Here is a 223,505-nt window from a genome sequence, read left to right as displayed (position 1 = left end):
TGGCCAAGATCTACAAGACCAGCAATACTGGAACCGTCGCCCTCGAAGAAGGCGACCGGTAGGCAACGAGCATCACCGCAAAGCCCACCACTCAGCGGGGCTCTGTCACCATCAGAGGCGAACTCCTCGGTTCCGACGACTCTGTGAAGGCGAGCACGAGCACGAGCAGCAGATCCATTCCCCCACGCTCCGGGCATCCGGGGTCCGGTCACGGAGGACTGCTGCCCGGATAGATGAGACCTTGACCTGAGCCGTCGTGCCTTCGGGGCGACGCTCGGCAAAAGGCCGCATCATATCAACACGCCGCAGTCGCTCGGTGCTAGGCTTCGGCTCCCACTCCTACGTCGTGGGGACCGACGATGGCGAAGCGCGGCGTTACGCTACTCGATCTGTTTGCGCCCGGCGGCGCCCAGGCACTGCTGCCAGACGACGTCGCGACCTGGCTCGAGAACCTCGCGGTCACCGACCTGACCAGCTCCACGAGCGCCAGCACCTTTGTGCACGAGGGGGTCGTGCGGCCCCTACTCGACGTCGACCCAGTGAGCTTGCGCAATTGGCCGGTCGAGATTCCCGGCCTCAACACCGGGTTGCCCTTCCGGCTCGTTCGAGTGAGGCAGGCTCCCGCCGCCGGTGAGACGCTGGAGCCGGAGGCCGAATCCAGCTACCTCGACCTGGTCGTGGACCGAGTCGCCATCGCGTTCCCGGGCCTACGTCCCGCAACCCTGGTGCCTGCGACCAGCAGCTCGCCCGCGCACCTGATCCCAAACCGCGCAGGCCACGCGGTCAAACTCGTGGGTTCGGGGGTGATGCGGATCGACCTCACCGGCACATCGGAGCTGGTCCGGTTCGTCGACTTCCCCGACCCATTCGACCCCTCGGCCCCCAACGGCACGGTCGGCACCCTGACCTTCGACCCGATCAGCTTCACCTTCGGCGACTCCGACTACGGCATGGTCGTGGACCGTGTCGTCTACGACGCGACCGAACACATCTCACCGCCGGAGGTCCTCGCTCGCGGCCAGACCGCAGGCTGGCAGGGCATCGCGATCGCTGAGGCGACCGTGATGCTGCCGATCAAGGGCACCGCCGTCGAGCAGATCAACGTCTCGGTGAAAGACGTCATCCTCGGTAGCCCCGCCGGGATGCAGGGCAGTGTCTCGGTCGAACTGGGACGCACCCCGATCTCGGGTGCCTCCGTCCAGTTCACCCAGGACGTCGAGGGCACCGACCATCCCCGCAGCCCCGCCGGCAGCGGACGCGAACTGACGGTGCCGTTCGTCACCGACACCCCGCAGACCGCGCGCATGCGCGCCCAACTCTCCGACGCGGTACTAGGTCAGCCCACCCAGCCCCGCATCAGCTGGACGCTGCCGGACACGACCAGGGTCGAGGAACCCGACACCGGCTGGTTCACCACCTCGGTCGGCGAGAACATGAAGGCCGTTTACTCCGAGATGGTCGATGGCGAACGCCACAACGACCTCCCGATCACCTACACCTTCACGCAGGAGACGGGGGATCCCCAGCACGGCCCGAAGGTCAGCACCGAGGCGAACAACCACCCCAACGTGGTGTCGCTGTCAGGTTCACGGGAGTCCGTCAACCTGGTCAGTCTCGCGGCCATGGTGGACCCGCCACAGCCGGGCGAGAGTTCTCAGGTCACCTGGGTGCACGGCACCGGCGTCGACGCACGGGTCCGCCGCAGCGACGACTTCGTGCTACTGGTCGAGGAGGTTGGCACCTCCTACATCGAGGTCAGCGTCGAGGACCGCAAGCGTCGAATTCGCGTCGACGTGCTCGAGGAGGGTGAGCTGCTGATCGGCTGCGAGGACGGCGTCCGCGACGCCACCGGTGCGCTGGTCGAGATCCGCGGCCTCGAGTCGACCTACGACCTCACCCGCTTCCACCGCGACGGCACCTACATCACCGCCAGCGAGCCCGCGACGCTCGGCGGCACGGTCGGCGTCACCGTCCCAGAGGGAGCACTAGCAGCCGTCACGCTCGGGCGGGGCAGCAGCACCGACCCGAGCGCCCCACCGCCGCCGGTCACCGAGGCGGAGATCCGGCACCTGTCGGTGCGGTACGGCTTCAACAGCGCCGATCCAGAGGCTTGGGGCAGCTACGCCCCCAACAGCACCGCCGGCAACGTCGCGGTGGAGATCCAAGAATGGGCCCGCTACTTCCCCGGCGCCCGGTTTCTCGTCGTCGGGCACTGCTGCGACATCGGGAGTGACAGCCAGAACGCGAACCTGGCCCGCAGCAGGACCACCTCGATCACCCAGCACCTACCCAGCGGCGTCGTCGACGCCCGCGGAGAGCAGGAGGCCGCGACCGGTCAGGTGCTGACCACCCAAAACGGGGTGCCCGCCTCCGCGATGAGCGCCACCGAGCGCGCCACCGGCCGCACCATCATGCTCGACCACTCCGCGGCCACCCGCGACACCTGGGTCGACGCCAGTGGCCAGGCGATCCGACCCCACCCGATCCGGGAGCGCTACCGCCGCGTCGACGTCTACGCGGTCGGCGGCACCTACACCCCACCGGCCGGCGCGCCCGAGCAAGGGCAACAAGCCTCCACCGATCCGCAGACCACTGACCCTGCGCTGCGCCGCTCCTACGTGCCCGGCGCCGACGGGACCGAGATCGCTCCACCAGGTGACCCCAACAGCCGACTCGGCTACCTCGTGCGGTTGCACGTGGCGTGGGACTCACCGACCGTCACCAGCTGGGCCGACGCCGTCCCCACCCTGGCCGAGATCACACTCGCCTGGTCCAGCGACCACGTGACGATGAGCGACGAGAACGGCGAGGAGACCGACGTGCCGGTCTCCTCGCCGTCGGACTCCGGTGGCAGCCCGTCGACCGAGATGTGGGTCATCACCGGGCGTTGGGCCTACGACAACCGATCAGGGCAGACGCTGTTCTCGGTATCTGTCGCTTCCGAAGGCGACCCGGAAGGCATCGCGCACTTCGGTTCCTCCTTCCTCGCGGTCGCGCTCGCGCTGGCGCCCGCGCTGCTCGGCGGCATCGGCGGCGGCGGTGCGGCCAACGGTGTCGTGCAGATGTCCGCGTTGGCGATCGCCAGCGCGGTGATGGCGGCGATCGCCAAGGAGGGCTGGGTTGTCGTGCACGCGGTCTCGGCCGAGTACCGGGCGCCGTCGATCCAGTCGGCGCGCGGCATGAACCTGCGCGTCACGATCGACTACACCGCCGCCGTCGGCATCGAGGTCTCCGCCTCGGGCCTAGGCTCGATCGCGACCGCCGACGGGCACCCCCTCAAGGTCCGGTACACCAAGGTCGGGCTCGAGTACGACGACACCGCGACCAAGTGGTACGACAAGGTCGGCTTCGTCTTCGAGGACGTCTCGTTCGAGGTCTCCGACCCCGGCCGTTGGCAGATCGAGGGCCCCCTCGGTGACCTGCTCGCGATCACCGCCACCCGGGCGGGCTCCGGCTCGTCGTGGTTCGAGTGCGACCTGGCCTTTGCGCTCGACCTCGGGGTGGTGAGCATCGAGGGCGCCACGGTGCGGGTGATCTTCGCCGAAGGCGACATCTCAGCCGAGCTGCGCGGTCTGGCCCTGGCCGTGGACATCCCGGGCGTGCTCCGCGGTAGCGGACAAGTGGTGCTCGGCGACGGCGGCGCCTTCGGGGCCTCGCTTGAGCTCGAACTCGTCTCGGTAGGCGCCAAAGGCATGGGGGCGCTGGAGTTCGACCCCGCGCACGACTACCTCTCCATCCAGCTAGGGCTCCTGCTCCCGGTCGGCATCCCGCTGGGGGCGACCGGGCTCGGCATCTACGGCTTCCTCGGGATGTTCGTCTCCAACGGCGCCCGGCAGCTGCCCAGCGGCTTCGAGCACGACCCCGTCGGCCGTGAGATCGCGTGGTACCGCAACACCCCACTGCTCGAGAAGTTCGGCCCCGAGCGCGGGCAGTGGGCCATCGGGCTGGGAGTGGTGGTCGGCACCATGCCCGATCAGGCCTTCACCTTCAACGCGGTCGGCATGCTCGTGGTGGCCTTCCCCGACCCCGAGGTGATCTTCGCGATCGACGCGAAACTTGCGACCACGCCGGACCTGGTACCCAAGGCCAGGGGCAGTGCCCCCGGCAGCGGGCTGGAAATCCTCGGACTGGTGGTCATCGACGACACCGCCGTACTGGTCGGGATCCGAGGACGGTACGAGATCCCCAAGGTGCTCACCCTCAACGTCCCCATCGACGGCTACTTCCCATACCCGAGCACCCCCAAGGACGCTTTCGTGCGGGTCGGCTCCGACGGTGTGGTCTCCGAAGGTCGCGGAGGCGACCCGGTGCAGATCATCCTGCTGCCCGGGACCCTCGACATCGAGGCCTACTCCTACCTCATGATCGAGGAGAAAAAGCTGCACAAGCTGGGCGGCGACCCCCGCTTCAGTTTCGACGGCTTCTCCATAGGTTTCGGGGCCGGCATCGAGATCGGCTGGGAAGCCGGACCCCTCAAGCTCGCGGCCGGCGCACGGATCCTCGTGGGACTGGGCACCAACCCGTTCCTGCTCAAGGGCCTGTTCGAGGTCTGGGGCACGCTGTCACTGGTCATCGTCGAGCTGGAGGTCTCCGGCGAGCTGGTCTGCACGGTGTGGGAACACGACGGGGTCAAGGCCAACCTCTCCGGCAAGTTCTGCGGCAAGGTCTCGTTCTTCTTCTTCTCCGTCTCCGGATGCGTAGGGATCTCCATCGGCGACTCGCTGACCCCCACCGCACCACCACCACCGCCCCCGATCGGGAAGGTATCGCTCACGGACCGGCGCGGCCAGACTACCGCCGAGGCGATCGAGGGCACCCCCGGGCCGGAGCAGACGGTCTGGCCAGACACCGTGCCCGTAATCGAACTCACACACCACATGGCGGTTGACCTCTCCGGGTCGGCGTTCGCTCCCGGCGCGCCCCCGCCAGGACCAGTCTGGTCGGGCACCTCCGAGATGAAGTACGCCTACCGGTTGACGAGCGTGCAGATCGTTCCCGACGGCGGCGCAGCGCTGAGCGGACCGCTCGCCTCAGGCTGGTGGTTGCCCACCCACCGCCCAGGTGTCCTGGCCGACGGCGACGTCGCCCTCTCCGCCGAAGAGGCGATGTTCCTCGCGCTGCTGTCCTGGGACCCGGCGCCCTGGACGTACTGGCTCACCGACGGTGGGGCCGGCACCGACGGCGACCCGGCACAGACCCCCGGCCGACTGTGCGAACCGCGACCGCAGCCGATCCGGGCGTGCCTGCTCGGCAAAGACGCCGAGCGCAGCCACGTCGACGCGGTGCACCTGCCGCCCGAAGACCTCGGCCTCCCACCCTTCCCATCCCGGTTCACCGGCTACGCACGAGAACGGCTCGCGGGTCGGGTGCTGGAACTCGCCGCGCCCTGGTTGACCGAGCAGGGACTGGCGCTGGTCCCCGGCCACGTCGACGAGGACGTCTGGTGGCTCGCCGCCGCCACCCGGTTCGGGTTCACCGAGAGGACGACAGAGCTGCGGGTGCGTCTGGCGCCCGAAGTCCACGACCCGGAGCTCGTGCTCATCGTGTGCGACGACCACCGCAAGCGGCCAGAGCCGATCAGCGCCGGACGTTGCGCTATCGTGGCCGACCACCACAGGGCCGACCTGGATCTGGGGACCTCGAACTCCATCGACGGGGTCAAGATCGAATCCTTCGGCGCGGCCTTCCGCACGCAGGGCACCCCGGTCACGGTGCTCCTGCCCGAGGGCGGCATGGTCGCCCACCTGCCCGAGACCTCCGACCGCGTTGAGGTGCGGATCCGGATGTGGGACAACGGGTCGGCCCGACTCACCGCGATCGACGAACACGGCAACGGAGTCGCCCACGGATTCGTCGACCCGCAAGGCGCCTGGGAGCAGACGATCCCACTGACCGGTGTTGACATCGTGGCGATCGAGATCCTCGGCGACACCTGGCTCGGGATCGAACGGATCTGCTGGGGCCCCTCAGCATCCGAACAGCCCACCGGCAGCGAGCTCCCGCGGGTCACCGGGTCACCCGTGGGTGGGGGCGAACGCGAGTGGGAGCCCACGGTCGAGAAGGTCTACCGCACCGGCACCGGCAGCTGCGCGGTCGTGGTGTACCGGCCTCGGGAGTCCGGCCCCTGGCGCGGTGTCCGGGTCCACGAGTGGGCGGGCGGCAAGCGGCCGCCGGCGCGGGTGGGCTGGCAGCGGCTGTGCGGCATCAGCAGCTCGGCCCAGGCACTGGCCGACGGCAACGCCGCCTACGCCGGCGGGCTCACCGCCCTGATCAACGGGTTCGCGGCGGGCGGTTTGGGCGCGCCGCACCGCAGTCTCCTCGCGTCCGGCACCGGCTACCGGGTGCGGATCGGCTGGCAGTGGCAGGGATGGGTGAAGTCCGAGGACAAACCCCAGCCGGACACCGTCCCGAACTCAGCCGAATGGGAGAACGGGGCAGAGGTGGTGCGCCGGTTCCGGACTGCGTCGCACGCGTCGATCAGCGGCAGCCCGCCCACCGAGCTCACCGACGAGAAGAGCTTCGACCCGCGCTCGCTGATGCGGTACCTGCTGGCCTTCGAGCCGGACACGGGTCAAGCGCCGCACCTGCTCGATGACGAGCTGCGGGTACACCTGGCGGTCAACCACATCGACCAACTCGCGGCACTATACGGGCGCCAGGTGGGGCTGCGGCTGCGCCGCACCGACCCGCCACCGGGCTCGCTCGTCGGCCAGCCACACGCACCGGACGAGCCGATCAACGTGACGTGGGGTCCCCTGCACGACGGCTACCGCCCGCTCGGCCAGAAGCGCTTCCTCGAGGCAGTGCGGGAAGCGCCGTGCCTGGAGGAACCACCACTGGGCGGCAGCACTGGGGAGATCAGCGCCGACCTCGTCCCCGGTGCCTGGTACGACCTCATGCTGATGGCGACACCGACCGCCGACCCCGCCTCGGAGGACCTCGTGGTGCAGCGGGCGCACTTCCAGGCGTCCCGGTACCGCGACGCGGACGACCTGCTCGCCGCGCTCGGCCTCACTGCCGACCCCAGCCCGCTGGTGGCGCCGGACGCGATCGTGACCGGCCCGGTGCCGCCCGGACCCCTGGTGGTGGGCGACCGTGAGCTCGACGAGGCGATGGCCGCCATCGGGCTCGACCCCTGGCCCTTGCCGGAGGCCGGGCGAACCAGCGTGCTCTGGTGGCGCGACGGCGAGGACTGGCTGCTGGCGGGCGTGCTGCTGGAACTGCCGGAACCGATCGTGCGCACCGGGCGACGAGCGCTCGAGGTCACCTCCTGCGTGCACGGAGGGGTGCCGCTCCCCCAGCGCCGGCGCAACACCAACGGCACCCGGGTGCTGCTCGCGCCCACGGGACCCACCGCCGTCAGCCCCGTCGGGTCCGACGCGTTCCAAGCCGGTCCGCTCGTGGTCGCCCTGACCCGCACCGTCACCGACCGCACCGGCGCCACGTCCTCGACCGTGGTCACCGGCACCCGGTCGGCGCTCGTGGCGCCCCGGGCCGTCTACCAGGAGGTCGGGACGTGAACCTCACACCCTCCTGGGCGATGAGCGGCCAGGCCCTGCACAGCCACGGTGACACCCACCTCGCCGAGGGAACCCACCTGCGGATCGTCACCAACCCGCTCCTCGGGCTGCCCGTGTGCCCGATCGTCGTGCACCAAACCCGGAGCACCGTCGACCAGTTGGCGCGGACCGCCCGCACCGACGCGATCTGGGTGACCAAGAACGGCACGATCCTCACCCCGCCGTTCACGCTCACCCCGGACAACCCGGTCACCGCGCACCTGCCGCACCCGGCGTGCTGGGCGTTGGTGGAAGCCAAGCCGGGTACGCGAGGCGGCGAAGGACCGGTCGTTGGACCCATCCGCGACCCGATCCCCGGACCGATCCGCCGGATCCTCAACCCGCTCGACCGAGAACGGCCCGCAGGAAGCGTCGTGGTCACACCGTCCCGCGACCCGGTCGTGAAGCCGGTGCCCACACGGCAGGCGGGCCTCCGGGTGCAAGGCATGGTTGGCACCCCGTTGGGCGACGCGACGGTGGCGCAACGCTCCCGAGCCCCGTACCACGTCTACGCCTCCCACATGGAGCGCGTCGTCCTCAGCGGCTCCGGCACCGTGCACGGCATCCGATGGCTGCGGCCCACGGACCTTCGGCTCGGCAAACCCGCGCGCACACTGCCCCTGCCGTGTGGCCCAGGTGCCCGGTACGCCGGACCGTCGGACGGCTGGGACCGCGGCATCGCCAGGGCACGCGACGCGGCACCCACCCGCTACGGCCTGCACGAGCAGCCCCTGGCCGCCGGGCCCGCCGCCTGCGACCCTGCCGGTCCCGGCGAGGAAGAGGCACGCATCGACCATCTCGGCCACGCCCTGCGCAACGACCTGGACCGGCTCGTCAACGACACCTCAGCGCACCAGCGTGACCTCCTTGACACCGCACCTGTCACCGGCGTCGGTCCATCACCCGGCACCTCCGACCGGAACCTGCTGACCACACTGCTTCAGGCCTCCCTCGACCCCGGCATCGCCCGCTGGCTACCGTTCGGCGACATCGACCGGGAAGAGATGGACCAGAGCGTGGTCGCTATCTACCACGTCACCGCGGCGTTCGCGGCGGATCTGGGCACCATCGGCAAGCTCGGGCTGAGCGGATCGCTACCGGCCCCCGCCAAGCCCCACCAGGTGGTCGAGGAGTTGGCCAAAGAAGTGGGCGAGTCCTGGGACGGCGGCGAGAAGACCGGGCCGACCACCCGCCTCACCATGGTGCTCGTGGCGCCCGCGTTCGAACCGCTCGACGTGCCGAGCCCACCCGCGATGAGCGTGACCTGGGACGGCAGCTGGCAGTCGGTCCCACCACCGGCCGCCTCCCGCAGGCTGACCGCTCACCTCGGCGGGCTCATCGCCGCAGCGGCACTCGCCTCCGCCATCGCGCAGCCGAACGGCAAAGACCCGCAGAGCCGCCACCTGGACGACGGCAGCGGCCGCATGAAACTGCTCGGCCCTAGCCAGCCACCGACGGCGAGCTCCCCCACCCAGGGCCGGCTGACCGACCGCGGCGTCACCGAGGACGACGGCACGTGGCAGATCGCGCAAGCGGACTGGTTCGGCCGATGGTCGGCCTGGACCCGGCGGCCCTTCGGCCCCGCGCCGCGCCCACGGCCACCACGACCGGTCGTGATGCTCGCCACCTCACCCCCTACCGTCCCCACACCGGCGCCGACCGGGCCGCTCGCAGGGACGGTACGCATCGAAGTGCCGGTGCCGCCCTCCTCCTCGCTGCCACCGGGGGCTCGCGCGCTCGCACAAGCCGAGCTGACCGTCTCCAGGAGCACCGGCGGCACGACCGTCTCAGTGCACCCGATCTCGGGGGACGCGGTCATCGTGACGGTGCCCGGCCCCGCGCTGATGCCGACGACGTCGGGCTCAGCGGGGGTCACCGCCCGGTGGCTCGACACCGCCGGGGTGACGTCAGAGGTCAGCGAGCCGCGCAACGCCACCCTGCACGACCCGCGTGCCCCCGCCCCGGTGCACCTGCCACCGGACCTGACCTACACCGCTCGACCCGACGTTACGGGGTGGGCACAGACCACACTGTCGTGGACCTCGGCCCCAGGGCAGGCCTCGTTCCGGGTCTTCGTGGCCGACGAGTCCACACTGCGGTCCAAACTTGAGGAGACCGCGGCCGGCGCCCTCGCACCGGGCGATGCCGGAACGGCGCCCTCGGCCGCGCAGGCGCAGGCACTGCTCGACGATCTCGCCGCCGCTCCGGGGGCGCCCGAGCGGGCCGAAGCGTGGGAGACCCATAAGGCGATCCTGCCGCGGCGGTGGTTCCTTCAACTCACCGCCGAGCCGCTCCTGGCCACCCCCACCACGACGTTCCGGCACCAGGTCTCCGGATCGCTCACCGTCCTGGTGCTCTACCGGGTCGTCGCGGTCAGCGCCGCGAGCGTCGAGTCCGACTTCCGCAGCTCACCGATTCTGCCGCGCGCAGTCCCGAACGCGCTCGCGCCACCCATCCCCGCGATCCGGGTACGGCCGAGCACGACCGCCGCAGGCGAGTTGCAGGCGACGATCACCGTGACCGTACCCGTGGGCCCGACCCCTGCGGCGCGCTGGCGGCTGCGGCGCGCGACGGCGACGACCGACCCCGCCCTCATGCCGATCGTCGCCGAGGGGTCAGTCCCCCCTGATGCGCCCAGCGCCGGCGACCACAGCTTCGAGATCGTCGACGGCGGGTCCGCGCCCGGCCTGAACCGCACCTCCCTGTCAGAGTGGGTGCGCTACGCCTGGCGCGTGGAGGTGGCCGGTCCGGACCTTCCCGGCGGTGGCCCGACGGGTGAGTGGTCATCGCCCTCGGCACCCGCCTCCACCACGGTGATCCCCCCAGATCCCCCGGCCGGTGTGGCCGGGCTGACGGTGCTGCGCGACGCCGCCGGCGTCCACGTGCAGTTCACCCATCCTGGACCCCTCGCACCGGGTGCGAGTACCGGCTACGTGATCGACGTCTACCGGCGGCCGCCGGGCCAGAGTGCGCGGCTGGCGACCGCGGTGCCCGGGATGGCCTCGAGCGCCGGTGCCTTCGATGTCCTCGACCCGGACCCGACCGTCCCGCCCGGCACCGGCTACCGGGTGGTCGTGACCGACCCGATCGGCCGCCGCGCCGCCCCGAGTGAAGAAGTGATCGCACCATGACCGCGCTCGTGCCCGAACCGGCGCAGCTGGGCCTGGCGGCCCCGCTGCTCGGGCCCTGGTTCTCGACCGACGTCCCACTGCCGGTGCCCTCCTCCGACGACCTCGGGGTGAGCGTGAGCATCCCCGCGGGCACCAGCTGGCTGCCGCCGGCGACCGGGCTGCTGTCGTTCGCGGTGGCAGGGACCCCGCTGCTGGCCGGGCTGCGCGGACCCGCGGGAACGCCACCGTTCCAGGACGGGCGCTACGTAGCGACATTCCGACTGCTTCCGGAGGTGGAGGCCCGGCTCGGGGTGCTGTTGGCCGACGTCCCCGCGGCCGACGGAACCGGAACCGGTGTCACGCGTGCAGTGGTGCGCACGTTCGCGCTCGAACTCCCCGAGGACCCAGGGTCACTCAGCACCCTGGAGGACCGGCTTGTGCCACCGCTGCCGGGTTCGATGAGCGATGAGGAGAAGCGCCGCTACCTGGGGCTGGAGGGCACCCCGATCGCCGACCTTAAACGACCGGGCACCTTCAACAGCGCCGCCGACGCCGTGCTCCACTTCGACACCGCGGCCACGGTGCGGCTGTTCGCCTTCGACGTGCGCGGCCGGGCAATCGACCCCGGTGCGGTGGCGGCGTGGTGGGCACGGCTGGCGACGACCTTCACCAACCTATGGGTCCCCGGCGCCGACCAGCGGACCGCGACCGTCGACGCCCACGCCCAACGCACCGTGATCCTGTGCGGGCCGGACGAGGCGGCAGCGGCCGACGGTGTGCTCGCGCGCCTCTCGGTCACCGGGGCAACCGGCACCGGCGCCGTCAGGGTCGCCTCGGGTAGCCAGACCGTGACCCTCGCCCTCACCGCAGGGGCTGAGACGGACGCGGCGCTGCCGCGAGTGGCGGTGCTGCCCAGCGGCACCTATGGCGCTTCTGCCTCCCTGTGGACCGGTGGCAGCGCGGTCGGCGGGGTGACGCGGGACTGCGTGCGGGTAGCGCTGGTCGATGTCGAGGAGCACCTGACAGGGCAGCGGAGGACGGCGCCCTCAGGTGCCTCGGACGCAGCGACGCGACGAGCGGCGGACCAGGCACGCGCATCGACCGCGACGCTGGTGGCCCGCGCCACGATCGGAGCCACCGACACCGTGCTTCTGACAAGCGCGGACGCAGTGGTCGGCAGCATGGTCGCAGCGATCGACGCCGGCGCGGCGACCGTGCTGGCTCCGGTACTCGACCGCGGCGCGGGCGCGCTCACGGCACCGCCGCTGCCGACCGACCCGCCGCCCTCGCGCATCAGCGCGGTGACCGTGACCGCGTTGACCGGGGGCGGTACCGCCGACGGCGGCGTGGTGCTGGGGCAGCGGATCCTCGTGACAGTGCCCGCGGAGCCAGCGCTGGCCGGGGCCTGGGTCCGGGTATGGCCGCAGTACTTCGACCCTGCCACAGGCCGCCACCTGCGGGGGGCAGGCGGTGGCGGGCTGGTGGACACAGCCGGGAACGCGCGCGTGGTGGTGCGGCTGGCCGACAGCGCGGTAACCCCGGCCAACCAAATGGGGCTGGACATCATGCTCGTGACCGCGGCCACCGCCACCCGCTACCCCGAGGTGCGGGTTGAGCGGCCTGCACCGGTCGGGGGCGCGATGGTCGCGCTGGGCGCGGCGGGCGCGGCCGTGCTGGTCTGCGAAACCGGCACCGAGATATCTGGGCCTGTGCCGGCCGGGTCCGTGCCGTCCGGCTCGACGCTGGTCGCGCTAACGACACCGCCCACGCTGGTGGACCCGGCCTCGGTGCCCGCCTCGGCGTGGGCGGCTCCCGCCGTGGGCTCATCGCTGGGCGCGGGTGACACGGTGCTGCTGACCGAACCCGCGTGGCGTGGGTGGCGCGGCGGCGAGACGGTCGCAGCGCTAGGAGGCACCGGGGCTAGCGTCCGAGCGCTGACGCGGACGCTGCTGCTGCGCCCGCCCGCGGTTGCCTCGCCGCTGCCGACGCAGGCGCGCGACGAGGTGGTCGCGGTCGCTCTGACGTCCGGGGTGGCGGATGCGACGGTGGCAGGGGTGCGACCACTCGGCGCGCACCACGAGCTCGGCACGCACCAGGCTGGGCACCCAGGAGCGCCGGCCGACGACGAGCGCCACGGCACGGGGGCCCGGTTGCGCGGACCGGCGGTGGTGGCGGTCGCGGAGGTGGCGCGGGAACGGACCTCGCCCGAGACGCCAGCGCTCGCCGTATCCGCACTGACACCGCTTCCCGAACCGGCGGCTCCGACCGAGGCCGGGTCCTGGGCCGCGACGCTGCGCACGGTCGCGGCGCGGGTGGAGTGCGAACCGGGTGTGGTCGAGGTGATGGACGCCCTCGGCGCAGGCGACTTCCCGTGGGAGCAGCCACTGGCTGACGTGCGGACGTGGTTGGCGGGTCAGGGCATCACGGTGCCGGATGCGGTAGACCAAGCAGCGACCAGCATGCAGCGGGCCCTGAACCGGCGGATGCTCGGTGCACGATGGGGCTACCGAGAGGCGGCGACGGCGCTCGCCGCACGGTTCGCGGGGGCACAAGACTTCGTCTACCTCGAAACACCTGCGCTGGACGCGCTACCCCTGGGGTCGGGCGACGATGAGCTCGACGTGATGGGGTCATTGACCGCGCGGCTGGCAGAACACCCTACGCTGAACGTGCTCGTGTGCGTACCGATGCGGCTCTCACCGGGGGCGCCGAGCAAGCTGGCCCGGGTGCGCAACGCTGGCGTGATGGCAGGGCTGGCGGCGTTACGGCAGGCGGGTGGGGGGCGGGTCGCCGCGTTCACCCCCGTGACCGGACCAGGCCGCTCGCTGCACCTGGATGCGACCTCGGTGGTGGTCGACGACGCCTGGGCCCTCACCGGCGGAACTCACATGTGGCGGCGCGGGCTGTCGTTCGACACCTCGCTCTCAGTGGCGGTCTTCGACGAGCGGCTCGACGGCGGCCGCCCGACGGAGGTGGTGGCCTTTCGCCGCGCTTTGATCGCCGGTCGGCTGGGGCTGGCCCCCACGCTGCTGCCCGAGGACCCCGAACAGCTGGTGCGCGCGGTGCGGACGCTGTCCACCCGCGGCGGCGGGCTGCGGCTGTCGCCGGAAGTACTGGAGGCGCCATCGCCCGAGCCGAGCGAGCTCGACACCATGGTCTGGAACCCGGACGGCAGCTTCGTCGGCGGCTTCAACTTCATGACCTGGCTCGCCGGACTGGCTGCAGGCGTCCAGGCCGAGATCCGCGAAGCCGTTCCCGGCGAGGCCTGACCCCCACAGCTCAGCCCCGGACCACGAGGGGGACCACCGAGCCGGCGCGGTGGTCGATTCCTGCGGTTCCGCGCAGCCTGGTCGGTCCGGCCATCCGATTTAAGGTGGGCGTCCACTCCATCGTCACGACCCTGGTCAAGGGTTGACCGAGGGACGGCAGTACTTCGAGGGCGCCACCGGGCCACAGTGCCTCGTGACGTCCACCTGGGAGCAGGTCAGGCGCACGGCACGGTCCCGGCTGTGGTCGTCACCGAAGGTCAAGTCCGGTGGAGTGGTGCACGAGTGTGATCCCTCGTTGAGGGGTTAGGCGGTCAGGGCGGGGACGAGGTCCGTGGTCACCTCCTCGGCCGCTCCGGGCGTCGTGATGCTGAGGGCGGTGCGACGGGTGAGGACGTCGAGTCCGATGTAGCGGCCTTGCTCGGCCCAGGCGTCGTGCTGCTCGGCGAGGACGGCGCCGACGAGGCGGATGATCGCCTCCCTGTTGGGGAAGATGGCGACGACGCCGGTGCGCCGGCGGATCTCCCGGTTGAGCCGTTCGTTGGGGTTATTGGACCAGATCTGGCGCCACACCTCCTTCGGGAAGGCGGTGAACGCCAGGATGTCCGCCCGCGCCTCCTCCATGTGGTTCGCGACCGCGGGCAGCTTCTCGGTGAGCGCGTCGATGACCCGGTCGAATCGGGCATGCACGCTGGTGGCGTCGGCCTGGTCGTACACGGAGTGCGGCAGCGCCTTGACCCACGGCCAGGACGACTTGGGCGTGGTGGACATGAGGTTGGCGGCGTAGTGGGTGCGGCACCGCTGCCAGCTGGTCCCGGGCAACGTGGCGCCGATGGCCTCGACCAAACCGGTGTGGGCGTCGGGGGGTCACCAGCCCGACCGGTCCCGCTGAGGTGAGGCCGCGGGCGACGAGGTCGCGGAAGAAACCGAGCCAGGAGGCGGTGCTCTCGCCGGTGGCGACCTGGATGCCAGAGGATCTCCCGGTAGCCCTCGGCGCCGACCCCGGTCGCGACGAGGGCGGACACCTTGACCACGCGGCCGCCCTCGCGAACTTTCAGCACCAGGGCGTCAGTGGCCACGAAGGTGTAGGGCCACCGTCCCAGGGGCCGGGTGCGGAAGGACTCGACGTGCTCGTCGAACTCGGCCGGCATCGTCGAGACCTGCGACTTCGACAGGCCGGTGATGCCCAGGGCGGTGACCAGCTTGTCCATCCGCCGCGTCGAGACCCCGAGCAGGTAGCCCGTCGCGACCACCGTCGTCAGCGCGGCCTCGGCGCGGCGGCGCCGCTGCAGCAGCCAGTCCGGAAAGAACGAGCCCTCGCGCAGCTTGGGGATCGCCACGTCCAGCGTGCCGACGCGGGTGTCCAGGTCCCGGTGCCGGTACCCGTTGCGACGGTTCGTGCGCTCGGTGCTGCGGGCACCGAACTCGCGCCGCACACGGCATCGGCCTGCGCCGAGAGCAGACTGTTGATGAACGTGCCCGACAGCTCACGCATCAGGTCCGGACTGGCCTGAGCCAGCTGCTCGTGCAGGAACTGCTCAGGGTCGATCATGGGGCCAGCGGCCATCGTGGTGCTTCCTTCTCGAGTCGGTTGTGAGAGATCACTCGAAAGATGACACCGGTGGCCGCGCCTACCTCAGCAGGACACGCTCACCCCGGTGCTCGTACACCACTCTGCAGGACTCCACTCTGGGCTACTAGAGACTGGACGCAGGGTCGGTGTCTGGCCCGACTGGATCCAGGTGCTCGACGGGACGCTCTCTTTTGGGCTGCCCACCCCGAACGCGCGTTCATCCGAGACATGGCAGGAACCCTGCACTGTAGCCAGGTCGTCGTGTTCTCGAGGACTCGCAGCGGCACCCCCTACCGAAGTCCGATTCCCCACGCCTGCCCCACGCCGGCAAGAAAAAACCTTCTCACCCGCGTGTCCGCTGGTCAGAAGGTTTTAGTGTGGCTCCCCCGACTGGACTCGAACCAGTAACCTGCCGGTTAACAGCCGGCTGCTCTGCCAATTGAGCTACAGGGGATCGTGCAGCAGGAACTCTAGCAAGAGCGGGCCCGTCCGCTGAAATTCTGCACCACCTCAGCCGAGCCGGTCCTCGGGCGGATGCGGGGGCAGACCGACCTGGTCGCGCAGGTCGACGCGGGCGGACCGGACGGCGGCGGCCAGCTCGGCGTCGGACTCCCCCGCTCCTCGGCCCCACAGGACCTGCTCGACGAGCTCGCGGGTCGCCAGCACCTTGCGGATGGTCACCCGCGCGGTGCGGCGCGGGCCGAGGTCGACCGAGCGCAGCAGCACCACGCTCGCGGACGTCCGCTCCCGGAAGACCTGCGGCACCATGCCCGGCCCGGTGCGTCGCTGCAGCACCCACTGACGACCCCCGAGCTGGTCGACGAAGGACACGGCGAGGGCCCACAGGTCGGGGTCCCAGGCGCCGGTGTCGACCTCGTGCCAGGGGCGCTCGACCAGCACCTCTCCGCCGTCGGCCACCTCGAGGAGTCGGAAGGTCGTCAGCACCACCCAGTGCCCGGTGCCGTCCTCCTGGGCGCTGGCGAGCACCTGCTCACCCGCACCCAGCTCCGGCCTGACCGCCGCGGGCAGGTCGGTGGGGTCGCCCTCCGGCTTGGGGGGCGTGCCACCCGTGCGCGTGCGCCAGAAACGCATCCGTCTCACTCCATCCTGGACCGCAGCCGGGCCCGTTCGCGGTGCAGCTCCATGAGCCGCTCGTCCAGCCGTCGCTTGTCCGGGCTGCCCTCCGGCGCCCGGGACTGCTGACCCAGCAGGTCGGCCACCTCCTGCTCGACGCCGGCCAGGCGCACCCGCAGGACCAGCCAGTCGACGAAGGCCTCGCGCGGCATAGCGGAGTCCGGGTCGAGGCGGTCCGGCAGCGTCGCCACCGACAGCTCGTGCACGAGCGGGTGGACCGGTGGCGGGGTCCCGGCGAGCACCGCCTCGACCCAGCCCCGCACGCTGCGCTGCGCGGCTCCCTCGATGCCCCCGGCCTGGCGCATGGCGTGCCAGACCGCCCGGTGCATCGGCGCCCGCAGCGCCTCCGGCTCGAGCTCGTCCATGTCCTCGGGCACGACGGCCAGGGGGTATTGGAGCGCCACCTGCACGAGCTGCCGCTCCGCGACCTGCACCGGGTCGCGCAGGTCCGGCTGCGGCAGCGTCGGTGCGGGAGGGCCCTCCTCCGCCGGGGACGTCTGCTGGCGGGCTGCAGGCGCCGTGGGGGCCGGTCGGTTGGCGGCCCGGGCGACCTCGGTCGTCAGCAGGTCCGGGTCGATGCCCATCCACCCGGACACGTCCCGGACGACCTCGGGGCGCAGGGTGCGGTCCTTGATCTGCGCGAGGATCGGTGCCACGGCCCGCACGGCCTGCACCCGCTGCGCCGCCTCGGACAGGTCGTAGGGCGCCAGGGTCGTGCGGACCGCGAACTCGAAGAGCGGGGTCGCCGACGCCACGAGCTCCCGGACGGCCCGCCCCTGGTCCTCCCCCTCGGCGTCCTTCGTGGCGATCCACAGGTCGTTCGGGTCCTGCCCGTCGGCGGCCACCGCGACGTAGGACTGCGCCGCCCAGCGCTGGTCCTGCTCGAAGGCCTTCATCGCCGCCTTCTGCCCGGCGGCGTCCCCGTCGAAGGTGAAGATGACCTTGGCCGGGGCGCGTCCGGCCTCGTCCCGCAGGATCCGGCGCAGGATCGAGATGTGGTCGCTGCCGAAGGCGGTACCGCAGGTCGCCACCGCCGTGCCGACCCCAGCCAGGTGCGCCGCCATGACATCGGTGTAGCCCTCGACGACCACCGCCGTCCGCTCGGTCGCGATGGCCTTCTTGGCCAGGTCGAGGCCGTAGAGCACGCCGGTCTTCTTGTAGATCGGCGTCTCGGAGGTGTTGAGGTACTTCGCCGGGCTCCAGTCGTCGTCGTAGAGCCGCCGCGCGCCGAACCCCACGGTGTCACCGGTGATGGCCCGGATCGGCCAGAGGACCCGCCCCTGGAAGCGGTCCGAGAGCCCACGGCCGCGCCGGTTCGCCAGGCCCCCGAGCACCAGCTCCTCCTCAGTGAACCCCTTGAGCCGGAGGTGCGAGACGAGCGCGGTGCCCTCGCGCGGGGCATACCCCACCATGAACTGCGCGGCGTGCCCGCCGGTGAACCCCTTGTCGCGCAGGAAGTCTCGGCCCTTGCGGCCTTCGCCCGAGCGCAGCAGCGCCTCGTGGTAGAACTCCTCGGCCACCCGGTGCGCCTCCATGAGCCGGGTCCGCTGCCCGACCGGCGCCTGCTCCCCCCGGCCGCGACCGCCAGGACCCGTCTCCTCGTAGCGCAGGGTGATCCCCAGCTTGTCGGCCAGGCGCTCCACCGCCTCGGAGAAGGTGAGGTGGTCGATCTCCATGAGGAAGGAGATGACGTCCCCGCCGACCCCGCACCCGAAGCAGTGGTAGCTGCCGACCGCCGTGCGGATCTGGAAGGAGGGGGTCTTCTCGTCGTGGAAGGGGCACAGCCCCTTCATCGCGCCGATCCCGGCGGTGCGCAGCGTCACGTGCTCGCGCACGACCTCCTCGATGGAGGCCCGCTCCTTGACCGCCTTGACGTCCTCGTCCTTGATCCTCGGCACAGCCACCTCCTCCGCTCCACGCCGTCCCTCCCGAGTCTAGGTGTCGCGACCGACGCCTCCCGGGCCGGTCGGAAACCTGGGGACGGGGCCGTGGGCCCGCGCCTAGGATGGAATGCGACCGCCCGCCGATGAGTTGTCCCGGCCACGGCCGTCCCACCCCATAGGCATCACCATGACCCGCGAGGAGACCCCTGTGTCGACAGCGCCCGAGCGCACCACCACCGCCGCACCCCCGGAGGCGCGCGTGCGGCTGGTGCTCCGGGTGCTCACGGCGTCGGCGTTCGTCGTCATCCTCAACGAGACGCTCATGCTCAACGCGCTGCCGCCGCTCATGGACGCCTTCGGGGTGGACGCGGGGACCGGCCAGTGGCTCACCACCGGCTTCATGCTGACCATGGCCGTGGTCATCCCGATGACCGGGTGGCTGCTGCAACGGCTGAGCCTGCGCACGGCCTACCTGCTCGCCATGGGGGTCTTCATCGCCGGCACCGCCCTGGCGGCGGCCGCACCCACCTTCGAGGTGCTGCTGCTGGCCCGGGTCGTCCAGGCCAGCGGCACGGCGGTGATGATGCCGCTGCTCATGACGACGATCATGACCCTGGTGCCGCCGGAGCGTCGGGGCGGCGTCATGGGCAACCTCACCCTCGCGATCTCGGTCGCCCCCGCGATGGGACCACCCGTCTCCGGGCTGATCCTGGAGCTCGCCTCCTGGCGCTGGCTGTTCGGCCTGGTCCTGCCCATCGCCGTCGTCATGACGGTGGCCGGGGGCAGGCTGCTGCGCGGTGACGAGCCCGGCCGCCCCGCCCGGCTCGACGTGCCCAGCGCCCTGCTCACCGCCCTGGGCTTCGGCGGCCTCGTCTACGGCCTGTCGGCGCTCGGTGAGGGCGCCGCCGGCCCGGTCGGCCCCGCCTGGTCGCTCGGGGTCGGGGTGGGCGCCCTCGCGGTGTTCGCGTGGCGCCAGCTGTGGCTCGCCCGCCGGGACGAGTCCCTGGTCTTCCTCGACCTGCGGGCCCTGCGCATCACGAGGTATGTCGTGCCCCTCGCCCTGCTCTGCCTGGGCTTCATGTCGCTCATCGGCGCGATGCTGCTGCTGCCGATCCTGCTCCAGCAGGTCCGCGGCTTCGGCACCCTCGCCTCCGGGCTCATGCTCATGCCCGGCGGGCTCGCTATGGGGCTGCTCGGCCCGACCGTCGGGCGCATCTACGACCGGGTGGGACCCCGGCCGCTGGTCATCCCGGGCGGGGCCGGGCTGGTCGCCGGCATGACCGGCATGGCCCTGCTCGCGGACCAGGTGCCCTGGTGGGGCCTCGTCGGCCTGCACGTGGTCGTGAGCCTGTCGCTGGCCTGCCTCTTCACGCCGTGCTTCACCACCGGCCTCAGCTCGTTGCCCGGACGGCTCTACTCCCACGGCAGCGCCATGGTCGGCACCGGCCAGCAGGTGGCGGCAGCCGCAGGGACGGCTCTGGTCGTCACCGTCATGGAGACCCGCGCGTTCCAGCTCGGGGCCTCGGGCCTGGGTGAGCGGGAGGCCCTGGAGGGCGGCATCGGGACCGCCCTGCTCGTCGCCACCGGGATCGCCGTGGGCGTCTTCGTGCTCAGCTTCTTCGTCCGGCCGGCCCCCAAGGACGCGGACGCGGACGCGGACGGCACCGACGAGCGGCCGACCGAGCCCGCCACCGAGCGCGACCAGGAGGCCGCGGCGACGGGCACCGCATACCCCGAGCCCGTAGCCTGAGCCCATGTCCTCGGCGAGCAGCCCGTCCACCGAGCTCGAGGTGGGTGGGCGCACGGTCCGCATCTCGAACCCGGACCGCGTCTACTTCCCCGAGCTGGGGCTGACCAAGCTCGACCTGGCGCGTTACTACCTGTCCGTCGGCGAGGGCATCGTCACCGCGCTGCGCGAGCGCCCGTGCATGATGCACCGGTTCCCCGAGGGCATCACCGGCGAGCGGGTGCACCAGAAGCGGCTGCCGCGCGGGGCCCCGGACTGGATGGAGACGGTGCACGTCACCTTCCCCCGGTGGAACCGCACGGCCGACGAGCTGTGCGTCACCGAGCTGGCGCAGGTCATCTGGTCGGTCCAGATGAGCTGCGTGGAGTTCCACCCGTGGAACAGCCGGCGAGGACACGTCGAGCAGCCGGACGAGTGGCGCATCGACCTCGACCCCGGTGACGAGTGCGACTTCGCCACCGTGCGCCGGGTCGCCGGTGTGGTCCAGGAGGTCCTGGCCGAGCTGGGCGCGGTGGGGTGGCCGAAGACGACCGGCTCCAAGGGCATCCACGTCTACGTCCGGATCCCGCCCGAGCACGGCTTCGGCGACGTCCGCCGGGCGGCCCTCGCCTTCGCCCGCGAGGTCGAGCGGCGGACCGAGGAGGCCACGACGGTGTGGTGGCGCAAGGACCGCGACCCCCGCCGGGTCTTCGTGGACTTCAACCAGAACGCCCGTGACCACACCATCGCCGCGGCCTACTCGGTCCGGGCGACGCCCGACGCCCGGGTCTCCGCGCCGCTGCGCTGGGAGGAGGTCGCCGACTGCGAGCCGGGAGACTTCACCGTGCGCACCATGCCCGAGCGGTATGCCGAGCTCGGCGACCTGCACGCCGGCATCGACGCGGCCGTGTTCGACCTCTCGCCCCTGCTGGAGTGGGCCGCGCGCGACGAGGCGGAGGGCGCCGCGACCCCGGAGGAGCCCGACTGACACGTCGCCGGTCCACCCGGCACGCCGTCGGGTTCGGCACTACCGTGGCCGACGTGACCTCGATCCCCGTCGACCTGCGGACCCTCGCCGTGGTGCAGGCCGGCGGCCAGGGCAGTCGCATGGACGTCCTCACCCGCGAGCGCGCCAAACCCGCGCTCCCCTTCGCCGCCTGCCACGCGCTCATCGACTTCCCGCTGTCGGCGCTGGCGGCGGCCGGGGTGAGCGAGGTGTGGGTCTCGGTCCAGTTCCAGTCCTCCTCCCTGGACGGCTACCTCGCGGGCGGACGGCCGTGGGACCTGGACCGGACCAGGGGCGGCTTCCGACGGCTCACCCCCGAGGAGGGCACGGGCACCGCCCACGAGGAGGGTTTCAGCCACGGCAACGCCGACGGTCTGTTCCGGATGCGCGAGGCGATCCGGGCCGCCGACCCGCACGTGCTCCTCGTGATGTCCGCCGACCACGTCTTCAACGTCGACCTGCGACCGGTGGTGGCCGAGCACCTGGCCCGCGAGGCCGAGTGCACCGTCGTCACCGCCGAGATCGGGGTGCAGGAGGCCACCGAGAAGGTCGTGGTGGAGCACGACGCCGACGGCCGGGTCACCGGCGTCCGCGCCAAGCCCTCCTCCACCGACTCGGGCACGGTCGCCACCGAGATCTTCCTCTACCACCCGCGGACCCTGCTGGCCGAGCTCGAGCGCCTGCACGCCTCGCTGCAGGCCGGCGCGGCCGACGACGAGGACACCGGTCTCGGCGACTTCGGCGACCACCTGCTGCCCGCCCTGGTCGAGCGCGAGCGGGTCCACGCCACGCCGATGACCGGCTACTGGAAGGACGTGGGCCGGCCGCGCGCCTACCTGCAGGCGCACCGCGACCTGCTGACCGGGAAGGTCGACGTCTTCGACCACCCGGGCCGCCCCGTCCTCGGCCAGATCCTGCCCGGCCCTCCCGGCTGGGTCGGTGAGGGGGGCGAGCTCGTGGACGCCATGGTCGGCCCCGGCTCCCGCGTCCGCGGGCGGGTCGTCCGCTCGGTGCTGGGACGGGGCGTCGAGGTCCAGGCCGGAGCCGTGGTGGAGGACAGCGTGCTGCTCGACGACGTGCTCGTCGAGGCCGGGAGCCGGGTGCGCACGAGCGTCCTCGACCGGGGGGTGCGCGTCGGCCGCGACGCGACCGTGGGCGCGCCTCCCCCGGGCACCCGGCTCACCGACGAGGTGGTCACCCTGGTGGGGCAGGACAGCCAGGTCCGTCGGGGCACGAGCGTGGTGGCCGGCGCCCGGCTCGAGCCCGGCAGCACGACCTGAGCCGCACCGGGGCTCAGCCTCCCCCGAAGGCGGGATAGGGCGGCAGGCCCAGGTCGCTGCTCCGCCAGCTCCGCCGGGCCCAGACGAGGGCCTCCTCGCAGGCGGCTGCGACGTCGGGCAGGTCCTCGGCGCACTCGCGGACGACCCAGCCCCAGCGCGCGACGAGCAGGGCCCGGAAGGCCGGCCCGGTGCGTCCCTCGGGGGCCATCGACCGGTCCGCCATCGCGCCGTCGAGGAGCCACAAGGTGCCGGCGAGCACCCAGAGCGCGACCGCGCCGCGGACCTGCCGGCGCCAGTCGGCGTCCTCCGCCAGACCCGGGACGGCCCCGGCCGCCGCTGCGGTGAAGGCGGCCAGCGTCGCGTCGGTCAGGCCGGTGGGCGGGGTGAACACGCACCAGCAGGTGCTGAACGGCTCCGCGGCGTAGGCCGCCTCGTAGGCCAGGTGCCGCACCCCGGTGCCCTCCAGGTCGAGCAGCCGGACGCCGGCCGGGGTGAGCAGGGCGTTGTCCGGGCACGCGTCGCCCGGTCCCACGACGTGCTTGGCCGTGTCGTGCTGCAGCTCGTCCACCAGGTCCCGGGCCTGGGCCGCGGCCGTCCGCCCCGCACGGATGCCGGCCGTCCCGGCGAGCCGGTCGAGCCCGCGCCGCGGGTAGTCCACCTGCCAGCGCCGGTCCTCGGCAGCCAGGGCGCTGCCGAGCTCGCGACGGGCCGCCTGCAGGCTCGCCCCACCCGCGAGCGCGCCCCCGAGCGCCCCCGCCCAGGCCACGGTATGCCGCCACGCACCCTCCGCGTCCGACCCGAGCAGGGCGTCGGCGAGGGTCGGGTGGTCGCCGAGGTCCTCCATGACGACGGTCTGCGTGCCCTCGTCCACGGCGAGGAGGCGGGGCGAACCCCGCAGGTGCCGCAGCCCGGCGACCTCACGACGCCACCCCATGGCCGCGCCCCGCCCCTCGGGCTGCGGCAGGAACCGCTTGACCACCACCGAGGAGCCCCACCTGTCCGGCCCGGCGAGCACCTGGCAGCGGTGCACCTGGGAGCGCGCCGACCCGCCCAACGGGTCCGCCCGCCCGAGCTCGACCCCGTCGGGCAGGGCGGCCCCCGCGACGCTCACCCGTCCTGCAGCCGGGCGTGGACGGCGAGGGCCCGGGCGTCCGACAGGCTGGCCACCTGGTCGACCACCGCCCGCAGGCGCGCCACGTCGTCCCCGGCCCGCTCGGCCGCGTGGGCGGCCTCCGCGTGGAGCGGGTCCAACCGTCCGATGTCCCCGGAGTAGTGCTCCACCAGCCGGATGAGGATGCGCTGCTCGCGCTCCATGGTGCTGCGCCGCTCCTCGCTGAGCATGACGAAGTGCGCCGCGACCGCCTTGAGCACGGCCGCCTGCGCCCGCACCCGGTCCGGCACCACGAGGTCGGCGGCGTAGCGGGTCAGCGGTCCCGGACCGTGCCGGTCGCGGGTGGCGAGCTCGACGGTGTGGACGAAGTGGCCGATGAGCCGGGAGGTCATGTCCTTGAGCGCCGCGAGGTCGGCCCGCGTGCCCGTGTGCACGGTGGGCACCCAGCCGGTGGCGAGGATGTCGCCCAGCGCGGCGCGCAGGTCGTCGACGGCGAGGTCCGCGGCGTACCAGTCCTGCGCCAGCGCGGCGACGGTGGCCTGGACGTCCTCCTCCCGCAGGGCCCGTGGGTCCACCCGTCCGGAGGCGATGGCGTCCTCGACGTCGTGGACGCAGTAGGCGACGTCGTCCGACCAGTCCATCACCTGCGCCTCGAGGCAGCGCCTGCGGGGTTCGTCGAGCGGGGCGCCGTCGCGGACCCAGGCGAAGACGTCCCGGTCGTCGCCGTAGACCCCGAACTTGCCCGGCCCCACCCCCGCGGGTCCCCCGCCGCGCGGCCACGGGTACTTCGTCGCGGCGTCCAGGCTGGCCCGGGTGAGGTTCAGCCCCGCCGGCCGGCCGTCGTCGTGGCTGCGCTTGGCCTCCAGCCGGGTGAGCACGCGCAGGGTCTGGGCGTTGCCCTCGAAGCCACCTGCGGGCCCGGCCAGGGCGTCCAGCACGGCCTCGCCGTTGTGCCCGAAGGGCGGGTGCCCGATGTCGTGGGCGAGGCACGCGGTGTCGACGACGTCCGCGTCGCACCCGAGAGCGGCGCCGAACTCGCGGCCGATCTGCGCGACCTCCAGGGAGTGGGTGAGCCGGTTGCGCACGAAGTCGTCGGTCGTCGGTGCCAGCACCTGGGTGGTGGCCGCCAGGCGCCGCAGGGCCGCGGAGTGCAGCACCCGGGCCCGGTCGCGGGCGAAGTCCTGACGGTCTGAGCGCTTCTGGGCCGGGTCCTCGGCCACCCACCGCTCACGGGCGGAGACGGCATACTCACCGGTCGGCTGGACGCTCACACCGCCGAGGGTATGCGGTCACTCCCGCGGGCGCGGTCGCGCACCCGGCGCGCACCCTGGGCGAGCACCGGGCCCAGCGGACGGGCCGGGACGTCGACGTAGCCGCCGCGCTCCAGGCCGGCGTGCCGCTCGAAGACGCTGCGGGCCGCCCGGTCCCCGGTCCGCAGCCACGACCACCCCATCGAGGCGAGGTAGAGCGGCAGGAACGGCAGCCCCAGGCACACCGCCCACTGCCGGGAGTGGGTGAGCTCGTGGTCCAGCAGACCAGGACGGTGCGCCATGAGCCGGTCCAGGTCGTGCCGCGAGACGACGACGTCCCCGATGGTGAAGGCACCCGCGACCGGGAAGGACCAGCGGTAGTGGTCGGCGAGGTAGCAGCGGGACGGGCCACGCCGGATCCGGGCCCCGCCGAGGGCCGCGACGGTGAGGCCCAGGGGCGTCGACAGGTTGACCCAGTTGAGCAGGTGACGCCCGCGCTCGGCCCGCGTGGCCATCAGGTGGTGGCGTAGCGCTGGGCGGCGCGCGCCCGGGCCTTGGCGGCCTCGGTCTCCCGGTCCTTGGGCGGGGCGGTGGTCACGAGCGCGTCGAGCAGCTCCTCGGTCACCCGGGTGATCTCGGCGACGGCCGTGGCGTAGGCCTGCTCGTTGGCCCGGGACGGCTTGCTGGCGCCGCCCACCTTGCGGACGTACTGCAGCGCGGCGGCCTGGACCTCCGAGCGGGTGGCCGGGGGCTCGAAGTTGTGGAGCGGGCGGATGTTGCGGCACATGGTCCTCACTGTGCCACGTCGGGGTCGGACGTGTCCCGCTTCGGCGCTAGGGTGCGCGGCATGGGCACCCTCAGCACCCCCCTCGCCGGTCCGCTGGTCACCGTCGACGAGCTGCAGGCCGCACTCGTCGGCCCACCCGGCTCACGGCCCGTCCTCGTGGACGTGCGCTGGTCGCTGGGCGCAGGACGGGAGGCCAACCACGCGGCCTACCTCGAGGAGCACCTGCCGGGGGCGGCGTTCCTCGACCTGGAGTCGGCCCTGTCGGCTCCGCCCAGCCCCGACGGGCGGGGCGGGCGGCACCCGATGCCCTCGCGCCAGGAGCTCGAGCAGGGGCTGCGGGCCGCGGGGGTCCGGGCCGGGCGCCCGGTGGTGTTCTACGACGCCGGTCCCGGTCTGGGCGCTGCGCGCGCGTGGTGGGTGGCCGCGCACCACGGCCTCGAGGGCGCCGTGCTCGACGGAGGGTTGGCCGCTTGGCGGGCGGGCGGGCTGCCCACGGACTCCGGACCGGTGGACGTCGCGGCCGGCGACGTCGTGCTGGCCGGGCGGGCAGCGGGTCGGGAGCTGCTCGACGCCGACGCGCTGGTCGGGCACCAGGCATCGGGGGGTCAGGTGCTCGACGCGCGTCCCGCCGACCGCTACCGGGGCGAGAACGAGACCATCGACCCGGTCGCGGGTCACGTCCCGGGGGCCCTGAGCCTGCCGGCGCTGTCGCTGCTCGGGCCCGACGGTCGCTTCGTCGACGCCGAGCACGTCGTGCAGGCGCTCACCGACGCGGGCGGACGCACGGACCTCCCGACCGCGGTCTACTGCGGCTCGGGGGTGCAGGCGGCCCACCTCGCGCTGGCCCTGGAGGCGCGCGGGGTGGGCCCGCGACCGGCGGTCTACGCCGGGTCGTGGAGCGACTGGGTCAGCGTCCCCGACCGCCCCGTGGAGCGCTGATCAGCCGCCGACGGAGCGCACCAGCTCGCGGTTGAAGGCGGACAGGTCGGCGGGGGTGCGGCTGGAGACCAGCCAGTCGTCCACGACGACCTCCTCGTCGACCCAGGTGACGCCGGCGTTGCGCAGGTCCGTCTGCAGGGAGGGGAAGGAGGTCATGGTGCGGCCGTCGAGCACGGCCGCGTCGGTGAGGATCCACGCCCCGTGGCAGATGACCGACACCGGCTTGGCCTGCTCCCCGAAGTGCCGGGCGAAGGCCACGGCGTCCTCGTCCATACGCAGGGTGTCGGCGTTGCCGACCCCGCCCGGGAGGACGAGCGCGTCGTAGGAGGCGGGGTCGGCGTCGGCGACGACGACGTCGACATCCTGCGTGTGGCCGTTCTTGCCGGTCACGCTGCCGGACTCCGGAGCGATGAGGTGCGGCGTCCCGCCGGCCTCGACCACGGCGTCCCAGGGGCTGGTGAGCTCACTGTCCTCGAAGTCGTCGGTGAGCAGGAAGGCAACGGTCTTTCCATCGAGATGTCCCATGCCCTCCACGGTAGGAGCCCGGCGCCGCTCCCGCAGGCTGAGCCGTCAGCCGCCGCTCACCGACAGCTCGGCGTGGGCGACGGCGGCCCGTTGGTCGCCGTCGAGGGCGCGACCCTCCAGCCACCGGTCCGGCAGGGCCACGACCCGCGGGGAGCCCGCCCGGCCGCGCTGCCCCTCGGCGGCCTCGCCGGGCCAGGGCTGGTCCAGGTCGAGGCTGTCGATGAGGCGGTCGAGGTCGGCCAGGGTGTGCACGAGCCCGAGCTGGTGGCGCAGCTGCCCCCCGACGCGGAAGCCCTTGGTGTACCACGCGATGTGCTTGCGGATGTCCCGGCACCCGTGGCCCTCGTCGCCGTGGAAGTCGGCGAGCAGCTCGGCGTGCCGGCGCAGCACCCGGCACACCTCCCGCAGCGTGGGCTCCACCCGCAGGGAGGACCCGGCGAAGGCCGCGGCCAGGTCGGTGAACAGCCACGGGCGGCCCAGGCAGCCGCGCCCGACGACCACGCCGTCGCAGCCGGTGCGCTCGACCATCGCGAGCGCGTCCTCGGCCGACCAGATGTCCCCGTTGCCCAGGACGGGGATCGAGGTGACCGCGGCCTTGAGCTCGGCGATGCGGTTCCAGTCGGCCTGGCCGGAGTAGGCCTGCGCGGCGGTGCGGGCGTGCAGGGCCACGGCGGCAGCCCCCTCGTCCTCGGCGATGCGCCCGGCGTCCAGGAAGGTCTCGTGCCCGGCGTCGATGCCGACCCGCATCTTCACGGTCACCGGGATGCCCGCGGGGGTGGCCTCGCGGACCGCCGCGCGGACGATGCCGCGGAAGAGCTCGGTCTTCCACGGCAGCGCCGCTCCCCCGCCCTTGCGGGTGACCTTGGGCACCGGGCAGCCGAAGTTGAGGTCGACGTGGTCGGCGCGGTCCTCCTCGACCAGCATCCGCACGGCCGCCCCGACGGTCGCCGGGTCGACGCCGTAGAGCTGGATGGAGCGGGGGGACTCCCCCACCTCGTGCTCGATGAGCTTCATCGAGATCGGGGTGCGCTCGACGAGGGCGCGGGAGGTGATCATCTCGCTGACGTAGAGGCAGTCCGAGCCGCCGGCCGACCCGGCCGCCGCGAGCCCCTCCTGCCCGTACTCCCGGCACAGGCGCCGGAAGGCGCGGTTGGTGATGCCGGCCATGGGGGCGAGCACCACCGGGGAGTCGATGGTGTGCGGGCCGATCTGCAGCGGCGGGAGGACGGGGGCGGTGATCGTCATGACCCACCCATTGTCCCATCGTCGCGGGGCCGCACGGTCCGGCCGCTGCGCGGCGTGAGCGTCCGGGCGGCCTGCTCGGTGACGCAGCGGGTCAGGACGTCGAGGGTGCGCGAGGACAACCGGGCGCTGAGCCAGTGCAGGGGCACCTCCATCTCGGCGCGCGGGCCCACGACCACGACCGCGCCCCCCTCCAGGAGCGGGGCCGCCCACTCCACGGGCAGCATCCCCCACCCCATCCCGAGGACCACCGCGTCCGCGAAGCCGTGGCTCGACCCGACCACGTGCGCCGGTGGGTCCACCTCGCGGCGCGCCCACCGCCGGGCGACCCGGTGCTGCATCCGGTCGCGCTCGTCGAAGCGCACGATCGGTGCCGCGTCCAGCGCGGTGGCCCGCGGCCCGTCGGCGAACCACCGGCGGTGAAAGGCGGGCGAGCACACGGCCACGTAGCGCATCGCCCCGAGCGACGTCAGCCGGCAGCCGGGCACCGGTGTCGGGTCGGCGGTCACCGCCGCCAGCGCGGACCCGGAACGGACGCGGTCGGAGGCGTACTCCTCGTCCTCCCGGACGAGCTCGAGCACCACCCCCAGCTCGGCCTGCGCCCGGGCGAGCGCAGGCAGCAGCCAGGTGGCCAGGGAGTCGGCGTTGACCACCACCGCCACGGCCGGGTATGCCGTGCCGTCGGGCTCGGGGACGAGCTCGGCCAGCGCGTCGCCCACGAGGACGTCCCACTGCCCCGCCAGGCGCAGCAGCACCTCACCAGCCGGCGTCGCGCGGGTCGGCTTGGTGCGGGTCACGACGACGCGGCCCAGCGCCTGCTCCAGCGCCCGGATGCGCTGGGACACCGCGGACGGGGTGATGCGCAGCCGGGTGGCGGCCCGGTCGAAGGTCCCCTCCTGCACGACCGCGCTCAACGTGGTCAGCGCGACGGGGTCCAGGTCCATGTGAAGAGACGCTACAGGTTCTGCACAATCCTTCGTGGCACTTGATGCCCAGGTCTGGCCGGGAGCCGCCTACCGTGGTGACCGTGCCCCTCCCGATCGTCGCCGGCCTCCTCACCGGCCTCGCCCTCATCGCCGCCGTCGGTGCGCAGAACGCCTACCTGCTGCGGCAGGGGCTGCGCCGCCAGCACGTCGGCGCTCTGGTGGCGCTGTGCGCCCTCTCCGACGTGGTCCTCATCGGGCTGGCCGTGCTCGGGGTCGGCGCGGCGGTCCAGCAGTGGCCGGCCTTCCTCACGCTCGCGCGGTGGGGCGGCGGGCTCTTCGTCATCGGCTACGGGCTGCACGTGGGCTGGCGCGCCCTGCGCCCGGGCGAGACCCTGGTGGCCGGCGCGGGGCGGCAGGTGTCCCTGCGCCGCGCCCTCACCACCATGGCCGCCCTGACCTGGCTCAACCCGCACCTCTACCTCGACATCATCGTGCTCGGGTCCATCGCCAACACGCACGGCCCGCAGGGCCGGTGGTGGTACTACGCGGGGCTCGTGGGCGCCAGCATCCTGTGGTTCAGCGCCCTCGGTTTCGGCTCACGGCGCCTGGCACCGCTGCTCGCCCGACCCCGGGCCTGGCAGGTCCTCGACGCACTCATCGCGCTCGTCATGCTGGGCCTGGGCGTGGCCCTGCTCACCGGCGGCTGAGGCATACCTCCGGCCCACCGGTCGTCCGCGGACGGTGCGTCAGCAGCCGATGAGGCGCTGCGCGAGGTAGGCCTCCACCTGGTCCAGCGACACCCGCTCCTGGCCCATCGAGTCGCGGTCGCGGATGGTCACCGCCTGGTCCTCGAGGGTGTCGAAGTCGACGGTGACGCAGTAGGGCGTGCCGATCTCGTCCTGGCGCCGGTAACGCTTGCCGATCGCCCCGGCGTCGTCGACGTCGACCATCCAGTGCTGGCGCAGGCAGGCGGCGAGGTCCTTCGCCTTCGGCGTGAGGTCGGCGTTGCGCGAGAGCGGCAGCACGGCCACCTTGACCGGGGCCAGCCGCGGGTCGAGGCGCAGGACGACCCGCTTGTCCACGCCGCCCTTGGTGTTGGGCGCCTCGTCCTCGGCGTAGGCGTCGACGAGGAAGGTCATGAGCGAGCGGGACAGGCCGGCCGCCGGCTCGATGACGTAGGGGACGTAGCGCTCCCCGCTGGCCTGGTCGAAGTAGGACAGCTCCTGGCCCGAGTGCTCGCTGTGCGTGGACAGGTCGAAGTCCGTGCGGTTGGCGATGCCCTCGAGCTCACCCCACTCGCTGCCGGTGAAGTTGAAGCGGTACTCGATGTCGACGGTCCGCTTGGAGTAGTGCGAGAGCTTGTCGGCCGGGTGCTCGAGGTGACGCAGGTTGTCGGGGTCGATGCCGAGGTCGGTGTACCAGCGCGTGCGCTCGTCGATCCAGTACTGGTGCCACTCCTCGTCCTCGCCCGGCTTGACGAAGAACTCCATCTCCATCTGCTCGAACTCACGGGTGCGGAAGATGAAGTTGCCCGGCGTGATCTCGTTGCGGAAGGACTTGCCGGTCTGGGCGATGCCGAAGGGGGGCTTCTTGCGGGAGGTGCCCAGGACGTTGGCGAAGTTGACGAAGATGCCCTGGGCGGTCTCCGGGCGCAGGTAGTGCAGGCCGGACTCGTCCTCGATGACCCCGAGATAGGTCTTGAGCATCATGTTGAACTCGCGCGGGGCGGTCCACGCCTTGTTGCCGCAGTTGGGGCAGGTGATGTCCTCGAGCGACACGTCGTCGGGGTCCACGTCCTTGCCCTTACGGGCCGCCTTCTCGGCCACCGCCTCCTGCATGTGGTCCACCCGGAAGCGCTTGTGGCAGGACTGGCACTCGGTGAGGGGGTCGGAGAACTCACCCACGTGACCGGAGGCCACCCAGGTCTGACGCGGCAGGATGATCGAGGAGTCGAGGCCGACGACGTCGTCCCGGGTCTGGACCATGGAGCGCCACCACTGCCGCTTGATGTTCTCCTTCAGGGCGACGCCGAGGGGGCCGTAGTCCCAGGCCGACCGGGTGCCTCCGTAGATGTCTCCCGACGGGAACACGAAGCCTCGGCGCTTGCACAGGGACACGACGGTATCGACGGTGGAGGGAGCCATGCGCCCAGTCTAAGCGGCGTGCGGCGGGGCCCCGGACCCGGTTTAGGCTGGTCCGGTGAGCACCAGCGAGCCCTCCCCCGACCGCGAGGCAGCGGGCACCACGGCCACGCCCGGGCCGGTCCGCAGCGCCGTCGAGCGGGCCAGCCGACCGGCCCTGCTGCAGCTGGCCAGGCTGCCGGTGTGGCTGCCGTTCCTGGCGCTGCTGCTGCTCATCCTCGGGGGCGGCATCCTCGGCGGCACCGCCGGCTGGATCCTCGTCGGCGTCGCCCTGGCCTTCGTCGGCTGGCTGCTCTACCTCTCCTGGCCGCGGCTGACCGGGGTCGAGCGGCTCATGCGGGTGGCGGTGCTGCTGCTCTTCCTCGCCGTGACGGTGGTCCAGCTGGTCCCCCGGGGCTGACCGGGGGCAGCCCGGGGGCAGCTGCTGTTTTGACAATCATTCTCACGCTGCCCAGACTGGGAGGTATGCCCCGTCTGCGCACCCCCGTGATCCTCGCCTCCTGCCTCGCCCTCGTCCTCGGGGCCTGCGGCTCGACGTCGGAGGGGAGCGGGAGCGAGGGGTCGGGCGGGTCCGGCGAGAACGCCTCGCTCGAGGTGGTCGCGAGCTTCTACCCGCTGGAGTACCTCGTCCAGCGCATCGCCGGCGAGCGCGCCGAGATCAGCGTCCTCACCGGCCCCGGCGCCGACCCGCACGACGCCGAGCTGAGCCCTCGGGCCGTGCAGACGGTCGGCAGCGCGGACCTCGTCGTCTACTCCTCGGGCCTGCAGGCCGCGGTCGACGACGCGGTCGCCGGCCAGGCACCCGACACCTCCCTCGACGTGACCCCGGTCGCCGACCTCATGGGTGCCGGCGAGAGCGCCGAGGAGCACGACGAGCACGAGCACGCCGAGGAGGAGGGTGACGGCCACGACCACGGGGGCGAGGACCCCCACTTCTGGCTGGACACGCAGCGCTACGCCGACGTCGCCGAGGCGGTCGCCGAGCGGCTCGCGCAGGTCGACCCCGAGGGCGCGGACACCTACCAGGACAACGTCGCCGACCTGGTCGCCGAGCTGGAGGCCCTGGACGAGGAGTACGCCGCGGGCCTGGCGGACTGCGCGAGCCGTGACCTGGTCACCTCGCACGAGGCGTTCGGCTACATAGCGTCCCGCTACGACCTGCACCAGTACGGCATCACCGGCATCTCCCCCGACTCCGAGCCCTCCCCGGCCCGGCTGGCCGAGGTGAGCGCCCAGGTCGAGGAGCTCGGGGTCGAGACGGTCTTCGCCGAGCCGCTGGTCGGTGACCAGATCGCCCGCACCGTCGCGCAGGAGACCGGGGTCGAGGTGCTCACCCTCGACCCGATCGAGAGCCTGACCGAGGCGACCGCCGACAGCGACTACATTGAGATCATGCGCGCCAACCTCGAGGCCATGTCCGAGGGCCTGGGCTGCTCGTGAGCACCGGGGTCAGCGCGCCTCCCCCCGTCGTCGACCTGCGCCGCGCCAGCTTCGGCCACCTCGGTCGCCCGGTCGTGACCGACGTCGACCTGGCGATCGCCCCGGGGCAGGTGGTGGCCGTCCTGGGACCCAACGGCTCGGGCAAGACCACACTGGTCACCGGTCTGCTGGGCCTCTCCGACCACCTGGGCGGGACGGTCGAGGTGCTGGGCACCCCGCTGGCCCGCCTCAGGGACCGGACGCGCATCGGCTACGTGCCGCAGCGGCACACCCTCAGCGGGGGCGTCCGGGCCACGGTGGCCGAGATCGTGGCCACCGGTCTGCTCGCCACCCGGCCCTGGTGGCGCCCGGCCGGGCGCCGCGGCCGGGAGGCGGTGCGTCGCGCGCTGGAGACGGTGGGCCTCGCCGACCGTGCGCGCTTCGACGTCGACACCCTCTCCGGGGGGCAGCAGCGGCGCGTGCTCATCGCGCGGGCGCTCGTCGCCGATCCCGAGGTGCTGGTCATGGACGAGCCCACGGCGGGCGTCGACGAGGCGAGCCAGAAGGTCCTCGCCGGGGTGCTGCGCGGGCTCGCGACGAGCGGCACCACCATGCTCGTCGTCACCCATGAGCTCGGGGCGCTGCGCGGGACGGTGGACCGGGTCCTCGCGGTCGACGCGGGGCACCTCAGCTTCGACGGCACGCCGCAGGAGTATGCCGCGCACCAGGCCGAGCGCGCCCGCGCCGCCGGACGGGAGGACGCGTGAGCGACATGCTCGCCCTCGACTTCATGCGCAACGCGCTGCTGGCCGCGCTCGTCGTCGGGCTGGCCGCGCCCCTGGTCGGCATCTTCCTCGTGCAGCGCCGGCTCTCCCTCGTCGGCGACGGCCTGGGCCACGTGGCGCTGGCCGGGGTGGCGATCGGGGTCGTGACCGACAGCAGCCCGGTGTGGACGGCGCTGGTCGCGGCCGTCCTCGCCGGCGTGGTCATCGAGCTCATCCGCGCCCGGGGCCGCACCTCCGGGGACGTCGCGCTGGCGCTGATGTTCTACGGCGGTCTCGCGGCGGGCGTCGTCATCATCAACAAGGTCGAGGGCGCGCAGACCGCCAACCTCACCGGCTACCTCTTCGGCTCCATCACCACGACCACCCGCAGCGACGTCGCGGTCTTCACGGCCCTGTCGGCGGTGATCGTCCTCGTCACCGTGGTGCTGCGCCAGCGCCTCTTCGCCGTCGCCGGTGACGAGGAGTTCGCCCGCGCCTCCGGTCTCCCGGTCCTGGCCCTCAACATCGTCCTGGCCGTCCTCACCGCCGTGACCGTGGTCGTCGCGATGCGGGTCATCGGGCTGCTGCTCATCAGCGCGCTCATGATCATCCCCAACGCCGCGGCGCAGCAGCTCTCCGCGAGCTTCCGCGCGGCGACCTGGTGGGCGGTCGGCCTCGGCGTGGTCTCCTCCGTCGGCGGGGTGATGACGAGCTACTACGCCGACACGGCCTCGGGCGGCACGATCGTCCTGCTGGCGATCGCCCTCTTCGCGCTGGCCGTCCTCGGCGGCAGCCTCCGCAAGGCGGTCGCCACCGCCCGGCACCGGCACGCCGAGCGCCACCTGCACGAGCACGGGCCGGGATGCGGCCACGAGGCGGTGGCCCACGGGGACCACGTGGACTACCTGCACGACGGGCACCGGCACGCCGCGCACGAGGGTCACTACGACGAGCACGCGGACCACCCGTCCGCCGACGCCGACCCTGGGTCGGGCGGGGTGGCCGGGGCGCGGACCGGACGGCATACCCTGGGAGACCGCGAGGAGGTGACCCGATGACGACGACCCGACGCCCCACCCGCCAGCAGTCGGCGGTGATCGACGCCCTGGGCTCGACCCAGGACTTCACCAGCGCCCAGGACCTGCACGCCCAGCTGCGCGAGTCCGGGGAGAAGGTGGGCCTGGCGACCGTCTACCGGACCCTGTCGACGCTGGCCGACTCCGGCGACGTCGACGTCCTGCGCACCGGCGAGGGCGAGGCGGTCTACCGCAAGTGCTCCACCGGGCACCACCACCACCTGCTGTGCCGGGTCTGCGGCCGCACGGTCGAGGTCGAGGGCCCCACGGTCGAGCGCTGGACCGACGCCGTCGCCGCCGAGCACGGGTTCACCGACGTGGCGCACACGCTGGAGATCGTCGGCACCTGCTCCTCCTGCCGCTGAGGCTCCCCACCCTGCGGGACCTCAGCCCTGCGGCGTGTCCACGGCACCGCCGTACCGGCGGTCCCGGGAGGCATACTGCTCGATCGCCCGCCAGAGGTCGCGGCGGTCGTAGTCGGGCCAGAGCACGTCCTGGAAGACCATCTCGGCGTAGGCGCTCTGCCAGAGCAGGAAGTTGGAGGTGCGCTGCTCACCCGAGCTGCGGACGAAGAGGTCCACGTCCGGCACCTCGGGGTGGTAGAGGTAGCGGCCGATCGTCCGGTCGTCGACGCCACGCGGCGACAGCCGCCCGGCCTGGACGTCCTCGGCGATGCGCCGGACCGCGTCGCCGATCTCGGCCCGCCCGCCGTAGTTGACGCAGAAGTTGAGGGTGATGACGTCGTTGTCGGCGGTCTGCCGCTCGGCGGACTCCAGCTCGGAGACGACCGATCTCCACAACCGCGGCCGGCGCCCGGACCAGACCACCCGCACCCCCCAGGAGTCGAGCTCCTCGCGACGGCGGTGGATGACCGCCCGGTTGAAGCCCATGAGGAAGCGGACCTCGTCGGGGCTGCGCCGCCAGTTCTCGGTGGAGAACGCGTAGGCGCTGATGCACTGCACGCCGATCTCGATGCCGCCGGCGATGACGTCCAGCAGCGAGGCCTCCCCCGCCTCGTGCCCCTGCGTGCGCTTCAGGCCCCGCTGGTTGGCCCACCGACCGTTGCCGTCCATGACGACGGCGACGTGGCGCGGGACGAGGTCGCGCGGCACCGGCGGCGGCGTCGCACCCGAGGGGTGGGCGAAGGGCTGCCGGGGGTGGGTGCTCACTCAGGGGGTCCTCTCCAGGTGTCGCAACGAGCGCACGCCACGCTCCAGGTGCCACTGCAGGTATGCCGCCACGAGGCCGCTCGCCTCGCCGCGGTGCCGGCTCTGGCTGGCGTCGGCGACGGCCCAGTCGCTGGTGAACAGGGCGGCGAGCAGCGCCATGGTCTCCGGCGCGGGCGCGGTGGAGCCGGGCGGACGGCATACCGGGCAGACCGAGCCGCCGGACGGGACGTGGAACGCGCGGTGCGGCCCGGTCATGCCGCAGCGCGCGCAGTGGACGAAGCTCGCCCGCCAGCCGGCGATGGCCAGCGCCCGCAGCAGGTAGGAGTCCAGGACGAGGCGGGCGTCGTGGTCCCCGGCGGCGAGCGCCGCCAGACCCCCCGCGAGCAGCCGGAAGTGCTGCAGCGCGGGCGTCCCCTCCTCGGTGAGCTGCTCGCAGGTCTCCAGCATGACGCTGGCCGCGGTCCAGGCCGGGTAGTCGCGGGCGATGGCATCGCCGTAGGGCGCCAGCCCGTCGGCCTGGGTAATGGTGTCGAGGGTGCGTCCCTCGTAGCACTGGACGTCGACCACCATGCCAGGCTCGAGCCGAGCCCCGAACTTGCTGGAGGTGCGCCGTATCCCCTTCGCGACCGCGCGGATCCGGCCGCGGGTGCGCCCGAGCAGGATGACGATGCGGTCCGCCTCACCGAGCTTGTACGTCCGCAGCACGATCGCGGCGTCGCGGTAGGTCGGCATACCCCCAGTGTCCCACCGAGCGCCCCCGTGGGTGGGCATCCCGCACCGGGGACCGCGGCGACCACACCCTGGCGCTCTTCGTACACGTGTTCTACAGTAGGGCCATGATGCTCCAGGGATCGCTGCTGGACCAGGTCGACGAGGTCGGCCTGCGCCCCCTCGCCGGCGGGCTGCGCCGCACCGTCCTCGACCACGGCGCGTGGGTGGACGTCCGACCGGGTTGGGTCACCGGCTCGGACGAGCTCTTCTCCCGGCTCGCGCTCGGCGGCCCGGCGGGCGTGCAGTGGCGCGGCGAGGAACGACAGATGTGGGACCGTCAGGTGACGACGCCCCGGCTGCTGCGCTTCTACGCCGAGCGCGAGCGGCTCCCGGACCCGGTGCTGACCGCGGCGCGGGAGGAGCTGAGCCGCCGGTATGCCGACGAGCTGGGCGAGCCGTTTGTCACCGCGGGCATGTGTCTCTACCGCGACGGGCGCGACAGCGTGGCCTGGCACGGTGACCGGATCGGTCGCAGCAAGGAGCACGACACCATGGTGGCGATCGTGTCGCTGGGGGCTCCCCGCGCCCTGCTCCTGCGCCCCCGCGGCGGCGGGACGAGCATCCGGCACGTCCTCGGCCACGGCGACCTGCTGGTCATGGGCGGCTCCTGCCAGCGGACCTGGGACCACTGCGTCCCCAAGACCTCCGCCCCCGTCGGCCCGCGGATCAGCATCCAGTTCCGGCCCCGCGGGGTGCGCTGAGAACACCTCCGGTGCGGCCCCGCCGCGCGTGCCGGTGCGGTGTCAGGCGTGCAGGGCGAGGAGGTCACGGACCGCCGCGGCGTCACGGGCGGTGACGGCGCTCGCCGCGAGGTCCTGCATCCCCCGCAGGGACCCGGCCCGGAGCCGGGCCTTGATGGTCGGGACCGCGCTGGGCGCGGCGCTCAGCTCGCGCACGCCCAGGCCCACGAGGAGCCCGGCGACGTCCGGGTCGCTGGCCAGCTCGCCGCACAGGCTGACGACGACGCCCTCGGGCGCGCGGTCGCAGATCAGCCGGATGAGCTGCAGCACCGCCGGGTCCAGCCCGTCCGACCACGCGGCGACATGCGGGTTGCCGCGCTCGGCGGCCAGGGTGTACTGGCTCAGGTCGTTGCTGCCGATCGAGATGACGTCGAGACCGTGGGCCAGGCGCGCCAGGCGCACCGCGACGGCGGGCACCTCCACCATGATGCCGACGCCCAGCTGGTGGGGAGGTGCCGACAGCCCCACGCGGCGGGCCGCCTCCTGGAGCCGGGCCCGGGCCCAGTCGACGTCGTCCAGGGAGGTGACCATGGGGAAGAGCACGTTGAGGCGCTGCCCCCGCGCGACCCGGCACAGCGCCTCGAGCTGGTCGAGCAGCAACGAGGGGTCCTCGCGGAAGGCGCGGATCCCCCGCACGCCGAGGAAGGGGTTGGTCTCCTCCTCGATGGGGATGAAGTCCAGCGGCTTGTCACCGCCGACGTCCCACGTGCGGATGGTCACGGCATGCGGGTCGAAGGCCTGGGCGATCGCGGAGTAGACCTCGACCTGCTGGTCGACGGTCGGGGCCCGGTGCCACTGGGCGAACACGGCCTCGGTGCGGACCAGCCCGGACCCCTCGGCCCCGAGCCCGGCACCCAGCCGGGCGGTCGCGACCGAGGACACGTTGGCCTTGACCGTCACCCGCGCCCCGTCGCGCGTCACGACGGGCAGGTGGGTGTCGGCGAGCGCCTGCTGGCGCTCGGCGGCGCGCCTCTCGAGCATCTGGGAGAAGGCGGTCTGCACCTCGGGGGCGGGGTCGATCTCCAACCGCCCGGCCCGCGCGTCGAAGGCGATGAGCGTGCCCGCCGCGACGTCGGCGCGTGCTCCGGCACCGGTCAGCACCGGGAGCCCGCGCGCCCGGGCGATGAGCACCCCGTGCCCCAGGGCCCCGCCCTGACGCGTCACGACCCCGCGGATGGCGCCCGCGTCCAGCGAGATCGCCAGCGCCGGGTCGAGCTCGTCCACGACGAGCACGCCCTCGCCGAGCGCCTCGGCCTCGCCGACGTCGAGCAGCACCCGCATCACCCGCTCACCGATACTGCGCACGTCCTGCGCGCGCTCCTGCAGATAGGCGTCGGGCAGCGCCTCGAACCGTCCGGCGACCTCCTGCACGGCGTCCTGCCAGGCGAGGGCCGCGGCCTGTCCCGCGGAGATCCGCCGGGCGACGTCGCCGAGCAGCTCGGGGTCCCGCAGCAGCGCCGCGTGGGCCTCGAACACCTCCGCCTGCCCGTCGCCGAGATGGCGGCGCGCGCGTGCCGACAGCTGCTCCAGGGCGTCCAGCGCGTCGGCGACCGCGGCGTCGAGCCGGTCCTGCTCCTCCTGCTCGCTGCCGGCGACGACGTCGTCGGGGTCCGGCACCGTCCGGTCGAGCACGGCCGGGCCCATGGCCGCCTCCAGCCCGGAGCCGGCCACCCCCGGCTCCTCGCTCACCGAGGGGGCCGGTGCGTCGTCGTCGGCCAGCGGCTGTGCCGGGCCGGGCTCGTCCCCGAAGGCGGTCGCCGCCAGCTGCTCGATCTGGCGGAGCACCTCGTCGGCGCGGTCGCCCGTCGCCTCCACCCCGAGCACGTGGCCCTGGCGGGCACCCAGCGTCGCGACGCCGGAGAGGCTCAGGGCGTCGACCGGCCCGGTCCCGGTGGTCACGTTGCGCACGCGTACCCGGGTGCCGGGCGAGGCGGCGGCGGCCGTGGACACGAGGCGCGCAGCGGGGCGGGCGTGCAGGCCGTGCTCGCCCGTCACCGAGACCTCGACCCCCGCCCATTCGCCGGGTTCCTCGTCGTCGGTCGCGTCGCCGGTCCCGCCCCCGGCCACAGGCTCGGCGGGGTCCGGGGTGTCCCCCAGGTGGGAGGTCTTGGCGTCGAGGCCGCGCCGCGCCTCGAGGGCGCAGGTCGCCAGGTCGGCGCCGGTGCCCGCGGCCACGGTGGCGGCGACCAGCCCCTCCACCAGCGGCGCCGGGCTGACCCTGACCCGACCGGCGACCTCGGGGTCGATCATCTCCAGCGCCATCTCCGTGGACAGGACGGCGCTGCCCAGGTCGACGAGCACGAGGACCCCGGCGCCCTCGGACGCGTCGTCCGCCCGGCCCAGGGCCTCGGCGATGGCGACCGCGTCGGTGCCGGTCGTCTCCTCGTCCAGCCCGGCGGCCACCTCCAGACGAGGTCCGTCCTCCGGGCTCATCTCGGCGGCGAGGGCGACGGCGGCCCGCGCCAGGGCACGGCTGTGGGAGACGACGACCAGGGAGATCATCGAGGTCGGCTCACGACAGGGTCTTCGCGGCGGCCTCGATGAGCAGGGTGGCGCTGGTGGCCCCGGGGTCCTGGTGGCCTGCGCTGCGCTCCCCGAGGTAGGACGCGCGGCCCTTGCGGGCGACCATCGGCTCGGTCGCGTCCCGGCCTTGCGCCGCTGCGTCCGCTGCCGCACGGAGTGCCTCGGCGAGCTCGGACCCGGACCCGGCCGTGGACTCGAACGCGTCCAGCGCAGGAGAGAACGCGTCATACATCGTCTTGTCGCCGGCCTCGGCCTTGCCGCGGGCGACGATGCCCTCGACACCCGCGCGCAATGCCTGGCCGAACTCCCGGGCACCGACGTCCTCGCTGGCGGCCAGCGGCCCGGCCAGCCGCAGGAAGAAGGTGCCGTAGAGCGGCCCGGAGGCGCCACCGACCGTGCTCACCAGGGTCATCCCGACCTTCTTGAGGTAGGCGTCGATGCTGGAGAAGTCCTCCTGCTCGGCCAGGGCCGCGCAGGCGGTCATGCCCCTCCTCATGTTGCTCCCGTGGTCGGCGTCGCCGATCGCCCGGTCGAGCTCGGTCAGGTCGTCGGCGTGGGCCGTGATGCTCTCCGAGCACGCGGCGATCCAGGACTGGAATGCGGTGAGGTCAGCCATGCCCTCATCCTCCCCATCGCAGGCCGGGCGTGTCCACGGGGGCGTCCCAGAGCCGCACCATCTCCTCGTCCACCCGCAGCAGCGTGACCGAGCATCCGGCCATCTCGAGGGAGGTGATGTAGTTGCCGACCAGCGAGCGGGCGACGGTGATCCCGGCGTCCTCGAGCAGGCGGGCCACCTCGCCGTACATGACGTAGAGCTCCAGGAGGGGCGTGCCGCCCATGCCGTTGACGAAGGCGATGACCGACTCACCACGCTCCAGGCCGAGGTCGGAGACGACCGGCTCGACGAGCCTGGCCGCGACGTCCCGGGCGGGCGCGAGCTTCTCGGTGGAGCGGCCCGGCTCGCCGTGGATGCCGATGCCGATCTCCATCTCGTCGTCCGCCAGCTCGAAGGTCGGCTTGCCGGCGGCCGGCACCGTGCAGGAGGTGAGGGCGATGCCCATGGACCTGCCCTGGGCGTTGACGCGGCGCGCGAGGTCCGCGCAGGTCGCGAGGTCCTGGCCCTCCTCGGCCGCCGCCCCGACGATCTTCTCCAGCAGCACGGTGACGCCCACCCCGCGGCGCCCAGCGGTGTAGAGGCTGTCCTGCACGGCGACGTCGTCGTCGGTGACGACGGCCTCGACCTGCACGCCCGAATCCGCGGCGAGCTCGGCGGCCATCTCGAAGTTCATGACGTCGCCGGTGTAGTTCTTGACGATGTGCAGCACCCCGGCGCCACCGTCGACGGCGGTGGTCGCGGCGAGGATCTGGTCCGGCACCGGCGAGGTGAAGACCTCCCCCGCGCAGGCGGCGTCGAGCATCCCGCGGCCCACGAAACCGCCGTGCAGCGGCTCGTGGCCCGAGCCCCCGCCGGAGACGAGGGCGACCTTGCCGGAGACCGGCGAGCCGGCCCGGAGCACGAGCTTGTGGTCCAGGTCGACGCGCAGGTGGTCGGGGTGGGCCGCAGCCATCCCCGCCAGCGCCTCGACGACCACGTCAGCGGGGTCGTTGAGCAGTTTCTTCATGGTGCCCACTCTGCCACGGAACGGCGCTCCCGGGTATGCCCTGACCCCGGTCGGTCGGTGCCGCCTCCGTCCCCACCGCACGCCGGCCGCACCGGCCCATGCGCGCACGTGAACGCCACGGCCGACGACACACCCGGCCGCACCGGCTCAGGCGCGCACGTGCGTGGCTGAGCCGGTCGCGGTGGGCGTGTCGTCGGGACGGGCTGGGCCTTCGGCGCCGCGCAGACCGTGGCGGGTTCCCCGCTGGCGCACCCTGCCCGGCGCGGGTGGAGACTCAGAAGCCGAGCCGGTCCAGGGCCTTGGGGTCGCGCTGCCAGTCCTTGGCCACCTTGACGTGCAGGTCCAGGTGCACCCGGTGCCCCATGAGCTCTTCGATCCCCTGCCGGGCCTCGGTGCCGACGTCGCGCAGCCGGGAGCCGCCCCGGCCGATGATGATGGCCTTCTGGCTCGGGCGTTCGACGAAGACGTTGACGCGGACGTCCGACAGCGGCGAGTCCTCCGGGCGGTCCGGTCGAAGGACGATCTCCTCGACCTGCACGGCCAGGCTGTGCGGGAGCTCGTCGCGCACGCCCTCGAGAGCCGCCTCGCGCACCAGCTCGGCGATCTGCACGAGGGTCGACTCGTCGGTGACCTGGTCGGCGGGGTAGAGCTGCGGCGACTCGGGCAGGTAGGACGCCAGCAGGTCGGCCACCTCCTCGACCTGGTCGCCACGGGTGGCCGAGCACGGGATGATCGCGTCCCACTCCCCCAGCTGGTCGATGGCCACCAGGTGCTCGGCCAGGCGGTCCCGGCTCACCGCGTCGGACTTGGTGGCGATGGCGACGACGGGCACCCGGCGGGCCTGGTGGAGGTCGGCCAGGTCGCGGGCGATGAAGGTGTCGCCCGGACCGACCCGCTGGTCGCTGGGCATGCAGAAGCCGATGACGTCCACCGAGAGCAGGGTCTCGCGGACCAGGTCGTTGAGCCGCTGGCCCAGCAGCGAGCGCGGTCGGTGCAGGCCAGGGGTGTCGACCAGGATGAGCTGGGAGGCCTCGGTCGTCCGGATGCCGCGGATCGCGTGCCGCGTGGTCTGCGGCTTGGAGGAGGTGATCGCGACCTTGCTCCCCACGAGGGCGTTGGTCAGGGTCGACTTGCCGGCGTTGGGCCGTCCGACCAGGCTGACGAACCCCGCGCGGTAGGGCTGCTCATCGGGCACTGGTGCTCACCTCGTCCTCGTGGTGGGTGGACCGCTCGCCCCGGGGGACGAGGGCGTCGGTGGCAGGCTCCGCAGCCCGCCCGTCCTGCGGCTCCGCGCGCGGGTGGTCCGCGCCCGCCTCGCCGCGGCCGGCGCGCGGGTCCTCCAGCTCCGGCTCGGGGACGGGGACCCGGCGCACGAGGACGGTCGCGACCCGGCGCCGACGACCTGCCATCCGCTCCGCGGTCAGCTCCAGCCCCGCGACCTCGCCGACCGCACCCTGGATGGGCACCATGCCGATGGCCGTGGAGAGCAGCCCGCCGACGGAGTCGACGTCCTCGGTCTCGATCTCGACGTCGAACATCTGCGCCAGGTCGTCCACCGGCAGGTTCGCCGGGACCCGCGTGCGCGACGTCCCGTCGTCGAGGACGACCTCCTCGACGTCGACGCTGTCGCGGTCGTACTCGTCGGTGATCTCGCCCACGATCTCCTCGACGATGTCCTCGATGGTGACGAGGCCGGCGGTGCCGCCGTACTCGTCGATGACGACGGCGACGTGCTGCCGGCCGCGCTGCATCTCCTTGAGCAGCTCGTCGACCCGCTTCATCTCGGGGATCCGCTGCACGGGCCGCATGACGTCGGTGACCGCCACGACGCCGGCCGCCTCGGGACGGCTGTTGACCGCGCGCGCCACGTCCTTGAAGTAGAGCATCCCGAGCACGTCGTCGGTGTCCTCCCCCACCACGGGGACCCGGGAGAAGCCCGAGCGCAGCAGCAGCGACATCGCCTGCCGCAGCACCTTCTCGCCCTTGATGGTCACCAGGTCCGGGCGGGGCACCATGACCTCCCGGGCCACGGTGTCACCGAGCTCGAAGATCGAGTGGATCATCTCCCGCTCGTCGTCCTCGATCACCGAGGACTCCCCGGCCAGGTCGACCAGCTCGCGCAGCTCGGTCTCGTTGGCGAACGGCCCCTCGGCATACCCCCGGCCCGGGGTCACCGCGTTGCCGAAGAGCACGAGCAGCTTGGCGACCGGCCCGAGGAAGAGGCGCAGCAGGCGGACCACGGGAGCGGCGACGAGCGCCACCGGCTCGGTGTGCTGGCGCCCCAGCGTCCGCGGGGAGACCCCCACCACCACGAAGGTCACGACGACCATGATGCCGACGGCGATGAGCGCGGTCTGCAGGTGGGAGTCCGTGCGGATGTCGACGGCGACGGTCACCAGGACGGCCGTGGCCGCCTCGGCGGCGACGCGGACGAAGGCGGCGACCGCGAGGTATGGCGCGGCGCCGCCCGCGATGCGCTCCAGCGCCCGGGCCCCGGTGCGACCCTCCTCGACGAGCTGCTCGGCCCGCCGCAGGCTGACCCGCTGCAACGCGGTCTCGCCCGCCGTGAGCAGGAAGGCGATGGTCGTCGTCACGACCGCCACGAGCACGAGCGTGGTCACGGGCGCCCCACCACGTCGTCGTCGGCCGCCCGGGTGGTCCGGCCCCTCTGGGCCAGGAAGGTCAGCAGCAACGTCCGCTGCAGGTCGAACATCTCCCGCTCCTCGGCCTTCTCGGCGTGGTCGAAGCCGAGCAGGTGGAGGATGCCGTGCGTCGTGAGCAGGAGCATCTCGTCACCGACCGCGTGGCCCGCCTGCTGGGCCTGGGCTCGCGCGACGGACGGGCAGAGCACGACGTCGCCGAGGACCCCGGCCTCGGTGCCCGCGTCGTCCTCGGGTCGGCCCGCGCTGCCGCCGGGGCGCAGCTCGTCCATGGGGAAGCTCATGACGTCGGTGGGCCCGGGCAGGTCCATCCAGCGCTGGTGCAGGTGGGCCATCGTCTCCTCGTCCACGAGGGTGATGGTGAGCTCGGCCCGGGGGTTGACCCGGAGCTGGTCCAGCACGTGTCGGCCCAGGTCCGCGAGCTCCTGCTCCGGCACCGGGGCCGGGACCTCCCCCGACTCGTTGAGGACCTCGATCATCAGGTGTCCTCGTGGGGGGACGACCCTCCGGCGGCCGACCCGGAGGCCTGGCGCCGCGGGCCCCGCCGCTGGCGTCGCTCGTCGAACCGTCCGTAGGCGTCGACGATGTCGCTGACCAGCCGGTGACGCACGACGTCCTGGCTGGTGAGGTGGGAGAAGTGGATGTCCTCCACGCCGTCCAGGATGTCCTGGACCACCCGCAGACCGGACTGCGTGCCGCCGGGCAGGTCGACCTGCGTGGTGTCACCCGTGACCACCATCTTGGACCCGAACCCGAGGCGGGTGAGGAACATCTTCATCTGCTCGGGAGAGGTGTTCTGGGCCTCGTCGAGGATGATGAAGGCGTCGTTGAGGCTGCGCCCGCGCATGTAGGCCAGCGGGGCCACCTCGATGGTGCCCGCCGCCATGAGCTTGGACATCGACTCGCTGTCGACCATGTCGTGCAGCGCGTCGTAGAGGGGGCGCAGGTAGGGGTCGATCTTGTCGGTGAGGGTGCCCGGGAGGAAGCCCAGGCGCTCCCCCGCCTCGACCGCCGGTCGGGTGAGGATGATGCGGTTGACCTGCTTGGCCTGCAGCGCGGCGACCGCCTTGGCCATCGCCAGGTAGGTCTTGCCGGTGCCCGCCGGGCCGAGCCCGAAGACGATGGTGTGCGCGTCGATGGCGTCGACGTAGTGCTTCTGGTTGAGGGTCTTGGGCCGGATGGTCTTGCCCCGGCTCGAGACGATGTTCATCGTCAGCACGTCCGCCGGCCGGTCCGAGGTCGCGGTCCGCAGCATGCCGATGCTGCGCTCGACGGCGTCCCGGTTGAGCGGCTGTCCGCGTCCGACGATGGCGAGCAGCTCGTCGACGAGGCGCTCGACGAGGGCCAGCTCGGCGGAGTCGCCGGTGAGCCGGAACTCGTTGCCGCGCACGTGCACGTCCACCCGGGGGAAGGCGCGCTCGACGGTGCGCAGCAGCTCGTCGCGGGGGCCGAGGAGGGTGACCATGGGCACCTCGTCGGGGATGACGACGGTATGCGTGGGCTGGGGTTGTGGGCTGGTGTCGGTCTGCGTCATCAGGGTCTCCAGTCTAGACGCCGGGGCCGACCGACGCCGTCCCCGCGGGCCGCGCCCGTGCTGCGCTGAGCACCGAGAGCAGACCGACGGCGACGGAGACGACCAGCGTCCCGACGAAGGCGGTGTGCGGCGCGCTCCCGTAGGTGAGGCCGAAGACCACCCCGGTCGCGGCCAGGGCGAGCGCGCTGGCGAGCGCCTCGCCCACCTGCAGGGCCGAGGAGTTGCGGCCCACCTCCTGCTCCCTGGAGAGCCGCAGCGTCAGGACGGAGGTGTTGGGGTAGGCGACACCCACCCCGAAGGTCGCCAGGCCGTAGAGGGCGATGACGACCCACCCGGGCCAGGACCCCCAGACCCCGACCCCCAGGACCGTCATGATCACGGCATACCCCAGGACGCCGGCGAGCATCAACCGGTAGCGGTCGGTCTCGGGAGCGGCCCGGCCCTGGAACCACGACCCGAGGGCCCAGGTGACCGAGGCGGCGGCGAGCACGCCGCCCGCCTGCGCCGGGCTGTAGCCGTGCTCGTCGCGCAGCATGAGCGGGAGGTAGGCCTCGGCCGCGACGAAGGAGGCGCCCAGCGCGGCCCGGACACCCACGACCGAGGGCAGCCCGCGCGCGAGCACGAGTGCCCCGCGGGGCAGGAGGTGGTGCGCCGCGACGGCGAGCAGCACCAGCAGCGCCGCGCCCAGGGCGTACTCCCACGGCTGGATGCGCTCGCCGGCGAGGTTGAGCAGGCCGACCCCGATGGCGGCAACGACCGCCCAGCCGATGATGCCCGGCCGGAGGTGGCCGGCGTCGCTGCTGGGACGGGTGGCCCGCAGCGCCGGACGGAGCACCCCGAGGGCCAGCACGAAGCCCGGCGCCACCCCGAGGAACACCCAGCGCCAGGACAGGTGCTCGACGACCAGACCGGTGAGCAGGGGCCCGGCGAGCCCCGGCAGCACCCAGGCCGCGGCCAGCAGGGAGAAGACCGCGGGCCGGAGCGCGTCCGGGACCCGCTGGGCGATGACGACGTAGAGCGCCACGCTGGCCAGCCCGCTCCCGAGACCCTGCAGGCCGCGCCCGACGACGAACACCTCCATGGAGGTGGCCAACCCGGCCACCAGCAGCCCGGCGACGAAGGCGGCACCGCCGCCGAGCACCACCGGTCGCGGGCCGGAGCGGTCCGACCACCAGCCGCCGACGATCATCCCCACGACGCTGGCGGCGACGGTCGCACCGAAGGCCATGTTGTAGAGGTGGTAGCCGTCCAGGGCGGCCGCCACCGTGGGCATGGCCGCGCCGACCGCGATGTACTCCAGCGCGAAGATCGCGATGAGCACGGTCGCGCCGACCGACGCGCTGCGGACCCCGGGCGAGAAGATCGACCGCGGCTCCTCCCGCACCCCGGCCGCGCGGGTGGGGGTGCTCATCGCCACGACCGTGACGCGGCGGCTGCGAGGACGGCCAGCGCCGCCGGGCCGGCCGTGGACGTGCGCAGGACGCTGCGCCCCAGCCGCACGGCGCGCCCCCCGGCGGCCACGAGGTCGGACAGCTCCTCCGGCGCGATCCCGCCCTCCGGGCCCACGACGAGGAGCACCTCCCCGGCCTCCGGCAGCCGGACGGTGCTGAGCGGCTCGGTCGCCTCCTCGTGCAGCACCAGGACGAGGTCGGCCCCGGCGGCGCGCTCCAGCAGTCCGCGCCGCCCCACCGGGTCGGCGAGCCGCGGCCGGCGCAGCCGCCGCGACTGCTTCGTGGCGGCGACGATCGTCTGGTCCCACCGGCGCAGGGCCTTGGCCGCCCGCTCGCCACGCCACCGCACGATGCTGCGGTCGGCCTGCCACGGGACGACCTCGGTGACGTCCAGCTCGGTCGCCGTCTCGACGGCCTGCAGGTCGCGGTCGCCCTTGGCGAGCGCCTGGGCCAGCACGAGCCGCAGCCGAGGCTCGTCGTCCGCCAGGCGCTCGGTCACCCGGAGGCGCAGCTCGTCGCCACCAGCACCGACGACGAGGCACCGGGCCCCCTGTCCGGCGCCGTCGGACACGACCACGCTCTCCCCCACCGCGATGCGCTGCACGGTCGCCGCGTGCCGACCCTCGGGACCGTCCAGGACGAGGTCGTCACCGACGAGGGAGGACGTGGGCAGCAGGAAGAGCGGGTCGCTCACGGCCTACCTGCCACGCAGCGCATCCCAGAGGCTGTGCTTGCGGCCCACCCCGCCGGCCGCGCCCATGCGCCCGGTCGGGCTCGACTCGCCGCGGCTCTCGGCCAGCTGCGCCAGCAGCTCGCGCTGGGTGTCGTTGAGCCGGGTGGGCACCTTGACGTCGAGGTGGACGATCAGGTCACCGCGGCCCTCGCCGCGCAGGTGGCTGACGCCCTTGCCGGCGAGCGGCACCGTCTGGCCGGGCTGCGTGCCGGGGCGGAGGTCGACCTCGACCGGGCCGTCGAGGGTCTCCACGGGCAGCGTGGCCCCCAGGGCGGCCGCGGTCATCGGCACCTCGAGGGTGCAGTGCAGGTCGTCGCCGCGACGGGTGAACACCTCGTGCGGCTCCACCTGGATCTCGACGTAGAGGTCACCCGGCTCCCCGCCGAAGGGACCCACCTCGCCCTCGCCCTGGAGCGCGATCCGGGTCCCGGTGTCGACGCCGCCGGGGACCTTGAGGGTGAGGTCGCGACGGGTACGGACCCGGCCCTCGCCCGAGCAGTCGAAGCAGGGGTGCTCGATGACGTTGCCGAAGCCGCGGCACGCCTGGCACGGGCGGGAGGTCATCACCTGGCCGAGGAACGAGCGCTGGACCTGCTGGACCTCTCCGCGACCGCTGCAGACGTCGCAGGTGCGGGTCCCGCTGCCCGGCTGCGCCCCGGCGCCGGAGCAGGTGCTGCACACCACCGCGGTGTCGATCTGCAGGGTCTGCTCCCCCCCGAAGGCCGCCGTGGGCAGGTCGATGTCGAGCCGGATGAGCGCGTCGTGGCCCCGCTGGGTGCGCGAGCGTGGTCCTCGGGCACCGGCCGCCGTGCCGCCGAAGAACGCGTCCATGATGTCGCTGAAGGTGAAGCCCTGGCCGAAGCCACCGGTGGCACCGCCGTAGGGGTCCTGGCCGCGGTCGTAGGAGGCGCGCTTGGCGGCGTCGCCGAGCACGTCGTAGGCCTGGCTCACCCTCTTGAACTCGGCCTCGGCCTCGGCCCCGGGGTTGACGTCGGGGTGCAGCTGGCGGGCCTTCTTGCGGTAGGCCTTCTTGATGTCCTCGGGGGTGGCCTCGCGGGCGACGCCGAGGTCGGCGTAGTAGTCGTTCACAGCGTGGGACGTCCTTGCGGTCTCGTCGTGTGCGGTCTGGTGCGGGTCCGGATGGTGCAACGGTCGGACGGGCGCGGGTATGCCGTGAGGTGGCTCACCCGTCCAGGATGTCGGCGACGTAGTGGGCCACGGCCCGGACCGTGGCCATCGCCTGCGGGTAGTCCATGCGGGTGGGCCCCACGACCCCCAGCCCCCCGGCGGTGCCGTAGGTGGTGGCCACCACCGAGGTGGTGCGCAGCGGCTCGTAGGGGTTCTCGGTGCCGATCGCGACGGCGACGGTCTCCCCGTCGTCGAGGGAGGCCATGCTGCCCATGAGGCGCAGCAGCGTGACGTGCTCCTCGAGGGCCTCGAGCACCTGGGACAACGAGGTGGGGAAGTCGCTGCCGACCCGCGCCAGGTTGGCCGTCCCGGCCATGGCGATGCGCTCCTCGGTGCGCTCCTGGGCCGCCTCGGCCAGTGTGTCGACGACGATCTGGGCCAACGGCCGGTCCGTCGGGGCCACCCGCTCCTCCACCGCGGCGAGCCGGGCGGGGATGCGGGCGAGCAGCTCGCCGACGGCGAGCTCGTTGACCAGGGTGCGCAGCGTGGGCACGACGTCGGGCTCCAGGGTGAGGTCACGGCCGACGTCGACGACCCGCTGCTCGACGCGGCCGGTGCTGGTGATGAGGACGATCATGAGGCGGGTGCCCCCGACCGGCACCAGCTCGACGTGGCGCAGGGTGGAGCGCGACAGGCTGGGGTACTGCATCACCGCGACCTGGTGGGTCAGGCTGGACAGCAGCCGGGTGGTCCGGGAGACCACGTCGTCCAGGTCCAGCGCCCCGTCGAGGAAGCGCGCGATGGCGGCGCGCTCCGCCCGGCTCATCGGCTTGATCTGCTGCAGCCGGTCGACGAACAGGCGGTAGCCCGCGTCGGTGGGGATGCGGCCGGCGCTCGTGTGGGGGGCGGTGATGAGCCCCTCGTCCTCCAGCGCGGCCATGTCGTTGCGCACGGTCGCGGCGGACACACCGAGCCGGTGCCGCTCCACCAGGGCCTTGGACCCCACGGGCTCGGAGGTCCGGACGTAGTCCTGCACGATGGCGCGCAGGACCTCCAGGCGACGGTCCACGCTCACGGCGGCTCCTCCTTCCTCGCGGCTGGCACTCAGGGGCACGGAGTGCCAGTCTACGCGAGCCTGGTGCACGGCATACCATGAGCGCCATGAGCCAGCCGCGCACCGAGACCGACAGCATGGGCCAGGTGGAGGTCCCCTCCGACCGCTACTGGGGCGCGCAGACGCAGCGCAGCATCCACAACTTCCCCATCGGTCAGGACACCTTCGTGTGGGGGCGCCCGATCATCACCGCCCTGGGGATCCTCAAGAAGGGTGCCGCGCAGGCCAACGCCGAGCTGGGCGAGCTGCCGCAGGACGTCGCCGACCTCATCGTGCGGGCGGCCGACGAGGTCATCTCCGGCGACCTCGACGAGCACTTCCCGCTCGTCGTCTTCCAGACCGGGTCCGGCACGCAGAGCAACATGAACTCCAACGAGGTCATCTCCAACCGCGCCATCGAGCTGGCCGGCGGGGAGCTGGGGAGCAAGACCCCGGTGCACCCCAACGACCACGTCAACCGGGGTCAGAGCAGCAACGACACCTTTCCCACCGCCATGCACATCGCGGTGCTCCTCGAGCTGCGCGACCGCCTCGAGGGGGCGGTGGGCCAGCTGCGCGACACCCTCGCCGCCAAGTCGGCCGAGTACGCCGACGTCGTCAAGGTCGGTCGCACGCACCTGCAGGACGCGACCCCGATCACGCTGGGCCAGGAGATCGGCGGCTGGGTGGCCCAGCTCGACTACGCCCTCGGCGAGGTGCGCCACGCGGCGGAGGGGCTGCACGAGCTGGCGATCGGCGGGACGGCCGTCGGCACCGGGCTCAACGCCCACCCGGAGTTCGGCGCGCTGGCCGCCCGCAGGATGGGCGAGGAGGCCGGTCTGGAGCTGCGCAGCGCGGACGACAAGTTCGCCGCGCTCTCGGCGCACGACGCGCTGGTGCAGACCTCGGCGTCCCTGCGCACCCTGGCCGGCGCCCTGATGAAGATGGCCAACGACGTGCGCTGGCTCGCCTCCGGGCCGCGCAACGGGATCGGCGAGCTGCTCATCCCGGAGAACGAGCCGGGGAGCTCGATCATGCCGGGCAAGGTCAACCCCACCCAGTCCGAGGCCATGACCATGGTCGCGACCCGGGTCTTCGGCAACGACGCGACCGTGGGGTTCGCCGGCAGCCAGGGCAACTTCCAGCTCAACGTCTTCAAGCCGGTCATGGTCCACGCCGTGCTGGAGAGCATCCGGCTCATCAGCGACGCCTGCCTCGCCTTCGACGTGGGGTGCGCCCGGGGCATCGAGCCGAACACCGAGCGCATCGAGGCCAACCTGGCCAGCAACCTCATGCAGGTCACCGCGCTGAACCCGCACATCGGCTACGACAAGGCCGCGGCGATCGCCAAGGCGGCGCACCGGTCCGGGCAGACGCTGCGCGAGGCGGCGCTGGAGAGCGGCCACCTCACCGCCGAGGAGTTCGACGCCTGGGTCGTGCCGCTGGACATGACCCACCCCCGCAGGGCCTGACCCCTCCGACCGAGCGCCGCGAATGGTTGGCTGCTCCGGCGAGAGCAACCATTCGCGACGCTCGGTGGGATGCGAGAGCAACCATTCGCGACGCTCGGTCGGATGAGTGGTGCGCCTCGCGCGCCTCGCGCGCCTCGCGCGCCTCCCTGGTCTCCTGCGTCACAGGCGTTACCGTCGTCCGTTGTGAACGACCGCTACGGCTACGGCTCCGACGTCCTCGCCACGGACTGGCGCGCCCCACGGCGCGGCCGGGCCCAGCAGGTGGCCGCCGAGCGCGGTCTGGTGGTGGAGGACGTCGACACGGGGTGGTGCGGCGCCGTGGTCGGCGTCGAGCGGGCCGGGGGGATGCAGGTGGTCCACCTGGAGGACCGGCGCGGCCGCCGCAAGGGCTTCCCGCTCGGTCCGGGCTTCCTCGTCGACGGACGACCCGTCGTGCTCACCCGCCCCGAGGACCAGGAGTCCAGGACCCGGCTGGCCCAGGCCCGGCAGGCCGCCGCCCGCACGGCCAGCGGGTCGGTAAGGGTGCAGGACGCACCCGCCCGGGTCGCCAGCGGCTCCCGCATCTGGGTCGAGGGCCGGCACGACGCCGAGCTCGTCGAGAAGGTCTGGGGCGACGACCTCCGGGTCGAGGGGGTGGTGGTGGAGATGCTGGACGGCGTCGACGACCTGGCCTCCCTCATCCGCCAGTTCGCGCCCACCCGGGACCGGCGCCTCGGCATCCTCGTGGACCACCTCGTGCCCGGCACCAAGGAGACCCGGATCGTGCAGCAGGCGGAACGGGTCAGCCCGTGGGTCCGCATCCTCGGCCATCCCTACGTGGACGTCTGGCAGTCGGTCAAGCCCGCCCGCCTCGGCAGGGACGCCTGGCCGGTGATCGAGCGCGGACGTTCCTGGAAGCACGGCGTCCTGGCCGAGCTCGGTTGGCCGCACCGGTCGCAGACCGACGTGGCCCTGGGCTGGAAACGGATACTCTCGACCGTGCGGTCCTACAGCGACCTGGAACCTACGCTGCTCGCCAGCGTCGAAGAACTGATCGACTTCGTCACCGTTCCACCACCTCACGAGGAGTGAGCAGCATGACCCAGACACCGCAGTCCCCCAGCGACCAGCCCTGGCAGGACCCGCAGCGCGCGGGCGAGCCCTCCGGCCCCCCGCCCACCTCCGGACCCGGGCCGCAGGCCTTCGGCCAGCCCTCGTCCACCCCTCCCGGCTCCGGCGCACCCTCGGGCGCGCCGCAGGGCGACGAGCGCACCATGATGCTCCTGGCCCACCTCTCCGCCCCGCTCGCCATGCTGCTGAGCGTTGGATGGGTGCCCTTCCTCGGGCCGCTGCTCATCTGGTTGTTCTACAAGGACCGGTCGGCGGCCGTGCGCACGGCGTCCGCCGGTGCGTTCAACTTCAACCTGACCCTGACCATCATCAGCATCGTGCTGTGGATCAGCGTCATCCTGACGCTGTTCATCGGGCTCATCTGGGCCATCCCGGCGTGGATCGCGCTGTTCGTCGTCCAGCTGTGGTGCCACATCAAGGGTGCGGTCCGCGCCGCGGACGGCCGCGTCTACGAGTACCCGTTCCAGATCCGCCTGCTCAGCTGACCCCAGCCACCCCACGCGTCTCGCGACCCGGCGTGTCCCCGGTCGACACGCCGGGTCCGTGGAGATTTCGTCGCCGACCCCTTGCGGGGTGGGCGGCAGGGGCGTAGACATGTCCCTACGCACTCCCCTCGAGGAGCGCGGGTCGCGAGACTGGCCGAGGATTCACCCCGTCCGCAGGGACGGAGCTGCGGTGTTGCGCAGCTGAGCCTCTGGCACCTTGCGCACCGCCCGGTGACATCACCCCGGGTCGTGGCCCGGTGGGCGAACTCATACTTCGCCGACCGGGCCACATCTTCTCGTCCGGGTCTCAGGCCCTGCAGGCTCATACCCCGCAGGGTCTGTCGTCATTCTGGCGCCCCCGCCCGACGGGCCGGCGGACCCGGTGTGGCGTGTCGGTGAACCCGGGGCGAGCGGTGCGGGGCTCAGACCAGCAGCCGGTGCACGACGGTGTCCGCCAGCAGGCGGCCGCGCAGCGTCAGCACGGCGTGGGCGCGGACCGCGGCCCGGCCCTCCAGCAGCCCGTCGGCGACCAGACCCGCCACCGCTCGTCGACCGTCCGGCCGGAGGTCCTCGACCGGCAGCCCGTCCCCCAGCCGGACGCCGAGCAGGACCCGCTCGTCGTGGCGCTCCTCGGGGCCGAGGACCTCGCGCGCGTGCGCCGGGCTCAGCCCCTGCCCGAGCCGGTCGGCGTAGGCGCGCGGGTGCTTGACGTTCCACCAGCGCACGCCACCGACGTGGCTGTGCGCCCCGGGCCCCACCCCCCACCAGTCGGCGCCCTGCCAGTAGGCGAGGTTGTGCCGACACCGGTGCTCCGGGCTCCGCGCCCAGTTGGAGATCTCGTACCAGCGGTAACCCGCGTCCCCGAGCACCTCCTCGGCCAGCTCGTACTTGTCCGCCTCGTCGTCGTCCTCGGGGGCCGGCACCTCGCCGCGACGCACCTGTCCGTGCAGCCGCGTCCCCGGCTCCACCACCAGCGCGTAGGCCGACACGTGGTCGGGGCCGAGCGCCACCGCGGCGTCCAGGCTGGCCCGCCAGTCCGCGAGGCTCTCGCCCGGTGTGCCGTAGATGAGGTCGAGGCTCACCTGCAGGCCCGCGTCCCGCAGGGCCTGCACGGCGCCCGCCACACCGGCCGGGTCGTGGGTCCGGTCGAGGGTGCGCAGCACGTGCGGCACCGAGGACTGCATCCCCACGCTGACCCGGGTGAAACCCGCCCCCGCCAGCTGCTCGGCGACGGCCGGGGTGATGGTGTCGGGGTTGGCCTCGGTGGTCACCTCGGCGTCGGGCGCCAGCCCCCAGCGCTCCCGCACCGCGGCCACGAGCGAGCCCAGGTCCGTCGCGGGCAGCAACGTCGGGGTGCCGCCGCCGACGAAGACCGTCGAGACCGGCGGTGGGTCGGCCGGCCGCAGCACCCGGGCCGCCAGCTCGATCTCGGCGTGGGCGGAGGCGAGGTAGCCCTGCGGGGCGCCGTCGTCGTCCAGCTCGGGCAGGGTGTAGGTGTTGAAGTCGCAGTAGCCGCACCGGACCCGGCAGAAGGGGACGTGCAGGTAGACCGAGAACGGGCGCTGCGGCATACCCTGCAGCGCGGACGCCGGGAGCGAGCCGTCCGGGGGCGCGGGGTCGCCCGGGGGGAAGCTCGAGGGCATACCTCCAGTCTTTCACCCCGCCCGACCCGCGGCGCACCGCCGGTCCGACCTCCTCCTCGCTCCCCGGCGCGCTAGGGTCGGCGGTGTGCAGCAGCGGCTTCGTGAATACATCGACAGTCTGCGCGACCAGGGCTACACCGTCCGCGACGACCAGGGCTCCGACCCTGATCTCATCACGCCCGACGGCAGTGCCGTCGACACCTGGCGCGAGGACTACCCCTACAGCGAGCGGATGACCCGGGACTACTACGAGGTCGAGAAGTGGCTGCTGCAGGTGGAGCTGCTGAAGTTCCAGTACTGGGCCAAGGACAACGGCAGCCGGCACGTCCTCGTCTTCGAGGGGCGCGACGCCGCCGGCAAGGGTGGGGCCATCAAGCGCTTCACCGAGCACCTCAACCCGCGCGGCGCGCGCGTCGTGGCCCTCAACAAGCCCACCGAGGTCGAGGCCGGGCAGTGGTACTTCCAGCGCTACATCCAGCACCTGCCGACCTCCGGGGAGCTGGTGCTCTTCGACCGCTCCTGGTACAACCGCGCCGGGGTGGAGCGGGTCATGGGCTTCTGCTCCCAGGCGGAGTACGACCGGTTCATGATCCAGGCGCCGCTGTTCGAGCAGATGCTCGTCGACGCCGGGGTGTCGATCACGAAGTTCTGGTTCTCGGTGACCCAGACCGAGCAGCGCACCCGGTTCGCCATCCGCCAGCTGGACCCGGTGCGGCAGTGGAAGCTCTCACCCATGGACCTGGAGAGCCTGGACCGCTGGGAGGACTACACGGGCGCCAAGGAGGAGATGTTCCGGCGGACCGACTCGGACTGGGCGCCCTGGGTGACCATCAAGAGCAACGACAAGAAGCGCGCGCGCATCAACGCGATGCGCCACTTCCTGTCGCAGTTCGAGTACGAGGGCAAGGACCACGACGTGGTGCTGCGCCCCGACCCCCGGCTCGTGAAGCGGGCCAAGGACAGCGCCGGCGACTGAGGCGGCTCAGGCGCGCCGGTAGGCCAGGTCCACGATCTCCCGCCCGGCCTCGGTCCCGCGCCGCTCGAAGCGCGTCACCGGCCGCAGCGGCGCCCTCCCGGTGGAGGCCAGCCCCCAGTCCGGATGCCCGTCCAGCACCTGCCGCATGTGGCGCGCATAGGCGCCCCAGTCGGTGGCCAGCCGCCAGAGCCCCCCGGAGGGCACCAGGCCGGCCACCGTGGAGGCGAAGTCCGGGGAGACCAGGCGGCGCTTGTGGTGCCGCTGCTTGGGCCACGGGTCGGGGAAGAAGGTCCACACCTCGTGGGCGCTGCCCGGCGGGAGCAGGCTCTGCAGGGCCAGGGCGGCGTCGGCCTCGAGGAACCGGACGTTGGGCAGCGGCCCGCCCATCTTGGCCATCGCGTGCCCGATGCCCGGACGCCACACCTCCAGGGCCAGGAAGTCCCAGTCCGGTCGTCGCGTCGCGGCGTGCACCAGCGCGTCGCCGGAGCCGGAGCCGATCTCGACGACCAGCGGGGCGCTGCGGCCGAACACCTCGCCGGGATCGATCCGGTATGCCGGGTCCACCCCCGTCGAGCCGTCGGCGCCACGGGGGCGCGGGACGTCGAGGACCAGCGTCTCGGCATACCGCTCCCAGGCGTCCTGGTGGGACTGCTTGAGCATGCGCCCGCCGCGACGGGTGAACGAGCGCGTCCGCGCGGGGTGACGCAGGGCGTCCGGCTCGCTCACTTCTTGGACTTCGCGATCTCGGCACCGCTCCCGTCCTGGGAGAGAGCGGCGATGAAGGCCTCCTGCGGCACCTCCACGGACCCGACCATCTTCATCCGCTTCTTGCCCTCCTTCTGCTTCTCCAGCAGCTTGCGCTTGCGGCTGATGTCGCCGCCGTAGCACTTGGCGAGCACGTCCTTGCGGATGGCGCGGATGGTCTCCCGGGCGATCACGCGCGAGCCGATCGCCGCCTGCACCGGCACCTCGAACTGCTGCCGCGGGATGAGCTCCTTGAGCTTGCCGGCCATCTGCACGCCGTAGGCGTAGGCCTTGTCGCGGTGCACGATGGCGCTGAACGCGTCGACGGTGTCGCCCTGCAGCAGGATGTCGACCTTGACGAGGTCGGCCTCCTGGTCCCCGGAGGGTTCGTAGTCCAGCGAGGCGTACCCGCGCGTGCGGGACTTCAGCGCGTCGAAGAAGTCGAAGACGATCTCGGCCAGGGGCAGGGTGTAGCGCAGCTCCACCCGCTCCGGGGAGAGGTAGTCCATGCCCAGCAGGGTGCCCCGCCGGCTCTGGCACAGCTCCATGATGGCCCCGATGAACTCGCTCGGGGCCAGGATCGTCCCGCGGACCACCGGCTCGGTGATCGAGGCGATCTTGCCGGCCGGGAACTCGCTGGGGTTGGTCACCTCGAGCTCCGAGCCGTCGTCGAGGCGCACGTCGTAGGACACGTTGGGGAGCGTGGAGATGAGGTCCAGGTTGAACTCCCGCTCCAGCCGCTCGCGGACGATCTCCAGGTGGAGCATCCCGAGGAAGCCCACCCGGAAGCCGAACCCCAGCGCCCCCGACGTCTCCGGTTCGTAGATCAGGGCCGCGTCGTTGAGCTTGAGCTTGTCCAGCGCGTCGCGCAGGATCGGGTAGTCCGAGCCGTCGATGGGGTAGAGCCCGGAGAAGACCATCGGCCTGGGGTCGTGGTAGCCGCCCAGCGGCTGGGCGGCCTGCCGCCGCTCCCCCGTGACGGTGTCGCCGACCTTGGACTGGCGCACGTCCTTGACGCCGGTGATGAGGTAGCCCACCTCGCCGACACCGAGCCCCTGGGTCGGCGCCGGCTCCGGGCTGATCGCCCCGATCTCCAGCAGCTCGTGGGTGGCCTTGGTGGACATCATGGCGATGCGCTCACGCGGGGAGAGCGAGCCGTCGACCACCCGCACGTAGGTGATCACCCCGCGGTAGGTGTCGTAGACGGAGTCGAAGATCATCGCCCGGGCCGGGGCGTCCGCGTCCCCCACCGGCGGCGGGATCTCGGCCACGATCCGGTCCAGCAGCTCGGGCACGCCCTCCCCCGTCTTGCCCGAGACCCGCAGCACGTCCGCGGGGTCGCAGCCGATGAGGCCGGCGATCTCCTCGGCGTACTTCTGCGGCTGGGCCGAGGGGAGGTCGATCTTGTTGAGCACCGGGATGATGGTGAGGTCGTTCTCCATCGCCAGGTAGAGGTTGGCCAGGGTCTGCGCCTCGATGCCCTGCGCGGCGTCGACCAGCAGCACCGCCCCCTCGCAGGCGGCCAGGCTGCGGCTCACCTCGTAGGTGAAGTCCACGTGCCCCGGCGTGTCGATCATGTTGAGGATGTAGGTCGTGTCCACCGCCCACGGCATCCGGACGGCCTGGCTCTTGATGGTGATGCCACGTTCGCGCTCGATGTCCATGCGGTCGAGGTACTGCGCGCGCATCTGGCGCTCCCCGACGACACCGGTGACCTGCAGCATCCGGTCGGCCAGCGTCGACTTACCGTGGTCGATGTGGGCGATGATGCAGAAGTTGCGGATGACCCCGGGCGGGGTCGAGGCCGGCTGGGGCACCGAGGAGGGTCGGGCGAGCGGAGACAGGGCAGGCACCTCGCAGAAGGGGCAGGGTGGTCGGACGGTGGTCTGAGGGCCAGTCTCCCACGTCAGCCGCGCGGGCACGGCACGCCGGCCGCACGGGCACGGACCTGCCCGCGTCCCCCGGAAGGAAGGGCGCGAGCAGGTCCGTGATGGTCACCCCCCGGTGTCTCGGGCCGGGGGGCGGTCCGCAGGTCAGCCCTGCGGCATCAGCACGCCGTCGATGAGGTAGACGGTGGCGTTGGCGGTCTGGACGCCGCCGCAGATCACCGAGGCGTCGTTGACCATGAGCTCGTCACCGGAGCCGGTGACCTCGAGGGTCTCGCCCTGGACCGTGGTCTGCTCGCTCACGACCTCGTCCGGCGTCAGCTGACCCGGCACGACGTGGTAGGTGAGGATCGAGCTGAGCAGGTCGGCGTCCTCCTGCAGCGTGGACATGGTCTCCTGGTCGATGGCCTCGAAGGCCTCGTCGACCGGGGCGAAGACGGTGAACTCGTCGCCGTTGAGGGTGTCGACGAGGTCGACGTCCGGGTTGACCCCGCCGGAGACGGCGGCGGTCAGCTGGGTGAGCAGCGGGTTGTTGCCCGCGGCGACGGCGACCGGGTCCTGGGCCATGCCCTCGACCGAGCCGTCGCCGTCCGGCACCTGCTCCGCGTAGTCGGCGCAGCCCGGGCCCACGAGGTTGGCCGCGGGGTCCATCTCGCCGCCGGCCATGTCCTCCTCGGTCTCCATCTCGTCGTCGGCCATGTCGTCCTCGGACTCCATGTCCTCAGAGGCCATGTCCTCGGACTCCATGTCCTCGGAGGCCGTGTCCTCGGTCGACTGCTCGGCCGAGCTGCCGCCCTCGGCGGCCATGTCGTCACCCTCGCCGCCACAGGCGGACAGGGCGAGCGCGGAGGCCATCGAGACGGCCAGGATTCCCTTGGAGATACGCATCATGCATTCCTTTCTGATCGGGTCGGGCGGCTCAGGAGACGGAGACCGTCACGTTGTGCCACCCGGTGGACCCGTCAGGAGCGATGGGCTCCCGCCGGGAGGTCTGGGTCTGGCCCGCGCGGTCGGTCGCGCGGACCTCGAGCCGGTGCGAGCCCGGCTCCGCCGACCAGGTCCAGCGCCAGGCGCGCCAGGTCTGGTCGGAGTCCTCGACGCCGAGCTCGGCGTCCTGCCACTCCCCCTCGTCGGCGCGCACCTGCACGCGCTCGATGCCGACGGTCTGCGCCCAGGCGACACCGGCCACGGTCACGTCACCGGCCTCGAGCTGGGCGAACGAGCCCGGCACGTCGATGCGGGAGGAGAGCTTGATGGGGGCCTTCGCGGCATACCCGCGGTCGGTCCAGTAGGCGGTGAAGTCCGCGAACCGCGTGACCTCGAGCTCGGTCAGCCACTTGGTGGCCGACACGTAGCCGTACAGCCCGGGGGTGACCATGCGCAGGGGGTGGCCGTGCTCGGCCGGCAGCGGGCCGCCGTTCATCCCGACGGCGAGCAGCGCCTCGCGCTCGTCGGTGAGCACCCCGAGCGGTGTCCCGGCCGTGTAGCCGTCGACGCTGACGGAGCGCACGGCGTCCGCACCGTCCTGCACCCCTGCCTCGGCGAGCAGCTCGCGCACCGGGACACCGAGCCAGGTGGCGGTCCCGAGCAGGTCGCCGCCCACCTCGTTGCTCACGCAGGTGAGGGTGATCCGACGTTCCACGAGGTCCCTGGCGAGCAGGTCCTCGAGGGTCAGCTCCAGCGGACGGTCCACCATGCCGGTGATCCGCAGCACGTGGGACCCGGCGTCCACCGCCGGCACCTGCAGGGCGGTGTCCACCCGGTAGAAGTCAGGGGTAGGCGTGACGTGGGGCGTGAGTCCGTCGACGTCGAAGCTGACCCCGTCCGGCACCGGCTCGGCAGCCATGGCGGGCGCCGGGAGGTCGACCTCGCCACTGCCGGTCGCGCCTCCGAAGCTGCGGGTGGCGCCGCCCGCCGCCCCCAGGGCGGCGACGCTGGACGTGGCGACGAGGAAACGGCGCCGGTCCAGCCCCGACCCCTGCCCGGACCGCGCCGGCAGCGCCGAGAGCAGCCACGCGAGGCCACCGACCCCGACCAGCAGCATCCCCGCAACGGAGGCCGCGACGGCCGGAGCACCACCGCCCTGCGCGGGGTCGAGCACCATCGCCACCCCGGCCAGGAAGACCAGGAGAGCAGTGCCGACGAGGGCGGTCGCACGGCGCCGCACGCCGACCCACCCGAGGGCGAGGAGCAGCCCGACCAGCGTCACCAGCACCCCGCCCAGCAGGACGGCCTTGTCGGCCTGGCCGAAGGTGCTGATGGCCCACTCCTTGAGCGGGCGGGGGGTGAGGTCGACCGCGCGGTTGCCCACCGCCACGACCGGTCCGGTCACGTCCAGGAGCTGAGCCAGCCCCTCCCCGGCGAGCACCCCGGCGCCGCCGGCGAGCAGTCCGGAGCCGGCTCCGGCCACACGCTGGCCTCGCGAAGGGGATGTCGTCGTCATGCCCAGGGTTCGGCTCGGACCCTGGTTCCGGATGGTGTGATCTAGGTCACACCACGGTCACCGTAGCTGGACGAAGGCGCGCAGCCGCCCGTCCTCGTGGTCCCGGATCTCGGTCCACCCGAGCGACTCGTAGAAGGCACGCTGCCCCGGTTCGTCCTCGGTGAGCAGGACCTTCTGGCGGCACCGGGCGAAGGGCTCCAGGGCTGCGACCACGAGGGCGCGCCCCACCCCCTCGCGTTGCAGCTCGGGGCGGACGAGGACGTCCTGGAGGTAGGCGATGGTCGCCCCGTCGGAGATGACCCGCGCGAGGCCGAGCAGGTCCTCGCCGTAGCGGGCCGTGACGACCCGGGACGACCCGGCGACCGCGGCCTCGAGGGTCTCGGGGTCGGTCGTGTAGGAGGACCAGCCCACGGCGTCGTAGAGCCCGAGCAGCTCCTCGCGACCCGGGCGGTCATCAGCGCTGATGAGGATCTCGTGGCCGGCCACGCCGCCAGCCTAGCCAGCCGTCCGGGCCTGCGCCATCGCTCGTGCCACGGGTCCGCCGGCCGAGGTCGGAGGCGGCGGCGGAGGTGGACGTCGACGTCGTCCGCGGCTACCATCGTTTCACTCAGCGAACTCATCATTCCATTGTGTGGAATAGCCGGAGGTGCTCATGACGACCCCACCCACCCCCGTCCTGGATCTGCCGGACGGCGTCCAGGTCACCGGCGCCGTCCGCCCCGGCTACGAGCAGATCCTCAGCCGGTCGGCGCTCGAGCTGGTCGCCACCCTGCACCGGGAGCTGGAGCCGCGTCGCCGACAGCGCCTCACCGCCCGCGCGGAGGTGGTCGCGCGGGTCTCCGCCGGGGAGGACCTCGACCTCCTCCCCGAGACCGAGCACGTGCGCGCCGACCCCACCTGGGTGGTCGCTGACCCGGCACCGGGGCTGGAGGACCGGCGGGTCGAGATGACCGGACCGACCGACCGCAAGATGACGATCAACGCGATGAACTCCGGCGCCCGGGTGTGGCTGGCCGACCAGGAGGATGCGAACACCCCGTTGTGGGAGAACGTCGTCGAGGGCCAGATCAACCTGCGCGACGCGATCCTGGGCACCATCACCTACACCTCCCCCGAGGGCAAGGAGTACGCCCTGACCACCACCGACCAGGGCCGTCTGCCGACGATCGTCATGCGGCCGCGGGGCTGGCACCTGGACGAGAAGCACGTCACCGTCGACGGGCAGCGGGTCGCCGGCGGCCTGGTGGACTTCGCCCTCTTCATGTGCGCGAGCGCTCGGGCCCAGCTCGACGCCGGCAAGGGCCCCTACCTGTACCTGCCCAAGATGGAGCACCACCTCGAGGCCCGGCTGTGGAACGACGCCTTCGTCCTGGCGCAGGAGGCGCTCGGACTGCCTCGCGGCACGATCCGCGCCACCTGCCTGATCGAGACCTTCCCGGCGGCCTTCCAGATGGAGGAGATCCTCTGGGAGCTGCGCGAGCACTCTGCCGGGCTCAACGCCGGCCGCTGGGACTATCTCTTCAGCGTCATCAAGACCTACCGCACCCGCGGTGCGGACTTCGTGCTCCCCGACCGGGCCGCCGTGACGATGACGGCGCCGTTCATGCGCGCCTACACCGAGCTGCTGGTGAGGACCTGTCACCGGCGCGGTGCCCACGCCATCGGGGGCATGGCGGCCTTCATCCCGTCGAAGGACGAGGAGGTCAACGCCGCGGCCTTCCAGAAGGTCACCGCCGACAAGCAGCGCGAGGCCGACGACGGGTTCGACGGCTCCTGGGTGGCGCACCCCGGCATGGTGCCCACCTGCCGGGAGGTCTTCGACCGCGTCCTGGGCGACCGGCCGCACCAGCTCGACCGCACCCGCGAGGACGTCCAGGTCCGTCCCGCCGACCTGCTGGCCGTCTCCGCCACCCCCGGTGAGGTCACCGAGCGAGGGCTGCGCGCCAACATCGAGGTGGGCATCCGGTACCTCTCCGCCTGGCTGACCGGCCGAGGCGCCGTCGGCATCCACCACCTCATGGAGGACGCCGCGACCGCCGAGATCAGCCGCAGCCAGGTCTGGCAGTGGCTCCACCAGGGGGTCACGCTGGCGGATACCGGCGAGACGGTGACGCGCGAGCTCGTCCGCCGGCTCACGGACGAGGTGCTCGCCGACCTGCCCGGCCAGGGGTCGGAGGACCGCGCGGCCACCGACCTCTTCCTCCAGGTGGCCGTCGCTGACGACTTCGTCGACTTCCTCACCGTCCCGGCCTACGAGACGATGCCCTGAGCCGACCGGCGACGGTGACCTACGCTGGGCCGAGGGTGCACCGAGGAGGCAGGCGATGACGCAGACGGACGCACGGACGGGGATCCCCGCACTCCTGCAGGAGCTGCGTGGCCTCCTGCCCGACCATGTCCTGGTCACCGACCCCGCCGAGCGCGAGACGTATGCCTGCGACGGGCTGGCGGCCTACCGCGTCCGACCCGCGCTGGTGGTCCTGGTGGAGAGCGCGGACCACGTCGCGCAGGTCCTCCGCTCCTGCGCGCGCCACCACGTCCCCTTCGTCGCCCGGGGCTCCGGCACCGGCCTGTCGGGAGGTGCGCTGCCCCACGCGGACGGCGTCCTGGTCGTCACCAGCCGGCTGCGCACGCTGCACGAGGTGCGCGCCCAGGACCAGCGCGCCGTGGTGGACCCCGGCGTCGTCAACCTCGCCGTGAGCAAGGCCGCGCACCCCCACGGCTACTACTTCGCGCCCGATCCCAGCAGCCAGCAGATCTGCTCCGTCGGCGGCAACGTCGCGGAGAACTCCGGCGGCGCGCACTGTCTCAAGTACGGCTTCACCGCCGGGCACGTGCTCTCCCTCGAGGTGGTCACCCCCGACGGCGAGCAGGTCACCCTCGGCACCGAGGCCCCGGACCCCCCGGGCTACGACCTGCTCGGCGCCTTCGTCGGCAGCGAGGGGACGCTCGGCGTCGCGACCCGGGCCACCCTCCGACTGACCCGGCTGCCCGAGGAGGTCCGCACCTGCCTGGCCGGTTTCGCCAGCACCGACGAGGCGGGAGCGGCGACCAGCGCGATCATCGCCGCAGGGATCGTGCCCGCCGCGATGGAGATCATGGACGCCCTCGCCATCGAGGCGGCGGAGGCGGCGGTGTCGTGCGGCTACCCCGAGGGGGCCGGGGCGGTGCTCGTCGTGGAGCTGGACGGGCCGGCCCTGGAGGTCGAGGGCGAGCTGGAGCAGGTACGCCGGATCTGCCGCGAGCAGCGGGCCGTGGAGTTCCGGACGGCGACCGACGCCGCCGAGCGCGCCGAGATCTGGCGAGGCCGCAAGTCCGCGTTCGCCGCGGTGGGCCGGATCTCCCCGGACTACATCGTCCAGGACGGGGTGGTGCCCCGCACCGCCCTCCCGGAGGTGCTCCGGGAGATGGGCAGGATCAGCGCCGACCGAGGGGTCCGGGTGGCCAACGTCTTCCACGCCGGCGACGGCAACCTGCACCCGCTCGTGCTCTTCGACGCCGACGAGGAGGGGGCGACCGGTCGCGCCGAGGAGGTGTCCGGGATGATCCTCGACCTGTGCATCGCCCACGGCGGGTCCATCACCGGTGAGCACGGGGTGGGTGCCGACAAGGCGCGGTACATGCCGCGCATGTTCGAGCCGGCCGACCTCGACACCATGCAGCTGCTGCGGTGCGCCTTCGACCCGGACGGCCTGGCCAACCCGGGCAAGATCTACCCCACGCCGCGGATGTGCGGCGAGCGCCCACGGGTGGTGCACGCCGCGGACGAGCCGGCCGTCGGCGGGGCCGAGGTCTTCTGATGACGATCGAGCGCCTGCTCGCGGCGACCTGCGCCGTGCGGCCGGCCGGCGACGAGGACGCCGTCGACGGCGTCCCGTCCCAGGTGGTGGCGCGGCCGGCGTCGGCGCAGGAGACCTCCGCGCTGCTGCGGACGTGCTCGGCGCACGGGCTGGCCGTGGTGGTCCGCGGCCACGGGAGCAAGCTGGGGTGGGGGCGTCCGCCGGAGCGGGTGGACGTCGTCCTGGAGACGGGCGCGATGGCGCAGCTCGTCGAGCACTCCCGCGGCGACCTCGTCGCGACGGCCGGTGCCGGTATGCCGCTGTCCCGGCTGCGCCACCTGCTCGCCGGGGCGCGGCACGAGCTGGTGGTCGACGACCTCGCGGTCGGGCGCGGGACGACGGCGGGCGGTTCGACCCTCGGCGGGGCGGTGGCGACGAACCTCTCCGGACCCCGGCGGCTGCGGGCGGGGCCGCTGCGCGACCTCGTCATCGGGGTGCGTCTCGTGCTCGCCGACGGGACCGTCGCCCGGGCCGGCGGCAAGGTCGTCAAGAACGTCGCGGGCTACGACCTCGGCAAGCTGGTCACCGGGTCCTTCGGCACCTTGGCGGTCATCACCGAGGTCACCGTGCGGCTGCACCCCGAGCCGTCGGAGGTCCGCCAGGTGCACGCCCTCGTGCCGCGGGGGCGCCTGGCACCGGTGCTCGCGCACCTCGTCGCCGGCCAGCTCGCGCCGCACACCCTCGACCTGCACGCCCGGCCGGGGAAGGACGTCCGGGTGTCGGTCGGCCTGGGCGGCGGCCCCGGGAGCACGCAGCGCCGGGCCGACCTGCTCGCCGCCGAGCTGTCCGCCCCCGGTCTCGCCGGTGACGCCGTCGCCGTCGCCGACCCCGAGCGCACCGACCTCCAGGAGGTCGCCCCCGTCGTCCCGGGCGCCGCGCCCAGGTCCACCGACGAGGAGGTCGCGGGACGGCCCACCCTGCTCACGGTCACCGCGCGGCTCAGCGGCATACCCGAGCTGGTGCAGGTCGCGAACGACCACGGGCTCACCGTCACCGGGTCCGCCGGGGTGGGCGCGCTGCGCGCCACGCTGCCCGAGCCGACCCCGGTACCGGCGGTCCTGGAGGCGGTGGCGGCGGTGCGGGCGGCCACGACGGGCCTGGGTGGGTCCACGGTCGTCCTCGACGCCCCGCCCGCGGTGAAGTCCGCCCTCGACCCGGCCGGCACCTGGGGCCCGGTGCCCGGGCTGGAGCTCATGCGCCGGGTGAAGGCGCAGTTCGACCCCGGACGCACCCTGGCCCCCGGACGCTTCGTGGGAGGACTGTGATGACTGCCGAGCCCGGACCCCGCCCCCGGCGCACGCTGCTCGGGATGCCCCGGGTCCGCGGGACCGCCTCCCCCGTCGTGGCCGACCCGGCCTTCGACGCCCTGCGGCCGCCCGACCCGGACCTGCTCGACGACTGCGTGCACTGCGGCTTCTGCCTGACCACCTGCCCCACCTACCAGCTCTGGGGCGAGGAGATGGACAGCCCCCGGGGCCGCATCGACCTCATCCGGTCCGCCTCCGAGGGGGCTCCCCTGACCGCCGCGACGGTCGGGCACCTCGACGCCTGCCTCGGCTGCATGGCCTGCGTGACGAGCTGCCCCTCGGGGGTGCGCTACGACCGCCTCCTGGAGCAGACCCGGGCCCAGGTCGAGCGCCGGGTCACCCGGCCCCGTCGTGACCGCGCCCTGCGCGCGCTCATCTTCGCCCTCTTCCCCTACCCCGCCCGGCTGCGGCTGCTGCGGGGGCCGTTGCGCGCCGCGCAGCGCTCGGGCGTCCTCGGCCTGCTGCGCCGGACCGGCCTGGTGGGCCGGGTCAGCCCTGGGCTGGAGGTCATGCAGTCCCTGGCGCCGCCGCTGGGCCCCAGGGTCACCGTGCCGCCCCGCACCCCGGCGCAGGGGCCCCGCCGCGCGGTGGTGGGGATGCTGACCGGGTGCGTGCAGCGCGAGTTCTTCGGGGAGGTCAACGCCGCGACCGTCCGGGTGCTCGCCGCGGAGGGGTGCGAGGTGGTCGCCCCCGCCACCCAGGGCTGCTGCGGCGCGCTCTCGGTGCACACCGGCCGCGAGGAGGAGGGCCGGTCCTTCGCCCGGCGCCTCGTCGACACCTTCGACGAGGCCGGGGTCGACGTCGTCGTCGTCAACTCCGCCGGATGCGGGTCCACGATGAAGGAGTATGCCGAGCTGCTCGCCGACGACCCGGACTACGCCGTCCGCGCCCGGGCCTTCGCCGAGCGGGTGCGCGACCTCGCCGAGCTCCTCGTCGAGCTGGGTCCCGTGGCTCCGCGGCACCCGCTGACCACGACCACCTCGCCCGTCACCCTTGCCTACCACGACGCCTGCCACCTGCGGCACGCCCAGGGCGTGATGGACGCCCCGCGCGAGCTGCTCGGCGGCATACCGGGGGTGGATCTCGTCGAGATCCCGGACGGGGAGATCTGCTGCGGGTCCGCGGGCGTCTACAACATCCTCCAGCCCGAGCCGGCGACCGAGCTCGGCGACCGCAAGGCCGCGAGCATCCTGCGCACCGGGGCCGGGCTCGTCGTCACCGCCAACCCCGGGTGCCTCATGCAGATCAGCCGGGCGCTCGAACGCGCCGGGCACCCGGTGCCCTTCGTCCACACGGCGGTGGTGCTGGACGCGTCCATCCGCGGGGTCCCGCTGCCCGGAACGTCGTCAGGACCGCGGGGGGAGGGCACGGACCGATGATCCGCGACCACGAGCGGCCCCGCGGCGTGCAGTCCGTCGACCGCGCCCTCGACATCGTCGAGCTGCTCGCGAGCACCTCCCCCCTCGGGGTCACCGAGATCGCCCGCGAGGTGGGCCTGGCGCCCGGCACGACGCACCGCCTCGTCTCCGGGCTGGCCGCACGCGGGTGGGTCCGGCAGGACGCCGACCGGCGGTACGCCGTCGGCCCGGCGGCCCTGCGGGTGGGTGACGCGTCCTACCGGGCCCTGGGCACGGCGGCTGCTCCGGCGCTGCGCGAGGCCGTCGTGGAGACCGGGGAGACCGCCAACCTGGCGGTGCGGGAGGGGGAGGCCATGGTCTACGTCGCGCAGTCCCCCTCCCCCCACACCCTGCGGATCTTCGCCGAGGTCGGCCGCCGGGTGCCGTTGCACTCCACCGCGGTCGGCAAGGTCGCGCTCGCCGCGCGCCCCGGCGACACGTGGCCCGAGCTCCTGGCGCACCGGCCGCTGGAGGCGAGGACACGGCATACCCTCACCACCGTGGCGGCGCTCACCACCGAGCTGGCCGCCGTCCGCGAGCAGGGCTTCGCGCTCGACGACGAGGAGCAGGAGCTCGGGGTGCGGTGCGTGGCGGTGCCGGTGCCGGTCGGCGGGCTCGAGGTGGCCCTGTCGGTCAGCGGGCCCACCGAGCGGCTCACCCGCGAGCGGGCCCGCGAGGTCGTCCCCGTGCTGCGGCGCATCGCCGGCGGTCTGGGCGACGCGTCATGAGGGCACGGGACGTGGGCCGGGTGCTGCTGCGTGCCGCCCGGACGGCGGGGCGCGCGACGACGCGGCGGCAGCGGGACGGGACGGACGGCCCCCGGCCCGGCCCGGGCACCGGCGCCCGGTTGGGCTACGCCCCCGTCGCGGACGACCGGGCGGACCCGGGCGAGGTGGTGTGGGCGTGGGTGCCGTACGAGGAGGACGCGAGCCAGGGCAAGGACCGCCCGGTGCTCGTCATCGGCCGGGAGGGTCCCCTGCTGCTGGCCCTGCAGCTGACCAGCCAGGACCACGACCGCGACGCCGCGCAGGAGGCCAGGGCGGGACGACACTGGATCGACGTCGGCAGCGGCGGGTGGGACCACCGGCGGCGGCCCAGCGAGGCCCGGGTCGACCGGCTGCTGCGGCTGGAGCCCAGCGCGGTGCGCCGCACGGGGGCACAGCTGGACCGGGTGATCTTCGACCGCGTCGTGGCGCAGGTCCGCCGGCACTACCCCGCGCTCTGAGCCACCCGGACCCGGCGTCGGCGGTCGATGCGGCCGACCCGGTGCGCCACCCAACCGGTGCCGAGCAGGCAGAGGGAGCCCACGACGACGCAGACCGCGGCGAGCGGGACCACGAGCGAGAGCCCGGACACGAGCAGCGGGCCCCCGAGCCCGCCGACGTCCCCCGCGAGCCGGTAGCCACCGAGGTACTGCGCCCGGCCCTCCTCCGGGGCCGTGTCGGCCCCCAACGTCATGACGATCCCGGAGCCGAGCCCGTTGCCGACCGCCATGAGCAGCGCCAGCAGGGTGAACCCGGTGACGGCGCCGGCGAGCGGCAGCAGCACCACCCCCAGCCCGATGAGCGCGACCACGGGCACGGCCACGACGGTGCGGCCGGCCCGGTCCATGGCCCATCCCGCGGGGTAGAAGAGGCAGATCTCCAGCAGGGCCGCGGCCCCGAAGACGAGCGAGGTCGTCGCGGCGGAGATCCCCACGTGGTCGGCCCACAGCGGCAGCAGGACCATCCGCAGGGACCGCGCCCCGGAGATGACGACGACCGCGCTGCCGACCGAGGCCAGGGTGCGCCAGTGGTGTCGCAGCACGGCCAGCACGCGGGCGGGACGGGCGCCGTCTGCCCGCGCGGCGCGCTCGTGCCCGGCCGTGAGGTCCGGCGCCAGCTGCACGACGACGGCGGAGAGCAGGGCCATCGCTGCCGCCAGCCAGAAGACCGAGCGCAGCTCCCCCGTCACCGCCAGCAGCACGCCGCCGAGGACCGGACCGAGGAACCCCCCGATGCGGTGCGAGCCGCCGAGCGTCGACATGGCCCGGGCCCGCAGGTGGACGGGGGCGACGACGATGAGGAAGCCCTGCCGGGCCAGCAGGAACACCGCCCAGGTCATCCCGCTGGCAACGACCCCCGCACCCAGCACCACCAGCGAGGGCGCCAGGGCGACGACGACGAGGGCCAGCGCGTCGGCCACGCCCGCGAGCACCATGGCCCGCCGCTCCCCGATCCTGGCGACGAGCGCCCCCGCGGGCAGAGCGCCCAGCAGGCTGCCCACCCCGAGCAGGGCCACGACGAAGGCGGCCTCGCCGATGCTGGCCCCCAGGTCACGCGCGAGCAGGGCCAGCACGGGGGTGATGGCGCCCAGACCGACGGCGTTGACGACCGTGGGGGCGAAGGCGGGGAGCGCGACGTCCCGCAGCCGGAACCCCGGGTCGACGGCACCTGCACCACCCCGCCTGGCCACGGCACACCTCTCTGCGGCAACGAGAAGGGCCGGGCACCTGGGTGCCCGGCCCTGATCCGGTGGAGCTGAGGGGATTCGAACCCCTGACCCCCTCCATGCCATGGAGGTGCGCTACCAACTGCGCCACAGCCCCGGGTCGCCCCGTGAGGACTCCGCTACTTTACCCAGCGGGTTCGGCAATCGCCAAATCCCTGCTCACGGCACGGGGTGGGCGATGGTCCCCGCCGCGGGGGCGTCCGGGGCACCGGTGTTCCACGTCTCCAGCCGCCACCCGGTGGGGTGCTCGACGAGGTCGGCCCAGTGGCAGTTGCGCAGGCCCACGAGGGCTTGGGAGGCCTGGGCCACGTCGAGGCCCACCACCGCGCACACCAGGGCGCGGGTCGCCAGGCCGTGGGTGGCCAGCACCGCGGTGCCGTGCTCGTGCAGCCCGGCGACGACGTCCTCGAAGGCGGCGTGGGTGCGGGCTGCGACGTCGGCGAGCCGCTCCCCCGTCTCCCCCCGGACGACGTCCTCACCGCGCTCGAGGGCCAGCTGGGCCTGCGGGTAGCGGGAGGTCACCTCGGCGTGGGTCAGGCCCTGCCAGCGACCGACGTGGATCTCGCGCAGCCGCTCGTCCGGCTCGACCTCGAGGCCGGTCACCGCCGCCAGCTCGGAGGCGGTCTGCCGGGCGCGCAGGAGGTCGGAGGAGACGAGACGTGCGGCACCGCGCCCGGCGAGGGCGCGCGCCGCCCGGCGCGCCTGCTCGCGGCCGCGCTCGGAGAGCTCGGTGTCCAGCTGCCCCTGGAACACGCCGCCGGCGTTGTGCGCCGTCTCGCCGTGCCTCCAGACGATGACCCGCCGCATACCCCTGCTCAGGCCTCGTCGGGGGCGGCCGGAGCAGCGGTGGCGTCCAGCACGTGCGGGCAGTCCTTCCAGAGCCGCTCGAGGTCGTAGAACTCCCGGTCCTCGGCGTGCATGACGTGCACGACGATGTCGCTGAAGTCGAGCAGCACCCACCGCCCCTCGTGCTGGCCCTCGCGGCGCAGCGGCTTGGCGCCCAGCTGCAGCAGCCGCTCCTCGACGGCGTCCACGACGGCGCCGACCTGTCGCTCGTTGGGGGCCGAGGCGATGACGAAGACGTCGGTCAGGGCGAGCTGGCCGGACACGTCGAGACCGACGACGTCCTGGGCCAGCTTGTCCTGGGCCGCGGCCGCCGCGGCCTGGGCCAGCTCGACGGCACGTGGGGTGGCTGCCACTCAGGGGTCCTTCCGGTAGAGGTCGTACTTGCCGATGTACTGGACGACGCCGTCGGGCACGAGGTACCACACCGGCTCGCCCTGCGCGGTGCGTTCACGGCACCCGGTGGAGCTGATGGCCATCGCCGGGACCTCCAGGAGGGTCACCTTGTCCTCCGGCAGTCCGGCGTCGGTGAGGACGTGCCCCGGGCGGGTGACCCCGACGAAGTGGGCGAGCTCCCACAGCTGGGAGACACCCTTCCAGGACAGGATCTGGGCCAGCGCGTCGGCACCGGTGATGAAGAACAGCTCGTCGTCCGGGCGTTCGTCCCGCAGGTCGCGCAGGGTGTCCAGGGTGTAGGTGGGGCCCTCGCGGTCCACGTCCACCCGGCTGACGGTGAAGCTGGGGTTGGACGCGGTCGCGATGACCGTCATGAGGTAGCGGTGCTCGGCGTCGGTCACCTCGCTCGCGTCCTTGCGGTAGGGCTGCCCGGTGGGGACGAAGAGCACCTCGTCGAGCCCGAGGAGATGGGCCGCCTCGCTCGCGGCCACGAGGTGGCCGTGGTGGATGGGGTCGAAGGTCCCACCCATCACTCCGAGCCGCATCAGTGCTGGTCTCGGCCCATGTCGGGGTTGTGGTGCGCGTCGGCCACCCCGTGCGGGTCCAGGGCCAGGGTGTTGCGGAAGGTCCAGAGGAAGCCCAGCAGCAGGATGAAGGCGAGCATGGCGATGACGCCGAACATGATCGGCGGGAACGGCAGCTCGTTGACGACGTGGTGTCCGCCTTCCTCGGCGGCGGCGAGGAGGTGCAGGCTCAGCGCAGGCGACATGGGGACCACTGTACCTGGCGGCACGCGGTGCCAGGGCGGCTCAGCGCACCTGGCCGTCGCCCTCGACGACCCACTTGGTCGTCGTCAGCTCCGGCAGCGCCATGGGTCCGCGGGCGTGCAGCTTCTGCGTGGAGATGCCGATCTCGGCACCGAAGCCGAACTCTCCGCCGTCGGTGAACCGGGTGGAGGCGTTGACCAGCACCGCGGCGGCGTCGACCTCGGTGGTGAACCGGCGCGCGGCCGCACGGTCGGCCGTCACGATGGCCTCGGTGTGGCCGCTGGTGTGCTCCTGGACGTGGGCGATGGCGGCGTCCAGGTCCTCGACGACCCTGGCCGAGATGTCCAGGGAGAGGAACTCGGTGTCGTCGTCCTCGTCGGTGATCGGCTGGTACGCCGCCCCGGCGGCCTCGGCATACCGTCTCGTCTGCTCGTCACCGTGCACCGTCACCCCGGCGGCCGCCAGCTGCTCCATGACACCGGGCAGCACCCGCTCGGCGGCGTCACGGTGGACCAGGAGGGACTCGGCCGCGTTGCACACCGAGGTGCGGTGCGTCTTGGAGTTGGTGACGATCGAGACCGCCATGTCGGGGTCGGCGCTGGCGTCGACGACGACGTGGCAGTTGCCGATGCCGGTCTCGATGACCGGCACCGTCGACTCGGTGACGACCGTCTGGATGAGGCTGGCGCCGCCGCGGGGGATGACGAGGTCGACGAGTCCGCGGGCGGTCATGAGGGCCCGCGCGGCGTCGTGGCCGCCCTCGGAGAGCAGGTTGACGGCGTCGGGCGAGATCCCCCGCTCCTCCAGGCCGGCCCGCAGGATGGCGACGAGGGCGGCGTTGGTGGACCCGGCGGCGGACCCGCCGCGCAGGATGACGGCGTTGCCGCTCTTGAGCCCCAGCCCGGCCGCGTCGACCGTGACGTTGGGGCGGGCTTCGTAGATCATGCCCACCACCCCCATGGGGACGCGCACCTGGCGGATCTGCAGCCCGTTGGCCAGGGTGGACCCCCGCACCACCTCGCCGACGGGGTCGGGCAGCGAGGCGACCTGACGCAGGGCGTCCGCGACGGCGTGGGTGCGGTCCGCGTCCAGGGTGAGACGGTCCAGCAGGTTCTCCGGCAGTCCGGCGGCGCGGCCGCGCTCCAGGTCCTCCTGGTTGGCCTGCACCACCCGGTCCGCGCCGGCGTCGACGGCGTCCGCGAGCGCGAGCAGGGCGGCGTCCTTCTCGGCACGGGTGAGCAGCGCGAGCTGGCGGGCCGCGGTGCGTGCGGCCCGGGCGACCTCGGCGACGTGCTCGACGACCTGGGGGGCGATGGTGCTCATGTGGACCTCCTGATCCGGTGGGCCGGTGACGGTATGACGTGTGGTCAGAGGACGACGAGGTCGTCCCGGCGGACGACCGGCCGTGGTGCGGGTGCGCCGGAGCGCAGCGCCGCGTCACGGACGAGCCGGCGGCCGACGAGCGGGCCCAGCTCCGCCGCGTCGTAGCCGACGAGCCCGCGGGCCACGACGCGGCCCCGCTCGTCGCACAGGTCGACGGTGTCGCCCGCGCGGAAGCGGCCCTCGACCCGGGTGATGCCCACGGGGAGCAGCGAGGTCTGCCGCCGCACGACCGCCTCCACGGCCCCGTCGTCGAGGACGACCCTGCCGGTCGCGCTGCTGGCGTGCGCCAGCCACCGCCGCCGCGCCGGGCTCTTGGTGCCGACCGGGGTGAAGAGCGTGCCCACGTCCTCGCCGCGCAGCGCCTGGTGGACCTGGTCGGTGCTGGTGACGAGGGCGGGGATGCCCTCGGCGACGGCCATCTGTGCGGCGGTGACCTTGGTCTGCATCCCCCCGGTGCCCACGCTCGACCCGGCGCTGCTCACATCGACGGCGGCCAGCGCCTCGGCACCGGCCACCAGGGGGATGCGGGAGGATCCCGGTCGGGACGGGTGGGCGGTGTAGAGCGCGTCCACGTCGGACAGCAGCACCAGGGCGTCCGCGTCGACCAGGTGGGCGACGAGGGCGGCGAGCCGGTCGTTGTCACCGAAGCGGATCTCGTCGGTGGCCACCGTGTCGTTCTCGTTGATGATGGGCACCACCTCCAGCTCCAGCAGGCGCTCGAGGGTGCGTGAGGCGTTGACGTAGTGGCTGCGCCGGTGCATGTCGTGAGCCGTCAGCAGCACCTGTCCCACCTGGACCCCATGGAGGGTGAAGGCCTGGGTGTAGGCCGCCATGAGCGCCCCTTGGCCGGTGCTCGCGGCGGCCTGCTGGGTCGCGAGGTCCTTCGGCCTGCGCTCCAGACCCAGCGGCACCATGCCGGCGGCGATCGCGCCCGAGGACACCAGGACGACCTGCGTCCCGCCCAGCGACAGCTTGGCCAGGCTGCTGGCGAGCGCCTGCAGGCGGAAGCCGTCCAGACCGCCCTGCGGCCCGGTCAGCGAGGACGAGCCGACCTTGACGACCATGCGGTGCGCGTCCCGGATGACGCTGCGGTCGACGGTCGAGGCCATGGGACGAATACTATTCCACCGGCATGCATACTCATGCATCCACGTCGGCGGGGGGACGCCTCAGTCGTCGTCCGTCCAGTGGCCGGCACGACGCTCGGCCTGCAGCTCCTCGCGCGCCGCGCTGGCGGCGTCCTTGCGGTCGTGGAAGGCCTCGCGCTTCTCGGCGCGGGTCGGGCGGGAGCGGTCGTCCAGGCGCAGGTCCGTGCCACGGCTGCCCAGCAGCTCGGCACCACCGGCCATGGTCGGCTCCCAGTCGAAGACGACGGCGTCGTCCTCGGGGCCGATGAGCACCGTCGAGCCGGCGACCGCCCCCGCCTTGAGCAGCTCCTCCTCGACGCCGAGCCGGCCGAGCCGGTCGGCGAGGTAGCCGACGGCCTCGTCGTTGGCGAAGTCGGTCTGCCGCACCCAGCGCGTGGGCCGCTCCCCCAGCACCCGGAAGACCTCCTCCTCGCCACCGCCCTCGCGGCGCACGGTGAAGCCCTGGTCGTCCAGCGCCCGGGGCCGGATGACGACCCGCGCGGGCTCGGTGTCGACGTGCTCGGCGCGGGCCCGGGCCACGTGACCGGCCAGCGCGAAGGTCAGCTCCTTGAGGCCCTGGTGCGCGACCGCGGACACGACGTGCACCTCATACCCCTGCTCCTCCAGGTCCGGGCGCACCATCTCGGCGAGCTCCCGCGCCTCGGGGACGTCCGCCTTGTTGAGGACGACCACGCGCACCCGCTCGGCGAGGGGGATGCCGCCGAGCTCGCCGTGGGGCACGTACGCCGCGAGCTCGGCCTCGATGACCTCGAGGTCGGTCAGCGGGTCCCGGCCCGGCTCCAGGGTCGCGCAGTCGATGACGTGCACGAGGACGTGGCAGCGTTCGACGTGCCGCAGGAACTGCAGCCCCAGCCCCCTGCCCTCGCTCGCCCCGGGGATGAGCCCGGGCACGTCAGCCATGGTGAAGCGCTCCCCGCCGGCCGTGACCACCCCGAGGTTGGGCACCAAGGTGGTGAAGGGGTAGTCGGCGATCTTGGGCTTGGCGGCGGAGAGCACGCTGACCAGCGAGGACTTGCCGGCCGAGGGGAAGCCGATGAGCGCCACGTCGGCCAGCGTCTTGAGCTCGAGGACGACCTCGGTCTCCTCACCGGGCTCCCCGAGCAGCGCGAAGCCGGGCGCCTTGCGCCGCGGCGAGGCCAGAGCCTTGTTGCCGAGCCCGCCGCGACCGCCGCGCGCGGCGACGAACTCGGTGCCCTCCCCGACCAGGTCCGCCAGGACCTCTCCCCGACGGGTGGTGACGACCGTGCCCGACGGCACGGCGAGCACGAGGTCCTCCCCCTGGGCCCCGTTGCGCTCGTCACCCTCGCCGGGACGGCCGTTGGGGGCGCTGCGGTGGGGACCGTGGTGGTAGTCGATGAGCGTGGTCACCTGAGCGTCCACCCGCAGCACGATGTCACCGCCACGACCGCCGTTGCCGCCGTCCGGGCCGCCGAGCGGCTTGAACTTCTCGCGGTGGACCGAGGCCACCCCGTGGCCACCCTTGCCGGCGCGCAGGTGCAGCACGACCCGGTCGACGAAGTTGGCCATGGGGAGATCCTCTCAGGTGGTGCAGACACCGCGACGCCGGCGGGTCGTGTCAGACCCACCGGCGTCGCCGATGCCGTGCGCCGGGCGGACCCGGCGTCTCATCAGGTATGTGGTGCCGCGCCTCAGGCGTCGACGGTCGCGCTCTGGCCGACGATGTTCACGGTCTTGCGGCCTCGCTTGGCGCCGAACTCGACGACACCGGGGACGAGCGCGAACAGCGTGTCGTCACCGCCGCGGCCGACTCCCTCGCCGGGGTGGAAGTGGGTCCCGCGCTGCCGGACGATGATCTCGCCCGCTCCGACGACCTGGCCGCCGAAGCGCTTGACGCCCAGGCGCTGCGCGTTCGAGTCACGACCGTTGCGGGTCGAGGACGCACCCTTCTTGTGTGCCATCTGCTGACTCCTCCTTGGCTCGGGTGACGCTCAGGCGTCGATCGCGGTGATCTTGACCTGGGTGAGCGGCTGGCGGTGACCCTGCCGCTTCTTGTACCCGGTCTTGTTCTTGTACTTCTGGATGACGATCTTGGGACCCTTGACGGCGCCCACGACCTCGGCGGTCACGGTGGCCTTGCCGAGGGCGTCGGCGTCGGTGGTCACGGCGTCACCGTCGACCAGGAGCACGGGCGCGAGCTCGACGGTGTCGCCGGCCGCGGTGTTGCCGCCGACCTTGTCGATGGTCAGCACGTCGCCGACGGAGACCTTCTCCTGGCGGCCGCCAGCACGGACGATCGCGTACACGTTGAACTCGCTTTCTGCTTCTCTCGCGGTGGGCTCGGACGCGCCCGGCGTAGGTGGGACCCGGCCGAGCCGACATACGAGGATGTCGTCTCCGAGACCGGTGCCGCACCGTCGGGCGAACCGACGCACCAGACTACCGTGCGCGGCGCCCGGCCTCCAAACTCAGTCCGTCCCGGAGCCGGTCGCGTCCTCGCCCACGGGCGGGCCGGCCGGTGCGACGACCCGTCCCCGGCGACGACGCTTGGGGGCCGGCGCGTCCGGGGCCGTCCCGGTCACCGGCGCCGAGGCCGTCACGGCCTCCGGGGCGGACGGTGCGGGCGCGGCCACGTCGGCAGCGCTGGGCTCCGGCTCGGCGGCCGGCGCGTCCTGCTGCGGGGCCGGGGCCGGGGCCTCGCCCTGGTCGGCCACCTCGTGGGCGGCCGCCCCGGCGGCGGCGTCCGCGGCCTCCGAGCTCGCCCCCGCACTGAGCGCCGCGGCGTGGGCCGCGGCGGCGATCTGCGCCGGGGTCGGGCCGGCAGGGTTGGGTGTGGGCAGGACGTTCTTGGGCTCGGAGCCGCCGCCGCTGCCCCCGTTGCCGCCCCGGCCCTTGCTTCGGCGCTTGCCGCCGCCGGTGCCGTTGCCGCCGTTGCCGTCGTCCCCGCCGCTGCGCACGACCGGCTCGGTCTGCACGACCACACCCCGGCCCGAGCAGTGCGTGCAGTTCTCGGAGAAGACCTCGATGAGACCCGAACCGACCCGCTTGCGGGTCATCTGGACCAGCCCGAGCGAGGTCACCTCCGCCACCTGGTGCTTGGTGCGGTCGCGACCCAGGCACTCCAGCAGCCGCCGGACGACCAGGTCGCGGTTGCTCTCCAGGACCATGTCGATGAAGTCGACGACGATGATGCCGCCGATGTCCCGCAACCGCAGCTGCCGCACGATCTCCTCGGCGGCCTCGATGTTGTTCTTGGTGACCGTCTCCTCGAGGTTGCCGCCGGACCCGGTGAACTTGCCGGTGTTGACGTCGACGACGGTCATCGCCTCCGTGCGGTCGATGACCAGGGAGCCGCCCGAGGGCAGCCACACCTTCCGGTCCATCGCCTTCGCGATGGCCTCGTGGACGCGGTAGGTCGTGAAGACGTCGGTGGTGCCCGTGTCCTTCTCGACGCGGTCGGCGAGGTCGGGGGCCACGTCGTCGATGTAGCGCTTGACCTCGTTCCACGCCTTCTCGCCGGACACGACGAGCTTGGCGAAGTCCTCGTTGAAGACGTCCCGGATGACCCGCACGGTCATGTCGGCCTCGCCGTGCAGCAGCGAGGGCGCGTTGGCGGTCCGGGACTTGGTCTCGATCCGCTCCCACATCGCGGTGAGGCGCTCGACGTCCGCGCGCAGCTCGGCCTCCGAGGCGCCCTCGGCGGCGGTGCGCACGATGACGCCGGCGTCACCGGGGACGACCTCCTTGAGGATCTTCTTCAGGCGGGTGCGCTCGGTGTCCGGCAGCTTGCGCGAGATGCCGGTCATCGAGTTGCCGGGGACGTAGACGAGGTAGCGACCGGGCAGCGAGACCTGCGAGGTCAGCCGCGCGCCCTTGTGGCCGATCGGGTCCTTGGTGACCTGCACCAGGACCGACTCCCCCGACTTCAGGGCGTTCTCGATGCGCTTGGGCTGGTTGCCCTCGAGACCGGCCGCGTCCCAGTTGACCTCGCCCGCGTAGAGCACCGCGTTGCGGCCCTTGCCGATGTCGACGAAGGCAGCCTCCATGCTGGGCAGGACGTTCTGCACCCGACCCAGGTAGACGTTGCCCACCATGGTGGACTGCGCGGAGCGCGAGACGTAGTGCTCGACCGGCACCCCGTCCTCCAGGACCGCGATCTGGGTGCGGTCCTCGAGCCCGCGGACCACCATGACCCGCTCGACGCTCTCGCGCCGCGCGAGGAACTCGGCCTCGGTGATGATCGTCCGGCGCCGGCCCGCCTCCCGGCCCTCGCGCCTGCGCTGTCGCTTGGCCTCCAGGCGGGTGGACCCCTTGACCGAGGACACTTCGTCCTTGGCGGACCGCTCGCTGCCGCTGCGCGACCGGCGACGCCGCCGCTTGGTGCCCCCGGACCCGTCGCCCTCGGACTCCTTCGCGTCGGGCTGCTCCTCGTTCTGGCCGCCCTGGGCGTCCTCACCCTTCTGGTCGCCCTGAGGGCTTCCCGAGCCCTTCGCCCCGGAGCCTGCCCCACCGCGGCGGCGTCGGGAGGAGCCGGAGGGCTTGTCCTGCCCCGTCGACCCTGCCGGCGCCTCGTCGGGCTGGTCGTCCGACTGCTGCTCCCCCGTGCCCTCGTCGCCGGTGCGGGAGCGTCGACCCTTGCCGCCCCGGCGGCGCCGCCGCCGTCCGCGCGCGCCGTTGTCGTCGTCGTCCTCGCCGTCCTGAACCGCGGGGGCGTCCTCGGGGGCCGGCTCGGGCTCGCTCTCCGGCGCCGGTGCCGGGGCGGTGGACGCCGAGGTGGCCCGGCGCGAGCGGCGCGGCGGGAGGTCCGACAGGTCGGGGGCCTGGAACACCAGGCCGAAGGACGGCGTGGCGGCCGGCGCCTGCGCGTCGTCCTCCTCGTTCTCGGCCTCCTCCTCGCCGTCCGGCTCCGCGGCCACCGGCTGCTCGGGCTCGGTGGTCTCGGTCCCGGCGCCCGGGGCCTCGGCGGCCTGCTCGGGTGAGGACTGCTCGTCGAGGGGGCCTGCGGAGGTGCGTTCGTCAGACACGTGGTGTCCTTCCAGGCCGCACGGCTGCGGTCCACAACCAGGCCCGGGGGCCTCCCTGCCGCGCGACGCGGGTGCGGTGTCGTCCTGGCCGGTCGGCCACGACGGAAGTCGTCCTGTGTCACCGGCTGCGGCTCGCGCGATCGCGCGGCACCGGTTCCGGTGCGGCACGGGCTCCCGACGCGATCGTCATCCTCGCGTCCACGACCTGCGTGCTGACCTGGTGGGGCGCACCACAGGGGCTCGTGCCGGGCCGCACGACGCTGTGGGACGCCGTCCGACCGCTAGGCAGTATCGCACACCCACCTCCGCGTGCGGCACCGACAGACCGGGCGTCCCGGGCACCCTCGGCCTCGGTGCAGCCGTCGCCCCGTGGCCGGGACAGCCCGAGGTTGACGGTACGGTAGATGCCCGTGCGAGTCTTCAACTTCTCAGCCGGTCCAGCCACCATGCCGCTCGAGGTGCTCGAGCGCGCCCAGTCCGAGCTCACCGACTGGCGCGGGTCCGGGATGTCCGTCATGGAGATGTCCCACCGCAGCCCGGAGTTCGTCACCATCGCGGCCGAGGCCGAGCGGCGGATGCGGGACCTGCTCTCGGTCCCCGACGACTACGCGGTGCTCTTCCTCCAGGGAGGGGCGACCGGGCAGTTCTCCGCCGTGCCGCTCAACCTCGCCTCCCCCGGCGCCCCCGCCGCATACCTGAACACCGGGTCCTGGTCGACGAAGGCGATCTCCGAGGGCCGCAAGTACGTCGACGTGCAGGTCCTCGCCGACGAGAAGCAGTCGAACTACTCGACGGTGCCGGCGCAGGCCTCCCTGGAGGTGCCGACGGACGCCGCCTACCTGCACTACACGATGAACGAGACCATCGGGGGGGTCGAGTTCCCCTACGTCCCGGACGCGGGGGCCGTGCCGGTGGTCACCGACGCGAGCTCGACGATCCTCTCCCGCCCCCTGGACGTCTCGCGCTTCGGGGTCATCTACGCCGGTGCCCAGAAGAACCTCGGCCCCGCCGGGATCTGCGTCGTCGTCGTCCGCCGTGACCTGCTCGACCGGGCCCGCCCGGACGTGCCCGCGGCCCTGGACTGGAAGGCCATGGCGGACGCCGACTCCATGCTGAACACCCCGCCCACCCTGGCGTGGTACCTCGTGGGGCTGGTGCTGGAGTGGGTCGAGCAGCAGGGCGGCGTGGCCGAGATGGCGCGCCGGAACCAGGCCAAGGCCGACCTGCTCTACGGCGCCATCGAGGCCTCGGACTTCTACTCCAACCCCGTCCAGCCCGCGGCACGCTCCTGGATGAACGTGCCCTTCCTCGTGCCCGACAGCGCCCTCGAGAAGCCCTTCGTGGCGGCCGCCGCCGAGGCCGGGCTCTCCGGGCTCGCGGGGCACCGCAGCGTGGGCGGGATGCGGGCCAGCATCTACAACGCCATGCCGATCGAGGGCGTCCAGGCCCTCGTGGACTTCATGACCGACTTCGAGCAGCAGAACGGCTGAGACACCACTCCCATGAGCCAGACCTACGCGATCCAGACCCTCAACGCGATCTCCCCTATCGGCCTCCAGCGCCTCGACCGGGACGTCTTCGACATCGGTACCGACATCGCGCAGCCCCGCGGGATCCTGCTGCGCTCGGCCGACCTGCACTCCGCCGAGATCCCCGAGTCGTTGTACGCCGTCGCCCGCGCGGGCGCCGGCACCAACAACATCCCGGTGGACGCGATGGCGGCGCGCGGGATCCCCGTCTTCAACACGCCGGGCGCCAACGCCAACGCGGTCAAGGAGCTCGTCATCGCGGGCATGCTGCTGGCGGCGCGCAACCTCTACCACGCCGCCGACTACACCCGCGGCCTGGTCGCCGAGCAGTCGCTCACCGGCACCGACCTGGACCAGAAGGTGGAGGCGGGCAAGAAGCAGTTCGCCGGCTACGAGCTCCCGGGCCGGACGCTGGGCGTCATCGGCCTCGGCGCCATCGGCGTGCTCGTCGCCAACGCGGCGCAGTCGCTGGGCCTCAAGGTGCTCGGCTACGACCCCGCCATCACCGTGGAGCGCGCCTGGCAGCTCTCCCCCAACGTCGAGCAGGTGACCAGCGTCGAGGAGCTGTTCGCGCGGTCCGACATGATCACCCTGCACGTGCCGCTCATCGAGGCGACCAAGGGCCTGGTGGACGCCGAGCGCATCGCGACGATGCCCGCCGGCGGGGTGGTCCTCAACTTCGCCCGCGGCGGGGTCGTGGACGAGGCGGCCGTCCTGGAGGCCCTGGACTCGGGGCACCTGCACGCCTACGTCAACGACTTCCCCAGCGAGGCCGGGTCGGTGCACCCCAAGGTCATCGCCCTGCCCCACCTGGGCGCCTCCACCGGCGAGGCCGAGGACAACTGCGCGGTCATGGCCGCCGACCAGCTCTCGGACTACCTGCTGCACGGCAACATCCGGAACTCGGTGAACTTCCCCGAGGTCGTCATGGCGCGCACCCCCGGCACCACCCGGCTGGGCATCTTCAACGAGAACAAGCCCAACATGATCGGCCAGATCACCGCCACGCTCGCCGACGCCGGGCTCAACGTCGCCGAGTTCACCAACAAGTCCAAGGGCGAGGTCGCCTACACCCTCGTCGACGTCGAGGGCGAGGTCCAGGACGACCTCAAGGACTCGATCCTGGCCATCGAGGGCATCATCCGGGCTCGCAAGATCGACTGACGCGCCGCCGGGCGGACACGATCCGGGCAGCACCCCCCGCGCTGCCCGGACCGCCGCTAGGGTGAGGAGCATGACGCACCCCCGGTTCCCGTCCGGCGAGGGTTGAGCCTCGATCTCCGGGCTGGCGGTCGCCTACCGTGCCACGCACGAGGCGATCCCGCTCTTCGGCGTCTACGCCCTGCTCTTCGCCGACCGCGGCCTCAGCACCGCGCAGATCTCGGTGCTGCTGGCGGTCTGGTCGCTGAGCGCCTTCGTGCTGGAGATCCCCTCCGGCGCGTGGGCCGACCTGCTCGACCGGCGCCGGCTGCTCGTCGTCTCCGGCGTCGTCTACGTCGCGGCCTTCGCCACCTGGATGGTGTGGCCGGGCTTCTGGGGCTTCCTGCTCGGGTTCGTCCTGTGGTCGTGCTCGGACGCCCTGCACTCGGGGACCTGGGAGGCCTACCTCTTCGAGCAGCTCTCGGCCCGCGGGGAGAGCAACCGGTACGCCCGCGTCAAGGCGCGCGCGGAGAGCATCGCCCTCGTGGCCATGGCCGGGGCTATCGCGGCGGCCGCACCCCTGCACCTGGCGGGCGGCTACGCCCTCGTGGGCGCGGCCAGCCTCGGCGTGGCGGTGCTGCACGTCGGGGTGACCCTGCTGCTGCCCCCGGCGCGCGGCGGCACACCCGCTCCCCCGGGGCGCAGCGCCCCGGTGCACGAGACGTCACCGCGGTCGGTCGACCCCGCGCCCGACCCGGGCCTCACGGGCCCCACCCCGCACGGCTGGGTGTCCACGCTGCGCGAGGGGGTCGCCCAGGCGCGCACCGCCGGTCCCGTGCGTCGGGTCCTGCTGGGGTATGCCGCGGTCGTCACCCTCGTCGGGTTCGACGAGTACTTCCCCCTGCTGCTCGCCGACGACGGGGCCTCGGTGGGGCGGGTGGCCCTGGTCATGGCGGGCATCGTCCTGCTCGAGGCGCTGGGGACCGCGCTCAGCGACCGGGTCGCCCTGCTGACCGGCGGACGGCACGCCGGCGTGGTCCTGCTCGCGGGGGTGCTCCTGGCCCTCGGAGCCGCGGGGTCTGGGTGGCTGGGGGCGGGGGCGCTGGGGCTCGGCTACGCGACGGCCAGCAGCCTGTACGAGGCCGGTGACGCCCGTCTGCAGCACGCCATCGGTCGGACCAGCCGCGCCCGCGCCACCATCACCTCGGTGGCGGGCGTCGCCGGCGAGGTCGGCTTCCTCGTGACGCTCGCGACGGTCGGGCTCCTCACCCTGCGGCTCGAGCTCACCCCGGTGGTGGCCGGGGCCGCCCTCGTCCTGACGGTCCCGGCCGCTCTCGCGGCCTGGCGCATGCCGGCCGGCGCGGCGATGGAGGGGCCCGGCGACGCGGTCACCGGAGGGTGACCGCCACCGGGCTCAGGGCCGGCCCAGCAGGGCCTGCGCCGTGTCGTAGGTCGTGACCAGGCCGTTGATGAGGTCGCCGGTCATCGCGGCGCGCAGGGCCTCGACCTTGCCCTCCCCGTGGGCGACGGCGACGACCCGGTCGATGCCGCGCAGCTGCTCCGGCGAGAGGGCGATGAGGCGTTCCGACAGGCACGTCCGGACCAGCACTCCCCGCGCGTCGAAGCAGGCACCCACGGCCTCCCCGACGACCCCGGCGTCGGACACCCGCCGGCGGCAGTCCTCGTCGACCGCGTCGTGGATCGTGGACTGCCCTTGCTCCCAGGCGCCCACCCCGACCACGGCGACGGTCACCCTCTCGGCGGCCGCGAGCGTCCCGCTCACCGCCGGGTCCCGCCGCACGGCCTCGGCGGCAGCCGCGTCGGGCATCACGAGCGGCGCGAAGAACACCCGTCGTCCGCCCCCGGCCATGCGCCCCGCCCTGCGGACGAGGTCCACCGAGCTGGAGTCCTCGCTGATGCCCGCCAGCGCGCCGCTCAGCTGCACGATCTCGACCGGTGGGAGGGACTGCAGCGCGTAGACCATGTCGTGCACCGCCCGGCTCCACGGCAGCCCGAGGACGTCGTCCGGCCGCAGGATCCGGCCGAGCAGCCCGGCCGCCGCCCGACCCAGCTCGGCCCGCACATCGGGCGCGGTGGAGGAGACGGGGGCCACCAGCGCGTGCTCGAGCGAGAAGCGCGCGCGCAGGTCCTCGCTGAGCCGGTCGTCCCGCGCGTCCGGCTCGACGATCTCGATGCGCACGACCCCGGCCTCGTGCGCCAGGTCCAGCAGCCGGGCCACCTTGAAGCGGCTGATCCCGAGCGCCTCGGCGATGTCGGTCTTGGCCTGGTGCTGCTCGTAGTGCCGTCGGGCCACGGCGACGGCCAGGGCCAGGTCATGCTCCTCCCGGACGGCCACGAGGAACCTCCTGCGGGTGTGCGACCCCAGGGGTCGACGGACGGGTCGGGAGGACCATTCTCCCGGTCGCACGCGCGCTGCGCACGTCCTTGACAAGCACCGTGGTGACGGCTTCACTGATCATACTCATGTGTGCACGTCCCAGTGCTCGGATGAGCATGGACGAGGAGGCGGCCTGTGCCCAGGAATCCCGGACCAGCGAGGGCGCTGGTCGTCATCAGCTCGACGTGCGCGGCCCTCGTGGCCACGGGCTGCGCCGGATGGGGAGGCGGTGGCGTGGGCGGCGGCGGCCCGGACTCCATCGACGTCCTCATGGTCAACAACCCCCAGATGGTCGACCTGCAGAACCTCACCGCGGAGCACTTCACCGCGGAGACGGGGATCAGCGTCAACTTCACCGTGCTGCCGGAGAACGACGTCCGCGACAAGATCAGCCAGGAGTTCACCAGCCAGGCGGGCCAGTACGACGTCGCCTCGCTGTCCAACTTCGAGATCCCGATCTACGCCAGGGCGGGGTGGGTGGCGCCGCTGGACGAGTTCATCGCCCAGGACGAGGAGTTCGCCTACGACGACATCCTGGAGCCGATGCGGACCTCCCTCTCCGTGGACGAGGTGCCCTACGGCATCCCGTTCTACGGCGAGTCCTCCTTCCTCATGTACCGCCAGGACGTCCTCGAGGCGGAGGGCGTGCAGATGCCGGAGCAGCCCACCTGGCCCGAGGTCGCCGACATCGCCGCCCAGGTGGACGGCGCGGAGCCCGGCATGAGCGGCATCTGCCTGCGCGGGCAGCCCGGCTGGGGCCAGGTCATGGCCCCGCTCACCACGGTGGTCAACACCTTCGGCGGCACCTGGTTCGAGGAGGACATGACGCCTCGGGTCGACGCACCGGAGTTCACCGAGGCGGTCGACTTCTACGTCGACCTCGTCCGCGAGCACGGCCAGAACGGCGCCCCGGCCTCCGGCTTCGTGGAGTGCCTCAACAACCTGCAGCAGGGCAACTCGGCCATGTGGTACGACGCGACCTCGGCCGCCGGGTCGCTGGAGGCCCCCGGGTCCCCGGTGAAGGGCAAGATCGGCTACGCCCCGGCACCGGTCATGGAGACCGACAGCTCCGGGTGGCTGTATGCCTGGTCCTGGGCGATCCAGGCCGCCAGCGAGAAGCAGGACAACGCCTGGGAGTTCGTCTCCTGGGCCTCCGGCACCGAGTACGAGGAGCTGGTCGGCGAGGAGCTCGGCTGGTCGCGGGTCCCGGCGGGCAAGCGCTCGTCGACCTACGACAACGAGGACTACCTCGCCGAGGCGGGCCCCTTCGCGGAGGCCACCCGGGCGGCCATCGAGTCGGCCGACCCGGAGAACCCGGGCGTGCAGCCACGACCGGCGATCGGGGTGCAGTTCGTCGGCATACCCGAGTTCCCCGACCTGGGCACGCAGGTGAGCCAGGACATCAGCGCGGCCATCGCCGGTCGCATGAGCGTCGACGAGGCGCTCTCCCGCGGCCAGCGGGTCGCCGAGGACATCGCGGAGCGCTACGAGGAGAGGGCGGCCCAGCAATGAGCAGCAGCACCGACACGTCCGAGCGGGGCACCGCGGGCCCGAACCCCGAGCAGGGTCGGGCCGGCGCGACCCCACCGCCGCGGCGACGTCAGACCAGGTCCGACTCCTGGCAGCGACGGATCCCGCTGCTGCCGGCGCTCATCTTCGTCATCGTCATGACCCAGCTGCCGTTCCTGGGCACGATCATCATCTCGTTCATGAACTGGAACGCCTACTACCCCGACGAGCGCGGGTTCGCGGGCTTCTCCAACTTCGCCCGGGTGTTCACCGACGTCAACGCCCGCTCCGCGGTCGTCGTCACCATCCTCATCACGGTCTCGACGGTGCTCATCAGCCTGGTGCTCGGGCTGGCGATCGCCCTGCTCCTGGACCGCAAGTTCCGGGGCCAGGGCATCGTGCGCACGATGATGATCGCCCCCTTCCTCGTGGTCCCGGTGGCGGCCGCGCTCCTGTGGAAGCACGCCCTCTACAACCCCGAGTACGGACTGTTCAACGGCCTGCTCACGCTCGTGCTCGGGGAGGACGCCCCGCAACCGGACTGGGTCGGCTCGATGCCGCTCCCCGCCCTGGTCGCGGCGCTGGTCTGGCAGTGGACGCCGTTCATGATGCTCATCCTGCTCGCCGGGCTCCAGAGCCGACCGCTGGACGTCGTGGAGGCCGCGCGGATCGACGGCGCGTCCGAGTTCCGGATCTTCACCAGCATGACGCTGCCGCACCTGCGTCAGTACATCGAGCTCAGCACGCTGCTGGGGACGATCTACGTGGTCCAGAACTTCGACCACGTCTTCACCATCACCGCGGGGGCGACCGGCACCGCCAACCTGCCCTACTTCATCTACCAGACCTTCTACACCGCCCAGGACTACGGCCGGGCGTCGGCGGCAGGCGTCGTGACGGTGGTCGGCACCCTCGTCGTCGCGATGTTCGCCCTGCGCACGGCCTTCGCCATCTTCAAGGAGGAGGGCCGATGAGCACCACCGCCTCGACCAGGGGGGACCGCACCACCCCCGCGACCACGACCCAGACGGTGGGCGGACGCACCTTCGTCCAGACCAAGCCCCCGCGCCGCGGGATGCTGCTCACCACCCTCGCCTGGGTCGTCGGCGTCCTCTTCTTCTTCCCCGTGCTCTGGATGGTCCTGGTGTCCTTCCGCGCCGAGACGGACGCCGCCAGCAACCCCCCGGTCCTCTTCGCACCGGTCAGCCTCGAGGGCTACCGGACGTTCTTCGCCGCCGGCCCGTGGCCACCGCTGCTCAACTCGATGACCGCGAGCGTGGTGTCCACCATCCTGGTCATCCTGCTGGCCTTCCCCGCGGCATACGCCCTGTCGATCCGGCCGGTGAAGAAGTGGACCGACGTGCTCTTCTTCTTCCTCTCCACCAAGATGCTGCCCATCGTGGCCGGCATCCTGCCGATCTACCTGTTCGCCCAGGCCACCAACCTGCTGGACAACATCTGGCTGCTCATCATCCTCTACACCTCGATGAACATGCCGATCGCGGTCTGGATGCTGCAGTCCTTCCTCTCCGAGGTGCCCGTGGAGATGCTCGAGGCGGCGCAGGTCGACGGCGCCGGGCTGCTGACCACCCTGCGCCAGGTCGTGGCCCCGGTGGTCATGCCGGGCATCGCCTCGGCCGCTCTCATCTGCTTCATCTTCAGCTGGAACGAGCTGCTGCTGGCCCGGGTGCTCACGAGCACGGTGGCGAGCACCGCACCCGTCTTCCTCACCGGCTTCGTCACCAGCCAGGGCCTCTTCCTCGCCAAGGTCTGCGCGGCGTCCTTCGTCGTCTCGCTGCCGGTCCTCGCGGCCGGGTTCGCGGCGCAGGACAAGCTGGTGCAGGGCCTGTCGATGGGCGCCGTCAAGTGACCGGGAGAATGTCGACCATGAAGCTCAGCGAGGAGACCCTGCCGGGGCTGCCCGAGGACGTGGCACGCCCGACCTACGACCGGTCCGCCCTGCGGCCCGGCATCGTGCACTTCGGCGTCGGTGGCTTCCACCGCGCCCACGAGGCGATGTACCTCGACCGGTTGATGAACGAGGCCCCTGAGGAGCACCAGGGATGGTCGGTCGTCGGGGTCGGCACCATGCCCGGGGACGCCCGGATGCGCGACGTCATGGCGGCCCAGGACTGTCTCTACACCCTCGTGGTGAAGCACCCCGACGGCGCCCTGGAGCCGCGGGTCGTCGGGGCGATGTCGGCCTACCTCTTCGCACCTGACGACCCCGAGGCGGTCCTGGCAAGGATGACCGACCCGGACGTGCGGATCGTCAGCCTGACGATCACCGAGGGCGGCTACCACGTCAACCAGGTGACCGGTGAGTTCGACCCCACCGACGAGTCCCTGCAGGCCGACATCCAGGCCCCGCAGGAGGACCCGCGCAGCGCGTTCGGCTTCATCACCGAGGCGTTGCGCCGCCGCAGGGACGCCGGCGTGGAGCCGTTCACCGTCATGTCCTGCGACAACCTGCCGGGCAACGGGGACGTGGCCGGGCAGATGATCACCTCCTTCGCGCGGATGCAGGACGAGCACCGCACCGGTGACGGGCTGGCCGACTGGATCGACGAGCAGGTGTCCTTCCCCAACTCGATGGTCGACCGGATCACCCCGGTCACCAGCCAGGAGGACATCGACGCCCTCGCCGAGCGGTTCGGGATCGAGGACGCCTGGCCGGTCGTCTGCGAGCCGTTCACCCAGTGGGTGCTCGAGGACCACTTCCCCACCGGCCGGCCGGCCTTCGAGGAGGTCGGGGTGCAGGTGGTCGACGACGTGGTCCCCTACGAGCTCATGAAGCTGCGGCTGCTCAACGCCAGCCACCAGGCGCTGTGCTACCTCGGCTATCTCGCGGGGTACCGCTACGCCCACGAGGTCGCCCAGGACCCGCTCTTCGAGGAGTTCCTGCTCGGCTACATGGAGCACGAGGGGTCCCCCACCCTCCCGGAGGTGCCGGACGTCGACCTCGCCGACTACCGGCGCACGCTGGTCGACCGCTTCGCCAACCCCGAGGTGCGCGACACCCTCGCCCGCCTCTGCGCCGAGAGCAGCGACCGCATACCGAAGTGGCTGGTGCCGGTCATCCGGCACAACCTGGAGCACGACGGCTCCATCGACAGGTCGGCCCTCGTCGTCGCCTCCTGGGCGAGGTATGCCGAGGGCGTGGACGAGCAGGGGGAGCCGATCGAGGTCGTGGACCGCCACCGGGACCGGGTCATGGCCGCGGCGGCACGGCAGGACGAGGAACCGCTGGCGTTCCTCGAGGACGAGACCTTCTTCGGCGACCTGCGTCACGACGAGCGGTTCGCCGCCGCCTACCGCCACTTCCTCCAGCGGTTGCACGAGGTGGGTGCACGCACCACCCTGGAGGACCATGACTGGAGCTGACCGCACCCTCGTCGCCGGCGTCGACACCTCGACGCAGTCCTGCAAGGTCGTCGTCTGCGACGCCGACACCGGGGAGGTCGTCCGCGAGGGGCGTGGCACGCACCCCTCCGGCACGGAGGTCGACCCGCAGCACTGGTGGGACGCCTTCGAGGAGGCCACCGCCGGCGGTCTCCTGGAGGACGTGGCGGCCCTGTCGGTCGGGGGTCAGCAGCACGGCATGGTGCTCCTCGACGAGGACGACGCCGTCGTGCGCCCCGCGCTGCTGTGGAACGACACCCGCTCGGCGCAGGCCGCCAGGGAGCTCGTCGAGGAGCTCGGCGGCGCCCAGGCGTGGGCCGACCGGGTGGGCGTCGTCCCGCTCGCGGCCATCACCGTCGCCAAGCTGCGCTGGAGCGCCCGGCAGGAGCCCGAGGTGTTCGCCCGGGCCCGCACGTGCGTGCTCCCGCACGACTGGCTCACCGGGCAGATCCTGCGCCACCACGGCGGCTCCGCGAGCGGCTGGTCGACCGACCGGGGGGACGCCTCCGGCACCGGGTACTTCGACGCCGCCACGGGCGACTACGACCGGGACCTGCTGCGGCTGGCGGTCGACCGGGACCTGGAGCTGCCGGAGGTCCTCGGACCGCACGAGGAGGCGGGCCGCACCGCCTCCGGCATGGTCCTGGGGCCGGGCACGGGTGACAACGCGGCGGCGGCCCTCGGTCTCGGGCTCCGGCCCGGCGACGTCGTCATGTCGCTGGGCACGAGCGGCACCGCCTTCGCGCGGCACGACTCCCCCAGCCACGACGCGACCGGGGAGGTGGCGTCCTACGCCGACGCCACCGGCACCTTCCTGCCCCTCGTGTGCACCCTCAACGCCGCCCGGGTGCTCACCGCGGGGGCGCAGGCCCTCGGGACCGATCTGGCGGGTCTGGAGGACCTCGCCCTGCAGGCGGAGCTGGGCGCCGGTGGTCTCACGCTGCTGCCCTACCTCGACGGGGAGCGGACACCGAACCTGCCGGACGCGACGGGCACCCTGTCCGGCCTCACCCGCGACAACCTCACGCCGGCGAACCTGGCCCGTGCCATGGTCGAGGGCATGATCCTCGGCGTGGGCGCCGGCGTCGACTCGCTGGCGCGGGAGGGCGTGACCGTCGAGCGCATCCACCTCATCGGCGGCGCGGTCGCCTCCCGGGCGGTCCGGGAGATCGCTGCCGACCTCCTGGGGGTGCCGGTCGTCGTCCCGGCGGCGGGCGAGTACGTCGCCCTCGGCGCCGCCCGGCAGGCGGCCTGGACGCTGCGGGGCGAAAAGCTGCCGGACTGGCCGGTCCCCACGTCCGCCCGGCTGGAGGCCCGGCCCTCGGAGCGCGCCGACGATGTCGTCGGGCGCTACCGCGAGCTGGTCCGGACCGTCCACGGCTGACCGGCCCGGCGGCCCTCCCGGTCAGCCGGTGTAGAAGGCGTCCAGCTCGTCCTTGTACTTCGCCGTGACCGCACGTCGCTTGAGCTTCATGCTCGGCGTGAGGTCCCCGTCCTCGATCGACAGGTCGTGGTCCAGGATGTGGAACTGCTTGACCTGCTCGTGCCGGGCCAGCTGCTGGTTGAGCTGGTCGACGTGGTGCTGCACCATCTCCCGGGCGGCGTCCGAGGTGACGATCTGGGCGTAGCTGTCCCCCGCCATGCCGTTCTTGGCGGCCCAGGCGGTGATGGCGTCTTGGTCGAGCGTGATGAGCGCGGACACGAAGTTGCGGCCGTCCCCCTCGACGATGAGCTGGCTGGCGTAGGGGCAGATGCCCTTGAACAGGGACTCGATGCGCGAGGGCGCGACGTACTTGCCGCCGGAGGTCTTGAAGAGGTCCTTCTTGCGGTCGGTGATGCGGACGTAGCCGTCCTCGTCGATCTCGGCGATGTCACCCGTCGCGAGCCAGCCGTCCTGCAACGCCTCCGCCGTGGCCTCGTCGTTCTGGTGGTAGCCGGTCATGACACCGGGGCCGCGCATGAGCAGCTCGCCGTCCTCGGCGATCCGCACCTCGGTCCCGGGCAGCGGCCACCCCACCGTGCCGATCTTGTTGACGCCGGCTCGCGGACGGTTGACGATCGAGGCGGCGCTGGACTCGGTGAGGCCGTAGCCCTCGATGATCGTCAGCCCCATCGCGTCGAACCACCGGGCAATGTCGTGGTTGAGCGCGGCGGAGCCGGAGATGAAGAACCGGATCCGTCCGCCGAAGCGCTCCCGGATCTTGGACAGCACGAGCTTGTCGGCGACCGCGTGCTTGGCCTTGAGCAGACCGGCCGGTTCACCGCCGGAGGCACGGATCTCGGCTACCTCCTGGCCCACCCCGGAGGCCCAGGTGAAGAGCTTCTGCTTCACCCCGCCCTCGTCGGCCATCATGGTGGTGATGCGGCCGTAGGCCTTCTCGAAGATGCGCGGGGCCGCGCCCATGAAGGTCGGCCGGACCACGGCGAGGTTCGCGACGATCTTGTCGACCCGGCCGTCCACGGCCGTCGGGAAGCCCATCTGCAGGGGCAGGACGAGCAGGCACTTGCCGAAGACGTGGGCCAGCGGGAGCCAGAGGTACTGGAGGTCGTCCGGTCCGAGCAGGTGGACGGCGTCCACCCCGGCACCCTCGTAGGTCCAGGCGGAGTGGGGAAGCCGGACGCCCTTGGGCCGCCCGGTGGTGCCGGAGGTGTAGATGATCGTCGCGAGGTGGTCGGGGGTGAGTGCGTCGATGCGGGCGTCGACCACCCCCGGCTCGGACTCCAGCCGGCGCCGCCCGAGCTCCTCCAGCTCGGCCAGCGTGATGATGTCGCCACCGTCCCCGGACCCGTCGATGACGACGATCTTGAGCACGGCACCGAGCTCGGTCCGGTGCTCGAGCACCTTGGCGACCTGCTCGTCGTCCTCGGCGACGACCACCCGGCTGCCGGAGTCGGTGATGATGAAGGCGACGTCCTGAGACAGGGTGGTGGGGTAGATCGTCGTCGTGGCCGCCCCGGCGCACATCACCGCCAGGTCGACCAGGACCCACTCGATGCGGGTCGAGCACGACAGGGCCACCCGCTCCTCCGGCTGCACCCCGAGCTCGACGAGACCGGCGGCCAGGGCGTAGGCGCGCTCCCCGGCCTGGGACCAGCTGAGGGTCGGCCACGACTCCCCGTCGGGGTAGAGGAAGGCGTCGGCGTCCGGCGTGGCGGCGACCCGGTCCCGGAAGAGGTGCCCGACGCTCGGGACACGGTTCTCGATCAGGGCGAGATCTGGCTGCTCATCGATGAGACGGGCCACGGCAACTCCTCAAGTCGTATGGTCCTGCGGATGCTCATCTTGGCAGGTTCGACCTGGGCCGCCAAGACGGGCGCGTCGCCCGGTCCCGCCCGCTGGCGCAGGCCAGGAGCCCCAGCGCCACCCAGCAGGCCAGCATCGAGGACCCCCCGTAGGACAGGAACGGCAGGGGCAGCCCGGTGACCGGCATGAGCCCGAGGTTCATCCCGATGTTCTCGAAGATCTGGAAGCCGAACCACGACGAGACCCCGACCGCGAGCAGGCGCCCGAAGGGGTCCTCGCACCGCAGCGCGACCACCAGACCTCGGACGACCAGGAACCCCAGCAGCACCAGCAGGCCGACCGCACCGACGAAGCCCAGCTCCTCCCCGGCCACGGTGAAGATGAAGTCGGTGTACTGGAAGGGGATGAACCCGCCCTGCGTCTGGGGCCCCTCGCCCAGGCCGGTGCCCGACCACCCTCCGGAGCCGATCGCCAACCGTGCCTGCCGCGTCTGGTAGCCGATGCCCTCGGGGTCCAGCCCAGGGTTCCGGAAGGCCAGCAGCCGGTCCACCTGGTAGGGGTCCAGCAGCGGGATCCGGATGGCCGCGACGACCGTGGCGCACACGGCCGCGGCGGCGGCCGCGGTCCACCGCCACGAGGCGCCGGAGGTCGCGACCACGACGAGGGTGAGGACACCCAGCACGAGGCCGCTGCCGAGGTCGGGCTGCAGCATGATGAGACCGATGGGGACCGCCGCCAGCACCCACGCCGGGAGCACCTCTCGCCACCCCGGTCGGCGGTAGGGGTCTCGGCCCTCGGCCAGGATCATCGCCAGCCCCACGACCAGGCCGATCTTGGCGAGCTCGGCGGGCTGCAGCGAGAAGCCCCCGGGCAGGAACAGCCAGGACCGCGAGCCGTTGACCGTCTGCCCCACCGGCGTGAGGACCAGGACGAGACCGGACAGTCCCCCGAGGTAGACCCAGGGGGCTGCGGCGCGCAGCCAGCGCACGTCCAGCGCGATGACCGCGAGGCCCACGACGACGCCGACCACCGTGTTGACGAGGTGCCGCACGGCCAGGGCCGTCCCGGCCCACTCGTGGGTCGAGGACCAGATGAGGACGGCACCCACGAGGCTCAGCCCGAGCCCGGCCACGAAGGGGGCCCAGTCCGTGCGGAGGTAGCGCTCCCGCACGGAGGGGTCAGTCCCCCGCGAGGAGGGCGCGGCTCCGGTCCACGTCGTGCGCCATCTGCTCGGTGAGCTCCTCGACGGACCCGAACCGCACGTTGCCCCGCAGCCGGGCCAGGAAGTCCACGCTGACGCACTCGCCGTAGAGGTCGAGGTCGGTGCGGTCCAGGACGTAGGCCTCGACCGTGCGGTCGTCGACGTCGTCGAAGGTGGGGTTGGTCCCGACCGAGATCGCCGCCGGCAGCCGGCGGTCGGGGTCGTCGGCGTCGACGGCGGGTCGCTCCAGCCAGCCGGCGTAGACGCCGTCCGCCGGCACCATGCCCACCCGGTCGGGGCCCAGGTTGGCCGTGGGGTAGCCGAGCTGCCGGCCGCGGTGGTGGCCGTGCACCACCGTCCCGGAGACCCGGTGGAGGCGGTCCGTGATCTGGGCGGCCAGGGTCATGTCCCCGTCGGCGATGGCCTGACGCAGCGCGGTCGAGGACCACGTCCGCCGCCCGTCCGCCAGGGCACCCGCCGTGTGCTGCACGACCACCTCGAACCCGTGCACCTCGCCCAGCTGACGCATCGTGGCGACGTCCCCGGAGTTGTGCAGGCCGAACCTCGTGTCCTGGCCGACCACGACCACCTCGGCCCGCAGCCCGTCCACGAAGGTCTCGACGACGAAGTCCTCCGGCAGGAGCCGGGCGTACTCCCGGGTGAACTCGATGACGACCACCCCGTCGAGGCCCGCCTCCTCCAGCAGCTGCAGACGGTGCTCCAGCCCGACGATCTCCCGGGGCGCCCGCTCCGGGTGCAGCACGGCGACCGGGTGGGGGTCGAAGGTGACGGCGACCGCCGGGACGCCGCGCTCGCGCGCCAGGTCGGTGACGGTCCGCAGCACGGCCCGGTGGCCCAGGTGGACACCGTCGAAGTTGCCGAGGGTCGCCACCGTCGGGCCGAGGTCGTCGGGAAGGTCCTCCACGCTGGTCCAGCGATGCACGGGCGTCACTCTAACCGGACCCGGCAGGAGCCAGGACCACGTGCGCCCGCGCCTCGTCGCGAGACTCGTCGAGCACCGCGACCAGGTGCCCGTCGGGGGCGAACGCCGCCACCGGCTCGCTGCGTCCGGGCTGCTCGGCGGGTATGCGGCGACCGTGCCCGAGGGCCTGTGCCTCGGAGTCGTCGAGCAGCCGGGCGGTGAGCGTGGCGCGGGCGGCGTCGGCCAGCGGGAGGAGCTGACGGGCCACCGCACCGTCGGCGGACAACGCCTCGAGCGCACTGGCGGCCCCGACCCGCAGCCCACCCACCCGGGTCCGTCGCAGGGCGGTGAGATGGCCACCGACCCCGAGGGCGGCACCGAGGTCGCGGGCGAGGGCCCGGACGTAGGTCCCGGAGGAGACCTCGACCTCGATGTCCAGGTCCACCGTCGGGCCTTCCCGGCGGACCTGCTGCACCTCGAAGCGGGCGACCCGGACCGGGCGGGCGGCCAGCTGCACGTCCTGGCCCGCGCGCACCCTGGCGTAGGAGCGCTCCCCCCGGACCTTGATGGCGCTGACGGCGCTGGGCACCTGCTGGAGGTCGCCCGTGAGGTCCCGCACCGCGGCGGCGATCTCGTCCTCGGACAGGTCCGACGCGTCCGCCGTGGAGACGACCTCACCCTCGGCGTCGTCGGTGAGGGTGGCCTGTCCCAGCCGCACGGTGGCGGTGTAGGCCTTGTCGCTCCCCACGAGGAAGGTCAGCAGCTTGGTGCCCCGGCCCACCCCCAGGACGAGCACCCCGGTGGCCATCGGGTCGAGCGTGCCGGCATGACCGACCTTGCGGGTCCCGCACAGCCGGCGGGCCCGGGCGACGACGTCGTGGCTGGTCCACCCGGAGGGCTTGTCCACGACGAGCAGGCCGTCACCCACGAAGGGCGCCCGCTGCGGACCGCTCATGCGCCGGAGGACCCCTGGTCCTCCTCGGCGGTCCGGGGCTTGCGGTACGGGTCCGGCTCGCCGGCGTAGCCCGACGCCTGACGTCCGGCGGCGAGCTCGGCGTCGCGCCGCGCCACCTGCTGGAGCAGGTCGTCCATGTGCTGCGCGTCCTCGGGCAGCGCGTCGAGGATGAACTCGACGGTCGGCGTGAGGCGGATGCCCAGACCCTTGCCGACGAAGCTGCGCAGCCGGCCCCGGTAGGTCTGGAGGATCTCCGCCGCCACCTCCCGGTCCTCGTCGCTGCCGAGCACCGTGTAGAAGACGCTGGCGTGCTGGAGGTCGCCGGTGACCCGGACGTCGGTGATCGTCACGAAGCCGACCCTCTCGTCCTTGACCACCTGGGACAGTCCCTGGGTCACCAGCTGCTTGGTCCGCTCGGCGATGCGTCGCGCGCGTGCCTGGTCTGCCATCTCGTCCTCCTCGAGCTGTCGGGCCTCCCCCGGCTGAAGGGCAGGGCCGGCCCATCCTACGGAGCCGGTCGTCGCGAGCGACGAGGCCGGTCCTGCGCCCTGGGGCGTGGGACCGGCCTCGTCGTCCGTCGGGTCACCTCAGGTGCGGGGGATCTCCCGCATCTCGTAGGTGGTGATGAGGTCGTCCGCCTGCAGGTCGTTGAACGACCCCAGGTTGACACCGCACTCGAAGCCCTCGCGGACCTCCGTGACGTCGTCCTTGAACCGCCGCAGGCCGGCGATCTGCAGGTTCTCGGTGATGACGACCCCGTTGCGGGTGATGCGGGCCTTGGCACCGCGGCGCATCTCGCCGCTGCGCACGAGGCACCCCGCCACGTTGCCGAACTTGGAGCTGCGGAAGATCTCGCGGACCTCCGCCGTCCCGGTCTCGACCTCTTCGTACTCGGGCTTGAGCATGCCCTTGAGGGCGTTCTCGATGTCCTCGATGGCCTGGTAGATCACCGAGTAGTAGCGGATCTCCACGCCTTCCTTGTCGGCGTAGTCGGCGTTCTGACCCTCCGCCCGGACGTTGAAGCCGAGGATGACCGCGTCGGAGGCGACCGCGAGGTTGATGTTGTTCATCGTGATCGCGCCGACCCCTCGGTCGATGATGCGCAGGTCGACCTCGTCGCCGACGTCGATCTGCAGCAGCGCGTCCTCCAGGGCCTCGACGGACCCCGACACGTCACCCTTGAGGATGAGGTTGAGGGTCTCGACCTTGCCCTGCGCGAGGGCCTGGTTGAGGTCCTCGAGGCTGATCCGCTTGCGCGACTTGGCCAGCGCGGCCTGTCGGTCGGCAGCCTCGCGCTTCTCGGCGATCTGTCGGGCGGTGCGATCGTCGGGCGCCACCAGGAAGGTGTCGCCCGCCCGCGCCACGGTGTCCATCCCGAGCACCTGCACCGGGCGTGACGGGGTGGCCTCGTCGACGTTGGTGCCGTGCTCGTCCAGCAGCGCACGTACCCGACCGTGGCTGCCGCCGGAGACGATCGCGTCACCGACCCGCAGGGTGCCCTGCTGGACCAGCACGGTCGCGACCGCGCCGCGGCCCTTGTCCAGGTTGGCCTCGATCGCCACACCGCGCGCGTCCTTGTCGGGATTGGCCCGCAGGTCCAGCGCGGCGTCGGCGGTGAGCAGCACGGCATCGAGCAGCTGGTCGATGTTGAGCTGGTTCTTGGCCGACACGTCGACGAACATCGTCTCGCCGCCGTACTCCTCGGCGATGAGGTTGTACTCGGTCAGCTGACCGCGCACCTTGGCCGCGTCCGCGCCGTCGACGTCGATCTTGTTGACGGCGACCACGATCGGCACGTCCGCCGCCTGGGCGTGGTTGAGCGCCTCGATCGTCTGCGGCATCACGCCGTCGTCGGCGGCGACGACGAGGATCGCGATGTCGGTCACCTTGGCACCACGGGCACGCATGGCGGTGAACGCCTCGTGACCCGGGGTGTCGATGAAGGTGATCGCGCGCTCCTGACCGTCGTGCTCGGTGTGCACCTGGTAGGCGCCGATGTGCTGGGTGATGCCACCCGCCTCGTCGCCGCCCACGTCCGCCTGCCGGATGGCGTCCAGCAACCGGGTCTTGCCGTGGTCGACGTGACCCATGACCGTGACGACCGGGGGGCGGGCCTCGAGGTCCTCGTCGGACTCGGCGTCCGCCTCGGCATCGAGGTCGATGTTGAAGGAGCTGAACAGCTCTCGCTCCTCCTCCTCCGGCGACACCACGCGGATGGTGTAGTCGAGCTCGGCGCCGAGCACCCCGAAGGTGTCCTCGTCCAGGGACTGGGTGGCCGTGGCCATCTCACCGAGGTGGAAGAGGACGGTCACCAGCGACGCGGGGTCGACGTTGATCTTGTCGGCGAAGTCGGTCAGCGAGGCACCACGACGCACCGTGACGGTCGCGCCGTTGCCGCGGGGCACGTTGACGCCGCCGATGGCGGGCGCCTGCATCTGCTCGAACTCGGCGCGCTTGGCCCGCTTGGACTTGCGACCACGAACCTTCCCGCCGCCTCGACCGAACGCACCCGCCGTGCCGCCGCGGCCACGGGGACCGCCACCGCGTCCGCCACCGGGACCACGGAAACCTCCCGCGGCACCGGGGCCACCGGGTCCGCCCCCACCGGGACGGCCACGGCCACCGCCGCGCGCAGGACGCTCGCCGGGACGGGGCACCGCGGCCTGGGCCGGCATCATGCCCGGGTTCGGACGGGGTCCGCCGGGACGAGGCCCGGCGGCACCGGTGCCCTGCCGTGCGGCCGGGCGCTCGGAGCCTCGGCTGCCACCGGGCCGGGGCATGCCCTGGCTGGTGGCGAACGGGTTGTTGCCCGGCCGCGGCGAGCCGCCGCGATCGCCCTGACCACCGCGGCGGTCACGGGACTGGCCCATCCCCTGGTTGGAGCTGAAGGGGTTGTTGCCCGGCCGCGGGCCCGGCTTGGCGCCGGGTCGCGGGGTCTTGGGCGCGGCCTTGGCGGCCGGCGCCTGCGGAGTGGGGGCCTGCGGGGTCGGGGCCGGGGTCTGGGGCCTGGGCTCCGCGGCGGGGGTCGCCGGTGCGGACTGCTCGGGAGCGGACTGCTCCGGGGCGGCAGGTTCGCTCGGGCGCGGCTCCGGCGTGGCCTCGGGGGCGGCCGACGTCGGGGTGTCCGCCTTCTCCTTCTCGGCGGACGGGGCCGGGGTGGCGCTGCGCGCCGGGCCCGGCTTGGGGGCGGTGGCACCCGACCGCTTCGCGGCCGGTGCCTGGTCCGACCCGGAGGTCGTGGACCCGGAGCCCGCAGGCGGGTTCTCCCGGATCTTGCGTACGACGGGGGGCTCGATGGTCGACGATGCCGACCTCACGAACTCTCCCTGGTCCTTCAGGTGGGCGAGCAGCTCTTTGCTCTCGACCCCGAGCTCCTTGGCGAGCTCGTAAACCCTGAGCTTTGGCACGGTGTGGTGTCTCCTTGGTGTCTGGCGCCACGACCGAACCCGCTCGGGGAGGTCGCGACTACTGCTGGTGGGTGCTCATCGCTGAGTACTCATCGGGTGCTCATCAGCGTCAAACCCGCTTCCGGTGTCCTCGATGACAGGCCGTAGCCCGCCCGTGGTGCGTCTCTGCGGACCGGTCGGTCCGGAGAGGTCCTTCACCCGCGCTGCTCCGCCGAGTGCCGGAGCACCTCCGCGAGGTCGACCGTCACCGGCGCCGAGAGGCGCAGGGCACGGACGACGGCGCGGCGAGCCACGGCCGACTCGACACACCCGGTGCGGGGGTGCACGTAGGCACCTCGCCCCGGGAGACGTCGGCGTTCGTCCGGGACGACCGTCCACGATCCGGCGTCGTCCCGACGAGCCACCAGCCGCAGCAGCGCGGCCTGTTCGTCCCGTCGCCGACACCCCACGCAGGTGCGCACAGGCGAGCCTGTCCGCACCGGGAGGTCAACTACGGTCCGACCCTTCACTCTACACGCTGGCGTCGGGTGACGTGGTCGCTGCCCCGTGCTCGACCTGCTCCTCGGTGTCGGCCCGGATGTCGATCTTCCAGCCGGTCAGCCGGTTGGCGAGGCGGGCGTTCTGGCCCTCGCGGCCGATGGCCAGCGACAGCTGGTAGTCGGGGACCACCACCCGCACCTGCTTGGTGCGCGTGTCGACCACGGCCGCCGAGGTCACCCGGGCGGGCGACAGGGCCGCCGCCACGAAGGCCGCCGGGTCGTCGTCGTAGTCGACGATGTCGATCTTCTCCCCCTGGAGCTCGGCCATCACCGCCCGCACCCGCTGACCCATGGGGCCGATGCAGGCGCCCTTGGCGTTGACCCCGGGCACCGGCGAGTGGACCGCGATCTTGGTCCGATGTCCGGCCTCGCGGGCGATGGCCTCGATCTGCACGGTGCCGTCGGCGATCTCGGGCACCTCCAGGGCGAAGAGCCGGCGCACCAGGTTGGGGTGGGTCCGCGACAGCATGACGTGCGGCCCGCGCATCCCTCGCTTGGCGCTCACGACGTAGCAGCGCAGCCGCTGCCCGTGCTCGTAGCTCTCCCCCGGCACCTGCTCGGAGACCGGGAGCTCGCCCTCGATCGTCCCGAAGTCCACGAGCACGCGGCGCGGGTCGTTGGACTGCTGGATGACGCCGGAGACGATGTCCCCCTCGCGTCCGCGGAAGTCCCCGAGGATGGCGTCGTCCTCGAGGTCCCGCATGCGCTGGGTGATGACCTGGCGAGCGGTGGAGGCGGCAACCCTCCCGAAGCCCTCGGGGGTGTCGTCGTACTCCGGCCCGGGCTCGCCCCGCGTGCCGTCCTCCAGGACGGGCGGGTCCTCGCGCGCCCAGACGGTCACGTGACCGCTGGTCCGGTCCAGCTCGACGCGGGCGTGGCGGGCATGCCCCTCGATGCGCTGGTAGGCGGAGAGCAGAGCCTGCTCGATCGCCTCGGCGATGACGTCCATGGGGATCTCGCGCTCGCGCTCGAGCAAGCGGAGCGCGGCCATGTCGATGTCCATCATGCGTCCTTTCCGTCGGGGCGGGTGAACTCGATCTGGACCTGGGCCCGCGTCACCTCGGACAGCGGTACCGGGTGGTCCTCCCCCTCCAGCCGCAGCTCCGAGGACCCGGCGGCGAGCAACCGCGAGGTCGTCGAGCTGCCGTCGGTGCGCACCACGGTGAGCAACCGCCCCACGTTGCGCCGGAAGTCCGCCGGGGTGGTGAGAGCGCGGTCGGTGCCCGCCGAGCTCACCTCGAGGGTGTAGGCACGCTCCCCCATGACCGCACACCCGTCCAGGGCGGAGGACACCACCGTCGTGGCCTCGGACACCTCGTCGAGGCTCAGCGGCTCGACCGTGGACGTGGTGTCGTCCGCGGGGATGGCGGACACGTCGCGGGCGAGCAGGACGCGGACCAGCCGTCGCCGTCCGGCTTCCTGCACCCTGACGTCGTCGACCACCACGTCCAGCTCGGCGTGCTGCAGCGCCTCGGAGGTGTGCTGCGTGATCGTCGCGGCGGCGGCGCGGGCGTCCATGCGGTGCTCCTCAGTCTTCTGCTGTCGGCGGGCCGGGCACGCACAGGTGCCCGCGGCGTGCTGCCCCGGGGTGAACAGCCTACCGTCTGCGAGGATGCACCCATGCCCCCCGCCGCCACCTCCCGCCGCACCCTCCTGCGCGTGGGAGCCGGCGTCGCCACCGGAGCGCTGCTCGCGGGCTGCAGCGGCGAGCGGCTGCGCACCCCGTGGTCGCCGGACCCCTCGACCGACGCCCTCGAGGGTCGCGCGAGCCCGGACCTCCCCCTGCTGCGGGAGGTCCGCCACCGGGTCTCGGGCTACCGCGACCTGCTCGCGGGCACCCGCCCGACCGGGCAGGGCCGGCAGCTGGCGCGCACCCTGGACGAGGTGTGGACGACGCAGGAGGAACGCCTCGACCTGGTCCTGCGGGCGCTCGACGGCAGCAGCGCGCAGGACGGCGAGGACGTGGCGGCGACCACCGCGCCGGGGGACGACGCCGCGGTCACCTCGACCGGCCCGACGGAGCTGGTGGAGGTCGGGCGCAGGGTGCGGGACGACCTGTCGACCATGCTCGAGGCCGTCGCGACCTCCACCTCGGTGCACCGTCCCATGCTCCTGTCGCTCGCGGCCCAGCACCTGGCGAGCGCAGACCGCCTGGGGGCCGGCACGGACTGGCCCCCGCTCGTCGGACCCACCGGGACCGCGGCGGTCCCGGTCCTGGCCCGCACCCGTCCCGCCGTCTTCGCGCTGGAGGTGGTCACGGCGCGCTCCGGCGGGGAGGAGCGGGAGCGCTACGAGCAGGTGCTGGCCCCGCTGCGCTCGGTCACCCGCTCCCTCGTCACGCTGGCGGGGGACGCCGCCCCGGTGCCACCGCTGGGCTACGACCTCCCCGAGCCGCTCGCCGACGGCGAGCAGCGCCTCGCGCTCGCGCGGGCCGTGGTGCAGGACATCGCACCGGCGGTCCTGACGGTCGCCGACCGCGCCGGGTCGGACGTGGAGCAGGTGGAGTCCTCCCTGCGGCTCGTCCTGGAGGCCGACCTCTGGGCGGACCGGCTGGGTGTGCCCGCGCAGCCCTTCCCGGGCATGAGCCTGCCCTGAGCCGTCCTCCCCGGCCGGAGGGCTCGGTGACCGTAGGGTGAGCGCCATGGCACTGACGTTCGTGACCTCACCCACCGCGCAGGAGTGGGACGACCTCATCGCCGCCACACCGGCGGGCGGCAACATCTTCCAGAGCCACGAGATCGGGGAGGTCAAGCGCCTGGCCCGATGGGTCCCGCGCCACGCCGTGGTCGACGGCGTCGCGCTGACCATCCACGAGAAGGTCGCACCGGGGTTCGGCAAGGTCTGGTACGCCCCGAAGGGCCCGTGCGTCGCCGAGGTGGACCGACTCGCCGCGCTGCTCCCGGACCTGTGGGAGCGCGCGCGGGCGGAGGGTGTGCTCTTCGTCCGGATCGAGCCCGAGATCCCGGAGACCCCCGAGAGCCTCGAGGCGATGAGGTCCCTGGGCCTGGTCCGTACCGACCCCGTCCAGCCGCACTCCTCGACGGTCGTCTTCCCGCTGCCCGAGGACGAGGACGAGCTGCTCGCCGCCTACCCCGCCAAGACCCGCAACATGGTGCGCCGCGCCATGCGGGACGGCGTGGAGGTCGTCCGCGCGCAGGACGTGCCGGAGACGTACGAGACGATGTGGCAGCTGTGGCAGGACGTCGTCCGCGACCAGCAGCTGGGGGTGCGCAGCAAGGACTACCACGTGAGCTCCTGGCAGACCCTCGTGCGCGGCGGCCACGCCCAGGTGCTCGTCGCGAGCGCGCACGGCCAGCCGGTCGCCTGGGCCCTGGTCACCACCATCGGCGAGCACGCCGAGTACAAGGAGGGCGCCAGCCTGCGCGACCGGCCGGTCCCCGGCGCGAGCCAGCTCGTGCAGTACGAGGGGATGCGCTGGGCCATCGGGCGCGGCGCGCGCACCTACGACCTGGTCGGCGTCCCGCACTCCAGCCGGCTCGACGACCCCAGTCATCCCCGGCACGGCATCGGCAAGTTCAAGCGCGGCTTCACCAAGGAGGTCACCGACTGGGTGGGCGCCTGGGACCTGGTGCTGCGCCCCCGCCGGTATGCCGTGTGGGAGCGGATCGGCGAGCGCGTCGTCGCGCGCCTGCAGCGGCGGGAGCCCGGCGACGCCTTCTGGTGAGCCCAGGCCTGAACCTGCCCTGAGCCGTCCCGCCCGGCGAGGCAGACTGGGGGCCATGCCGAACCGTCTCGCCAGCAGCACCTCGCCCTACCTCCTGCAGCACGCGGACAACCCCGTGGACTGGTGGGAGTGGGGCGAGGACGCCTTCGAGCAGGCGCGACACCGCGGGGTGCCCGTCCTGCTGTCCGTGGGGTATGCCGCCTGCCACTGGTGCCACGTCATGGCGCACGAGTCCTTCGAGGACGAGGAGGTGGCCCAGGTCCTGCGCGAGGGCTACGTGGCGGTCAAGGTGGACCGCGAGGAGCGCCCGGACGTCGACGCCGCCTACATGAGCGCCACCACGGCGCTCACCGGGCACGGGGGCTGGCCGATGACGTGTCTGCTCACGCCCACGGGTGAGCCGTTCTGGGCGGGGACCTACCTGCCGAAGGACGACCTGCTGCGCCTGCTGCGTGCCGCCGCTCGGCAGTGGACGTCGGAGCGGGGCCGGATGGAGGAGGGTGCCGACCAGATGGCCGCGCGGCTGCGGGAGGCGCACGCGCGCGCCGGGGCCGCCGGGGGTGTGGGCGAGATCGACCTCGCCCGTGCGGTGGCCGATCTGGCCTCCGACCACGACCCTCAGTGGGGAGGGTTCGGCGGGGCGCCGAAGTTCCCGCCGTCCATGGTCCTGGCGTTCCTCCTGCGCCACCACGCCCGCACCGGGGCCGAGGACGCGCTGACGATGGTGCGGAGCACCTGCGAGCACCTCGCCCGGTCCGGCACCTACGACCAGGTCGGTGGCGGCTTCGCGAGGTATGCCGTGGACCGCGCCTGGGCGGTCCCGCACTTCGAGAAGATGCTCTACGACAACGCGCTGCTGCTGGGGGTCTACACCGACCTGGCCCGGACCGACGAGACCTCGCGTCCCTGGGCCGAGCGCGTCGTGCGGGAGACGGTCGAGTGGCTCGTCCGCGAGCTGTGGACCGAGCAGGAGGCCTTCGCCAGCTCGCTGGACGCCGACACCGAGGGGGTGGAGGGGGCGACCTACACCTGGACCCGGGCAGAGCTGGCAGCCGCCCTCGGACCCGAGGACGGCGAGGCGGCCGCCGACCTGCTCGGGGTCACCGGGACCGGCACGGTGGAGCACGGGCGGTCCACGCTGCAGCTGCGCTCGGACCCCCACGACCGCGCGTGGTTCGCCGGGGTCCGGCAGCGCCTGGACGTCGCCCGGAGCCTGCGACCCCAGCCGGGCCGGGACGACAAGGTCGTGACCGCCTGGAACGGGCTCCTGGTCGGTGCGCTGGCGCACGCGGGCTGGGTGTTCGGGGAGGAGGACTGGGTCGACCTCGCCGCACGCTGCGCCCGCTTCCTCCTGGACATCCACGTCGTCGACGGGCGCCTGCGACGCAGCTCGCGGGACGGCGTCGTGGGCCGCTCGCTGGGCGTGGCCGAGGACGTGGGCAACCTCGCCGACGGCCTTCTGGCGCTGCACCGGGCGACCGGGGACCCCCGGTGGCTCGACGAGGCCGACCACCTCCTCGACCGCGCCCTCGACCTCTTCGGTGAACCGGACGGAGGCTTCGCGGCCACGGGGCGCGACGGCGAGCAGCTCTTCCTCGCCCCGTCGGCCACCGGCGACAACGCCGAGCCGGGAGGGCTGTCCGCCCTCACGGTCGCGCTCGTGCGGGCCGGCGCGCAGGGCTCCCGCGCGGACCGGTTGGACCGCGCCCGTCAGGCCCTCGCACGGGTCGCGGCCACCGCGCAGCAGGCGCCGCGCTTCGCCGGGTGGTCCCTGGTGGCGGCCGAGGAGCTGGCCGCCGGACCGGTCACGGTGCACCTGGGGGCCCGCCCGGGCGCCGACCTGGCGCGGGCCGCGGGCCGCACCCCGGTGGGCACCCTCGTCGTCCGTCCCACGACCGGTGGCGGTGACCCCGCCACGGAGGTCGGCCCCGGCCTGGCGCTGGTCTGCCGAGGGACGGTGTGCGGTCTGCCGTCCGCCGACCCGGCCGACCTCCCCTGACGACACCGACGACCCTGACGACACCGGAGAGACTGACGACACCGACGACGGTGACGACGGTGACGGCGCTGGGCGACGCCGCACCGCGCCCGCGGCGGCCCTCCGGCCCGGGCGCCTGCGTCTGCGAGCATGGGGGCGTGCGCATCTCCCGGGCCCTGGCCACCCTCACCGCCACGCTGGTGCTGACCTCGTGCAGCGGCGGCGACCCCGCCACCACGCAGGTGGCCCCCACCACCGAGCAGGCCGACGCGGTGACGTCGTCCGCGAGCGCACCCGCGGCGACCGACGACACCGCCGGCACCGGCTCCCCCGACGACGCGGCCGCCACGAGCACGGCGGTCGCGGGCGACTCCTCGCCCCCCACCGGGTCCGCGACGACGTCCTTGACGGCGACGGCGGCGGAGCGGACCTCGGCCGCACCCGAGAGCTCCCCCCTAGGCAGCGGGCCGGTGACCATCCTGCTGGTGGGGACCGACTCGCGGGACCCCTCCTCGATGAGCGGGCAGTCCGACACCATCATGCTGCTGCACCTGCCGGCCGACCGTGAGGACGTCGCGCTCATCTCGTTCACCCGCGACATGTGGGTGGACATCCCGGGGCTGGGCCAGGGGAAGATCAACTCGGCGTTCGCCCGGGGCGGCACCGACACGCTGCGTGCCACGGTCTCCGACCTGCTCGGTGGGGTGGAGATCGACTACGTGCTGCAGTCCAACTTCCAGGGGTTCATCAACCTCACCCGGTGGTTGGAGGGTTTCGAGGTCGACAACCAGCACGCCTCCTCGGTGGTGGTCGGCTCCACCGGTCGGGAGGTCGTCTTCCCGGAGGGCGAGATCTGGCTGGAGAACACCGACGGGCTCATCTACGCCCGGCAGCGCCAGACGCTGCCCCTGGGGGACCTCGACCGCACCGAGCGTCAGCGGGCGGTGATGATCGGGATGATGGAGCGGCTGCAGGAACGCCTCGAGGAGGACCCGCAGGACTTCCCGGAGCTGGTGGCCAACCTGAGGGACAACGTCAAGGTGACCGGGGACCTCGACGTCGCCGACTTCGTCGCGCTCGCCCCGCTGCTCACCGAGCTCGACCCCGAGGACACCATCTCGCTCATGGTGCCCCTCACCGGCTTCGACATGGTCCAGGGTCAGTCGGTCAACGTCGTCGACCGCGAGCAGACCGCGGCGCTGGGGCAGGCGGTCCGCAAGGACTCCCTCGAGGCCTACGTCGAGCGCTGGGGAAGCGGCTACGCCCCCGGCGGGTGACGCGGGAGCCGGACGGTGTCAGCCCGCGAGCTGCACCCAGGTGTCGTAGCCGAGCTTGGCGACGAAGGCGACGAGGACCACCACGAAGAAGACCCGCACGAACCTGCTGCCCCGTGAGACCGCCACCCTGGCTCCGAGATAGCCGCCGACGACGTTCGAGGCGCCCATGAGCAGCCCGACCGACCAGATCACCGCCCCCTGCGGGACGAACACGGCCAGCGCCGCGAGGTTGGTGGCGAGGTTGGCGATCTTGGCCTTCGCGCTCGCCTCGAGGAACCCGTACCCCAGGATGCTGACCAGCGCGAAGACAAAGAACGAGCCCGTCCCGGGACCCAGCGCACCGTCGTAGGCGCCCACCACCAGCCCGATGAGGACGGCCCACGCCAGGTGCCGCCGCCGTGAGTGGGCGAAGCGCAGCGTCTGCATCTGCCCCATGGACGGCTTCAGGAGCGTGTAGGCCCCCACCGCCACCAGGACGACCAGGATGAGCGGGGTGAAGGCGGCCTTGGGGATGTGGAAGGCCAGCGCCGCACCGGCCGCGCTGCCGCAGAGCGCGGCACCCGCCAGGGGGAGCGCGGTGCGCAGGTCGGGCCGGATGCGGCGCAGGTAGGTGAGGGAGCTGGTGGTGGTGCCGCAGATCGAGCCCAGCTTGTTGGTGGCCAGCAGCTGCACCGGGGTCGCGCCCGGCAGCGCGAGGAGCAGCGCCGGGAGCTGCACCAGCCCGCCACCGCCGACGACGGCGTCGATGAACCCGGCAGCGAGGCCGGCGAGCGCGAGGAGGAGCAGGACCCGTGGCTCCAGGTCGAGCGAGGCCAGCACCGAGGGGTCGGTGCTCAGCCCGGGCTCGGGGCCGTGCCCCGCACCTCGGCCAGGACCTCGGTGACGCCGGCCTCGACCGGCACCTCACGGCGCTCGCCGGACCGGCGGTCCTTGAGCTCGACGACCCCGTCCGCCAGGCCCTTGCCCACCACGACGATCGTCGGGACGCCGAGCAGCTCGGCGTCCTTGAACTTCACCCCGGGGCTCACCTTGGCCCGGTCGTCGAAGATCACCTCGAGGCCCTGCGCGGCGAGCTCGGCCACCAGACCCTCGGCGTGGTCGAAGACGGCCTGGTCCTTGCCCGTGGCGACGACGTGGACGTCGGCGGGCGCCAGCTCGCGGGGCCACACGAGACCGAGGTCGTCGTGCGTCGCCTCGGCGACGGCCGCCACGGCACGGGACACGCCGACCCCGTAGGACCCCATGGTCACGGTGACGAGCTTGCCGTTCTCGTCGAGCACCCGCAGGTCCAGCGCCTCGGCGTACTTGCGGCCGAGCTGGAAGATGTGACCCATCTCGATGCCGCGCGCGAGCGTGAGCGGGCCGGCACCGTCCGGGCTCGGGTCGCCCTCGCGGATCTCGCCGGCCTGGATGGTCCCGTCGGCGGTGAAGTCCCGGCCCACCACGAGGTCGAAGACGTGCTTGCCGTGCTCGTCCGCACCCGTCACCCAGGCCGACCCCTCGGCCACCGAGGGGTCGAGGAGGTACCTGATGCCGGACTCGCGCTCCTCCCCCAGCACGCCGGGGCCGATGTACCCCTTGGCCAGCATCGGGTAGGCCGCGAAGTCGGCCTCCTCGAAGGGCCGCCAGGTGGCGGGGGCGACCTGGGCCTCGAGCCGCTTGGCGTCGACCTCGCGGTCGCCCGGCAGGCCGATGGCGAGCGGCTCGGTGCTGCCGTCGGGGTGGGTCAGCAGGACGACGACGTTCTTCAGCGTGTCGGCCGCCGTCCAGGGCCGGCCGTCGGCCCGCGGGTGCAGGGCGTTGCCCTGGGCCACGAGGGTCGCGATGGTGGGGCTGTCGGGGGTGTCCTCGACGTGGGCGGCCGGCGTCGACGCCACCGTGGCCTCGTCGACGGGCGGCGCCTGGGGCACCACGACAGCCTCGACGTTCGCGGCATACCCGGACTCCTCGCAGCGCACGAAGGTGTCCTCCCCCACCGGGCTCACGGCGAGGAACTCCTCGCTGGCCGAGCCGCCCATGGCCCCGGAGTCGGCGTGCACGACGACGTAGTCGAAGCCGAGCCGGTCGAAGATCCGGACGTAGGCCGCACGGTGCCGCTGGTAGGCCTCCTCCAGCCCGTCGTCGCCGACGTCGAAGGAGTAGGAGTCCTTCATGACGAACTCGCGGCCGCGCAGCAGCCCGGCGCGGGGCCGCGCCTCGTCGCGGTACTTCGTCTGGATCTGGTAGAGGGTGAGCGGCAGCTCCTTGTAGGAGCTGAACATGTCCTTGACCGCGAGGGTGAACATCTCCTCGTGCGTGGGCCCGAGCAGCATGTCGACGCCCTTGCGGTCCTGCAGCCGGAAGAGGTTCGGACCGTACTCGGTCCACCGGCCGGTCGCCTCGTAGGGCTCGCGCGGCAGCAGCGCCGGGAAGGACAGCTCCTGGCCGCCGATGGCGTCCATCTCCTCGCGCACCACGCGCTCCACGTTGCGCAGCACCCGCAGCCCGAGCGGCATCCAGGAGTAGACGCCCGGCGCGGCACGCCGGACGAAGCCCGCGCGGACGAGCAGCTTGTGCCCCGGCAGCTCGGCGTCGGCCGGGTCCTCGCGCAGGGTCCGCAGGAAGAGGGTCGACAGGCGCAGGGGGCGCGTCACGGCAGGGCACTCCTCGGTGGTCGGTGTGCAGGGGTATACCGGTGTCCCGGCGCTACGAGGGTACCTGCCGGGATCGGCGGGTCTCGACGGGATTTGGTGGCGGCCGTCCTCGCGTCGTCGGGGCGCCGGGGTCAGCGGGTCGAGGCCACCTCGGTCACGCCCGCCAGCAACCGGTCCACGTCGTCGGTGCTGGTGTAGGGCGCCATCCCCACGCGCACCCCACCGGCCGGCCCGAGGCCGAGACGGTGGGACAGCTCCCAGGCGTAGAAGTGCGAGGCGGGGGCGTTGACGCCGAGCCCCGCCAAGTGGCGGTGCACCGCGGACGGCTCCACGCCCTCGAGGGTGAAGAGCAGCGTCGGGGTGCGGCGGGCTGCCCGGGACCAGAGGGTCAGTCCCTCGATCCCCCGCAGGCCCTCCTCCGTGCGCTCGCGCAGGGCGTCCTCGTGCTCCTCCACCGCGGCGAAGGCGCTGGTGAGACGCTCCGGGCGGGAGGCCCCCTCGCCCCAGCCGGCGATGACGTCGACGGCCGCGGTGGTGCCGGCCAGCAGCTCGTAGGGCAGGGTGCCGAGCTCGAACCGCTCGGGGACGGCGTCGCTGGAGGGCACGAGCTTGTCGGGACGCCACTGCCCGAGCAGGCCGGGGCGGGCCGCCAGGACCCCCAGGTGCGGGCCGAAGAACTTGTACGGCGAGCAGGAGACCAGGTCGACGCCCAGCGCCTCCCGGTCCACGCGGGCGTGCGCGGCCAGGTGCACGGCGTCGAGGTGCACCAGGGCCCCGGCCTCGTGGGCCGCGTCGGCGATGGCCGGCACGTCCGGCCGGGTCCCGAGCAGGTTCGAGGCGCCGGTCACGGCGACGAGCCGGGTGCGCGTCGACAGCACCGCGGTGACGGCCTCGACCGGCAGCTCACCGGTCGAGGGGTCCGCCTCGGCCCACCGGACCGTGGCGCCGGCGGCCTCCGCGGCGAGCACCCACGGGCGGATGTTGGCGTCGTGGTCCAAGGAGCTCACCACGACCTCGTCACCGGGTCCCCAGCCCTGGGCGCGGGCCAGGGTCCGCGCGAGGTCCATCGTCAGCGCCGTCATGCTGCGCCCGAGGACGACGTCCCCCGGCTCGACCCCCAGCAGGTCGCCCAGCGCGCGGCGTGCCCCGTCGACGACGTCCGCGGCGCGCCGCTCGCTGCTCGTCACCACGCCCCGGTTGGAGATGGCGCTGGTCAGCGTCGAGGCGACCGCCTCCGCGACGGCCTGCGGGGTCTGCGACCCACCAGGGCCGTCGAAGAACGCGGTCCCGGACCGCAGGGCCGGGAACTGGGCACGGACGGCGGTGTGGTCGAACGGCATACCCGTCACCCTAGGCCGGGCCCGCGCCGGTCGTGTGATGACATGGGGCGCATGACGCCGACCCCCTCCGCCACCGACCCGCACCGCTGGCTCGAGGAGGTCGAGTCGCCCCAGGCCCTGGACTGGGTGCGCGAGCGCTCGGCGAGCAGCGAGGAGACGCTGCGCAGCAGCCCGGCCTTCCCCGGGCTGCACGACGGCATCCGGGACGCCTTGGAGGCCAGCGACCGCATCCCCCTGGTCGGCCAGGCCGGCGACCACCTCTACGGGTTCTGGACCGACGCGGAGCACCCCCGCGGCGTGTGGCGGCGCACCACCTGGGAGTCCTACCGCACCGACGACCCGCGGTGGGAGGTCCTCGTCGACGTCGACGCCCTGGCCGAGGACGAGGACGTGCCGTGGGTGTGGCAGGGGGCGAGCCTGCTGCGCCCGTCGCACGACCGGGCCCTGGTGCACCTGTCCCGCGGCGGCTCGGACGCCGGCACCACCCGGGAGCTGGACCTCGCCACCGGGCGGTTCGTCACCGGGCCCGAGGGCTTCGCCAAGCCCGAGGCCAAGGGGCGGCTGACCTGGCGGGACCGCGACCACGTCTACCTCACCACGGCCGACGACCCGACCGGCGCGACCCGTTCGGGCTACCCGCGGACGGTGCGGCTGTGGCGCCGCGGCACCCCGGTGGCGGACGCGCAGGTCGTCCACACCGTCGGTGAGGAGGACCTCGGGGTGTTCGTGCACCACGACCAGGAGCGCGACCAGACCGTGCTCACCCGGGTCCCGGCCTTCTACCGCGAGCAGGCGCTCGTCCTGACCGCCGAGGGGGTGCAGGCGCTGGACCTGCCCGAGACAGCCTCGATCTCCGTGCACGGGGACCAGGTCGCGGTCGAGCTGCGCCACGCCTGGCGTCCCCGGCCCGGGCTGGAGTACGCACCGGGCGCCCTGGTGGTGGCCCCGCTGCCGGCCGTGCTGACGGACCCGGCCACGGCGCCGTGGACCTGCCTCGTCGCCCCGGACGAGCGCTCCGCCCTGGTCGGCCTCAGCTGGACCGCCCACCAGCTCGTCACGACCACCCTGCAGGAGGTGCGGCATACCGTCCAGGCGCACCGCAGGACGGAGCAGGGGTGGGTCACCACCGACCTCACCGACGCGCTGGAGGTCGGCCTGCGGACCGTGAGCCTGTCGGCGGTCGACGACCACGAGAGCGACGACCTGTGGGTCGTCACGACCGGCTTCCTCGACCCGATGACCCTCTCCCTGGCCCATCTCGAGGAGGCCGACGAGCTGCGGCTCGAGCCCCTGCGGCACGCGCCGCGGCGCTTCGACGCCAGCGGCCTCGAGGTGACCCAGCAGTGGGCCACCTCGGCGGACGGCACCCGGGTCCCCTACTGGCAGGTGGGTCCCGCCGACCTGCCCGGGGACGGCTCCACCCCCACGGTGCTGCACGGCTACGGCGGCTTCGAGCACGCGCTCACCCCGGCCTACGACCCCATCGTCGGCCGGGCCTGGCTGGCGCACGGTCATGTGCACGTCGTCGCCGGCATCCGCGGGGGTGGGGAGTTCGGCCCGCGCTGGCACCAGGCGGCCCTCCAGGAGCAGCGCCCGCGGGCCTACGAGGACTTCGTCGCGGTCGCCCGCGACCTCGTCGCCCGCGGCGTCACCTCCGTGCCCCGTCTGGGGACGACCGGGCGCAGCAACGGCGGGCTGCTGGTGGGCAACATGCTCACCGGCTACCCGGAGGACTTCGGGGCGGTCGTCTGCCAGGTGCCGCTGCTCGACATGGGGCGCTACCACCACCTGCTGGCCGGGGCCTCGTGGATGGCGGAGTACGGCGACCCCGACGACCCCGAGCAGTGGGAGTGGCTGCAGACCTTCTCCCCCTACCAGCGCTTCGACCCCGACCGTCCGACCCCGCCGGTCTACCTCGCGACCTCGACCCGCGACGACCGGGTGCACCCCGGCCACGCCCGCAAGATGGCGGCGCTGCTGGAGGAGCACGGGCGCGACGTGACCTACTGGGAGAACACCGAGGGTGGGCACGGGGGCGCCAGCACCGCCGCGCAGTGGGCGACCTGGCACGCCCTGGCGTGGGCCTTCCTGCACGAGCGGCTCACCGGCTGAGGCGCGCCGCCGCAGCACCGCTCAGAGCAGGACCGTGGCGAAGGTGCCCGTCTGCACCATGCCGACCCGGCGGTAGGTCGCCAGGGCCGGGGCGTTGAAGTCGTTGACGTAGAGCGTGACGACCGGGGCGACGTGCCGGATGGTGTGCTCCACCACGGAGGCCATCGCGGGCGCCGCCACCCCCTGGCCGCGCCAGCGCGGGTTCACCCAGACCCCCTGCACCTGCGCCACCCCGAGCGCCACCGAGCCCAGGTCGGCCTTGAAGACGACCTCCCCGTCCTCCACCCGCACCAGCGTGTGCCCCTGGTCGACGAGACCGGCCACGGCGCGACGGTATGCCGTGGCGTTGCCGCGGTAGGGCGGGTAGCCGATCTCCTCGGTGAACATCGCCGCGGCGGCGGGGAGCACCAGGTCGACCTCCTCGGGGCGCGCCGGCCGCACCAGCGGGTCCAGCGGCACGCCGACCTCGCTCGGCAGGGCCTGCATCGTCATCACCGGCTGGTTGCGGCGCACCTCGCGCGGCTCGCCCCAGTGGCGGCGCAGCCGGCCCCACAGGTCCAGCACCTGGTCGGCCGGGCCGAAGACGGAGCTCGCGGTGGCGCGCCGCTTGACCACCGCCCCCGCCAGCGCCCCCAGCGCCCGCGGGCTCGCGCCGACCGGCACCACGTTGGCCGCGCACCAGCACAGGGCGTGCTCACCCCCGGCCTCGTAGCCGTAGAGGGGTCCACGGGTGCCGACGAGACCGCTCTCCCGGATGCGCGCGGCCACGAAGACGTTGCTCACCGGGTCCTCCGCGCACACGTCCAGAGCACGTCGGGCGTCCTGCAGACCGTAGGCGCGCACGCTCGACGTCCCGGAGCCGAGGGTGCGCAGCATGGTCCCAGCCTGCCCCACCCGTGGCGCTCGTGCGACACCGGCCCGCGCGGCACCCTCGACCAGCCCCGACGTCCGGCTCCGTGCCCTTGCGGGACAGGTCCGGGCAGGGCAGGATCGGGAGGCACCACGGGACGTCCACCACCGGAAGGCCACCATGCAGCCTCGCCCACTCGACCCCGCCAGCCGCGAGCAGGCGATCCAGACCCTCAAGGAGTCGGGTGCGGGCGGCCGACCGCTCGACGTGCTGGTCATCGGGGGTGGGGTCACGGGTGCCGGGGTGGCGCTCGACGCGGCCACCCGCGGGCTGTCCACGGTCATCGTCGAGGCGCAGGACTGGGCGTCCGGAACCTCGCAGTGGTCGACCAAGCTCGTGCACGGCGGCCTGCGCTACCTGCAGATGCTCGACTTCAAGCTCGTGCACGAGGCGCTCACCGAGCGCGGCCTGCTGCTCAAGACCCTGGCCCCGCACCTCGTCAAGCCGATGCCGTTCCTCATCCCCCTGGAGCACCGGGTGTGGCAGCGCGCCTACTACGGAGCCGGCGTCACCCTCTACGACGTGCTGGCCAACATCATGCCCGGGCGGCGTGCCCTGCCCATCCACCAGCACACCACCCGGGGCGGGCTGAGCAAGCAGTTTCCCGACCTGCGTCACGACACCGCCATCGGCGCGGTCAAGTACTACGACGCCACCGTCGACGACGCCAGGCTCGTCTCCACCCTGGTGCGCACGGCGCACACCTACGGCGCGCGGGCCGCGAGCCGCACCGAGGTCGTCAGCATCGTCAAGGACGAGCACGGCAAGGCCGTCGGTGCCCAGCTCGTCGACCTCGAGACCGGTGAGCGCTTCGAGGCACGCGCCGAGCACGTCATCAGCTGCACCGGCGTGTGGACCGACGACGTCTCGGGGCTCGCCGACACCGACGGCGGCCTGAACGTGCTGGCCTCCAAGGGCATCCACCTCGTCATCCCCCGCGAGCGCATCCAGGGCACCTCGGGCCTGTTCCTGCAGACCGAGAAGTCGGTGCTCTTCTTCATCCCCTGGTCGCGCTACTGGATCCTGGGGACCACCGACACCCCCTGGGAGCTGGACCGGCAGAACCCGGTGGCCACGGCGGCGGACATCGAGTACGTGCTCGACCACGCCAACGCCGTGCTCAAGACGACCCTCACCCGGGACGACGTCGTCGGCTGGTATGCCGGTCTGCGCCCGCTGCTGCAGCCGGGCACCAAGGAGGGCACGGACTCGGCGAAGGTCAGCCGGGAGCACACCGTCGCCAGCCCCGTGCCCGGGCTCACCGTCATCGGCGGCGGCAAGCTCACGACATACCGCGTCATGGCCAAGGACGCCGTCGACTTCGCGCTCGGCGGCAAGGCAGACGACCTGCCCTGCGTCACCGACCAGATCCCGCTGCTCGGTGCGGTCGGCGAGGCCGCCATGCGGCACCGGATGCGCGCCCTGCGCGAGCAGTACGGCTGGAGCGAGCAGATGACCGACCACCTGCTCCACCGCTACGGGTCGCTGGTGGAGGAGCTGCTGGAGCTCATCGACGCCGACCCCTCCCTCGCCCGCACCCTCGAGCACTCCAGCGCCTACCTGCGCGCCGAGGTCGCCCACGCCTGCCGCACGGAGGGGGTGCTGCACCTCGAGGACCTCATGATGCGCCGCACCCGGCTCATATACGAGGCACCCCGCAAGGGCCTGGACACGGTCCCCGAGATCGCCGAGATCGCGGCGGCCGAGCTGGGCTGGGACGAGGGGAAGAAGCAGGCCGAGATCGAGGCCTACACCGCCCGCGCCGAGGCGGAGATCGCAGCCGCCGCCGAGCCGGACGACGAGAGCGCCGCCCGGGTCCGGGACCACCTCGGTGAGGTCGCCCCGCTCCAGGCGATGGGGGCGGGCAAGGACGCCTGACCCCCGGGGGTCCCGGACGCCCGTCCGGGCCCGTGAGCACAGAAAGGATCCTGCGACGTGGGAGAGATCTTCATCTCAGAGGTGCTCGGCACGATGATGCTGCTGCTCTTCGGCTGTGGTGTGGTGGCCAACGCCATCCTCCCCAAGACCAAGGGCACCGGGGGCGGCGCGAGCGCCGCCTGGCTGCTCATCAACTTCGGCTGGGGTCTCGGCGTCTTCGCCGGTGTCTACACCGCCTACAAGTCCGGGGCGCACATCAACCCGGCCGTGACCGTGGGACTCTGGGCCAACGGGTCCGAGTTCTTCCCCGGCAACCCAGATGCTGGCCTGGCGGCCGTCGAGGCCACCTTCGGCAACGCCATGGTGTACTTCGGCGGGCAGATGCTGGGCGCCTTCCTCGGTGCCGTGCTGTGCTGGGTGGCCTACAAGCAGCACTTCGACGCCGACGGCGACCCGGCGGCCAAGCTCGGGGTGTTCTCCACCGGGCCGGAGATCCGCAACTACGGCTGGAACTTCGCCACCGAGGTGATCGGCACCTTCGTCCTGGTCTTCGTCGTCATCATGTTCGGCAACACCCCGTCCGGTCTGGGCCCGTTGGCCGTGGCCCTGCTCGTCGTCGGTATCGGAGCCAGTCTCGGCGGCCCGACCGGCTACGCCATCAACCCGGCACGTGACCTCGGTCCGCGCATCGCGCACGCCGTCCTGCCCATCCCGGGCAAGGGCACCAGCGACTGGGGCTATTCGTGGGTCCCCGTCGTGGGCCCACTCGTCGGTGGTGTCCTCGCCGGACTCGTCGCCGCCATGTACGGGTGAGACCACACGACAAACCTCTGGATCCAGTGACCGCACCCCACCCCATGCACAACGACGTGAAGGAGCGCATCCATGGCTGACTACGTCCTGGCGATCGACCAGGGAACCACCAGCACCCGTGCCATCGTGTTCACCAAGAGCGGAGAGATCCACTCGGTCGGGCAGAAGGAGCACGAGCAGATCTTCCCGAAGGCCGGATGGGTCGAGCACGACCCCGCCGAGATCTGGCAGAACACCAAGGAGGTCATCGGCATCGCCCTGGGCAAGGGCGGTATAGGCAACGACGAGCTGGCGGCCATCGGCATCACCAACCAGCGGGAGACCGCGGTGGTCTGGGACAAGACCACCGGCGAGGCCGTCTACAACGCCATCGTCTGGCAGGACACCCGGACCGACAAGGTCGTCGCCGAGCTGGCGGGCGAGGAGGGTGCGGACAAGTACAAGCACATCTGCGGGCTCCCCCTCGCGACGTACTTCTCCGGACCCAAGGTCAAGTGGATCCTCGACAACGTCGAGGGTGCGCGGGAGAAGGCCGAGGCCGGTGACCTCCTCTTCGGCAACACCGACAGCTGGACGGTCTGGAACCTCACCGGCGGCACCGAGGGGGGCGTGCACGTCACCGACGTGACCAACGCCTCCCGCACCATGCTCATGGACCTGCAGTCGCTCAGCTGGTCCGAGCAGGTGGCCTCCGACATGGGCATCCCGCTGTCGATGCTGCCGGAGATCAGGTCCTCGGCGGAGGTGTACGGCGAGAGCACCAAGCTGCACGTGCCGATCGCGGGCATCCTCGGCGACCAGCAGGCCGCGACCTTCGGGCAGGCCTGCTTCGAGAAGGGCATGAGCAAGAACACCTACGGCACGGGCAACTTCATGCTGCTCAACACCGGGACCGAGATCGTGCCGAGCGAGAACGGCCTGCTCACCACGGTGTGCTACAAGATCGGTGACCAGGACGCCGTGTATGCCCTGGAGGGCTCGATCGCCGTGACCGGTTCCCTCGTGCAGTGGCTGCGGGACAACATCGGCCTCATCTCGGACGCGCCGGAGATCGAGCAGCTGGCGCAGCAGGTCGACGACAACGGCGGTTGCTACATCGTGCCGGCCTTCTCCGGGCTCTTCGCGCCCTACTGGAAGGACGACGCCCGCGGGGCCATCGTGGGTCTGACCCGCTACGTCAACAGGAACCACATCGCCCGCGCCGCCCTGGAGTCCACCGCCTTCCAGACCCGCGAGGTCGCCGACGCGATGAACGCCGACTCCGGTGTCGAGCTGACCGAGCTGCGGGTGGACGGCGGCATGGTCGCCAACGAGACCCTCATGCAGTTCCAGGCCGACATCCTGGGGGTCGACGTCGTGCGCCCCAAGGTGGCGGAGACGACGGCGCTCGGGGCCGCCTACGCCGCCGGCATCGCCGTGGGGTTCTTCAGCGGTGAGCAGGACGTCATCGACAACTGGGAAGAGGGCCAGCGCTGGAGCCCCCGGATGAAGGACGCCGAGCGTGACCGGCTCTACCGCCAGTGGAAGAAGGCCGTGACCAAGACCTTCGACTGGGTCGACGAGGACGCCGAGGCCGCCGAGGAGGCTGCCGAGGAGGCCGACACCGCCTGACCGGCATCGATTCGGTCACGATCCGGCCCGGGTGAGCACGTCTCGCCCGGGCCGGACGTATGGTGCGCGCATGAAGAACTCCTTCCTTCCCGTGATCGCGGCCAGCGCCCTGGCCTTCTCCCTCGCCGCCTGCGGCTCCGACGACGGCGGCAGCGAGGCCGGTGGCGGCGACGCGGCCGGCGCCGACCTCGACCTCGTGACCGACGGCACCCTGACCGTCTGCTCCGAGGTCCCCTACGAGCCCTTCGAGATGGAGGACCCCGACAGCGAGTCGGGCTACACCGGTTTCGACATCGACCTCATGCAGGCCATCGCCGACGGCATGGAGCTCCAGCTGGAGGTCAAGGACTCCTCCTTCGACGCCCTGGAGTCCGGCCTGGCCCTGAACTCGGGCGACTGCGACGTCGCGGCGTCGGCGATGACCATCACCGAGGACCGCCAGGAGAACCTCGCCTTCTCCGAGGGCTACTACGACTCGCAGCAGTCGCTGCTGGTCCCCGAGGACTCGGACATCACCGGTATCGACGACCTGGCCGGCCGGCGCGTGGCCGTCCAGCAGTCCACGACGGGAGAGGCCTACGCCAAGGACAACGCCGCTGAGGCGACCATCACCGCCTTCCCCGGCAATCCAGAGATGTTCCAGGCCATCCAGGCCGGGCAGGTCGACGCCATCCTCCAGGACCTGCCGGTCAACGTGGAGAACGCACGGCAGGGCGGCTTCACGATCGTCGAGGAGTACTCCACCGACGAGCAGTACGGCTTCGCCATGCAGCAGGACAACACCGCCCTCGTGGAGGCCGTGAACGAGCAGCTGACCGCGCTGCGTGACGGCGGGGAGTACGACGAGATCTACGACACGTACTTCAGCGCAGAGGACTGAGTCGGCGCCCCGGATGCTCTCCATGACCCGCACCCAGCGCCAGCGGGGGGTACGAGTATCGCTGTACGCCCTGTTCGTCATCCTGGTCGGTGGCCTCTGGTTGGTCGCCGACCAGGAGGCGATCCGCGACAACTTCTTCATGCGCGAGGGGTTCACCGAGAACTGGCAGGCCTTCGTCACCATCGGTGCGAAGAACACCATCCTCTACACGCTCATCGCCTTCGTCGGCGGTTTCGTGCTGGCCGTGCTGCTCGTGCTCATGAAGCTCGCTCCGATCGCACCCTTCCGGTGGCTGGCCACCGCCTACATCGAGCTCTTCCGCGGGCTGCCCGCGCTGGTCGTCATCCTCTTCATGGCCTTCGGCGTGCCGATCGCCTTCGGGTGGCGGCCACCCGGAGGGACGATCGGCGCCGGTCTGGTGGCCCTCATGCTCGTGGCCGCTGCCTACATGGCCGAGACCCTCCGGGCCGGCATCGAGGCGGTGCCCAAGGGGCAGACGGAGGCGGCGCGCTCCCTGGGGATGAGTGGCCCCTGGACCATGGCCACGGTCGTCATGCCCCAGGCGCTGCGCATCGTCATCCCCCCGCTGACCAACGAGCTGGTCATCCTCATCAAGGACACGTCCCTGCTCTTCGTCGTCGGGATGGCGGCCAACGAGAAGGAGCTCACCACCATGGCGCGCGACTTCATGACCAGCGGGCCCTCGGCCGGCACCGCCACCAGTCTGGTCTTCGCCTGCCTGATGTACCTCGTGATCACCCTGCCGCTGACCCGCGTGGTCGCGTGGCTCGAGCGCCGACAGAAGAGGTCCCGCTGATGACGCCCCGGCTGCACCCGACCCAGGAGATCGACCACGGCGCGCCGGCGATCGAGGTCCGCGACCTGCACAAGTCGTTCGGCGACAACCACGTCCTCACCGGCATCGACTTCCACGTCGACGCGGGCCAGGTCGTCTGCGTCATCGGCCCGTCCGGCTCCGGCAAGTCGACGCTGCTGCGGTGCGTCAACCGATTGGAGGAGCCCACCTCGGGACAGGTGCTCATCGAGGGCATCGACATCACCGACCCCGAGACCGAGCTCGACGCCGTCCGGTCCCGGATCGGCATGGTGTTCCAGCAGTTCAACCTCTTCAGCCACATGACCGTCCTGCGCAACCTCACCATCGCCCAGCAGCGGGCGAAGAAGCGCAGCCGGAGAGAGGCCGAGGAGGTCGCCCGCGCCAACCTCGACCGGGTCGGACTGTCGGACAAGGTCGACGCCTACCCGGCCCACCTGTCCGGTGGCCAGCAGCAACGCGTGGCCATCGCCCGGGCGTTGTCCATGGACCCGGACATGATGCTCTTCGACGAGCCCACCTCGGCGCTGGACCCCGAGCTGGTCGGCGACGTGCTCGACGTCATGAAGGCCCTGGCGGGCGAGGGCATGACGATGATGGTCGTCACCCACGAGATGGGCTTCGCGCGGGAGGTCGGCGACAAGCTGGTCTTCATGGCCGACGGCGTCATCTGCGAGGAGGGCGACCCCCGCGAGGTCCTGGCGAACCCGCGCGAGACGCGCACCCAGGAGTTCCTCTCCAAGGTCCTCTAGCGACCGGGCGTCGCCTGTGGTGGTCGGCGCGACGACCACGGGCGACGCCGGTGCTGAGGGGCTCAGCGCTCGACGAGGTCCTTGAGCCGGGCCAGGCCCCGCTCGAAGTCCTTGCCGACGAGCCGGTCCATCGACAGGACCCGACCGAGCACCCGCATGACGCCGGTGTGCCGACCGGCCATGCTCCAGGTGACCAGGGTCCGCTCCTCCTCCGGCTGGGGCACGAGGTCGAAGCGGATGTCGGTGTCGGTCGGGAAGGGCTTCTCGAAGTGCAGGTCGATCTGCACCGAGCGCGGCGCCTGCGCCCCGCTGATCCGCATCGACCCGGCACCGGCCTTGGTGCTGCCGTCCCAGGCATACTCCGACCCGACCCCCGACTTGGGCCCCGAGTAGCTGCGGTGCATCCGCGGGTCCAGCGCCTCCCACGGCGACCAGTCCCGCCAGCGCCGGAAGTCGACGAGCTCGGTGAAGATCCGCTCGGGGGCCGCCCGCACGAGGATGCTGCGCGAGGCGGCGTAGGGCAGCGGCGCCAGGGCCATGCGGGTCCCTCCTGTCACTGGTCGAACCACTGGGGCTCGTCGGGGTCCGGCCAGACCAGCTCCGGCCGTTGCAGGTCGGTGTTGTCGACGATCCACTCCGGCGCCCAGGTGCGGGCCTGCAACCGGTAGAGGCGCTGCGCCTCAACGTAGCGCGCGTTCGCCGGATGCCCGGGCAGGCCGTCACCGGACACGCGGGAGCCGGGGAACCGGGCGTTGCCCCGCGGCACCGTCACCGACTCCGGCGCGGTGACCAGGCAGGTCGCGTCCCACTCGCCGCGCAGCTCCGGACGCCGCAGGAAGACCCCCTCCACGAGCAGCACGGCGTCGGAGGAGAGGGCGACCGGGTCGGCGGACACGGCTTCGTCGCGGTGGACGTCGAAGACCGCGGGCACGATGTCCTCGCCCGCCCGGAACGGCCACAGCACCGCCCGGCGCAGGGCGTCGTAATCGTAGGAGTCCTGGTAGCAGGTCAGGCCCGTGCGGCCGCGCGCGTAGCGCTCCTCACGGGGGTGGTGGAAGCCGTCCACCGAGACCGCGTGCAGCTCCCGTCCGGCCACGTGCGGGGCGAGCGCCACCAGCTCGGCCGCCAGCCGTGTCTTCCCCACCCCGTCCGGGCCGTCCAGGGCGATGACCGCGCGCTCCCCCGGGCGGACGGCGAGCATGAGCCCGAGCAGGTCGACGAGGACGAGCTGGCGCAGCGGCAGGAACCCGGGAGCAGTCACCTGCTCAAGGGTATGCGGTGGGTGTCGCCCCACTCCATGTAGACGCCGTTCTCGAGCAGCGTGGCGTCCGGCGGCGGCGGCTTCTCGACGAACCCGAAGGTGCGGTAGAGCGACCGGGCACGGGTGTTGTCGGCGCTCACGTCCAGCCAGACCCGGCGCACCCCGGGGCCGACCAACGCGTGCTCCAGCAGGTGGCGCAGGAGCAACCGGCCCAGTCCTTGACCCCGGCCCTCCGGGGCCACGACCATGCGGCGGATCTCCACGACGTCACCACCGCTGACCCCGACGAGGATGCCGAAGGCGATGACCCGGTCGAGCCGGTCGACGAGGACCCAGTGCTCGAGGTCCGGGTCCTGCAGCGCCTGCTCGTGCCAGTCGTGCCCGCCCTGGCCGAGGAAGGGGCTGGTGTCCATCGCCTCCTCGAAGCTCACCACGGCCCCGAGGTCGCTGCGGCGGGTCCGCCGCAGGTGCGACCCCACGACCAGACCACCGCGGTCCCGGCCCAAGGGGCGGTCCCGCACGTGCGGCGAGCCGCTGGCCCGCGGGGTCGTGATGACGATCATCTCGAGGTCGTCGTCGCCGTCGTTGCGCATGAAGTGCCGGGTGCGGGGCGGCACCTCGATGCCGGACTCCGGAGGCACCTGCACCTCGCGGCGCCCGAGCGTCATCGTGCCGGTGCCCGCGAGCACGTAGAAGAACTGGCGGCCCCGGTCGTGGGTGTGCGGCTGGGCGGCGGTGCCGGACGGCATGTGCTCGTGCACCACGGTCAGGTCGGTGCGGTCCACGAGGTGGAACGCGCGGCACACCTCGTGCCACGTCGACTGGCGGGCGGTCTGCCGGCTGATGGGGTCCGGTGCCATGACCAGACGTTACCCAATGGCCAGGTGCCGGCGCGTCACCCGACGGTGACGGTGGCGCCGGTCGCCGAGCCGGCGCCGTCCTCGGGCTCGCCCATCTCCTCGGCGATCCGCATGGCCTCGTCCAGCAGGGTCTCCACGATCTGGCTCTCGGGCACGGTCTTGATGACCTCGCCCTTGACGAAGATCTGTCCCTTGCCGTTGCCCGAGGCGACCCCCAGGTCGGCCTCCCGGGCCTCGCCCGGGCCGTTGACGACGCAGCCCATCACGGCCACCCGCAGCGGCACCTCGAGGCCCTCCAGGCCCGCGGTGACCTCCTCGGCGAGGGTGTAGACGTCGACCTGCGCCCGCCCGCACGAGGGGCAGGAGACGATCTCCAGCTTGCGCGGCTTGAGGTTGAGGCTCTGCAGGATCTGGTTGCCGACCTTGACCTCCTCGACAGGCGGGGCGGACAGCGAGACCCGGATGGTGTCGCCGATGCCCTGCGACAGCAGCGCCCCGAAGGCGACCGAGGACTTGATGGTGCCCTGGAACGCCGGGCCCGCCTCGGTGACCCCGAGGTGCAGCGGCCAATCGCCCCGCTCCGAGAGCATCTCGTAGGCACGCACCATGACGACCGGGTCGTTGTGCTTGACCGAGATCTTGAAGTCGTGGAAGTCGTGCTCCTCGAAGAGGCTCGCCTCCCACACCGCGGACTCCACGAGCGCCTCAGCGGTCGGCTTGCCGTACTTGTCCAGCAGCCGCTTGTCCAGCGACCCGGCGTTGACCCCGATGCGGATCGAGACGCCCGCGTCCTTGGCGGCCCGCGCGATCTGCTTGACCTGGTCGTCGAACTTGCGGATGTTGCCCGGGTTGACCCGGACGGCCGCGCACCCGGCGTCGATCGCCGCGTAGACGTACTTGGGCTGGAAGTGGATGTCGGCGATCACCGGGATCTGCGACTTCTTCGCGATCGCCGGGAGTGCGTCGGCGTCGTCCTGGCTGGGGCAGGCCACGCGCACGATGTCGCACCCGGTCGCCGTGAGCTCGGCGATCTGCTGCAGCGTCGCGTTGATGTCGGTCGTCGGCGTGGTCGTCATCGACTGGACCGAGATCGGGGCGTCGCCGCCCACCTCCACCTTGCCCACCTTGATCTTGCGGGTCGGGCGCCGGGGCGCGAGGACGGGGGGCGGGGCGGAGGGCATACCGAGCGAGATGGGGACACCAGCAGTCATGCGCCTATTGTCGCACCCCGGGCTGGTGTCTCCCTGGGTGACCGCTGGGCGCGTCAGCCGATCTGCACGGGGCGGACGATGTCGGCGTAGATGAGCAGCACGGTCATGCCCAGGAGACCGAGGGCCACGGCATACGCGACGGGCAGGGCGGCAGCCGTGTCCACCGGGCCGGGCGCGGGTCGGCGCAGCACCCGCGCCCAGGTCTTCTTCACGCCCTCCCACAGGGCCCCGGCGATGTGCCCGCCGTCCAGCGGCAGCAGGGGGATGAGATTGAAGACGAAGAGCGCCATGTTGAGCGAGGCCAGCAGGGACACCAACAGCCAGAACCGCTCTTGGGCGGTCTCCACCAGGCCGTTCAGCCCGTCGTGGGTGACCTCGCCGGCCACCCGCCCGACCCCGACGACCGACATGGGTCCGTTGGGGTCGCGCTCCTCGGCGCCGAACGCGGCCTGCGCCACGTCCACCATGCGCTCCGGCAGGGTGAGGACGATCCCCGCCGTCCCGGTGAACATCTCCCCCACGACGGGCGGGACCGAGGTGAGCGGCTGCGGCTCGTTGACGACGGTCGGGGAGGCGCCCAGGAAGCCGACCTCCCCGTAGACCAGCTCCCCCTCGTCGTCCAGCACCGGCTCCCCCTCGGCGGTCACGAGGGGTCGCTCCCGCAGCACCAGGTCGGCGGTGAGGGTCTGGGCGCTGCCGTCGCGCTCGACGACGAAGGTCGCCTGCTCGCCGGCGTTCTGGATGGCGTAGGTGGTCGAGGCCCAGTCCTCGACGGGGGTGCCGTCGACGGAGACGATGGTGTCGCCGACCTCGAACCCTGCCTCGGCCGCCGGTGAGGCGGGCTGGCCGTCGCAGTCCTCGTCCGCCACGTCCGTGTTGGCGCAGGCGGCCACCTGGCTCACGGTCGGCGTCCCGACGGAGAGGCCCTGCACGGTCAGCAGCAGGGTGATGAGCACGGCGCTGATCGCGAGGTTCATGAGGGGACCACCGGCCATGACGACGATGCGCTTCCAGACGGGCAGCCGGTAGAACACGCGGTCCTCGTCACCGGGCCCGACTTCCTCCAACGACTCCTCCCGGGCCTGCTCGACCATGAGGTGCAGCGGGTTGGAGCTGCTCGCCCGCAGCCGGCCCCCGTCGCCCGCGCGGGGCGGGAACATCCCGATCATCCGGATGTAGCCGCCGAGCGGGATCGCCTTGACGCCGTACTCGGTCTCCCCCCGGGTGCGGGACCAGAGCGTGGGGCCGAAGCCGACCATGTACTGGGTCACCCGGACCTTGAAGAGCTTGGCCGGGACGAGGTGACCGATCTCGTGCAGGGCGATGGAGACGGCGATGCCCACGAAGACCACGAGCACACCGAGCAGGTAGAGCATGCGAACCTCCTCCTCAGCCCCGGCCGGGGGACTGGATGCGGTGGGCGGCGGCACCTCGCGCCCACGTGTCGGCGGCCAGCACCTGGTCCACCGAGAGATCAACACCTGCGGCGCCGGTGGAGTTCCCGGCATGCTCCTCCACGACCGCGGCCACGGTGTCGACGATGCCGGTGAAGGGCAGCATGCCGGCGTGGAACGCGGCGACACACACCTCGTTGGCGGCGTTGTAGACGGCCGGGAAGGTGCCGCCCTCCTGACCGACCTGACGAGCGAGCCTCACCGCGGGGAAGGCCTCGTCGTCCAGCGGGATGAAGTCCCAGCTGGTGGCACGGCCCCAGTCGCAGGCCGGGGCGACGTCGGGCAGGCGGTCCGGCCAGGCCAGCCCGAGCGCGATGGGGATGTGCATGGTCGGGGGCGAGGCCTGCGCGATCGTCGAGCCGTCGACGAACTCGACCATGGAGTGCACGACCGACTGGGGGTGCACCACCACGTCGATGGCGTCGAACGGGATGTCGAAAAGCAGGTGGGCCTCGATGACCTCCAGGCCCTTGTTGACCAGGGTCGCCGAGTTGGTGGTGACCACCTGCCCCATGTCCCAAGTAGGGTGGGCCAGCGCCTGCTGCGGGGTGACCTGCGCCAGCTCGTCCCGGGTCATGCCGCGGAAGGGTCCCCCGCTGGCGGTGAGCACCAGCCGGCGCACCTCGTCCGCCCGCCCGGACCGCAGCGCCTGCGCGATGGCGCTGTGCTCGGAGTCGACCGGCGCGATCTGCCCGGGCGCGGCGGCACCGGTGACGAGGCGGCCGCCGACGATGAGGGACTCCTTGTTGGCCAGGGCGAGGGTGCTGCCCGCGCCCAGCGCGGCGAGGGTCGGGCGCAGGCCGATGCTGCCGGTGACCCCGTTGAGCACGACGTCGGCCCCTGCACCCGAGACCTGCACCACCCCCTCGGCCCCCGTGAGGACCTCGGGCCGGTATGCCGGCCGCCCCGCCGCGCGGGCGGCCTCCGACAGGGCCTCCTTGAGGTCGGCGCCCACCGCGCCGTCCTCCCGGGCGACGGCCACCTGCGGGACCTCGAGCTCGACGGCCTGGGCCGCGAGCAGCCGCAGGTCGCTCCCCCCCGCCGCCAGGGCCTGCACCCGGAACCGGTCGGGGTGCGCGCGGACGACGTCGATGGCCTGGGTGCCGATCGAGCCGGTCGAGCCGAGGATGGTCAGGGTGCGTGCGCTCACACCGGTCATTGTGCCTGCCGGCGCCGTCAGCCCGGCGCGTGGCGGGGCAGCGGCACCGGCTCGACCACCCGCGACACCCACTCGCGCACCAGCGCACGCAGCGCGTCCGGTGACGTCGGGGCGAAGGTCAGCCTCGGCGGTGCGGCGGGACGGTCGTCCAGGACGCCTGCCGTGGACGGACCCTCTCGCGGCGTGGCGGGGGCCCAGGCGACGTGGCAGCCCGACTCCCCGACGGCGAGCAGGACCGACTCCTCGGTCCCCGAGCCGGGGCGCGCGAGCGTGAGCTCGGCCAGCAGGCCCGCCCCGAGCGCGGCCGCCGCGGCGTCCGGATCCTCCGGGTCCAGCACCACCGGCTCACCCCGACCCGCTCGCGCGTCCGGGGGCAGCACCGGGGCGAGGGCCTCCTCGGCCAGCTGTCCCGGGTCGACGAGCAGGTCCAGCCCGTGCCACCCACCCGCGTGCAGGTCCTCGACCACGCCACCGGCCGCGACGAGGTGCAGGAGACGTAGGTCAGGGCGGTCCTCGGCCCCGGCGAGCCGCCGTTCCACGACGAGCAGGGCCTCGGCGGCGACCCGGACGTCGAGCATGACCAGCACGAGGTCGGTGAGCGCGGTCCCGGCCGTGAGCGCGCCGTCGGCGTCGAGCAGACCTCTACCCTGCAGCGACAGCAGCGCCTCGGCACGGGCCGGCCGGGGCCGCTCCTGGGCCGCAGGGGGGCAGGCGCGCGGTGTCGGGCCGGTGACGGTGCCGAGCCGGGCAGCACCCTCGTCGAGAGTGGCGGGGTCGAGCGACCGGTCGTGCGCGTCCTCGAGCAGCTCGAGCTCGACGGCTGTCACCACCAGGACCGGCCCACCCGGGAGGCCGGGACCGGGCGGGGTGGTCCCGGTCTCGGGCCGGGCGTCCAGGTCGCTCACGGGAGCCACCGCCCGAGGCGCACCGGGCCGGGCAGCACGGGCGCACGGACGACCGGCATGAGCAGCGGGTCGCCCGCCCTGCGCCACCACTCGCGGACCGGCTCCGTCCCGGGAAGGCGACCGACGAGGCGGTCGACCAGCTCGCGGGAGGGCAGCCGCACCCTCCCCGCGGGCAGCCCCACGACCCGGTGGCGGACGCCGGCGGGTCCGAGGAGGCTCTCGCGAACCCCCCGCAGCCGACTCAGGGCCCGCTGCGACGCGACGGCCACCCCTCGACCGGTCCGCTGCAGGAAGGGCGGGCCGTGCCTCCGGGCATACCGGACGAGGGCCGAGCCACCGTCCCAGGCGGCGTTGCCCAACGACCAGGCCGTCCACGCCGTGAGGAGGCCGACGCCGACCCCACCGACCACGGGGTGGACGAAGGTGCCCGGCACCACCATGAACCCTCCGACGATCCCGGCGGCAGCGAGACCCCTCGTCACCTCACCCCGCCACCCGGCGTAGCCACCTCCGTCGCGCACGTCGCCCCACGCCCCGAGCCAGGCCGTGACCAGGCGGTGCGGCCCCGGCACGAGCGCCACCCGCCCGAGGACGGCCCCTCCGCGGACCCGCACCAGGGCACGCAGCCGGCTCAGCGCGTGCGCGGCCCGGCGCAGCGCCTGCCGCCGCACGTCGGCGGCCCGGGACCAGCGGGCCCGCGCCAGCTGGACGACGACCTGGGTGGTGCGGACGACCCGCTCACCGGTCCCCCAGGCATACCCGAACGCCTCCACGGCCTTCCTGGGCGCGGTCGCCAGGTCGCGCATCTCCCCGAGGACGTCCCAGGCCTGCGCCACCCGGCGAGCGGTGCCGCGCTCCTGCTCCCGGAACTCGTCCTCGGCGGCGGCGACCCGGCGCCGGGCGAGCGCCTCGTCGTGCTGGAGCTCATCGATCCGGCGCCGCCGGAGCAGCTCGAGCCCGGGCTCGGGCTGCGGTCCCGGGAGCTGCAGCGCCAGGACCTCGGCCCGGGCCCGCTCGGCCCGCCGGGTCCACCGGTGCACCTCCTGGGTCGCCACCCGTGCCGCGGCCGCACAGTCCAGCACGGCCGCCGCCGCCTCCCGGGGCGGGGCTGCCGCCGCGCGGGTGACCCGGTGCACGGCACGGGCCCGAGCGACGGCCTGCCAGGCGGCGAGCCCGGACCACCCCGGCTCCTGCGGGACGCCGCTCAGCAGGCGGTCGGCCGCGACCTCGATCTGGTCCCCCGCCGCCCGCAGCCGCCGCGCCGCCCGCTCCATCTCCTCCGGCGACGTCCTCAGCACCGAGGTGCTCACGGCACCAGCCCCGTCCTGGGCCCGCGGGCCCACCCCCCGGCCAGGGACCTCTCCAGCTCGAGGTAGTCGGCCCGCGCCTGCCGCACCGCCCGCGCCAGCGACTCCCCCTGCCCGGCGACCTCGCGGAGCCCCGAGCGCCAGCGACCGGAGGCGTCGGTCGCCGCCTGGCTGAGCAGACCCCCGCCGGCCGCCGCGGACACGCTCACCAGGGCGCGGGCGAGCCCGTCGGCGACCTCCTCCAGCGCTCCCCCGGCCGCGTCCAGCTCCCCGGCCGCGGCCCGCAGGTGCTCGGCGTCCACGCGCACGGCATACCCCATGTGTGCTCCCCCTCGGTCTCACGCCGCGCCCGTCAGGCCCGGCTGACACCGAGGCTAGGACAGCCGCCGCCGCCCCGGGGAGAGTTGTCCACAGGTCGCCGGGGCGGTCACCCCCGGAGCACCGGCCGCAGCTCGTCGAGGACCGCGACGTCCTCGATCGTCGAGGGCACCATCGGGGTGTCGCCGTCCGCGATCTGACGCATGGTCCGGCGCAGGATCTTGCCCGACCGCGTCTTGGGCAGCGCCTCCACGACGTCCACCTGGCGCAGGGAGGCCACGGGACCGACCTCGGCCCGGACCCGGGCCACGAGCTCCTCCCGGAGGCGTTCCTCTGCGGCCTCGTCCGGGTCGATCCCGGACTTGAGCACGACCAGGGCGCGGGGCACCTGCCCCTTGAGCTCGTCGGCCACGCCGATGACGGCGCACTCCGCGACCGCGGGGTGCCCGGCCAGCGCCTCCTCCAGCGCGCCCGTGGACAGCCGGTGACCCGCGACGTTGAGCACGTCGTCGGTGCGGCCCATGACGAAGACGTAGCCATCCTCGTCGACGTAGCCGCCGTCGCCGGACAGGTAGTACCCGTCGTAGGCGGACAGGTAGGAGGAGACGTAGCGCTCGTCGTCCTGCCACAGCGTGGGCAGGGTGCCGGGCGGCAGCGGCAGCCGCAGGCAGATCGCGCCCTCCGTGCCGGCGGGCACCTCCTCGCCCCGCTCGTCCAGCACGCGCACGTCGTAGCCGACGGTGGCCGGGCCAGGGCTGCCGGGGCGGATGTCGAGCAGCGCGCCGTCGGGGCCGACCGGGTTGATGGCGATCGGCCAGCCGGTCTCGGTCTGCCACCAGTTGTCGACGACCGGGACGCCGAGGTGGTCGGACGCCCACTGCCAGGTGTCCGGGTCCAGGCGCTCGCCGGCGAGGAAGAGCGCCCGCAACGTGGAGAGGTCGTGCCCGGGGACGAGCTCGGCGTGCGGGTCCTGCTTCTTGATGGCCCGGATCGCGGTCGGGGCGGTGAACGCCGCGACCGCCCGGTGCTGGGCGATCATCCTCCAGTAGGCACCGGCGTCGGGGGTGCCGACCGGCTTGCCCTCGAAGAGGATGGTCGTGGCCCCGGTGAGCAGCGGGGCGTAGACGATGTAGGAGTGCCCCACCACCCAGCCGACGTCGGAGCCGCACAGCCACGCCTCCCCCGGCTGGACGCCGTAGAGGTGGGTCATCGACCAGCGCAGGGCGACGGCATACCCCCCGCTGTCGCGCACGATCCCCTTGGGCCGCCCGGTCGTGCCGGAGGTGTAGAGGACGTAGAGCGGGTCCGTCGCCTGCACGGGGACGCACGCCGCCGGGGCGACGGCGTCGGGGTGCATGAGGCTGGCCCAGTCGAGGTCGCGCTCCCCGAACTCGCAGGTCAGCTGCTCACGCTGGAGGATGACGCAGTGGTCGGGCTGGTGCGCCGACCGCGCGATCGCCTCGTCGAGCATCGGCTTGTAGGGCACCACCCGGCTCGGCTCGATGCCACAGCTCGCCGAGACGACGACCGTGGGGCGCGCGTCCTCGATGCGCGCGGCGAGCTCGGCGGGCGCGAAGCCCCCGAACACCACGGAGTGCACCGCACCGATGCGGGCGCAGGCCAGCATGGTGATGACCGCCTCGGGGACCATCGGGAGGTAGACGACGACACGGTCGCCCCGGCCCACCCCGAGGTCGCGCAGCACGCCGGCGAAACGCGCCACGAGGTCGAGCAGCTCGGCGTAGGTCCAGCTGCGGACCGTGCCCGTGACCGGGCTGTCGTGGATGAGGGCCGTCTGGTCGGCGCGACCGTGCACCACGTGCCGGTCCAGGGCGTTGTAGCAGACGTTGAGGGTCCCGTCCGGGAACCAGCGGTAGAACGGGGCACCTCCGGTGTCGAGGACCTCGCGCGGCCGGTGGATCCAGTCGATGTCGCGCGCCGCCTGCTCCCAGAAGGCCCGGGGGTCGGCGAGGCTGGAGGCGACCTGCTCGCGGTAGGCCTGCTGCGGGGTGGCGTCGCTGCTCATGGGGCCATCACACACCCCCGGGGCGGCCGCGCGCCAGGGCCGGGCGCCGGGCGGTCGTCGGCGCGCGACGGGCGGTGCGGGGGGCCGTGGACGTCGGCCGTTAGGGTCCCTCGGTATGCAGCAGCGCCAGCGTCCGGTGAGCGAGCAGGTCTGCGACTGGCCGGTCGGTGCGGGCGAGACGTCCGAGGTGCGCTACGGCCGCGTCGAGCCGCACCCGTGCGAGGACGACCGCGAGGTGGAGGACCCCGGCACCTGGGGGCGCTGGCTGCGGACGGAGGGCCCGCTGCCGCCCCTCCGCGTCCAGGGCGTCGACCTCACCCTCGACCGGGAGCTCCTGCTGGCCCGCGACGACCTCGGCGACCTGGTCGTGCTCGGTGGCCGGCTGGACGCGGAGGTGGAGACGCACCTGCGTCGGGCCGGAGCCCTGGTCTTCCCCGCCGCGCCGCACGCACCCGTCGACCCCTACCGCGCCCACCTCTACACCGCCCAGGAGCTCTACGCCGGGGTGGAGGAGCACGGCTACGAGCGCACCCCGGACGCGCGCGCCTACCGCTGGTTCGAGGACGCGACCGTCCGCCACGACGCCTACGTCACCGCGTTGCGGGCGATCCACGACGACGCCATGACCGACGCCCTCGTCGCCGCGCTGGGCGGCCGCAGGGTCGTCGGGGTCATGGGCGGGCACGCGCTCCGACGTGGGAGCGAGGACTTCGCCGCAGCCGCCCTGCTCGGCCACCGTCTGGCCGCTGCCGGCGCCGTGGTCCTGACCGGCGGAGGTCCGGGTGCCATGGAGGCGGCCAACCTGGGCGCCTGGGCCGTCGACGAAGGGCTGCTCGACCACGCCCTGCAGGTGCTGGGGGCCGTGCCCGACTTCGCACCGGACATCGGGGCCTGGGCGCTACCGGCGCTGCGGCTTCGGGCCGAGGCCGGGACCGGTGACGCCAGCGGCCCCCTGCGGCTGCGCAGCGTGGGCATCCCCACGTGGTACTACGGTCACGAACCGCCCAACGCCTTCGGCCAGCTCATCGCGAAGTTCTTCTCCAACGCGCTGCGCGAGGACCTGCTCCTCGCGCAGTCGCAGCACGGCCTCGTCGTCCTGCCCGGGGCGGCCGGGACCGTGCAGGAGGTCTTCCAGATGGCGACCCGGCTCTACTACGAGGTGGACGCCGAGGACGGGCTCACCCCCCTGGTCCTGGTGGGCCGGGAGCACTGGACGACCCGGCTGCCCGTGTGGCCGCTGCTGGAGGCGCTGGCCGCGGACCGACCGATGGCGGGTGCCCTGCACCTGGTCGACACCGTCGAGGAGGCTGCGGACCTGCTCCGCTGAGGTGCCTCAGGAGGGCTGGGCGGTCGCCGCGAGCTGCCCGCAGGCGCCGTCGATGTCCGACCCGCGGGTGTCGCGCACGGTCGTGGGGATGCCGTGGGCCAGCAGCCGCTCGACGAACTGCTGCTCGACCCCGCGGCGGGAGGCGGTCCACTTGCTCCCCGGCGTCGGGTTCAGCGGGATGGGGTTGACGTGCACCCATCCGCGCCCGCGCGCGTTGAGCTTCTCGCCCAGCAGGTCGGCGCGCCACGCCTGGTCGTTGATGTCGCGGATGAGGGCGTACTCGATCGACACCCGCCGACCCGTCGTCTCGAAGTAGCGGCGGGCGGCGTCGAGGGCCTCGTCGACCTTCCAGCGGGTGTTGATCGGCACCAGCTCGTCGCGCAGCTCGTCGTCCGGGGCGTGCAGGGACAGGGCCAGCGTGACGGGGATGCCCTCCCCCGCCAGCTTGTCGATGGCCGGCGCCAGTCCGACCGTCGACATCGTCACACCTCGCGCCGACATGCCCAGGCCGTGCGGGGAGGGGTCGACGAGGCGGTGGATGGCCCCGAGGGACGCCTTGTAGTTGGCCAGCGCCTCACCCATCCCCATGAAGACGACGTTGCTGACCCGCACCTGGTCGGCCGCGTCGCCCTCTCCCTCGCCCCCGGCCAGCTGGCCGTGGCGCAGCGCCCGGGCCGCGGCGACGACCTGCTCGACGATCTCCGCGGTCGACAGGTTGCGGGTGAGCCCCGCCTGGCCGGTCGCGCAGAAGGGGCAGTTCATCCCGCACCCGGCCTGGCTGGAGATGCACATCGTCACCCGACCGGGGTAGCGCATGAGCACCGACTCGACCATGGCGCCGTCGTGCAGCCGGTGGACCTGCTTGAGCGTGGCACCGTCGTCGGCGGACAGGGCCCGCACGGGGGTGAGCAGCGGGGGCAGCAGGCCCTCGACGAGCTCACGTCGGCCGGCCTTCGGCAGGTCGGTCATCTGGTCCGGGTCGGTGACGAGCCGCTCGAAGTAGTGGCGGCTCACCTGGTCGGCGCGGAACCCGGGGATGCCCAGCTCGGTGGCCCATTCCTTGCGGCCCGCCAGGTCGTGGTCGGCGAGGTGCGTCGGGGCCTTGCCGCGCCGGGGGGCCTTGAAGGTGAGCTGTCCGGGGACGGGGCGGTCGGCGGTCGGGGCGGGGAGATCGGTCGTCATGGCCCTCCCAGTGTCTCAGGGAATCAGACCAGCAGGTGCAGCAGCGCCCAGCAGACGGGCACGGTCACGACGAGGGAGTCCAGCCGGTCCATCACCCCGCCGTGGCCGGGCAGGATGCTGCTCATGTCCTTGATGCCGAGGTCCCGCTTGATCGCGGACTCGGCGAGGTCGCCGACGGTGGCGAAGGCGGCCGCGCACGTGCCCACCACGAGTCCCGCCCACCAGGCCCCGCCCAGAAGCCAGGACACGCAGACGGCCCCCACGACCGCGCTCGTGGCCACGGACCCGGCGAAGCCCTCCCAGGACTTCTTCGGCGACAGCGAGGGAGACATGGGGGTGCGACCTCGCAGGACGCCCACGGCATACCCTCCGGTGTCGGAGGCCACGGTGACGAGGATGAAGGTGATGATCCGACCGACGCCGTCCGGCTGCGCCAGCATGAGCGAGGCGATGGCGGCGAGCAGGGGGACGTAGGCCACGATGTAGACGCCGCCGGCGACGTCGCGGACGGCGTCCCGCGGGAAGCCGATGCTGCGCCACACCAGGATGAGCGCCGTGGCGGTGGCGAAGCCGACCGCGAGCGCGTCCGCCCCCTGGTAGTAGGCGAGCGGCACCAGCCCGACCGAGGCGAAGACCGGCACCCGGGGCGGGTCGACCCGCCCGGTGCGCAGGGCCTGGTCCAGCTCCCAGACGCCGACCACCGCGGCAGCGGTGACGAGGTAGACGAAGGCGGGCTTCCAGAAGACCAGGCTGGCCAGGATGACGAGCACCAGGCCGACGCCGACCGCGATGGCCGCCGGCAGGTTGCGGCCGGCCCGCGGGGGACGGCGGGCCGCCGCCCGCGTCGCCCGCCGGGTGCCGGCATCCGGCGCAGGGGCCGTGGCGCTCGGCTCGGTCATCGGGTCCCTCCCCCTCGGGCTGAGCTGCTCACACCTCGAGCAGCTCGGCCTCCTTGTGCTTGAGGATGTCGTCGACGACCTCGACGTGCCGCCGGGTCAGCGCCTCGAGCTCCTTCTCCCCGCGGCTGCCGTCGTCCTCACCGATCTCGCCGTCCTTGACGGCCCGGTCGATGACGTCCTTGGCGTGCCGACGCACGTGTCGCACCGAGACCTTGGCGTCCTCGCCCTTGGCGTGGGCCAGCTTGATGTACTCGCGCCGCCGCTCCTCGGTGAGCTGCGGCATGACGATGCGGATGGCGTTGCCGTCGTTGCTCGGGTTGGCCCCCAGGTCGGCCTCGCGCAACGCCTTCTCGATGTCCTTCATCGCCGACCTGTCGTAGGGGGTGATGAGCACCGTGCGGGCGTCCTGGATGCTGAAGCTGGCGAGCTGCTGCAGCGGGGTCGGCGCACCGTAGTAGTCGACCTCGAGCTTGGTGAACATGCCGGGGTGGGCGCGACCGGTGCGGATGGACGCCATGTCCTCGCGGGCCACCTCCAGCGCCTTGTCCATCTTCTCCTCGGCCTCCATGAGGGCCATCTCGACGACCTCGGACATCGTGGGTGCTCCTTGCGTGGTATGTCGTGGTGCGGGTGGTGCGGGGCGGTGCGGCGGTCAGCCCGCCGTCACGAGTGTCCCGATCCTCTCACCCTTGATCGCCCGGGTGATGGAGTCCTCGCCGTCCATGCCGAAGACGAGCATCGGCAGCTCGTTGTCCATGCAGAGGCTGAACGCGGCGGCGTCGACGACGCGCAGGTTGCCGACGAGGGCGTCGGAGAAGGTCAGCTCCTCCAGCTTGCGGGCCTGGTCGTCGGTGCGCGGGTCCGCGGTGTAGACGCCGTCCACCCCGTGCTTGCTCATGAGCACCTGGTCGCACTTGATCTCCAGGGCCCGCTGCGCCGAGACCGTGTCGGTGGAGAAGTACGGCATACCGGCGCCGGCGCCGAAGATGACGACCCGGCCCTTCTCGAGGTGGCGCATGGCGCGACGGGGGATGTAGGGCTCGGCGACCTGGCCCATGGTGATCGCCGTCTGCACGCGGGTGTCCACCCCCTCCTTCTCCAGGAAGTCCTGCAGCGCGAGGCAGTTCATCACGGTCCCCAGCATCCCCATGTAGTCCGCCCGGGCCCGCTCCATGCCCCGCTGCTGGAGCTCGGCGCCACGGAAGAAGTTGCCCCCGCCGATCACCACGGCGATCTGCACCCCGGAGCGGTGCGCGTCCGCGATCTGGTGGGCGATCCCCTTGACCACGTCCGGGTCGACGCCGACGTGCCCCCCGCCGAAGGCCTCGCCGGAGAGCTTGAGCAGGACTCGACGCGCCCGACCCGGGTGCTGGGAAGACAGGTCGTGGCTCGTCGCGGTCCGGTGCGCGGGCGCGGTCGTGGTCGTGGGCATGGGGGTCCTCCGGTGATCGAGGCTGGGGCGGTCGCTCGATCCTGCCACACGCGCCGGGGTGCGGCGATCGCGCCGGCCCAGGCACCGCTGCCTCAACGGGGCGTCGGGAGCTTGGTGCCCGCCACCTGCCGCTCGTCCAGCACGGCCCGGCGGAAGCGGTAGAGGCGGGCCGGCCGGCCCCCGGTGTCCGCGGAGATCTGCCCCGTCTCCTCGACGAGCTCCTGCCCGGTCACCAGACGCCGGAAGTTCTGCTTGTGCAGCCGTCGCCCGGCGAGCGCCTCGACCGTGCGCTGCAGCCGGCCCAGGGTGAAGGTCTCGGGCACGAGCTCGAAGACCACGGGTCGGTACTGGATCGTGGCGCGCAGGCGGGACAGCGCGGTGGCGAGGATGCGCCGGTGGTCGGACTCCATGGGGTCCCCCGGCACCAGGGACGCGCCGGCCTCGGGGATGAGGCCCGCCTCCCAGAGCAGCTCGTAACGTTGCAGGGCCAGCTCGGGCGCCCAGGCACGGCCGCCCAGGCCGAAGCAGATGTCGGCCCGGCGCCGACGGGCGCTCCGCTCCCCTCGAGGGGCGCTCTCGACCCACTCGGTCAGCAGCGGTGCCACGGTCCGCTCCACCAGCAGGGCCCCCGACGTCCCTGGCTGCTCGAGCCCCCGGTGGTCCTCCCAGGGGAAGAAGGCGTACCAGTCGCGCCACAGCGGGCCGGACACGGCACGGGTGAGGCCGAGGTAGGAGACCGAGACCGCACGCCGCGCCCCCGGGTCGCCGTCGGCGAAGGTGTAGAGCTGCTCGACGTAGCCCAGCCGGTGCCCCGTCTGCTGCTCGACCCACGCGCTGAGCCCGGCCTGCATGGAGCGGTGCTCCGAGCGCAGCGCCCCGGCCGGCAGCCGAGGGCGTTCCCCCGAGGTGAGCACCAGGGGGCGGTCGTCGTCGACCGCGGTCACCACGGCGACCAGCTCGGCACTCAGGTCGGCGGTCACCGCCTCATCCTGCCTCCCCCGGACCTCCCCGACCACCTCGACCCGACCGGACAGGTTCCCGCACCTGCCGCATACCGCCCGACCCACGCCGGCAGCGACGCCGGAAGGCCGGGCCCCGACGGTGCGGGGCCCGGCCTTCCGGTCAATGCTGAGCGGAGCTCAGCCGGCGTCAGACGCCGACCTTGAACCGCGCGAAGCCGGTCACCTCGGCGCCGGCCTCCTCGGCGACCTTGGCGATCGTCTTCTTGGTGTCCTTCGCGAACGGCTGGTCCAGGAGGACGTTCTCCTTGAAAAAGCCGTTGACCCGGCCCTCGATGATCTTGGGCAGCGCCTGCTCGGGCTTGCCCTCCTCGCGGGCGGTCTCCTCGGCGATACGGCGCTCGTTGGCCACCGTGTCGGCGTCGATCTCGTCCCGGGTCAGGACCGAGGGCGAGAACGCCGCGACGTGCATCGCGATGTCGCGAGCGACCTGCTCGTCGCCACCGGAGGTCGCGACGAGGACGCCGATCTGCGGGGGCAGGTCGGGCATCGTCTTGTGCAGGTAGGACACGACCTGGTCACCCGCGACGCGGGCCACCCGACGGACCTCGATCTTCTCGCCGATGGTGGCGTTGGCGTCGTCCAGGACGTCCTTGACGGTCTTGCCGTCCATGTCGGAGGCCAGGAGGGCGTCGACGTCCGCGGCCTGCACGGCCACGGCCTGGGCGAGGACGCGGTCGGCCAGCTCGCCGAACACCGGGCCCTTGGCCACGAAGTCGGTCTCGCAGTTGACCTCGACGAGGGTGCCGACGCCACCGTCGACCTGGGCCCGGACGAGCCCGTTGGTCGCGGAGCGACCCTCGCGCTTGGTCACGCCCTTGAGGCCCTTGACGCGCAGGATGTCGGTGGCCTTGGCGGTGTCGCCGTCGGCCTCGTCGAGCGCCTTCTTGACGTCCATCATCCCGGCGCCGGTGGACTCGCGCAGCGCCTTGATGTCAGCGGCGGTGTAGTTCGCCATGAGTGCTTGCTTGCTCCTTCGTGAGGGAGGGGTCAGGACTGGGTGGTCTCGGCGGTCGCCTCGGTGGGCTCCCCGGCCTCGGCGGTCTCCGCCGCCGCCTCGGTCGCGTCGGCGGTCTCCGCCGCGGTGTCGGCTGCCTGCGCCTCCTCGGCCTCGGCACCCGCCGCGGCCGCGTTCGCGTCCTCGGAGGTGGCCTGCTCGGCACCGACGGTGGGCTCGGACCCCTCGGAGCCGGCGAGCAGCTCGCGCTCCCACTCGGCCATCGGCTCGTTGGCGGCCGCCTCCTCGCCGGTGGCGGCGCTGCTACCGCCGGAGCGGGAGATGAGACCGTCGGCGACCGCGTCGGCGACCACGCGGGTCAGCAGGGTGACGGAGCGGATCGCGTCGTCGTTGCCCGGGATCTTGTAGTCGACCTCGTCCGGGTCGCAGTTGGTGTCGAGGATCGCGATGACCGGCAGGCCGAGCTTGCGGGCCTCGGTGACGGCCAGGTGCTCCTTCTTGGTGTCGACGACCCAGACGGCCGAGGGCACCTTCTGCATGTCGCGGATACCGCCGAGCGTCTTGGCGAGCTTCTCGTACTCGCGCCGCATCATGAGGAGCTCCTTCTTCGTGCGGCCGCTGCCGGCCACGTCGTCGAAGTCGATCTCCTCGAGCTCCTTCATGCGCGTGAGGCGCTTGGAGACGGTCTGGAAGTTGGTGAGCATGCCGCCCAGCCAGCGGTGGTTGACGTAGGGCATCCCGACCCGCGTGGCCTGCTCGGCGATGGACTCCTGGGCCTGCTTCTTGGTGCCGACGAACATGATCGACCCACCGTGCGCGACGGTCTGCTTGACGAAGTCGTACGCCTCGTTGAGGTACGTCAGCGACTGCTGCAGGTCGATGATGTAGATGCCGTTGCGCTCGGTCATGATGAAGCGCTTCATCTTGGGGTTCCAACGACGGGTCTGGTGCCCGAAGTGGACGCCGCTCTCCAGGAGCTGGCGCATGGTGACGACGGCCATGCCGTGTCTCGCTTTCTTCTCGATGGCAGTTGTGTCCTGGCCCGGGGACGCTCCCCACCCGCGTCCGTGCTGGCACGGACGTGGGACCGCGGGGTGCGCCACCGGTGACGAGCCGCCTACCGTGGAGGTATGCGGTGTGCACCGGTCGCGCCCGGGCGCGAATTCGCGCGTCGCACCGGCCCGAGGGCAGGAGGAGACGCACGTAGGGCCCAGGGTACGGCAGCGGCCCGCCTCCGGACGAATCGTTACCGTGGACCGATGAGCGATCCTCTCGTCCAGCGACTCCAGCCGTTCGGCACCAGCGTCTTCGCCGAGATGACCCAGCGTGCCCTGCAGTTCGACGCGGTCAACCTCGGTCAGGGCTTCCCGGACACCGACGGCCCACAGGAGATGCTCGACCTCGCGGCGCGCGGCCTGCAGGAGGGCCTCAACCAGTACGCCCCGGCCCGTGGCCTGCCCGTGCTGCGCGAGGCGGTGGCCGAGCACCAGGAGCGGTGGTACGGCATACCGCTCGACCCGCAGACGCAGGTCCTCGTCACGGTCGGCGCGACCGAGGCGATCGCCGCCTCCCTCATCGCCCTGGTCGAGCCCGGCGAGGAGGTCCTGGTCATCGAGCCGTCCTACGACTCCTACGGTGCTGCGGTCGCGATGGCCGGCGGCGTGCGCCGCAGCGTGCAGCTGCGCTTCCCCGACCTGTCGCTCGACCTCGATGAGCTGCGCGCGGCCGTGACCGACCGCACCCGCGTCCTCGTCCTCAACACCCCGCACAACCCGACCGGCAAGGTCTTCACCGCCGCCGAGCTGGAGGGGATCGCCGCGCTCGCGCGCGAGCACGACCTCGTGGTCGTCTCCGACGAGGTCTACGAGCACCTGGTCTTCGACGGGCGGCGCCACCTCCCCGTCGCCGCGCTGCCGGGGATGTTCGAGCGGACGCTGACCATCTCGTCGGTGGGCAAGACCTTCTCCCTCACGGGGTGGAAGACGGGCTGGGTGAGCGGGCCGCGGGAGCTGGTGGATGCGGTCGCGGCGGTGAAGCAGTTCCTCACCTTCGTCGGGGTGACGCACCTGCAACCGGCGGTCGCCCACGGCCTGTCCATGCCCGACGAGTTCTTCCACGGCTTCGCCCGACAGCTGCAGGACAAGCGGGACCTGCTGGTCGACGCGCTCGGGGAGGTCGGGGTGCCGGTCAGCCCCTGCCAGGGCAGCTACTTCGTCATCGCCGACCTCGCCCCCCACGGCGTCGAGGACGCGGTGGACTTCTGCCGCCGCATGCCGGAGGAGCTCGGCCTGGTCGGCGTGCCGGTCTCCGTGTTCTGCGACGACCCCGCACCGGTGCGCAGCCTGGTGCGCTTCGCCTTCTGCAAGCAGGACGAGGTTCTGCGCGAGGCGGCGCGCCGCCTGCACCGTCTCGGCGGTGCCTGACAGGCTCGCCGGTATGCCGTCCGCGCCCCCGACGAGAGCGCCTGCGTCGTGGCGTCCCCACGACCGGGTGGCGGGCACCCGGCTGGCACGGGTGACGAGCCAGGTCGCGGTCCTGTGAGCGACCGAGGCGGATCCGGCGGCGACGTCGAGGCGCCGGCCCCGAGGGTCCTCGGCGAGCGCCTGCTGGCGGAGTTCGCGCAGCACCTGGAGATCGAGAAGGGGCGCTCTCCGCACACCGTGCGCGCCTACCTGGCCGACCTGCGCGCCCTGGACACCTTCCTGGCCCGCCGCGAGGTGCCGGACGCCGCCGCGGTGCGGCTGGGTGACCTGCGCGCCTGGTTGGCCGGGCTGGGCGCCGCGGGCGCGGCCCGGTCCAGCGTCTCCCGTCGCGCGGCCTGCACCAAGACGTTCTTCCGGTGGGCGCAGCGCACCGGAAGGCTTCCCGCCGACCCCGCGCTGCGACTGCTCGCCCCCGGGAAGGACGCCTATCTGCCCGGTGTGCTGCGGGCCCCCCAGGCCGCTGCGCTCATGGACCTCGCGGCCGTCGCGGCCGACGACGACGACCCGCTGCACCAGCGCAACCGGGCCATGCTGGAGCTGCTCTACGCCTCCGGGATGCGCGTGGGCGAGCTGACCGGCCTCGACATCGACGACGTGGACCTGCGGAGCGGGACCGCCCGGGTGCTGGGCAAGGGCGGCAAGGAGCGCATCGTGCCGTTCGGCACCCCCGCGACCGAGGCGACCACGGCGTGGCTCGACGCCGGACGCCCTCGCCTGGTGACGGCCGAGTCGGGTCCCGCGCTCTTCCTCGGGCGCCGTGGTCGCCGGGTGGACCAGCGGCAGGTCAGGTCCAGCCTGCAGGGCCTGCTCGCCCACCTGCCGGACACCCCGCCCCTGGGGCCGCACGGGCTACGGCACAGCGCGGCCACCCACCTGCTCGAGGGCGGCGCCGACCTGCGCACCGTCCAGGAGCTCCTGGGCCATGCGAGCCTGGCGACCACCCAGATCTACACCCACGTGTCGGTGGAGCGCCTGCGCTCCGCCTACCAGCAGGCGCACCCGCGCGCCTGACCGGGACTCCCCGCGTCCGTCCCCCAGCGGGCCCACCCACGCGCCTGACCGCGACTCCCCTCATCCGTCCGCCCTGGTCCCACCTGCTCCTGCCGTCGGTCCAGCACCCGTCCGCCCGGTGGCTCACCCCTCGTGGGGGAGCAGGGTCAGCTGCACCCCGAGCAGCAGCGGCGTCGGGTCGACGTAGCCGTCACGACCCCGCACGGCCCCGAGGTGCAGGCAGTCGTGGACCGGGCAGTGGCCCCCGGACGCCACCCGCCCGAGGGGGTCGCCCCGGGCGACCCGTACTCCCTGCGCCACCCTGTCCACGACCGGCTGGTAGGTGCTGCGCAGGCCGCTGGCATGGGTCACGCTCACCACGCCCACCCCGGCGACCTCCCCGCTGAAGGTCACGACGCCCTCGTCCACCGCCAGCACCCTCTCGCCGGCCAGAGCGGCGAGGTCGACGCCCCGGTGGCCGCTCCCCCACCGCTCCTCGGGCGGGTCGAAACCCCGCACGACCTGCGGGACGCCCGCGAGCGGCCACCCCCACAGCGCGGTGCTGCCACGGTCTCCCGCGGCGGCGTCGTCCTCGGCAGCGCGCAGGCCCAGCAGGACCGAGACCAGCGCGCCGGAGGGGGACACCCGTGGCGTCGTCGTGGGCACCGCGGCCACCGGGACGGTCGCCGCCCCGGAGAGCGCCACCAGGGCCGTGAGCGCTGCGAGGCCCGTCACGACGAGTCCCCTGGCCCGGTTCATCGGGCCCCCACGGGCCGTCGCTGCCACCCGTCCAGGAGCTCCTCGGCCAGACCCTCCCGCTCCAGCTCCCGCAGCGCCCCCAGCGTCTCCCGGAGCGTCAGGCCCGATCGCGCCATGACGTCGTCCACCGCGCTCGACGACCGCGGCCGCAGCCACTGCCACACCCGGCGCAGGTCCTCGGACAGCCCGTCCGTGGCCCGTCGCTCCCCCTGCTTGACCGGCGCGAGATCCTCACCGATGCGGCCCACCAGCTCCGCCACCTCGGCCCCGTCCGTGACGAGCTCGGCGCCGAGCCGGATCTCCGCGTGCGTGCCCTGGGACATGAGGCTCTCCACCGAGCCCGGCACCGCCATCACCGGCCGGCCCAGCTCCCGGGCGTGCTTGAGCGTCGAGCGCGCACCGGAGCGCAGGCCCGCCTCCACGACCACCGTCCCCCGCGCGACGCCGGCGATGATGCGGTTGCGGGCGAGGAACCGCATGCGGGCCGGAGCGCCTCCTGGCGGGGTCTCGCTGACGAGGGCACCGGTGCGACGGATGCGGTCGATGAGATCGGTGTTGGCGCGGGGGTAGGGCACGTCGACGCCTCCGGCCAGCACCGCGACGGTGGACCCCTCCGCCGACAGCGTCGCGCGATGGGCGGTGGCGTCGATGCCGAAGGCCGCCCCGGAGACGACCGTGAACCCACGGGCCACGAGGTCGACGCACAGCCCGGCCGTGACGTGGTCGCCGTAGGCCGTGCTCGCCCGGGCACCGACCACGGCGACGCTGCGCTCGGCCAGGTCGGCGAGGTCACCCGGGCCGCCCACCCAGAGGCACCACGGTGGGTGCTCGAGCTGGTCGAGACCGTCGGGCCACTCGGGGTCGCCCGGCACGAGGATGCGGGCCCCCAGCCGTCGGGCGATCCGCTCGTCGTCGACGGCCTGCGCGCGCGACACCCGCGCCGTGAGCCGCCCGAGGTCCAGACCCCCGGGGGCGCGCCCGTCCCGCAGGGCGTAGCCGACGGTCTCCACGACCCCGTGCTCGGCCACCACCTGCTGGACCCGCTCGTCGTAGGGCTCGGCCAGCCGGGACAGCAGGATCCGCGCCCGACGCTCCTCGTCCCCGCTCATGCCACCTTCACCCCGCTCGGCGTGCGCAGGTCCAGCGCCAGGGTGACGTCGTCGAGGTCGGGACGCGGAGCCCCGCGCAGGTCGGCCAGCGTCCAGGCGACCCGGAGGGCCCGGTCCAGGCCGCGCAGCGTCAGCGCGCCCCGGTCCATCGCGCGTTCGAGGGGCCGCCGCTGGGCGGGGCCCAGGCGCCAGGGCTGCTCGCGCAGCACGGCACCGGGGACCTCGCTGTTGAGCAGCCAGGGGAGGGTGCGCCACCGCTCCCGCTGGCGCTCGCGGGCCCGTCGCACCCGGTCCGCCACCACGGTGGAGGGCTCGCCCGGCGGGAGCGCGAGATCACCGCGGGTGACCGCGCTCACGCCCAGCTTGAGGTCGATCCGGTCCAGCAGCGGCCCGGAGAGGCGGCCGAGGTAGCCGGTCCGGCGGAAGGGCGGGCACGTGCAGGCACCGCCGGCGCCGCCGCACGGGCACGGGTTGGCCGCCAGCACGAGCTGGAAACGGGCGGGCAGCCGCACGTGCCGGTCGGCGCGGGCGATGAGCACCTCCCCCGACTCCAGCGGCTGCCGTAGACCGTCGAGGACGTCGCGCCGGAACTCCGGCGCCTCGTCGAGGAAGAGCACGCCGCGGTGAGCCCGCGACACGGCGCCCGGATGGATGAGGCGGGACCCGCCGCCGATCACCGCGGCCGTGGACGCCGTGTGGTGCGGCGCCACGAAGGGCGGGCGCGTCACGAGCCGGTCATCCGCCGGGAGGGCCCCGAGGACGGAGTGGATGCCGGTGACCGCCAGCGCGTCGTCGGGGCCCAGCTCGGGCAGGATCCCGGGCAGCCGCTCGGCGAGCATCGTCTTGCCCGCCCCCGGCGGGCCCACGAGGAGGAGGTGGTGCCCCCCGGCAGCGGCGATCTCCAGCGCCTGCCGGGCCACGGCCTGTCCGACGACGTCGCCGAGGTCGGGCACCCGGGCCGGGGCCGAGGGCGCGGCCGGGGGCAGCTCGAGGTGCAGCTCCTCACCACGGGACCGGGCGAGGTAGAAGGCCCGGACGTCGCCGAGCGTGCGCACCGGGTGCACCCGCACCCCGGCCACCAGGGCCGCCTCCCGCGCCGCGTCCGCGGCCACCAGCAGCTCGGCGACCCCGTCGGCGGCCGCGGCCAGCGTCATCGGCAGCACCCCCGGCACCGGCCGGACGTCGCCGGCCAGGCCGACCTCCCCCACGTGGGCGATCCCCCGGACCGCCGCCGGGGGGACGTGACCCTCGGCGGCCATCATCGCCACCGCGATGGCGAGGTCCAGACCGCTGCCGGCCTTCGGGACACCCGCGGGGGACAGGTTGATGGTCCACCGCCGTGGGGGGACCGGCATCCCGCAGTTGCGCAGGGCGGGTCGCACCCGGTCCGGCGCCTGCCGACAGGCGCTGTCGGCCAGGCCGGTCATCACCGTCGCGGGCAGCCCGTCGGCCCCCTGCGCCTCCACGGTGACCAGGCGCCCCTCGACGCCGCTGAGGGTGACGGCGTGGGTCCGGGCGAGCGCCATCAGGCCACTCCCCGCAGGTGGGTGAGCCGGGTCGGCTCGTCGGGCGGGCTCAGCAGGCCGAAGACGTCGATCCGGAAGTCGGCACCGCGACGCTGGTGGGCGTCCAGCCAGGCCCAGGCCAGCCGTCGCAGCCGGTGCGCCTTCTCGCGGCCGACCGCCTCGACCGGCTCGCCGAAGCGGGCCGAGCGACGCGTCTTGACCTCGCAGAAGACGAGCTGGTGGCCGTCGTGGGCCACGACGTCGAGCTCACCCTCCGGGCAGCGCCAGTTGCGCTCCAGCACCATCCAGCCCAGTGCCTGCACGTGCGCGCAGACGAGATCCTCGCCCCGGTCGCCGATCTGCCGCGCCCTCGCCCACGGCATACCCCCGTCGTCCATCTCCCCCTCCTCCTGGACCACCGTCGGCGGTGGTCGTCCCCAGCCAACGCAGGGAGCCCGGCCGTCGCAAGGGGCGGGCGGGCTGCTGTGGACGACCGGGAGGGCGCCCGGGGGATGTGGACGGGCGGTCAGCGACCGTCGGTGAGGCCCTTGACGTCCAGGTCGGACTTGGCGAGCTCCTCGACGTTGACGTCCTTGAAGGTGATGACCCGCGCCTTCTTCACGAAGCGGGCCGGCCGGTAGACGTCCCACACCCAGGCGTCGGTGAGGGTCACCTCGAACCAGGTCTCGCCGTCCCCCGTGCGGACCTGCACGTCGACCTCGTTGGCGAGGTAGAACCGGCGCTCGGTCTCCACCACGTGGGTGAACAGCCCCACGACGTCGCGGTACTCGCGGTAGAGCGCCAGCTCGGCGTCGGTCTCGTACTTCTCCAGGTCCTCCGCGCTCATGGCGCCACTCCTTCCTCGCCCGCGACGACGGACGCCGCGGCGGTGATGTTCCAGCTGCGCCGGTGCCAGTCGCTGGGCCCCAGCCGGCGCAGGGCGTCCTGGTGCTCGGGTGCGGCGTAGCCCTTGTTCTGGTCCCACAGGTACGGGGTGTGCCGTGGCTCGGCCGCGGCCTGCACCATGAGCCCGTCCCGCTCCACCTTGGCCAGGACCGAGGCCGCGGCGACGGAGGAGCAGCGCAGGTCGGCCTTGACCATCGTGCGCACCGGGGGGCCGGGCGGACCGTCGAGCAGACCCAGCAGACCGACGCGCCCCGGGTCGGTCAGCCAGTCGTGGTTGCCGTCCAGCAGCACCAGGTCCGGTCTCGTGGTGTCCAGCCCGGCCAGGGCACGCTCCCCGGCGAGCCGGAGGGCGGCCATGATGCCGAGCTCGTCGATCTCCTGCGGCCAGGCGTGACCGACGGCGTGCGCGAGCGCCCACCGACGGATCCGAGGCACCAGGCGCTCGCGCGCCGCCGCGGTGAGCAGCTTGGAGTCCTTGACGCCCTGGGGCGCCGTCCGACAGGAGGCGTCGATGGCGACGACGCCCACGCTCACCGGCCCGGCCAGGGCCCCCCGGCCGACCTCGTCCATGCCGACGAGCACGGCATACCCCTCCCGCTGCAGGGTGCGCTCCACCCGCAGGCTGGGCCGCCGCGTGGGGCGACGGGACGTGGCCGTGCTCACGGCGCGTCCGGCACGTCGGCGAAGGTGTCCGGGACGGTGAACCAGTCGAAGTGGTCGAACGGGTAGAGCAGCACGACGGCCTGCCCGACGACCGCGTCCAGCGGCACCGAACCCTCCTGGCCGGTGCCGTCGTCGTTGGCCCGGGAGTCGCGCGAGTTCGACCGGTGGTCGCCCATGAGCCAGATGTGGTCCTCCGGCACGGTGACGGAGAAGTCCGTGGTGCTGGGCTCGTCGCCGGGGAAGACGTAGTCCTCGTCGAGGGGCTCGCCGTTGACCATCAGCCGACCCTCGTCGTCGCAGCACTCCACGGTGTCCCCGGGCAGCCCGATGACCCGCTTGATGAGGTGGTTGCCCTGGGACGACGGCGCGACCCCCACGAACTCCAGGCCGCGCAGGGCGGCGTTGACCACCGGCCCGCGGTCCACCCGCTGCACCGGCGGCAGCCAGCCGCCGGGGTCCTCGAAGACGACGACGTCACCGCGGTCGACGGACAGCGGCCCGGCCTGCACCTTGCTCACCATGACCCGGTCGCCGTAGACCAGCGTCGGCTCCATGCTGCCTGACGGGATCCAGAAGGCCTGCGCCACGAAGGTCTTGATGAGGAAGGAGATGACCAGGGCGGTCGCGGCGATCATGACGATCTCCCGCACGCCTGCCCAGAAGCCACCGGTGGGGGCCGGCCGCTCGACCGACGGCGGGGTGCCCTCGTCGGAGGAGCTGCCCCTCTCCCGGGTGGGTTCGCTCACCGGATGTCGTCCTGTCCTGTGGTGTCTGTGGCCATGCCGACCCTAACCCGGATGGCTGGGAACAGACCGATCCCCCGCCGGACCGGGCCGGGCGGGGGATCGTCGTCAGCGGGGGTGCTCAGGCCTGGTCGGCCTTCTTCGCCTTGGCGGCCGGGACGCTGTCGCGGCGCTCGCGGATCTTGGCCGCCTTGCCGCGCAGGTCGCGCAGGTAGTAGAGCTTGGCGCGGCGCACCACGCCCCGGCTCGCGACCTCGATCTTCTCGACGTTCGGGGAGTGCAGCGGGAAGGTCCGCTCCACACCGACACCGAAGGACACCTTGCGGACGGTGTAGGTCTCTCCGAGGCCCCCGCCGTGCCGGCGGATGACGACCCCCTTGAAGACCTGGACACGGGAGCGGTTGCCCTCGATGACCTTCACGTGGACGTCGACGGTGTCGCCGGCCCGGAAGTCCGGGATGTCGCTGCGGAGGCTGGCGGCGTCGAGATCGGCAAGCTTGTGCATGGTGTTCTCCTGCTCGTGGGTGCCACAGGTCACCCGCGGCGTGTCGGGCCCACGCCGGCGCAGCGCGCTGGCGGGACACGGTCGTCGTGGTGTGGTCTCCGGTCGGCGCCACCCGCACGCTTCCCCCTGTGGCAGGGGCACGGGCTGCACGGCGCGGACGCCGGGACACGAAGCACCAGTGTGCCAGAGGTCGTGGGCCCCTCCAAGTCGGTCGCCGCGCGCCTCGGCAGGCCGTCGATGGCCCCTCGACCGGCACCTAGCATGGGCGACGTGCCCCTCCTCACGCTCCTCAGCGACCCGAGCGCCCGCGACCTCACCGCCACGACGCCGCACGAGGTGGGCGGCGCGGCCGTGTCCGGCGAGCCGCGCTGGTTGCGACCAGGGTCCGCCGTGCAGGTGGCGGTGGGGCCGCAGCTGCGCCTCGACGATGACCTGTGGTCGGCCTGGCAGCGGCGCGGGGTCGACGTCGTCCTGCAGCCCGATGGACCGCGACGGCGCAGGGTGCTGCTCGCCGACATGGACTCCACCATGATCGAGCAGGAGTGCATCGACGAGCTGGCGGCGCACGCCGGGGTCGGGGAGCAGGTCGCCGACATCACGGCCCGCGCCATGAACGGCGAGCTCGACTTCGCCGGGGCCCTGGACGAGCGGGTGGCCCTGCTGCGCGGGCTCCCGGTCGAGGTGGTCGACACGGTCCTCGCCGAGCGCATCACCCCGAGGCCGGGAGGCCCTGAGCTGCTCGCCACCATGGCGGCGGCCGGGGGGTATGCCGCGCTCGTGTCCGGGGGGTTCACCCTCTTCACCCGGGTCATCGCCGAGCGGCTCGGCTTCGACGAGCACCGGGCCAACACGCTCGAGGTCGCGGAGGGCCGGCTGACGGGTCGTGTCGTGCTGCCGGTCGTCGGCCAGGAGGCGAAGCTGCGGGCGCTGGAGGAGATCAGCGGCCGGCTCGGGCTCGGCCGCGACGACGTCGTGGCCGTCGGTGACGGCGCCAACGACCTGCCCATGCTGCAGGCCGCCGGCCTGGGCGTCGCGCTGCACGCCAAGCCCGCCGTGGCCCGGCAGGTCCTGGTCCGCGTCAACCACGGGGACCTCACGGCCGTGCTCTACCTCCAGGGGTATGCCGAGGACGAGTTCGTCCGCCCATGAAGTTCTGGACATAGCTTTCTGGGCAGCGGGCCCCAGGAACCGATGTCCAGAAGCTCAGTGGCCGGCCTCGTAGCGGGCCATGAGGTCGGGGCGGCGCTGGGCGGTGCGGGACAGGCGCTGCTCCTGCCGCCAGGCGGCGATCCGGCCGTGGTGACCGGAGAGCAGCACCTCGGGGACCTCGTGCCCGCGCCAGCTGGCGGGCTTGGTGTAGACGGGGTACTCCAGCAACCCGCCCGTGTGCGACTCCTCCAGCAGGGACGCCTCGTTGCCGACCATGCCGGGCAGCAGGCGGGCGACCGCCTCGGTCATCGCCAGCACGGCGACCTCGCCCCCGTTGAGGACGTAGTCCCCCAGGCTCAGGATGCTGAGCGGGTAGCGCGCGGCGAACTCGTCGTAGACCCGCTCGTCGATCCCCTCGTAGCGTCCGCAGACGAAGACCAACCAGTCCTCCTCCAGGGCCAGGCGGGAGGCGACCTCCTGGCTGAAGACCTCACCCCCCGGACCCGGCACCACAAGGCGCGGGGTGCGGCCGGGCACCGACGTGCAGATCTCGTCCAGGGCCTCTCCCCAGGGCTCGGGCCGCATCACCATTCCCGCCCCACCGCCGTACGGGCTGTCGTCCACGGTGCGGTGCCGGTCGTGGGTCCAGTCCCGCAGGTCGTGGACGTGCACCTCGAGCAGGCCCTCGCGGCGGGCCCGCCCCAGCAGCGACAGGTCCAGCGGTGCGAGGTACTCCGGGAAGATCGTGACGACGTCCAGACGCAGCGGCATACCGCTCACTCCCCCAGCTCGAGCAGCCCGGGCGGCGGGTCCACGACCACGGTGCGCGCCTCCTCGTCGACCTGCGGCACCAGCTCCTCCACGAAGGGCACGAGGACGACGGACCCGGACGGTGTCCGCACCTCGAGCAGGTCCTGGACCGGCCGCAGGTGCAACGCCGAGACCTCCCCGACCGGCTGCCCGTCGACCCGCACGACCGCGAAGCCCAGCAGGTCGTCCTCGCGCCACCCCGCGTCCTCGTCCTCCACCTCGCCCTCCTCGTCGTCGTCGACGAGCAGCCGCGTGCCGCGCAGCGCCTCGGCGGCGGTGCGGTCGGGGTGCCCGTCGAACCCGAGGAGATAGGTCCCCTGGTGCTGCCGGACCGAGACCAGGGTGAGCGGGCCGCGCTGCTCCGGGTCGGTGGCGAAGCGGGCGCCGAGCGTGAGCCGGCCCTCCGGGTCATCGGTGTGCACCTGCACGGTGACCTCACCGCGCAGGCCGTGCGGCTTGCCGACGCGGGCGACGACGAAGGTCTGGCTCATGGTCTCCTCCGGTCCGGTGGACGGCACGACCCGCCCGGGCGCTGGTGCGCCGGGGCGGGTCGAGGGGGTGCTGCGGGGTGCGGGCTCAGCGCGCCCGGTCGGTGTCGACGATGTCCACGCGGACCTTCTCGCCACCGGCGAGGGCGCCGACCACGGTGCGCAGGGCGCTCGCGGTGCGTCCGCGACGACCGATGACGCGACCCAGGTCGTCCGGGTGGACCCGGACCTCCAGGATGTCGCCGTGCCGGGCGTTCTTGGTGCGGACGACCACGTCACCGTCGTGGTCGACGATGCCCTTGACCAGGTGCTCCAGCGCTTCCTCGAGCATGCTCAGGCCTCGTCGGTCTGCGCGCCGCTCTCAGCCGCCTCGTCACCGCTGCTGGAGGCCGCCGAGCCCTCGCTGTCGGCCGCGGGAGCCGTCTCGTCCTTCGAGGCCTCGGCCTTGGTGGACTTCTTGCGACGCTGGGTCGTGGCGCCCGACGTGTCCTCACCGTCGGAGGCCGCCAGGGCCGCCTCGTAGAGAGCCTTCTTGTCCGCCTTGGGCTCGCGGACCTTGAGGGTGCCCTCGGCGCCGGGCTCACCCTTGAACTTCTGCCAGTCACCGGTGACCCGGAGCAGCGCCGCGACCTGCTCGGTCGGCTGGGCGCCGACACCGAGCCAGTACTGCGCACGCTCGGAGTCGATGTCGATGAGCGACGGCTCCTCGGTGGGGTTGTACTTGCCGATCTCCTCGATCGCCCGGCCGTCGCGCTTGGCGCGCGAGTCCATCACGACGACGCGGTAGAACGGTGCACGGATCTTGCCCATGCGCTTCAGGCGAATCTTGACAGCCACGTGTGCGGTGTCTCCTCATAGTTGTCTGTGGTGTGCGACCCGGCACCGCGTGGGGATGAACACGCACGGCACCATGGCTGCGGTGGACACATCAGGGCACGGTGAGAGGGCCGACCACCGATGGGTTCACCGTCATTGTGCCACATCCCCCGCCGGTCCTTGCTCCGCGACCTCCGGCGAGGGCGGGGCGTGCTGCGCCACGAACCGCAGCACCTCGGTGTCGTCCACGCCGGGGAAGACCCCGGGCGGCATGACCGCGAGGAGGTGGGAGTGCGCCCGCGCGCTGGGCCACACCCTCCCCTCCCACTCGCGGGCGAGGTCGGCCGGCGGGCGGGTGCAGCAGCGCGGGTCCGGGCAGCGGGACAGCCTGCGCTCGCGGGTGTCCCGCCCGCGCATCCACCGGACCTGGTCGAAGGGCACGCCGACGCTGACCGAGAAGACGCCCGCCGGGGTGGGCTCGGCGACGGCGGTGCACCAGTAGGTGCCCCGACCGGTGTCGGTGTACTGGTGGTAGACCTGTCCGAGCGGCCGGTCGAAGACGACGCGCGCGGTCCACGAGCGGCAGACCCGGGCCCCCTCGATGGCCCCCGAGGCGTCCATGGGGAAGCGCACGCCGTCGTTCTCGTAGGCCTTGTAGATCACCCCGTCGGCGCTGGTGCGCATGAAGTGGACCTGGAGGTCGAGGTGCTCGGTGGCGAGGTTGCAGAAGCGGTGGGCCGCGGTCTCGTAGGACACGGCGTAGGCGTCCCGCAGGTCCTCCACCGCGATGTCCCGGTCGGCCCGGGCGCGGCGCAGGAGCGGGACCGCGGTGCTCTCCGGCACCAGTGCGGCGGCGGCGAAGTAGTTGATCTCCACCCGCTGGGCGAGGAACTCGGCGTAGTCACGGGGTGGCTCGTGCTCGAGGACGACGTGCCCGAGCGCCTGCAGCGCGGCAGCCCGGTGGTCGTGCCCGCCCCGGGCGGGCAGGTAGATCCGGTGGTGGGCGAGGTCGGTCACGGTCCGGGTGGAGGCGGGGACGTCGGGCACGGTGACGATCTCGAACCCCACGCGGCGGGCGACCCGCTCGACGACCGCCCGGGAGACCGGCCCCCCGGTATGCCCCGCCTGCGCCACGAGGTCGGCCGCGGCGGCCTCGATGTCCGCGAAGTAGTTGCCGGCCGCCCGCATCCGGGCCCGCAGCTCGGCGTTGGCCAGCCGGGCGAACTCCGGGGTGGCCGCGCGCTGCTGCTGCAGCCCCACGACGCTCTCGTAGAGCCCCACGAGCGCCTCCAGCGCGTCGTCGGGCAGGCCCGGCCCCACCCGGACGGCCGGGATGCCCAGGGTCTGGAAGCCCTCGGCCCGCTGCGCCCGCTCCCACCGGACCTCCAGCGCGGCACGCCGGCTGGGAGGTGCGCCCGAGAGCAGGCTGGTCAGGTCGGCACCCAGGACGGTGGCCACCTGCTCCAGCGTGGACGGACGGGCCTCCCGGCGGCCGTTCTCGATGAGCGAGAGCGCCGAGGGGGACAGGCCCGTGCGCTCGGCCACCGCCGCCAGGGTGAGCCCGGCGGCTCGGCGGGCGTGCCGCACGCGGCGCCCGACCGAGACCGGGTCGGCGGCCGGTCCGGTGCCGGGCCCGGTGCTGTCCAGGCGTTCGGAGGGGCGGAACGGCAGGACGCGACCGGTGGAGGACGGCATACCGCCACGATAGCGAAAGAACCACGCTTCTTGACAGACCTGTTCCCGCCCGACCCGTGCCGACCGCCGGGACAGTGGTGACACACCCGCAGTCGCCACACCGAGGAGAGGGGTCGACGATGACCATCACCACCCAGCCCACCGACACCACCCCCGCCGCCGCCCAGGCGCTGGAGATCGAGCAGGACTGGCGGAGCAACCCCCGCTGGTCCGGGGTCGAGCGTCGCTACACCGCCCAGGACGTCGTGCGGCTGCGCGGGTCCGTCGTCGAGGAGCACACCCTGGCCCGCCGGGGGGCCGAGCGGCTCTGGGAGGCGCTGGAGACCAGGCCCTTCACCCGGGCCCTGGGCGCCCTCACCGGCAACCAGGCCGTGCAGATGGTCAAGGGCGGGCTCGAGGCGATCTACCTCTCCGGCTGGCAGGTCGCCGCGGACGCCAACCTCGCCGGCCAGACCTACCCCGACCAGAGCCTCTACCCGGCCAACTCGGTGCCGGCGGTCGTGCGCCGCATCAACAACGCCCTGCAGCGCGCGGACCAGATCGCCTGGATGGACGGCGACACGAGCACCGACTACCTCGTGCCGATCGTGGCCGACGCGGAGGCGGGCTTCGGCGGCCCGCTCAACGTCTTCGAGCTGATGAAGTCGATGATCGCGGCCGGTGCCGCCGGGGTGCACTGGGAGGACCAGCTGGCCTCGGAGAAGAAGTGCGGCCACCTGGGCGGCAAGGTGCTCATCCCCACGGGGCAGCACGTGCGCACCCTCAGCTCGGCCCGTCTCGCGGCGGACGTGCTGGGTGTCCCCTCGGTCGTCATCGCCCGCACCGACGCCCTGGCCGCGGACCTGCTGACCAGCGACGTCGACGAGATCGACCAGGAGTTCACCACCGGGGAGCGCACCCCGGAAGGCTTCTTCCGGGTCCGCAACGGCATCGAGCCGGTCCTGGCCCGCGCCAAGGCCTACGCCCCCTACGCCGACCTCATCTGGGTCGAGACCGGCACCCCCGACCTGGGGCTCGCCCGCGAGTTCGCCCAGGAGCTGCACCGGGACTTCCCGGACCAGAAGCTGGCCTACAACTGCAGCCCGTCGTTCAACTGGAGGGCCGCCCTGTCGGACAGCGAGATCGCGTCCTTCCAGGACGAGCTCGGCGACCTGGGCTACGCCTTCCAGTTCATCACCCTGGCCGGCTTCCACGCGCTCAACCACTCGATGTTCACCCTGGCCCAGGGGTATGCCCGCAGCGGCATGAGCGCCTACGTCGAGCTGCAGGAGGCGGAGTTCGCCTCGGCCGGCTCCGGCTACACCGCGGTGCGGCACCAGGCCGAGGTCGGCACCGGGTACTTTGACGCGGTGAGCACCGCGGTCAACCCCGAGTCGTCGACGACGGCCCTGTCGGGCTCCACCGAGTCCGAGCAGTTCCACTGATCGACGCGGGCGCTGACCCGGCCCCCGACCCCGGGGGCCGGGTCAGGCGCCCCGCACGACGAGACGAGGACGAGATGGACTACCCCGGGACCCTGCTGGAGGAGACCACGGCCGAGCTGCTGCGCCAGCTCGTCGCGGAGACCGCAGCCTCCCGCACCGCCCTGCTGCAGGCCCGCAAGGAGAGGTCGCGCGCGGTGCGGGCCGGCGCCGAGCTCGCCCCGTCGCCGGAGACCGCCGACCTGCGCGAGGACGACTCCTGGCGGGTCGAGCCGCCGCCGCCGGACCTGACCTACCGGCTCGTCGAGCTGGCGACCCCTGCCTCGGCCGAGCACGCGACCGCGGCGATGGCCTCGCGCGCCGACGTGTGGGTGGCCGACCTGGAGGACATGCTGGTGCCGACGCCGGCGCGGCTGGTCGCGGCGCACCGGGCCATCGAGGACGTCGCGGCCACCCGGACGGGGGACGCCCAGCCCGGGGTGCCCACCCTCATGGTGCGTCCGCGGGGCCTGCACCTGCCGGAGGCTCACCTGCAGGTGGACGGTGCGTCCGCGAGCGCCTCGACGGTCGACACCTTCACCTTCCTCGCCCGGTGCGCCCGCACGCTGCTCTCCGGCGGCACCGCGCCGTACCTCTACCTGCCCAAGCTCGAGACCGCGGCGGAGGCGGCCTGGTGGGACGACCTGCTCGGGCGGGCCGAGTCCCTGCTCGGGCTGCCGCACGGCTGCACCAGGGTCAGCGTCCTGGTGGAGACCGTGCAGGCCACCTACGAGCTGGAGGAGATCGTCCACGCCCTGCGCCGACGGCTCACCGGGCTGGCCGCGGGCCGGTGGGACTACGTCTTCTCCTACCTGCGGACCTACGGGACCCGCCCCGACCACCTCCTGCCCGACCGCGACGCGTTCACCATGAACACCCGCTTCCTGCGCAGCTACACCTCGCTCATCGTCGGGGTGTGCCACCGCCGGGGGGTGCAGGCGATCGGCGGGCCCATCGCCCTCGCCCCGAGCGGCCCGTTCGACGAGTCGGTCGCGATGACCCACGCCCGGGTGAACCGGGACAAGGCGCGGGAGGCCAAGCAGGGCTTCGACGGCGCCTGGGTCGTGCACCCCGGCATGGTCCCGGTGGCCCGGGCGCCCTTCGAGGAGCGCGACCGCCTGCGTGAGGAGGGCGCGTGGGAGGAGGCCGACCTCGCCGGCGCGGCGACCCTCGACCCGGTCGCCCTGCGCGACGTCAGCTCCATCCCGGGGGCCTCGACGCTCACCGGGGTGCGCACCGCCCTGCGCTCCTCGCTGAGCTACCTCACCGGGTGGCTCGCCGGGGAGGGGACGGCGGTCATCGCCGGGCACATCGAGGACTTCGGCACGGTCGAGCTCAACCGGATGCAGCTGTGGCAGTGGCTCACCCATGGTCAGCGGCTCGCGGAGGGTCCCACCATGTCCGAGCTGCTCCTCGACCGGATGCTGGAGGACGAGGTGGTGCTGCTGCGACGCCGGGGCGCCCGCGAGGACCTGCTCGGGCACGCGGTCACGCTGCTGCGTGACGCGGTCGTCGCGGCCGAGCCGCCGGCCTTCCTCTCCCAGCGGGCCTACGAGGTCCTCGTGTCGGTGGACCAGACCGTCCCGGAGAGCGACGTCGCCTGACCCACCGAGCGTCGCGAATGGTTGCGCTCACCCCCACCGAGCGTCGCGAATGGTTGGCCTCACCCCCACCGAGCGTCGCGAATGGTTGGCCTCACCCCCACCGAGCGTCGCGAATGGCTGTCAGTACGCCCGCCCCCGCAGGATGACGTGGGCGGGGTGGGCGAGCACCCGCACGTCCTGGCGCGGGTCGTCGGCGTAGACGACGAGGTCGGCCGACTCGCCCTGCGCGATGCCCGGTCGCCTTAGCCAGTCGCGGGCCGCCCAGGTGGCGGCGCCGAGGGCCTCCAGCGACGTCATACCGGCGCTGGTGAGGGCCTCCACTTCCCGGGCCACCAGCCCGTGCGGCAGCTGCCCGCCGGCGTCGGTCCCGACATACACGGGTATGCCCGCCTCGTGCGCCTTCGCGACGGTCTCGTGGCGTCGGGCGTAGAGGTCCATCATGTGGTCGGCGTAGGTGGGGAACTTGCCGCGGCCGGCCTCGGCGAAGCCGGGGAAGTTCTCGATGTTGACCAACGTCGGGACGATGGCGATGCCCTGGGCGGCGAAGGTGTCGATGGTCTCGTCGACCAGGCCGGTCGCGTGCTCGATGCAGTCCGTGCCGGCGGCCGCGAAGTCCACGAGGGACTGCTCGGCGAAGCAGTGGGCCGTCACCCGCGCGCCCTCCTCGTGCGCGGCGGCGATGGCCTCGGTGAGCACGTCCACCGGCCAGCAGGTGTTGAGGTCGCCGGTCTCGCGGTCGATCCAGTCCCCGACGAGCTTGACCCAGCCGTCCCCGGCCCGGGCCTCCTGGCGGACGTAGGCGACCAGGTCCTCCGGCTCGATCTCCCACGCGAAGTTGCGGATGTAGCGCCTCGTCCGCGCGATGTGCCGCCCGGCGCGGATGAGCCGCGGGAGGTCCTCCCGCTCCTGCACCCACCGGGTGTCCGCGGGGCTGCCGGCGTCCCGCAGCAGCAGCGCCCCCGCCCCCCGCTCGGCCAGGGCGTGCTCCTCCGCGCGGGCGTCGTCGACGGCCCCCTGCGCCTCCAGCCCCACGTGGCAGTGGGCGTCGACCAGGCCGGGCAGGGCATACCCGCGGATCGTCTCGACCTCCCGGCCGGTCGGCGCGGTGAGACTCACCCGGCCGTCGACCACCCAGACCTCCCCGAGCACCTCCTCGGGTCCCACGAGGACCTGTCCCTCGATGTGCAGCACCGGTGCGCTCACGTGGCCGTCTCCTTCGTCGCAGGTATGCCGTGACCACCGTATCCGCAGGTCCGTAGACTCCTCCTTCGTGTCCTCCGCCCCCTCCCCCACCGCCGGACCCGCCCGGGAGCCGCTGCGGGTGCCGCGGGTCGACCTGGGCTCGATGCTGCGGGACGCCGCGGCCGGCCGGTTCCCGCCCTCGGACGGCGGTTTCTCCCGGGCGACGCCCTGGAAGGACGGCGTGGAGGGGGCGGTCGCCTTCACCGGTCACGCGGTGATGGTGGTCGCGGACGACGTCAGCGACGGGCAGCTGGCCGGCCTGGGGGTCCACGGCTTCGGCGGGGCCCACGAGCCCCGCACCACCCTGGCCCTGGCCGGCGGTGGCCCCATCGGGGTGCTGGACGCGCTGCTGGTCGGCCACGGGACGGGAGCCGGCGGTCCGCTCGTCCCCCGCGCCGACCTCGCCGAGACCGACCGGGCCGCCCACGCCGGCGAGTGGCGCACCGAGGTCGACGTCTACGGGTTGCCCGACCCCCAGGTCGCCTCGCTGGCCACCCTCTCGCGCGGCATCGGCGGGCTCCCCGAGGTCGGCATCCAGGCCGAGGACGGGCATGCCGCCACCCTGCTGGAGGGGGTCCTCGGCCGGCTGCCCCGGGGAGAGGTCGTCCTCGCGTCGGTGACGCCGGGCAACGCCCGCTCGCTGCGGTTCTTCCTGCGGCGCGGCTTCGTCCCGGTGGCCAGCGAACAGCTGTGGAAGCCTCGGCGCGAGCGCGCGGCCGACCTCGGGCGCTGAGCCAGGGACGTCACAGCACCCCGGCCGCCCGGGCGGGCTCGGCGTAGGCACGGGCCAGGGAGTCGACGGTCTCGTGCGCGTTGAGCCCGCTGGGGTTGGGCACGACCCAGAGCCGGGCTCCCGCGAGGTCCTCGGGCTGGGGTCCCTGCCTCGCCCCCCGCACGCCGAACGCGCTCCGGTATGCCGTGACCCCGGCCACGGCGACCACCGCCGGCCGTGTCTCGCGCACCGTCCGCACCAGTCGCCGTCCGCCCTCGCGCAGCTCCTCGGCGGTGAGCTCGTCGGCCCGGGCGGTGGCGCGCCGGGCGAGGTTCGTGATGCCGATCCCCCGCTGGAGCAGGTGGGCGCGGTCCTCCTCGCTCATGCCCGCCCCCGGGTCGATCGCACGCTCGATGACCCCCGCCCGCGCGAGCGCGGGGTAGAACCGGTTGCCCGGGTGGGCGAAGTGCGTCTGCGTCGCCGCCGTCCACAGGCCGGGGTTGATGCCGACGAAGAGCAGCCGCAGCACCGGGCCTCCGGCACCGGGGAGCAGGTCCGGCACCTCGGCGTCCCGGTAGGACTCGAGCTGGGCGCGGGTGAGGCGAGCGGCCATCAGCCCACCTCGAGCCCGACCCCGGCCCACGCCTCCCGGAGCGTGTCGACGACCCCGGGCTGGTCGGCATACCGCTCCCGGGCCGCCCCCAGGGTCGCGGCCGCGAACCCGGCGAAGCCGACGTCGCGGGGGATGCGTCCACGGGTCGTGAGCGTGTCGTACCAGACCTGTCCGGCCCGCTCCCAGGCCCGTCCGCCGAGACCGGTCGCGAAGAGGTGGAAGGCCTTGTTGGGGATGCCCGAGTTGATGTGCACCCCGCCGTTGTCGTTGTCGGCGTCGTGCGGCAGCTCGACGAAGTCGTCGAGGTGGGCGGGCTGCGGGTCCCGCCCCAGCACCGGGTCGTCGTAGGCCGTCCCCGGCTCGGCCATCGAGCGCAGCGCGCGGCCCTGCACCCGGTCGGTGAGCAGGTCGGCCCCGATGAGCCAGTCCGCATCCTCGGCGTCCTGGCCGCGCACCCGCTGGCTGACCAGCGCACCGAAGACGTCGCAGACGGACTCGTTGAGGGCGCCGGACTGCCCGACGTAGGTCAGGCCGGCGGTGTACTGCACCAGGCCGTGGGACAGCTCGTGCGCGATGACGTCCAGGCTCCGGGTGAACCCGGTGAAGTAGATGCCGTCCCCGTCGCCGAAGACCATCTGCCGACCGTCCCAGAAGGCGTTGGCGTAGCTCTGGCCGTAGTGGACGGTGGCCGACAGGAGCAGACCTCGGTCGTCCAGGGAGTCGCGGCCGTAGGCCCGGGCCAGGAGCTCCCAGGTGGACCCGAGCCCGTCGTAGGCCTCGCTGACCGCGGGGTCACCGGTCTGCGGATCGCCCTCGGCACGGACCAGCAGCCCGGGCAGGGCGGTCCCGCCCCCGGCGTCGTGGACGCGGCGCCGAGGGGTAGCCCCCTCGGGCACCGCCGTGGCGCTTCCCCCGCCCTCGCGGCGGACGGTGGCCGGGGCCTGGCCGGGCATGGTCGCGGGCAGGATGCCGCCCTGCAGCGGCGCGTGGCCGCCCGGCCACCGGGTGGCCTCGATCTCCCGACGCCCGCGGGTGTCCGCGCTGTCGCGCAGGGTGAACTCCATCGCCGGCGCGAGCTCGGGCTCGGCCTGGGCGATCCGGGTGAGCAGATAGCCCGGGATGATCGTGCGGCGTGTCCCCGTCATGGCCTCACTGTGCCACGAGCCACCGACAGGCCCGCCGCCGTCGGCAGCGCTCAGTCCTTGCCGTCCTGGAGATACTTCTCGAAGCCCGAGGGCAGCTTCAGACCGGACAGGTCCTGACCGGAGGGCGCGTCGTCCCCGCCGGCCGCCCCGGCACCGAAGGCGCTCTCGAAGGACTTCTCGCGGGCCGCCTGCTCCTTGGCCACCGCGTCCCGCTCCTGCTGCGCCCGCTTGGCCGGGTTGCCCGACTTGCCCTTCTTGCGCTGCGGCGCCTTGCCCTTCCGCGCCCCGCCGGCGCCGCCCGCGCCGGGCATCCCCGGCATCCCGGGCATGCCTCCGCCCTTCTTGAGCTGGCGCATCATCTTCTGCGCCTCGCCGAAGCGCTCGATGAGCTGGTTGACCTCGCCGACGCTCACGCCGGAGCCCCGGGCGATCCTGGCGCGCCGCGAGCCGTTGATGATCTTCGGGTGACCTCGCTCCAGCGGCGTCATGGACCGGACCATGGCCTCGACCCGGTCGAACTCCCGCTCGTCCAGGGAGTCCAGCTGCGCCTTCATGCCCTGCATCCCCGGCATCATGCCCAGCATCTGCTTGAGCGAGCCCATCCGCTTGATGGCCGACATCTGCTCGAGGAAGTCGTCGAAGGTGAAGTCCTCGTCGGAGAGGAACTTGCGGGTCATCTCCTTCGCCTGCGCCTGGTCGAAGGCCTGCTCGGCCTGCTCGATGAGGGTCAGGACGTCACCCATGTCGAGGATGCGCGAGGCCATCCGGTCGGGGTGGAACAGCTCGATGTCCTTGACGCCCTCACCGGTCGACGCGAAGAGGATCGGCTGCCCGGTCACCGTCGCCACGGAGAGCGCAGCACCACCGCGCGCGTCGCCGTCCAGCTTGGAGAGCACCGAGCCGGTGATCCCGACGCCGTCGGCGAAGGCCTTGGCCGTCTCCACGGCCGCCTGACCGATCATCGCGTCGATGACGAAGAGCACCTCGTCGGCCCGGGTCTCCAGCCGGATGTCGTGCGCCTGCCGCATGAGGTCGACGTCGACCGCGAGCCGGCCCGCGGTGTCGATGATGACCACGTCGTGGCTCCTGCGCCGCGCCTCCTCGACACCGTCGACGGCGACGTCGACCGGGTCACCGAAGGACCGGGTCCCCTCCCCCGAGTCCATCGCGGCGTCGTGGCCGAAGATGTTGCCGCGCTCGGGCGCGAAGACCGGGACACCGGCACGCTGACCGACCACCTCCAGCTGGGTGACGGCGTTGGGTCGCTGCAGGTCGGCGGCGACGAGCAGGGGGGTGTGCCCCTGGTCGGCCAGCCACTTGCCCAGCTTGCCCGCGAAGGTCGTCTTGCCCGATCCCTGCAGACCGGCCAGCATGATGACGGTCGGCGGGTTCTTGGCCAGGTTGAGCCGGCGCGTCTGCCCCCCGAGGATCGCGACGAGCTCCTCGTTGACGATCTTGACGATCTGCTGGGCCGGGTTGAGCGCCTGGTGCACCTCCGCGCCCAGCCCGCGCTCCCGGATCCGACCGGTGAACTCCTTGACCACCGGCAGCGCGACGTCCGCGTCCAGCAGCGCCATCCGGATGTCGCGGATGGTCGAGTTGAGGTCGGACTCGGTGACGGTGCCCTTGCGCTTGAGGTTGCGGAAGGTCTGCGTCAGGCGGTCGGAGAGGCTGGTGAACACCCGCCCAAGGATACGTGCCGGTGCACCGCCGCCGCGTCGCCCGTCCACCGCCGGCCGCCGCGCCACCGGCCCGGGGCGTCCGCATACTGGACCCGTGACCCCCTCCGACCTCACCGCCGCCGCGCGTCGCCGCCTGTCGCTGGCGCTGCGGGACCGGGTCGCCGGGGCCGACGCCCCGCGCCGGGCCCAGGCCGTCTGGCTCGCCCCGGGGCCCCGCCGCTTCGCCCCCCACGACCCGATCTGCCGGGTCCACGGGCACGGGGGGATGTATGCCGGCGGCATCCGCGCGCTGCTCCTCCAGTCGTTGCACCCGCTGGCCATGGCGGGGGTCGGTCAGCACTCCGGCTACCGCGGCGACCCGTGGGGGCGGCTGCAGCGCACCAGCGAGTTCATCGCGATGACGACCTACGGCCCGGTCGACGCGGCAGAGCGGGTCCTCGACCGGATCAACCGGGTGCACCGGACCGTCGTCGGCACCGCCGCCGACGGTCGCCCGTACGCCGCCACCGACAGCCACCTGCTGCGCTGGGTGCACGTCGCGGAGATCGACAGTTTCCTGCGCGCCCACCAGCACTACGCCCGCACGCCGCTGACGGCGACCGAGGCCGACACCTACGTGGCGCAGACCTCGTGGGCCGCCGGGCAGCTCGGTGTCCTCGACCCACCACGGTCGGTCGAGGAGCTCGAGCAGGCGCTCACGGCATACCGCCCCGAGCTGGAGGCCAGCGACGGGGCACGGGACGTGGCCCGGTTCCTGCTGGCCGAGCCGCCGCTCCCGTGGACCGCCCGACCGGGCTTCTGGATGCTGGCCGCGGGGGCGCTCACCCTGCTGCCGGGGTATGCCCGTGACCTGCTCGACCTGCACCTGCCCGGCCCCCTGCGCCCGCTCGAGCCGGCCGCCCTGACCCTCCTGGACCCGCTGGGCCGGCTCGGCACCGCCGCGGTCGGATGGGCGCTGGCGAGCCCGGAGGACCCCCGGAACGCTCCGACCAGCTCAGCCGTGGTGGACCGGACCGGCCCGGTTCACGACTCGTAGCGCGAACCTGTTCCGGCGCCGTGATGCAGCACGGCACCGGAACAGGTCCTGGCCAAGAGTGGCCGGCGGTCAGCCGGTCGGCCGGTCAGCCGGTCAGCCGGTCAGCCGGTCAGCCGACGATCGCCGCGACGAAGGCCTCCGCGTCGAACGGCGCCAGGTCGTCCGGGCCCTCCCCCAGGCCGATGAGCTTGACGGGGACCCCGAGCTTGCGCTGCACGTTGACGACGATGCCGCCCTTGGCGGTGCCGTCCATCTTGGTCAGGACGATGCCCGTGATCGCGACCTCCCGGGCGAACTCCTCGGCCTGCCGCATGCCGTTCTGCCCGGTCGTCGCATCCAGGACGAGCAGCACCTCGCCCACCGGGGCGACCTTCTCCACGACCCTCTTGATCTTGCCGAGCTCGTCCATGAGCCCCCGCTTGGTGTGGAGGCGGCCCGCGGTGTCGACGAGGACGACGTCCACCTCCGCCTCGACCCCGCCCTTCACCGCGTCGAACGCCACGGAGGCGGGATCGGCGCCCTCGGCGTGCGAGCGCACGGTGGGCACGCCCACCCGCTCCCCCCAGGTCTGCAGCTGGTCGGCGGCCGCGGCTCGGAAGGTGTCCGCCGCACCGAAGAGGACGTCCTTGTCCTCGGCGACGAGCACCCGACCGAGCTTGCCCACCGTCGTCGTCTTGCCGGTGCCGTTGACGCCCACCACGAGGATGACCGCGGGGTGCTCCCCCGTGCGGCTCGCCGCGATGCGCCGGTCCAGCGACGGGTCCACGAGGCGCAGCAGGTCGTCGTAGAGCCACTGCCGCACCTGCTGGGGGTCATTGGTGCCCTCCACCTTGACCCGGGTGCGCAGGGAGTCGACGAGCTCCTGGGTCGCCTCCACCCCGAGGTCCGAGGCCAGCAGGGTGTCCTCGACGTCCTCCCACGCCTGCTCGTCCAGCCCGCCGCGGGAGAGCAGCGAGAGCAGCGCCTGCCCGATGGCGCTGTTGGAGCGGGCCAGGCGGGCCCGCAGCCGCTGGAGCCGGCCGCGCGCGGAGTCGGGGCGCTCGAGGGTGGGCGCCGGCGCCTCGGGCTCCTCGACCGCGACCCCGCCACCACGGTTCTCGACCTCGCCGCTCGGGGCGGGAGGCTCCTCGACGAGGACGTCCCCCTCGGGGGCGTCCCCCTCCTGGCGCCCCGCGCCGTCCAGGGTGGCGGTGTCACCGCCACGCCCGCGCACCAGCGCGACCAGCAGCGCGAGACCCCCGAGCACCACGACGGTGACGAGGGTCAGGATCTCCCAGAGCTCATTGATCGGTCCCACCGGCACAGTGTCTCAGAGGCGCCGGCCCGCCCCGAACGGGATCGGTCGGCTCAGCTGGCGGCGCGGTACTCCTCCGCACGGACGTCCTCGGCCCGGGACTCCTCGCCGTCCGACGGCGCGTGGGCGTCCTCGCCACCGGCGGAGGCCGGGGACCCCGCACGGGTGCCGGCCTGACCCGGCGCGGCCTGACCCGGCGCGGCGACGGCCGGGCCGCTGCCGGCCGCGGGGGCACCGGACGCGGCGGCGCTCGCCCCGGCGGTGGCGTCGTCCGCCCCGGCCTGCGGCTGGCGGCGCGGCTGGCGGATGGACTGGGTGCGCTCGGCCGCGGACCGCCCGAGCTGCTCCCCCCGGCTGCGGACCTGCTCGCCCCGGCGTCGGGCACCCGCGATGAGCTCCTCCCCCTCAGGGGTCCAGAACTGGCCCCGCCCCTCGCGTCGGGCCTCGATCATGACGTACCCCACGACCCCCGCGCCCAGGGCGACACACATCAGCATGGCCAGGACAAGTGCAAGCATGGAGCCAGTGTGCCGCGCCCGGGCACGCGGGGACGAACACGCGCACGGCGTGTCCCGCGCGTGTCGCGCCGATCGTGAGCGGGCTCACAGGGACGGCCGCGTGGTCCGGCCGCACCGCAGGCACGGCAGGACCCCGAGGGACGCTCCGACGGCCCCCCTCAGGCCGGGAGCTCGCGGGCGATGCGCCCCAGCGTCTGCCGCGTCGAGGCCACCAGCCCGGGGTCCCCGGCACGCTCCCGCAGCCGCAGGGCACGCACGGCGACCTCGTGCGCCTCCGCATACCTGCCCTCGTCGAAGAGCGCCTTGGCGCGGTGCTGGTGGACGAGCGCGGTCCTGGCGTCGTCGTCGGCCAGGACCTCCTGCGCCGCGTCCAGCAGCTCGTGCGCCTCGACGAACTCCCCGCGCCAGTGGTGCACGTGGGCCAGGCGGACGGCGGCCGTCGCCCACGCCGAGGTCCCCGGCTCCCGCTCGTGCAGACGGTCCAGCCCCGAGAGGAGGGCGGCATCCAGCTCGCCGAGCATCCGCAGCAGCGCGACGGCGTGCGGGTCCTGCGGGGTCTCCTCGACCCACTCGCGGGTCTCCTCCTCGTCCAGCAGCTCCTCGCGCAGCGTCTCGTCGTCGATGACGTAGGCGGGGAACTCGGCCCCGCCGAAGACGACGGTCATGCCGGGGCCGGCTCGGGCGAGCGCGCGGGGGGCTCGACCCCGTCGGCGGCGACGTCCTTGATGCGCTGGCTGACGACGGTGGTCACGCCGTCCCCGCGCATCGAGACGCCGTAGAGGGCGTCGGCGATCTCCATCGTCCGCTTCTGGTGGGTGATGACGATGAGCTGGCTGGAGTCGCGCAGCTCCTCGAAGAGCGTGATGAGGCGACCGAGGTTGGTGTCGTCGAGCGCCGCCTCGACCTCGTCCATGATGTAGAACGGGCTCGGGCGGGCCTTGAAGATCGCCACGAGGAGCGCCACGGCGGTCAGCGACCGCTCCCCGCCGGACAGCAGCGAGAGCCGCTTGATCTTCTTGCCCGGGGGGCGGGCCTCCACCTCGATGCCGGTGGTGAGCATGTGCTCGGGGTCGGTGAGGGTGATGCGCCCCTCGCCGCCGGGGAAGAGCCGGGAGAAGACCCGCTCGAACTGCGCGGCCGTGTCGTGGAAGGCCTCGGTGAACACCCGCTCGACCCGCTCGTCCACCGAACGGACGATCTCCAGCAGGTCCTCCTTGGAGCGCCGTAGGTCCTCCACCTGCTCGGTGAGGAAGGTATGCCGTTCCTCGAGCGCCGCGAACTCCTCCAGCGCGAGGGGGTTGACCCGGCCGAGCTGCGCGAGCTGGCGCTCGGCGCGGCGCAGCCGCTTGTCCTGCACCTCACGGACGAAGGGCTGCGGCTCGGGCGCCTCGGCGTCCGGGTCCTCGGGCGCGGGGTCGTCCGGCCCGGGGATGTGCGGCACGGGCAGGTGCGGGCCGTACTCCTCCACCAGCGTCTCCGGGGGCACCCCCAGCTCCTCCACGGAGCGCGTCTGAAGCGCCTCGATGCGCAGCCGCTGCTCGGCCCGGGCGATCTCGTCGGCGTGCACGGAGTCGGTGAGGTCGCGCAGGTCGTCGGCCAGCTCGCGGGCGCGCTGCCGGGCCGCCGCGAGCGCCTGGTCGCGCTCGGCCTGCTCGGCCCGCACCCGCTCCCGCTCCTCCGTGGCCTCCTCGAGCACGGCCGTGCAGCGCTCCAGCAGGTATGCCGCCCCCACGCCCACGGCCTGGGCCGTCGCCCGTTCCCGGGCGCGGCGCTCGCGGCGCTCGGCGGCGCGGCGGCGCGCGGCCAGCTCGCCGGCCGCCGCGGACTCCAGGCTGTCGGCGCGCCCGGCCAGCGCGGTGACGCGCTCCTCCTGGGTGCGCAGCGCGAGCCGGGCCTCGGTCTCCGCGCTGCGGGCCCGGGCGGCCTCCTCGGCCAGGCGTTCCCGCTGCGTGGTGTCCGGGTCGTCGGTGCCCTCCTGGGTGGCGAGCTCCTCGGCGTCCGCGAGCCGCTGCTCGAGCTCGGCGAGCTCCTGGCGGGTGGTCGCGAGGGACTCCTCCGCGGTGGTGATCGCGGTGGTGGCGCGCTCGTGCTCGGCGCGGGCGGTGCGCATGGTCTGCCCGAGCTGGGAGAGCTGCTCGGCGACCGCCGTCATCCGGGCGTCGGAGTCGTGCAGGGCGTCGAGCGCCTGGTCCGCCGCCCGCCGTGCCGACTCGAAGTCCTCGCGGGCCGAGCCCAGCGCGAAGGTCGCCCGCTCCGCGCGGGCCACCGCCTCGGCCACCCCGGTCCGGGCCTCCTCCAGCGCCGAGGTGAGCTCGAGCAGGCTGGGCGCCGCGGAGGATCCGCCGCGGAGCCACCCGGGGCCGTAGACGTCGCCCTCCGGGGTCACGACCGTGACGCCGGGCAGGGCCCGCACGAGCAGGGCGGCATCGTCGGCGTCCCGCACGAGGGCCACCCGGGCGAGCAGCCCGGTGACGGCGCGCAGCAGGGCCTCGTCGCCGTCCCGGGCGCGGACCGTGTCGGCGGCCCACACGGCATACCCCGGCAGGTCCGGCCATCCCGAGCGGTCCTCCGCCTCCCCCGCGACGAGCTCGGGCACGAGCAGACCGGCCTGTCCCTGGTCCTCCTCGCGCAGCCACGCCAGCGCCTCCCGGGCCGGCTCGAGACCGTCGACGACCAGCGCCTCACCGGCCCACCCGAGGGCGGCCGCCACGGCGCCCTCGCGGCCCGCCTCCACCTGGAGCTGGTCGGTCACCGTGCCCCGCAGCCCCTGCACGTCGTCGGCCGCCAGCAGCGCGCTGGCGCCGTCGGTGCGCCGCAGGCTCATCGACAGCGCCTCGACGCGGGCCTGCCAGCGGGCCTGCTCGGCGTGCGCCTCGCGCACCTCCTCGGTGAGCTGCTCGACCTCCGCCTCGGCCTCGCCCCGGCGCTCCTCCGCCTGCTCGTAGTGCTCGTCCAGCCCCTCCTCGCCGTGCTCGACGTCGAGCACGGTGCCCTCCAGCGCCGCGAAGTCTCGCTCGGCCTTCTCCGCCCGCTCGACGACGGCCACGGCCACCTGCTGCAAGCGGGCGATCTCACCCTCCCCGGCCTCGACCCGCGAGCGCCGCGCCGCGACCTGTCCGGTGAGCCGGGCCAGACCCTCGCGCCGGTCGGCGGCGGCGCGGGCCAGCCGCTGCAGCCGCGCCTGCTCCTGGGCGTGCGCGTCCTCGGCCCCGGCGCGCGCGGTCTCGGCGTCGGCGAGCGTCTGCGCCAGCTCGGCCACCCTCGCCTGCAGGTCCGCCTCCTCCTGGCGCACCCGCGCGGCCTGGGCGCGCAGCTCCTCGGGGTCCCGGCCACGGCGCGACCGGCCGCTCTCCTCGGCGGCCAGGTCCTCCTCCTCCGCCCCGAGCAGCCGGACCCGCTCGGCGGCGAGGTCGCCCAGGGCGCGCACGCGCTCCAGCAGCGAAGACAGGGCGTACCACCGGTCCTGGACCTCGGTGAGCGCCGGGGCCGCGGCCGCGCGCTCCTGCTCGAGCCCGGCGACCTGGGCGTCGGCGGCCCGCGCCGCCTCCTGCACCGCCGTGCGCCGCTCGACGAGCGCCCGCTCGTCGGCCATCTCCTGCTCGAGCGCGCTGGTCAGCTGCACGAGGTCGTCGGCGAGGATCCGCAGCCGGGCGTCCCGGACCTCGGCCTGGATGGTCGCGGCCCGTCGCGCGGTCTCGGCCTGTCGCCCCAGCGGGCCCAGCTGGCGACGGATCTCGGAGGTGAGGTCGGCCAGGCGGGTGAGGTTGCCCTCCATCGTCTCCAGCTTGCGCAGCGCGCGCTCCTTGCGCTTGCGGTGCTTGAGCACCCCGGCCGCCTCCTCGATGAAGCCGCGCCGCTCCTCGGGGGTGGCCCGGAGGACCTGGTCGAGCTGGCCCTGGCCGACGATGACGTGCATCTCCCGCCCGATGCCGGAGTCGGAGAGCAGCTCCTGCACGTCCAGGAGCCGGCAGGAGGTGCCGTTGATGGCGTACTCCGAGCCCCCGGTGCGGAACATCGTCCGGGTGATGGTCACCTCGGTGTAGTCGATCGGCAGCGCGCCGTCGGTGTTGTCGATGGTCAGCGACACCTCGGCGCGTCCCAGCGGCTGGCGTCCCGAGGTCCCGGCGAAGATGACGTCCTCCATCTTGCCGCCGCGCAGGCTCTTGGCCCCCTGCTCCCCCATGACCCACGCGAGCGCGTCGACGACGTTGGACTTGCCCGACCCGTTGGGTCCGACGATGCACGTGATGCCCGGCTCCAGCCGCATCGTCGTCGCCGAGGCGAACGACTTGAAGCCCTTGAGGGTGAGGCTCTTGACGTACATCGACCTGCTCTTCGCTCTCGGCTCCCGGGACGGCTCGTCCGCCAACATACCTGGCGGGTATGCCGCCGCAGCGCCGCCGCGCGGCCGTCCGCCCGGCCCACCGGCGGGTCAGCGCTCGACGAACCCCGTCGTCCCCTCGCGCGCCGCGTGGTGCTGGACCACCACCCCGTCGACCCGGCCCGGACGGCTGCGGGTCGAGGGGTCCTCGCGCAGCAGCTCGACGAGCGCGTCGACGGCGGCCCGCTCGCCCTGGGCGTTGACCTCGACCCGGCCGTCGGGGAGGTTCAGGGCGTGGCCGACGAGCCCCAGCTCGAGCGCCCGGGAGCGGGTCCACCACCGGAACCCGACACCCTGGACCCGACCGCGGACGAAGATCAGCGCACGCTCCACACCTCCGAGACTACGGTGGGGGTATGCAGCAGCCACCCGCCAGCAGCCCCGCCTACGCCCCCGTCGCGAACCGCCCCGTCCGGTGGGGCCTGCTCGCCGCGGGAGGGATCGCCCGTGAGCTGGCCGCGGCGATCGCCGCCGTCGACGGTGGCGAGGCGGTCGCGGTCGCCGCGCGCGACGGCGAGCGCGCCCGGGCCTTCGCGCAGGAGTTCGGCATCCCGCGCTCTTACGGCGGCTACGACGAGCTCCTGCAGGACCCCGAGGTCGACGTCGTCTACATCTCCTCGACCCACCCCTTCCACCACGAGCAGGCCCTGGCCTGCATCGCCGCCGGCAAGCACGTCCTCGTCGAGAAGCCGACCACGCTCACGGTCGCCGACACCGAGGAGGTCTTCGAGGCCGCCCGGCAGGCGGGGGTGCTCGCGGTGGAGGCCATGTGGATGCGCTTCCAGCCGATCGTGCTCGACGTGCGGGACCGGGTGCACTCGGGCGCCATCGGGGACGTCCGCAGCGTCCACGCCGCGTTCCCCGTGCCGTTCGACTACGACGAGACCCACCGCCTCTTCGACCTCGACAACGGCGGGGGCGCCCTGCTGGACCTGGGCATCTACCCCGTGACCCTGGCGCACCTGCTCGTCGGGCACCCGACCCACCTGCACGTCCTGGGCTCGAAGGTCCCCACGGGCGCCGACGCCCTGGTGGCCCTGCAGTGGATGACGGAGCAGGGCGCCGTCGCCCAGGTCATGACGGACTCCCGGTCCCACGGCACCACCGAGACGGTCCTGCGGGGCACGGAGGGGTCGATCACCCTGCACGGCCCGATCAACAACCCCACCTCCTTCACCCTGCGCCGGGGCGAGGAGGAGGAGACCGTCGACGGTGACCGGCGGGGCTACGAGCACCAGGTCGAGGAGGTGCACCGCTGCCTGCGGGAGGGGCTGGTGGAGTCGCCGCTGGCCCCGCACGCCGACACGGTGGCCATCATGACCATCCTGGAGAGCGCCCGTCGCGAGCTGGGGGTGCGCTACCCCCAGGAAGGCGCCCCGCTGCACACCTGAGGCAGGATGGCACCGCGATGACCCAGCTGCTCCTCTTCGTCCTCCTCGCCTGCGTGCTCCTCGCCGCGATCGGTCAGACGGCCACGCCCCGGTGGCAGCGGCTGCCGCTGCGCCGGTGGACCCCCGTGCACGTGGCCGACCTGGTCGCGCGCGGCGTACGCGTCTTCTCCGACGCCGGCAAGGAGCGCCTGCGCCGGCAGAACCTCGCCCGCGAGGAGGTCGAGGGTCGCCGGTCCGACGAGACGCCCGAGACTCCCGAGGGCCCGGCGGCTCCCCCCTCCACGGACCCCGGGGACCCGCCGTCGGACCGGTGAGGGCTCAGGTGCGGGCCCGCGGCACGGTCTGGCACCGCGGGCAGTAGTGCGAGCTGCGGTTCATGAACTCCTCGCGCCGGATGGCGGTACCGCAGCGTGCGCACGGGCGGCCGGTCTGGCCGTAGGCGTCCAGCGAGCGGTCGAAGTAGCCGCTGGCGCCGTTGACGTTGACGTAGAGCGCGTCGAAGCTGGTGCCGCCCTGGCCCAGCGCCTCGCGCATGACCTCGGCCGCGTGGTCCAGGAGGCGACCGATCGCGGGGCGGGTCAGTGCCGAGGCGGGGCGTCGGCCGTGCACCCCGGCGCGCCAGAGCGCCTCGTCGGCGTAGATGTTGCCGATGCCGCTGACGACGCCCTGGTCCAGCAGCAGCCTCTTCACCGCGACGTTCTTGGACTTCATCGTCCGGATGACGGTCGGCCGGTCGAAGGCGTCCTCGAGCGGGTCGGGGGCGATGTGGGCGACCGGCTGCGGTATGCCGTGCCCGTGCGCCGGCCCTGACCCGGGCCCGACGGCCCGGCGGTGGACGTCGGGCAGGAGCGGGGTGAGGGCCAGGCCGCCGAAGGTGCGCTGGTCGACGAAGCGCAGCTGCGGGCCGTCGTCGTCGAAGTCGAGGGTGGCGTGCAGGTGCTTCTCCCGCGGCGCGTCCGCCGGCTCCACGAGCAGCTGGCCGCTCATCCCGAGGTGCATGACGAGGGCGTGCGGGTCGTCGTCGGGGGGGTCCAGGACCAGCCAGAGGTACTTGCCGCGCCGGTCGGCCGCGAGGACCTTGGCGCGGGACACCCGTGCCGACAGGTCGGCCGGCCCGCCCTCGTGCCGCCGGGCGACCCGCTGGCCGAGCAGGTGGGCGGTGCGGATCCGGCGGCCGACGACGTGCTCGGCGAGCCCTCGACGGACGACCTCGACCTCGGGCAGCTCGGGCACGGGAGGCTCAGTCCGTCCGGGTGTCGAGCGCCGGGTCCACGTCCGGGGCGGTCGCGACCATCGCGGCGGCCCGGTCGGTCAGCAGCCGCCACCCGCGCTCGGCGGCCTGCTGCTCGGCGAGCTTCTTGGACCGGCCCACCCCGGTGCCGACGACCTCACCACCGACGACCACCCGGGCCGTGAAGGTCTTGTCGTGGTCGGGCCCCTCGGCGTCCAGGACGTACTCGGGCGGCCCGAGCTCGGCCGCCGAGGCGACCTCCTGCAGGCTGGTCTTCCAGTCCAGCCCGGCGCCCAGGTCGGCGCTGCGCGCCATCACCGGGTCGAGGACGTGGTGGATGAACGCGTCCGCCCAGCTCAGGCCGAGGGAGACGTAGAGGCAGCCGATGACGGCCTCGGTCGTGTCCGCGAGGATGGAGTCCTTGTCGCGGCCGCCGGTCGCCTCCTCGCCCTTGCCGAGCAGCACGAACTGGCCGAGGTCGATGGTGCGCGCGACCTCGGCGAGGGCGCGTGAGTTGACGACCGCGGCGCGCAGCTTGGCCAGCTGGCCCTCGGACAGGTCCGGGTGCGTGCGGTAGAGCGTGTCGGTGACCACGACCCCCAGCACGGAGTCACCGAGGAACTCCAGCCGCTCGTTGTGCGGCTGACCGTCGTGCTCGTAGGAGAACGACCGGTGCGTCAGGGCACGCAGCAGCAGCGCCTCGTCGCACCGCTCACCGACGACCTCGGCGAGGTAGTCGTTGAGCTCGGCGACGGGGCGCATACCGCGGTCCGCGTCAGGCCTGGTGCTCGGTGCGCTCGGCGGCGGCGTAGTGCCGACCGCCGTAGGAGCCGCAGGACGGGCACGCCTGGTGCGGGGTCGCCACGGCCTGGCACTGCGGGCAGGTGGTCAGCGCGATCGGGGCGGCCTTCCACTGCGAGCGGCGGTGCCGGGTGTTGGAACGGGACATCTTCCGCTTGGGAACGGCCACGTCAGGTCCTCTTCTCGTCGTCGTCGGCCGGGCTGGCCATCGCGGCCAGCGCCGACCACCGGGGGTCGATCACGTCGTGCTCGTGCTCCGGGTCGTCGGCCAGGCGTGCCCCGCACTCGGAGCACAGTCCCGGACAGTCGTCCCGGCACACCGGTTGGAAGGGCAGTGAGGTCACCACGGCGTCCCGGACGACCTCTTCGAGGTCCATCAGGTCGCCGTCGAGAGTCCGCTGCTCGTCCTCGTCGGCGCTCGCGTCCTTCTCGCTCCCGGGTCGACCCGCCACCTGCTGGTGGTGCGACGCCCGGTCCGGGTAGGCGTACAGCTCCTGGAAGGGGACGTCGAGGTGCTCGACGATCTCGTCCAGGCAGCGCACGCACTCCCCGACCGCCACGGCCTGGGCCTCCCCCGTCGCCAGGATCCCCTCGACCACCGACTCCAACCGCAGATCCACCTGGACCGGCGTACCGGCGGGGATCGCGATGACGTCGGTGCCCAGGGGCTCCGTCGTGGTCACCTCACGAGAGACCTCCCGCATCGTGCCGGGCCGGCGGACCAGCTCCCGGGTGTCGAACACCCAGTCGCGTTCCGTCTGCTGGGCAGCCATGCTGAAAGTCCCTCACGTGTGTCTGACCTGCTGATCGGGGTTCGGCCCTGATCCGTGGCACGGAGGCAGGAAGGACACAAACCGACTGCTCAGACTACCGGAGCGGGTGGTCCGGGCTCAAATCTGCCGCAGCGCGTGCAGGACCGGCGCCGGGACCAGGGCGGAGACGTCGCCCCCGAGCCGGTGGACCTCCTTGACCAGGGAGCTGGAGACGTGCTCCAGGGCCGGGTCCCCGGGCAGGAAGACGGTCTCCACCCCGGTGAGGTGGCGGTTCATCAGGGCCATCGGCAGCTCGTAGGTGAAGTCCGTGCCGCCGCGCAGCCCCTTGACCACGGCCTGGGCGCCCACCTCTTGGCACACGTCGACGAGCAGACGCTCGGCATACGCCTCCACCCGGACCGTGGCGGAGATGTCCTGCGGCAACGACTGCCGGACGAGCTCCAGCCGCTGCTCGACCGGGAACGTGCCCTGCTTGGCCGGGTTGTGCATCACCGCGACGAGCACCTCGTCGAAGAGCGCGGCGGCCCGCACGACGACGTCGACGTGACCGAGGGTCACCGGGTCGAAGGATCCGGGGCACACGCAGCGTCGGGTCGTCATGCCCGGAGCCTACTGTCGGCGCGTCCCACGACCGCGGCTCAGTCCTCGTCGTCGAGCAGCCCGTCCTTCTCGGCCTGCTCGACCAGCGCGCGCACCTGGTCGATGCCGACCCCCTGGTCGAGGTGGCGCCCCCGGACCTCCAGGAAGGCCGCCCCCAGGTCCGCGCGGTCCTGCTCGGAGACCTCCTCGCGGGCCGGGTTGAGGATGGTCAGCTCCTCCTCGGTCAGGTGGTGCTGCAGCACCTCGTTCATCGCCTCGACCGCGTCTGCGAACTTCTGGGTGTCGGTGCCGGCGCACTCGAGCAGGTCGAGCAGCGCGCGGTTGATCTCGGCGTGCTCCTCCTCGCCGTGCTCGGCCTCGTGCTCGTCGATCGCCTCCTTGCGACGCAGCCGGGGGTAGACCTTCTCCTCCTCGGCCTCGCCGTGCGCGACGAGGACCGCGGCGAAGGCCTGGCGGGCGGACTCACGGTCCGAGCTGCTGTCGCGCAGGTCGCGCATGAGCTCCTCGAAGAGGCGGTGGTCGGCCAGGAAGAGGTCGACGACGTCACCGGAGACGGGTCGGGGGATCGTGTATGAGGTCATGGGCCGATCCTGGCAAACGGCCGGCTCAGGCGCTCGCCGGGGTGGCGGGCTCCGCGAGGTGCACGGCGGTCTCGCCGTAGCGGCGGGTGTCGAGGTGGGCCAGCCCGGGGGGCCAGTCCGGCTGCGGGGAACGGGCGCTGCGCTCCAGGACCACGAGCCCGTCCGGGTCCAGCCAGGGGACGAGCGCGGCCAGCACCTCGCCGAGCTCGGCCTCCCCCAGGTCGTACGGCGGGTCCAGCAGCGCCAGGTGGAAGACCTCGCCCTGCGGCCCGGCCCTCAGCACCTGGGCCACGGGGGCCGTCCGCACCTCGACCCCCGCGAGCCCCAGCTCGGCCGCGTTGCGCTCGACGAGCCGGGCGGTCGCCCGGTGGCGTTCCACCGCCAGGAGGCGACCCCCGCCGCGGGAGACCGCCTCGAGCCCGAGGGCACCCGACCCGGCGAAGAGGTCGAGCACCGCGCAGCCCTGGAGGTCGAGCAGCGCCTCGATGCGGGAGAACACCGCCTCGCGCACCCGGTCGGTGGTGGGCCGGGTGAGCGCGCCTCGCGGGGTGTGCAGGCTGCGCCCACCGGCGGTCCCGGCGATGATGCGGGTCATCGGCTCACCCCCGCTCCAGGAAGGCCGCCCGGGCGGCGTCGAGCCGGGTGAGGGCCTCGAGGAGCTCGGGGTGCCGTTCCAGCTCGGGGTCGGCCTCGACCGTGCGCCACGCGGCCTCGTGCGCCTGGACGATGAGGTCCTCGTCCCGGGCCAGGCGCAGGAAGCGCAGCCCGCTGCGCCCCCCGCTCTGGCTGGCCCCGAGCACGTCGCCCTCGCGGCGGCTCTCCAGGTCCAGCCGGGCCAGCTCGAAACCGTCGGTGGTCGCCGCCACCCGCTCCAGCCGCTCCACGGCGGCCGGGTCGACCCCCTCCCCCTGGGTGAGCAGCAGCGCCAGCCCCGGCCGGCCGCCCCGGCCCACCCGTCCCCGCAGCTGGTGCAGCTGGGAGATGCCGAACCGGTCGGCGTCCAGCAGCACCATGGTGGTCGCGTCGGGGACGTCCACGCCCACCTCGATGACGGTGGTGGAGACGACCACGTCGACGCGCCCCGCCGCGAAGGCCACCATGACGGCGTCCTTCTCCTCGGCGGGCATGCGGCCGTGCAGGATCTCGATGGTCAGGTCGCTCGTCGCGGCCAGCCCCCGGAGGCAGCGCGCCACCTGGTGCACGCCGTGGAGGGCGGGCGGGACCGCCCCCGGCACGTCCGGCGCCCCGAGCAGGTCGGCGCCGTCGTCTCCGGTGGCGCCTCCCGACCCGGCACCCGTGGGGAGCCCGGGCCCAGCCCCTCCCGTGCCGGGCAGGTCCGGGTCGTCGACGTCGCCGATCCGCGGGCACACGACATAGACCTGCCCGCCTCCGCGGACCTCCTCGGCGACCCGCTCCCACGTGCGGCGCACCCAGTCGGGGCGCTGGCCGTCGACGACGAAGGTGTGGATGGGGCGGCGGCCGCCGGGCAGCTCGCGCAGCGTGGAGATCTCCATGTCGCCGTAGACGGTCATCGCCACGGTCCGCGGTATCGGGGTCGCGGTCATGACGAGGACGTGCGGGGCGGTGCCTCCGGGCGCCTTGGCGCGCAACGCGTCACGCTGCTCCACGCCGAAGCGGTGCTGCTCGTCGACGACCACCATGGCCAGGTCGGCGAACTGCACGTGCTCCTGGATGAGCGCGTGGGTGCCGATGACGATGCCGGCCTCCCCCGAGGCCGCCGCGAGCAGCGACGTGCGGCGTTCCGCGGTCGACTGGCTGCCGGTGAGCAGGCTGATCCGGGTGCCCTCGGCCAGACCCCCCAGGAGCCCGGCCTCGGCGATCGGGCCGAGCATCTGGGACATGGACCGGTGGTGCTGGGCCGCGAGGACCTCGGTGGGCGCCAGCAGCGCCGCCTGCCCGCCCGAGTCGACGACGGCCAGCATGGCGAGCAGGGCGAGGACCGTCTTGCCGGAGCCGACCTCGCCCTGGAGCAGGCGGTGCATCGGGACCGTCCGGGCCAGGTCGTCGAGGAGCTCGGCCAGCACGGTCTCCTGCCCCTCGGTGAGCTCGAAGGGGAGCCGGTGCCGCAGCCGGGTCCCGAGGCCGTCCACGGCCGGGACGCGGGGGCTGGCGGGCACGGCCTCGGCGGAGCGGCGGACCCGGGCGAGCTGGGCCTGCACCGTAAACGCCTCGGTGAACTTCAGCCGCCAGCGGCCGTGGCGGTGCTCGGCCTCGGTGCGCGGCCGGTGCACCAGGCGGTAGGCCTCGAGCAGCCCCGGAAGCCCCACCTCCCGGCGCACCTCCTCCGGGACGGGGTCGCGCAGCTGCTCCACGTGGTGCAGGACCAGCTCGAGGCACTGGCCGTGGACGATCGGCGACAGGCCCTTGGTGGCCGTGTAGACCGGGACCAGCCCGTCCAGCAGCCACTGCGCGCCGCCCTCGCCGTCCTCACCCAGGGTGGCGTAGTCCGGGTGGGTGAGCTGGAGGGTCTCGCGCCACACCCCGACCTGGCCCGAGCACACCACCCGCACCCCGGGCCGCAGTCGTTCCTGGTGGCCGAAGGGCTTGAAGAAGGTCAGCTCGATCGTGCCGCCGGCGTCGTCGGCGACCTCCACGACGAGCCTGCGGCCCCGGCGGTTGCGCATCTGGTGCGTCGTCGCGGCCCGGACCGTCCCCACCACGACGACGTCCTCCCCGTGCGGCAGGTCGCGGAAGGCGGTGGGGCGGGTGGGGTCGAGGTAGGTCCGGGGCAGCCAGTCGAGCAGCTGCCCCACGGTGCGGATGCCGCGCGCCCGCTCGAGGATCCGGGCGCTGGTCCCGACGACGTCGCGCAGGCCGATGTCCAGGGGGTTGAGGTCGCCGTCCGCCACGGCGCGCAGGTGCCGCTGCGCCATCACTCGACCCCGATCAGCACGGCGTAGGTCGGCTGCCCCCCGTCCAGGACGGAGAGCTCGGCCTCGGTGCCGGCCGTCCGCCCGGTCAGCTGCCGCTCGACCTCGGCACGCACCTGCGCGTCGCCCCCCTCGCCGAGCAGCACGGTGACCAGCTCGACCCCGGGGTGCCAGAGGGTGTCGAGCACCGCCTCGGCGGCCGGCGCCAGGGCGTCCTCGACGGCGACGATGGCGTGGTCGACGATCCCGAGCCACTGGCCGGGCCGGCACGGACCGACGGGGGTCTCGGCGCCGCGGTCGGCCCGGGTCAGCGCGCCGCCGTGCACCCCGCCGGCGGCCTCCCGCATCGCGCGCGCGGCACCCTCGAGGCGCCCGTCCGGGTCCAGGACGGCCAGGGCGGCCAGCCCCTCGGGCAGCGAGCGGGTGGGCACCACCTCGACCACCAGACCCTCGCGCCGCGCCTCCGCGGCCGCGGCCCGCGCCACCATGACCATGTCCTCGTCGTTGGGGAGCACCAGCAACCCCTCGGACTCGCAGGCCCGGATGGCGGCGAGGAGCTGGCCGGCCGACGCGCGACGCCGCGGCCCGCTGGGCACGAGGACCGCGCCGGCCGACGCCATGAGCTCGGCCACGCCGTCACCGAGCACGCAGCTGACCACCTGGAGGCCGGTGGGCAGGCCGGCCGAGCCGCCGCCGGAGGGGCCCCCGCAGTGAGGGTCGCCCCCCGCGCCGTGGGCCGCCGCGTCGCCGCTGAGGGAGGTGTGCCGGACGTCGCTCACGACACCGGCCAGTCCCCCGGCCTCGAGCGCGGCCGAGGGGTCGTCGAGGTGGACGTGCACCTGGTAGTCGTGCGGCCCGCCGGCCACGGCCACGGAGTCGCCCACGTGCGTGAGGTGGGCGCGCAGCCGCGCGGCGCGCTCCGGGTCGCTGCCGGTCAGCAGGAACATGACCTCGACGGTCCCGCCGGCCTCCTCCGACCCCACGCGAGCGGGCGGCCCGGTGCCGGTCGACCACCAGCCGGGGACCTCGCCGTCGGAGCCGGCCGGCAGGTCGAGAAGCACGCTGTGCAGCGCCTCCACGACCAGCACCAGCCCGGCCCCACCGGCGTCCACGACCCCGGCGTCGCGCAGCTCGGCGAGCTGCTCGGGGGTGCGGGCGAGCGCGTCCTGGGCCGCGCCCAGGGCGGCCGCGACCACCTCGGCGACGTCGCCCTCCCCCGCCTGCACCGCCCCTCGCGCACCCTGGGCGGCAGCCCTGGCGACGGTGAGGATGGTCCCCTCCACCGGTGTCGCCAAGGCGTCCCAGGCGCTGCGTGCCGCCTGCTCGAAGGCCGCGGCGACCTCCTCGGGGCCGACCGCCTCGACGTCGGGGCCGACGGCGTCCGCCAGCCCCCGGGCGAGCTGGGCCAGGATGACCCCCGAGTTGCCCCGGGCGGCCAGCAGCATCCCGCGGGCGATGAGGTGCAGCCCGTCCCGCAGCCCCCCGGTGTCCTCACCGAGCTCGACCTGCACCCGGACGTGCTCCAGGGCCCCGTCGAGGGTGAGGAACATGTTGGTGCCGGTGTCGCCGTCGGCCACCGGGAAGACGTTGAGCGCGTCGATCTGCTCGCGCGCCGCGGCCAGGGACAGCCGCGCCGTCATCGCCCACCGGCGGGCGGTCGCGAGGTCGAGGGCTGGTCCGGGCACGCCCCCAACCTAGTGCCCGCCCCCGACGACCCCCGCAGCCCCGCACAGGACGCGTGCTCAGGCCGCACAGGACGTCCGCTCAGCGCCGTCCGGACGCGCGCTCAGCCCGCACAGGACGTCCGCTCAGCGCCCTCCGAACGCGTGCGCAGCGTCGACCGACGCACCTACGCCGGGATTTGGGCGCCGCGAGCGCCGTCCGGTACGCTGTTCCGGTTGCCTGCGCGCCTCGACGCCGCGGGCCTTCGACCTCTCACCGGACGACCTTCAGGAGAACACCGTGGCTGCCACTTGCGACGTCTGCGCCAAGGGACCGAGCTTCGGTCACAGCATCTCGCACTCGCACCGCCGCACGAAGCGCCGTTGGAACCCCAACATCCAGCGCGTGCGCACCACCATCGGCGGCACCTCGAAGCGACTCAACGTCTGCACCTCCTGCCTGAAGGCGGGCAAGGTCACCCGCTGACCTTTCCTCTCGGCAGGCTCGTGAGCCGGCGGCACCCTCCAGGGTGCCGTCGGCTCCGTCGTTCCCGTCGCCCCCCTCACCCGCCGTAGTGGTCCCAGCCCCCTCGGGCCGGGTCGAGGCGGTCCGGACCGAGCCACACCCCGGCAGCCTCGCCCCGGCCGCACGCTTCCACGTCACCGAGGGGCACCCACCCGGACGGCACGGCGTCGGGGGCGAAGGTGGCGAGCAGCACGTGCTCCTCCCCGCCCCCGAGCACCGCCCGGCGGGCGGCCTCGGCGGGCACCCCGTCGAGGCCGGCGGCGAGGACGTCCACCGCCCCGGGCCGCAGGTCGATCCGCACGTCGCTGGCGCGGGCCACCCGGTCGGCGTCGCGGACCAGCCCGTCAGACACGTCGATCATCGACGACGCCCCCGCGAGCGCGGCCCGCGGTCCCTGCCCCAGGTCGGTCCAGGGGCGCCGGTGGTAGTCCACCCACGGCCCCTCGGCGCGCCCGTCGAGCAGCTGCGCGAGCCCGGCCCCCGAGCGGCCCAGCGGCCCGGAGACGGCGAGCACGTCGCCCGGACGGGCGCCGTCGCGCAGGACCGGGTGCTCCACCCCGTCCGGCAGCTCGCCCAGCGCGGTGACGCCGAGCATCACCACGCCGGCCGGCGCCGCGCTGAGGTCGCCCCCGACGACCGGGACGCCGCTGCGTCGCGACGCCCACGCCAGACCCTCCGCGAGGCCGCGCGCCCAGGCCAGGGGCAGCCGCGGGTGCGCCGCGAGGGTGACGAGCAGACCGGTGCCCGCTCCCCCCATCGAGGCGATGTCGGCGAGGTTCTGGGTGGTGGCCTTGACCCCCACGTCCTGCGGTGTCGACCAGTCGTCGCGCCAGTCCTGACCGAGCACCATGGTGTCCGTGGTCGCGAGCACCGCTCCCCGCCGCGCCCGCAGGTATGCCGTGTCGTCGCCCGGACCTACGAGCACGCCGTCGGCCGGCTGGTCGGCGAGGGCGGCGAAGACCTCGGCGAGGACGCCCCGCTCCCCCACCTCCCCGAGCACCGGCCCGGTCCTCGCGCCGCCACCGGGACCCGCCCGTCCACCGTCCTCGCTCGCGTCCACCCCCGCACGGTAGCCTCCCACCCACCGAGCCGGATCAGGAGGAAGCCGTGGTCAAGGCATACATGCTCGTCCAGACCCAGGTCGGGGCGTCCGCGCAGGTCACCCGCACCCTCCGGGGCCTCGCGGGGGTGGTGAGCGCCGAGGACGTCGCCGGGCCCTACGACGTCATCGCCGTCGTGCAGGCGCCCACGGTCGCCGAGCTCGGCCGCGGGGTGATCGCCCGCGTCCTCGAGGTCCCCGACATCACCCGCACGACGACGTGCACGGTCGTCGAGCTCTGAGGGGCCTCCTGCCCGCCACCGCCATCGTCGTGGCGCTCCTGCTGGGCGGGTGCGGCGACGAGGCGGTGCGGGCGGTGCCCTTCGACGCCGCCGACTCCGCGCCGTGCCAGGAGGTGGCGCGCCACTGGCCCAGCACGATCGGGCCGTACGAGGCGCGGGTCACGGCCGTGCAGTCCGAGGGGGTGGCGGCCTGGGGGGACCCGCCCATCGTCGCGCGCTGCGGCAAGCCGCCGCCCGGGCCGACCACCGACCCGTGCATCGACGTCAACGGCGTCGACTGGGTGGCCACCCAGCTCGACGACGGCGGCACGATGTTCACGACCTACGGGCGCGAGCCGGCGCTGGAGGTGCTGGTCCCGGCGGACTACGACAGCCACCCCCTGCTGCTGCCTCCCTTCGGCGAGGCCGCCGAGGCGGTGCCGCAGACCCTCGGGGAGTGCTCCTCGGCCGATGGCTGAGCTCAGCGCAGCCCGAGCGGGCGCTCCAGGGCCAGGGTGATGAGCTCGTCGACCAGCTCGGGGTAGCTCATCCCCGAGGCGGCCCAGGCCTGGGGGTACATCGAGTAGGGCGTGAAGCCCGGCATGGTGTTGATCTCGTTGAGCACCACCTCGCCGCGCGGGGTGACGAAGCAGTCGACCCGGGACAGGCCCTCGGCGTCGGCGACGTCGAAGGCGAGGGCGGCGATGCGGTGGATCTCGTCCCGGATCTCGACCGGTATGTCGGCCGGGGCGGTGATCTGCACGCTCTCCTCGTCGAGGTACTTCGCCTCGAAGTCGTAGAAGTCGTGCTCGCCGGAGACGACGATCTCGCCGCACTCGCTGACCCGTGGCGGGCCCGAGCCCCGGCCGCCCAGGACGCCGCACTCGATCTCGCGCCCCTCGATCCCCTGCTCGACCAGCACCTTGGGGTCGTGGTCACGGGCCTTCTCGACGGCGACCTCGAGCTCCTCGGGGCGCTCCACCTTGACGACCCCCACGGAGGACCCGGCCCGGGCCGGCTTGACGAACACCGGGAAGCGCAGCCCGGAGGCGGCGTCCAGCGCGGCGGCGCGGTCCTGCCGCCACTGCCGGTCGGTGATAAGCGCGTAGGGCCCCACGGGCAGCCCGGCGGAGGCGAAGAGGACCTTCATGACGTGCTTGTCCATCATCGCCGCGGACGCCATCACCCCGCACCCGACGTAGGGCAGGTCGGCCAGCTCCAGCAGGCCCTGGATGGTGCCGTCCTCCCCGAACGGACCGTGCAGCAGCGGGAAGACGACGTCGACCTCACCGATCGGGTGCACCTCGCCCGCGGCGTCGACCCAGGTCCACTCGTGCTCCACGCCCCCCAGCGGCACGATGACGCGCCGGCCGGTGTCGGACACGGACGGCAGCCGGCCGTCCCGGATGTCGAGGGCCTGCGGGTCGTCGTCCACGAGCACCCAGTGACCCTCGCGCGTGATGCCGACCGGCACCACGGCATACCGCTGCCGGTCCAGCGCGCGCAGCACGCTCGCGGCGGTGGCGCAGGAGATGGCGTGCTCGTCGGAGCGGCCGCCGAAGACCAGGGCGACGCGGCGTCGGCGGTCGGGGGCGGGCGAGGTCTGCGTGTCCATCGCCGCCGAGCCTAACCAAGGTGGTACGGGCGCCCGCGCAGGACGCGCACGCCGCTCAGTGACGCTCGTGCTTGCGGGCCCGGGTCATGAGCTCACCGGTCAGCCGCTCCGGGGTGACCGACCCGTCCACCACGGCGCTGACGCCCTGGCAGATCGGCATCTCCACCCCGTGCCGGGCGCCGAGCTCGACGACGCTGCGGCAGGACTTCACGCCCTCGGCCGTCTGGTGCGGGACGGCGAGGATCTCGGCGACCGTGCGGCCCTGCCCGAGGGCCACGCCCACCCGGTGGTTGCGCGACAGCGGCGACATGCACGTCGCGATGAGGTCGCCGACCCCGGCCAGCCCCATGAGGGTCGCCGGGTCCGCGCCGAGCGCCTGCCCCAGGCGGGCGGTCTCGGCCAGGCCCCGGGTGATGAGGCTGGACTTGGTGTTGTCGCCGTAGCCGAGCCCTTCCGCCATGCCGACGGCGAGGGCGATGACGTTCTTCACCGCGCCCCCGAGCTCGGCACCCACGACGTCGGTCTGGGTGTAGGGCCGGAAGTAGGGCGTCATCACGGCGGCCGCGACCCGGTCGGCCGTCGCGTGGTCGGTCCCGGCGACGACGCTGGCCGCCGGCTGGCGGGCGGCGATCTCCCGGCTGAGGTTGGGGCCGGTGACGACCACGACGCGGTGCTCCTCGATGCCGCTGGCCACGATGACCTCGCTCATCCGGCGCCCGGTGCCGAGCTCGATGCCCTTCATGAGCGACACCACGGGGGCCCCGGCCGGCAGGTGGGCGCCCCAGCCGTCGAGGTTGTCCTGCAGGCTCTGGCTGGGCACCGCGAGCACGACGAGGTCGGCCCCCTCCGCGGCCTCGCGCGGGTCGGCGGTGGCCGTCACGACGGACCCGAGCTCGACGTCCGGCAGGTAGTCGGGGTTGCGGTGCTCCTCGCGCACCTGTCGGGCCACCTCCGGGCGGCGCGCCCAGAGGGTCACCCGCTCGGCTCCGGCGTCCGCGAGGACCTGCGCGAAGGCCGTCCCCCAGCTCCCGGCGCCGAAGATGGCGGCCCGGGTCACCGGCCCTCCTCCCGGTGCTCGTGCGGGCGCGCCGGCGGCTCCTCGCCCCGCAGCGTCGCCAGCTGCGCGGTGACCGCCGCCATGATGCGGGTGGTGGCCTCGGTGTGCGCCCGCGGGTCCTCCGGGCGGTCCTGCAGGTCGGAGAGGTCCACCGGCGGCCCGGCGAGCACCTGCTGCACGGGGCGGGCCAGGAGGTTGCCCGGCCGCCGGGCGTAGCGCCCGAGGATCCGCTGGGCTCCCCACTGCGCGACCGGCACGACGGGAGCCCCCGAGGTGAGGGCCAGGCGGCCGACCCCCGGCTTGGCACGCATCGGCCACAGGTCCGGGTCCCGCGTCAGCGTGCCCTCCGGCATGATGACGATGCAGCGGCCGTCCTGGAGCGCCTCGCGGGCGGCGACGAGCGCGTCCCGGGCCCGCGAGCTCGCGCGGTAGACCGGCACCTGCTCGAGGTGGGTGAGGGCGCGGCCGAGCAGCGGCACCTCGAAGAGCGAGGACTTGGCCAGGTAGAAGGGCGGGTGCCCGTGGTCGACGAGGTAGTGGGCCAGCGTGATCGGGTCCACCTCGGAGTAGTGGTTGCCGGCCACGATGAAGCCGCCCTCGGCCGGGAGGTGCTCGCCGCCGGCCCAGTCCCGACGGGTCGCGACCTGCAGCAGCGGCCGCACGGTGGTGATGACGGCGTGGTAGGACCAGGGCAGGTCGTGGTGGCTGGGCTGGCGTCTCACGACGGTCATCTTTGCATCCGGGCCGGGCGGTCGCGAGGATGCACCGGTGACCCCGACCCCCCGCGTCCCCCCTCCCGCGACCCGGTGGCGGCTCGTGGTCCCGCTCCAGCGGGCGGAGCGCGCCAAGACCCGCCTGGTGGCGCCCGAGGGTGTCGGCCGGGTCGCGCTGGCCCGCGCCATCGCTGCGGACACGCTGGAGGCGGTATGCCGTGCCCTCCCCCCGGGCGACGTCGTCGTCGTCACCTCCGACCCGGCCGGCGCGGCGCGGGCGGCCGCGCTCGGCGCCCGGGTCGTCGAGGACCCCGGCGGCGGGCTGAACGCCGCGATCCGTGCCGGCCTCGTGGTCGCCGCAGCGCCCGGCGGTGAGGTTCCGGGCGCGGAGCGGACGGGCCCGCACGGTCTGGGCGTCCTCCTCGGTGACCTGCCGTGCCTGCGGCCCGCGGACCTGGTGGCGGCGCTGGAGGCCTGCGCGCGCCACCCGCGCGCGGTCGTGCCCGACGCCGACGGCTCGGGCACCGTGCTGCTCACCGCGGTCGACGCGGACCTCTCGCCGCGGTTCGGCGCGGGCAGCGCGGACCGGCACGCCGCGACCGCCGCGCGCCTGGCCCTGGACCTCCCCCGGCTGCGCCGCGACGTCGACACCACCGCGGACCTGGGTGACGCCGTCCGCCTGGGCCTCGGGCCGCGGACGTCCGCCGCCCTCGCGGCGGCCGCTCCCCCGCCGCCCTCGGCCTAGAGTGGGCGACATGCAGGCCAGCGTGCACACCTACGACCTGGACGCCCGCACGGGTGAGGTGCTCCTCGACACCGGCCGCGTCCTGCCCTTCCCCGCCGCCGCCGTCGAGGGGAGCGGCCTGCGTCACCTGCGGGTCGGGCAGCGGGTGAGCATCGAGGTCGACGACGGCGTGGACCCCGAGACCGCGGGCGCCACCGTCTCCCGCGTGTGGATCGTCGGCATCGGCGAGGGCGAGACCATCAGCTGACGGCGCTCGGCCCTCCCCCCACCGGCGGCTCAGCCCGCGCTCCTGCCCTTCCCCTTGCTCTTGCCGTCCTGCCCCTTCTTCTTCCCCTTGCCGCCCTTGCCCTTCTTCTTCTTCGAGGACGGCTTCGCGGACTCGGCGATGACCTGGTCGTTCTTCACCCGGGCCAGCTGCGCCTTCTTGGCCGAGATCATGCCGGCGGTGATGTCCTCACCCCCGGCGAAGACCAGCCCGGCGCCCCCCGGCGCCGACGGACCGGTCTCGGACTCGACCGGCGCGGTGTCGCTGGGCGCCTCCTTGCGCACGCTCGAGGGGGTTCCCGACGCGGCCCGCCGGGATGCCCGCCCCTCCCGCGAGGCGGGGGCCGCCCGCCGGCCACGGGCGTCCGCACCCGCCGAGCGGCGCACGCTGGGCGGCGCCCCCGAACGGCTCGCCGCGCCGTCGACCACGGCGCCGCGGACCCCCGCAGACCCCTCCGCGGGCAGCCCCGCGGGGTCGGCGACGACGTCCTTGAAGTAGCTCCCCGGGCGGAACCGCGGCGTCGTGGTGCGCGCGATGGGCACGCGGTCCCCGGTGCGCGGGTTGCGGCCCGTCCGCGGGGCTCGCTGCACGCGCTCGAAGGTGCCGAAGCCGGTGATCGCCACCGACCCCCCGGAGGCGACCTCGCGCAGCACCACGTCGACCAGCGCCTCCACCGCCGCGGTGGCGGCCGCCCGGCCGCCCAGCCGTGGCGCGAGCGCCTCGATCAGGTCTGCCTTGTTCATGCCGCACCCTCTCCGCCGTGCCGGGCGTGACCGCAGGTCAGGCGACCGCGCCACGCCCTGCCCACGCTACCGCGACGACGCCCCCCGACACGAGGAACGGCCCCCACCGCAGCTGCGATGAGGGCCGTTCGACACGGGTAGCCCCGACGGGATTCGAACCCGCGCTACCGCCTTGAGAGGGCGGCGTGCTAGGCCGCTACACAACGGGGCCGTGTCCGACGCTGACTGCGCCGAGCGGAGAGCCTACCCGACCGGGTGGACCTCCACGAAATCGAGAGCGGCGTCTCGATGTCGCGCTGGGGTACCAGGACTCGAACCTAGAACAACTGAACCAGAATCAGCCGTGTTGCCAATTACACCATACCCCAAGGGGTATCTCCGCCCCCGTACGGGGCGGCGAACCGAGGAACCACTCTACCGTGACCCGCTCCTCGACCCAAATCCCCGGACGGTCCCGGCGTCCCGCCTCAGAGCGAGGCCCGCAGCCGTCGCAGCCGGTCCAGGGTCTCCTCCCGGCCGAGGATCTCCATCGACTCGAACAGCGGCGGGCTGATCCGCTGGCCCGAGACGGCGGTCCGCAACGGCCCGAAGGCGAAGCGGGGCTTGAGGCCCAGCCCGTCCACCAGCGCCTCGCGGAGCGCGGCCTCGATCCGGTCGTGGGTCCACTCCACGCCGCCGCCGAGCGGCTCCGGGCCCGCGCCGGAGATCGGCTCCAGCGCCGCCACGGCCGCATCCAGCACGGCGGGTGCGTCGTCCTTGAGCTGTCCGCGGGCGTCCTCGGCGATCTCCAGGTCCGCGCCACGGACGTAGAACGGGCGGACCATGGGGACGGCCTCGGAGAGCACCTGGATGCGGGTCCGGATGAGGTCGGCGACCGCCTCCAGCCGCGCCACCTCGCCCATGCCGCTCTGCTCCCCCAGGACACCGGCCTCGCGCAGGACGGGCAGCAGCCGGGAGGTGAACTCCGGCAGCGACAGCCGCCGCAGGTGGTCGCCGTTGATGGACTCGGCCTTCTTCTGGTCCCAGCGCGCCGGGTTGGGGTTGACGTCGGCGACGTCGAAGGCCTGCACGAGGTGCTCGGGGTCGAAGATGTCGCGGTCCGGGCCGATCGACCAGCCGAGCAGGGCGAGGTAGTTGATCATCCCCTCCCGGACGAAGCCCCGCTCGCGGTGGAGGAAGAGGTCGGACTGCGGGTCCCGCTTGGACAGCTTCTTGCTGCCCTCCCCCAGGACGAGCGGGAGGTGCGCGAAGGTCGGGACCCGCTGCGCCACACCGATCTCGATGAGGGCCCGGTAGAGCGCGATCTGCCGCGGCGTCGAGGACAGCAGGTCCTCACCACGGATGACGTGGGTGATCCGCATCAGGGCGTCGTCGACCGGGTTGACGAGGGTGTAGAGCGGCTGTCCGTTGCCCCGCACGATGACGAAGTCGGGCACCGACCCGGCACCGAAGGTCACCTCGCCACGGACCAGGTCGGTGAAGGTCAGGTCCTCGTCGGGCATGCGCAGCCGCAGGACCGGCTCGCGGCCCTCGTCCCGGTAGGCCTGCCGCTGCTCCTCGCTGAGGTCGCGGTCGTGGTTGTCGTAGCCGAGCTTGGGGTCGCGCCCCGCCGCCCGGTGCCGGGCCTCGACCTCCTCGGGCATGCTGAACGACTCGTAGGCCAGACCCGCCTCGAGCAGCCGGCGCGCCACGTCGGCGTGCAGGTCGGCGCGCTCGCTCTGCCGGTAGGGGCCGTAGGGGCCGCCGACGCCCGGGCCCTCGTCGTAGTCCAGCCCCAGCCACTCCAGCGCGTCGACGATCTGCTGCATCGACTCCTGCGAGTCGCGGCTGGCGTCGGTGTCCTCGATCCGGAAGACGAGCGTGCCGCCGTGGTGACGGGCGTAGGCCCAGTTGAAGAGCGCGGTGCGCGCGAGGCCGACGTGCGGCGTCCCGGTGGGGCTGGGGCAGAAGCGCACGCGGACGTCCGGGCCGGTGACGTCGTCGTGCTCGGTGGCGGAGACAGGGGCGGAGTGCGTCGTCATGATGGGCGCCAGCCTACTTCGCGCGGGACCCGGTGGACGCCGGTCGGGCAGCCGCCGCACACCCGTCCGGGGTATGCCTCAGCGCCCCATGAGCGCGGTCGTCACCGACTCCTGCATCCAGGAGAGGAAGTCGTAGTAGGCCATCTTCTGCGCCAGTGCGGGATCCAGGTCGGTCTCCCCCGACAGGGCCGCCTCGAGCTCCTCGTGCAGGCGCTCGGAGTCCTCGTCGGTGCGCAGCCCGAGCCGCTCCCCGAGGATGAGCCGGGCGTCGGTGAGCGCGATCGCCAGCGCCCTCCCCTGGTCGAGGTCGAGCTCCAGCCGGGGCGGGGTCGCCTCCTCCAGGGCCGCGATGGCCGTGGCGAGGGTGCCCGCCTTGCGCTGGCGCAGCCCGTGCTCGGTGAGGCGGCGGAACTCGGCCGCCTGCTCGTCGTCGTCGCGGGAGGCCGGGGGCAGCAGGCGGCGCAACGCCGGGTCGCTGGGCTCGGTGGGGTCGACCTCGTCCCCCAGGCCCGCGACCAGGTCGAGGAAGGGGTCGCCGGTCTCCGGGCGCTCCGGGGCCACGAAGTCCCGGGTCAGCCGCAGGACGTGCACGACGACGGCGATCTCGTCGGCGTCGAAGGAGGCGACGAGCCGCTCGCCCCTGCGCCGGAACGCGCGCGCCATACCTCAGTCGTCCTTCTGGAAGGTGGCCCACAGGCCGTAGCCGTGCATGGCCTCGGTGTCGGCCTCCATCTTCTCCCGCGTGCCGGTGGAGACGACCGCGCGGCCCACGGTGTGCACGTCCATCATGAGCTTCTCGGCCTTGCTGCGGGTGTAGCCGAAGTGCGTCTGGAAGACCCAGGTGACGTAGCTCATGAGGTTGACCGGGTCGTTCCACACCAGGGTGACCCACGGGCGGTCCGACTCCGGGCGGTCCAGGACGGCCACCCCGCCCTGCTCCTGCGGGGTGGTCTGCGGGTCGGCCGGCGGCGCCGGTGGGCTGGGGGTGTCGATCGGCACGCCCCCACCATAGGGTGCGGGGGTGAGCCCGAGCACCGCCCTGCTGACCGACCACTACGAGCTGACGATGATCCAGGCCGCGCTCGCCAGCGGTCACGCCGAGCGGCGCTGCGTCTTCGAGGCGTTCGCCCGCCGGCTGCCCGAGGGGCGGCGCTACGGCGTCGTGGCCGGCACCGGGCGCGCCCTGGAGGCGCTGCGCGACTTCCGCTTCGGGGAGGAGGAGATCGCCTTCCTCGCCGACCGGGAGGTCGTGGACCGGCGCACCCTGGACTGGCTGGCCGACTTCCGGTTCCGCGGCGACATCTGGGGGTATGCCGAGGGCGAGGTCTACTTCCCCGGCTCCCCCCTGCTCGTGGTCGAGTCGGGCTTCGCCGAGGGGGTGGTGCTGGAGACGCTCTTCCTGTCGGTCCTCAACCACGACTCGGCCGTGGCGTCCGCGGCGTCCCGGATGACCGCCGTCGCGCACGGCCGCCCGTGCATCGAGATGGGCAGCCGGCGCACGCACGAGGGGTCGGCGGTGGCGGCGGCGCGGGCGGCATACCTCGCGGGGTTCTCCTCGACCTCCAACCTCGAGGCGGGGCGGCGGTACGGCATCCCGACCATGGGGACGGCCGCCCACTCCTACACCCTGCTGCACGACGACGAGCGCCAGGCCTTCGCCAACCAGCTCGCCAGCCTGGGGCTGTCCACCACCCTCCTCGTCGACACGTACGACGTGACCGGCGCGGTCGAGCTGGCGGTCGAGCTGGCCGGGAGCGAGCTCGGCGGGGTGCGGCTGGACTCCGGCGACCTCGTGAGCCAGGCCTTCGAGGTCCGCAGCCAGCTCGACCGGCTCGGGGCGCCGGACACCCGCATCGTCGTGACCTCCGACCTCGACGAGCACGCCATCGCCGCGCTGCAGGCCGCTCCCGTCGACGCCTACGGCGTGGGCACCAAGGTGGTGACCGGCTCGGGCCACCCGGCCGCGGGGATGGTCTACAAGCTGGTGAGCCGGGAGAGCGGCGCCGGCCGGATGGAGGGGGTGGCCAAGGCGAGCAAGGACAAGGCGAGCGTGGGCGGGCGCAAGTACGCCCTGCGCCGTCGGTCCAGCAGCGGCGAGGCCACCGAGGAGATCATCGGGATCAACGAGAAGCCGCAGGACGACGGCGACGACCGCCCCCTCTTGGTGCCGCTCGTCGAGCGCGGGGAGGTCGTCGCCCGCACCGACGTGGCCGCCGCCCGGGAGCACCACGAGCGGGCTCGCGCCGAGCTGCCGCAGCGGGCGCTGCGGCTCTCCCTGGGTGACCCGGCGCTGGCGACGACCTACCTCGACGACTGGAGCTGAGGGCCGGCGGTCGGGCTCAGGTCTGCCCGGGTCCGCCCGCCGCGGTGTCGTGCGTCACGACGACGCCCGCGTCGCGCATCTCCCGCAGCGCGGCGTCCGTCGTCCTGGGGGCGACGCCGGCGCACAGGTCGAGCAGCAGGTGCGTCTCCAGCCCCTCGCGACGCGCGTCCAGCGCGGTCGCCCGCACGCAGTGGTCGGTGGCGATGCCGCAGACGTCGACGGTCGTGATCCCCCGCTCGCGCAGCCAGTCGGCCAGGCCGAGCCGGCGGCCGTGGACCTCGGTGCGTCCCTCGAACCCGGAGTAGGCCGCCTCGTGCTCCCCCTTGCGGAACACCGCCTGCACGTGCTCCAGCGCGGGGGCGAGCTCGGGCCGGAAGTCGGCCCCCTCGGTGCCGACCTCGCAGTGCACCGGCCAGGAGGTGACGAAATCGGGCTCGCCGTCGGTGGCCCAGTGGTCACCGGGGTCCACGTGCCAGTCGGCGGTGGCGACGATCGTCGCGTACTCCTGGGCGTGGGCGAGCGTGTAGGCGCTCACGCCCTCGGCGACGGCGATCCCCCCGGTGACCGGCAGCGAGCCGCCCTCGCAGAAGTCGTGCTGGACGTCGACGATGATCAGGCCTCGGCTCATACCCCCGATCGTGCCACCTCCCGGCGACACCCGCGCGGGGGCGCCCGGCCCACCTCGCGCCGGCCGGGCGGCACCCGCCGGGGACGGTGCTCAGCGCCTCTTGACGACGTTGGTGCCGGCCGCCTTGTCGTGCAGCGCCTGGTTGTTCGCGTCCCACAGCGGCCAGAGGACGTTGATGATGGTGAACAGGCCGAGGAAGCTGAGGGCGGGTGACAGGCTGCCCAGCAGGTTCGGGCCCTGGTAGACCGCCGAGCGGAGCAGCACCGCGCGCCAGCTGGGCAGCCCCGGCTCGTCGCGCAGCCGGACGCGCAGGCCGGTGATGAGCTTGCCCACCGTGCCGCCGAAGAACTTGACCATGAGGATCTCGTAGGCCAGACCGAGGACCGCGGTGACGAGCCCGAGCTGGAGGATCCAGTCCTCGAGGACCACCGGCATGGCGCCCGTGGGGTCGGGGTCCATGACGTAGTCCTCCATGGCGCCGCGCACCTCGGGGCTCATGGTGGCCACGACGAGGACGGTGCTGACGACGAGCGCGAGGAGCCCGTCGAGCAGGCGGGCGCCGACGCGGTGCCACCACCCGGCGAGCGGCTGGCCGTCCGGGGTCGTCGGCCCCGGCTGCGGCTGGTAGCCGCCCGGCACCGGCCCACCCTGCCACTGGCCCTGGTAGGGGTTCTGCCCGGTCTGCCCGGCGTAGGGGTTGGGCTGCTGGCCCCAGCCCTGCTGACCCTGGCCGTAGCCGCCCTGGCCCTGCTGTCCCCACCCCTGCTGACCCTGGCCGTAGCCACCCTGGCCCTGCTGTCCCCACCCCTGCTGACCCTGGCCGTAGCCACCCTGGCCCTGCTGGCCCCAGCCCTGCTGACCCTGGCCGTAGCCACCCTGGCCCTGCTGGCCCTGGCCTGCCTGCCCGGCCTCACCCGACTCCGGCGCCTGCCACTGCTGGCCCGACTGGGCGAGGTCGGGCTTCTGCTTGGGTGCCGTGTGGTGGGTCCACTGCACGCCGTCCCAGTAGCGGAGGTTCTGCTCGTCCTCGGGGTCGTCGTACCACCCTGCCTGCTGACTCATGGTGGTCAGACTATCCGCGCGGGCGACCTGCTCCGGCACCGCTGCCCCGCCGGCCCTGCGACGGGCGTGCGACGGTCTGGGCCATCGACCAGCCGTGCCGGCGGGCCATACCTGTGCACGCCACCCGCGCCCCACCCCCACCTGTGCACGGTCGTGCAGCCTGTGCATGCCGTAGAACCTGCGTACCGGCTGCACATCCGTGCACAGACCAGCCGCGGTGGTCCCTGCACCCCACCGCCATACCTCTGGCCCAGGGCGCACCGTTCGGCTGGAGCAGGGGTGGCGGTCAAACGTGCAGAGGACGTACCCGCAGCGGGGCGCCGTCGGCCGGGACGTTGGTGATGTTGCGCAGCCGGGTGCGCGCCGGGGCATCGGCGACGACGTCGACGCGGGTCAGGACCTCGCGCAGCACGACCACGCCCTCCATGAGCGCGAAGGGGGCGCCGATGCACCGGCGGACTCCTCCGCCGAACGGGAGGTAGGTGTGCGCGGCGGGACCCTCGCCGAGGAAGCGCTCGGGTCGGAACGTGCCCGGCTCCGGGAAGGCGTCGGGGTCGTGGTGCGCGAGCAGGATCGCCGGGGCGGCGGTCGCGCCGGCGGGCAGGTCGACGCCGCCGATCCGCTGGTCGCTGCGCAGGGTGCGGGCGACGTAGTCGATGATCGGGTGCAGCCGCATCGCCTCCTTGACGCAGGCCTCCAGGTGCTCCTCGTCACCCTCCTGGGCGGCCCGGCGGGCGCGGGCGCGGGCCTGCTCGTCCCGGCCGAGCTCGTGCAGCGTCCAGACCAGGGTCGAGGCCGTGGTCTCGTAGCCGGCGAGCAGCAGGGTCACGACCTGGTCACGGATCTCCTGCGTGGTCAGCGGCTCCCGGTCGTCGGTGTCGGCGCCGACGGCGAGCAGCTGGTCGAGCAGGTCCGGGGTCTCGGACGCGTGGCCGGTCCGGCGCTGGTGCACCTCGGCGCGGATGAGCTCGTCGATCGCCGCGAGGTTGCGGGCGTGCCCGCGCCACGGCGGCAGCGCGCGCAGCCGCGGGTAGAGCCAGCCCCCGACCACGACCGGGTCCACCTCGACCAGCCGCAGCACCCGCGGGCGCAGCGCGGCCAGCCGGTCCGGGTCGCTGGCGCCGAGGACGACCTGCATCATCACCGCCAGCGTCACCCGGCTCATCCGCTCCAGGGCGACGACCGAGGAGCCGGGGACCCAGGTGTCGACCTCGTCCGTGGCCGCGCGCTCCACGACCGGACGGTATGCGCGCACCGCTGCCGGGGAGAAGGCCGGCATGAGGTAGCGCCGGATGGCTCGGTGCGCGTCGCCGTCGTTGAGCATGACCGAGCGGTCGCCCATCGCGGCGCGCAGCATCTCGTTGCCCTGGGCCCCGCTCAGCTCGACCGGGTCGCCGGCGAAGATCTCCTTGATCGCCTCGGGGTCGCTGAAGAGCACGAGGTGCTGCGGGCCGGGCAGCATGCGGACGGTGAAGGGGTCGCCGTACCGGGAGCGGTGCCGCTCGAAGGTGCCCTGCCGATCGGTGAACGCCTGGATCGTCTGGAGCAGCGCCGGGGTCCGCGGGCCCGGCGGCAGTCCCCCGCGCTCCGGCTGTCGGGTGCGCATGCCTCCGCACGCTACCGCTCGTCGAGGCGACGTCTCATCACCTGCCGCACCTCCCGGCATAGTTGTGCACCTCCCCCGGTCGCGCCACCCGGCATACCTGTGCACCTCCCGCGGCCGCGCCCCCGGCATACCTGAGCACGTCACAGGCGCCCCACCCCCACCTGTACACGCTGATGCAGCCTGTGCAGGCGGTAGAACCTGTGCACCATGTACATATCCGTGCACAGGCTCGCCACGGTCTTTCCACACCCCGCCACCTGTGGACAACGGCCCGTCCGCGACACCGGCATCGGCCACAGTGGGTCGCCATGGAGCACCTCCAGGCCCGCCTGTCCGCCCAGCACCACGTCGCCAGCGGTGACGACCTGCGGGCCCTCGGCCTCACCCGTACCCAGATCCGCAGACTCATCGCCAGAGGCGTCCTGGTGCGGATCCGCAGGGACTGCTTCGTGTCGGGCGAGGTATGGCGTGGGGCGGCTCCGTGGCAGCTGCACGAGCTCCGGGCGCGAGCGGTCGCGACGAAGCTCTGCGGACCCGGCCGCCCGTACGCCCTGAGCCACCAGAGCGGGCTCGAGGTCTGCCAGATCGGGACCTTCGGGGTCGACGACAGGGTGCATCTCACGCGGACCGACGCCCAGCGGGGGCGTAGCGACGGTGTCGTGCACATCCACCCACCGGTCAGCCCGACGTGGGTGATCTTCCCGGACGACCCGGCGAGCCGGGAGCCGCCCGTCGTCGACCCCGCCCTGGCCTGTCTGCAGGTGGCCGGGTCCATGGGGCTGGTGGCCGGGCTGGTCAGCGCGGACATCGCGCTGCGGCAGAAGGCGACGACCATCGAGCGGCTGCGTCAGGCGGGCCGGGAAGGGTCCTTCGGGCACGGTGCCCCCGCCGTCCGCACGGTGGTCGAGCACGCCACCGGTCTGAGCGGGTCGGCCGGTGAGACCCGGGCCCGCTGGATCATGCTCGAAGCCGGGCTGCCGGTCCCGGAGCTCCAGGCGATGATCTGCGACGAGCACGGCGAGCTGGTCGGCTTCGTCGACTTCCTGCTGCGGGAGGCGTGGACGGTGGTCGAGTTCGACGGGGCGCTCAAGTACGGCTCCTCCCGCGACCTGATGGCCGAGAAGTGGCGCGAGGACCGTCTCCGGACACTCGGCTACGAGGTGGTGCGCATCACCTGGGACGAGCTGGCCCACCCCGAGCGCGTCGTCGCCAAGATCCGGGCGGCCATGGCCCGTGGGCTCGCTCGGCGCGCGACCCCGGCCTGAGCCACCCTCGCAGCCTCAGACGACGGCCTTTCCGGCCCGGCGTGCCGGTCATCATGAGCCGTCGGGTCACGACCGGCTACGCAGCGCCTGGGCTCGATCAGCCCGGCCTGTGCACGCCAGGTGCCGCCTGTGCATGCCGTAGAACCTCCGCACCGGCTGCAGATCCGTGCACAGGTACTCTTGTGGCGGATGTGGCGTGCACAGGTCACGGTCTGACCACGCGTTCGGTGCGTCCTGACCACGCGTCCGGTGCGTGCTGACCGCGCGTCCGGTGCGGGTATGGCGTCAGCGGCGGCCCACGAACCACCGCCGGATCGACTCGATGCGGTCGCGGACCTGCTCGGACGTGGCGGTCGCGAGCTCGGGGCCGCCGCAGGCGCGGCGCAGCTCGGCGTGCACGACGGCGTGCGGCTGGCCCTTCTTCTGGGCGTAGGCGGAGACCAGCTTGTTGAGCTCCTTGCGGTGCTCGGCGAGGGCTCGGTGGGCGGACACGGCCTGGGCCCGCGCCTGGCCACCGTCGCGCCCGACCTGCTTCTTCTGCCGTTCGCGCAGCAGGGTCGCGACCTGGTCCGGCTCCAGGAGCCCGGGCAGGCCGAGGTAGTCGTCCTCGTCCTCCGACCCGGGCACCCCACCCAGGCCGAACTGCTCGGCGTCGAAGAGCACGTGGTCGAACTCCGCGTCCGACCCGATCGCCTCGTAGCTGCCGGCGAGGTCGTCCGCCGCCCCCTCGGCGGCCTGCGCCTGCTCGAGCAGACCGTCCTCCTCCGACCACAGCTGGTCCTCCCCGCCGTCCTTGCGGTTGAGCGCGTGGTCGCGCTCCAGCTCCATCGAGCCGGCGTGCCCCAGGAGCAGCGGCACGTTGGGCAGGAAGACCGAGGCGGTCTCGCCACGGCGCCGGGCCCGCACGAAGCGGCCCACCGCCTGCGCGAAGAACAGGGGTGTCGACGTCGAGGTGGCGTAGACCCCCACCGCCAGCCGCGGCACGTCCACCCCCTCGGACACCATCCGGACGGCGACCATCCAGCGCGAGTCCCCGGCGGCGAACTCCTCGATCCGGGCCGAGGCCCCGACGTCGTCGGACAGCACGACCGTCGCCGCCTCCCCGGTGATCTCGCGCAGCTGCTTGGCGTAGGCCCGCGCCGAGCGCTGGTCGGAGGCGATGACGAGACCGCCGGCGTCCTCGACGTGCCGGCGCACCTCGGTCAACCGCCTGTCCGCCGCCCGCAGCACCGCCGGCACCCAGTCGCCGGCCGGGTCCAGCGCGGTGCGCCAGGCCTGCTTGGTGACGTCCTGCGTCAACGGCTCCCCCAGCCGCGCCTCCAGCTCGTCGCCCACCTTGGTCCGCCAGCGCATCGTGCCGCCGTAGGACAGGAACAGGACGGGCCGCACGACGCCGTCGCGCAGGGCCTCGGCGTAGCCGTAGGTGTAGTCCGCCGACGACCGCAGGATCCCCTCGGCGTCCATCTCGTAGCGCACGAACGGGATGGCCGCGGTGTCGGACCGGAACGGCGTGCCGGTCAGCGCCAGCCGACGGGTCGCCGGCTCGAAGGCGTCGCGCACGGCCTCCCCCCAGGACAGCGCGTCGCCGCCGTGGTGCACCTCGTCGAGGATCACCAGCGTGCGCGCCGCCTCGGTCCGGGCCCGGTGCAGCAGCGGCTTGCTGGCGACACCGGCATACGTCACCGCGACGCCGTCGAAGTCCTGGCTGTGCCGCCCCTGCGCGTTGGCGAAGCGCGGGTCGATGCGGATGCCCACCTTGGCGGCCGCCTCGGCCCACTGGGTCTTGAGGTGCTCGGTGGGCGCCACGACCGTGATGCGCTGCACCTCGCCACGGTCCAGCAGCTCGGTCGCGACGCGCAGCGCGAAGGTGGTCTTGCCCGCCCCGGGCGTCGCCACCGCGAGGAAGTCACGGGGGCGCTCGGCGAGGTAGGTCTGCAGCGCGTCCGCCTGCCAGGCACGCAGCTTGCCCGCCGTGCCCCAGGCGGCACGCTCGGGATAGGCGGGGGGCAGGTGGGAGGCGGCTGAAGTGGACATCGACTCGCAGGATAGGTCGTTTCCGGATCCGACTCACCGGGCCTCCCGCTCCCCTGGGGGCGCCGCACCCCGTGGTATGCCGTCCCTCACGCCCGCGGGCGGGCATACCGGGGCGCGCCTAGACTGGGGCGCATGAGCGTCCGCATGTCCGACCAGCCCCTCGACGCGCCCGAGGCGCCGACCCAGCCGGCGACGCAGACCGCCGTGCTGGAGCGCGAGGACACCCGGGTCCAGCCCGACCTCTCCGAGCCGGGCGACCACGAGCGCTTCTCGCACTACGTCCGCAAGGAGAAGATCATGGAGTCGGCCCTCAGCGGCGACCCCGTGATCGCCCTCTGCGGCAAGATCTGGGTGCCGGGGCGTGACCCGCAGCGCTTCCCGGTGTGCCCGCAGTGCAAGGAGATCTACGAAGGGCTGCGCGAGCCGCAGGACGGTGGCGGGTCCGGTGGGGGGTCCGGCGGCGAGGGCTGAGCCACCCACGGTCGACGTCGTGGCGTCGCCGAGCCGGACACCGGTGACACCCCGCCGGCGCGCGGCCGACCGCCGGCGACGCCCGGTCAGTTGCGCTCGGGGTGCTCGGTCCACGTGGTGAGGAAGGAGGCCGCCGAGCGCTGGCGCAGCAGCACCTCCCGCCAGAGGCCGGTGGTGTCCTCGCGGAAGGCGTCGCGCGGCTCGCGGGGCACGACCTCCCACGCGCCGTGCCGGATCTCGGAGTCGAGCTGGCCGGCGGACCAGCCGCTGTAGCCCACGAAGATCCGGAAGGCACCGAGCTCCGGCACCACCAGCGGCGCCGGGGCGTCCAGGTCGACCAGCCCGATCCCGCCGAAGAGCAGCTGGGTGCCCAGGGGCGGGTCCTCCGGCAGGTGCCCCGGCACGCTCACCAGGCCCATGGCCGTGTCACGACCCACCGGGCCGCCGCGGAAGAGCACCCCCGGGTCGGTGACGAAGGGCTGCCACTCCGGCAGCACCGCGTCGACGCCGGCCTCCATCGGCTGGTTGAGGACGAGCCCGTGGGCGCCGTCCTCGTCGTGGTGCAGGACGAGCACGACGGACCCGGCGAAAGGCTCTCCGGTCAGCGGGGTCGCCACGAGCAGCTGGCCGGTGACCTCGCCCCGCTCCTGGCGCGGCGGGCTCACGACTGCCGCCTCGTCGGCGTCGAGGTTTCGCCCATGTCCCCATCATGACCCCACCGACGCCTGGTCGTCGCGGCGACCCAGACACCGAGCGCCACGCCCAGGAGGTCCGCGACGGCGTCCAGCAGGTCGGCCTGCCGGCCCGGTGCGAGCAGCTGCTGCAGGGGCTCGCTCACGAGGGCGTGGAGCACGAGGACGGGCACCAGCCAGCGCGCCCGCAGCCACCAGGCCAGGGCTGCGGGGACGGCGAAGGCGAGGAGGTGGCCGACCTTGTCCAGACCGGGGACGCCGGCGGGCCCGGGCGCCTGCGGGGCGTAGAGCCCGTAGGCCTGGACGAGGAGCGAGACGAGCAGCGCGAACCACCCGAGCACCACCACGAGGTCCAGGCCGGGCGTCCGGTGCGGACCCCGCGGGCCGACCGTCAGCTCGTCGCCTCGCGCCGCGCCCGCGCGGCCTGCTCGACCGCCTGGGCGACCGCCTTGGTCGCCTTGGGGTTGAAGACGCTCGGGATGATGTAGGTGGGGTTGAGCTCGTCGGCGGTGACCACGTCGGCCAGCGCCGAGGCCGCGGCCAGGAGCATCTCGTCGTCGATGTGGTCGCTCGCGGCGTCGAGCAGCCCGCGGAAGACCCCCGGGAAGACCAGCACGTTGTTGATCTGGTTGGCGAAGTCGCTGCGCCCCGTGGCGACGACGGTGGCGTGCTGGCCCGCCTCGACGGGGTCGACCTCGGGCACCGGGTTGGCCATCGCGAAGACGACCGCGTCGTCGTTCATCCGGGCGATGTCCTCGCCCGTCAGGATGTTGCCCGCGGAGACCCCGATGAACACGTCCGCCCCGACGAGGGCCTCCTTGAGGGTGCCGGTCTCCAGGCCGCGGTTGGTCTGGCTGGCGATCCAGGCGAGGTTGCCGTTGTCGCCGCGCATGACGTCGGGCCGCCGCGGGTGGATGACCCCGTCGACATCGGCGACCAGCACGTCGGTGGCCCCGGCCTGCAGCAGCAGGCGGATGATCGCCGACCCGGCCGCACCCGCGCCGGACATGACGATCTTGACCGACCCGAGCTCCTTGTCGACCACCCGCAAGGAGTTCTTCAGGGCGGCCAGCGCGACGATCGCGGTGCCGTGCTGGTCGTCGTGGAAGACCGGGATGTCCAGCTCCCGGCGCAGCCGCGCCTCGATCTCGAAGCAGCGGGGGGCGGAGATGTCCTCGAGGTTGATGCCGGCGAAGCCGGGCGCGATCGCCTTGACGACGCGGACGATCTCGTCGCTGTCGTGGGCGTCGAGGCAGATGGGGAACGCGTCGATGTCCGCGAACCGCTTGAAGAGCGCGGCCTTGCCCTCCATGACCGGCATCGCCGCGAGCGGCCCGATGTCGCCCAGCCCCAGGACGGCCGAGCCGTCGGTGACGACGGCGACGGTGTTGCGCTTGATGGTGAGGCTGCGGGCGTCCTCGGGGTTCTCGGCGATGGCCTGGCAGATCTTGGCCACACCCGGGGTGTAGACCAGGGACAGGTCGTCGCGGTTGCGGATCGGCAGCTTGGACTTCACCTCCAGCTTGCCGCCCAGGTGAGCCAGGAAGGTGCGGTCGCTGACCCGCCCGATCTCCACCCCGTCGACCTCGCTGATGGCCTCGACGACCTCGGCGGCGTGGTCCGTGCCGTAGGTCGCGATGGTGAGGTCGGCCTGCAGCCGCTCGGTGCCCGAGTCGCTGATGTCGACCGCGGTCACCATGCCGCCAACGTGCGCGACCGCGGTGGTGATCTCGGAGACGGCGGTGACGCGGGCCGGCAGCTCGAGGCGGACGGTGATGGAGTTCGACACGGACGGGACAGGGCTCATGGCCCCATTGTGGCGCGTCCTCACCCGCGAGGAGTATGCAGCCCGCTCCCGGCGCGCCGCGGCCCGCCGGACGCCGGGGGACGGCTCCTGCTCACCACTCGACGACGACGTCGCACCAGGTGCGCAGGAGCTCCTCGTCGTGCGAGGCGACCAGCACCCCGCACCCGGTCGCGTGCTGGTGCTCGTGCACGGCCCGGACGACCGCCCGGGCGGTGGCCGCGTCGACCATGGAGGTCGGCTCGTCCAGCAGGAGGTAGTCGGCGTCCAGCGCCAGGGCCCGGGCGAGCACGGCCCGTTGGAGCTGTCCCCCGGACACCTCGTCCGGCCGGCGGCTCGCGAGCTCGGGGGCCAGGCCCACCCGGTCCAGCATCCGGGCGACCTCCGTGTCGTCACCGGTCCGCCCCACCAGCCGGGAGGGCTCGAGCAGGCTCCGCCCGAGGGTCCACCGGGGGTCGACACCCTGCCGCGGGTCCTGCGGCACGAAGGCGATGCGGCGGCGCACGGCGGCGGGCACGGCATACCCGGTGCCGCGGACCGGGCGCCCGTCCAGGCGGACCTGACCCTCGGAGGGCCGGTGCAGGAGCGCCAGCGTGCGCAGCAGCGTCGTCTTGCCGGCGCCGGAGGGTGCCATGAGGCCGGTCGTGCGGTCCGGTCGGACCTGCAGCGTCACGCCGCTGCGCACCAGCGTGCCCCGCCCTCGCCGCAGGGTGAGGTCGACGGCCCCGAGGCCGGGGCCCTCCCCGGTGCCGGGGTCCTCGGCGGAGGCCTGCAGCCCCGGGCCAGCAGGGGTGGTGTCCGGCCGTTGGGCGGCGGCGGCCGGCGGTCGGACCGCGGCGGCCTGCAGCCGCTGACCCGTCGTGGCGTGCGGGGCCATGCGGTGGCTGGCGCCGCGGGCCCGGGCGATCACCTCACCGACCGGCACGTCCGCGCCGCGGGAGCGCCCCCCGTCGAGCTCGATGACCGCGTCAGCGGCCTCCTCCGCCAGCCGCAGGTCGTGGGTCACGACGAGCACGGCCCGCCCCTCGTCGTGGGCCAGGGCCGCCAGCCCGTCCGCCGCGGCGCGGGCCCGGGGCCGGTCCAGGCCGGTCGTGGGCTCGTCGGCCAGCACCAGTCCCGGGTCCCCGAGCAGGGCCAGGGCGTTGGACACGCGCTGCGCCTGCCCGCCGGAGAGCTGGGAGGGCAGCCGACGGCGCCAGGCGGGGTCGACGTCGTGCCGGCGCATCACCTCCCCCACCACGGCCGGGACCCGCGAGGCCGGGACGTGGACCCGGGCCTTCTCGGTGAGGTGGTGGCCGACGGTGAGCACCGGGGTCATGGCACCCACCGGGGCCTGCGGCAGCCACGCCGCCACCCGGCCCCGCAGCCGCTCGCGCGCCGCTGCACCGGGGTCGACGAGGTCGACCGGTTCGGCCCCGTCCGCCTCCCACCATCCGTGCCCGCGCACCAGGGAGCCGGTCGGCAGCAGGCCCAGCAGGGCGGCCAGCAGCGTCGACTTGCCCGCTCCGCTGGGCCCGAGGAGCACGACGAGGCGACCGCGCGGCACCCGGAGGTCCACCAGCTCCAGCACCGTCTGGTGCCCACCCCGACCGTCGGGCAGAGCCACCCCCAGTCCGCTCACCCGCAGCCCGCCGGTCGGCCCCCCCTCGGGCGGGCCGCCCGGGCCGGCCGTCCGCGAGGCGGGCGGGCCGAGGTCCCGGCCCTCGGCATACCCCTGGCCGCTCACGAGCGTCCCCGGGAGGCCGGCCGCAGCCGTTCGCCGAGCGCGAAGACGGCCAGGCTCAGCGCCACGAGCAGCAGGCCGGGCAGCACGGCCGGCCACCAGTGCCCCGCGAGGACGGCCGTCCGCGACTGCTCGATGATGGTGCCGAGCGAGGCCTGGTCGTCGGGCAGCCCGAGCCCGAGGAAGCTCAGGGCCGACTCGTGCATGATCGCGTGCGGCACCATGAGCACGGTCGCCAGGACCACCCGGCCCAGGACGTGGGCCAGCAGGTGCCGCGAGAGCACCCACCACCGCCCGGCGCCCGCCCCGACGGCGGCCTCCACGAAGCCGGCGCCCTGCAGGGCGAGCAGCTCGGCCCGCACCAGCCGCGCGGTGGTCGTCCAGTGCGTGAGGGCCACGCTGAGGATCACGCTGCCCAGGGAGGGCCCGAGCAGGGCCACGATGACGATGCCCAGTACGAGGTGCGGCAGCGCGTTGACCGCGTCGACCAGCCGCATGAGCGCGCCGTCGACGACCCCGCGACCACGGGAGGCCAGCGAGCCGGCCAGCCCTCCCACGACCACCCCGACGACGCTGGAGACGAGGGCCGCCACCAGCCCGACCAGCAGCGACACCCGGGCACCCGCCAGGCTGCGGGTGAGCAGGTCGCGGCCCGCCTGGTCGGTCCCGAAGGGATGCTCGGCCGAGGGCGGCAGGAAGGCCTGCGAGAAGTCCGCCCGCTGGTCGGCCGCTCCCGCACCCAGCAGCAGGACGAGGACCACCAGGCCGCCGAGGGCGATCCACCAGGGCCCGGATCCGGCCCGCCGCACGACCCGTCGGGTGCCGGCCCACGGCCGGGACCGGGCGCCGGCGACCTCGCGCCACCCCTCAGCCGTCACGCTGGCCCACCCTGGGGTCGACGACGCGGTAGGCGACGTCCGCGGCGAGGTTGCCGAGCACCACCAGCACGGTCGTGAGGACGGTGAGGGCGGCGAGCAGCGGGAAGTCGAGGCGCAGCGCGGAGTCCACGGTCGCGCTCGCGACCCCGGGCCAGGAGAAGACGGTCTCGACGAGGACCGCCCCGGTGATGAGCTCGGGGACCCGCACGCCCAGGACCGTCACGAGGGGCAGCAGGGCGGGCCGGACGGCGTGCTGGCGCAGCAGCCGCGACGTCGCTATGCCGCGCGCCCAGCCCGCGCGCACCGGCACCCCGGCCAGGGCGTCACGGGTGGCGTCGCGGACGACCAGGCCGAACCACGGCAGCTGGGACAGGGCCAGGACGAGCACCGGCAGCACGGCGTGGCTGAGCACGTCGAGGGGCCGCACCGCCCCGGAGCCCGGCGACGTCGCGCCGCCGGTCGGCAGCCACCCGAGCCACACCGCGGAGACCCACACGGCGACCAGACCGAGCCAGAAGGGGGGCGCCGCCTGCAGGGAGAGCAGCCCGCCGCCCGCCAGCCGGTCGGCCCAGGAGCCGGGCCGGGTGCCGGCCAGCCCGCCGACCAGCACGCCCCCGAGCACGGCCAGCACCAGCGCCGCCGACATCAGGCCCAGCGTCCAGGGAAGCCGCTGCGCGATGACCGTGGCCACGGGTGCGCGCTGGCTGGAGGACGCGCCGAGGTCCCCCTGCAGGGCGTTGCCCCACCACGCGGCCCACTGCTGCACGGCACCGGTGTCGCCCACCCGGGCTCGCATCGCCTCGAGGGTCGGGCCGTCCATCGTCAGGGCACGCTCCCCCAGCGAGGCCAGGACGGGGTCGAAGGGGGTGCGCTGGGCCAGGGCGAACATCACGAGGGTGACGGCGGCCACCAGGACGGGCAGCAGCAGCAGCCGGCCGACGACGAGTCCGGTCAGCGGCGAGCGGGCCGGGTGGAGCCGTTCCCGCAGCCTCACCCGCCCGCGATCGTCCACGACGGGAGGTTCCACCAGGGTCCACCCTGCAGACCGTGCTCGTGCGGCTCGACGAGGGGCACGTCATACCCTTCCCAGGTGTCCGACTCGATGACGTAGTCGTGCTCGACGTAGGCCAGGAACACCCACGGCAGGTCCTGCGCGAGCTGCTCCTGCACCGTGGCGTAGGCCTCCACCCGCTCGGACTCCTCCTGCGCGGCCCGGCCCGCCTCGAGGGCCGCGTCCATCTCGGCGGAGTCGTAGCCTCCGGGGTTGTCGAAGCCCTGGAAGGCGCGGCTGGAGTGGAAGAGGGGGTAGGTCGACAGGTCGGCGTTATAGGGGTTGCCGCTGCCGTAGACGAGAGCGTCGCTGGCCATCCGCGGCTCGATCGCCTCCCAGCTCAGGCCCTCCGGCTCGACCTCGATGCCGAGCTCGGCGGCCTGGGCCTGCACGTCGAGGGCGACGTTCTGGCGCAGGGTGTCCCCCGCCGGGTACATCAGGGTGAAGGCGGCGCGCTGCCCGTCCTTCTCGCGGACCCCGTCGGCGCCCTCGACCCAGCCGGCCTCCTCGAGGCCCTGCTGCGCGGCGCCCGGGTCCACCTCGACCTCGACCACGTCCGAGTACTCGGGGGCCTCGGGCGGGATCGGCCCGTAGGCCGGGCGCCCGGCGCCGGCCAGGGCGCCGTCGACCAGCGCCTGCCGGTCCAGGCCCTGGTGCAGGGCCGCGCGGATGGCCGGGTCGCCGGTCACCTCGCCCTCCTCGGGCATCACCAGCGCGCGGAAGTCGGCCGTGTCCCGCCGCACCACGTCGTAGGCCCCGTCGTCCTCGAAGCGCCCCAGCGCCTGCGCCGGCAGCAGCGCGGCGTCGACCTCGCCGGAGGCCAGCCGGGCGGCGCGGGCCGCGTCGTCGTCGACGAACAGGAAGGTGGCCCTGGTGACCTCGGGCTGCTCGCCCCAGTAGTCGGGGTTGGCGGTGAGCGCCAGGCGCTCGCCCGCCCGGTAGCCGTCGACCTGGTAGGGGCCGGTGCCGACGACGTCCTCCGGCGAGGTCGCGTCCACCTGGCCCGCCGGGAGGATGCCGAGGGTGGTGGTGGTGACGAACGCGGACTGGGGGTGCGCCAGGGTGAAGCGGACGGTGCGCTCGTCCACGGCCTCGACCGACTCCAGGGCGGTGAGGTCCGCGGCCACGGGGGACCCGTTCTCCGGGTCCAGGGCCGCCTCGTAGGTCGCGACCACGTCCTGCGCCGTGAGCTCCTGCCCGTCGTGGAAGGTCACGCCGTCCCGGAGGGTGACGGTGTAGGTGAGGCCGTTCGCCGAGACCTCGGGCAGCTCCTGCGCCAGGACCGGCTCGGGCTCGAGGTCGGCGCCGAGCCGGACGAGCCCCTCCACGATCTTGCCGTCGCCCCACCGCGCGTAGCCCAGGACCGGGTTGAAGCTGTCCGGCTCCCCGCCCGTCGCGACGACGACCTCGGTCGCGCCGGAGGACGTGGCGGCGGCTCCCTCGTCGTCCCCGGACGGGGTCGTGGTCGGGTCGGTGCAGCCCGCGAGCAGCAGGCCGGCGACGACGGCGGAGGAGAGAGGGGCGGCATACCTGTTGCGAAGCGTTCGCATGTCGCGACGGTAGCAGGAGGTTGGGGGCATGGAAGAAGGCGAGCGGTGCCCGTGTTGGAACGCCCATGAGCACCGTAGACCTGACCGCAGACACCTTCGAGCAGACCGTCACCGGCAACGACATCGTGCTGGTCGACTGGTGGGCCGAGTGGTGCGGCCCGTGCAAGATGTTCGCCCCGAACTACGAGAAGGCCTCCGAGAAGTACGACGACGTCGTCTTCGGCAAGGTCGACACCGAGGACCAGCAGGCGCTCGCGCAGGGAGCGGGCATCAGCTCGATCCCCACGATCATGGCCTTCAAGGAGGGCGTGCTCGTCTTCCGCCAGGCCGGTGCGCTCCCGGCGCGCGACCTCGAGTCGGTCGTCGACCAGGTGCGCGAGCTCGACATGGACGAGGTGCGCGCCAAGCTCGCCGAGGCCGAGCAGGAGCAGGCGTCCCAGCAGTCCTGACCGGCTGACCGCCCGGGCGCCGGCGGGCGTCGTCCCGGGCCCTCGGAGGGCGTGGTGAGAATTCACCCCCTCATCTCTGGACGGGACGTCCGCTCGGTGCCGCTCAGCGCACGGACGGGGGTGCCACTCGGGCAGACCCGCTGGTGAGAAGAGGAAGTTGTTCATGGCGACCCTGACCGTGTGGAAGTTCAACGACCCGCAGCGTGCAGAGCAGATCCGCGCCCAGGTGATCGAGCTGCAGAAGAAGCAGCTCATCAAGGTCCACGACGCCGTCGTGGTCTCCTGGCCGGAGGACAAGAAGAAGCCGAAGACCCAGCAGGCCTTCTCCCCCACCGGAGCGGGGGCGTCGGGTGGCGCGTTCTGGGGTCTGCTCTTCGGCATCATCTTCTTCGTGCCGCTCTTCGGTATGGCGTTCGGCGCCGCCATGGGCGCGCTCTCCGGGTCGATGCGGGACTTCGGCATCAGCGACGAGTTCATCAACACCGTGCGCGAGAAGGTCACCCCCGGCACGTCGGCCCTGTTCCTCATGTCCAGCGACGGCGTGCGCGACCGGATCGCCGAGGAGCTGGGTGACCACCAGGGCGAGCTCATCGCCACCAACCTCAGCGTCGAGGACGAGGCCGCCGTGCGCGACCTGTTCGACTCGGAGGAGTCCGCGGCCGACAGCGGCGAGCAGCTGAGCCTGGCTCCCCCGGAGACAGATCATCGACATGAGCACGACCTCGAGCCCCCCCGACGAGACGTCCGCCGGGGGGGCCTCGACATACCTCGACTCCCCGGACGGCCGCTCCTTCCGGGTCCGGGGGTCCTGGACCCCACCACGGGTCGGTGACTTCCTGCACCTGGAGAGCGGCGGCTCGACGCTGCTCGGCCAGGTCGAGCGGTTGCAGGCCCTCGACCGGCGCGAGCACGTGGCCTCCGGGACCCTGGTGTCCGTCGACGGCCCTCCTCCGGCGCCGGTGCCCACCCCCGTCGAGGTGTCTCCGGCCTCCGACGAGGAGGTCGCGGCGGTCGTCTCCGGGTCGGACCGCCGGCTGCACGTGGGGAGGCTGCAGTCGATGCCCGAGGTCCCCCTCGGCCTCATCTCCCGCAAGCTGAACCGGCACACCTTCTGGTGCGGGCAGAGCGGATCGGGCAAGACCTACGCGCTCGGCGTCGTGCTCGAGCGCATCCTCGCGGCCACCGATCTGCCCGTCCTGGTCCTCGACCCCAACAGCGACTTCGTGCACCTGCACACCACGGTGCCCACGGCCGACCCGGCGGAGTCGCGCGAGCTCGCCGACCGGGACGTCCAGGTCCTGCGCCCCGACAGCGACGAGCACCCGCTGCGGATCCGGTTCACCGACCTCAGCGCCCGGGCCAAGGCCGCGGTGCTGCGCCTGGACCCCATCATCGACCGGGTGGAGTACAACGCGCTCCTGCAGCTCGCGGCGTCGTTCGAGGAGCGCAACCTCGTCGACGTCCTCCCCACCCTGCGCGAGGCGGGCACGCCCGAGGCGGTGATGCTGGCCCAGCGCCTGGAGAACCTCGGGCTGCTGGACTGGCGCACCGTCTGGTCGGACCACACCACCTCGGCCACGGACGTCCTCGACCGCCGTCCGGCGGCGACCGTGCTCGACCTCGGCGGCTACGACGAGCAGGAGGAGCAGCTCGCGGTGGCCCTGGGCGTGCTGGACCACCTCTGGCAGCGACGCTCGCAACGGCGCCCGCTGCTCATCGTCGTCGACGAGGCCCACAACCTGTGCCCGCCGCAGGCCGACACGCCGCTGGGCGTCGCGGTGCGTGACCGGCTGGTGCAGATCGCGGCGGAGGGCCGCAAGTACGGCCTCTGGCTGCTGGTCTCCACGCAACGACCGTCCAAGGTGCACCCCGGGATCGTCACCCAGTGCGACAACCTGACCCTCATGCGGATGACCTCGCGCTCGGACCTCGAGCAGCTGGCGAGCATCTTCGGACACGTGCCGGAGGACATGCTGCGGCGGGCCGCGCAGTTCCGGCTGGGCGAGGCGCTCGTCGCCGGCACCTTCGTCCCCCGGCCGAGCCTCGTGCGGATGCGGGACCGGGTGACCGAGCAGGGCGGCTCCGACGTGTCCGTACCCCTGCGGGAGGACCCGGCGGTAAGGTCGAGGTCTCAGTCGCATCACCCCCTCACGGACGAAGGAACGGTGTCATGAGTCGGTTCAGCTATGGTCCCGTCGAGCTGCACCTCGTGGGGTTCGGCACCGGTGAGCCAGACCCTCAGTCCGTGGGGGGGCTCCGCGAGCTCGTCGACAGCGGCCTGCTCCGGCTCCTGGACGTCGTCGTGGTCTCCCGGTCCGAGAGCGGCGAGCTCACGACGCAGGAGCCCGGCGAGGGGTCGCAGGACTGGGGGCTCGGTGACCTGGAGCCGGTCGAGACCGGTCTGACCGGCGACGAGGACATCGAGGAGCTCGCGGCCTCGCTGGACCCCGGGACCTCCGGGCTGGTGGTCGCCTTCGAGCTCGTCTACGCCCGGACGCTGGCGGAGCGGCTCGCCGCGGCGGGCGGGTCCGTGCTGCGCACCGAGCGGATCCCCGCTCCGGTCGTCAACGAGCTGCTCGACGCAGCCGCACAGGAGTAGGAGAGCCACATGCCCATCCGTCGAGTCGGTCGTCCCGGCCTCATCGGTCTCGCTGCCCGCACCGCCGTGGTCGCCGGCACCGCCCAGGCCGTGAGCGGTGGCATGGCCCGCAACCAGCAGGCGCGGGCGCAGCAGGCCGCTCAGCAGCAGGAGTACGCCGACTACCAGCAGCGGGCGCAGATGGAGGCGGCAGCCCAGGCTGCGGCGACCCAGTACGCCGCGCCCGCGCCTCCCCCACCTGCTCAGCCGACCGACCTCATCGGCGAGCTCCAGAAGCTCGCCGCCCTCCAGCAGGCCGGCGTGCTCACCGACGCGGAGTTCGCGGCCGCGAAGGCCAAGCTGCTGTCCTGACGAGGGCGGGTGTCCTGCCGCGGTCCCTGCGCCGGAAGGTGGCCCTGGCCCCGGCCGAATCGTCCTGAACACCCCACCGATGGATGCCGTGCGCGGTCGTGGCCCTCACAGGGCCACCGGCGCACACACGTCGCCGCTCAGCCCTCGGCCAGGGTCAGCGTCCCGCCCGCACTGGCGGCCCCGTTCATGATGGCAACCCGGCCCGGACCTCGGCATCGTCGGATCCGCCGAAGATTGTCCGAGGTTTTGGTCGTATCGCCCATTGAACCCGCGGCGCTCGCCGCTCTAGCGTGGCGCAGTGTGAACACCGCACCCGACTCCTCCCGACCGCTGCTGGCCGCAGCCGACGCGCTGGTGCCGGACCTCCTGGCGGACCTGCGCCGGCTCGTGGAGGTGGAGTCGCCGTCCGCGGACCTCGCTGCCGTGGCCCGGGGCGCCGCCGTGGTGGCCGACGTCGTCGAGGAGCGGCTCGGTCGCCGCCCGGAGACGGTCGTCGAGCACGGGGTCACGCACCTCCTGCTGCGCCTCGGTGGTCCGACGCGGGTCCTGCTGCTGTGCCACCAGGACACCGTGTGGCCTGTCGGCACCCTGGAGCGGATCCCCTGGTCGCACCAGGACGGGGTCGTGCGCGGCCCGGGGACCTTCGACATGCTGACCGGTCTGGTGATGGCGGTGCACGCCTGCGCGCTGCTCCAGGAGAGATCCGGGCCGCAGGCCCTGGACGGTGTCACCCTGCTGGTCACCGGTGACGAGGAGGTCGGCTCCGCGCACTCGCGGGAGCTCATCCTGCAGACCGCGCAGGGGGCGGCCGGCGTCCTCGTCCTGGAGGCCTCCGCCGACGGCGGGGCCGTCAAGGTGGCCCGCAAGGGCGCCAGCCGCTACCGCCTCGAGCTGCAGGGGGTGGCCGCGCACGCGGGGCTGGACCCGAAGCGCGGCGTCAGCGCCCTGCTCGAGCTCGCGGCGCAGCTGCCCGGCATCCTCGAGCTGGCGGACCCGGAGCAGGGCACCACCGTCACCCCCACCACCTTCGCGGGAGGGACCACCACCAACACGGTGCCCGCCGCGGCCACCCTCGACATCGACGTGCGCGCAGGGTCGGCCGCCGAGCTGGACCGCGTGCACACCGGGCTGCACGCCCTGCGAGCCCGCCAGGAGGGTGCGCAGGTGCGCACCGTCGGGGAGATCAACCGCTACCCCATGGAGCGGCACCACAGCGACGACCTCTGGCGCAGGTATGCCGACGTCTGCACCTCGCTGGGGCTGTCCGTCCCTGACGCAGTCGCCGTCGGCGGCGCCTCCGACGGCAACTTCACCGCGGCTGCCGGGATCCCGACCCTGGACGGCCTGGGAGCGGTCGGTGGGGGAGCCCACGCCGAGCACGAGCACGTGCTCGTCGACCAGATCGCGCCCCGGACCGCGGTCCTGGCCAGGCTCGTCGGGCAGCTGCGCGACGCGGCGCCCGTCCCGGGCGGGGCCGCCGCGGCACCCGGACCGGAGGCGGACTGAGATGGCCGGCCCCCACCCCACGGTGCCTCCGCCCTCGGTCGACCGGCGCCGGCCCGCGGGCGACCTGGCACTCACGCTGGTCACCCGCCCCGAGGACTGTCTCGAGGTCGCACGGCTCTTCGACCGCATCTGGGCGGTCCAGGACGGCACCATCCTGGACCGGCACATGATGGTGGCCCTCATCCACAGCCAGAACTACGTCCTGCTGGCCAGCCTCGACGGCCGGCCCGTCGGGGCTGCTGTCGGCTTCTGCGGGCCACCCGGTCAGCCCTTCCACTCCCACATCGTGGGCGTGCGTCCGGAGGCGAGCGGCCACGGCATCGGCCGCGCCATCAAGGAGCACCAGCGTCGCTGGTGCCTCGACCGTGGGATCGCGACGATGGCGTGGACCTTCGACCCCCTGGTGTCCCGCAACGCGCACTTCAACATCCGCGTGCTGGGCGCCTTCCCGCGCCAGTACCACGAGGAGTTCTACGGACCGATGCGGGACACGGTCAACGCGGGGCAGGCCTCGGACCGGATGGTCGTCCGGTGGGACCTGCCGACCGGGACCCCTGCCGACCACGCCCGGACCCCCGCCGGCCCCACGTCCTCGACCACCGCCCACGTGGCCCTGTCGAACCAGGACGACGAGCCGGGTGGGCTCGCGCTCGACGTCCCGCCGGGCACCACCGACGTGCTGGTCGGCATCCCCCGGGACATCGAGGGGCTGCGCCGAGGCGACCCGGACCTGGCTCTGCGGTGGCGGCAGCAGACCCGGCTCGCCCTGGGGAGCCTGCTGGCGCAGGGCTGGCAGGTGCACGACTTCGACGACGACCGGCACTACATCCTGCGGAGGGAACCATGAGGCTCACCAGCCTGCGCCTGCACCTCATCGAGATGCCGTTGCGCTCCCCCTTCACGACCTCCTTCGCCACGACCACCTCGCGCAGCTGCTACCTGGTGGAGGCCCGGGTCTCCACCGCCGACGGTCGCGAGGTGACCGGCTGGGGAGAGTGCGTGGCGATGGAGGCTCCCCTCTACTCCGCCGAGCACCTCTCCGGTGCGGTCGAGGTCACCCGCCGCTGGCTGGCGCCCGCGCTCTTTGCGGTCGAGGACCTCACCGCCGAGACCGTCGGCTGGCACCTGCGGCACGTCGTCGGACACCCGATGGCCAAGGCCGCCCTGGAGATGGCGGTGCTCGACGCCCAGCTGCGCGCCCACGACCTGTCCTTCGCCGACTACCTCGGGGCGGTCCGGACGAGGGTGCCCAGCGGCGTCTCGGTCGGCATCCAGCCCTCGGCCGAGGAGACCGTCCGCGTCGTGGGCGACTTCCTGGACCAGGGGTATGCCCGGATCAAGCTGAAGATCCAGCCGGGCAGCGACCTGGTGCCGGTCCGGGCGGTCCGGAAGGCGTTCGGTGACGACCTGCTCTTCCAGGTGGACGCCAACGCGGCCTACACCCTGGCGGACGTCGGCCTGCTCCGCCGTCTCGACGACGCCGACCTGCTGCTCATCGAGCAGCCGCTCGGGGAGGCCGACCTGCGGCAGCACGCCGAGCTCGCGCGTCAGGTGCGCACGCCCGTCTGCCTGGACGAGTCCATCGTCTCGGCCGAGGCGGCGGCGGACGCCATCGCCCTCGGCGCGACCTCCGTCATCAACATCAAGCCGGGACGGGTGGGGGGCTACCTCGAGGCGCGTCGCATCCACGACCTGGCGCGCGCGCACGGCATACCCGTGTGGTGCGGGGGGATGCTCGAGACCGGGGTGGGCCGGGCGGCCAACGCGGCGCTCGCGGCGCTGCCGGGCTTCGTGCTGCCCGGGGACATCTCCGGCTCGGACCGCTTCTACACCGAGGACGTCACGGAGCCGATCGTCATGCGCGACGGTGAGGTGGACGTGCCGACCGGGCCGGGCTTCGGCGTCGAGGTGCGGCCGGACGCGCTGGAGCGGTTCAGCACCGCCACGCTGGATCTCGCCCCCTGAGCTCCACCCTCAGGACGGGGGCAGGAGCCGGAGCTGCAGGTTGGCGGCGAAGCGGGCCTCGGGGTCTGCCAGGTCGATCGCGCTGATGCTCTCGATGCGCCGCAGCCGGTACCGCAGGGTGTTGGGATGGATGTGCAGCGCACCGGCGGCGGCCGCCACGTCACCGTGCGCGTCGAGCCAGGCCCGCAGGGTCTCCACGAACGAGGTCTGCTGCGTCCGGTCGTGCTCGACCAGGTGGGAGACGGGCCCGCTCGGCTGCTCGTCGTCGGAGAGCAGGCGGTCGCGCAGCTCCAGCAGGAAGGACTGGATCTGCACCTCGCGGTAGGCAGCCACGGCTCCGCCCGAGCCGTCGACCGAGCCGGAGCGGCCCTCCATGAGGACCCGGAGGGCACGGTCGGCACCACGCCGGGCCGCCGCCAGCCCGTCGACGTCGGTGGCCAGCGGACCGATGCCCACCCGTGAGGAGAGCCCCGGCCCCGTGCGGGCGACGAAGTCCCGGGCGATGCGCTCCGCGGACGCCAGACCGTCGGTGACCGGGATCAGCGCGTAGGTGACCTCGCCGAGCAGGGCCGTCGCCGCCTTGGGGTGGACCGACGTCAGGTGCAGGGCCAGGGCGTCGCTGCGCCGCTCCCTCTCCACGGCGTCCTGGCCGAGCGCCCCGAGGTCCTCCCTCCCCGCGGCCGACCCGCCGGAAGGCTCTCCGACCTGCATCGCCAGGACGGCCACGGTGACGCCGGCCAGGCCCAGGCGGCTCACGGCGTGCCGCGCCCGGGCCCCTCCCTCGAGGGCGGTGCCCAGCAGGTCGGCCCGCAGCCGTCGCGAGGCGTCGGCGCCCGCACGGATGCGCAGCAGGTGCAGCGCCACCAGCTTGGCCGACTCCGTCAGCGCAGCGGCGCGTTCCTCGTCGAGCTCCTCGTCGACCGCGACCCAGATCGACCCCAGCACCTCGGTCCCGGCCCGGACGGCCATCGCGACCCGGAGCTTGCGGACGGCGTCCTCGACCTGGAGCCGGATGCTGATCGGCCGGTCCGCGGCATACAGGAGGGAGAAGAACCCCTGGTCGTCCAGGAGCCGGGCGTAGCGTTCGGGCACCTGCCGTTCGAGGATCGTCTCGATGCGCGAGGGGTCGGCCTCGTCCTGGCGTCCGGAGAAGGCCAGCACGCGCGAGCTGCGGTCCTCGATGGTCACCGGTGCGTCGACGAGGCTGCCGATCGCGTTGGCCAGCCCGAAGAGGTCGCCCGAGGGCAGGCCTCCCATCGTCTCGTCGTCGGCGCCGCCGACGTCGCCCTCGGCCAGCAGCGAGCGCAGCATGGCGGTGAGCTGCGCCCACGAGGCACCACGGGTAAGTCCGGCCACGGTCATCCCGTGCTGCTGGCAGATCGCGGTCAGAGCGGCACCCGCCTCGACCGGCTCCCGCACGATCAGCAGGGAGGCTCCCCTGGCCCCGGCGCGGTCCGCCAGCTCCGCGACCTGGTCCGCGCCGCTCACCCCGACACCGAGGACGACCGGCGAGGCCGGGCCGTGCTGGTCGTCGAGCGGGTCGTGGATCACCACACCCTCCACGGCGCGGCCCGGGCTCCCGAGGACGAGCGGGCGCAGGAAGGTGCTGCCCAGGTCGTCGAGGACCCGACCCACCGTGGCCGAGGGCCGCGGGCTGCTCGACCGGGCGGAGTTCATCGGGTCAGTGTCTGAACCCGCGGACACCCCGGGACGCGGGCCCGCCCGGCAGGCACGACCGGCCTCGTCCCCGTCCCGTCCGCACCGCACCCGGCAGGCGGACGAGGAGGTGGCCGGCTAGACCTCGAGCGCGCGTCGGGCGAGCGCCAGCCGGTCCGGCACGAGGGCGAACCACGCCCACTGGCCACGCCGATCGCGGGTGAGCAGGCCCGCCTCGACCAGCACCTTGAGGTGGTGGCTCACGGTGGGCTGACTGAGGCCGAGCGGGGTGGGCAGGTCGCACGCGCAGATCTCCTGGCCGGGCGAGCAGCGCACGATGCCGAGGATCTGCAGACGGACCGGGTCCGCCACGGCCTTGAGCAGGCGGGCCACGAGCACGGCGTCGTCACGCGTCATCGGCGAGCTGCCCTCGGTGGCGCAGCAGCGGTCCACCGCCTGGGCGAGCTGGGCACGTCCGTCGGGTGCTGGTGCGTTCATCACCCGGCCATATTGACATACATCGATGTGTGGTGTCAGGGTCTGTGTATCGACATACATCGATATCTTCGTCAGGAAGGGATCCCATGAGCCGCGTCCAGCTCGCTCTCGACGTCGTGGACCTCGACGCGTCCGTCGACTTCTACTCCACCCTCTTCGGCGTCGGCCCGCACAAGCGCCGCCCGGGCTACGCGAACTTCGCGATCAGCGAACCCCCGCTCAAGCTCGTGCTCATCCAGACCGACGGTGCCACCCGCGGCACCGGCGCGAAGGGCGCCCTGAACCACCTCGGCGTCGAGGTCGACAGCGTCGAGGAGGTGGCCGGGGCTCGCGCCCGCCTGACCGACAGCGGACTGGCCACCTTCGACGAGACCGACACGACCTGCTGCTACGCCCTGCAGGACAAGGTGTGGGTGCACGACCCGGCCGGGGCGCCGTGGGAGGTCTACGTCGTCAAGGACGAGAACCCCCAGGACGCCCGGCCGGCCACGGCCTCCATCCCGGTCCTGGAGTCCACCCCGGCGTGCTGCACACCCGCAGGTGCCCACGAGTGACGACGGTCCAGCACGCGCCGGAGCAGGTGGCCGGCAGGCTCTCCCCCCTCGACCGCTACCTGCCCGCCTGGATCGGGCTCGCGATGATCCTGGGTCTCGCCCTCGGTCGCACGGTCCCCGGCCTGGGCGCTGCCCTCGACGCCGTGCAGCTGCACGGCATCTCGCTGCCCATCGCCATCGGGCTGCTGGTGATGATGTACCCCCCGCTGGCCAAGGTCCGCTACGACCGTCTCGGCGCCGTGACCTCCGACCGCCGGCTGCTGGCGGGCTCGCTGGTCCTCAACTGGGTCCTCGGCCCCGCGCTGATGTTCGCCCTCGCGTGGCTGCTCCTGCCCGACCTGCCCGAGTACCGCACCGGCCTCATCATCGTCGGCCTCGCCCGGTGCATCGCCATGGTCATCATCTGGAACGACCTCGCCTGCGGGGACCGTGAGGCCGCCGCCCTGCTCGTCGCGCTCAACTCGCTCTTCCAGATCATCGCGTTCGCCGGGCTCGGGTGGTTCTACCTGACCGTCCTACCCGGCTGGCTCGGCCTCGAGCAGACCGCCCTGGAGGCCTCCTTCACCCAGATCGCCGTCTCCGTGCTGGTCTTCCTCGGGGTCCCGCTGCTGGCCGGCTACCTCTCCCGCACCCTGGGCGAGCGGACGAAGGGCCGGGAGTGGTACGAGAACACCTTCCTGCCCCGCATCTCCCCCTTCGCCCTGCTCGGGCTGCTGTTCACCATCGTGCTGCTCTTCGCGCTGCAGGGCGAGCGCATCACCAGCCAGCCCCTGGACGTCGCCCGGATCGCCCTCCCCCTCCTGGCCTACTTCACCATCATGTGGGGCGGCGGCTACGCCCTCGGAGTCGCACTCGGGCTGGGCTACGAGCGCACCACCACCCTGGCGTTCACCGCCGCGGGCAACAACTTCGAGCTCGCCATCGCCGTCGCCATCGCCACGTTCGGAGTGACGTCCGGCCAGGCGCTGGCCGGTGTCGTCGGCCCCCTCATCGAGGTCCCTGTGCTCGTGGCCCTCGTCTACGTATCACTGGCCCTGCGCCGCCGATCCGGGGCCAGGGATCCGATCCCTACCCAGGAAAGACCATGACCACATCTGTGCCGGCCTACACCGCCATCGTCGACGACCTGACCTACACCTACGAGGGGATCTTCCCCCGTGAGTCGGTCCAGCTCGCCGTCGAGGAGGCCTGGCAACGGCTCGACGCCGTCTCCACCATCCACACCTTCCTCCCGGTGCTCGTCGCCAAGGACGCCCGCGAGCGGCTCAGCGCTGCGGCCCAGGCCGAGGGTCGCATCACCAAGAAGGTCCCCGAGCTGCTCTTCGTGTGCGTGCACAACGCCGGACGCTCACAGATGGCCGCCGCCCTGGCCGAGCACCTGTCCGGCGGGCGGGTGCACGTGCGCTCGGCCGGCTCACGACCCTCCCGGGAGATCAACCCCCTGGTCGTCGAGGCCCTGGCCGAACGAGGCATCTCGCTGACCGAGGCATACCCCAAGCCGCTGACCGACTCCGTGACCCGCGCGGCCGACGTCATCGTCAACATGGGCTGCGGCGACGCCTGCCCGATCTACCCGGGGCGCCGCTACGAGGACTGGACCGTCCCGGATCCCGAGGGCGCCGACCTCGCCACCGTGCGCGACATCCGCGACGACCTCCAGGCCCGGGTCACCACCCTCCTGCGTGAAGTCCTCGACTGACCCGCCGACACCGCCCCCCGAGGAGCACCGATGAGCAGCAGTCCCCGACCCTCTGTCCTCTTCGTCTGCGTGCACAACGCCGGACGCTCCCAGATGGCGCAGGCGTGGCTGACCCACCTCGCCGGCGATGCTGTCGAGGTGAGGTCCGCCGGGTCCGCGCCGGCCGGGTCCGTCAACCCCGCCGCGGTCGAGGCCATGCGCGAGGTCGGCATCGACATCAGCCACGCCCGTCCCACGGTCCTCACCACCGAGTCCGTGCAGCTCTCCGACGTCGTCATCACGATGGGCTGCGGCGACGCCTGCCCCATCTACCCCGGCAAGCGCTACGAGGACTGGCCGCTGGACGACCCGGCGGGCCAGGGCGTCGAGGCCGTGCGCCCCATCCGGGACGCCATCCGCCAACGGGTCGTCGACCTGCTCATCTCCTTGGAGGTCGAGGTCAGCGGTGAGGGGACGTCCGTCTGAGGCCGTCGTCGTCCTGTCGGGTGAGACGACACGGCCGTTTCGGGAGCAGAGACCGGCTATCCCGGCGGCCCGTCGTGCGCAGTCATGGCCCCTTCAGGGCCACAGGCGCACACGGCCCGCCGCCTGCGCAGGCCCTGGGATGCAGCACAGAGCCCCCAGTTCCGCGTCACCATCTGTCGCGAGACGCGATGGGCGAGGCTTCATCAGGCAGGTGTCGACGGGATGGGCGTTGATCGCCCGTGTAGGCCACCGCGAGCCTGAAGGCTGCCCACGCGACGCCGGTCACCGCGGTGGCGATGAGCGCCGCGCCGAAGTCTGGGGAGAAGAGCAGTATGGTGCGGATCGGCGCGCCTCCTACGGTCGGCACGAGAGCGAAGATGGCCCACGCCGCCAGCAGTGTGGTGAGGAGTGGGAACCACAGGCTGAAGCGGCCGGAGATGCCGGCCGTGGACTTGGCGCGGATCGCCCTGCGGTGCCGCCAGGCCCAGACCATGCTGAGCAGGTACACGGCAGGGAGGGCCACGAGGGAGACGAAGAAGGCCTTCTGCCAGACCTGGGAGCCGTGTGCGTCGTCGTCCAGGCCCAGCGCCGTGGTCGTGATGCCGTCGAGCAGCGGAGCAGACTCCCCGAATCCCAGTCCACTGCCGCCGTTGACCAGCACCACGACCGCCTTGTTCTCAGTGGGGACCATCGTCGCGAGGGTCTCTACACCGGGGGTCGATCCCGAGTGCCATACCGTCTGGATGGCCGGGTCGATGAACCAGCCGAGACCGTAGAACGGCGATGCCGGGCCGGCCGGTCGCATCATCTGCGCTTTGCCTTGGGCGCTGAGCACGTCGTCCTGGCCGTTCATCATCATCTGCAGGTAGCTGCCCAGGTCTGTTGCGCTGGCGACGATGCCGCCCTGGGGCGCCGTCACCCGGTCGGTGGTGTTCGCGGGCAGGGGTCTCTTGGTCCCGAACCACGGTCGGTGCCCGGTCGCCATGGAGACGTGGACCTGGCCGTCGGCGACGAAGCTGTGGTCCATGCCGACCGGCTCCAGGATGTTGGCCGCCACATAGCGCTGGTACTCCTGACCACTCACCACCTCGATGACGCGACCCAGGATCTGGTAGTTGGTGTTGGAGTACTCCCAACGCTCACCCGCTTCATACGCCGGGGTCTCCTCCGTCAGCGTGTCCACCTGGCGGGCGAGGTCGTCGGCGCCACCCGTAGCCCGCACCCGCGACGTGTTTCCCTGCACGGTGGAGAAGCCGCTCGTGTGGCTGAGCAGCTGCCGGATCGTGACGGCGCCGGCCGGTCGGTCGGAGAAGTCGCTGAGGTACCGCGAGACCTCGGCGTCCAGGTCGATGTCGTCTGCCTCGACCAGCTGCATCACGGCCAGGGCCGTGAAGCTCTTGGAGATCGACCCGGAGACGAACGGGGTGTCCGGTGTGACCGGCGCGTCGCTCCCACGCCTGAGCACTCCACGCGCGCCGAGCGAGGTGATCTCGCCCTCGGCGACGACGGCGTAGGCCACGCCTGGGACCCCCGACGCCGACATCTGGCGATCGATGACGTCCTCGACCGCGGCAGACTCGGGTGCGGCAGACGACACACCTGATGGGACGACGGCCACGGCGGCCAGGGCAACCACGGCGGGAAAGCGCCACATGATCTCGTGTCTCCTCTGTTCGTCATCGGGGATCGCGGTGGTTCAGTGGCGTCCTCGGGGGAAGGTCGCTACGCCATGGACGGGGCCCTGACAAATCGAGGCTGCCGGTGCTCCGCGTCACGAGTGGACCGTGATGACAGCCTTGGTGGTGAGCGTGCCGGCCTCCATCGCCGCGATGGCTCCGGGCACCTCCTCGAGAGTGAACTGCTGGCCGATCGCGGCGGTGACGGCGCCGTTCGCCAGGTACTCAGCGAGGCGCTCGATGTCCTCGCGCGACTCGCTGCTGACGAAGAACGTGAGCCGTTGCCGCACGAACAGCGACAGCAGGGCCGCACCCAGCTGGCGTCCGATGCCGCCGGTGAGACGGTCACCGCCCTCCCCACCGACGATGACGAGCGTGCCCGTAGCGGTAAGTGCTCTCCGGAGGCGGGAGAGCGGGTTGCGACCTCCGGTGTCGATGATGAGGTCGTACCGGCGTTCGCCATCGTCGATGTGCTGGCAGGTGTAGTCGATGACGTCGTCAGCGCCGAGGGTCCGGACGACGTCGAGCTTGCTGGTGCTGGCGACGCCGGTGACCGTGGCCCCGAGCGCCTTGGCGATCTGCACGGCGAAGGACCCGACCCCGCCGGAGGCGCCGATGATCAGGACGTTCTGGCCACCTTCGAGCCGGCCGACCGTGGTCAGCGCCTGCAGGGCAGTGATCCCCGAGATCGCCGACGCGGCAGCCTCCTCATCGCTGACGGTGTCGGGTTTGAGGACGAGCTTGGACTCCTTGGCCGCGGCGAACTCGGCGAAGGTACCGGTGCCGATACCGAACACCTCGTCGCCGACGGAGAACCGGGTGACGTCGTCACCGACTGCCGCCACACGACCGGCGACGTCCATGCCCGGCACCAGGCCTTTGGGCTTGCTGAAGCCGTAACCCATGATCCGGATCAGGTATGGCCTGCCGGTCATGAGGTGCCACACGCCCCGGTCGAGCCCGGCCGCGGCGACCTTGATCAGCACCTCGTCAGCGGCGATCGCGGGCCGGTCCACCCTGCCGACCTGGAGCACGTCGCTCGATCCGTAGGCCCGTTGGGTGACCGCTCGCATCGTGGTCACTCCCATCCCGTCGGTCGTCTGCTCGTGGTGCGTCTGCATCATCGTCTCCCGGTCGTACTTTGTACCAAATTGTGGTGTGTACGATACTCGTACTTAGTACTGACCGCAAGCAACAGATCGGAGGCAGCCCCGGTGACACCGGCTGACACCTCGGTGGGCTCGACCAAGCAGCGGCTCACCCGCGACCGGGTGCTGGACGGCGCCATCTCCCTCGCAGACCGGATCGGGGTCGACTCCCTGACCATCCGCCGGCTGGCAGACGCCCTGGAGACCAGGCCGATGACGATCTACCACCACCTGCCCAACAAGGAAGCCATCCTCGACGGGATGGTCGACCGCGTCTTCGCCGAGATCGACCGGCCGCCCGCCGATCTGGACTGGAAGCCGGCCATGCGCCACCGCTGCATGTCAGCCCGGGAGGTGCTCAGTCGCCACCCCTGGGCCGTGCCCCTCATGGAGTCCCGCTCCAACGCCCTCCCCGAGACCCTCGGCCACCATGACGCCGTGCTCGGGTGCCTGCGCCGAGGGGGGTTGTCACTCGACATGACGGGCCACGCCTACGCCCTGCTGGACAGCTACGTCTACGGATTCGCCCTTCAGGAGGCAAGCCTGCCCGCCACCGGAGGCGCCGAGATGGCCGACCTCGCGCATGCCCTGATCACACCGTTGCCCGACGGCGCCTACCCGCACCTCGCCGAGTTCACCGCCCGACATGTGATGCAACCCGGCTACGACTTCCGCGCCGAGTTCGAGTTCGGCCTCGACCTCGTCCTCGACGCGCTCGAGGCTCGTGTCCCGTGATCGCCGGGGTCGTCGCCGAGCCGCGAACCAGCCCCCGTCGAGCGTTGAGCTGCATGGCGCGGACAGGAGCACCTCGCCTCACGTGGATGTCGTGGTCGGGCGTGGGCTGAGCACTGCCGTGTGGCGGTCTTCTGACGCACTCGTGGTGCTGTTGTGGCTCAGGCGTGGTGCCTGCGAGCGTCGATGCGGCCGCTCTCGTAGGCCCAGATCACGAGCTCGACGCGGTTGCGTGCAGACAGCTTGGCCATGAGCGCGCCGATGTGGGTCTTGACGGTGCTGAGCGAGAGGTAGAGCTCCTCGGCGATCTCGCCGTTGGTCCGGCCGGCGGCGACGAGATCGAGGACGGCCTCCTCTCGCGGGGTCAGCGGATCGACAGGCTCGGCCGTCTGCTCGCCGCGGGACGAGGCGAAGGTCGCCAGAAGCCGAGCCGTGACGGCGGGCGCGATCAGGGCCTCGCCCGTCGCGGCGGATCTGATGGCGCGAGCCAGGAGATCGGGATCGGCATCCTTGAGAAGGAAGCCGCGGGCGCCCGCCCGCAGTGCGTCGTAGACGTACTCGTCCTGGTCGAAGGTGGTGATGACGATGACGGGCACGGGGTCCCTGACCTCAGGGCCGGCGACCCGTCGGGTGGCCTCGATGCCGTCGAGGTTCGGCATCCGGATGTCGAAGAGGCAGACGTCAGGACGCAGCGACCGCACCTGCTGCACGGCCTCCAGTCCGTCACGCGCCTCTCCGACCACGTCGATCGTCGGATCGGCGCCGAGGATGGTGGCGAGGCCGACGCGGACCATGTCCTGGTCGTCCGCGATCAGCACCCGCACGGGCGACGTCATGACCGTGCCTCGGTCTCGGCCGTGACGAGCGGGATCGTCGCCACGACACTCCAGCCACCCCCCGGATCAGGGCCCGCGCTAACCTCGCCCCCCAGGAGGGACAGACGTTCCCGCATGCCGGCAAGACCGTAGGACGGGCTGGCCCGTCGCGTGCGCGTGGTGGCCGGTCGTCCGTCGTCGTGCACCCGCAGCCGCACCGTGGGTCCCTCCCTGGTGAGGTCGACTGACACCACCGTGGGGTCCTGGGCGTGACGCCCAGCGTTCGTCACCGCTTCCTGGGCCGCGCGGAACAGTGCCGACTCCACAGGGGCCGGCAGCCGGTCGAGATCGCCCGACGTGTTGACGACGACCCGAGGGCCGGGATCCTGGTCCCGAGCGAGTCGCGGTATGTCGGCAACCCCGTGGGTCGGGGTCCGACTCCCGATGCCTGTCTCCTCGTCGTGGCGCAGCACGGCCACCATCGCGCGCATGTCGTCCAGGGTCCGCGCAGCGGCTCTCTCCACGCCATCGATGGCCTCGGCGGCGGCGTCCGGGTCGGTCCGGGCGCGAACCTTCGCGGCGCGGGCGTGCAGCAGAATTCCGGAGACATGGTGGGCGACCGTGTCGTGGAGGTCGCGGGCCAGCTGTTCACGCTCGCGGGCCCGGATCTCCTCGCGGGCTCGCACCTGAGACCTGGCCCAGAATCGCATGAGTGCACCGAGAGCAACCGGCAACATGAGCGCGCCGACGCCGAGCGCCATCGAGGATCCGCTGGAGTCGTAGAGAGGCTCACGTGCCAGGTGGACCACCAGTAGGTAGCAGCTGCCGACGACCACACCGCGACCGCTGGCCCAGCGCCCCAACGAGTAGGCCAGCAGCAGCACGACGGCGGTGACGTTAAGGACGCTGTAGGGCTCCCCAGCCAGCGCAGGAACGACGCCGGCGACGGTCTGGGCGGCATAGGCCACGACGAGCATCGCAAGAGGATGGCGGGGCCGCCACAGGAGCGTGGCGACGCAGACCAGAGCCCAGGCTGCGTTCCAGACCGGCCAGACCACGTCACCGCGGAGCCCGGCCTCGAGCGCCGTCACCGGGATCAGCCCGGCGACCAGGGCACGGTCCCACCACGTTGTCCCCGCCGGAGCGCCAGCCCGCGGTTCCTCCCAGAGCGCGCGCAGCGCACCTCCGCCCATACCTCAGGTTAAGCCGCAGACGCCGCCGGCCGCATGGAACTTTCGGTCGCCTCGGGATGGCCGAAGGGACGAGAGCGTAGAGGCCCGAGCTCCGATGTGTTGCGGAGTACGGCCTTCGAGGATGGAAGCATGAAACGACACACCGCTCCCACCGCATCCGACACCACCACCACGGCCGGGCACGCTTCGGCCCCCGCGGGCACCGCACCGCACCGAACGTCACCCGCCCTGGTCCGCGACGGCGGCATCGCCGCCCAGGTCGTCGCCGGCAGCTATGTTCTGGGCTTCCTCGTCATGGCCGCCTACCTTGTCCCTCGCGGTTTCACCTCACCCGTGGAGGACCCCGCTGGCTCACTCAGCTTTCTGCGCGCCCACCACGCCGAGCTGGCTGGCTGGTACATGGTTCTCTACCTCGTGGGTGGGGTTGCGATGGCGCTGGTCACACTCGGGGTCGGTCAGCGTCTGGCCGCGGCTCCGGCTCTCGGCCGGTTCTCCACGGCACTCGGGATGATCTGGTCTGGACTGCTCGTCGCCAGCGGGAGCGTCGCCCTCGTCGCCCAAGACGCCGCCGTGAGCCTCTGGGCCGAACACCCCGACCTCGCCCTCAACACTTGGGTCTCGACGAGCGTGGTCCAGGACGCCCTCGGCGGTGGCATCGAGGTCGCCGGAGCCCTCTGGGTGGCCGTGGTCGGACTCGGGATCTTGCGGACCCGCTCTCTCTCTGCGGGCCTGGGCGGGCTCGCGCTGGGTCTGGCTGCCGTCGGGATGGCTACCGTCATCCCCATCGCCTCCGAGCTCGCGACATCCGTCTTCGGGCTCGGGATGATCGTCTGGTTCACCTGGCTCGGACTCGTGGTGCACCGGCGCTGACTGTCCCGCTGAACCCTCCTGCATATCCCACTCCTGGGAGTCACCATGAGAATCTCGAGAATCACGCTGTGGCCGACCGGAACAGCGCCGCTGAGTGACCGATGTTTGACAACGAACCCCACGCCTGTGACAGCTGTGTGCCAGAAATCTGGCGTTTCGTGTCTCGACACGGCCATCTGTCCCCAACACGAAACCCCCAGATCCGCGTCCTGGTGCGGATTCTGAGGGCTGCGGTGCGACAAGCCGCACAGCGTGAGACACGTGGGTGGAGGTGGCGGGAAACTCCTCGCTAACGCTCTGACCAGCATGGATGCTCGCGGACACTCCCCCGTGTCAGCCCTGTGTCAGTTTTGATCGGCGGATTCGGCACCTTCCCCCACGAGACAGGTCCTTCACAGCTGACGGAGGCGATCGGCCAAGGGACCGAGCTGGTTGTCGACGATGTCGAGGATCAACTCGGCGTCGACACGGAAGTACTCGTGCACGACGACGTTGCGCAGTCCCGCGGTTGCTCCCCATGGGACCTCCGGCGCCCGATCGCGCGTCTCGCTAGGAAGTACCCGCACCGCCTCCCCGATCAAGGCCAAGTTGCGCAGCACCGCGTCATAGGCCATCCCCTGGAGCTCGCCGGACGCAAGATGCTGGGTGTAGCCCTGGCATCGTTCGATCGCATGCAGGATGTCGGCGAAGCGTTCCTGCTCGGATCGCGTCACACCGGCACCGCATCGCTGAGCGCAGTACTCGACACCTCAGCGCGCAGAAGGGTCGGCGTCACCACATCGACGCGGCGGCCGAAGACGTCGCTGAGTTCCTCACCCATGCCCGCCACGCGCAGGAGGGGGTTCCCTATGTCCGGCAGCAGATCCACGAGAAGGTCGACGTCGCTGTCCGCCGTCGCGTCGCCTCTGGCTACCGAGCCGAACAATCTTGGATTGGTCGCACCGTAGCGCTCGAGGATCTGCTCAAGAGCGTCACGATGAGCAACGACCACCGCACGGAGGGCGGTGCTCTCGGACGTGACGGTGCTCATGTGTCAAGGGTAGAGGGCCAGCATCGTGACGCCTAGGACCAGGAAACCCACGAGTGAGCGATCCGGGTCAGTCAGCATCGCCGCTGATGATCCGTGGCCCCTTCGAGGCAGCTGTGGAACAGGAGGCAAATGCGCACCGCGTTACGGCTGAGTCGATGGCCTCCGTCTGTAGACAGTTGAGTCCCGCATAGTGGTGTAGCGCGGTAGCTGAGGTCGTCGTCTCCGGCGTGTGTGCCGGACGAGGACGCGG

At 73.2% G+C, this 223,505-nt stretch carries 203 protein-coding genes, 4 tRNA genes and 2 pseudogenes; 75 read left to right on the top strand and 134 right to left on the bottom strand.

What is annotated here, in order from left to right; genetic code table 11:
* The first annotated feature begins 803 nt into the window (after positions 1 to 803).
* Genes Q0967_RS15090 through Q0967_RS15080 form a run of 3 tightly spaced genes read left to right on the top strand, consistent with a single transcriptional unit; the run spans position 804 to position 13,938 of the window.
* The gene (locus tag Q0967_RS15090) at positions 804 to 7,520 is read left to right on the top strand and encodes a hypothetical protein (protein WP_299450782.1); all 6,717 of its coding nucleotides are present in this window, start codon (positions 804 to 806) and stop codon (positions 7,518 to 7,520) included.
* A complete protein-coding gene (locus Q0967_RS15085; RefSeq protein WP_298751265.1) occupies positions 7,517 to 10,690 on the top strand; it encodes a hypothetical protein in 3,174 nt (1,057 codons plus the stop codon). The genes Q0967_RS15090 and Q0967_RS15085 overlap by 4 nt, the downstream gene beginning before the upstream one ends.
* Positions 10,687 to 13,938, top strand: coding sequence for a hypothetical protein (locus tag Q0967_RS15080; protein ID WP_299450779.1), 3,252 nt, complete (start codon positions 10,687 to 10,689; stop codon positions 13,936 to 13,938). The genes Q0967_RS15085 and Q0967_RS15080 overlap by 4 nt, the downstream gene beginning before the upstream one ends.
* Before the next feature lie 303 nt (positions 13,939 to 14,241).
* Here the strand turns inward: Q0967_RS15080 and Q0967_RS15075 are convergent.
* The 4 genes and pseudogenes from Q0967_RS15075 to dnaG form a co-directional block, all read right to left on the bottom strand.
* Positions 14,242 to 15,502, bottom strand: a pseudogene (locus Q0967_RS15075) (IS256 family transposase).
* A gap of 384 nt (positions 15,503 to 15,886) precedes the next feature.
* A tRNA-Asn gene (locus Q0967_RS15070) sits at positions 15,887 to 15,962 on the bottom strand.
* A 56-nt stretch (positions 15,963 to 16,018) separates the two neighbouring features.
* A complete protein-coding gene (locus Q0967_RS15065) occupies positions 16,019 to 16,600 on the bottom strand; it encodes a hypothetical protein (RefSeq protein WP_298751261.1) in 582 nt (193 codons plus the stop codon).
* Between the two features lie 5 nt (positions 16,601 to 16,605).
* Positions 16,606 to 18,540, bottom strand: a complete 1,935-nt coding sequence (dnaG, locus tag Q0967_RS15060; RefSeq protein ID WP_298751259.1) for a DNA primase — start codon at positions 18,538 to 18,540, stop codon at positions 16,606 to 16,608.
* Positions 18,541 to 18,733: 193 nt separating this feature from the next.
* Here dnaG and Q0967_RS15055 point away from each other — a divergent pair, with 193 nt between their 5' ends.
* The 3 genes from Q0967_RS15055 to Q0967_RS15045 are packed head-to-tail and all read left to right on the top strand — an operon-like array spanning position 18,734 to position 22,537.
* Positions 18,734 to 20,275: an MDR family MFS transporter gene (locus Q0967_RS15055; protein ID WP_299450774.1), complete on the top strand. Its 1,542-nt coding sequence runs from the start codon at positions 18,734 to 18,736 to the stop codon at positions 20,273 to 20,275.
* 4 nt (positions 20,276 to 20,279) lie between these two features.
* A complete protein-coding gene (gene ligD / locus Q0967_RS15050) occupies positions 20,280 to 21,239 on the top strand; it encodes a non-homologous end-joining DNA ligase (RefSeq protein ID WP_298751254.1) in 960 nt (319 codons plus the stop codon).
* Between the two features lie 53 nt (positions 21,240 to 21,292).
* Positions 21,293 to 22,537: a glucose-1-phosphate adenylyltransferase family protein gene (locus Q0967_RS15045; RefSeq protein ID WP_298751252.1), complete on the top strand. Its 1,245-nt coding sequence runs from the start codon at positions 21,293 to 21,295 to the stop codon at positions 22,535 to 22,537.
* A gap of 13 nt (positions 22,538 to 22,550) precedes the next feature.
* Here Q0967_RS15045 and Q0967_RS15040 read toward each other — a convergent pair whose 3' ends face one another.
* The 4 genes from Q0967_RS15040 to Q0967_RS15025 are packed head-to-tail and all read right to left on the bottom strand — an operon-like array spanning position 22,551 to position 25,685.
* Complete coding sequence (locus tag Q0967_RS15040; RefSeq protein ID WP_298751250.1) at positions 22,551 to 23,648, bottom strand: hypothetical protein; 1,098 nt, start codon at positions 23,646 to 23,648, stop codon at positions 22,551 to 22,553.
* Complete coding sequence (locus Q0967_RS15035) at positions 23,645 to 24,919, bottom strand: deoxyguanosinetriphosphate triphosphohydrolase (RefSeq protein ID WP_298751248.1); 1,275 nt, start codon at positions 24,917 to 24,919, stop codon at positions 23,645 to 23,647. Before Q0967_RS15035 ends, Q0967_RS15040 begins: the two co-directional genes overlap by 4 nt.
* Positions 24,916 to 25,413, bottom strand: coding sequence for a hypothetical protein (locus Q0967_RS15030; protein ID WP_298751246.1), 498 nt, complete (start codon positions 25,411 to 25,413; stop codon positions 24,916 to 24,918). The genes Q0967_RS15035 and Q0967_RS15030 overlap by 4 nt, the downstream gene beginning before the upstream one ends.
* Positions 25,413 to 25,685 (bottom strand): DUF2277 domain-containing protein, encoded by a 273-nt coding sequence (locus Q0967_RS15025; RefSeq protein ID WP_298751243.1) that lies wholly within the window; start codon positions 25,683 to 25,685, stop codon positions 25,413 to 25,415. Before Q0967_RS15025 ends, Q0967_RS15030 begins: the two co-directional genes overlap by 1 nt.
* A gap of 60 nt (positions 25,686 to 25,745) precedes the next feature.
* On the opposite strand from Q0967_RS15025, the gene Q0967_RS15020 reads away from it, so the two are divergent.
* A complete protein-coding gene (locus Q0967_RS15020; RefSeq protein ID WP_298751241.1) occupies positions 25,746 to 26,624 on the top strand; it encodes a sulfurtransferase in 879 nt (292 codons plus the stop codon).
* On the opposite strand, the gene Q0967_RS15015 is transcribed toward Q0967_RS15020, so the two are convergent.
* The 3 genes from Q0967_RS15015 to Q0967_RS15005 are packed head-to-tail and all read right to left on the bottom strand — an operon-like array spanning position 26,625 to position 29,335.
* Complete coding sequence (locus Q0967_RS15015; RefSeq protein ID WP_298751238.1) at positions 26,625 to 27,149, bottom strand: type 1 glutamine amidotransferase domain-containing protein; 525 nt, start codon at positions 27,147 to 27,149, stop codon at positions 26,625 to 26,627.
* Between the two features lie 45 nt (positions 27,150 to 27,194).
* Complete coding sequence (gene dusB, locus Q0967_RS15010) at positions 27,195 to 28,394, bottom strand: tRNA dihydrouridine synthase DusB (RefSeq protein ID WP_298751236.1); 1,200 nt, start codon at positions 28,392 to 28,394, stop codon at positions 27,195 to 27,197.
* The gene (locus Q0967_RS15005) at positions 28,391 to 29,335 is read right to left on the bottom strand and encodes a LysR family transcriptional regulator ArgP (RefSeq protein WP_298751234.1); all 945 of its coding nucleotides are present in this window, start codon (positions 29,333 to 29,335) and stop codon (positions 28,391 to 28,393) included. Before Q0967_RS15005 ends, dusB begins: the two co-directional genes overlap by 4 nt.
* Before the next feature lie 77 nt (positions 29,336 to 29,412).
* Here Q0967_RS15005 and Q0967_RS15000 point away from each other — a divergent pair, with 77 nt between their 5' ends.
* A complete protein-coding gene (locus tag Q0967_RS15000; RefSeq protein WP_298751232.1) occupies positions 29,413 to 30,024 on the top strand; it encodes a LysE/ArgO family amino acid transporter in 612 nt (203 codons plus the stop codon).
* Between the two features lie 39 nt (positions 30,025 to 30,063).
* Here Q0967_RS15000 and Q0967_RS14995 read toward each other — a convergent pair whose 3' ends face one another.
* Positions 30,064 to 31,461 (bottom strand): glycine--tRNA ligase, encoded by a 1,398-nt coding sequence (locus Q0967_RS14995; protein WP_298751230.1) that lies wholly within the window; start codon positions 31,459 to 31,461, stop codon positions 30,064 to 30,066.
* A 55-nt stretch (positions 31,462 to 31,516) separates the two neighbouring features.
* Between Q0967_RS14995 and Q0967_RS14990 the strand changes: the two genes are divergently transcribed.
* From Q0967_RS14990 to Q0967_RS14970, 5 genes are all read left to right on the top strand, one after another.
* Positions 31,517 to 31,858: a DUF6703 family protein gene (locus Q0967_RS14990; RefSeq protein WP_298751227.1), complete on the top strand. Its 342-nt coding sequence runs from the start codon at positions 31,517 to 31,519 to the stop codon at positions 31,856 to 31,858.
* A 65-nt stretch (positions 31,859 to 31,923) separates the two neighbouring features.
* On the top strand, positions 31,924 to 32,898 hold the full coding sequence (locus Q0967_RS14985; RefSeq protein WP_298751225.1) for a metal ABC transporter substrate-binding protein: 975 nt from the start codon (positions 31,924 to 31,926) through the stop codon (positions 32,896 to 32,898).
* Positions 32,895 to 33,644: a metal ABC transporter ATP-binding protein gene (locus Q0967_RS14980; protein WP_298751223.1), complete on the top strand. Its 750-nt coding sequence runs from the start codon at positions 32,895 to 32,897 to the stop codon at positions 33,642 to 33,644. The genes Q0967_RS14985 and Q0967_RS14980 overlap by 4 nt, the downstream gene beginning before the upstream one ends.
* Entirely contained in the window at positions 33,641 to 34,699 is a 1,059-nt protein-coding gene (locus Q0967_RS14975; protein WP_298751221.1) for a metal ABC transporter permease, read from the top strand. The genes Q0967_RS14980 and Q0967_RS14975 overlap by 4 nt, the downstream gene beginning before the upstream one ends.
* Positions 34,696 to 35,082 carry a Fur family transcriptional regulator gene (locus Q0967_RS14970; RefSeq protein WP_298751219.1) on the top strand — a complete coding sequence of 129 codons (387 nt, stop codon included), beginning with the start codon at positions 34,696 to 34,698 and terminating at the stop codon, positions 35,080 to 35,082. The genes Q0967_RS14975 and Q0967_RS14970 overlap by 4 nt, the downstream gene beginning before the upstream one ends.
* Before the next feature lie 21 nt (positions 35,083 to 35,103).
* Here Q0967_RS14970 and Q0967_RS14965 read toward each other — a convergent pair whose 3' ends face one another.
* The gene (locus Q0967_RS14965; protein WP_298751217.1) at positions 35,104 to 35,886 is read right to left on the bottom strand and encodes an isoprenyl transferase; all 783 of its coding nucleotides are present in this window, start codon (positions 35,884 to 35,886) and stop codon (positions 35,104 to 35,106) included.
* Positions 35,887 to 36,618: a DNA repair protein RecO gene (gene recO / locus Q0967_RS14960; RefSeq protein WP_298751215.1), complete on the bottom strand. Its 732-nt coding sequence runs from the start codon at positions 36,616 to 36,618 to the stop codon at positions 35,887 to 35,889. It abuts the gene before it with no gap.
* A 104-nt stretch (positions 36,619 to 36,722) separates the two neighbouring features.
* On the opposite strand from recO, the gene Q0967_RS14955 reads away from it, so the two are divergent.
* Positions 36,723 to 37,358: an alpha-ketoglutarate-dependent dioxygenase AlkB gene (locus Q0967_RS14955; protein ID WP_298751213.1), complete on the top strand. Its 636-nt coding sequence runs from the start codon at positions 36,723 to 36,725 to the stop codon at positions 37,356 to 37,358.
* 42 nt (positions 37,359 to 37,400) lie between these two features.
* On the opposite strand, the gene ptsP is transcribed toward Q0967_RS14955, so the two are convergent.
* The 11 genes from ptsP to hrcA form a co-directional block, all read right to left on the bottom strand.
* Positions 37,401 to 39,899, bottom strand: coding sequence for a phosphoenolpyruvate--protein phosphotransferase (ptsP, locus tag Q0967_RS14950; protein WP_298751210.1), 2,499 nt, complete (start codon positions 39,897 to 39,899; stop codon positions 37,401 to 37,403).
* A gap of 10 nt (positions 39,900 to 39,909) precedes the next feature.
* Positions 39,910 to 40,536: a dihydroxyacetone kinase subunit DhaL gene (gene dhaL / locus Q0967_RS14945; protein ID WP_298751208.1), complete on the bottom strand. Its 627-nt coding sequence runs from the start codon at positions 40,534 to 40,536 to the stop codon at positions 39,910 to 39,912.
* Positions 40,537 to 40,540: 4 nt separating this feature from the next.
* Positions 40,541 to 41,542, bottom strand: a complete 1,002-nt coding sequence (gene dhaK / locus Q0967_RS14940) for a dihydroxyacetone kinase subunit DhaK (RefSeq protein ID WP_298751206.1) — start codon at positions 41,540 to 41,542, stop codon at positions 40,541 to 40,543.
* A gap of 274 nt (positions 41,543 to 41,816) precedes the next feature.
* Entirely contained in the window at positions 41,817 to 42,737 is a 921-nt protein-coding gene (era, locus tag Q0967_RS14935; RefSeq protein ID WP_298751204.1) for a GTPase Era, read from the bottom strand.
* Positions 42,727 to 44,163, bottom strand: a complete 1,437-nt coding sequence (locus Q0967_RS14930) for a hemolysin family protein (RefSeq protein WP_298751202.1) — start codon at positions 44,161 to 44,163, stop codon at positions 42,727 to 42,729. The genes era and Q0967_RS14930 overlap by 11 nt, the downstream gene beginning before the upstream one ends.
* Positions 44,160 to 44,684: an rRNA maturation RNase YbeY gene (gene ybeY, locus Q0967_RS14925; RefSeq protein WP_298751288.1), complete on the bottom strand. Its 525-nt coding sequence runs from the start codon at positions 44,682 to 44,684 to the stop codon at positions 44,160 to 44,162. The genes Q0967_RS14930 and ybeY overlap by 4 nt, the downstream gene beginning before the upstream one ends.
* Positions 44,681 to 45,736, bottom strand: coding sequence for a PhoH family protein (locus Q0967_RS14920; RefSeq protein WP_298751201.1), 1,056 nt, complete (start codon positions 45,734 to 45,736; stop codon positions 44,681 to 44,683). The genes ybeY and Q0967_RS14920 overlap by 4 nt, the downstream gene beginning before the upstream one ends.
* Before the next feature lie 13 nt (positions 45,737 to 45,749).
* Positions 45,750 to 47,147, bottom strand: a complete 1,398-nt coding sequence (locus Q0967_RS14915; RefSeq protein WP_298751199.1) for an MFS transporter — start codon at positions 47,145 to 47,147, stop codon at positions 45,750 to 45,752.
* Entirely contained in the window at positions 47,144 to 47,881 is a 738-nt protein-coding gene (locus Q0967_RS14910) for a 16S rRNA (uracil(1498)-N(3))-methyltransferase (RefSeq protein WP_298751196.1), read from the bottom strand. Before Q0967_RS14910 ends, Q0967_RS14915 begins: the two co-directional genes overlap by 4 nt.
* 3 nt (positions 47,882 to 47,884) lie before the next feature.
* A complete protein-coding gene (gene dnaJ / locus Q0967_RS14905; protein WP_298751194.1) occupies positions 47,885 to 49,009 on the bottom strand; it encodes a molecular chaperone DnaJ in 1,125 nt (374 codons plus the stop codon).
* Between the two features lie 94 nt (positions 49,010 to 49,103).
* Positions 49,104 to 50,123 (bottom strand): heat-inducible transcriptional repressor HrcA, encoded by a 1,020-nt coding sequence (gene hrcA, locus Q0967_RS14900; protein ID WP_298751192.1) that lies wholly within the window; start codon positions 50,121 to 50,123, stop codon positions 49,104 to 49,106.
* 86 nt (positions 50,124 to 50,209) lie between these two features.
* On the opposite strand from hrcA, the gene fumC reads away from it, so the two are divergent.
* From fumC to Q0967_RS14885, 3 genes are all read left to right on the top strand, one after another.
* Complete coding sequence (gene fumC / locus Q0967_RS14895; RefSeq protein WP_298751190.1) at positions 50,210 to 51,613, top strand: class II fumarate hydratase; 1,404 nt, start codon at positions 50,210 to 50,212, stop codon at positions 51,611 to 51,613.
* Between the two features lie 183 nt (positions 51,614 to 51,796).
* Positions 51,797 to 52,684 (top strand): DUF3097 domain-containing protein, encoded by an 888-nt coding sequence (locus tag Q0967_RS14890; protein ID WP_298751189.1) that lies wholly within the window; start codon positions 51,797 to 51,799, stop codon positions 52,682 to 52,684.
* A 5-nt stretch (positions 52,685 to 52,689) separates the two neighbouring features.
* Positions 52,690 to 53,208: a DUF4870 domain-containing protein gene (locus Q0967_RS14885; RefSeq protein WP_298751188.1), complete on the top strand. Its 519-nt coding sequence runs from the start codon at positions 52,690 to 52,692 to the stop codon at positions 53,206 to 53,208.
* Positions 53,209 to 53,630: 422 nt separating this feature from the next.
* On the opposite strand, the gene hemW is transcribed toward Q0967_RS14885, so the two are convergent.
* Positions 53,631 to 54,851 (bottom strand): radical SAM family heme chaperone HemW, encoded by a 1,221-nt coding sequence (gene hemW / locus Q0967_RS14880; RefSeq protein ID WP_298751186.1) that lies wholly within the window; start codon positions 54,849 to 54,851, stop codon positions 53,631 to 53,633.
* Between the two features lie 85 nt (positions 54,852 to 54,936).
* Between hemW and ppk2 the strand changes: the two genes are divergently transcribed.
* Entirely contained in the window at positions 54,937 to 55,827 is an 891-nt protein-coding gene (ppk2, locus tag Q0967_RS14875; protein ID WP_298751184.1) for a polyphosphate kinase 2, read from the top strand.
* Positions 55,828 to 55,833: 6 nt separating this feature from the next.
* Here the strand turns inward: ppk2 and trmB are convergent, their stop codons facing one another.
* The 5 genes from trmB to Q0967_RS14850 all read right to left on the bottom strand — a co-directional run bounded on the left by trmB (position 55,834) and on the right by Q0967_RS14850 (position 61,386).
* Positions 55,834 to 56,553 carry a tRNA (guanosine(46)-N7)-methyltransferase TrmB gene (gene trmB, locus Q0967_RS14870; protein WP_298751181.1) on the bottom strand — a complete coding sequence of 240 codons (720 nt, stop codon included), beginning with the start codon at positions 56,551 to 56,553 and terminating at the stop codon, positions 55,834 to 55,836.
* Complete coding sequence (lepA, locus tag Q0967_RS14865; protein ID WP_298751286.1) at positions 56,550 to 58,415, bottom strand: translation elongation factor 4; 1,866 nt, start codon at positions 58,413 to 58,415, stop codon at positions 56,550 to 56,552. Before lepA ends, trmB begins: the two co-directional genes overlap by 4 nt.
* A gap of 189 nt (positions 58,416 to 58,604) precedes the next feature.
* Positions 58,605 to 59,345, bottom strand: a complete 741-nt coding sequence (locus Q0967_RS14860) for a fasciclin domain-containing protein (protein WP_298751179.1) — start codon at positions 59,343 to 59,345, stop codon at positions 58,605 to 58,607.
* A 31-nt stretch (positions 59,346 to 59,376) separates the two neighbouring features.
* Entirely contained in the window at positions 59,377 to 60,867 is a 1,491-nt protein-coding gene (locus Q0967_RS14855; RefSeq protein WP_298751177.1) for a molybdopterin-dependent oxidoreductase, read from the bottom strand.
* A gap of 90 nt (positions 60,868 to 60,957) precedes the next feature.
* Positions 60,958 to 61,386: a GNAT family N-acetyltransferase gene (locus Q0967_RS14850; protein ID WP_298751175.1), complete on the bottom strand. Its 429-nt coding sequence runs from the start codon at positions 61,384 to 61,386 to the stop codon at positions 60,958 to 60,960.
* 166 nt (positions 61,387 to 61,552) lie between these two features.
* Here Q0967_RS14850 and aceB point away from each other — a divergent pair, with 166 nt between their 5' ends.
* From aceB to Q0967_RS14820, 6 genes are read left to right on the top strand one after another with little or no spacing between them, the layout of a single operon-like run.
* Positions 61,553 to 63,169: a malate synthase A gene (aceB, locus tag Q0967_RS14845; protein WP_298751173.1), complete on the top strand. Its 1,617-nt coding sequence runs from the start codon at positions 61,553 to 61,555 to the stop codon at positions 63,167 to 63,169.
* Between the two features lie 55 nt (positions 63,170 to 63,224).
* Entirely contained in the window at positions 63,225 to 64,700 is a 1,476-nt protein-coding gene (locus tag Q0967_RS14840) for an FAD-linked oxidase C-terminal domain-containing protein (RefSeq protein WP_298751171.1), read from the top strand.
* Positions 64,700 to 66,004: an FAD-binding oxidoreductase gene (locus Q0967_RS14835; protein WP_298751169.1), complete on the top strand. Its 1,305-nt coding sequence runs from the start codon at positions 64,700 to 64,702 to the stop codon at positions 66,002 to 66,004. The genes Q0967_RS14840 and Q0967_RS14835 overlap by 1 nt, the downstream gene beginning before the upstream one ends.
* Positions 66,004 to 67,425 (top strand): (Fe-S)-binding protein, encoded by a 1,422-nt coding sequence (locus Q0967_RS14830; protein WP_298751167.1) that lies wholly within the window; start codon positions 66,004 to 66,006, stop codon positions 67,423 to 67,425. The genes Q0967_RS14835 and Q0967_RS14830 overlap by 1 nt, the downstream gene beginning before the upstream one ends.
* Complete coding sequence (locus tag Q0967_RS14825; protein ID WP_298751164.1) at positions 67,422 to 68,171, top strand: IclR family transcriptional regulator; 750 nt, start codon at positions 67,422 to 67,424, stop codon at positions 68,169 to 68,171. The genes Q0967_RS14830 and Q0967_RS14825 overlap by 4 nt, the downstream gene beginning before the upstream one ends.
* A complete protein-coding gene (locus tag Q0967_RS14820) occupies positions 68,168 to 68,668 on the top strand; it encodes a type II toxin-antitoxin system PemK/MazF family toxin (protein ID WP_298751162.1) in 501 nt (166 codons plus the stop codon). The genes Q0967_RS14825 and Q0967_RS14820 overlap by 4 nt, the downstream gene beginning before the upstream one ends.
* Here the strand turns inward: Q0967_RS14820 and Q0967_RS14815 are convergent.
* The 12 genes from Q0967_RS14815 to Q0967_RS14760 form a co-directional block, all read right to left on the bottom strand.
* Positions 68,653 to 69,897 carry an MFS transporter gene (locus tag Q0967_RS14815; RefSeq protein ID WP_298751160.1) on the bottom strand — a complete coding sequence of 415 codons (1,245 nt, stop codon included), beginning with the start codon at positions 69,895 to 69,897 and terminating at the stop codon, positions 68,653 to 68,655. The two genes, Q0967_RS14820 and Q0967_RS14815, sit on opposite strands and share 16 nt — an antisense overlap.
* A gap of 60 nt (positions 69,898 to 69,957) precedes the next feature.
* Positions 69,958 to 70,030, bottom strand: a tRNA-Ala gene (locus Q0967_RS14810).
* Between the two features lie 62 nt (positions 70,031 to 70,092).
* Positions 70,093 to 70,740 (bottom strand): histidine phosphatase family protein, encoded by a 648-nt coding sequence (locus tag Q0967_RS14805; protein ID WP_298751157.1) that lies wholly within the window; start codon positions 70,738 to 70,740, stop codon positions 70,093 to 70,095.
* An 8-nt stretch (positions 70,741 to 70,748) separates the two neighbouring features.
* Positions 70,749 to 71,132 carry a ribosome silencing factor gene (gene rsfS / locus Q0967_RS14800; protein WP_298751155.1) on the bottom strand — a complete coding sequence of 128 codons (384 nt, stop codon included), beginning with the start codon at positions 71,130 to 71,132 and terminating at the stop codon, positions 70,749 to 70,751.
* On the bottom strand, positions 71,133 to 71,717 hold the full coding sequence (gene nadD / locus Q0967_RS14795) for a nicotinate-nucleotide adenylyltransferase (RefSeq protein WP_298751153.1): 585 nt from the start codon (positions 71,715 to 71,717) through the stop codon (positions 71,133 to 71,135).
* Entirely contained in the window at positions 71,717 to 71,941 is a 225-nt protein-coding gene (locus Q0967_RS14790; RefSeq protein ID WP_298751151.1) for a hypothetical protein, read from the bottom strand. The genes nadD and Q0967_RS14790 overlap by 1 nt, the downstream gene beginning before the upstream one ends.
* A gap of 40 nt (positions 71,942 to 71,981) precedes the next feature.
* Positions 71,982 to 73,310, bottom strand: a complete 1,329-nt coding sequence (locus tag Q0967_RS14785) for a glutamate-5-semialdehyde dehydrogenase (protein ID WP_298751284.1) — start codon at positions 73,308 to 73,310, stop codon at positions 71,982 to 71,984.
* Entirely contained in the window at positions 73,307 to 74,431 is a 1,125-nt protein-coding gene (gene proB / locus Q0967_RS14780; RefSeq protein WP_298751149.1) for a glutamate 5-kinase, read from the bottom strand. The genes Q0967_RS14785 and proB overlap by 4 nt, the downstream gene beginning before the upstream one ends.
* Positions 74,432 to 74,491: 60 nt before the next feature.
* Complete coding sequence (obgE, locus tag Q0967_RS14775) at positions 74,492 to 75,997, bottom strand: GTPase ObgE (protein WP_298751147.1); 1,506 nt, start codon at positions 75,995 to 75,997, stop codon at positions 74,492 to 74,494.
* 122 nt (positions 75,998 to 76,119) lie between these two features.
* On the bottom strand, positions 76,120 to 76,389 hold the full coding sequence (gene rpmA / locus Q0967_RS14770) for a 50S ribosomal protein L27 (RefSeq protein ID WP_058892429.1): 270 nt from the start codon (positions 76,387 to 76,389) through the stop codon (positions 76,120 to 76,122).
* Between the two features lie 30 nt (positions 76,390 to 76,419).
* Complete coding sequence (rplU, locus tag Q0967_RS14765; protein WP_298751144.1) at positions 76,420 to 76,734, bottom strand: 50S ribosomal protein L21; 315 nt, start codon at positions 76,732 to 76,734, stop codon at positions 76,420 to 76,422.
* A gap of 162 nt (positions 76,735 to 76,896) precedes the next feature.
* Entirely contained in the window at positions 76,897 to 79,452 is a 2,556-nt protein-coding gene (locus tag Q0967_RS14760; RefSeq protein ID WP_298751142.1) for an Rne/Rng family ribonuclease, read from the bottom strand.
* A gap of 404 nt (positions 79,453 to 79,856) precedes the next feature.
* On the opposite strand from Q0967_RS14760, the gene serC reads away from it, so the two are divergent.
* From serC to Q0967_RS14745, 3 genes are all read left to right on the top strand, one after another.
* Entirely contained in the window at positions 79,857 to 80,942 is a 1,086-nt protein-coding gene (serC, locus tag Q0967_RS14755) for a 3-phosphoserine/phosphohydroxythreonine transaminase (protein ID WP_298751140.1), read from the top strand.
* Positions 80,943 to 80,954: 12 nt separating this feature from the next.
* Complete coding sequence (locus Q0967_RS14750) at positions 80,955 to 82,145, top strand: phosphoglycerate dehydrogenase (protein ID WP_298751138.1); 1,191 nt, start codon at positions 80,955 to 80,957, stop codon at positions 82,143 to 82,145.
* A 112-nt stretch (positions 82,146 to 82,257) separates the two neighbouring features.
* Positions 82,258 to 83,523: an MFS transporter gene (locus Q0967_RS14745; protein ID WP_363321991.1), complete on the top strand. Its 1,266-nt coding sequence runs from the start codon at positions 82,258 to 82,260 to the stop codon at positions 83,521 to 83,523.
* A 12-nt stretch (positions 83,524 to 83,535) separates the two neighbouring features.
* Here Q0967_RS14745 and Q0967_RS14740 read toward each other — a convergent pair whose 3' ends face one another.
* A complete protein-coding gene (locus Q0967_RS14740) occupies positions 83,536 to 84,477 on the bottom strand; it encodes a sugar-binding transcriptional regulator (RefSeq protein WP_298751136.1) in 942 nt (313 codons plus the stop codon).
* Between the two features lie 177 nt (positions 84,478 to 84,654).
* On the opposite strand from Q0967_RS14740, the gene Q0967_RS14735 reads away from it, so the two are divergent.
* The 5 genes from Q0967_RS14735 to xylB all read left to right on the top strand — a co-directional run bounded on the left by Q0967_RS14735 (position 84,655) and on the right by xylB (position 90,814).
* A complete protein-coding gene (locus Q0967_RS14735; protein WP_298751134.1) occupies positions 84,655 to 86,031 on the top strand; it encodes a sugar ABC transporter substrate-binding protein in 1,377 nt (458 codons plus the stop codon).
* Entirely contained in the window at positions 86,028 to 87,002 is a 975-nt protein-coding gene (locus Q0967_RS14730; protein WP_298751133.1) for a carbohydrate ABC transporter permease, read from the top strand. Before Q0967_RS14735 ends, Q0967_RS14730 begins: the two co-directional genes overlap by 4 nt.
* Before the next feature lie 101 nt (positions 87,003 to 87,103).
* On the top strand, positions 87,104 to 87,898 hold the full coding sequence (locus Q0967_RS14725) for a carbohydrate ABC transporter permease (protein ID WP_298751280.1): 795 nt from the start codon (positions 87,104 to 87,106) through the stop codon (positions 87,896 to 87,898).
* Positions 87,899 to 87,906: 8 nt separating this feature from the next.
* Positions 87,907 to 89,412 (top strand): mannitol dehydrogenase family protein, encoded by a 1,506-nt coding sequence (locus Q0967_RS14720; RefSeq protein WP_298751131.1) that lies wholly within the window; start codon positions 87,907 to 87,909, stop codon positions 89,410 to 89,412.
* Positions 89,399 to 90,814: a xylulokinase gene (gene xylB, locus Q0967_RS14715; protein WP_298751129.1), complete on the top strand. Its 1,416-nt coding sequence runs from the start codon at positions 89,399 to 89,401 to the stop codon at positions 90,812 to 90,814. The genes Q0967_RS14720 and xylB overlap by 14 nt, the downstream gene beginning before the upstream one ends.
* A gap of 21 nt (positions 90,815 to 90,835) precedes the next feature.
* On the opposite strand, the gene Q0967_RS14710 is transcribed toward xylB, so the two are convergent.
* The 9 genes from Q0967_RS14710 to rimP all read right to left on the bottom strand — a co-directional run bounded on the left by Q0967_RS14710 (position 90,836) and on the right by rimP (position 101,216).
* Positions 90,836 to 92,674: a long-chain fatty acid--CoA ligase gene (locus tag Q0967_RS14710; protein WP_298751127.1), complete on the bottom strand. Its 1,839-nt coding sequence runs from the start codon at positions 92,672 to 92,674 to the stop codon at positions 90,836 to 90,838.
* Between the two features lie 34 nt (positions 92,675 to 92,708).
* A complete protein-coding gene (gene rodA / locus Q0967_RS14705; RefSeq protein ID WP_298751124.1) occupies positions 92,709 to 93,845 on the bottom strand; it encodes a rod shape-determining protein RodA in 1,137 nt (378 codons plus the stop codon).
* 7 nt (positions 93,846 to 93,852) lie between these two features.
* Positions 93,853 to 94,818, bottom strand: a complete 966-nt coding sequence (locus Q0967_RS14700) for a bifunctional riboflavin kinase/FAD synthetase (protein ID WP_298751122.1) — start codon at positions 94,816 to 94,818, stop codon at positions 93,853 to 93,855.
* A gap of 10 nt (positions 94,819 to 94,828) precedes the next feature.
* Complete coding sequence (gene truB, locus Q0967_RS14695; RefSeq protein WP_298751119.1) at positions 94,829 to 95,752, bottom strand: tRNA pseudouridine(55) synthase TruB; 924 nt, start codon at positions 95,750 to 95,752, stop codon at positions 94,829 to 94,831.
* Positions 95,749 to 96,201: a 30S ribosome-binding factor RbfA gene (gene rbfA / locus Q0967_RS14690; RefSeq protein ID WP_298751117.1), complete on the bottom strand. Its 453-nt coding sequence runs from the start codon at positions 96,199 to 96,201 to the stop codon at positions 95,749 to 95,751. The genes truB and rbfA overlap by 4 nt, the downstream gene beginning before the upstream one ends.
* A gap of 138 nt (positions 96,202 to 96,339) precedes the next feature.
* Positions 96,340 to 99,159, bottom strand: coding sequence for a translation initiation factor IF-2 (gene infB / locus Q0967_RS14685; protein WP_298751115.1), 2,820 nt, complete (start codon positions 99,157 to 99,159; stop codon positions 96,340 to 96,342).
* A 194-nt stretch (positions 99,160 to 99,353) separates the two neighbouring features.
* The gene (locus Q0967_RS14680; protein WP_298751278.1) at positions 99,354 to 99,608 is read right to left on the bottom strand and encodes a YlxR family protein; all 255 of its coding nucleotides are present in this window, start codon (positions 99,606 to 99,608) and stop codon (positions 99,354 to 99,356) included.
* A 61-nt stretch (positions 99,609 to 99,669) separates the two neighbouring features.
* Positions 99,670 to 100,701 carry a transcription termination factor NusA gene (gene nusA / locus Q0967_RS14675; protein ID WP_298751112.1) on the bottom strand — a complete coding sequence of 344 codons (1,032 nt, stop codon included), beginning with the start codon at positions 100,699 to 100,701 and terminating at the stop codon, positions 99,670 to 99,672.
* Positions 100,701 to 101,216 carry a ribosome maturation factor RimP gene (gene rimP / locus Q0967_RS14670; RefSeq protein WP_298751109.1) on the bottom strand — a complete coding sequence of 172 codons (516 nt, stop codon included), beginning with the start codon at positions 101,214 to 101,216 and terminating at the stop codon, positions 100,701 to 100,703. Before rimP ends, nusA begins: the two co-directional genes overlap by 1 nt.
* 102 nt (positions 101,217 to 101,318) lie before the next feature.
* Here rimP and Q0967_RS14665 point away from each other — a divergent pair, with 102 nt between their 5' ends.
* The 4 genes from Q0967_RS14665 (at position 101,319) to Q0967_RS14650 (ending at position 106,638) form a co-directional block, all read left to right on the top strand.
* Positions 101,319 to 102,293 (top strand): DUF4439 domain-containing protein, encoded by a 975-nt coding sequence (locus Q0967_RS14665; protein WP_298751107.1) that lies wholly within the window; start codon positions 101,319 to 101,321, stop codon positions 102,291 to 102,293.
* Positions 102,294 to 102,339: 46 nt separating this feature from the next.
* Positions 102,340 to 103,383, top strand: coding sequence for a peptidoglycan bridge formation glycyltransferase FemA/FemB family protein (locus Q0967_RS14660; protein ID WP_298751105.1), 1,044 nt, complete (start codon positions 102,340 to 102,342; stop codon positions 103,381 to 103,383).
* 55 nt (positions 103,384 to 103,438) lie between these two features.
* Complete coding sequence (locus Q0967_RS14655; RefSeq protein WP_298751103.1) at positions 103,439 to 105,382, top strand: thioredoxin domain-containing protein; 1,944 nt, start codon at positions 103,439 to 103,441, stop codon at positions 105,380 to 105,382.
* A gap of 137 nt (positions 105,383 to 105,519) precedes the next feature.
* On the top strand, positions 105,520 to 106,638 hold the full coding sequence (locus tag Q0967_RS14650) for an LCP family protein (protein ID WP_298751101.1): 1,119 nt from the start codon (positions 105,520 to 105,522) through the stop codon (positions 106,636 to 106,638).
* Between the two features lie 18 nt (positions 106,639 to 106,656).
* Here Q0967_RS14650 and Q0967_RS14645 read toward each other — a convergent pair whose 3' ends face one another.
* The 3 genes from Q0967_RS14645 to Q0967_RS14635 form a co-directional block, all read right to left on the bottom strand.
* Positions 106,657 to 107,457, bottom strand: a complete 801-nt coding sequence (locus Q0967_RS14645; protein WP_298751099.1) for a TSUP family transporter — start codon at positions 107,455 to 107,457, stop codon at positions 106,657 to 106,659.
* 14 nt (positions 107,458 to 107,471) lie between these two features.
* Entirely contained in the window at positions 107,472 to 109,271 is a 1,800-nt protein-coding gene (locus Q0967_RS14640; RefSeq protein WP_298751096.1) for a proline--tRNA ligase, read from the bottom strand.
* Between the two features lie 131 nt (positions 109,272 to 109,402).
* Entirely contained in the window at positions 109,403 to 110,611 is a 1,209-nt protein-coding gene (locus tag Q0967_RS14635; protein WP_298751093.1) for a cysteine desulfurase-like protein, read from the bottom strand.
* 51 nt (positions 110,612 to 110,662) lie between these two features.
* On the opposite strand from Q0967_RS14635, the gene Q0967_RS14630 reads away from it, so the two are divergent.
* A complete protein-coding gene (locus Q0967_RS14630; RefSeq protein ID WP_298751091.1) occupies positions 110,663 to 112,723 on the top strand; it encodes a prolyl oligopeptidase family protein in 2,061 nt (686 codons plus the stop codon).
* A 21-nt stretch (positions 112,724 to 112,744) separates the two neighbouring features.
* On the opposite strand, the gene Q0967_RS14625 is transcribed toward Q0967_RS14630, so the two are convergent.
* Positions 112,745 to 113,599, bottom strand: a complete 855-nt coding sequence (locus Q0967_RS14625; RefSeq protein WP_298751090.1) for a DUF4081 domain-containing GNAT family N-acetyltransferase — start codon at positions 113,597 to 113,599, stop codon at positions 112,745 to 112,747.
* Positions 113,600 to 113,753: 154 nt separating this feature from the next.
* On the opposite strand from Q0967_RS14625, the gene Q0967_RS14620 reads away from it, so the two are divergent.
* From Q0967_RS14620 to Q0967_RS14595, 6 genes are all read left to right on the top strand, one after another.
* Positions 113,754 to 115,511 (top strand): glycerol-3-phosphate dehydrogenase/oxidase, encoded by a 1,758-nt coding sequence (locus Q0967_RS14620; protein ID WP_298751088.1) that lies wholly within the window; start codon positions 113,754 to 113,756, stop codon positions 115,509 to 115,511.
* A gap of 57 nt (positions 115,512 to 115,568) precedes the next feature.
* The gene (locus tag Q0967_RS14615) at positions 115,569 to 116,324 is read left to right on the top strand and encodes an MIP/aquaporin family protein (protein WP_298751086.1); all 756 of its coding nucleotides are present in this window, start codon (positions 115,569 to 115,571) and stop codon (positions 116,322 to 116,324) included.
* A 72-nt stretch (positions 116,325 to 116,396) separates the two neighbouring features.
* Complete coding sequence (gene glpK / locus Q0967_RS14610) at positions 116,397 to 117,935, top strand: glycerol kinase GlpK (protein ID WP_298751083.1); 1,539 nt, start codon at positions 116,397 to 116,399, stop codon at positions 117,933 to 117,935.
* A 70-nt stretch (positions 117,936 to 118,005) separates the two neighbouring features.
* A complete protein-coding gene (locus Q0967_RS14605; RefSeq protein ID WP_298751081.1) occupies positions 118,006 to 118,815 on the top strand; it encodes a basic amino acid ABC transporter substrate-binding protein in 810 nt (269 codons plus the stop codon).
* A gap of 22 nt (positions 118,816 to 118,837) precedes the next feature.
* Entirely contained in the window at positions 118,838 to 119,632 is a 795-nt protein-coding gene (locus Q0967_RS14600; RefSeq protein ID WP_298751078.1) for an amino acid ABC transporter permease, read from the top strand.
* A complete protein-coding gene (locus Q0967_RS14595) occupies positions 119,632 to 120,402 on the top strand; it encodes an amino acid ABC transporter ATP-binding protein (protein WP_298751075.1) in 771 nt (256 codons plus the stop codon). Before Q0967_RS14600 ends, Q0967_RS14595 begins: the two co-directional genes overlap by 1 nt.
* A gap of 62 nt (positions 120,403 to 120,464) precedes the next feature.
* Here Q0967_RS14595 and Q0967_RS14590 read toward each other — a convergent pair whose 3' ends face one another.
* The 10 genes from Q0967_RS14590 to Q0967_RS14545 form a co-directional block, all read right to left on the bottom strand.
* Positions 120,465 to 120,941: an SRPBCC family protein gene (locus tag Q0967_RS14590; protein ID WP_298751073.1), complete on the bottom strand. Its 477-nt coding sequence runs from the start codon at positions 120,939 to 120,941 to the stop codon at positions 120,465 to 120,467.
* Positions 120,942 to 120,955: 14 nt separating this feature from the next.
* Positions 120,956 to 121,663, bottom strand: coding sequence for a uridine kinase (locus tag Q0967_RS14585; RefSeq protein ID WP_298751071.1), 708 nt, complete (start codon positions 121,661 to 121,663; stop codon positions 120,956 to 120,958).
* The gene (locus Q0967_RS14580; RefSeq protein WP_298751069.1) at positions 121,660 to 122,523 is read right to left on the bottom strand and encodes a GNAT family N-acetyltransferase; all 864 of its coding nucleotides are present in this window, start codon (positions 122,521 to 122,523) and stop codon (positions 121,660 to 121,662) included. Before Q0967_RS14580 ends, Q0967_RS14585 begins: the two co-directional genes overlap by 4 nt.
* 35 nt (positions 122,524 to 122,558) lie before the next feature.
* Complete coding sequence (gene ispG, locus Q0967_RS14575; protein ID WP_298751067.1) at positions 122,559 to 123,734, bottom strand: flavodoxin-dependent (E)-4-hydroxy-3-methylbut-2-enyl-diphosphate synthase; 1,176 nt, start codon at positions 123,732 to 123,734, stop codon at positions 122,559 to 122,561.
* A gap of 53 nt (positions 123,735 to 123,787) precedes the next feature.
* Positions 123,788 to 125,110: an RIP metalloprotease gene (locus Q0967_RS14570; protein WP_298751065.1), complete on the bottom strand. Its 1,323-nt coding sequence runs from the start codon at positions 125,108 to 125,110 to the stop codon at positions 123,788 to 123,790.
* A 13-nt stretch (positions 125,111 to 125,123) separates the two neighbouring features.
* Positions 125,124 to 126,347 carry a 1-deoxy-D-xylulose-5-phosphate reductoisomerase gene (gene dxr / locus Q0967_RS14565; protein ID WP_298751063.1) on the bottom strand — a complete coding sequence of 408 codons (1,224 nt, stop codon included), beginning with the start codon at positions 126,345 to 126,347 and terminating at the stop codon, positions 125,124 to 125,126.
* 17 nt (positions 126,348 to 126,364) lie between these two features.
* Positions 126,365 to 127,252, bottom strand: coding sequence for a hypothetical protein (locus Q0967_RS14560; RefSeq protein ID WP_298751060.1), 888 nt, complete (start codon positions 127,250 to 127,252; stop codon positions 126,365 to 126,367).
* Positions 127,249 to 128,562 carry a hypothetical protein gene (locus tag Q0967_RS14555; protein WP_298751058.1) on the bottom strand — a complete coding sequence of 438 codons (1,314 nt, stop codon included), beginning with the start codon at positions 128,560 to 128,562 and terminating at the stop codon, positions 127,249 to 127,251. Before Q0967_RS14555 ends, Q0967_RS14560 begins: the two co-directional genes overlap by 4 nt.
* Positions 128,559 to 128,879: a WXG100 family type VII secretion target gene (locus Q0967_RS14550; RefSeq protein WP_299450693.1), complete on the bottom strand. Its 321-nt coding sequence runs from the start codon at positions 128,877 to 128,879 to the stop codon at positions 128,559 to 128,561. The genes Q0967_RS14555 and Q0967_RS14550 overlap by 4 nt, the downstream gene beginning before the upstream one ends.
* Before the next feature lie 107 nt (positions 128,880 to 128,986).
* Positions 128,987 to 130,903 (bottom strand): acetate--CoA ligase, encoded by a 1,917-nt coding sequence (locus Q0967_RS14545; RefSeq protein ID WP_298751055.1) that lies wholly within the window; start codon positions 130,901 to 130,903, stop codon positions 128,987 to 128,989.
* Between the two features lie 115 nt (positions 130,904 to 131,018).
* Between Q0967_RS14545 and Q0967_RS14540 the strand changes: the two genes are divergently transcribed.
* Positions 131,019 to 132,230 (top strand): LOG family protein, encoded by a 1,212-nt coding sequence (locus Q0967_RS14540; protein WP_298751053.1) that lies wholly within the window; start codon positions 131,019 to 131,021, stop codon positions 132,228 to 132,230.
* Between the two features lie 6 nt (positions 132,231 to 132,236).
* On the opposite strand, the gene rlmN is transcribed toward Q0967_RS14540, so the two are convergent.
* From rlmN to rpsB, 7 genes are all read right to left on the bottom strand, one after another.
* Positions 132,237 to 133,412, bottom strand: a complete 1,176-nt coding sequence (rlmN, locus tag Q0967_RS14535) for a 23S rRNA (adenine(2503)-C(2))-methyltransferase RlmN (RefSeq protein ID WP_298751051.1) — start codon at positions 133,410 to 133,412, stop codon at positions 132,237 to 132,239.
* Between the two features lie 23 nt (positions 133,413 to 133,435).
* The gene (locus tag Q0967_RS14530) at positions 133,436 to 134,311 is read right to left on the bottom strand and encodes a phosphatidate cytidylyltransferase (protein ID WP_298751049.1); all 876 of its coding nucleotides are present in this window, start codon (positions 134,309 to 134,311) and stop codon (positions 133,436 to 133,438) included.
* A 28-nt stretch (positions 134,312 to 134,339) separates the two neighbouring features.
* Positions 134,340 to 134,906 carry a ribosome recycling factor gene (frr, locus tag Q0967_RS14525; RefSeq protein WP_298751047.1) on the bottom strand — a complete coding sequence of 189 codons (567 nt, stop codon included), beginning with the start codon at positions 134,904 to 134,906 and terminating at the stop codon, positions 134,340 to 134,342.
* Positions 134,907 to 134,963: 57 nt separating this feature from the next.
* A complete protein-coding gene (gene pyrH, locus Q0967_RS14520; RefSeq protein WP_298751045.1) occupies positions 134,964 to 135,743 on the bottom strand; it encodes a UMP kinase in 780 nt (259 codons plus the stop codon).
* Positions 135,744 to 135,835: 92 nt separating this feature from the next.
* A complete protein-coding gene (locus Q0967_RS14515; protein ID WP_298751043.1) occupies positions 135,836 to 136,723 on the bottom strand; it encodes an NrtR DNA-binding winged helix domain-containing protein in 888 nt (295 codons plus the stop codon).
* Positions 136,724 to 136,892: 169 nt separating this feature from the next.
* Complete coding sequence (gene tsf / locus Q0967_RS14510; RefSeq protein WP_298751041.1) at positions 136,893 to 137,720, bottom strand: translation elongation factor Ts; 828 nt, start codon at positions 137,718 to 137,720, stop codon at positions 136,893 to 136,895.
* Positions 137,721 to 137,752: 32 nt separating this feature from the next.
* Positions 137,753 to 138,721 (bottom strand): 30S ribosomal protein S2, encoded by a 969-nt coding sequence (rpsB, locus tag Q0967_RS14505; protein WP_298751038.1) that lies wholly within the window; start codon positions 138,719 to 138,721, stop codon positions 137,753 to 137,755.
* 258 nt (positions 138,722 to 138,979) lie between these two features.
* On the opposite strand from rpsB, the gene Q0967_RS14500 reads away from it, so the two are divergent.
* Positions 138,980 to 140,143 (top strand): pyridoxal phosphate-dependent aminotransferase, encoded by a 1,164-nt coding sequence (locus Q0967_RS14500; protein ID WP_298751037.1) that lies wholly within the window; start codon positions 138,980 to 138,982, stop codon positions 140,141 to 140,143.
* Positions 140,144 to 140,257: 114 nt separating this feature from the next.
* The gene (locus Q0967_RS14495; protein WP_298751035.1) at positions 140,258 to 141,214 is read left to right on the top strand and encodes a tyrosine recombinase XerC; all 957 of its coding nucleotides are present in this window, start codon (positions 140,258 to 140,260) and stop codon (positions 141,212 to 141,214) included.
* A gap of 123 nt (positions 141,215 to 141,337) precedes the next feature.
* On the opposite strand, the gene Q0967_RS14490 is transcribed toward Q0967_RS14495, so the two are convergent.
* The 8 genes from Q0967_RS14490 to rplS form a co-directional block, all read right to left on the bottom strand.
* Complete coding sequence (locus Q0967_RS14490; protein WP_298751033.1) at positions 141,338 to 141,928, bottom strand: M23 family metallopeptidase; 591 nt, start codon at positions 141,926 to 141,928, stop codon at positions 141,338 to 141,340.
* Positions 141,929 to 141,948: 20 nt separating this feature from the next.
* Positions 141,949 to 143,061 (bottom strand): DNA-processing protein DprA, encoded by a 1,113-nt coding sequence (gene dprA / locus Q0967_RS14485; protein ID WP_298751031.1) that lies wholly within the window; start codon positions 143,059 to 143,061, stop codon positions 141,949 to 141,951.
* The gene (locus tag Q0967_RS14480; protein WP_298751030.1) at positions 143,058 to 144,587 is read right to left on the bottom strand and encodes a YifB family Mg chelatase-like AAA ATPase; all 1,530 of its coding nucleotides are present in this window, start codon (positions 144,585 to 144,587) and stop codon (positions 143,058 to 143,060) included. The genes dprA and Q0967_RS14480 overlap by 4 nt, the downstream gene beginning before the upstream one ends.
* Complete coding sequence (locus Q0967_RS14475) at positions 144,587 to 144,985, bottom strand: YraN family protein (protein WP_298751028.1); 399 nt, start codon at positions 144,983 to 144,985, stop codon at positions 144,587 to 144,589. Before Q0967_RS14475 ends, Q0967_RS14480 begins: the two co-directional genes overlap by 1 nt.
* Before the next feature lie 107 nt (positions 144,986 to 145,092).
* A complete protein-coding gene (locus Q0967_RS14470; RefSeq protein ID WP_130014765.1) occupies positions 145,093 to 145,413 on the bottom strand; it encodes a DUF2469 domain-containing protein in 321 nt (106 codons plus the stop codon).
* On the bottom strand, positions 145,410 to 146,135 hold the full coding sequence (locus Q0967_RS14465; RefSeq protein WP_298751023.1) for a ribonuclease HII: 726 nt from the start codon (positions 146,133 to 146,135) through the stop codon (positions 145,410 to 145,412). The genes Q0967_RS14470 and Q0967_RS14465 overlap by 4 nt, the downstream gene beginning before the upstream one ends.
* A complete protein-coding gene (gene lepB, locus Q0967_RS14460) occupies positions 146,132 to 146,881 on the bottom strand; it encodes a signal peptidase I (RefSeq protein WP_298751021.1) in 750 nt (249 codons plus the stop codon). Before lepB ends, Q0967_RS14465 begins: the two co-directional genes overlap by 4 nt.
* Before the next feature lie 118 nt (positions 146,882 to 146,999).
* Positions 147,000 to 147,383, bottom strand: coding sequence for a 50S ribosomal protein L19 (gene rplS, locus Q0967_RS14455; protein WP_298751276.1), 384 nt, complete (start codon positions 147,381 to 147,383; stop codon positions 147,000 to 147,002).
* Positions 147,384 to 147,653: 270 nt separating this feature from the next.
* Between rplS and serB the strand changes: the two genes are divergently transcribed.
* Positions 147,654 to 148,532: a phosphoserine phosphatase SerB gene (gene serB, locus Q0967_RS14450; RefSeq protein WP_298751019.1), complete on the top strand. Its 879-nt coding sequence runs from the start codon at positions 147,654 to 147,656 to the stop codon at positions 148,530 to 148,532.
* Between the two features lie 54 nt (positions 148,533 to 148,586).
* Here serB and trmD read toward each other — a convergent pair whose 3' ends face one another.
* From trmD to Q0967_RS14425, 5 genes are all read right to left on the bottom strand, one after another.
* The gene (trmD, locus tag Q0967_RS14445) at positions 148,587 to 149,303 is read right to left on the bottom strand and encodes a tRNA (guanosine(37)-N1)-methyltransferase TrmD (protein WP_298751017.1); all 717 of its coding nucleotides are present in this window, start codon (positions 149,301 to 149,303) and stop codon (positions 148,587 to 148,589) included.
* 5 nt (positions 149,304 to 149,308) lie between these two features.
* Positions 149,309 to 149,833, bottom strand: a complete 525-nt coding sequence (gene rimM, locus Q0967_RS14440) for a ribosome maturation factor RimM (protein ID WP_298751015.1) — start codon at positions 149,831 to 149,833, stop codon at positions 149,309 to 149,311.
* Positions 149,834 to 149,918: 85 nt separating this feature from the next.
* Positions 149,919 to 150,161 carry an RNA-binding protein gene (locus Q0967_RS14435; protein ID WP_298751013.1) on the bottom strand — a complete coding sequence of 81 codons (243 nt, stop codon included), beginning with the start codon at positions 150,159 to 150,161 and terminating at the stop codon, positions 149,919 to 149,921.
* 2 nt (positions 150,162 to 150,163) lie between these two features.
* Positions 150,164 to 150,667 (bottom strand): 30S ribosomal protein S16, encoded by a 504-nt coding sequence (gene rpsP / locus Q0967_RS14430; protein WP_298751011.1) that lies wholly within the window; start codon positions 150,665 to 150,667, stop codon positions 150,164 to 150,166.
* Positions 150,668 to 150,799: 132 nt separating this feature from the next.
* On the bottom strand, positions 150,800 to 152,341 hold the full coding sequence (locus tag Q0967_RS14425) for a helix-turn-helix domain-containing protein (protein ID WP_298751008.1): 1,542 nt from the start codon (positions 152,339 to 152,341) through the stop codon (positions 150,800 to 150,802).
* Positions 152,342 to 152,460: 119 nt separating this feature from the next.
* Between Q0967_RS14425 and aceA the strand changes: the two genes are divergently transcribed.
* Positions 152,461 to 153,765: an isocitrate lyase gene (gene aceA / locus Q0967_RS14420; protein ID WP_299450678.1), complete on the top strand. Its 1,305-nt coding sequence runs from the start codon at positions 152,461 to 152,463 to the stop codon at positions 153,763 to 153,765.
* Positions 153,766 to 153,839: 74 nt separating this feature from the next.
* Entirely contained in the window at positions 153,840 to 155,405 is a 1,566-nt protein-coding gene (locus Q0967_RS14415; RefSeq protein WP_298751004.1) for a malate synthase A, read from the top strand.
* 120 nt (positions 155,406 to 155,525) lie between these two features.
* On the opposite strand, the gene Q0967_RS14410 is transcribed toward Q0967_RS14415, so the two are convergent.
* A complete protein-coding gene (locus Q0967_RS14410) occupies positions 155,526 to 156,608 on the bottom strand; it encodes an amidohydrolase family protein (protein WP_298751001.1) in 1,083 nt (360 codons plus the stop codon).
* Positions 156,609 to 156,675: 67 nt separating this feature from the next.
* Here Q0967_RS14410 and Q0967_RS14405 point away from each other — a divergent pair, with 67 nt between their 5' ends.
* Positions 156,676 to 157,380: an N-acetyltransferase gene (locus tag Q0967_RS14405; protein WP_298750999.1), complete on the top strand. Its 705-nt coding sequence runs from the start codon at positions 156,676 to 156,678 to the stop codon at positions 157,378 to 157,380.
* Between the two features lie 10 nt (positions 157,381 to 157,390).
* Here Q0967_RS14405 and Q0967_RS14400 read toward each other — a convergent pair whose 3' ends face one another.
* Genes Q0967_RS14400 through ffh form a run of 3 tightly spaced genes read right to left on the bottom strand, consistent with a single transcriptional unit; the run spans position 157,391 to position 160,799 of the window.
* Entirely contained in the window at positions 157,391 to 157,972 is a 582-nt protein-coding gene (locus tag Q0967_RS14400) for a mismatch-specific DNA-glycosylase (RefSeq protein WP_298750997.1), read from the bottom strand.
* A complete protein-coding gene (locus Q0967_RS14395; RefSeq protein WP_298750995.1) occupies positions 157,972 to 159,117 on the bottom strand; it encodes a M4 family metallopeptidase in 1,146 nt (381 codons plus the stop codon). The genes Q0967_RS14400 and Q0967_RS14395 overlap by 1 nt, the downstream gene beginning before the upstream one ends.
* Positions 159,118 to 159,167: 50 nt before the next feature.
* Positions 159,168 to 160,799, bottom strand: coding sequence for a signal recognition particle protein (gene ffh, locus Q0967_RS14390; protein ID WP_298750993.1), 1,632 nt, complete (start codon positions 160,797 to 160,799; stop codon positions 159,168 to 159,170).
* Positions 160,800 to 160,893: 94 nt separating this feature from the next.
* Between ffh and Q0967_RS14385 the strand changes: the two genes are divergently transcribed.
* Positions 160,894 to 161,835: an oxygenase MpaB family protein gene (locus Q0967_RS14385; RefSeq protein ID WP_298750991.1), complete on the top strand. Its 942-nt coding sequence runs from the start codon at positions 160,894 to 160,896 to the stop codon at positions 161,833 to 161,835.
* A 109-nt stretch (positions 161,836 to 161,944) separates the two neighbouring features.
* Here Q0967_RS14385 and ftsY read toward each other — a convergent pair whose 3' ends face one another.
* From ftsY to Q0967_RS14360, 5 genes are all read right to left on the bottom strand, one after another.
* Positions 161,945 to 163,132: a signal recognition particle-docking protein FtsY gene (gene ftsY / locus Q0967_RS14380; RefSeq protein ID WP_298750990.1), complete on the bottom strand. Its 1,188-nt coding sequence runs from the start codon at positions 163,130 to 163,132 to the stop codon at positions 161,945 to 161,947.
* Positions 163,133 to 163,182: 50 nt separating this feature from the next.
* Complete coding sequence (locus Q0967_RS14375; protein WP_298750988.1) at positions 163,183 to 163,647, bottom strand: hypothetical protein; 465 nt, start codon at positions 163,645 to 163,647, stop codon at positions 163,183 to 163,185.
* Positions 163,648 to 163,805: 158 nt separating this feature from the next.
* The gene (locus Q0967_RS14370) at positions 163,806 to 164,312 is read right to left on the bottom strand and encodes a tetratricopeptide repeat protein (RefSeq protein ID WP_298750986.1); all 507 of its coding nucleotides are present in this window, start codon (positions 164,310 to 164,312) and stop codon (positions 163,806 to 163,808) included.
* Positions 164,309 to 167,971 carry a chromosome segregation protein SMC gene (smc, locus tag Q0967_RS14365; RefSeq protein WP_298751273.1) on the bottom strand — a complete coding sequence of 1,221 codons (3,663 nt, stop codon included), beginning with the start codon at positions 167,969 to 167,971 and terminating at the stop codon, positions 164,309 to 164,311. The genes Q0967_RS14370 and smc overlap by 4 nt, the downstream gene beginning before the upstream one ends.
* Positions 167,972 to 168,079: 108 nt before the next feature.
* Positions 168,080 to 168,361, bottom strand: a complete 282-nt coding sequence (locus tag Q0967_RS14360; RefSeq protein WP_298750985.1) for an acylphosphatase — start codon at positions 168,359 to 168,361, stop codon at positions 168,080 to 168,082.
* Positions 168,362 to 168,384: 23 nt separating this feature from the next.
* On the opposite strand from Q0967_RS14360, the gene Q0967_RS14355 reads away from it, so the two are divergent.
* Both Q0967_RS14355 and Q0967_RS14350 read left to right on the top strand, forming a co-directional pair.
* A complete protein-coding gene (locus Q0967_RS14355; protein ID WP_298750983.1) occupies positions 168,385 to 169,419 on the top strand; it encodes a Gfo/Idh/MocA family protein in 1,035 nt (344 codons plus the stop codon).
* A gap of 17 nt (positions 169,420 to 169,436) precedes the next feature.
* Positions 169,437 to 169,733, top strand: a complete 297-nt coding sequence (locus Q0967_RS14350) for a hypothetical protein (RefSeq protein ID WP_298750981.1) — start codon at positions 169,437 to 169,439, stop codon at positions 169,731 to 169,733.
* A gap of 4 nt (positions 169,734 to 169,737) precedes the next feature.
* Here Q0967_RS14350 and mutM read toward each other — a convergent pair whose 3' ends face one another.
* From mutM to Q0967_RS14305, 9 genes are all read right to left on the bottom strand, one after another.
* The gene (gene mutM / locus Q0967_RS14345; protein WP_298750979.1) at positions 169,738 to 170,652 is read right to left on the bottom strand and encodes a bifunctional DNA-formamidopyrimidine glycosylase/DNA-(apurinic or apyrimidinic site) lyase; all 915 of its coding nucleotides are present in this window, start codon (positions 170,650 to 170,652) and stop codon (positions 169,738 to 169,740) included.
* Positions 170,653 to 170,659: 7 nt separating this feature from the next.
* Positions 170,660 to 171,412 (bottom strand): ribonuclease III, encoded by a 753-nt coding sequence (gene rnc, locus Q0967_RS14340; RefSeq protein WP_298750977.1) that lies wholly within the window; start codon positions 171,410 to 171,412, stop codon positions 170,660 to 170,662.
* A gap of 13 nt (positions 171,413 to 171,425) precedes the next feature.
* Positions 171,426 to 171,620, bottom strand: coding sequence for a 50S ribosomal protein L32 (gene rpmF / locus Q0967_RS14335; RefSeq protein WP_130014886.1), 195 nt, complete (start codon positions 171,618 to 171,620; stop codon positions 171,426 to 171,428).
* 1 nt (position 171,621) lies between these two features.
* Positions 171,622 to 172,224 (bottom strand): DUF177 domain-containing protein, encoded by a 603-nt coding sequence (locus tag Q0967_RS14330; RefSeq protein WP_298750969.1) that lies wholly within the window; start codon positions 172,222 to 172,224, stop codon positions 171,622 to 171,624.
* A gap of 117 nt (positions 172,225 to 172,341) precedes the next feature.
* Complete coding sequence (gene coaD / locus Q0967_RS14325; protein WP_298750967.1) at positions 172,342 to 172,824, bottom strand: pantetheine-phosphate adenylyltransferase; 483 nt, start codon at positions 172,822 to 172,824, stop codon at positions 172,342 to 172,344.
* A 38-nt stretch (positions 172,825 to 172,862) separates the two neighbouring features.
* The gene (locus Q0967_RS14320) at positions 172,863 to 173,405 is read right to left on the bottom strand and encodes a hemerythrin domain-containing protein (RefSeq protein ID WP_298750965.1); all 543 of its coding nucleotides are present in this window, start codon (positions 173,403 to 173,405) and stop codon (positions 172,863 to 172,865) included.
* A 25-nt stretch (positions 173,406 to 173,430) separates the two neighbouring features.
* On the bottom strand, positions 173,431 to 174,000 hold the full coding sequence (gene rsmD / locus Q0967_RS14315) for a 16S rRNA (guanine(966)-N(2))-methyltransferase RsmD (protein ID WP_298750962.1): 570 nt from the start codon (positions 173,998 to 174,000) through the stop codon (positions 173,431 to 173,433).
* 4 nt (positions 174,001 to 174,004) lie between these two features.
* On the bottom strand, positions 174,005 to 176,299 hold the full coding sequence (locus Q0967_RS14310) for an ATP-dependent DNA helicase RecG (protein ID WP_298750960.1): 2,295 nt from the start codon (positions 176,297 to 176,299) through the stop codon (positions 174,005 to 174,007).
* Positions 176,299 to 177,981, bottom strand: a complete 1,683-nt coding sequence (locus Q0967_RS14305; RefSeq protein WP_298750958.1) for a DAK2 domain-containing protein — start codon at positions 177,979 to 177,981, stop codon at positions 176,299 to 176,301. The genes Q0967_RS14310 and Q0967_RS14305 overlap by 1 nt, the downstream gene beginning before the upstream one ends.
* A gap of 277 nt (positions 177,982 to 178,258) precedes the next feature.
* On the opposite strand from Q0967_RS14305, the gene rpmB reads away from it, so the two are divergent.
* On the top strand, positions 178,259 to 178,444 hold the full coding sequence (gene rpmB / locus Q0967_RS14300) for a 50S ribosomal protein L28 (RefSeq protein ID WP_083519004.1): 186 nt from the start codon (positions 178,259 to 178,261) through the stop codon (positions 178,442 to 178,444).
* Positions 178,445 to 178,520: 76 nt separating this feature from the next.
* Here the strand turns inward: rpmB and Q0967_RS14295 are convergent, their stop codons facing one another.
* The gene (locus tag Q0967_RS14295) at positions 178,521 to 179,543 is read right to left on the bottom strand and encodes a thiamine-monophosphate kinase (protein ID WP_298750954.1); all 1,023 of its coding nucleotides are present in this window, start codon (positions 179,541 to 179,543) and stop codon (positions 178,521 to 178,523) included.
* Between the two features lie 47 nt (positions 179,544 to 179,590).
* Between Q0967_RS14295 and Q0967_RS14290 the strand changes: the two genes are divergently transcribed.
* Together Q0967_RS14290 and Q0967_RS14285 are read left to right on the top strand one after the other, a co-directional pair.
* On the top strand, positions 179,591 to 179,824 hold the full coding sequence (locus Q0967_RS14290) for an Lrp/AsnC ligand binding domain-containing protein (protein ID WP_058892507.1): 234 nt from the start codon (positions 179,591 to 179,593) through the stop codon (positions 179,822 to 179,824).
* A 29-nt stretch (positions 179,825 to 179,853) separates the two neighbouring features.
* The gene (locus Q0967_RS14285; protein WP_298750949.1) at positions 179,854 to 180,282 is read left to right on the top strand and encodes a DUF3515 family protein; all 429 of its coding nucleotides are present in this window, start codon (positions 179,854 to 179,856) and stop codon (positions 180,280 to 180,282) included.
* Between the two features lie 2 nt (positions 180,283 to 180,284).
* Here the strand turns inward: Q0967_RS14285 and Q0967_RS14280 are convergent, their stop codons facing one another.
* Genes Q0967_RS14280 through Q0967_RS14270 form a run of 3 tightly spaced genes read right to left on the bottom strand, consistent with a single transcriptional unit; the run spans position 180,285 to position 183,206 of the window.
* The gene (locus tag Q0967_RS14280; RefSeq protein WP_298750948.1) at positions 180,285 to 181,418 is read right to left on the bottom strand and encodes a D-alanine--D-alanine ligase family protein; all 1,134 of its coding nucleotides are present in this window, start codon (positions 181,416 to 181,418) and stop codon (positions 180,285 to 180,287) included.
* A gap of 55 nt (positions 181,419 to 181,473) precedes the next feature.
* Positions 181,474 to 182,475: an NAD(P)H-dependent glycerol-3-phosphate dehydrogenase gene (locus Q0967_RS14275; RefSeq protein WP_298750946.1), complete on the bottom strand. Its 1,002-nt coding sequence runs from the start codon at positions 182,473 to 182,475 to the stop codon at positions 181,474 to 181,476.
* On the bottom strand, positions 182,472 to 183,206 hold the full coding sequence (locus tag Q0967_RS14270; RefSeq protein ID WP_298750943.1) for a 1-acyl-sn-glycerol-3-phosphate acyltransferase: 735 nt from the start codon (positions 183,204 to 183,206) through the stop codon (positions 182,472 to 182,474). The genes Q0967_RS14275 and Q0967_RS14270 overlap by 4 nt, the downstream gene beginning before the upstream one ends.
* Positions 183,207 to 183,243: 37 nt before the next feature.
* On the opposite strand from Q0967_RS14270, the gene cofC reads away from it, so the two are divergent.
* Positions 183,244 to 183,933 (top strand): 2-phospho-L-lactate guanylyltransferase, encoded by a 690-nt coding sequence (gene cofC / locus Q0967_RS14265; protein WP_298750941.1) that lies wholly within the window; start codon positions 183,244 to 183,246, stop codon positions 183,931 to 183,933.
* Positions 183,934 to 183,943: 10 nt separating this feature from the next.
* Positions 183,944 to 184,180: a hypothetical protein gene (locus Q0967_RS14260; RefSeq protein ID WP_298750938.1), complete on the top strand. Its 237-nt coding sequence runs from the start codon at positions 183,944 to 183,946 to the stop codon at positions 184,178 to 184,180.
* A gap of 29 nt (positions 184,181 to 184,209) precedes the next feature.
* On the opposite strand, the gene Q0967_RS14255 is transcribed toward Q0967_RS14260, so the two are convergent.
* The 6 genes from Q0967_RS14255 to clpS all read right to left on the bottom strand — a co-directional run bounded on the left by Q0967_RS14255 (position 184,210) and on the right by clpS (position 187,889).
* On the bottom strand, positions 184,210 to 184,941 hold the full coding sequence (locus Q0967_RS14255) for an HU family DNA-binding protein (RefSeq protein ID WP_298750934.1): 732 nt from the start codon (positions 184,939 to 184,941) through the stop codon (positions 184,210 to 184,212).
* Between the two features lie 138 nt (positions 184,942 to 185,079).
* Positions 185,080 to 185,152 (bottom strand) — tRNA-Glu (locus Q0967_RS14250).
* An 85-nt stretch (positions 185,153 to 185,237) separates the two neighbouring features.
* Positions 185,238 to 185,309 (bottom strand) — tRNA-Gln (locus tag Q0967_RS14245).
* 99 nt (positions 185,310 to 185,408) lie between these two features.
* Complete coding sequence (gene gltX / locus Q0967_RS14240; RefSeq protein WP_298750933.1) at positions 185,409 to 186,962, bottom strand: glutamate--tRNA ligase; 1,554 nt, start codon at positions 186,960 to 186,962, stop codon at positions 185,409 to 185,411.
* A gap of 78 nt (positions 186,963 to 187,040) precedes the next feature.
* Entirely contained in the window at positions 187,041 to 187,625 is a 585-nt protein-coding gene (locus tag Q0967_RS14235) for a DUF2017 family protein (RefSeq protein WP_298750931.1), read from the bottom strand.
* 3 nt (positions 187,626 to 187,628) lie between these two features.
* A complete protein-coding gene (gene clpS, locus Q0967_RS14230; protein ID WP_298751271.1) occupies positions 187,629 to 187,889 on the bottom strand; it encodes an ATP-dependent Clp protease adapter ClpS in 261 nt (86 codons plus the stop codon).
* Between the two features lie 94 nt (positions 187,890 to 187,983).
* Here clpS and Q0967_RS14225 point away from each other — a divergent pair, with 94 nt between their 5' ends.
* Positions 187,984 to 189,285: a nicotinate phosphoribosyltransferase gene (locus tag Q0967_RS14225; protein WP_298750929.1), complete on the top strand. Its 1,302-nt coding sequence runs from the start codon at positions 187,984 to 187,986 to the stop codon at positions 189,283 to 189,285.
* A 16-nt stretch (positions 189,286 to 189,301) separates the two neighbouring features.
* Here the strand turns inward: Q0967_RS14225 and Q0967_RS14220 are convergent, their stop codons facing one another.
* The 3 genes from Q0967_RS14220 to Q0967_RS14210 form a co-directional block, all read right to left on the bottom strand.
* Positions 189,302 to 189,913, bottom strand: a complete 612-nt coding sequence (locus tag Q0967_RS14220) for an isochorismatase family protein (RefSeq protein ID WP_298750927.1) — start codon at positions 189,911 to 189,913, stop codon at positions 189,302 to 189,304.
* Between the two features lie 90 nt (positions 189,914 to 190,003).
* On the bottom strand, positions 190,004 to 190,975 hold the full coding sequence (locus tag Q0967_RS14215; protein ID WP_298750925.1) for an RDD family protein: 972 nt from the start codon (positions 190,973 to 190,975) through the stop codon (positions 190,004 to 190,006).
* 286 nt (positions 190,976 to 191,261) lie between these two features.
* Positions 191,262 to 192,581: a cytochrome P450 gene (locus tag Q0967_RS14210; protein ID WP_298750923.1), complete on the bottom strand. Its 1,320-nt coding sequence runs from the start codon at positions 192,579 to 192,581 to the stop codon at positions 191,262 to 191,264.
* A gap of 308 nt (positions 192,582 to 192,889) precedes the next feature.
* Between Q0967_RS14210 and Q0967_RS14205 the strand changes: the two genes are divergently transcribed.
* Complete coding sequence (locus Q0967_RS14205) at positions 192,890 to 193,846, top strand: type IV toxin-antitoxin system AbiEi family antitoxin domain-containing protein (protein WP_298750920.1); 957 nt, start codon at positions 192,890 to 192,892, stop codon at positions 193,844 to 193,846.
* A gap of 285 nt (positions 193,847 to 194,131) precedes the next feature.
* Here the strand turns inward: Q0967_RS14205 and Q0967_RS14200 are convergent, their stop codons facing one another.
* Positions 194,132 to 195,880, bottom strand: a complete 1,749-nt coding sequence (locus tag Q0967_RS14200) for a DEAD/DEAH box helicase (RefSeq protein WP_298750919.1) — start codon at positions 195,878 to 195,880, stop codon at positions 194,132 to 194,134.
* Between the two features lie 132 nt (positions 195,881 to 196,012).
* Here Q0967_RS14200 and Q0967_RS14195 point away from each other — a divergent pair, with 132 nt between their 5' ends.
* A complete protein-coding gene (locus tag Q0967_RS14195) occupies positions 196,013 to 196,351 on the top strand; it encodes a DUF3039 domain-containing protein (RefSeq protein WP_298750917.1) in 339 nt (112 codons plus the stop codon).
* Between the two features lie 86 nt (positions 196,352 to 196,437).
* Here Q0967_RS14195 and Q0967_RS14190 read toward each other — a convergent pair whose 3' ends face one another.
* The 7 genes from Q0967_RS14190 to Q0967_RS14160 form a co-directional block, all read right to left on the bottom strand.
* A complete protein-coding gene (locus tag Q0967_RS14190; RefSeq protein WP_298750916.1) occupies positions 196,438 to 197,016 on the bottom strand; it encodes a YqgE/AlgH family protein in 579 nt (192 codons plus the stop codon).
* Positions 197,013 to 197,390 (bottom strand): VanZ family protein, encoded by a 378-nt coding sequence (locus tag Q0967_RS14185; protein ID WP_298750915.1) that lies wholly within the window; start codon positions 197,388 to 197,390, stop codon positions 197,013 to 197,015. Before Q0967_RS14185 ends, Q0967_RS14190 begins: the two co-directional genes overlap by 4 nt.
* Before the next feature lie 44 nt (positions 197,391 to 197,434).
* Positions 197,435 to 198,850: an NAD-dependent malic enzyme gene (locus Q0967_RS14180; RefSeq protein WP_298750914.1), complete on the bottom strand. Its 1,416-nt coding sequence runs from the start codon at positions 198,848 to 198,850 to the stop codon at positions 197,435 to 197,437.
* A 91-nt stretch (positions 198,851 to 198,941) separates the two neighbouring features.
* Complete coding sequence (locus Q0967_RS14175) at positions 198,942 to 200,573, bottom strand: ATP-binding cassette domain-containing protein (RefSeq protein ID WP_298750913.1); 1,632 nt, start codon at positions 200,571 to 200,573, stop codon at positions 198,942 to 198,944.
* Positions 200,570 to 201,448, bottom strand: a complete 879-nt coding sequence (locus Q0967_RS14170; RefSeq protein WP_298750912.1) for an ABC transporter permease — start codon at positions 201,446 to 201,448, stop codon at positions 200,570 to 200,572. Before Q0967_RS14170 ends, Q0967_RS14175 begins: the two co-directional genes overlap by 4 nt.
* Positions 201,438 to 202,460, bottom strand: a complete 1,023-nt coding sequence (locus Q0967_RS14165; RefSeq protein ID WP_298750911.1) for an ABC transporter permease — start codon at positions 202,458 to 202,460, stop codon at positions 201,438 to 201,440. The genes Q0967_RS14170 and Q0967_RS14165 overlap by 11 nt, the downstream gene beginning before the upstream one ends.
* On the bottom strand, positions 202,439 to 204,049 hold the full coding sequence (locus tag Q0967_RS14160; RefSeq protein ID WP_298750910.1) for an ABC transporter substrate-binding protein: 1,611 nt from the start codon (positions 204,047 to 204,049) through the stop codon (positions 202,439 to 202,441). Before Q0967_RS14160 ends, Q0967_RS14165 begins: the two co-directional genes overlap by 22 nt.
* A gap of 65 nt (positions 204,050 to 204,114) precedes the next feature.
* On the opposite strand from Q0967_RS14160, the gene trxA reads away from it, so the two are divergent.
* The 8 genes and pseudogenes from trxA (at position 204,115) to menC (ending at position 210,919) form a co-directional block, all read left to right on the top strand.
* Entirely contained in the window at positions 204,115 to 204,498 is a 384-nt protein-coding gene (gene trxA / locus Q0967_RS14155; protein WP_298750909.1) for a thioredoxin, read from the top strand.
* 163 nt (positions 204,499 to 204,661) lie between these two features.
* Positions 204,662 to 205,126, top strand: a pseudogene (locus Q0967_RS14150) (DUF1269 domain-containing protein); the annotation flags it as partial.
* An 82-nt stretch (positions 205,127 to 205,208) separates the two neighbouring features.
* Positions 205,209 to 206,672, top strand: coding sequence for an ATP-binding protein (locus Q0967_RS14145; protein ID WP_298750907.1), 1,464 nt, complete (start codon positions 205,209 to 205,211; stop codon positions 206,670 to 206,672).
* A complete protein-coding gene (locus Q0967_RS14140; protein WP_298750906.1) occupies positions 206,669 to 207,097 on the top strand; it encodes a DUF6325 family protein in 429 nt (142 codons plus the stop codon). Before Q0967_RS14145 ends, Q0967_RS14140 begins: the two co-directional genes overlap by 4 nt.
* Before the next feature lie 9 nt (positions 207,098 to 207,106).
* Positions 207,107 to 207,448, top strand: a complete 342-nt coding sequence (locus Q0967_RS14135) for an SHOCT domain-containing protein (protein WP_298750905.1) — start codon at positions 207,107 to 207,109, stop codon at positions 207,446 to 207,448.
* A 300-nt stretch (positions 207,449 to 207,748) separates the two neighbouring features.
* Positions 207,749 to 208,954 (top strand): M20/M25/M40 family metallo-hydrolase, encoded by a 1,206-nt coding sequence (locus Q0967_RS14130; RefSeq protein ID WP_298750904.1) that lies wholly within the window; start codon positions 207,749 to 207,751, stop codon positions 208,952 to 208,954.
* A gap of 1 nt (position 208,955) precedes the next feature.
* Positions 208,956 to 209,801: a GNAT family N-acetyltransferase gene (locus Q0967_RS14125; protein WP_298750903.1), complete on the top strand. Its 846-nt coding sequence runs from the start codon at positions 208,956 to 208,958 to the stop codon at positions 209,799 to 209,801.
* Positions 209,798 to 210,919 carry an o-succinylbenzoate synthase gene (gene menC, locus Q0967_RS14120; protein ID WP_298750902.1) on the top strand — a complete coding sequence of 374 codons (1,122 nt, stop codon included), beginning with the start codon at positions 209,798 to 209,800 and terminating at the stop codon, positions 210,917 to 210,919. The genes Q0967_RS14125 and menC overlap by 4 nt, the downstream gene beginning before the upstream one ends.
* A gap of 9 nt (positions 210,920 to 210,928) precedes the next feature.
* Here the strand turns inward: menC and Q0967_RS14115 are convergent, their stop codons facing one another.
* Together Q0967_RS14115 and Q0967_RS14110 are read right to left on the bottom strand one after the other, a co-directional pair.
* Positions 210,929 to 212,596: a CdaR family transcriptional regulator gene (locus Q0967_RS14115; protein WP_298750901.1), complete on the bottom strand. Its 1,668-nt coding sequence runs from the start codon at positions 212,594 to 212,596 to the stop codon at positions 210,929 to 210,931.
* 117 nt (positions 212,597 to 212,713) lie between these two features.
* Complete coding sequence (locus Q0967_RS14110; protein WP_298750899.1) at positions 212,714 to 213,076, bottom strand: metalloregulator ArsR/SmtB family transcription factor; 363 nt, start codon at positions 213,074 to 213,076, stop codon at positions 212,714 to 212,716.
* An 83-nt stretch (positions 213,077 to 213,159) separates the two neighbouring features.
* Between Q0967_RS14110 and Q0967_RS14105 the strand changes: the two genes are divergently transcribed.
* Genes Q0967_RS14105 through Q0967_RS14090 form a run of 4 tightly spaced genes read left to right on the top strand, consistent with a single transcriptional unit; the run spans position 213,160 to position 215,791 of the window.
* Complete coding sequence (locus Q0967_RS14105) at positions 213,160 to 213,627, top strand: ArsI/CadI family heavy metal resistance metalloenzyme (protein WP_298750898.1); 468 nt, start codon at positions 213,160 to 213,162, stop codon at positions 213,625 to 213,627.
* The gene (gene arsB, locus Q0967_RS14100) at positions 213,624 to 214,715 is read left to right on the top strand and encodes an ACR3 family arsenite efflux transporter (RefSeq protein WP_298750897.1); all 1,092 of its coding nucleotides are present in this window, start codon (positions 213,624 to 213,626) and stop codon (positions 214,713 to 214,715) included. The genes Q0967_RS14105 and arsB overlap by 4 nt, the downstream gene beginning before the upstream one ends.
* Positions 214,712 to 215,326: an arsenate reductase ArsC gene (locus Q0967_RS14095; protein ID WP_298750896.1), complete on the top strand. Its 615-nt coding sequence runs from the start codon at positions 214,712 to 214,714 to the stop codon at positions 215,324 to 215,326. Before arsB ends, Q0967_RS14095 begins: the two co-directional genes overlap by 4 nt.
* 30 nt (positions 215,327 to 215,356) lie before the next feature.
* The gene (locus Q0967_RS14090) at positions 215,357 to 215,791 is read left to right on the top strand and encodes an arsenate reductase ArsC (protein WP_298750895.1); all 435 of its coding nucleotides are present in this window, start codon (positions 215,357 to 215,359) and stop codon (positions 215,789 to 215,791) included.
* 166 nt (positions 215,792 to 215,957) lie between these two features.
* On the opposite strand, the gene Q0967_RS14085 is transcribed toward Q0967_RS14090, so the two are convergent.
* Positions 215,958 to 217,388, bottom strand: a complete 1,431-nt coding sequence (locus Q0967_RS14085; RefSeq protein WP_298750894.1) for a serine hydrolase — start codon at positions 217,386 to 217,388, stop codon at positions 215,958 to 215,960.
* 174 nt (positions 217,389 to 217,562) lie between these two features.
* On the bottom strand, positions 217,563 to 218,591 hold the full coding sequence (locus Q0967_RS14080) for an NAD(P)-dependent alcohol dehydrogenase (protein ID WP_298750893.1): 1,029 nt from the start codon (positions 218,589 to 218,591) through the stop codon (positions 217,563 to 217,565).
* A 90-nt stretch (positions 218,592 to 218,681) separates the two neighbouring features.
* Between Q0967_RS14080 and Q0967_RS14075 the strand changes: the two genes are divergently transcribed.
* Complete coding sequence (locus tag Q0967_RS14075) at positions 218,682 to 219,350, top strand: TetR/AcrR family transcriptional regulator (protein WP_298750892.1); 669 nt, start codon at positions 218,682 to 218,684, stop codon at positions 219,348 to 219,350.
* A 158-nt stretch (positions 219,351 to 219,508) separates the two neighbouring features.
* Here Q0967_RS14075 and Q0967_RS14070 read toward each other — a convergent pair whose 3' ends face one another.
* Positions 219,509 to 220,183 (bottom strand): response regulator transcription factor, encoded by a 675-nt coding sequence (locus Q0967_RS14070; protein WP_298750890.1) that lies wholly within the window; start codon positions 220,181 to 220,183, stop codon positions 219,509 to 219,511.
* Complete coding sequence (locus Q0967_RS14065; RefSeq protein ID WP_298750888.1) at positions 220,180 to 221,139, bottom strand: sensor histidine kinase; 960 nt, start codon at positions 221,137 to 221,139, stop codon at positions 220,180 to 220,182. Before Q0967_RS14065 ends, Q0967_RS14070 begins: the two co-directional genes overlap by 4 nt.
* A gap of 345 nt (positions 221,140 to 221,484) precedes the next feature.
* Between Q0967_RS14065 and Q0967_RS14060 the strand changes: the two genes are divergently transcribed.
* Positions 221,485 to 222,225, top strand: coding sequence for a hypothetical protein (locus Q0967_RS14060; protein WP_298750886.1), 741 nt, complete (start codon positions 221,485 to 221,487; stop codon positions 222,223 to 222,225).
* 392 nt (positions 222,226 to 222,617) lie between these two features.
* On the opposite strand, the gene Q0967_RS14055 is transcribed toward Q0967_RS14060, so the two are convergent.
* Together Q0967_RS14055 and Q0967_RS14050 are read right to left on the bottom strand one after the other, a co-directional pair.
* Positions 222,618 to 222,938, bottom strand: coding sequence for a DUF86 domain-containing protein (locus Q0967_RS14055; RefSeq protein WP_298750884.1), 321 nt, complete (start codon positions 222,936 to 222,938; stop codon positions 222,618 to 222,620).
* Positions 222,935 to 223,255, bottom strand: a complete 321-nt coding sequence (locus tag Q0967_RS14050) for a nucleotidyltransferase family protein (protein ID WP_298750882.1) — start codon at positions 223,253 to 223,255, stop codon at positions 222,935 to 222,937. The genes Q0967_RS14055 and Q0967_RS14050 overlap by 4 nt, the downstream gene beginning before the upstream one ends.
* Positions 223,256 to 223,505 lie beyond the last annotated feature (250 nt).

Source organism: uncultured Serinicoccus sp., from assembly GCF_947500995.1.
GTDB lineage: Bacteria > Actinomycetota > Actinomycetes > Actinomycetales > Dermatophilaceae > Ornithinicoccus.
The sequence above is the reverse complement of the archived record's forward strand: the minus strand, read 5'-3'. Positions and strand labels throughout refer to the sequence as shown.

Excerpts from the sequence above, each read along its gene's own strand:
- recO (WP_298751215.1), bottom strand. The coding sequence starts at position 36,618 with ATGCCGACCTACCGCGACGCCGCGATCGTGCTGCGGACGTACAAGCTC.
- Q0967_RS14395 (WP_298750995.1), bottom strand. The coding sequence starts at position 159,117 with ATGACGGGGACACGCCGCACGATCATCCCGGGCTATCTGCTCACCCGG.
- Q0967_RS14370 (WP_298750986.1), bottom strand. The coding sequence starts at position 164,312 with ATGACCGTCGTCTTCGGCGGGGCCGAGTTCCCCGCCTACGTCATCGAC.
- Q0967_RS14415 (WP_298751004.1), top strand. The coding sequence starts at position 153,840 with ATGGACTACCCCGGGACCCTGCTGGAGGAGACCACGGCCGAGCTGCTG.
- rlmN (WP_298751051.1), bottom strand. The coding sequence starts at position 133,412 with ATGACGACCGATCTCCCCGCCCCGACCGCCGACCGCCCCGTCCCCGGA.
- Q0967_RS14105 (WP_298750898.1), top strand. The coding sequence starts at position 213,160 with ATGAGCCGCGTCCAGCTCGCTCTCGACGTCGTGGACCTCGACGCGTCC.
- Q0967_RS14595 (WP_298751075.1), top strand. The coding sequence starts at position 119,632 with ATGACGCCCCGGCTGCACCCGACCCAGGAGATCGACCACGGCGCGCCG.
- Q0967_RS14320 (WP_298750965.1), bottom strand. The coding sequence starts at position 173,405 with ATGACCTCATACACGATCCCCCGACCCGTCTCCGGTGACGTCGTCGAC.
- Q0967_RS14750 (WP_298751138.1), top strand. The coding sequence starts at position 80,955 with ATGAGCCAGACCTACGCGATCCAGACCCTCAACGCGATCTCCCCTATC.
- Q0967_RS15065 (WP_298751261.1), bottom strand. The coding sequence starts at position 16,600 with ATGCGTTTCTGGCGCACGCGCACGGGTGGCACGCCCCCCAAGCCGGAG.
- Q0967_RS14480 (WP_298751030.1), bottom strand. The coding sequence starts at position 144,587 with ATGGCGCTCGCCCGGACCCACGCCGTCACCCTCAGCGGCGTCGAGGGG.
- ispG (WP_298751067.1), bottom strand. The coding sequence starts at position 123,734 with ATGACTGCTGGTGTCCCCATCTCGCTCGGTATGCCCTCCGCCCCGCCC.
- Q0967_RS14260 (WP_298750938.1), top strand. The coding sequence starts at position 183,944 with ATGCAGGCCAGCGTGCACACCTACGACCTGGACGCCCGCACGGGTGAG.
- Q0967_RS14985 (WP_298751225.1), top strand. The coding sequence starts at position 31,924 with ATGCCCCGTCTGCGCACCCCCGTGATCCTCGCCTCCTGCCTCGCCCTC.
- Q0967_RS14805 (WP_298751157.1), bottom strand. The coding sequence starts at position 70,740 with ATGCGGCGGGTCATCGTCTGGAGGCACGGCGAGACGGCGCACAACGCC.
- Q0967_RS14570 (WP_298751065.1), bottom strand. The coding sequence starts at position 125,110 with ATGCTCTACCTGCTCGGTGTGCTCGTGGTCTTCGTGGGCATCGCCGTC.
- coaD (WP_298750967.1), bottom strand. The coding sequence starts at position 172,824 with ATGACGACCCGACGCTGCGTGTGCCCCGGATCCTTCGACCCGGTGACC.
- Q0967_RS14630 (WP_298751091.1), top strand. The coding sequence starts at position 110,663 with ATGACGCCGACCCCCTCCGCCACCGACCCGCACCGCTGGCTCGAGGAG.
- Q0967_RS14050 (WP_298750882.1), bottom strand. The coding sequence starts at position 223,255 with ATGAGCACCGTCACGTCCGAGAGCACCGCCCTCCGTGCGGTGGTCGTT.
- Q0967_RS14270 (WP_298750943.1), bottom strand. The coding sequence starts at position 183,206 with ATGACCGTCGTGAGACGCCAGCCCAGCCACCACGACCTGCCCTGGTCC.
- Q0967_RS14160 (WP_298750910.1), bottom strand. The coding sequence starts at position 204,049 with ATGCGAACGCTTCGCAACAGGTATGCCGCCCCTCTCTCCTCCGCCGTC.
- Q0967_RS14500 (WP_298751037.1), top strand. The coding sequence starts at position 138,980 with ATGAGCGATCCTCTCGTCCAGCGACTCCAGCCGTTCGGCACCAGCGTC.
- trmD (WP_298751017.1), bottom strand. The coding sequence starts at position 149,303 with ATGCCGCTGCGTCTGGACGTCGTCACGATCTTCCCGGAGTACCTCGCA.
- serC (WP_298751140.1), top strand. The coding sequence starts at position 79,857 with ATGCCCGTGCGAGTCTTCAACTTCTCAGCCGGTCCAGCCACCATGCCG.
- Q0967_RS14060 (WP_298750886.1), top strand. The coding sequence starts at position 221,485 with ATGAAACGACACACCGCTCCCACCGCATCCGACACCACCACCACGGCC.
- obgE (WP_298751147.1), bottom strand. The coding sequence starts at position 75,997 with ATGGCCAACTTCGTCGACCGGGTCGTGCTGCACCTGCGCGCCGGCAAG.
- Q0967_RS14400 (WP_298750997.1), bottom strand. The coding sequence starts at position 157,972 with ATGGCCGCTCGCCTCACCCGCGCCCAGCTCGAGTCCTACCGGGACGCC.
- Q0967_RS14200 (WP_298750919.1), bottom strand. The coding sequence starts at position 195,880 with ATGTCCACTTCAGCCGCCTCCCACCTGCCCCCCGCCTATCCCGAGCGT.
- Q0967_RS14180 (WP_298750914.1), bottom strand. The coding sequence starts at position 198,850 with ATGAGCCCTGTCCCGTCCGTGTCGAACTCCATCACCGTCCGCCTCGAG.
- proB (WP_298751149.1), bottom strand. The coding sequence starts at position 74,431 with ATGGCCTCGACCGTCGACCGCAGCGTCATCCGGGACGCGCACCGCATG.
- hemW (WP_298751186.1), bottom strand. The coding sequence starts at position 54,851 with ATGCCCTCGAGCTTCCCCCCGGGCGACCCCGCGCCCCCGGACGGCTCG.
- Q0967_RS14620 (WP_298751088.1), top strand. The coding sequence starts at position 113,754 with ATGCAGCCTCGCCCACTCGACCCCGCCAGCCGCGAGCAGGCGATCCAG.
- dusB (WP_298751236.1), bottom strand. The coding sequence starts at position 28,394 with ATGACGATCACCGCCCCCGTCCTCCCGCCGCTGCAGATCGGCCCGCAC.
- Q0967_RS14530 (WP_298751049.1), bottom strand. The coding sequence starts at position 134,311 with ATGACCGAGCCGAGCGCCACGGCCCCTGCGCCGGATGCCGGCACCCGG.
- Q0967_RS14660 (WP_298751105.1), top strand. The coding sequence starts at position 102,340 with ATGGCACTGACGTTCGTGACCTCACCCACCGCGCAGGAGTGGGACGAC.
- rbfA (WP_298751117.1), bottom strand. The coding sequence starts at position 96,201 with ATGGCAGACCAGGCACGCGCGCGACGCATCGCCGAGCGGACCAAGCAG.
- Q0967_RS14540 (WP_298751053.1), top strand. The coding sequence starts at position 131,019 with ATGCAGCAGCGCCAGCGTCCGGTGAGCGAGCAGGTCTGCGACTGGCCG.
- Q0967_RS14730 (WP_298751133.1), top strand. The coding sequence starts at position 86,028 with ATGAGCAGCAGCACCGACACGTCCGAGCGGGGCACCGCGGGCCCGAAC.
- Q0967_RS15015 (WP_298751238.1), bottom strand. The coding sequence starts at position 27,149 with ATGGGACATCTCGATGGAAAGACCGTTGCCTTCCTGCTCACCGACGAC.
- Q0967_RS14350 (WP_298750981.1), top strand. The coding sequence starts at position 169,437 with ATGACCCAGCTGCTCCTCTTCGTCCTCCTCGCCTGCGTGCTCCTCGCC.
- dhaL (WP_298751208.1), bottom strand. The coding sequence starts at position 40,536 with ATGGCTGACCTCACCGCATTCCAGTCCTGGATCGCCGCGTGCTCGGAG.
- rpsB (WP_298751038.1), bottom strand. The coding sequence starts at position 138,721 with ATGGCCGTCGTCACCATGCGCCAGCTCCTGGAGAGCGGCGTCCACTTC.
- gltX (WP_298750933.1), bottom strand. The coding sequence starts at position 186,962 with ATGACGACGCACTCCGCCCCTGTCTCCGCCACCGAGCACGACGACGTC.
- Q0967_RS14970 (WP_298751219.1), top strand. The coding sequence starts at position 34,696 with ATGACGACGACCCGACGCCCCACCCGCCAGCAGTCGGCGGTGATCGAC.
- pyrH (WP_298751045.1), bottom strand. The coding sequence starts at position 135,743 with ATGCCCACGACCACGACCGCGCCCGCGCACCGGACCGCGACGAGCCAC.
- aceB (WP_298751173.1), top strand. The coding sequence starts at position 61,553 with ATGACGACCCCACCCACCCCCGTCCTGGATCTGCCGGACGGCGTCCAG.
- Q0967_RS15030 (WP_298751246.1), bottom strand. The coding sequence starts at position 25,413 with ATGGCCACGCGGGCCGAGCGCGGGCGTCACCTGCTCAACTGGGTCAAC.
- Q0967_RS14205 (WP_298750920.1), top strand. The coding sequence starts at position 192,890 with ATGGAGCACCTCCAGGCCCGCCTGTCCGCCCAGCACCACGTCGCCAGC.
- rplS (WP_298751276.1), bottom strand. The coding sequence starts at position 147,383 with ATGCACAAGCTTGCCGATCTCGACGCCGCCAGCCTCCGCAGCGACATC.
- Q0967_RS14590 (WP_298751073.1), bottom strand. The coding sequence starts at position 120,941 with ATGGCCCTGGCGCCGCTGCCCTACGCCGCCTCGCGCAGCATCCTCGTG.
- Q0967_RS15025 (WP_298751243.1), bottom strand. The coding sequence starts at position 25,685 with ATGTGCCGCAACATCCGCCCGCTCCACAACTTCGAGCCCCCGGCCACC.
- dhaK (WP_298751206.1), bottom strand. The coding sequence starts at position 41,542 with ATGAAGAAACTGCTCAACGACCCCGCTGACGTGGTCGTCGAGGCGCTG.
- Q0967_RS14090 (WP_298750895.1), top strand. The coding sequence starts at position 215,357 with ATGAGCAGCAGTCCCCGACCCTCTGTCCTCTTCGTCTGCGTGCACAAC.
- Q0967_RS14095 (WP_298750896.1), top strand. The coding sequence starts at position 214,712 with ATGACCACATCTGTGCCGGCCTACACCGCCATCGTCGACGACCTGACC.
- Q0967_RS14790 (WP_298751151.1), bottom strand. The coding sequence starts at position 71,941 with ATGTCGCCTGCGCTGAGCCTGCACCTCCTCGCCGCCGCCGAGGAAGGC.
- Q0967_RS14195 (WP_298750917.1), top strand. The coding sequence starts at position 196,013 with ATGAGCGTCCGCATGTCCGACCAGCCCCTCGACGCGCCCGAGGCGCCG.
- frr (WP_298751047.1), bottom strand. The coding sequence starts at position 134,906 with ATGTCCGAGGTCGTCGAGATGGCCCTCATGGAGGCCGAGGAGAAGATG.
- rnc (WP_298750977.1), bottom strand. The coding sequence starts at position 171,412 with ATGCGCCCCGTCGCCGAGCTCAACGACTACCTCGCCGAGGTCGTCGGT.
- Q0967_RS14310 (WP_298750960.1), bottom strand. The coding sequence starts at position 176,299 with ATGGCGCAGCGGCACCTGCGCGCCGTGGCGGACGGCGACCTCAACCCC.
- Q0967_RS14955 (WP_298751213.1), top strand. The coding sequence starts at position 36,723 with ATGATGCTCCAGGGATCGCTGCTGGACCAGGTCGACGAGGTCGGCCTG.
- Q0967_RS14600 (WP_298751078.1), top strand. The coding sequence starts at position 118,838 with ATGACCCGCACCCAGCGCCAGCGGGGGGTACGAGTATCGCTGTACGCC.
- rimM (WP_298751015.1), bottom strand. The coding sequence starts at position 149,833 with ATGAGCCAGACCTTCGTCGTCGCCCGCGTCGGCAAGCCGCACGGCCTG.
- Q0967_RS14915 (WP_298751199.1), bottom strand. The coding sequence starts at position 47,147 with ATGAGCACCCCCACCCGCGCGGCCGGGGTGCGGGAGGAGCCGCGGTCG.
- Q0967_RS14885 (WP_298751188.1), top strand. The coding sequence starts at position 52,690 with ATGACCCAGACACCGCAGTCCCCCAGCGACCAGCCCTGGCAGGACCCG.
- Q0967_RS14625 (WP_298751090.1), bottom strand. The coding sequence starts at position 113,599 with ATGCTGCGCACCCTCGGCTCCGGGACGTCGAGCGTGCGCGCCTACGGT.
- Q0967_RS14145 (WP_298750907.1), top strand. The coding sequence starts at position 205,209 with ATGAGCACGACCTCGAGCCCCCCCGACGAGACGTCCGCCGGGGGGGCC.
- Q0967_RS14470 (WP_130014765.1), bottom strand. The coding sequence starts at position 145,413 with ATGAGCGCGGAGGACCTGGAGAAGTACGAGACCGACGCCGAGCTGGCG.
- Q0967_RS14280 (WP_298750948.1), bottom strand. The coding sequence starts at position 181,418 with ATGGACACGCAGACCTCGCCCGCCCCCGACCGCCGACGCCGCGTCGCC.
- Q0967_RS15005 (WP_298751234.1), bottom strand. The coding sequence starts at position 29,335 with ATGGACCTGGACCCCGTCGCGCTGACCACGTTGAGCGCGGTCGTGCAG.
- rimP (WP_298751109.1), bottom strand. The coding sequence starts at position 101,216 with ATGGACGCCCGCGCCGCCGCCGCGACGATCACGCAGCACACCTCCGAG.
- trxA (WP_298750909.1), top strand. The coding sequence starts at position 204,115 with ATGAGCACCGTAGACCTGACCGCAGACACCTTCGAGCAGACCGTCACC.
- Q0967_RS14995 (WP_298751230.1), bottom strand. The coding sequence starts at position 31,461 with ATGGCTCCCTCCACCGTCGATACCGTCGTGTCCCTGTGCAAGCGCCGA.
- Q0967_RS14135 (WP_298750905.1), top strand. The coding sequence starts at position 207,107 with ATGCCCATCCGTCGAGTCGGTCGTCCCGGCCTCATCGGTCTCGCTGCC.
- Q0967_RS14830 (WP_298751167.1), top strand. The coding sequence starts at position 66,004 with ATGACTGCCGAGCCCGGACCCCGCCCCCGGCGCACGCTGCTCGGGATG.
- Q0967_RS14210 (WP_298750923.1), bottom strand. The coding sequence starts at position 192,581 with ATGCGCACCCGACAGCCGGAGCGCGGGGGACTGCCGCCGGGCCCGCGG.
- Q0967_RS14840 (WP_298751171.1), top strand. The coding sequence starts at position 63,225 with ATGACGCAGACGGACGCACGGACGGGGATCCCCGCACTCCTGCAGGAG.
- nadD (WP_298751153.1), bottom strand. The coding sequence starts at position 71,717 with ATGCGGCTCGGAGTGATGGGTGGGACCTTCGACCCCATCCACCACGGC.
- nusA (WP_298751112.1), bottom strand. The coding sequence starts at position 100,701 with ATGGACATCGACATGGCCGCGCTCCGCTTGCTCGAGCGCGAGCGCGAG.
- Q0967_RS14215 (WP_298750925.1), bottom strand. The coding sequence starts at position 190,975 with ATGAGTCAGCAGGCAGGGTGGTACGACGACCCCGAGGACGAGCAGAAC.
- Q0967_RS14580 (WP_298751069.1), bottom strand. The coding sequence starts at position 122,523 with ATGGCACCGGACCCCATCAGCCGGCAGACCGCCCGCCAGTCGACGTGG.
- Q0967_RS14255 (WP_298750934.1), bottom strand. The coding sequence starts at position 184,941 with ATGAACAAGGCAGACCTGATCGAGGCGCTCGCGCCACGGCTGGGCGGC.
- Q0967_RS14725 (WP_298751280.1), top strand. The coding sequence starts at position 87,104 with ATGCTGCTCACCACCCTCGCCTGGGTCGTCGGCGTCCTCTTCTTCTTC.
- Q0967_RS14545 (WP_298751055.1), bottom strand. The coding sequence starts at position 130,903 with ATGAGCAGCGACGCCACCCCGCAGCAGGCCTACCGCGAGCAGGTCGCC.
- Q0967_RS14330 (WP_298750969.1), bottom strand. The coding sequence starts at position 172,224 with ATGGCTGCCCAGCAGACGGAACGCGACTGGGTGTTCGACACCCGGGAG.
- ligD (WP_298751254.1), top strand. The coding sequence starts at position 20,280 with ATGTCCTCGGCGAGCAGCCCGTCCACCGAGCTCGAGGTGGGTGGGCGC.
- dprA (WP_298751031.1), bottom strand. The coding sequence starts at position 143,061 with ATGAGCGGGGACGAGGAGCGTCGGGCGCGGATCCTGCTGTCCCGGCTG.
- Q0967_RS15020 (WP_298751241.1), top strand. The coding sequence starts at position 25,746 with ATGGGCACCCTCAGCACCCCCCTCGCCGGTCCGCTGGTCACCGTCGAC.
- Q0967_RS14375 (WP_298750988.1), bottom strand. The coding sequence starts at position 163,647 with ATGCTTGCACTTGTCCTGGCCATGCTGATGTGTGTCGCCCTGGGCGCG.
- xylB (WP_298751129.1), top strand. The coding sequence starts at position 89,399 with ATGACTGGAGCTGACCGCACCCTCGTCGCCGGCGTCGACACCTCGACG.
- Q0967_RS14355 (WP_298750983.1), top strand. The coding sequence starts at position 168,385 with ATGCAGCAGCCACCCGCCAGCAGCCCCGCCTACGCCCCCGTCGCGAAC.
- Q0967_RS14220 (WP_298750927.1), bottom strand. The coding sequence starts at position 189,913 with ATGAGCCGAGGCCTGATCATCGTCGACGTCCAGCACGACTTCTGCGAG.
- fumC (WP_298751190.1), top strand. The coding sequence starts at position 50,210 with ATGAGCCAGCCGCGCACCGAGACCGACAGCATGGGCCAGGTGGAGGTC.
- Q0967_RS14115 (WP_298750901.1), bottom strand. The coding sequence starts at position 212,596 with ATGAACTCCGCCCGGTCGAGCAGCCCGCGGCCCTCGGCCACGGTGGGT.
- truB (WP_298751119.1), bottom strand. The coding sequence starts at position 95,752 with ATGAGCGGTCCGCAGCGGGCGCCCTTCGTGGGTGACGGCCTGCTCGTC.
- Q0967_RS14665 (WP_298751107.1), top strand. The coding sequence starts at position 101,319 with ATGCCCCCCGCCGCCACCTCCCGCCGCACCCTCCTGCGCGTGGGAGCC.
- rpmA (WP_058892429.1), bottom strand. The coding sequence starts at position 76,389 with ATGGCACACAAGAAGGGTGCGTCCTCGACCCGCAACGGTCGTGACTCG.
- Q0967_RS15080 (WP_299450779.1), top strand. The coding sequence starts at position 10,687 with ATGACCGCGCTCGTGCCCGAACCGGCGCAGCTGGGCCTGGCGGCCCCG.
- Q0967_RS14125 (WP_298750903.1), top strand. The coding sequence starts at position 208,956 with ATGGCCGGCCCCCACCCCACGGTGCCTCCGCCCTCGGTCGACCGGCGC.
- Q0967_RS14635 (WP_298751093.1), bottom strand. The coding sequence starts at position 110,611 with ATGCCGTTCGACCACACCGCCGTCCGTGCCCAGTTCCCGGCCCTGCGG.
- Q0967_RS14140 (WP_298750906.1), top strand. The coding sequence starts at position 206,669 with ATGAGTCGGTTCAGCTATGGTCCCGTCGAGCTGCACCTCGTGGGGTTC.
- Q0967_RS14425 (WP_298751008.1), bottom strand. The coding sequence starts at position 152,341 with ATGCCGTCCTCCACCGGTCGCGTCCTGCCGTTCCGCCCCTCCGAACGC.
- glpK (WP_298751083.1), top strand. The coding sequence starts at position 116,397 with ATGGCTGACTACGTCCTGGCGATCGACCAGGGAACCACCAGCACCCGT.
- Q0967_RS14920 (WP_298751201.1), bottom strand. The coding sequence starts at position 45,736 with ATGACGCAGACCGACACCAGCCCACAACCCCAGCCCACGCATACCGTC.
- smc (WP_298751273.1), bottom strand. The coding sequence starts at position 167,971 with ATGTACGTCAAGAGCCTCACCCTCAAGGGCTTCAAGTCGTTCGCCTCG.
- Q0967_RS14655 (WP_298751103.1), top strand. The coding sequence starts at position 103,439 with ATGCCGAACCGTCTCGCCAGCAGCACCTCGCCCTACCTCCTGCAGCAC.
- Q0967_RS14235 (WP_298750931.1), bottom strand. The coding sequence starts at position 187,625 with ATGGCGCGCGCGTTCCGGCGCAGGGGCGAGCGGCTCGTCGCCTCCTTC.
- Q0967_RS14835 (WP_298751169.1), top strand. The coding sequence starts at position 64,700 with ATGACGATCGAGCGCCTGCTCGCGGCGACCTGCGCCGTGCGGCCGGCC.
- dxr (WP_298751063.1), bottom strand. The coding sequence starts at position 126,347 with ATGACCGGTGTGAGCGCACGCACCCTGACCATCCTCGGCTCGACCGGC.
- Q0967_RS14860 (WP_298751179.1), bottom strand. The coding sequence starts at position 59,345 with ATGCGTATCTCCAAGGGAATCCTGGCCGTCTCGATGGCCTCCGCGCTC.
- aceA (WP_299450678.1), top strand. The coding sequence starts at position 152,461 with ATGACCATCACCACCCAGCCCACCGACACCACCCCCGCCGCCGCCCAG.
- ptsP (WP_298751210.1), bottom strand. The coding sequence starts at position 39,899 with ATGATCTCCCTGGTCGTCGTCTCCCACAGCCGTGCCCTGGCGCGGGCC.
- rsmD (WP_298750962.1), bottom strand. The coding sequence starts at position 174,000 with ATGACCCGCATCATCGCCGGGACCGCCGGTGGGCGCAGCCTGCACACC.
- Q0967_RS14825 (WP_298751164.1), top strand. The coding sequence starts at position 67,422 with ATGATCCGCGACCACGAGCGGCCCCGCGGCGTGCAGTCCGTCGACCGC.
- Q0967_RS14065 (WP_298750888.1), bottom strand. The coding sequence starts at position 221,139 with ATGCTCGTCGTGGCCTATGCCGCCCAGACCGTCGCCGGCGTCGTTCCT.
- Q0967_RS14605 (WP_298751081.1), top strand. The coding sequence starts at position 118,006 with ATGAAGAACTCCTTCCTTCCCGTGATCGCGGCCAGCGCCCTGGCCTTC.
- Q0967_RS14550 (WP_299450693.1), bottom strand. The coding sequence starts at position 128,879 with ATGGGGTATGCCGTGCGCGTGGACGCCGAGCACCTGCGGGCCGCGGCC.
- Q0967_RS14820 (WP_298751162.1), top strand. The coding sequence starts at position 68,168 with ATGAGGGCACGGGACGTGGGCCGGGTGCTGCTGCGTGCCGCCCGGACG.
- tsf (WP_298751041.1), bottom strand. The coding sequence starts at position 137,720 with ATGGCGAACTACACCGCCGCTGACATCAAGGCGCTGCGCGAGTCCACC.
- Q0967_RS14080 (WP_298750893.1), bottom strand. The coding sequence starts at position 218,591 with ATGATGCAGACGCACCACGAGCAGACGACCGACGGGATGGGAGTGACC.
- Q0967_RS14720 (WP_298751131.1), top strand. The coding sequence starts at position 87,907 with ATGTCGACCATGAAGCTCAGCGAGGAGACCCTGCCGGGGCTGCCCGAG.
- Q0967_RS14070 (WP_298750890.1), bottom strand. The coding sequence starts at position 220,183 with ATGACGTCGCCCGTGCGGGTGCTGATCGCGGACGACCAGGACATGGTC.
- Q0967_RS14435 (WP_298751013.1), bottom strand. The coding sequence starts at position 150,161 with ATGCTCGAGGAAGCGCTGGAGCACCTGGTCAAGGGCATCGTCGACCAC.
- menC (WP_298750902.1), top strand. The coding sequence starts at position 209,798 with ATGAGGCTCACCAGCCTGCGCCTGCACCTCATCGAGATGCCGTTGCGC.